The organism is Janthinobacterium sp. SUN206, from assembly GCF_030587305.1.
Classification (GTDB): domain Bacteria; phylum Pseudomonadota; class Gammaproteobacteria; order Burkholderiales; family Burkholderiaceae_D; genus Janthinobacterium; species Janthinobacterium kumbetense.
Genome location: NZ_JAPWIB010000004.1, coordinates 1 through 228,729, shown reverse-complemented (window position 1 = coordinate 228,729; position 228,729 = coordinate 1). Strand labels below are relative to the sequence as shown.

206 protein-coding genes and 2 pseudogenes (1 of these 208 only partly in view) are annotated in these 228,729 nt (G+C 63.8%); 125 read left to right on the top strand and 83 right to left on the bottom strand.

Annotated features, from left to right (window positions below):
- Together mog and yjgA are read right to left on the bottom strand one after the other, a co-directional pair.
- Positions 1-441, bottom strand: the 5' portion of a protein-coding gene (gene mog / locus O3300_RS21655; protein ID WP_099666433.1) for a molybdopterin adenylyltransferase. The gene continues 192 nt to the left of window position 1, outside the view; the window shows 441 of its 633 coding nt (coding positions 1-441); the start codon lies at positions 439-441; its stop codon lies off the left edge, out of view.
- 90 nt (positions 442-531) lie between these two features.
- A complete protein-coding gene (gene yjgA, locus O3300_RS21650) occupies positions 532-1,131 on the bottom strand; it encodes a ribosome biogenesis factor YjgA (RefSeq protein WP_099666434.1) in 600 nt (199 codons plus the stop codon).
- 92 nt (positions 1,132-1,223) lie between these two features.
- Here yjgA and pmbA point away from each other — a divergent pair, with 92 nt between their 5' ends.
- Positions 1,224-2,576, top strand: a complete 1,353-nt coding sequence (gene pmbA, locus O3300_RS21645) for a metalloprotease PmbA (RefSeq protein WP_099666435.1) — start codon at positions 1,224-1,226, stop codon at positions 2,574-2,576.
- A 46-nt stretch (positions 2,577-2,622) separates the two neighbouring features.
- Here pmbA and O3300_RS21640 read toward each other — a convergent pair whose 3' ends face one another.
- Both O3300_RS21640 and O3300_RS21635 read right to left on the bottom strand, forming a co-directional pair.
- On the bottom strand, positions 2,623-3,732 hold the full coding sequence (locus O3300_RS21640) for a cytochrome-c peroxidase (RefSeq protein WP_305054075.1): 1,110 nt from the start codon (positions 3,730-3,732) through the stop codon (positions 2,623-2,625).
- A 279-nt stretch (positions 3,733-4,011) separates the two neighbouring features.
- A complete protein-coding gene (locus O3300_RS21635; protein WP_034746346.1) occupies positions 4,012-5,136 on the bottom strand; it encodes a M14-type cytosolic carboxypeptidase in 1,125 nt (374 codons plus the stop codon).
- Between the two features lie 141 nt (positions 5,137-5,277).
- Between O3300_RS21635 and O3300_RS21630 the strand changes: the two genes are divergently transcribed.
- Positions 5,278-5,532, top strand: coding sequence for a hypothetical protein (locus O3300_RS21630; RefSeq protein ID WP_077408596.1), 255 nt, complete (start codon positions 5,278-5,280; stop codon positions 5,530-5,532).
- Between the two features lie 106 nt (positions 5,533-5,638).
- On the opposite strand, the gene paaX is transcribed toward O3300_RS21630, so the two are convergent.
- The gene (paaX, locus tag O3300_RS21625) at positions 5,639-6,568 is read right to left on the bottom strand and encodes a phenylacetic acid degradation operon negative regulatory protein PaaX (protein WP_305054074.1); all 930 of its coding nucleotides are present in this window, start codon (positions 6,566-6,568) and stop codon (positions 5,639-5,641) included.
- A gap of 267 nt (positions 6,569-6,835) precedes the next feature.
- Here paaX and paaA point away from each other — a divergent pair, with 267 nt between their 5' ends.
- The 20 genes from paaA to O3300_RS21525 all read left to right on the top strand — a co-directional run bounded on the left by paaA (position 6,836) and on the right by O3300_RS21525 (position 27,143).
- Positions 6,836-7,825 (top strand): 1,2-phenylacetyl-CoA epoxidase subunit PaaA, encoded by a 990-nt coding sequence (paaA, locus tag O3300_RS21620; protein ID WP_034780404.1) that lies wholly within the window; start codon positions 6,836-6,838, stop codon positions 7,823-7,825.
- A gap of 28 nt (positions 7,826-7,853) precedes the next feature.
- On the top strand, positions 7,854-8,138 hold the full coding sequence (gene paaB / locus O3300_RS21615; RefSeq protein ID WP_034746356.1) for a 1,2-phenylacetyl-CoA epoxidase subunit PaaB: 285 nt from the start codon (positions 7,854-7,856) through the stop codon (positions 8,136-8,138).
- Positions 8,139-8,152: 14 nt separating this feature from the next.
- Positions 8,153-8,905 (top strand): 1,2-phenylacetyl-CoA epoxidase subunit PaaC, encoded by a 753-nt coding sequence (gene paaC, locus O3300_RS21610; RefSeq protein WP_305054257.1) that lies wholly within the window; start codon positions 8,153-8,155, stop codon positions 8,903-8,905.
- Positions 8,905-9,432, top strand: a complete 528-nt coding sequence (paaD, locus tag O3300_RS21605) for a 1,2-phenylacetyl-CoA epoxidase subunit PaaD (protein WP_305054073.1) — start codon at positions 8,905-8,907, stop codon at positions 9,430-9,432. The genes paaC and paaD overlap by 1 nt, the downstream gene beginning before the upstream one ends.
- 40 nt (positions 9,433-9,472) lie before the next feature.
- A complete protein-coding gene (paaE, locus tag O3300_RS21600) occupies positions 9,473-10,552 on the top strand; it encodes a 1,2-phenylacetyl-CoA epoxidase subunit PaaE (protein ID WP_305054072.1) in 1,080 nt (359 codons plus the stop codon).
- An 84-nt stretch (positions 10,553-10,636) separates the two neighbouring features.
- Positions 10,637-11,428 carry a 2-(1,2-epoxy-1,2-dihydrophenyl)acetyl-CoA isomerase PaaG gene (gene paaG / locus O3300_RS21595; protein ID WP_251350199.1) on the top strand — a complete coding sequence of 264 codons (792 nt, stop codon included), beginning with the start codon at positions 10,637-10,639 and terminating at the stop codon, positions 11,426-11,428.
- 1 nt (position 11,429) lies between these two features.
- Positions 11,430-12,995 (top strand): 3-hydroxyacyl-CoA dehydrogenase PaaH, encoded by a 1,566-nt coding sequence (gene paaH, locus O3300_RS21590; protein WP_251350200.1) that lies wholly within the window; start codon positions 11,430-11,432, stop codon positions 12,993-12,995.
- Positions 12,988-13,434, top strand: a complete 447-nt coding sequence (gene paaI, locus O3300_RS21585) for a hydroxyphenylacetyl-CoA thioesterase PaaI (RefSeq protein WP_251350201.1) — start codon at positions 12,988-12,990, stop codon at positions 13,432-13,434. Before paaH ends, paaI begins: the two co-directional genes overlap by 8 nt.
- 68 nt (positions 13,435-13,502) lie before the next feature.
- Positions 13,503-14,831 (top strand): phenylacetate--CoA ligase PaaK, encoded by a 1,329-nt coding sequence (paaK, locus tag O3300_RS21580; protein WP_251350202.1) that lies wholly within the window; start codon positions 13,503-13,505, stop codon positions 14,829-14,831.
- A gap of 22 nt (positions 14,832-14,853) precedes the next feature.
- A complete protein-coding gene (gene pcaF / locus O3300_RS21575) occupies positions 14,854-16,059 on the top strand; it encodes a 3-oxoadipyl-CoA thiolase (RefSeq protein ID WP_305054071.1) in 1,206 nt (401 codons plus the stop codon).
- Between the two features lie 82 nt (positions 16,060-16,141).
- Positions 16,142-17,293, top strand: coding sequence for an ABC transporter substrate-binding protein (locus tag O3300_RS21570; protein WP_305054070.1), 1,152 nt, complete (start codon positions 16,142-16,144; stop codon positions 17,291-17,293).
- Positions 17,294-17,374: 81 nt separating this feature from the next.
- On the top strand, positions 17,375-18,253 hold the full coding sequence (locus tag O3300_RS21565) for a branched-chain amino acid ABC transporter permease (protein ID WP_230538975.1): 879 nt from the start codon (positions 17,375-17,377) through the stop codon (positions 18,251-18,253).
- A complete protein-coding gene (locus tag O3300_RS21560) occupies positions 18,250-19,233 on the top strand; it encodes a branched-chain amino acid ABC transporter permease (protein ID WP_251350205.1) in 984 nt (327 codons plus the stop codon). The genes O3300_RS21565 and O3300_RS21560 overlap by 4 nt, the downstream gene beginning before the upstream one ends.
- Before the next feature lies 1 nt (position 19,234).
- Positions 19,235-19,990, top strand: coding sequence for an ABC transporter ATP-binding protein (locus tag O3300_RS21555; RefSeq protein ID WP_305054069.1), 756 nt, complete (start codon positions 19,235-19,237; stop codon positions 19,988-19,990).
- Entirely contained in the window at positions 19,990-20,718 is a 729-nt protein-coding gene (locus O3300_RS21550; protein ID WP_305054256.1) for an ABC transporter ATP-binding protein, read from the top strand. Before O3300_RS21555 ends, O3300_RS21550 begins: the two co-directional genes overlap by 1 nt.
- Positions 20,719-20,727: 9 nt before the next feature.
- Positions 20,728-21,342: a phenylacetic acid degradation protein PaaY gene (paaY, locus tag O3300_RS21545; RefSeq protein WP_077408581.1), complete on the top strand. Its 615-nt coding sequence runs from the start codon at positions 20,728-20,730 to the stop codon at positions 21,340-21,342.
- A gap of 32 nt (positions 21,343-21,374) precedes the next feature.
- The gene (paaZ, locus tag O3300_RS21540; protein WP_305054068.1) at positions 21,375-23,426 is read left to right on the top strand and encodes a phenylacetic acid degradation bifunctional protein PaaZ; all 2,052 of its coding nucleotides are present in this window, start codon (positions 21,375-21,377) and stop codon (positions 23,424-23,426) included.
- A 394-nt stretch (positions 23,427-23,820) separates the two neighbouring features.
- Entirely contained in the window at positions 23,821-25,083 is a 1,263-nt protein-coding gene (locus tag O3300_RS21535) for a hypothetical protein (RefSeq protein WP_099666452.1), read from the top strand.
- Positions 25,084-25,093: 10 nt separating this feature from the next.
- Positions 25,094-25,501 (top strand): hypothetical protein, encoded by a 408-nt coding sequence (locus O3300_RS21530; RefSeq protein WP_305054067.1) that lies wholly within the window; start codon positions 25,094-25,096, stop codon positions 25,499-25,501.
- A gap of 61 nt (positions 25,502-25,562) precedes the next feature.
- Positions 25,563-27,143 (top strand): methyl-accepting chemotaxis protein, encoded by a 1,581-nt coding sequence (locus O3300_RS21525; RefSeq protein WP_305054066.1) that lies wholly within the window; start codon positions 25,563-25,565, stop codon positions 27,141-27,143.
- Here O3300_RS21525 and O3300_RS21520 read toward each other — a convergent pair.
- From O3300_RS21520 to O3300_RS21465, 12 genes are all read right to left on the bottom strand, one after another.
- Positions 27,140-28,363 carry a Xaa-Pro peptidase family protein gene (locus O3300_RS21520; protein WP_305054065.1) on the bottom strand — a complete coding sequence of 408 codons (1,224 nt, stop codon included), beginning with the start codon at positions 28,361-28,363 and terminating at the stop codon, positions 27,140-27,142. The genes O3300_RS21525 and O3300_RS21520 overlap by 4 nt on opposite strands.
- Positions 28,364-28,408: 45 nt before the next feature.
- Positions 28,409-28,945, bottom strand: coding sequence for a type II secretion system protein (locus O3300_RS21515; RefSeq protein ID WP_305054064.1), 537 nt, complete (start codon positions 28,943-28,945; stop codon positions 28,409-28,411).
- Positions 28,932-29,315: a type II secretion system protein gene (locus O3300_RS21510; protein WP_305054063.1), complete on the bottom strand. Its 384-nt coding sequence runs from the start codon at positions 29,313-29,315 to the stop codon at positions 28,932-28,934. The genes O3300_RS21515 and O3300_RS21510 overlap by 14 nt, the downstream gene beginning before the upstream one ends.
- A 5-nt stretch (positions 29,316-29,320) precedes the next feature.
- Positions 29,321-29,791: a type II secretion system protein gene (locus O3300_RS21505; RefSeq protein ID WP_305054062.1), complete on the bottom strand. Its 471-nt coding sequence runs from the start codon at positions 29,789-29,791 to the stop codon at positions 29,321-29,323.
- An 8-nt stretch (positions 29,792-29,799) separates the two neighbouring features.
- On the bottom strand, positions 29,800-31,683 hold the full coding sequence (locus O3300_RS21500) for a secretin and TonB N-terminal domain-containing protein (protein ID WP_305054061.1): 1,884 nt from the start codon (positions 31,681-31,683) through the stop codon (positions 29,800-29,802).
- A 17-nt stretch (positions 31,684-31,700) separates the two neighbouring features.
- On the bottom strand, positions 31,701-32,237 hold the full coding sequence (locus tag O3300_RS21495) for a hypothetical protein (RefSeq protein WP_305054060.1): 537 nt from the start codon (positions 32,235-32,237) through the stop codon (positions 31,701-31,703).
- Positions 32,234-32,854: a type 4a pilus biogenesis protein PilO gene (gene pilO, locus O3300_RS21490; protein ID WP_305054059.1), complete on the bottom strand. Its 621-nt coding sequence runs from the start codon at positions 32,852-32,854 to the stop codon at positions 32,234-32,236. Before pilO ends, O3300_RS21495 begins: the two co-directional genes overlap by 4 nt.
- Positions 32,842-33,384, bottom strand: coding sequence for a hypothetical protein (locus O3300_RS21485; protein ID WP_305054058.1), 543 nt, complete (start codon positions 33,382-33,384; stop codon positions 32,842-32,844). Before O3300_RS21485 ends, pilO begins: the two co-directional genes overlap by 13 nt.
- Complete coding sequence (locus O3300_RS21480; protein ID WP_305054057.1) at positions 33,375-34,163, bottom strand: hypothetical protein; 789 nt, start codon at positions 34,161-34,163, stop codon at positions 33,375-33,377. The genes O3300_RS21485 and O3300_RS21480 overlap by 10 nt, the downstream gene beginning before the upstream one ends.
- Positions 34,150-35,847, bottom strand: a complete 1,698-nt coding sequence (locus O3300_RS21475; protein ID WP_305054056.1) for a GspE/PulE family protein — start codon at positions 35,845-35,847, stop codon at positions 34,150-34,152. The genes O3300_RS21480 and O3300_RS21475 overlap by 14 nt, the downstream gene beginning before the upstream one ends.
- Before the next feature lie 22 nt (positions 35,848-35,869).
- A complete protein-coding gene (locus O3300_RS21470) occupies positions 35,870-37,063 on the bottom strand; it encodes a type II secretion system F family protein (protein WP_305054055.1) in 1,194 nt (397 codons plus the stop codon).
- 243 nt (positions 37,064-37,306) lie between these two features.
- Positions 37,307-39,838: a M4 family metallopeptidase gene (locus tag O3300_RS21465; protein ID WP_305054054.1), complete on the bottom strand. Its 2,532-nt coding sequence runs from the start codon at positions 39,836-39,838 to the stop codon at positions 37,307-37,309.
- Positions 39,839-40,510: 672 nt separating this feature from the next.
- On the opposite strand from O3300_RS21465, the gene O3300_RS21460 reads away from it, so the two are divergent.
- Positions 40,511-41,167: a hypothetical protein gene (locus O3300_RS21460; protein ID WP_099666466.1), complete on the top strand. Its 657-nt coding sequence runs from the start codon at positions 40,511-40,513 to the stop codon at positions 41,165-41,167.
- Positions 41,168-41,218: 51 nt separating this feature from the next.
- Here the strand turns inward: O3300_RS21460 and argH are convergent, their stop codons facing one another.
- Positions 41,219-42,616 (bottom strand): argininosuccinate lyase, encoded by a 1,398-nt coding sequence (argH, locus tag O3300_RS21455; protein WP_251350221.1) that lies wholly within the window; start codon positions 42,614-42,616, stop codon positions 41,219-41,221.
- 265 nt (positions 42,617-42,881) lie between these two features.
- Here argH and O3300_RS21450 point away from each other — a divergent pair, with 265 nt between their 5' ends.
- On the top strand, positions 42,882-43,079 hold the full coding sequence (locus O3300_RS21450) for a hypothetical protein (RefSeq protein ID WP_099666468.1): 198 nt from the start codon (positions 42,882-42,884) through the stop codon (positions 43,077-43,079).
- A 222-nt stretch (positions 43,080-43,301) separates the two neighbouring features.
- On the opposite strand, the gene O3300_RS21445 is transcribed toward O3300_RS21450, so the two are convergent.
- The 3 genes and pseudogenes from O3300_RS21445 to O3300_RS21435 form a co-directional block, all read right to left on the bottom strand.
- Positions 43,302-44,849, bottom strand: coding sequence for a HEAT repeat domain-containing protein (locus tag O3300_RS21445; protein WP_305054053.1), 1,548 nt, complete (start codon positions 44,847-44,849; stop codon positions 43,302-43,304).
- Entirely contained in the window at positions 44,849-45,265 is a 417-nt protein-coding gene (locus O3300_RS21440) for a BlaI/MecI/CopY family transcriptional regulator (RefSeq protein WP_251350223.1), read from the bottom strand. Before O3300_RS21440 ends, O3300_RS21445 begins: the two co-directional genes overlap by 1 nt.
- Positions 45,262-46,344 (bottom strand): annotated as a pseudogene (locus tag O3300_RS21435) (alpha/beta fold hydrolase); the annotation flags it as partial. The gene O3300_RS21440 and the pseudogene O3300_RS21435, both read right to left, overlap by 4 nt.
- 426 nt (positions 46,345-46,770) lie before the next feature.
- Between O3300_RS21435 and O3300_RS21430 the strand changes: the two are divergent.
- Complete coding sequence (locus O3300_RS21430; protein ID WP_099666473.1) at positions 46,771-46,968, top strand: hypothetical protein; 198 nt, start codon at positions 46,771-46,773, stop codon at positions 46,966-46,968.
- A gap of 103 nt (positions 46,969-47,071) precedes the next feature.
- Positions 47,072-48,277 carry a S9 family peptidase gene (locus tag O3300_RS21425; RefSeq protein ID WP_305054052.1) on the top strand — a complete coding sequence of 402 codons (1,206 nt, stop codon included), beginning with the start codon at positions 47,072-47,074 and terminating at the stop codon, positions 48,275-48,277.
- Between the two features lie 27 nt (positions 48,278-48,304).
- Here the strand turns inward: O3300_RS21425 and O3300_RS21420 are convergent, their stop codons facing one another.
- Together O3300_RS21420 and O3300_RS21415 are read right to left on the bottom strand one after the other, a co-directional pair.
- A complete protein-coding gene (locus O3300_RS21420) occupies positions 48,305-49,693 on the bottom strand; it encodes a YfcC family protein (RefSeq protein ID WP_211548238.1) in 1,389 nt (462 codons plus the stop codon).
- Positions 49,694-49,711: 18 nt separating this feature from the next.
- On the bottom strand, positions 49,712-50,848 hold the full coding sequence (locus O3300_RS21415; protein ID WP_211548236.1) for a succinylglutamate desuccinylase/aspartoacylase family protein: 1,137 nt from the start codon (positions 50,846-50,848) through the stop codon (positions 49,712-49,714).
- Positions 50,849-51,049: 201 nt separating this feature from the next.
- On the opposite strand from O3300_RS21415, the gene O3300_RS21410 reads away from it, so the two are divergent.
- The 3 genes from O3300_RS21410 to O3300_RS21400 all read left to right on the top strand — a co-directional run bounded on the left by O3300_RS21410 (position 51,050) and on the right by O3300_RS21400 (position 56,275).
- A complete protein-coding gene (locus O3300_RS21410; protein ID WP_305054051.1) occupies positions 51,050-52,051 on the top strand; it encodes a MurR/RpiR family transcriptional regulator in 1,002 nt (333 codons plus the stop codon).
- 32 nt (positions 52,052-52,083) lie between these two features.
- The gene (locus tag O3300_RS21405) at positions 52,084-54,873 is read left to right on the top strand and encodes a TonB-dependent receptor (protein WP_305054050.1); all 2,790 of its coding nucleotides are present in this window, start codon (positions 52,084-52,086) and stop codon (positions 54,871-54,873) included.
- A gap of 148 nt (positions 54,874-55,021) precedes the next feature.
- Positions 55,022-56,275 (top strand): cyanophycinase, encoded by a 1,254-nt coding sequence (locus O3300_RS21400; RefSeq protein ID WP_251350229.1) that lies wholly within the window; start codon positions 55,022-55,024, stop codon positions 56,273-56,275.
- On the opposite strand, the gene O3300_RS21395 is transcribed toward O3300_RS21400, so the two are convergent.
- The gene (locus O3300_RS21395) at positions 56,266-57,462 is read right to left on the bottom strand and encodes a DUF418 domain-containing protein (RefSeq protein ID WP_305054049.1); all 1,197 of its coding nucleotides are present in this window, start codon (positions 57,460-57,462) and stop codon (positions 56,266-56,268) included. The two genes, O3300_RS21400 and O3300_RS21395, sit on opposite strands and share 10 nt — an antisense overlap.
- Before the next feature lie 8 nt (positions 57,463-57,470).
- Positions 57,471-58,073: a TetR/AcrR family transcriptional regulator gene (locus O3300_RS21390; protein WP_305054048.1), complete on the bottom strand. Its 603-nt coding sequence runs from the start codon at positions 58,071-58,073 to the stop codon at positions 57,471-57,473.
- A gap of 209 nt (positions 58,074-58,282) precedes the next feature.
- Between O3300_RS21390 and O3300_RS21385 the strand changes: the two genes are divergently transcribed.
- The 12 genes from O3300_RS21385 to O3300_RS21330 all read left to right on the top strand — a co-directional run bounded on the left by O3300_RS21385 (position 58,283) and on the right by O3300_RS21330 (position 76,042).
- Positions 58,283-59,725 carry an IgA Peptidase M64 gene (locus O3300_RS21385; RefSeq protein ID WP_305054047.1) on the top strand — a complete coding sequence of 481 codons (1,443 nt, stop codon included), beginning with the start codon at positions 58,283-58,285 and terminating at the stop codon, positions 59,723-59,725.
- A 610-nt stretch (positions 59,726-60,335) separates the two neighbouring features.
- Positions 60,336-61,118, top strand: a complete 783-nt coding sequence (gene fabI / locus O3300_RS21380) for an enoyl-ACP reductase FabI (RefSeq protein ID WP_305054255.1) — start codon at positions 60,336-60,338, stop codon at positions 61,116-61,118.
- A 16-nt stretch (positions 61,119-61,134) separates the two neighbouring features.
- The gene (locus O3300_RS21375; RefSeq protein ID WP_369812311.1) at positions 61,135-62,583 is read left to right on the top strand and encodes an efflux transporter outer membrane subunit; all 1,449 of its coding nucleotides are present in this window, start codon (positions 61,135-61,137) and stop codon (positions 62,581-62,583) included.
- 17 nt (positions 62,584-62,600) lie between these two features.
- Complete coding sequence (locus tag O3300_RS21370) at positions 62,601-63,674, top strand: HlyD family secretion protein (protein ID WP_305054045.1); 1,074 nt, start codon at positions 62,601-62,603, stop codon at positions 63,672-63,674.
- 2 nt (positions 63,675-63,676) lie between these two features.
- Positions 63,677-66,424 carry a ribosome-associated ATPase/putative transporter RbbA gene (rbbA, locus tag O3300_RS21365; RefSeq protein WP_305054044.1) on the top strand — a complete coding sequence of 916 codons (2,748 nt, stop codon included), beginning with the start codon at positions 63,677-63,679 and terminating at the stop codon, positions 66,422-66,424.
- A gap of 1 nt (position 66,425) precedes the next feature.
- Complete coding sequence (locus O3300_RS21360; protein WP_289884783.1) at positions 66,426-67,550, top strand: ABC transporter permease; 1,125 nt, start codon at positions 66,426-66,428, stop codon at positions 67,548-67,550.
- Positions 67,551-67,597: 47 nt separating this feature from the next.
- On the top strand, positions 67,598-69,862 hold the full coding sequence (locus O3300_RS21355) for a DUF3141 domain-containing protein (RefSeq protein WP_305054043.1): 2,265 nt from the start codon (positions 67,598-67,600) through the stop codon (positions 69,860-69,862).
- Between the two features lie 9 nt (positions 69,863-69,871).
- A complete protein-coding gene (locus tag O3300_RS21350; RefSeq protein WP_251350238.1) occupies positions 69,872-71,287 on the top strand; it encodes a bifunctional enoyl-CoA hydratase/phosphate acetyltransferase in 1,416 nt (471 codons plus the stop codon).
- Entirely contained in the window at positions 71,284-72,501 is a 1,218-nt protein-coding gene (locus O3300_RS21345) for an acetate/propionate family kinase (RefSeq protein ID WP_099666486.1), read from the top strand. Before O3300_RS21350 ends, O3300_RS21345 begins: the two co-directional genes overlap by 4 nt.
- Positions 72,502-72,716: 215 nt before the next feature.
- Positions 72,717-73,193, top strand: a complete 477-nt coding sequence (locus tag O3300_RS21340) for a hypothetical protein (protein WP_099666487.1) — start codon at positions 72,717-72,719, stop codon at positions 73,191-73,193.
- Positions 73,194-73,358: 165 nt separating this feature from the next.
- Positions 73,359-75,668, top strand: a complete 2,310-nt coding sequence (locus tag O3300_RS21335; protein WP_305054042.1) for a M43 family zinc metalloprotease — start codon at positions 73,359-73,361, stop codon at positions 75,666-75,668.
- 35 nt (positions 75,669-75,703) lie between these two features.
- Positions 75,704-76,042, top strand: coding sequence for a hypothetical protein (locus O3300_RS21330; protein ID WP_305054041.1), 339 nt, complete (start codon positions 75,704-75,706; stop codon positions 76,040-76,042).
- On the opposite strand, the gene O3300_RS21325 is transcribed toward O3300_RS21330, so the two are convergent.
- The 5 genes from O3300_RS21325 to O3300_RS21305 form a co-directional block, all read right to left on the bottom strand.
- Positions 76,039-76,227, bottom strand: a complete 189-nt coding sequence (locus tag O3300_RS21325) for a helix-turn-helix transcriptional regulator (RefSeq protein ID WP_305054040.1) — start codon at positions 76,225-76,227, stop codon at positions 76,039-76,041. The genes O3300_RS21330 and O3300_RS21325 overlap by 4 nt on opposite strands.
- A gap of 199 nt (positions 76,228-76,426) precedes the next feature.
- Complete coding sequence (gene parC / locus O3300_RS21320) at positions 76,427-78,781, bottom strand: DNA topoisomerase IV subunit A (protein ID WP_099666490.1); 2,355 nt, start codon at positions 78,779-78,781, stop codon at positions 76,427-76,429.
- A gap of 48 nt (positions 78,782-78,829) precedes the next feature.
- Positions 78,830-80,644 carry a J domain-containing protein gene (locus O3300_RS21315; protein WP_305054039.1) on the bottom strand — a complete coding sequence of 605 codons (1,815 nt, stop codon included), beginning with the start codon at positions 80,642-80,644 and terminating at the stop codon, positions 78,830-78,832.
- Positions 80,645-80,656: 12 nt separating this feature from the next.
- On the bottom strand, positions 80,657-82,366 hold the full coding sequence (locus tag O3300_RS21310; protein WP_305054038.1) for a molecular chaperone HscC: 1,710 nt from the start codon (positions 82,364-82,366) through the stop codon (positions 80,657-80,659).
- Positions 82,366-84,363, bottom strand: a complete 1,998-nt coding sequence (locus O3300_RS21305) for a DNA topoisomerase IV subunit B (RefSeq protein WP_305054037.1) — start codon at positions 84,361-84,363, stop codon at positions 82,366-82,368. The genes O3300_RS21310 and O3300_RS21305 overlap by 1 nt, the downstream gene beginning before the upstream one ends.
- Positions 84,364-84,826: 463 nt before the next feature.
- Here O3300_RS21305 and kdpF point away from each other — a divergent pair, with 463 nt between their 5' ends.
- From kdpF to O3300_RS21270, 7 genes are all read left to right on the top strand, one after another.
- Positions 84,827-84,916: a K(+)-transporting ATPase subunit F gene (kdpF, locus tag O3300_RS21300; protein WP_034746483.1), complete on the top strand. Its 90-nt coding sequence runs from the start codon at positions 84,827-84,829 to the stop codon at positions 84,914-84,916.
- Complete coding sequence (gene kdpA, locus O3300_RS21295) at positions 84,916-86,721, top strand: potassium-transporting ATPase subunit KdpA (protein WP_305054036.1); 1,806 nt, start codon at positions 84,916-84,918, stop codon at positions 86,719-86,721. Before kdpF ends, kdpA begins: the two co-directional genes overlap by 1 nt.
- 9 nt (positions 86,722-86,730) lie before the next feature.
- Positions 86,731-88,809 (top strand): potassium-transporting ATPase subunit KdpB, encoded by a 2,079-nt coding sequence (gene kdpB, locus O3300_RS21290; protein ID WP_099666494.1) that lies wholly within the window; start codon positions 86,731-86,733, stop codon positions 88,807-88,809.
- A gap of 10 nt (positions 88,810-88,819) precedes the next feature.
- Entirely contained in the window at positions 88,820-89,395 is a 576-nt protein-coding gene (gene kdpC / locus O3300_RS21285; RefSeq protein ID WP_289900267.1) for a potassium-transporting ATPase subunit KdpC, read from the top strand.
- Between the two features lie 58 nt (positions 89,396-89,453).
- On the top strand, positions 89,454-92,195 hold the full coding sequence (locus O3300_RS21280) for a DUF4118 domain-containing protein (RefSeq protein WP_305054035.1): 2,742 nt from the start codon (positions 89,454-89,456) through the stop codon (positions 92,193-92,195).
- Positions 92,192-92,890, top strand: coding sequence for a two-component system response regulator KdpE (kdpE, locus tag O3300_RS21275; RefSeq protein ID WP_034746496.1), 699 nt, complete (start codon positions 92,192-92,194; stop codon positions 92,888-92,890). The genes O3300_RS21280 and kdpE overlap by 4 nt, the downstream gene beginning before the upstream one ends.
- 131 nt (positions 92,891-93,021) lie before the next feature.
- On the top strand, positions 93,022-93,777 hold the full coding sequence (locus tag O3300_RS21270; RefSeq protein WP_099668363.1) for a TorF family putative porin: 756 nt from the start codon (positions 93,022-93,024) through the stop codon (positions 93,775-93,777).
- A gap of 54 nt (positions 93,778-93,831) precedes the next feature.
- Here O3300_RS21270 and O3300_RS21265 read toward each other — a convergent pair whose 3' ends face one another.
- From O3300_RS21265 to O3300_RS21255, 3 genes are read right to left on the bottom strand one after another with little or no spacing between them, the layout of a single operon-like run.
- A complete protein-coding gene (locus tag O3300_RS21265; protein WP_305054034.1) occupies positions 93,832-94,341 on the bottom strand; it encodes a cobyrinic acid ac-diamide synthase in 510 nt (169 codons plus the stop codon).
- A 10-nt stretch (positions 94,342-94,351) separates the two neighbouring features.
- Complete coding sequence (gene dapA, locus O3300_RS21260; RefSeq protein ID WP_305054033.1) at positions 94,352-95,389, bottom strand: 4-hydroxy-tetrahydrodipicolinate synthase; 1,038 nt, start codon at positions 95,387-95,389, stop codon at positions 94,352-94,354.
- Entirely contained in the window at positions 95,386-95,685 is a 300-nt protein-coding gene (locus tag O3300_RS21255) for a hypothetical protein (protein WP_289900272.1), read from the bottom strand. The genes dapA and O3300_RS21255 overlap by 4 nt, the downstream gene beginning before the upstream one ends.
- Before the next feature lie 218 nt (positions 95,686-95,903).
- On the opposite strand from O3300_RS21255, the gene O3300_RS21250 reads away from it, so the two are divergent.
- Entirely contained in the window at positions 95,904-96,902 is a 999-nt protein-coding gene (locus tag O3300_RS21250) for a gamma-glutamyl-gamma-aminobutyrate hydrolase family protein (RefSeq protein ID WP_099666498.1), read from the top strand.
- Entirely contained in the window at positions 96,899-97,978 is a 1,080-nt protein-coding gene (locus O3300_RS21245; protein ID WP_305054032.1) for an alginate lyase family protein, read from the top strand. The genes O3300_RS21250 and O3300_RS21245 overlap by 4 nt, the downstream gene beginning before the upstream one ends.
- Here O3300_RS21245 and O3300_RS21240 read toward each other — a convergent pair whose 3' ends face one another.
- The 8 genes and pseudogenes from O3300_RS21240 to O3300_RS21205 form a co-directional block, all read right to left on the bottom strand.
- Positions 97,979-100,450, bottom strand: a complete 2,472-nt coding sequence (locus tag O3300_RS21240; RefSeq protein WP_305054031.1) for a TonB-dependent receptor — start codon at positions 100,448-100,450, stop codon at positions 97,979-97,981.
- Between the two features lie 95 nt (positions 100,451-100,545).
- A complete protein-coding gene (locus tag O3300_RS21235) occupies positions 100,546-101,190 on the bottom strand; it encodes a FecR domain-containing protein (RefSeq protein WP_305054254.1) in 645 nt (214 codons plus the stop codon).
- Between the two features lie 189 nt (positions 101,191-101,379).
- Positions 101,380-101,862: pseudogene (locus O3300_RS21230) on the bottom strand (sigma-70 family RNA polymerase sigma factor); the annotation flags it as partial.
- Between the two features lie 207 nt (positions 101,863-102,069).
- Positions 102,070-103,200, bottom strand: coding sequence for a YbdK family carboxylate-amine ligase (locus tag O3300_RS21225; protein ID WP_034780287.1), 1,131 nt, complete (start codon positions 103,198-103,200; stop codon positions 102,070-102,072).
- A complete protein-coding gene (locus O3300_RS21220) occupies positions 103,201-104,388 on the bottom strand; it encodes a cation:proton antiporter (RefSeq protein WP_034780723.1) in 1,188 nt (395 codons plus the stop codon).
- A 312-nt stretch (positions 104,389-104,700) separates the two neighbouring features.
- Positions 104,701-105,870, bottom strand: coding sequence for a VWA domain-containing protein (locus O3300_RS21215; protein WP_070256030.1), 1,170 nt, complete (start codon positions 105,868-105,870; stop codon positions 104,701-104,703).
- On the bottom strand, positions 105,864-106,514 hold the full coding sequence (locus O3300_RS21210) for a GNAT family N-acetyltransferase (protein WP_305054030.1): 651 nt from the start codon (positions 106,512-106,514) through the stop codon (positions 105,864-105,866). Before O3300_RS21210 ends, O3300_RS21215 begins: the two co-directional genes overlap by 7 nt.
- A 9-nt stretch (positions 106,515-106,523) precedes the next feature.
- A complete protein-coding gene (locus O3300_RS21205) occupies positions 106,524-107,393 on the bottom strand; it encodes a MoxR family ATPase (protein ID WP_034780284.1) in 870 nt (289 codons plus the stop codon).
- A gap of 233 nt (positions 107,394-107,626) precedes the next feature.
- On the opposite strand from O3300_RS21205, the gene O3300_RS21200 reads away from it, so the two are divergent.
- Both O3300_RS21200 and O3300_RS21195 read left to right on the top strand, forming a co-directional pair.
- Positions 107,627-107,956, top strand: coding sequence for a cytochrome c (locus O3300_RS21200; RefSeq protein ID WP_092796428.1), 330 nt, complete (start codon positions 107,627-107,629; stop codon positions 107,954-107,956).
- A 14-nt stretch (positions 107,957-107,970) separates the two neighbouring features.
- Positions 107,971-108,312, top strand: a complete 342-nt coding sequence (locus tag O3300_RS21195; RefSeq protein WP_215409088.1) for a cytochrome c — start codon at positions 107,971-107,973, stop codon at positions 108,310-108,312.
- A gap of 13 nt (positions 108,313-108,325) precedes the next feature.
- On the opposite strand, the gene norR is transcribed toward O3300_RS21195, so the two are convergent.
- Positions 108,326-109,882, bottom strand: a complete 1,557-nt coding sequence (norR, locus tag O3300_RS21190) for a nitric oxide reductase transcriptional regulator NorR (protein WP_305054029.1) — start codon at positions 109,880-109,882, stop codon at positions 108,326-108,328.
- A gap of 150 nt (positions 109,883-110,032) precedes the next feature.
- Between norR and nirK the strand changes: the two genes are divergently transcribed.
- From nirK to O3300_RS21175, 3 genes are read left to right on the top strand one after another with little or no spacing between them, the layout of a single operon-like run.
- Positions 110,033-111,517, top strand: a complete 1,485-nt coding sequence (gene nirK / locus O3300_RS21185; protein ID WP_305054028.1) for a copper-containing nitrite reductase — start codon at positions 110,033-110,035, stop codon at positions 111,515-111,517.
- 29 nt (positions 111,518-111,546) lie between these two features.
- Positions 111,547-112,224, top strand: coding sequence for an iron-sulfur cluster repair protein YtfE (gene ytfE / locus O3300_RS21180; RefSeq protein ID WP_305054027.1), 678 nt, complete (start codon positions 111,547-111,549; stop codon positions 112,222-112,224).
- 14 nt (positions 112,225-112,238) lie between these two features.
- Positions 112,239-114,524 carry a nitric-oxide reductase large subunit gene (locus O3300_RS21175; RefSeq protein ID WP_305054026.1) on the top strand — a complete coding sequence of 762 codons (2,286 nt, stop codon included), beginning with the start codon at positions 112,239-112,241 and terminating at the stop codon, positions 114,522-114,524.
- Between the two features lie 135 nt (positions 114,525-114,659).
- Here O3300_RS21175 and O3300_RS21170 read toward each other — a convergent pair whose 3' ends face one another.
- Positions 114,660-115,082: a DUF1841 family protein gene (locus O3300_RS21170; protein ID WP_034780276.1), complete on the bottom strand. Its 423-nt coding sequence runs from the start codon at positions 115,080-115,082 to the stop codon at positions 114,660-114,662.
- A 214-nt stretch (positions 115,083-115,296) separates the two neighbouring features.
- Between O3300_RS21170 and O3300_RS21165 the strand changes: the two genes are divergently transcribed.
- Both O3300_RS21165 and mqo read left to right on the top strand, forming a co-directional pair.
- Positions 115,297-115,554, top strand: a complete 258-nt coding sequence (locus O3300_RS21165; protein WP_305054025.1) for a hypothetical protein — start codon at positions 115,297-115,299, stop codon at positions 115,552-115,554.
- Positions 115,547-117,145 (top strand): malate dehydrogenase (quinone), encoded by a 1,599-nt coding sequence (mqo, locus tag O3300_RS21160; protein ID WP_218965305.1) that lies wholly within the window; start codon positions 115,547-115,549, stop codon positions 117,143-117,145. The genes O3300_RS21165 and mqo overlap by 8 nt, the downstream gene beginning before the upstream one ends.
- 100 nt (positions 117,146-117,245) lie before the next feature.
- Here the strand turns inward: mqo and O3300_RS21155 are convergent, their stop codons facing one another.
- The gene (locus O3300_RS21155) at positions 117,246-117,878 is read right to left on the bottom strand and encodes an RNA pyrophosphohydrolase (protein WP_076566319.1); all 633 of its coding nucleotides are present in this window, start codon (positions 117,876-117,878) and stop codon (positions 117,246-117,248) included.
- A gap of 204 nt (positions 117,879-118,082) precedes the next feature.
- Here O3300_RS21155 and O3300_RS21150 point away from each other — a divergent pair, with 204 nt between their 5' ends.
- A complete protein-coding gene (locus O3300_RS21150; protein WP_251350261.1) occupies positions 118,083-119,822 on the top strand; it encodes a proline--tRNA ligase in 1,740 nt (579 codons plus the stop codon).
- Positions 119,819-120,445, top strand: coding sequence for a lytic transglycosylase domain-containing protein (locus O3300_RS21145; protein WP_099666507.1), 627 nt, complete (start codon positions 119,819-119,821; stop codon positions 120,443-120,445). The genes O3300_RS21150 and O3300_RS21145 overlap by 4 nt, the downstream gene beginning before the upstream one ends.
- Positions 120,446-120,524: 79 nt before the next feature.
- On the opposite strand, the gene O3300_RS21140 is transcribed toward O3300_RS21145, so the two are convergent.
- A complete protein-coding gene (locus tag O3300_RS21140; RefSeq protein ID WP_071650146.1) occupies positions 120,525-120,920 on the bottom strand; it encodes an SWIB/MDM2 domain-containing protein in 396 nt (131 codons plus the stop codon).
- A gap of 436 nt (positions 120,921-121,356) precedes the next feature.
- On the bottom strand, positions 121,357-122,724 hold the full coding sequence (gene ffh, locus O3300_RS21135) for a signal recognition particle protein (protein ID WP_034746567.1): 1,368 nt from the start codon (positions 122,722-122,724) through the stop codon (positions 121,357-121,359).
- A 238-nt stretch (positions 122,725-122,962) separates the two neighbouring features.
- On the opposite strand from ffh, the gene O3300_RS21130 reads away from it, so the two are divergent.
- From O3300_RS21130 to O3300_RS21095, 8 genes are all read left to right on the top strand, one after another.
- Positions 122,963-123,472 (top strand): sigma-70 family RNA polymerase sigma factor, encoded by a 510-nt coding sequence (locus O3300_RS21130; RefSeq protein ID WP_099666508.1) that lies wholly within the window; start codon positions 122,963-122,965, stop codon positions 123,470-123,472.
- Positions 123,469-124,461: a FecR domain-containing protein gene (locus tag O3300_RS21125; RefSeq protein ID WP_369812310.1), complete on the top strand. Its 993-nt coding sequence runs from the start codon at positions 123,469-123,471 to the stop codon at positions 124,459-124,461. The genes O3300_RS21130 and O3300_RS21125 overlap by 4 nt, the downstream gene beginning before the upstream one ends.
- 226 nt (positions 124,462-124,687) lie before the next feature.
- A complete protein-coding gene (locus O3300_RS21120; protein ID WP_305054023.1) occupies positions 124,688-124,969 on the top strand; it encodes a hypothetical protein in 282 nt (93 codons plus the stop codon).
- Positions 124,966-126,669: a PepSY domain-containing protein gene (locus O3300_RS21115; RefSeq protein ID WP_305054022.1), complete on the top strand. Its 1,704-nt coding sequence runs from the start codon at positions 124,966-124,968 to the stop codon at positions 126,667-126,669. Before O3300_RS21120 ends, O3300_RS21115 begins: the two co-directional genes overlap by 4 nt.
- Complete coding sequence (locus tag O3300_RS21110; RefSeq protein ID WP_289900285.1) at positions 126,666-127,007, top strand: DUF3325 domain-containing protein; 342 nt, start codon at positions 126,666-126,668, stop codon at positions 127,005-127,007. Before O3300_RS21115 ends, O3300_RS21110 begins: the two co-directional genes overlap by 4 nt.
- Positions 127,008-127,110: 103 nt before the next feature.
- Positions 127,111-128,298: an efflux RND transporter periplasmic adaptor subunit gene (locus O3300_RS21105; RefSeq protein WP_305054021.1), complete on the top strand. Its 1,188-nt coding sequence runs from the start codon at positions 127,111-127,113 to the stop codon at positions 128,296-128,298.
- A 5-nt stretch (positions 128,299-128,303) separates the two neighbouring features.
- Positions 128,304-130,298, top strand: a complete 1,995-nt coding sequence (locus O3300_RS21100) for a MacB family efflux pump subunit (RefSeq protein WP_305054020.1) — start codon at positions 128,304-128,306, stop codon at positions 130,296-130,298.
- 134 nt (positions 130,299-130,432) lie between these two features.
- Positions 130,433-131,422 (top strand): ABC transporter substrate-binding protein, encoded by a 990-nt coding sequence (locus tag O3300_RS21095; RefSeq protein WP_369812309.1) that lies wholly within the window; start codon positions 130,433-130,435, stop codon positions 131,420-131,422.
- Between the two features lie 63 nt (positions 131,423-131,485).
- Here O3300_RS21095 and O3300_RS21090 read toward each other — a convergent pair whose 3' ends face one another.
- Positions 131,486-132,025: a hypothetical protein gene (locus O3300_RS21090; protein ID WP_099666515.1), complete on the bottom strand. Its 540-nt coding sequence runs from the start codon at positions 132,023-132,025 to the stop codon at positions 131,486-131,488.
- 327 nt (positions 132,026-132,352) lie between these two features.
- Here O3300_RS21090 and O3300_RS21085 point away from each other — a divergent pair, with 327 nt between their 5' ends.
- The 6 genes from O3300_RS21085 (at position 132,353) to O3300_RS21060 (ending at position 139,815) form a co-directional block, all read left to right on the top strand.
- Complete coding sequence (locus O3300_RS21085) at positions 132,353-133,156, top strand: inner membrane protein YpjD (protein ID WP_099376527.1); 804 nt, start codon at positions 132,353-132,355, stop codon at positions 133,154-133,156.
- Positions 133,153-133,413 carry a PP0621 family protein gene (locus O3300_RS21080; RefSeq protein ID WP_077408507.1) on the top strand — a complete coding sequence of 87 codons (261 nt, stop codon included), beginning with the start codon at positions 133,153-133,155 and terminating at the stop codon, positions 133,411-133,413. Before O3300_RS21085 ends, O3300_RS21080 begins: the two co-directional genes overlap by 4 nt.
- A 120-nt stretch (positions 133,414-133,533) precedes the next feature.
- Entirely contained in the window at positions 133,534-134,613 is a 1,080-nt protein-coding gene (locus tag O3300_RS21075) for a sigma 54-interacting transcriptional regulator (protein ID WP_369812308.1), read from the top strand.
- Positions 134,591-135,202, top strand: a complete 612-nt coding sequence (gene ampD, locus O3300_RS21070) for a 1,6-anhydro-N-acetylmuramyl-L-alanine amidase AmpD (RefSeq protein ID WP_305054019.1) — start codon at positions 134,591-134,593, stop codon at positions 135,200-135,202. Before O3300_RS21075 ends, ampD begins: the two co-directional genes overlap by 23 nt.
- 391 nt (positions 135,203-135,593) lie before the next feature.
- Positions 135,594-138,545 carry a ribonucleoside-diphosphate reductase subunit alpha gene (locus tag O3300_RS21065; RefSeq protein WP_305054018.1) on the top strand — a complete coding sequence of 984 codons (2,952 nt, stop codon included), beginning with the start codon at positions 135,594-135,596 and terminating at the stop codon, positions 138,543-138,545.
- A gap of 118 nt (positions 138,546-138,663) precedes the next feature.
- Positions 138,664-139,815: a ribonucleotide-diphosphate reductase subunit beta gene (locus O3300_RS21060; protein ID WP_071322017.1), complete on the top strand. Its 1,152-nt coding sequence runs from the start codon at positions 138,664-138,666 to the stop codon at positions 139,813-139,815.
- A gap of 719 nt (positions 139,816-140,534) precedes the next feature.
- On the opposite strand, the gene O3300_RS21055 is transcribed toward O3300_RS21060, so the two are convergent.
- On the bottom strand, positions 140,535-140,972 hold the full coding sequence (locus tag O3300_RS21055; protein WP_305054017.1) for a hypothetical protein: 438 nt from the start codon (positions 140,970-140,972) through the stop codon (positions 140,535-140,537).
- Positions 140,930-141,682 (bottom strand): hypothetical protein, encoded by a 753-nt coding sequence (locus tag O3300_RS21050; RefSeq protein ID WP_305054016.1) that lies wholly within the window; start codon positions 141,680-141,682, stop codon positions 140,930-140,932. Before O3300_RS21050 ends, O3300_RS21055 begins: the two co-directional genes overlap by 43 nt.
- A 253-nt stretch (positions 141,683-141,935) precedes the next feature.
- On the opposite strand from O3300_RS21050, the gene O3300_RS21045 reads away from it, so the two are divergent.
- Positions 141,936-142,469: a YggT family protein gene (locus O3300_RS21045; RefSeq protein WP_305054015.1), complete on the top strand. Its 534-nt coding sequence runs from the start codon at positions 141,936-141,938 to the stop codon at positions 142,467-142,469.
- Between the two features lie 49 nt (positions 142,470-142,518).
- On the opposite strand, the gene O3300_RS21040 is transcribed toward O3300_RS21045, so the two are convergent.
- The 8 genes from O3300_RS21040 to O3300_RS21005 form a co-directional block, all read right to left on the bottom strand.
- Complete coding sequence (locus tag O3300_RS21040) at positions 142,519-143,457, bottom strand: carbohydrate kinase family protein (protein ID WP_034746615.1); 939 nt, start codon at positions 143,455-143,457, stop codon at positions 142,519-142,521.
- Between the two features lie 11 nt (positions 143,458-143,468).
- The gene (locus tag O3300_RS21035) at positions 143,469-144,740 is read right to left on the bottom strand and encodes a DUF3426 domain-containing protein (RefSeq protein ID WP_305054014.1); all 1,272 of its coding nucleotides are present in this window, start codon (positions 144,738-144,740) and stop codon (positions 143,469-143,471) included.
- An 8-nt stretch (positions 144,741-144,748) separates the two neighbouring features.
- The gene (prmA, locus tag O3300_RS21030; RefSeq protein WP_251350274.1) at positions 144,749-145,693 is read right to left on the bottom strand and encodes a 50S ribosomal protein L11 methyltransferase; all 945 of its coding nucleotides are present in this window, start codon (positions 145,691-145,693) and stop codon (positions 144,749-144,751) included.
- Positions 145,690-147,105: an acetyl-CoA carboxylase biotin carboxylase subunit gene (gene accC, locus O3300_RS21025; protein ID WP_099666524.1), complete on the bottom strand. Its 1,416-nt coding sequence runs from the start codon at positions 147,103-147,105 to the stop codon at positions 145,690-145,692. Before accC ends, prmA begins: the two co-directional genes overlap by 4 nt.
- Before the next feature lie 101 nt (positions 147,106-147,206).
- The gene (accB, locus tag O3300_RS21020; protein WP_077408497.1) at positions 147,207-147,671 is read right to left on the bottom strand and encodes an acetyl-CoA carboxylase biotin carboxyl carrier protein; all 465 of its coding nucleotides are present in this window, start codon (positions 147,669-147,671) and stop codon (positions 147,207-147,209) included.
- 91 nt (positions 147,672-147,762) lie between these two features.
- Positions 147,763-148,200, bottom strand: a complete 438-nt coding sequence (aroQ, locus tag O3300_RS21015) for a type II 3-dehydroquinate dehydratase (RefSeq protein ID WP_034746628.1) — start codon at positions 148,198-148,200, stop codon at positions 147,763-147,765.
- Between the two features lie 82 nt (positions 148,201-148,282).
- Complete coding sequence (locus tag O3300_RS21010) at positions 148,283-148,849, bottom strand: TlpA disulfide reductase family protein (protein WP_251350275.1); 567 nt, start codon at positions 148,847-148,849, stop codon at positions 148,283-148,285.
- Between the two features lie 19 nt (positions 148,850-148,868).
- Positions 148,869-149,507 (bottom strand): hypothetical protein, encoded by a 639-nt coding sequence (locus tag O3300_RS21005; RefSeq protein ID WP_035822115.1) that lies wholly within the window; start codon positions 149,505-149,507, stop codon positions 148,869-148,871.
- A 115-nt stretch (positions 149,508-149,622) separates the two neighbouring features.
- On the opposite strand from O3300_RS21005, the gene mpl reads away from it, so the two are divergent.
- The 7 genes from mpl to mtgA all read left to right on the top strand — a co-directional run bounded on the left by mpl (position 149,623) and on the right by mtgA (position 156,856).
- Positions 149,623-151,011 (top strand): UDP-N-acetylmuramate:L-alanyl-gamma-D-glutamyl-meso-diaminopimelate ligase, encoded by a 1,389-nt coding sequence (gene mpl / locus O3300_RS21000; protein WP_305054013.1) that lies wholly within the window; start codon positions 149,623-149,625, stop codon positions 151,009-151,011.
- On the top strand, positions 151,008-151,592 hold the full coding sequence (locus O3300_RS20995) for a YqiA/YcfP family alpha/beta fold hydrolase (RefSeq protein WP_305054012.1): 585 nt from the start codon (positions 151,008-151,010) through the stop codon (positions 151,590-151,592). The genes mpl and O3300_RS20995 overlap by 4 nt, the downstream gene beginning before the upstream one ends.
- Entirely contained in the window at positions 151,589-152,203 is a 615-nt protein-coding gene (locus tag O3300_RS20990) for a chorismate lyase (protein WP_305054011.1), read from the top strand. The genes O3300_RS20995 and O3300_RS20990 overlap by 4 nt, the downstream gene beginning before the upstream one ends.
- Before the next feature lie 2 nt (positions 152,204-152,205).
- Positions 152,206-154,293 carry a ribonuclease catalytic domain-containing protein gene (locus tag O3300_RS20985; protein ID WP_305054010.1) on the top strand — a complete coding sequence of 696 codons (2,088 nt, stop codon included), beginning with the start codon at positions 152,206-152,208 and terminating at the stop codon, positions 154,291-154,293.
- Positions 154,294-154,431: 138 nt separating this feature from the next.
- Positions 154,432-155,289, top strand: a complete 858-nt coding sequence (locus O3300_RS20980) for an energy transducer TonB (protein ID WP_077408490.1) — start codon at positions 154,432-154,434, stop codon at positions 155,287-155,289.
- An 11-nt stretch (positions 155,290-155,300) separates the two neighbouring features.
- Positions 155,301-156,128: a shikimate dehydrogenase gene (aroE, locus tag O3300_RS20975; protein WP_305054009.1), complete on the top strand. Its 828-nt coding sequence runs from the start codon at positions 155,301-155,303 to the stop codon at positions 156,126-156,128.
- Positions 156,110-156,856 carry a monofunctional biosynthetic peptidoglycan transglycosylase gene (gene mtgA, locus O3300_RS20970; RefSeq protein WP_369812317.1) on the top strand — a complete coding sequence of 249 codons (747 nt, stop codon included), beginning with the start codon at positions 156,110-156,112 and terminating at the stop codon, positions 156,854-156,856. The genes aroE and mtgA overlap by 19 nt, the downstream gene beginning before the upstream one ends.
- A 64-nt stretch (positions 156,857-156,920) precedes the next feature.
- On the opposite strand, the gene O3300_RS20965 is transcribed toward mtgA, so the two are convergent.
- Positions 156,921-157,079, bottom strand: a complete 159-nt coding sequence (locus tag O3300_RS20965; RefSeq protein ID WP_161789554.1) for a hypothetical protein — start codon at positions 157,077-157,079, stop codon at positions 156,921-156,923.
- On the opposite strand from O3300_RS20965, the gene corA reads away from it, so the two are divergent.
- Together corA and O3300_RS20955 are read left to right on the top strand one after the other, a co-directional pair.
- Positions 157,078-158,043, top strand: a complete 966-nt coding sequence (gene corA, locus O3300_RS20960) for a magnesium/cobalt transporter CorA (RefSeq protein WP_077408488.1) — start codon at positions 157,078-157,080, stop codon at positions 158,041-158,043. The two genes, O3300_RS20965 and corA, sit on opposite strands and share 2 nt — an antisense overlap.
- Before the next feature lie 309 nt (positions 158,044-158,352).
- Positions 158,353-159,069 carry an HAD family phosphatase gene (locus O3300_RS20955; RefSeq protein WP_305054007.1) on the top strand — a complete coding sequence of 239 codons (717 nt, stop codon included), beginning with the start codon at positions 158,353-158,355 and terminating at the stop codon, positions 159,067-159,069.
- A 2-nt stretch (positions 159,070-159,071) separates the two neighbouring features.
- On the opposite strand, the gene hemL is transcribed toward O3300_RS20955, so the two are convergent.
- A complete protein-coding gene (gene hemL, locus O3300_RS20950) occupies positions 159,072-160,361 on the bottom strand; it encodes a glutamate-1-semialdehyde 2,1-aminomutase (RefSeq protein ID WP_099666534.1) in 1,290 nt (429 codons plus the stop codon).
- A gap of 50 nt (positions 160,362-160,411) precedes the next feature.
- A complete protein-coding gene (locus O3300_RS20945) occupies positions 160,412-161,269 on the bottom strand; it encodes a hydroxymethylpyrimidine/phosphomethylpyrimidine kinase (RefSeq protein WP_305054006.1) in 858 nt (285 codons plus the stop codon).
- A 96-nt stretch (positions 161,270-161,365) separates the two neighbouring features.
- Here O3300_RS20945 and O3300_RS20940 point away from each other — a divergent pair, with 96 nt between their 5' ends.
- The 6 genes from O3300_RS20940 to O3300_RS20915 all read left to right on the top strand — a co-directional run bounded on the left by O3300_RS20940 (position 161,366) and on the right by O3300_RS20915 (position 170,629).
- Entirely contained in the window at positions 161,366-161,518 is a 153-nt protein-coding gene (locus tag O3300_RS20940; RefSeq protein WP_010401308.1) for a rubredoxin, read from the top strand.
- 85 nt (positions 161,519-161,603) lie between these two features.
- Positions 161,604-162,026, top strand: coding sequence for a response regulator (locus tag O3300_RS20935; protein ID WP_099666536.1), 423 nt, complete (start codon positions 161,604-161,606; stop codon positions 162,024-162,026).
- Between the two features lie 36 nt (positions 162,027-162,062).
- Positions 162,063-162,428, top strand: a complete 366-nt coding sequence (locus O3300_RS20930) for a PleD family two-component system response regulator (protein WP_077408483.1) — start codon at positions 162,063-162,065, stop codon at positions 162,426-162,428.
- A gap of 2 nt (positions 162,429-162,430) precedes the next feature.
- Positions 162,431-163,060, top strand: a complete 630-nt coding sequence (locus tag O3300_RS20925) for a chemotaxis protein CheW (protein WP_289903526.1) — start codon at positions 162,431-162,433, stop codon at positions 163,058-163,060.
- Positions 163,060-165,297 (top strand): methyl-accepting chemotaxis protein, encoded by a 2,238-nt coding sequence (locus O3300_RS20920; RefSeq protein ID WP_289913197.1) that lies wholly within the window; start codon positions 163,060-163,062, stop codon positions 165,295-165,297. Before O3300_RS20925 ends, O3300_RS20920 begins: the two co-directional genes overlap by 1 nt.
- 40 nt (positions 165,298-165,337) lie before the next feature.
- The gene (locus O3300_RS20915; RefSeq protein ID WP_305054005.1) at positions 165,338-170,629 is read left to right on the top strand and encodes an Hpt domain-containing protein; all 5,292 of its coding nucleotides are present in this window, start codon (positions 165,338-165,340) and stop codon (positions 170,627-170,629) included.
- Between the two features lies 1 nt (position 170,630).
- Here the strand turns inward: O3300_RS20915 and O3300_RS20910 are convergent, their stop codons facing one another.
- Positions 170,631-172,094 carry a deoxyribodipyrimidine photo-lyase gene (locus O3300_RS20910; RefSeq protein ID WP_305054004.1) on the bottom strand — a complete coding sequence of 488 codons (1,464 nt, stop codon included), beginning with the start codon at positions 172,092-172,094 and terminating at the stop codon, positions 170,631-170,633.
- Between the two features lie 386 nt (positions 172,095-172,480).
- On the opposite strand from O3300_RS20910, the gene O3300_RS20905 reads away from it, so the two are divergent.
- The 6 genes from O3300_RS20905 to O3300_RS20880 all read left to right on the top strand — a co-directional run bounded on the left by O3300_RS20905 (position 172,481) and on the right by O3300_RS20880 (position 177,313).
- Positions 172,481-173,083 carry a YqgE/AlgH family protein gene (locus O3300_RS20905; RefSeq protein ID WP_034746689.1) on the top strand — a complete coding sequence of 201 codons (603 nt, stop codon included), beginning with the start codon at positions 172,481-172,483 and terminating at the stop codon, positions 173,081-173,083.
- 165 nt (positions 173,084-173,248) lie between these two features.
- Entirely contained in the window at positions 173,249-173,632 is a 384-nt protein-coding gene (gene ruvX, locus O3300_RS20900) for a Holliday junction resolvase RuvX (protein ID WP_070256114.1), read from the top strand.
- Positions 173,633-173,670: 38 nt separating this feature from the next.
- A complete protein-coding gene (gene pyrR, locus O3300_RS20895; RefSeq protein WP_289900306.1) occupies positions 173,671-174,195 on the top strand; it encodes a bifunctional pyr operon transcriptional regulator/uracil phosphoribosyltransferase PyrR in 525 nt (174 codons plus the stop codon).
- The gene (locus O3300_RS20890) at positions 174,188-175,153 is read left to right on the top strand and encodes an aspartate carbamoyltransferase catalytic subunit (protein WP_034746695.1); all 966 of its coding nucleotides are present in this window, start codon (positions 174,188-174,190) and stop codon (positions 175,151-175,153) included. Before pyrR ends, O3300_RS20890 begins: the two co-directional genes overlap by 8 nt.
- A 24-nt stretch (positions 175,154-175,177) precedes the next feature.
- Positions 175,178-176,479 (top strand): dihydroorotase, encoded by a 1,302-nt coding sequence (locus O3300_RS20885; protein WP_305054003.1) that lies wholly within the window; start codon positions 175,178-175,180, stop codon positions 176,477-176,479.
- 87 nt (positions 176,480-176,566) lie between these two features.
- Positions 176,567-177,313, top strand: a complete 747-nt coding sequence (locus O3300_RS20880) for a 1-acyl-sn-glycerol-3-phosphate acyltransferase (protein ID WP_305054002.1) — start codon at positions 176,567-176,569, stop codon at positions 177,311-177,313.
- Here O3300_RS20880 and O3300_RS20875 read toward each other — a convergent pair.
- From O3300_RS20875 to O3300_RS20845, 7 genes are all read right to left on the bottom strand, one after another.
- Positions 177,310-178,074 carry an ABC transporter permease gene (locus O3300_RS20875; RefSeq protein ID WP_099666544.1) on the bottom strand — a complete coding sequence of 255 codons (765 nt, stop codon included), beginning with the start codon at positions 178,072-178,074 and terminating at the stop codon, positions 177,310-177,312. The two genes, O3300_RS20880 and O3300_RS20875, sit on opposite strands and share 4 nt — an antisense overlap.
- A 2-nt stretch (positions 178,075-178,076) precedes the next feature.
- The gene (locus O3300_RS20870) at positions 178,077-179,321 is read right to left on the bottom strand and encodes an ABC transporter substrate-binding protein (protein ID WP_305054001.1); all 1,245 of its coding nucleotides are present in this window, start codon (positions 179,319-179,321) and stop codon (positions 178,077-178,079) included.
- Between the two features lie 17 nt (positions 179,322-179,338).
- Entirely contained in the window at positions 179,339-180,133 is a 795-nt protein-coding gene (locus O3300_RS20865) for an ABC transporter ATP-binding protein (protein WP_305054000.1), read from the bottom strand.
- Positions 180,130-181,215 carry an acyl-CoA dehydrogenase family protein gene (locus O3300_RS20860; RefSeq protein WP_305053999.1) on the bottom strand — a complete coding sequence of 362 codons (1,086 nt, stop codon included), beginning with the start codon at positions 181,213-181,215 and terminating at the stop codon, positions 180,130-180,132. Before O3300_RS20860 ends, O3300_RS20865 begins: the two co-directional genes overlap by 4 nt.
- Before the next feature lies 1 nt (position 181,216).
- Entirely contained in the window at positions 181,217-181,771 is a 555-nt protein-coding gene (locus O3300_RS20855; RefSeq protein ID WP_305053998.1) for a carboxymuconolactone decarboxylase family protein, read from the bottom strand.
- A gap of 118 nt (positions 181,772-181,889) precedes the next feature.
- Entirely contained in the window at positions 181,890-182,810 is a 921-nt protein-coding gene (locus O3300_RS20850; RefSeq protein WP_289917271.1) for an AraC family transcriptional regulator, read from the bottom strand.
- A gap of 93 nt (positions 182,811-182,903) precedes the next feature.
- Positions 182,904-183,743: a symmetrical bis(5'-nucleosyl)-tetraphosphatase gene (locus tag O3300_RS20845; protein ID WP_305053997.1), complete on the bottom strand. Its 840-nt coding sequence runs from the start codon at positions 183,741-183,743 to the stop codon at positions 182,904-182,906.
- A 451-nt stretch (positions 183,744-184,194) separates the two neighbouring features.
- Here O3300_RS20845 and O3300_RS20840 point away from each other — a divergent pair, with 451 nt between their 5' ends.
- The 4 genes from O3300_RS20840 (at position 184,195) to waaA (ending at position 188,300) form a co-directional block, all read left to right on the top strand.
- Positions 184,195-184,503 (top strand): H-NS histone family protein, encoded by a 309-nt coding sequence (locus O3300_RS20840; protein ID WP_289917266.1) that lies wholly within the window; start codon positions 184,195-184,197, stop codon positions 184,501-184,503.
- A gap of 91 nt (positions 184,504-184,594) precedes the next feature.
- Positions 184,595-185,977, top strand: coding sequence for a phosphomannomutase/phosphoglucomutase (locus tag O3300_RS20835; protein ID WP_305053996.1), 1,383 nt, complete (start codon positions 184,595-184,597; stop codon positions 185,975-185,977).
- Positions 185,978-185,981: 4 nt separating this feature from the next.
- Positions 185,982-187,004 (top strand): lipopolysaccharide heptosyltransferase I, encoded by a 1,023-nt coding sequence (waaC, locus tag O3300_RS20830; RefSeq protein WP_305053995.1) that lies wholly within the window; start codon positions 185,982-185,984, stop codon positions 187,002-187,004.
- An 18-nt stretch (positions 187,005-187,022) separates the two neighbouring features.
- On the top strand, positions 187,023-188,300 hold the full coding sequence (gene waaA, locus O3300_RS20825) for a lipid IV(A) 3-deoxy-D-manno-octulosonic acid transferase (RefSeq protein ID WP_289900314.1): 1,278 nt from the start codon (positions 187,023-187,025) through the stop codon (positions 188,298-188,300).
- On the opposite strand, the gene O3300_RS20820 is transcribed toward waaA, so the two are convergent.
- From O3300_RS20820 to miaB, 11 genes are all read right to left on the bottom strand, one after another.
- The gene (locus tag O3300_RS20820; protein ID WP_099666555.1) at positions 188,297-189,220 is read right to left on the bottom strand and encodes a M48 family metallopeptidase; all 924 of its coding nucleotides are present in this window, start codon (positions 189,218-189,220) and stop codon (positions 188,297-188,299) included. The two genes, waaA and O3300_RS20820, sit on opposite strands and share 4 nt — an antisense overlap.
- 44 nt (positions 189,221-189,264) lie before the next feature.
- The gene (locus tag O3300_RS20815) at positions 189,265-190,005 is read right to left on the bottom strand and encodes a 1-acyl-sn-glycerol-3-phosphate acyltransferase (protein WP_099666556.1); all 741 of its coding nucleotides are present in this window, start codon (positions 190,003-190,005) and stop codon (positions 189,265-189,267) included.
- Positions 190,006-190,021: 16 nt separating this feature from the next.
- Positions 190,022-190,609: a D-glycero-beta-D-manno-heptose 1,7-bisphosphate 7-phosphatase gene (gene gmhB, locus O3300_RS20810; protein WP_072455078.1), complete on the bottom strand. Its 588-nt coding sequence runs from the start codon at positions 190,607-190,609 to the stop codon at positions 190,022-190,024.
- Positions 190,609-192,711, bottom strand: a complete 2,103-nt coding sequence (gene glyS / locus O3300_RS20805) for a glycine--tRNA ligase subunit beta (RefSeq protein WP_305053994.1) — start codon at positions 192,709-192,711, stop codon at positions 190,609-190,611. The genes gmhB and glyS overlap by 1 nt, the downstream gene beginning before the upstream one ends.
- A 39-nt stretch (positions 192,712-192,750) precedes the next feature.
- Positions 192,751-193,668 (bottom strand): glycine--tRNA ligase subunit alpha, encoded by a 918-nt coding sequence (gene glyQ / locus O3300_RS20800; protein ID WP_034780177.1) that lies wholly within the window; start codon positions 193,666-193,668, stop codon positions 192,751-192,753.
- 147 nt (positions 193,669-193,815) lie between these two features.
- Complete coding sequence (gene lnt / locus O3300_RS20795; protein WP_305053993.1) at positions 193,816-195,396, bottom strand: apolipoprotein N-acyltransferase; 1,581 nt, start codon at positions 195,394-195,396, stop codon at positions 193,816-193,818.
- 16 nt (positions 195,397-195,412) lie between these two features.
- Positions 195,413-196,291 carry an HlyC/CorC family transporter gene (locus O3300_RS20790; protein ID WP_071075558.1) on the bottom strand — a complete coding sequence of 293 codons (879 nt, stop codon included), beginning with the start codon at positions 196,289-196,291 and terminating at the stop codon, positions 195,413-195,415.
- Between the two features lie 117 nt (positions 196,292-196,408).
- Entirely contained in the window at positions 196,409-196,831 is a 423-nt protein-coding gene (locus O3300_RS20785) for a DUF4259 domain-containing protein (RefSeq protein WP_099666558.1), read from the bottom strand.
- 4 nt (positions 196,832-196,835) lie between these two features.
- Positions 196,836-197,300: an rRNA maturation RNase YbeY gene (gene ybeY, locus O3300_RS20780; RefSeq protein WP_305053992.1), complete on the bottom strand. Its 465-nt coding sequence runs from the start codon at positions 197,298-197,300 to the stop codon at positions 196,836-196,838.
- Positions 197,284-198,348 carry a PhoH family protein gene (locus tag O3300_RS20775; RefSeq protein ID WP_099666560.1) on the bottom strand — a complete coding sequence of 355 codons (1,065 nt, stop codon included), beginning with the start codon at positions 198,346-198,348 and terminating at the stop codon, positions 197,284-197,286. The genes ybeY and O3300_RS20775 overlap by 17 nt, the downstream gene beginning before the upstream one ends.
- Positions 198,345-199,712, bottom strand: a complete 1,368-nt coding sequence (gene miaB, locus O3300_RS20770; protein WP_305053991.1) for a tRNA (N6-isopentenyl adenosine(37)-C2)-methylthiotransferase MiaB — start codon at positions 199,710-199,712, stop codon at positions 198,345-198,347. Before miaB ends, O3300_RS20775 begins: the two co-directional genes overlap by 4 nt.
- Before the next feature lie 686 nt (positions 199,713-200,398).
- On the opposite strand from miaB, the gene O3300_RS20765 reads away from it, so the two are divergent.
- Positions 200,399-200,725 (top strand): hypothetical protein, encoded by a 327-nt coding sequence (locus tag O3300_RS20765; RefSeq protein ID WP_034746769.1) that lies wholly within the window; start codon positions 200,399-200,401, stop codon positions 200,723-200,725.
- 141 nt (positions 200,726-200,866) lie between these two features.
- On the opposite strand, the gene O3300_RS20760 is transcribed toward O3300_RS20765, so the two are convergent.
- Positions 200,867-201,712 carry an HDOD domain-containing protein gene (locus tag O3300_RS20760; protein WP_305053990.1) on the bottom strand — a complete coding sequence of 282 codons (846 nt, stop codon included), beginning with the start codon at positions 201,710-201,712 and terminating at the stop codon, positions 200,867-200,869.
- Positions 201,709-202,047: a hypothetical protein gene (locus O3300_RS20755; protein ID WP_070257435.1), complete on the bottom strand. Its 339-nt coding sequence runs from the start codon at positions 202,045-202,047 to the stop codon at positions 201,709-201,711. The genes O3300_RS20760 and O3300_RS20755 overlap by 4 nt, the downstream gene beginning before the upstream one ends.
- A gap of 201 nt (positions 202,048-202,248) precedes the next feature.
- Here O3300_RS20755 and O3300_RS20750 point away from each other — a divergent pair, with 201 nt between their 5' ends.
- The 4 genes from O3300_RS20750 to O3300_RS20735 are packed head-to-tail and all read left to right on the top strand — an operon-like array spanning position 202,249 to position 205,006.
- Positions 202,249-203,826 (top strand): sensor histidine kinase, encoded by a 1,578-nt coding sequence (locus O3300_RS20750; protein WP_305053989.1) that lies wholly within the window; start codon positions 202,249-202,251, stop codon positions 203,824-203,826.
- Between the two features lie 15 nt (positions 203,827-203,841).
- Positions 203,842-204,429 (top strand): DUF1697 domain-containing protein, encoded by a 588-nt coding sequence (locus O3300_RS20745; protein ID WP_305053988.1) that lies wholly within the window; start codon positions 203,842-203,844, stop codon positions 204,427-204,429.
- Positions 204,429-204,830: a DUF3224 domain-containing protein gene (locus tag O3300_RS20740; RefSeq protein WP_305053987.1), complete on the top strand. Its 402-nt coding sequence runs from the start codon at positions 204,429-204,431 to the stop codon at positions 204,828-204,830. The genes O3300_RS20745 and O3300_RS20740 overlap by 1 nt, the downstream gene beginning before the upstream one ends.
- Positions 204,827-205,006, top strand: a complete 180-nt coding sequence (locus O3300_RS20735; RefSeq protein WP_099666566.1) for a hypothetical protein — start codon at positions 204,827-204,829, stop codon at positions 205,004-205,006. Before O3300_RS20740 ends, O3300_RS20735 begins: the two co-directional genes overlap by 4 nt.
- A gap of 95 nt (positions 205,007-205,101) precedes the next feature.
- On the opposite strand, the gene O3300_RS20730 is transcribed toward O3300_RS20735, so the two are convergent.
- Entirely contained in the window at positions 205,102-205,503 is a 402-nt protein-coding gene (locus tag O3300_RS20730; RefSeq protein ID WP_143451460.1) for a hypothetical protein, read from the bottom strand.
- A 333-nt stretch (positions 205,504-205,836) separates the two neighbouring features.
- Here O3300_RS20730 and O3300_RS20725 point away from each other — a divergent pair, with 333 nt between their 5' ends.
- From O3300_RS20725 to O3300_RS20710, 4 genes are read left to right on the top strand one after another with little or no spacing between them, the layout of a single operon-like run.
- Complete coding sequence (locus O3300_RS20725; protein WP_035822023.1) at positions 205,837-206,190, top strand: helix-turn-helix transcriptional regulator; 354 nt, start codon at positions 205,837-205,839, stop codon at positions 206,188-206,190.
- Between the two features lie 8 nt (positions 206,191-206,198).
- Positions 206,199-206,624, top strand: a complete 426-nt coding sequence (locus O3300_RS20720; RefSeq protein WP_305053986.1) for a YeeE/YedE family protein — start codon at positions 206,199-206,201, stop codon at positions 206,622-206,624.
- A gap of 8 nt (positions 206,625-206,632) precedes the next feature.
- Positions 206,633-207,064 carry a DUF6691 family protein gene (locus O3300_RS20715; protein ID WP_305053985.1) on the top strand — a complete coding sequence of 144 codons (432 nt, stop codon included), beginning with the start codon at positions 206,633-206,635 and terminating at the stop codon, positions 207,062-207,064.
- A 45-nt stretch (positions 207,065-207,109) separates the two neighbouring features.
- Complete coding sequence (locus O3300_RS20710) at positions 207,110-207,967, top strand: ChaN family lipoprotein (RefSeq protein ID WP_305053984.1); 858 nt, start codon at positions 207,110-207,112, stop codon at positions 207,965-207,967.
- A 17-nt stretch (positions 207,968-207,984) separates the two neighbouring features.
- On the opposite strand, the gene O3300_RS20705 is transcribed toward O3300_RS20710, so the two are convergent.
- Entirely contained in the window at positions 207,985-208,812 is an 828-nt protein-coding gene (locus O3300_RS20705; protein ID WP_305053983.1) for an IclR family transcriptional regulator C-terminal domain-containing protein, read from the bottom strand.
- 166 nt (positions 208,813-208,978) lie between these two features.
- On the opposite strand from O3300_RS20705, the gene O3300_RS20700 reads away from it, so the two are divergent.
- The 17 genes from O3300_RS20700 to O3300_RS20620 all read left to right on the top strand — a co-directional run.
- Positions 208,979-209,677, top strand: a complete 699-nt coding sequence (locus O3300_RS20700) for a 3-oxoacid CoA-transferase subunit A (protein ID WP_077408447.1) — start codon at positions 208,979-208,981, stop codon at positions 209,675-209,677.
- 10 nt (positions 209,678-209,687) lie between these two features.
- Entirely contained in the window at positions 209,688-210,329 is a 642-nt protein-coding gene (locus O3300_RS20695; RefSeq protein WP_305053982.1) for a 3-oxoacid CoA-transferase subunit B, read from the top strand.
- Positions 210,330-210,368: 39 nt separating this feature from the next.
- On the top strand, positions 210,369-211,571 hold the full coding sequence (gene pcaF / locus O3300_RS20690; RefSeq protein ID WP_289903581.1) for a 3-oxoadipyl-CoA thiolase: 1,203 nt from the start codon (positions 210,369-210,371) through the stop codon (positions 211,569-211,571).
- 258 nt (positions 211,572-211,829) lie between these two features.
- Positions 211,830-213,125 (top strand): MFS family transporter, encoded by a 1,296-nt coding sequence (locus O3300_RS20685; RefSeq protein ID WP_099666574.1) that lies wholly within the window; start codon positions 211,830-211,832, stop codon positions 213,123-213,125.
- 78 nt (positions 213,126-213,203) lie between these two features.
- Positions 213,204-213,899: a fumarylacetoacetate hydrolase family protein gene (locus O3300_RS20680; RefSeq protein WP_099666575.1), complete on the top strand. Its 696-nt coding sequence runs from the start codon at positions 213,204-213,206 to the stop codon at positions 213,897-213,899.
- An 18-nt stretch (positions 213,900-213,917) separates the two neighbouring features.
- Positions 213,918-214,241 carry a thioredoxin family protein gene (locus O3300_RS20675; protein ID WP_099666576.1) on the top strand — a complete coding sequence of 108 codons (324 nt, stop codon included), beginning with the start codon at positions 213,918-213,920 and terminating at the stop codon, positions 214,239-214,241.
- A gap of 507 nt (positions 214,242-214,748) precedes the next feature.
- Entirely contained in the window at positions 214,749-216,035 is a 1,287-nt protein-coding gene (locus O3300_RS20670; protein WP_070290424.1) for an MFS transporter, read from the top strand.
- 245 nt (positions 216,036-216,280) lie between these two features.
- Positions 216,281-217,300, top strand: a complete 1,020-nt coding sequence (locus O3300_RS20665) for an ABC transporter substrate-binding protein (RefSeq protein ID WP_369812307.1) — start codon at positions 216,281-216,283, stop codon at positions 217,298-217,300.
- Positions 217,301-217,383: 83 nt separating this feature from the next.
- Entirely contained in the window at positions 217,384-219,558 is a 2,175-nt protein-coding gene (locus O3300_RS20660; RefSeq protein ID WP_305053981.1) for an iron ABC transporter permease, read from the top strand.
- Positions 219,555-220,640: an ABC transporter ATP-binding protein gene (locus O3300_RS20655; protein WP_305053980.1), complete on the top strand. Its 1,086-nt coding sequence runs from the start codon at positions 219,555-219,557 to the stop codon at positions 220,638-220,640. The genes O3300_RS20660 and O3300_RS20655 overlap by 4 nt, the downstream gene beginning before the upstream one ends.
- Entirely contained in the window at positions 220,637-221,470 is an 834-nt protein-coding gene (locus O3300_RS20650) for an inositol monophosphatase (protein ID WP_251350320.1), read from the top strand. Before O3300_RS20655 ends, O3300_RS20650 begins: the two co-directional genes overlap by 4 nt.
- Before the next feature lie 111 nt (positions 221,471-221,581).
- On the top strand, positions 221,582-222,688 hold the full coding sequence (locus tag O3300_RS20645; RefSeq protein WP_305053979.1) for a porin: 1,107 nt from the start codon (positions 221,582-221,584) through the stop codon (positions 222,686-222,688).
- Positions 222,689-222,758: 70 nt separating this feature from the next.
- A complete protein-coding gene (gene iolG / locus O3300_RS20640) occupies positions 222,759-223,748 on the top strand; it encodes an inositol 2-dehydrogenase (RefSeq protein ID WP_305053978.1) in 990 nt (329 codons plus the stop codon).
- Positions 223,749-223,760: 12 nt separating this feature from the next.
- Positions 223,761-225,707, top strand: a complete 1,947-nt coding sequence (gene iolC / locus O3300_RS20635) for a 5-dehydro-2-deoxygluconokinase (RefSeq protein WP_305053977.1) — start codon at positions 223,761-223,763, stop codon at positions 225,705-225,707.
- Complete coding sequence (gene iolD / locus O3300_RS20630) at positions 225,704-227,557, top strand: 3D-(3,5/4)-trihydroxycyclohexane-1,2-dione acylhydrolase (decyclizing) (protein ID WP_305053976.1); 1,854 nt, start codon at positions 225,704-225,706, stop codon at positions 227,555-227,557. The genes iolC and iolD overlap by 4 nt, the downstream gene beginning before the upstream one ends.
- A complete protein-coding gene (gene iolE, locus O3300_RS20625; RefSeq protein WP_305053975.1) occupies positions 227,554-228,471 on the top strand; it encodes a myo-inosose-2 dehydratase in 918 nt (305 codons plus the stop codon). Before iolD ends, iolE begins: the two co-directional genes overlap by 4 nt.
- On the top strand, positions 228,468-228,729 hold a 262-nt coding region (locus tag O3300_RS20620; RefSeq protein WP_305053974.1), incomplete at its 3' end, for a 5-deoxy-glucuronate isomerase. The genes iolE and O3300_RS20620, both read left to right, overlap by 4 nt.

The following is a 228,729-nucleotide window of genomic DNA, read 5'->3' as shown; positions in this document are numbered from 1 at the left end:
GGCTTTCGGCTGGCCCGGCAAGTTCATGATCAGGGCGGCGCGCTCGGGCGTCTCGCGGATCACGGCTACCTGGCGCGACAAAATGGCCGTCGGCACGAATTGCAGGCTGATCTGGCGCATCTGTTCGCCGAAACCGGGCATTTCCTTGGTCCCGACGGACAAGGTGGCGTCCGGCGTCACATCGCGCCGCGCCGGACCCGTGCCGCCCGTCGTCAGGATCAGATGGCAGTGGCTCAGGTCGACCATGTCGATCAGGGTGTTTTCAATTTGCGAGCGCTCGTCCGGGATCAGGCGTTTTTCCAGGCGGAAAGGCGTGCGGATGGCGGCGGACAGCCAGCTTTCCAGGGCGGGGATGCCCAGGTCTTCATACACGCCGCCGCTGGCGCGGTCCGAGATCGACACGAGGCCGATAATCAATTCGTCTTCGAGAGTGGTGGACATCGGTCACCTATAAAAGTTTGGAGTGTCTTAAAAACAATAAAACCGGGATTATCCCGGTTTTTTGTCCATCCTTGCGTTTGGGACGGTCAATTACTCGTCGTCTTCCGCTTCTGCGTCATCTTCGTCGGCATCTTTCTTGCCGCCATTTTGCTTCTTGGCGATCTCTTTCAAGATCTGGAAGATTTCACGGTAGGCCTTCGGCGGCTTGTTCTCGGCTTGCTCCTTGCGGGCATTGCGGATCAGGGTGCGCAGGTGCTGCACGTCCAGTTCCGGATTTTCCGACAGCAAGACGGTCAGAGCCTTGTCGTCCGTCAAGAGTTTGTCGCGGCGGCGTTCCATCGCGTGCATATTGGCCGTGTCGGCTTTCGACAAGCCTTTCCAGCTATCGATGGTGCGTTGGATGGCGGCAACTTCGTCTTCATCCAGGGTGCGCATCTTCTTGCCCACATATTGCAGCTGGCGGCGGCGGCCTTCGTGATCCTTGATTTGCTGGCATTCGAGAATGGCGTCGCGCACGTCTTCTGGCATAGGGACGCGCTTGACGCGGTCGCGGGCCTCATTGACGAGTTCTTCGCCCAGCTTTTGCAGGACGGTCATCTGGCGCTTGAGTTCCGACTTCGAAGGACGTTCATATTCCTGTTCGAATTCGGTGGATTGGAAGCCGCAAGCTCCCCGGTTTGGATTTGGCATGATAAGGCGGGATTGGCCGCGTAGGCCGCACCTGTAAACTGTAAACGACTGCTATGATAACCTTTTTAGCGGCTTTCCGAAGAAAACAGCGCATGAACGACTCCGTATTTACCCATAGTCAAGAGCAATTGCAGCAACTAGCCCGTGATGTGTTGTCTTTTGCGCGGGAAGCGGGCGGCACCGACGCAGCCGTCGAAGTCAGCGAAGGCGGCGGCTTGTCCGTTTCTGTACGAAAAGGCAAGATCGAGACGATCGAGCAAAACAAGGACAAGGGCATGGGCGTGACCGTGTTTGTCGGCAAGAAGCGCGGCAATGCCAGCACCTCCGATTTCTCGCCGTCCGCCCTGCGCGCCACGGTGGACGCCGCCTACAACATCGCCCGCTTCACGGCCGAGGACGATTGCGCGGGCCTGGCCGACACGGACATGCTGGAAATGTCGCCCCGCGACTTGCAATTGTTCTATCCCTGGCTCATTTCCACCGAGGAAGCCGTCGCCCTGGCCCAGCGGGCTGAAGCGGCCGCGTTTGCCGTCGACCCGCGCATCACGAACAGCGAGGGGGCCAGCGTGCACGTGCAGCAATCGCACTTTGTTTCCGCCAATTCGCGCGGCTTCATCGGCGGCTACCCGTTCTCGCGCCACACCCTGTCCGTGGCGCCCATCGCCGGCAAAGGGGCGAAGATGCAGCGCGACGATTGGTATTCGTCCGTGCGCGACGCCTCTAAAATGTCGAGCCCGGAAGCCATCGGGCGCTACGCCGCCGAGCGCGCCCTGTCGCGCCTGAACGCGCGCAAGCTGGGCACGCGCACTTGTCCCGTGCTGTTCGAGGCGCCGCTGGCGGCCGGTTTGCTGGGTACCTATGTGCAAGCGACCTCGGGCGGCGCCCTGTACCGCAAGTCCACTTTCCTGAACGACTCCCTGGGCACGCAAGTGCTGCCGTCGCACGTGCAGATCTTCGAAGACCCGCACGTGATCGGCGGCGTCGGTTCGGCGCCGTTCGACGAAGAGGGCGTGAAAACCGTCAGCCGCGACGTCGTCAAGGATGGCGTGGTGCAAGGCTATTTCCTGTCGACCTACACGGCCCGCAAGCTGGGCATGCAGACGACGGGCAACGCGGGCGGTTCGCACAATCTGTACCTGACCTCGAACCTGACGGCCGCCAGCGACGATTTTAGTGCCATGCTGAAAAAGCTGGGCACGGGCTTGCTGGTGACGGAGCTGATGGGACAAGGAACCAATTACGTGACGGGAGACTATTCGCGCGGCGCATCCGGTTTCTGGGTGGAAAATGGCGTGATCCAGTACCCGGTGGAAGAAATCACCATCGCCGGCAACATGAAGGACATGCTGCGCAACATCGTTGCCGTGGGCGCCGACGAACTGCGCCGCGGCACTAAACAGACGGGGTCCATCCTCATCGAGAGCATGGTGGTGGCGGGCGGCTGAGCGCCTGCATGGCAAGCGCGACAACGCCGGGCGGGCGCGCCACGCTTTACTGCTGGACTTGATAGCCATCCGTCAGGGTGGCCAGAAACTTCACCATATCCTCGATCTCGCCCGCCGTCAGCGCCGGCGCCATGCCGCGCTTGCGGTCGAACGGCGCTTCCTTGACGTTCACGTTGGCGCGGTATCTGGCGGGTATGTCATTGAATTTCTGCACTTTTCCCCGCTTGTCGCGCGGATACCATTCTTGCGGATGCGTATCGCGCCGCACATAAAAACGCAGGGCATCCGTCAGGTTGTCGAACACGCCGTTATGAAAAAACACCTGGCGTGTGGCCACATTGCGCAGGCTGGGTACCTTGAAGGCGCCGCATAGTTCGCCTTTCGCCGCCAGGTCCATACGGTCGGGACCGCACAAGCCCAGGTCGAAATAGGCCGGGTCGGCCGTGGCGGGAATGCGCATATTGCGCGGCACGCCCAGATTGTCGAAACTGAAGTCCGTAAACAGGGGCGGCGCGCCATGCTCGCCCCGCACGCTGGGGTGGCACGCGGCGCAATTGCCCTTGCGTTCATCGTTGAACAGGGCCAGGCCCCGCAATTCGGCCAGCTCCAGGGGAACCTTGTTGGCCAGGTACAGGTCATATTTGGAATCGTAGCGGTGAAAATCCGGCTCTTCCTGCTGGAATTGCTGCAAAGCATACGTGATGCGGCTGAATGCCTGTTGTGGTTGCGCAAAGATGGCGTCGCCAAAGACGCGCCGGAATGCGTCCGCATAGTTGCCGTTGCGCAACCGTTCCACCACCGCATCCGTGCTGGCATTGGCCATTTCGTGTGCTGCCAGGAACGGCCGTTCCGCCTGTTCTGCCAGGCTGGCGGCGCGGCCGTCGCGGTTGATGCCGCCGTTGGGTGCGCCTTCCTCATCAAAGCGGAAGGGCGGATTGTGGTCCAGGTAGCGCAGCGATGGCGTGGCGCGGTAGCCGTGCGCCTGGCCATCGGCGCCGCCCAGTTGCACGGCCAGCTTGTTGCCGGGCGCATAGGCGTGGGCCGGGTCATGGCAGCTGGCGCACGACTGCCTGCCCGAGGCGGACAGGCTGGCATCGTGGAAGATGCGCCGCCCCAGCTGCGCGGCAGGGCTGAGTTCGGCTGCCGTGCCTGGCATGCCGTACAAGCCAAGAAACAAGAATATGCACACGTGTGCAAGTCGGGTCGGTGAATATCGCGCCTCGGCGCGTGGCTGGTCTTTGATGGTCATATGCGGGATGGTTGTCGACAAGGGAGAGACAGGCAATGCTGCGCCCAGTATAGGCAGCAATGGCTGGCGTGGCAACGATTAGCGATGCTGCGCTGCGCAAGACGGGGAGCGGAAAACAGCCGGCGGCAGAGTAACCGCCGGCCAAGCCCGTCACGTCATGCGTGGCGGGCCAGTTTCATGCGCGGCTCAGGCGCGCAAGGTGGACAGGATAGGCTGCAGCACGGCCGCGCCCAGGGCGGCGCTGCGGGCGCCGCTCCAGCCCGTTTGCGGGTCGGGATCGTTGGCGTTGTCCTTGAACGGCAATTCCAGGGTCAGCGACAGGCAGCCGAAGGCGTGGGTGATGTGGGGCGAACCCATGGTCAGCACTTCCGGCGTGAACGGGCCGTCTTCGTAGCCGTGCTCATCCTGGAAGTCGGGGCTAGCCACCTTGAAGTCGGCGATGAAGCGGTCTTGCTCGGCCTTCTGTGCTGGCGTGAAATTTTCCAGCGCATCGCTGCCGGCCACGAAGACGTAAGGCAAGCCTTCGTCGCCATGCACGTCGAGGAACAGGTCGCAGCCGATTTCATGCATTTTCTGTTTCACCAGGAACACTTCCGGGCTGCGCTCCATCGTCGGCGTCATCCATTCGCGGTTCAGGTTGGCGCCGGCTGCGTTGGTGCGCAGGTTGCCATGCACGGAACCGTCCGGGTTCATGTTCGGCACCACGTAGAAGACGGCGTCTTGCAGGCACTGGCGGGCGAATGGATTGGCCTGGTCCAGCAAGGCTTCGAGCATGCCTTCGACAAACCATTCGGCCATCGTTTCACCGGGATGCTGGCGCGCGATGACCCAGACTTTCTTCTCTGCATCGGCGTCGCCGACCACCAGCAGATTCATGTCGCGGCCTTCCACGGTGCTGCCCAGGTCGATCAAGCGCACCAGCGGCGACGCTTGCGCGCTGTCGATCAGGGCCAGGTGGCGGTCCCATGGGTACGGCTCGAAGTAGGCGTAGTACACGCTTTCCTCTTCCGGCGTGTGTTCGATGGTCATCACCGTGCCGTCAAAGCTGGTCGGTACGCGGAACCAGGTTTCGCGGTCGTAGCTGGCCACGGCCTGGTAATCTTTCCAGCCGTCCGGGTAGGCCGACTTGCCTGCGTTCATGAAGCGGATCGTGCACGCCTCGCCTTGCGCGCCTTGCAGGCGGAAGTAAAACCACTGCGTGATGTCGGCGTGGGAATCCTTGCGGATGTTCAGCTCGATGGATTGGGCATCGTCGGCGCGCAGCACCTCGATCGCGCCGGCGTCGAATTGCTGGCTGATTTTAATGGTCATGAGTGTTCCTGATAAAAACGTATGGGTTTTGCATCGTGTGCAATGGCGCGATGATACCTGTTTTGCGGTGGACTTTGTGCTGGCGCAAACGATGACGGACACGCTTTGCTAACGTGATAGCTCCGACACGGGGAGGCCATCATGGATGACAACGGCAAACACATACGCGAACTGGAAAAGAAAATCAGCGCCCTCAGCGACGCCCTGGCGCACCTGGGCAAGGGCACGACCTTGCAGGAATTGCTGCGCATCATACGTTTCCCCGGCTATACGACGCCGGCCGAATTCACCTTCAACGTCGCCATCCTCGACACCATGCTGGTGCAGGCCAATGCGCTGGAAAAGCTGGGGCAGGATTTATTGGCAGGGGCGAAACAGGTGGTCGCAAAACAGTGAGCGCAGGCACTGACGTATTCCTGAATGCCTGAAAAATGGCCAGGGCCAGGGCCGCAGACAGTGCGAATGGACGCCCAGGCCCTGCAACATCGTCATGGACGTGTTGTCAGGTGTTCAGGCCGCCGAAACGTTCGTAGAACCACGGCTCCACATCGGGCGCCTGCGCATCTTCGCGCCGCAAGGTGGCCAAGATATGTTCCTCGGCCGCCGCGTACGTGATGCGGTACAGGTCGCGGGCCAGCGCATACGCCTGCGTGCCGGGCCACGGTTCGGGCAGCAGCTCGACGGGCAGTTGCGGGTCGTGCAATTGCACGCGGCGGTAGGCGTGCGTCAGCAGCGAGCGGATCACGAACGCTTGCTCCGCATCGAACACGGGTGCTTCTTGCAGCAAGGTCAGCAGCGGTTGGAAGCTGGCGATGAATTTTTCGTAGCCAGCCATCACTTCCGACAAGTCCCAGCAGTCGCCCACCATGTCGCGCAGGGGGCGCGTGCTGACACCTGGCAACTCCGTGGTGTGGCAGACATACAGCTTGCCCTGCACCTCGTTGCGCACGAGGATATCTTCCAGCGCCTCCGTATTGCTGGCAGGATGGCCAAAGATGCCAGGCGAGATCAAGCCATAGCCAGCCCACAATAATTCCTTGCGCAGCGCCCCCCGCTCGGCGGCGCCGATGCTGCCGGCCGGCCCGATCACCAGGGTCCAGCTGCCATCCCAGTGCACGACCAGCGGCGCATAGATGCGGCGATAGGCGCGCTCGAAGCGGGCCAGCGCCTCCGGGCGTATCGTATAGGCGCTGCGGCGGCCGTCGCGCTGCGAGCTGAGCCAGCCTTCCTGCGCCAGGCGGAACACGCTGGTGCGCAATAAACGGTCATTCACGCCAAACGGCGCCAGCAGTTCGATCAGGCTGCCCAGCCAGATGGCGCCGCCGCGCGGCACGATGGCGTCGCCAAAGATGGTCATCACCAGGGACTTCGAGCGCGGTGGGTCGCTTTCCAGGAAATCGGCTATCCATGCCGTGCAGCGGGTGTTCTTCATGTGGTTCCGGTCTGGCCGTGTTGCGGTCGGTTCAATAAAAGCAGCAGTTTACTTGGCTGCGCGGGTAGCGCGGCAATAATTTGCCGGAAGCGCTGGTGGCGCTCCGCAGTGTTTTCTCATAAGCAATATCATACGCACAAAAAAGCTGCACAAGATACGAATTTTTAAAATGATTCATATCAAGTGTATGCAAATCGTTTTTTGTATCGTATTATCTGTTCATCGCACCGCGTTGCTGCGCAAAATCAAAGACATGGGAGACAGATCATGTACGCACAAATGGTTGAAACCGGCCTCAAGAACGTTCGTTCCCTCGACGACATGGGTCAAGAAGAGCGCGCTTTCCAGGCGCGCATCGACGAAGGCATCAAGATCGAGGCCAAGGACTGGATGCCGGATGCTTACCGCAAGACCCTGATCCGCCAGATTTCGCAGCACGCGCACTCGGAAATCGTCGGCCAATTGCCTGAAGGCAACTGGGTCACGCGCGCGCCCACCCTGAAACGCAAGTCCATCCTGCTGGCCAAGATCCAGGACGAAGCCGGTCACGGCCTGTACCTGTATAGCGCCGCGGAAACCTTGGGCGTGTCGCGTGACGACTTGCTGGCCGCCTTGCATTCGGGCAAAGCCAAGTATTCCAGCATCTTTAACTATCCGACCCTGTCGTGGGCCGACATGGGCGCCATCGGCTGGCTGGTCGACGGCTCTGCCATCATCAACCAGATTCCCCTGTGCCGCTGCTCGTACGGCCCGTATGCGCGCGCCATGATCCGCGTCTGCAAGGAAGAATCGTTCCATGCGCGCCAGGGCTACGACATCATGATGTCGCTGTGCAAGGGCACGCCCGCGCAGAAAGCCATGGCGCAGGATGCCTTGAACCGCTGGTGGTGGCCGTCGCTGATGATGTTCGGCCCGTCCGACGCCGCCTCCGTCAACAGCGCTCAGTCGGCGCAATGGCGCATCAAGCTGTTCTCGAACGACGAATTGCGCCAGCGCATGGTCGATCAGACCGTGCCGCAAATCGAATACCTGGGCCTGACCGTGCCCGATCCCGACCTGAAATTCAATGCGGAAACGGGCCACTATGAATTCGGCGAGATCGACTGGTCCGAGTTCAACAATGTCCTGAAGGGCAATGGCCCATGCAACCGCGAACGCCTGCAAACGCGCGTGAAAGCGTATGAAGACGGCGAATGGTTCCGCGATGCCTTGGTCGCGTATGCAGACAAGCAAGCTGCTAACAAAGCGGCAGCGTAAATACATAAGACAGATAGGGGATAGCAACATGAGCAAAGAATGGCCTTTGTGGGAAGTTTTCATCCGCAGCCAGCACGGCCTGGCGCACAAGCATGTGGGCAGCCTGCACGCTTCCGACGCCACTATGGCGGTCAACCATGCGCGCGACGTCTACACGCGCCGCAATGAAGGCGTGAGCATCTGGGTGGTGCGCGCGGCCGATATCGTCGCCAGCAGCCCCGGCGACAAGGGCGCCCTGTTCGAACCGTCGAACAGCAAGGTGTACCGCCATCCCACCTTCTTCCCGATGCCGGAAGAAGTCAAGAATCTGTGATGGGAGCGCCTGCAATGGATGACAAGGTCAATTACCTCCTGCGCCTGGGCGACAACGCCCTGATCCTCAGCCAGCAGCTGTCGCAGCTGTGCGGCAAGGGCCCGGCGTTGGAAGAGGACATGGCGCTGACCAACGTGGCGCTGGACTTGCTGGGCCAGACGCGTTTGTGGTTCAGCTATGCGGCCGAACTGGAAAACGCGGGCCGCGACGAGGACGACATCGCCTTTTTGCGCGACGCCCACGATTTCAAAAATTGCCTGCTGGTCGAGCAGCCGAACGGCAATTACGCCGACACGATGATGCGCCAGTTCTTCTTCGACAGCTGGCACTATTTCCAGCTGCTGGAACTGACGAAATCGACGGATGCGCGCATCGTCGAAGTGGCGCAAAAGTCGATCAAGGAAGTGACGTATCACCTGCGCCGCAGCGGTGACCTGATCGTGCGCCTGGGCGACGGCACGGCGGACAGCCACGCGAAAACGCAGGCCGCCGCCGACAAGCTGTGGATGTACACGGGCGAGATGTTCAAGTACGACGCCGTCGACCAGGCCATGGTCGCCGCCGGCATCGCGCCGCCATCCGACATCCTGCGTCAGGCGTTTCTGGAACACGTGGCCGAGATCTTCGCCGAAGCGACGCTGGCCATGCCGGCGCCCGACGCCTGGATGCAAAAAGGCGGCAAGCAGGGCACGCACACGGAACACCTGGGCTTTATTCTGGCCGAGATGCAGTTCCTGCAGCGCGCCTATCCCGGGGCGGAGTGGTAATGAACACGGCCGCGGCAGCGCTGGACGCCGCCCAGGTCTGGGCCTGGCTGGGCGACGTGCCAGACCCGGAAATCCCCGTCATTTCGGTGGTGGACCTGGGCATCGTGCGCGCCGTCGAAGTCACCGGCGGCGACGCCTGTACCGTGACGATCACGCCCACGTATTCGGGCTGCCCTGCCATGCAGGTGATCGCCGACGCCGTCACGGATGCCTTGCGCAGCCATGGCGTGGACAAGGTGACGCTGGTGAACCAGCTGGCGCCCGCCTGGACGACGGACTGGATGAGCGAGACGGGCAAGGCCAAGCTGAAAGGCTATGGCATCGCTCCGCCGCAGCAGCAGGTGATCGACATCAGCGGTTTGCGTGGTGGCGTCAAGCGCCAGCCCATGCCGAAACTGGACGTGATCTGCCCGAATTGCGGTTCCACGCATACGCAGCTGACCAGCCAGTTCGGCTCCACGCCGTGCAAGGCCCTGTACAAATGCCTGGATTGCCGCGAACCGTTTGACTACTTCAAGTGCCACTAAAAAAATCAGGCACACGTTCCGAAGAAACTGGAGATGAAGCATGAGTAAATTTTATCCGCTGTGCGTGGCCAACGTGCGCAATGAAACGCGCGACACCATCGCCGTCACGTTCGACGTGCCAGCCGAGTTGCAGCAGCAGTTCCGCTTCCAGCAGGGCCAGCACCTGACCCTGCGCGCCCATATCAATGCGGAAGACGTGCGCCGCTCGTATTCCATCTGTTCGGCGGTGCAGGATGGCACCCTGCGCGTGGCCATCAAGCGCACGCCGGGCGGCGCTTTCTCTACCTGGGCGAACGACACCCTGAAAGCCGGCGCCACCATCGAGGTGATGCCACCGATGGGCCACTTTAACGTGCCGCTCGACTGCGTCAATCGCAAGCACTACCTGGCGTTCGCGGCCGGCAGCGGCATCACGCCCATCCTCTCCATCATCAAGACGACCCTGCTGACGGAGCCCCTGAGCCGCTTCACTCTGTTCTACGGTAACCGCGCTTCGTCGTCCGTCATCTTCAAGGAAGAATTGACGGACTTGAAGGATGTGTACCTGGAGCGTTTGAACCTGGTCTACGTGATGAGCCGCGAACAGCAGGACATCGAACTGTTCAACGGCCGCATCACGCAGGAAAAATGCGAGCAATTCCTGCAGCACTGGATCAAGATCGAAGACTACGACAACGCCTTCATCTGCGGCCCGGAAGACATGATGCTGGGCGTCTCCGCAGCCTTGCAGGCAGCCGGCATGCCCAAGCAGAATATCAAGATCGAGCTGTTCGCCGCCAGCATCCCGAAAAACGCCCACAAGCCGCGCGCCCAGCTGGCTGCGGACGCCGTGCAGGAAACGGAAGTGACCGTCATCCTGGATGGCAACCACACCACCTTCACGATGGACAAGGACAAGGAATCCATCCTCGACGCGGGCCTGCGGCAGGGCATCGATATGCGCTACTCGTGCAAGGGGGGCGTGTGCTCGACCTGCCGCTGCAAGATCCTCGACGGCAAGGTTGAAATGGACGTCAACTACGCGCTGGAAGACTATGAAGTGGCGCGCGGCTTCATCCTCAGTTGCCAGAGTTTTCCGGTTACTGACAAAGTCGTGGTGGACTTTGACCAAGCCGAATAACCCAACTGCCACTGCCGGGGTCAGACCCGACGGGTCTGACCCCAGATTGCCGCTGTGGGTTGATAACTAAAATAGCGAGACGCCATGACCTACCAAAACATCCTCTTCACCATCGAGCAGGGCATCGCCACGCTCACCCTGAACCGTCCCGACAAGCTCAATAGTTTTACGCAAGCCATGCACGAGGAAGTGCGCGACGCCATCGCCAAAGTGAACGCCGACAGTACCGTGCGCGTCTTCGTGCTGACGGGAGCGGGCCGCGGCTTTTGCGCAGGCCAGGACTTGTCCGACCGCGCCGTGGAACCGGGTTCGAAGGGCGTGGACCTGGGCGAATCCGTGGAAAAGAACTATGCGCCGCTGGTGCTGGCCTTGAAAGCGCTGCCGATGCCCGTGATCTGCGCCGTCAACGGCGTGGCCGCCGGCGCAGGCGCCAACCTGGCGCTGGCTTGCGACATCGTCATTGCCGGCAAGTCGGCCAGTTTCGTGGAAGTATTCTGCAAGCTGGGCCTGATCCCGGACACGGGCGGCACCTTCTTCCTGCCGCGCCTGATCGGTTCCGCGCGCGCCATGGGCTTGGCCATGCTCGGCGAAAAACTGACGGCGGAAAAAGCGGAGGACTGGGGTTTGATCTGGAAATGCGTCGAGGATGCCCAGCTGGCCGACGAAACGCGCAAGCTGGCCGTGCATTTTTCTACCGCACCGACCAAGGGCCTGGCCTATACCAAGCAGGCGCTGGCCGCCAGCGGCGCGAATACCCTGCCGCAGCAGCTTGCGCTGGAAGCGCGCATGATGAGCGATCTCGGTAACAGCGACGATTACCGCGAAGGCGTGGCCGCCTTCGTGGAAAAGCGCGCACCGCAATTCAAGGGACATTGATATGGCAGCTTTGGACAATAACAGTATCGTCGCCGTCATCGGCAGCGGCGCCATGGGCGCCGGCATCGCGCAGGTGGCCGCAGCCGCCGGTTACCGCGTCAAACTGTACGATACGCGCACGGAAGCCGTCAGCAAGGCGTTGGCCGACATTGGCAAGATGTATGCGAAGCTGGCTGAAAAGGGCCGCATGACGCCCGACGAAGCCGCGGCCGCCACGGCGCGCCTGCAGGCGGCCGGCAGCCTGGCCGATGTGGCAGATGCTGCCCTGGTGGTGGAAGCCATCGTGGAAAACCTCGACGTCAAGCGCGGCCTGTTCTCCGAACTCGAAGCGCTGGTCAGCGACGACTGCATCCTGGCGACGAACACCTCGTCGATTTCCGTCACGGCGATTGCCGCCAAGCTGCGCCGCCCGGAACGCCTAGTCGGCATGCACTTCTTTAATCCCGTGCCACTGATGGCGCTGGTCGAAGTGATCAGCGGGCTGGCCACCAGCGAGCAAGTCGCCGCCACCGTCTACAATACGTCCATCGCCTGGGGCAAGAACCCCGTGCATGCGAAATCGACGCCCGGCTTCATCGTCAACCGTGTCGCCCGTCCGTTTTATGCGGAAGGCTGGCGCTTGCTGAATGAACAGGCGGGCGACGCCGCCACCATCGACGCCGTGCTGCGCGAAGCGGGCGGTTTCCGCATGGGGCCATTCGAATTGATGGACCTGATCGGCCATGACGTCAATTTCTCCGTCACGCAATCCGTGTTCGGCGCCTATTTCAACGATCCGCGCTTCACGCCGTCCGTGCTGCAGCAGGAAATGGTCAACGCCGGTTTCCTCGGCCGCAAATCGGGCCGGGGTTTTTACCTGTATGGCGAAGGCGCCGTTGCCCCCGTGGCGCAGGCGGAAGGCGCGCAAGCGAAGCCGGAATTCGTTGCCCTGTCGGCCGCCATCGGCGGCGATGGCCGTGGCCACAGCGGCATCATCCGCAGTCTGGTGCAGCGCCTGGAGCAGGCCTGCATCACCGTCAGCCGCCGCGTGACGCAGGAAGGCCAGTCGCATGACGAGGCGCCCGCCCTGCATTGCCATGGCGCCGCGATTTATCTGACCGATGGCCGCAGCGCCACCCAGCGCGCGCACGACAACCAGCATCCGGACACGGTGCTGTTTGACCTGGCGCTCGATTACGCCAATGCCAGGCGCATCGCCGTGGCCCGCGCCGACCAGTGCAGCGATGCGGCCTACGCGGCCGTCGTTGGCCTCTTCCAGGCGGCCGGTTTCATCGTCACGCGCCTGGACGACGTGCCTGGCCTGGCCGTCATGCGCACGGTGGCCATGCTGGCCAACGAAGCGGCCGACGCCGTCAACCAGGGCGTGTGCACGGTGGCTGCCGTCGATATCGCCATGCAGAAGGGCGTCAACTATCCGTGCGGACCGCTGGCCTGGGCCGATGCCGTCGGCGTCCAGCACATCGTGACCGTGCTGCACCACCTGGCGCAAGGCTATGGCGAAGACCGCTACAGGGTCTCGCCGCTGCTGCGCCGCAAACTCGCCAATGGAGCACAGTTTCATGCATAAGGAAGAGCAAATCCACGCTGCCCAGGCTTTGGCCGAAGCGGCCGCCGCCTCCATGCTGTCGCGCGATAACGCCACCGTTGCCATGGGCATCGCCCTGGCCGACGTGGGCCCCGGCCATGCCCGCATGACGATGACGGTGCGCGCAGACATGCTCAATGGCCACCAGACCTGCCATGGCGGTTTTATCTTTGCCCTGGCCGACAGCGCTTTCGCGTTTGCCTGCAACAGCTACAACCTGAACACCGTGGGCGCCGGCTGCACCATCGATTATCTGGCGCCGGGCCGTGAAGGCGATGTGCTGACGGCGCACGCCGTCGAACAGGCGCTGGCCGGCAAGAGCGGCGTCTACGACGTCAAGGTCAGCAACCAGGACGGGCGCGCCATCGCGCTCTTCCGCGGCAAGTCGATTCGCGTGGCGGGTGAAGTCATCAGCAATTGAAGTTACAAGAGCAGGCTTGAACTGCCGGAACGAATTACATAGTTATAGAACCGAATCAGGAGACAGAGATGGTCCAGAGAACCCCAGCACCGAATGACCTCGAGCCGATCGAGCGCGCCAGCAAGGATGAACTGCAGGCGCTGCAGCTCGAACGTATGAAATGGACGCTCAAGCACGCGTATGACAACGTGCCCCATTACCGCGCCGCTTTTGACGAAGCGGGCGTGCATCCGGACGACCTCAAATCCTTGTCCGACCTGGCCAAATTCCCGTTCACCGACAAAAAAGTCTTGCGCGACAATTACCCGTTCGGCCTGTTCGCCGTGCCGCGCGAGCAGGTGGTGCGCATCCACGCATCCAGCGGTACCACGGGCAAGGCCACGGTGGTCGGCTATACGCAGAACGACATCGACACCTGGGCCAATGTGGTGGCGCGCTCGATCCGCGCCGGCGGCGGCCGCGCTGGCGACATGGTGCATATCTCCTACGGCTATGGCCTGTTCACGGGCGGCCTGGGCGCGCACTACGGCGCCGAGCGCCTCGGTTGCACGGTCATTCCCATGTCCGGCGGGCAGACGGAAAAGCAGGTGCAACTGATCCAGGATTTCAAGCCATCGATCATCATGGTCACGCCATCGTACATGCTCAACATCATCGAGGAATTCACGCGCCAGGGCCTTGACCCGGCCGAGTCGTCGCTGAAGGTGGGCATCTTCGGCGCCGAGCCGTGGACGGACGCCATGCGCTCGGAAATCGAGGCGCGTGCCGGCATCGACGCCGTCGACATCTACGGCCTGTCCGAAGTGATGGGCCCTGGCGTGGCATCCGAATGCATCGAAAGCAAGGACGGTCCCGTCATCTGGGAAGATCATTTTTACCCGGAAATCATCGATCCGGAAACGGGCGAAGTGCTGCCGGACGGCGAAGAGGGCGAGCTGGTGTTTACTTCGCTGTCGAAGGAAGCGCTCCCCATCATCCGCTACCGCACGCGCGACCTGACCCGCTTGCTGCCGCCGACCTCGCGCTCGATGCGCCGCATCGGCAAGATCACGGGCCGCTCGGACGACATGCTGATCATCCGCGGCGTGAACGTCTTCCCCACGCAGATCGAAGAACTGATCCTCAAAATGCCGAAGCTGGCGCCACAGTATCAATTGGTGGTCACGCGCGACGGCCACCTCGACAAGCTGGAAGTGGTCGCCGAGCTGCGTATCGACCTCACTGCCACCATCTCGGCCAGTGAAACGGACGCGCTGGCGCGCGAGCTGGAACACCGCATCAAGACACACGTGGGCGTGAGCACGCGCGTGCGCCTCGTGGCCGCCGCCAGCATCGAACGCACCCTGACGGGCAAGGCCCGCCGCGTGGTTGACCAGCGCCCGAAGATTTTCTCCTGATAGCCCGAACAAGGAACCAGACATGAACGACGCTTTTATCTGTGACGCCGTACGCACTCCTTTTGGCCGCTATGGTGGCGCGCTGTCCAGCGTGCGCGCGGACGACCTGGGTGCGCTGCCGATTGCCGCGCTGATCGCCCGCAACCCATCCGTCGACTGGGCCGCCATCGACGACGTGTTCTACGGCTGCGCCAATCAGGCGGGCGAAGACAACCGCAACGTGGGCCGCATGGCTGCGCTGCTGGCCGGTTTGCCGGCGGCAGTACCCGCCAATACCATCAACCGCCTGTGCGGTTCCAGCCTGGACGCCGTCGGCATGGCTGCCCGCTCCATCAAGGCGGGTGAGGCGGAACTGATCATCGCCGGTGGCGTGGAAAGCATGACGCGCGCGCCTTTCGTGATGGGCAAGGCCGACAGCGCTTTTTCGCGCGCGGCGAAAATCGAAGACACGACCCTGGGCTGGCGTTTTGTGAACGGCAAGATGAAGGCGCAGTACGGCATCGACACCATGCCGGAAACGGCGGAAAACGTGGCCGTGGAATTTGGCATCAGCCGCGCCGACCAGGATGCACTGGCCCTGCGCAGCCAGCAGCGCTGGGCCGCCGCCCACGCGGCAGGCGTGTTCGAGCGTGAAATCGTGCCCGTCGCCGTGCCGCAAAAGAAGGGTGATCCAAAGATGGTCACCAGCGACGAACATCCGCGTCCCGACACCTCGCTGGAAATGCTGGCAAAGCTCAAGGGCGTGGTGAAAGCGGATGGCACTGTCACGGCCGGCAATGCCTCGGGCTTGAACGACGGCGCTTGCGCCATCCTGCTGGCGTCCGCCGCCGCCGTCGAAAAATACAAACTGACGCCGCGCGCAAAGGTGCTGGGCATGGCCACGGCCGGCCTGGCGCCGCGCATCATGGGCTTCGGTCCCTCGCCCGCGTCGCGCAAGGTTCTGGCGCAAACGGGATTGAGCATCGAGCAGATGGACGTGATCGAACTCAATGAAGCGTTTGCCGCGCAGGCGCTGGCGGTGACGCGCGACCTGGGCCTGGCGGACGACGCAGCCCACGTGAACCCGAATGGCGGCGCGATCGCCATCGGCCACCCGCTGGGCGCATCGGGCGCGCGCCTGGTGATGGCCGCGCTGAACCAGCTGGAACGCACGGGCGGGCGCTATGCGCTGTGCACCATGTGCATCGGCGTGGGGCAGGGTATTGCTGTAGTAATTGAGCGCGTATAAAAAGTAAAAACAAAAAAGGCGCAGGCTTGCAAAAAAGCGCCAACCATACATTGACCGTAGTGCCAACCTGGTGGAGACCACAATGATTGCCAATATCTTCAAGAAAACCCTGATCGCCGGCGTGCTGGCCATGTCCGCCGCGGGCGCGTATGCGGCCGATAACATCAAGATCGGCTCCGTGCTGTCCGTCACGGGTCCAGCCGCCTTCCTGGGCGACCCGGAACTGAAAACCCTGCAGCTGTACATCGAGAAGATCAACGCGGCCGGCGGCGTGCTGGGACGCAAGCTGGAACTGGTGCACTACGATGACGGCAGCGACGCGGCCAAGGCCAACGGTTTTACCAAGCGCCTGATCGAGTCGGACAAGGTCGACGTGTTGATCGGCGGCACCACCACGGGCGCGACGATGGCGATGGCGCCGCTGGTGGATCGCGCCAGCATGCCGTTCATTTCGCTGGCCGGTGCCGTTGTCATCATCGATCCGGTCAAGAAATGGGTGTTCAAGACGCCGCACACGGACCGCATGGCGGCCGAGAAGGTGTTCGAGGACATGAAGAAGCGCGGCATCAGCAAAGTGGGCCTGCTGTCGGAAACGAGCGGCTTTGGCGCCTCGGGCCGCAAGGAATCGCAGATCGTCGCCTCCAAATACGGCATCACCCTGGTGGCCGATGAAACCTACGGCCCGAAAGACACGGATATCACGGCGCAGCTGACCCGCATCAAGAACACCGCCGGCGTGCAAGCCGTATTCGTGTTCGGCCTGGGCCAGGGTCCTGCCGTGGTTACCAAAAATTATGGCCAACTGGGCATGGCTGCACTGCCGCTGTACCAGTCGCACGGCGTGGCGTCGGACGAATACCTGAAACTGTCGGGCAAGGCCGCCGAAGGCGTGCGCCTGCCAACGCCGGCCCTGCTGATCGGCGCCATGCTGCCGGACAGCGACGCGCAAAAAGCCGTCGTCGTCGGCTACGACAAGACGTATAAAGACCGCTACAAGATCGACCCGTCGACCTTTGGCGGCTATGCGCTCGACGCCCTGAACCTGTCGGTCGACGCCATCAAGCGCGCCGGCGGCACGGACCGCGAAAAAGTGCGCACGGCGCTGGAATCGACCAAGGGTTTTGTCGGCACCACCGGTGTCTTCAACATGTCGGCCAAAGACCACATGGGCCTGGACCTGTCGGCCTTCCGCATGGTCGAAGTGAAGAACGGCGAATGGCAATTGTCTAAATAAGTTCGAGAAGGTAAGCCGGAAGTACCCGCGCGGGCCGCCCTTGAAGGCGGTTCGCGCGCAGCCGAACATAATGGAGACACCATGGAAGTCGCTCAATTTCTACAATTTCTGTATTCCGGGATGACGGTCGGTTCCGCCTATGCGCTGGCGGCGCTGGGCTTCACCATCATCTACAACACCAGCGGCGTGATCAATTTCGCCCAGGGCGAATTCATCATGCTGGGCGGGATGCTGGCTGCCGTGATGTCGGCCGCCGGCGTGCCGCTGCCGCTGGCCATCATCCTGGCCGTCGTCGCCACCGGTATCGTTGGCCTGTTGATGGAAAAAACCGTGATCGAACCGGCGCAAAATGCACAGGTCATCACGCTCCTGATCATCACCATCGGCGCCTCCCTCGTGCTGCGCGGCCTGGTGCAAATCTGGCTGGGCAAGGATACGCACTCGCTGCCGGCGTTTTCCGGCGATGCGCCGATCGAATTCCTGGGCGCCAGCCTGCTGCCGCAAAGCCTGTGGGTGCTGGGCGTCACGGTGGTCATCGTGCTGGTGCTGGGCTGGTTTTTTGGCCGCACCCTGATGGGCAAGGCCATGCTGGCCACCTCGCACAACAAGCTGGCGGCACAACTGGTGGGCATCAACACGCGCAAGGTGCTGCTGTTCTCGTTCGGCCTGTCGGCCCTGCTGGGAGCTGCCGGCGGCATCCTCGTTGCACCGATCACCTACACCTCATATGACGCTGGCATCATGCTGGGCCTGAAAGGCTTTGTCGCCGCTGTCCTCGGTGGCCTGGGCGGCGGCGCGGGCGCGATCGCCGGTGGCCTGATCCTCGGCATCGCCGAAGCCATGACGGCCGGCTACATCTCGTCGGCCTACAAGGATGCGGTGCCCTTCGTGCTGATTTTATTGATCCTGTTCTTCCTGCCGCAAGGCTTGTTTGGCGCTAAAAATTCGGAGCGTGTATGACCAACTTTTTCACACGCTCGCGCCACGGCGGCTTGTTGTTGCTGGCCCTGGTGCTGGCCATCCTGCCTCTGTTCCTGACTAACGCGTTCTACTATGACGTGGCGATCCGCATCGCCCTGAACGCCATCGTCGTCATCGGCCTGAATCTGCTGATGGGCTACACTGGCCAGATCAGCCTCGGTCATGCCGGTTTCTATGGCCTGGGCGCGTATGCGTCGGCCGTGCTGACCACCCACTACGGCTGGCCGCCGCTGGCCGCGCTGGCGGCGGGCGCCGTCGCCACCGGCCTGCTGGCGCTGTTGCTGGCGCGCCCCGTGTTGAAACTCAAGGGTCATACCCTGGCCATGGCGACGCTGGGCCTGGGCATCATCATTTCCATCGTCATCAACAACGAGACGCAGTGGACGGGGGGGCCGGACGGCATCGGCGTGTCCGCCTTCACGGTGGCCGGCTTGGAAATCGCCGGCGAGAAATCGTGGTACCTGGTGTGTGCCGTACTCCTGTTGCTGGTCACATGGCTGGCCCTGAACCTGATCGATTCGCCCGTCGGCCGCGCGCTGCAGGCCATTCACGGCTCGGAAGTGGCGGCCCGTGTGGTCGGCGTCGACACGACGCGCTTCAAGGTGCGCGTGTTCGTGCTGTCGGCGGTGATTGCCAGCATCGCGGGCAGCATCAGCGCCCACTACATCGGTTTCATCACGCCCAACCTGGCCGGTTTTTTCCACTCGATCGAACTGGTGACGATGGTAGTGGTGGGCGGCATGGCGTCGATCTTCGGTTCCATCATCGGCGCAGCGTTGCTGACCATCTTGCCGCAATTGCTGTCCAGTTTTGAAGGCTGGGAAACGGTGGTGTTTGGCGTGATCCTGATGGCGACCATGATCTTCATGCCAAAAGGCCTGGTACCCAGCCTGGCCAGCCGTTCGCGCAAGCGGGCAGCCGTGCCGAAGGCGCCCGTCAAATCCGCGCAGGAGGTGTGAGATGCTGACGATTAACAATCTGAGCAAGAGCTTTGGCGGCGTGCACGCGGTGCAGGACGTGAGCTTCACTGTCAAGGAAGGTAATATCCACTCCGTGATCGGGCCGAATGGCGCCGGCAAGACGACCCTGTTCAACCTGATCACGGGGGTCTACACGCCCACCAAAGGCGAGATCCTGCTCAATGGCGAAAACGTGGCCGCCATGCCGCCCGATGCGCTGGCGCGGCGCGGCATGAGCCGCACCTTCCAGAATCTGCAAGTGTGCATGAACATGACGGCCATCGACAATGTGATGGTGGGTGCGCATTTGCGCCTGAACCAGAACCTGTTCGCCTCCATGCTGCGCCTGCCGTCCGTGCGCCGCGCGGATGCGGCTTGCCGCGACGAGGCGGCCGGCCTGATGGAGTTTGTCGGCGTGGGCCGGCATATCGACGACGAGGCGGGGCAGATGTCGTATGGCGCCTTGAAACGCCTGGAAATCGCCCGCGCGCTGGCCGCCAAGCCGAAGGTGCTGCTGCTCGATGAACCGGCCGCGGGCCTGAACCACACGGAAACGGGCGAAATCGAAGCCTTGATACGCAAGGTGGCGCAGTCCGGCGTAACGGTGGTGCTGGTCGAGCATGACATGAAACTGGTGATGAACCTGTCGGACCATATCCTGGTGCTCGACTATGGCAAGAAGCTGGCCGAAGGGACTGCCGCCGAAGTGCGCGCCAATCCCGACGTGGTGGCGGCATATCTGGGAGTGGCGGCATGATGCAAAATGAAATTCAGGCTCCGCTGGTACTCGATATCAAAGGGCTGACTAGCCATTACGGCCGCATCCAGGCCCTGCACGGCATCGACCTGCAGGTACGCCAGGGCCAGCTGGTGGCGCTGGTGGGCGCCAATGGCGCCGGCAAGACGACCCTGCTGCGTGCCATCTCCGGCGTGCAGCCGATCAGCGCCGGCAGCATCGTCTTCGCCGGCCAGGACGTCAGCCGCATGAGCGCCGACAAGCGCGTGCGCAGCGGTATCTGCCAGGTGCCGGAAGGACGGCAAGTGTTCGGCCCAATGACGGTGGAAGACAATCTGCGCCTGGGCGCCTTCACGCGCCCCCCGCAGGACGTGGCGGGCGACATGGAGCGCATGTACGGCCTGTTCCCGATTCTGAAGGAAAAGCGCTTGCTGCTGGCCGGGACGCTCTCCGGCGGACAGCAGCAGATGCTGGCCATGGCGCGCGCGCTGATGGGCCGCCCGCAACTGCTGTTGCTCGACGAACCGAGCATGGGCCTGGCGCCTTTGCTGATCGCGGAAATCTTCCGCATCGTGGCCGAACTGCGCGACCAGGGCATTACCATCTTCCTCGTCGAGCAGAATGCGCATGCCGCCCTGTCGATCGCTGACGTGGGCTATGTGATCGAGACGGGCGCCATCACCTTGTCCGGCCCCGGTCCCGAATTGCTGCATAACGAGCAGGTACAAAGCGCCTATCTGGGCATGTAAGGAGTCTGTATGGTCAAAGTGTATGAAATCAACGGCGTCACCCCCGTCGTCCATCCCAGCGCCTATGTGCACCCGAGCGCGGTGCTGATCGGCGACGTGATCGTCGGTCCGCGCTGCTACATCGGTCCGCTGGCCTCGATCCGCGGCGACTTCGGCCGCTTGATCCTGGAAGAGGGCGCGAATCTGCAGGATACCTGCGTCATGCACGGCTTTCCCGGCTGCGACACGGTGGTCGAAGTCGATGGCCATATCGGCCATGGCGCCGTGCTGCACGGCTGCCGCATCGGCCGCAATGCGCTCGTCGGCATGAACGCCGTGGTGATGGATAACGCCATCATCGGTGAGGAATCCATCGTCGCGGCCATGAGTTTTGTGAAGGCTGGCATGATCGTCGCGCCGCGCAGCATGGTGGTGGGCACGCCCGCCAAGATCATCCGCGCGCTGACCGACGATGAAATCAAATGGAAAAGCTCGGGCACGGGCCAGTACCACGAGCTGGCCGTGCGCTCGATGCAGACAATGCGTGAAGTGGAAGCCCTGACGGAAGTCGAGGCGAACCGCCAACGCCTGAATTTCGAATCGGCCTTGCCGCTGCATTTGCACAAGAACGCCGCAGCGCAGTAAGCACGCAGTAAACCAACATAGGAGTAAACCACATGGCTCACATATCCACCCTGCAAAGCCTGATCGCCGGCCGCTGGCTGGGCGAAAGCGCCGCCGTGCCCCTGCACAGCGCCTTGAACAACCGCGTCATCTATCACACGCATGCGGAAAAGATCGATTTCGACGAAGCCGTCACGTATGCGCGCAAGTCGGGTGTGCCCGGTCTGATGGCGCTGGACTTCCAGCAGCGCGCCGCCCGCCTGAAGGCACTGGCGCTGTACCTGGTCGAGCGCAAGGAAGAACTGTACGCGATCTCGCACCTGTCGGGCGCCACGCGCGCCGACAGCTGGGTCGATATCGAAGGCGGAACGGGCACCCTGTTCGCCTACGCCAGCATGGGCAGCAACGAGCTGCCGTCGTCGAACGTGCTGCACGAAGGCCCGGCTATCGCGCTGGGCAAGAAGGGTGGTTTCGCCGGTACGCACATCCTGGTGCCGCGCGGCGGCCTGGCCGTGCACATCAACGCCTTCAACTTCCCTATCTGGGGCTTGCTGGAAAAATTCGCCCCGAGCTTCCTGGCGGCCATGCCCTGCATCGCCAAGCCGGCCACGGCGACGAGCTACCTGACGCAGGCCGTCGTGCGCATGATGCACGAATCGGGCTTGCTGCCGGCTGGCAGCCTGCAATTGGTGATCGGTTCCACGGGCGACTTGCTGGACCGCTTGAATGGCCAGGATTTCGTCACCTTCACGGGATCGGCCGCCACGGCCGCCAAGCTGCGCACGAATCCGAACCTGATCGCCCAGTCCGTGCCGTTCAACGGCGAGGCCGATTCGCTCAACTGCGCCATCCTGGCGCCGGACGTCACGCCGGACGACGTGGAATTCGACCTGTTCGTCAAGGAAGTCGTGCGCGAGATGACGGGCAAGTCGGGCCAGAAGTGCACGGCCATCCGCCGTATCATCGTGCCCGAGCACCTGATGGACGCCGTCGGCACGCGCTTGCGCGAGCGCCTGGCCAAGGTGGTGGTGGGCGACCCGTCCATCGACGGTGTGCGCATGGGCGCGCTGGCATCGAAAGAGCAGCAGAATGATGTGGCCGAGCGTGTCGCCACCCTGTCGCAGGGCAACGAGGTGGTGTTCGGCGCGGCCGACGGTTTCAATCCCGTGGGCGATGGTGCCCAAGATGGCAGCTTCTTCTCGCCGACCCTGCTGCTGTGCCGCGACGCCTTCGGTAACGACGCTGTGCATGACGTGGAAGCGTTCGGCCCCGTCAGCACCATGATGGGCTACAAGGACATCGACGAGGCGCTGGCCCTGGCCGCACGCGGCAAGGGTAGCCTGGTGAGCACTCTGGTGACGCGCGATCCGAAGATCGCCGCGCGCGTGGTGCCGCAAGTGGCGGCCACGCATGGCCGCGTGCACGTGCTCGAGCGTGTGGCGTCCGTCGATTCGACGGGCCATGGCTCGCCCCTGCCGCAGCTGAAGCACGGCGGCCCTGGCCGCGCGGGCGGCGGCGAGGAGCTGGGCGGCGTGCGCGCCGTGCGCCACTACCTGCAACGGGCGGCCGTGCAAGGCTCGCCGACCATGCTGGCGGCCATCACCGGTGAATACGTGCGTGGCGCGGACGTCAACGAAAGCCCGATCCACCCGTTCCGCAAGCACTTCGAGGACTTGAAGACGGGCGACTCGCTGCTCACGCATCGCCGCACCGTCAGTGAAGCGGACATCGTCGCCTTCGGCGGCATCTCGGGCGACTTCTTCTACATGCACTTCGACGAAATCGCCGCCAAGGAGTCGCAGTTCGGCAAGCGCATCGCCCATGGCTACTTCGTGCTGTCGGCCGCTGCGGGCCTGTTCGTCTCGCCCGGCGTCGGCCCCGTGCTGGCCAATTATGGCCTGGACAACCTGCGTTTCGTCGCGCCGGTGGCGATTGGCGACACCATCCGCGCCCGCCTGACGTGTAAGCGCAAGGTCGACCGCAACCGCAAGGACGTGTTTGGCGTGGGACAGGGTGTGGTGGCGTGGGACGTGCAGGTGACGAACCAGAACGAAGAACTGGTGGCCAGCTACGATATTCTGACCCTGGTATCGAAGCGCGAGTAAGCGTTTCTGCAGTACGGCATTGACCGGCGCCACCCGCGATTTTCGTGTGGGTGGCGTTTTTTTTAGTCGGATTATTTTCCTCTTGAATTATCCATAAGTGTATGAAAAATATAGCCTAAGTGTGGTTTTGCACAGCGTGCTATTTAGATAAAAACCTCTAGAACGCATGCTTTTTCCTTGAAAACGGGCGAATTCGCTCATTGCTTCAAGAAAACTTTCCAACGTAAAACCTTTTCTCTGTAGCATGGTTTTACTCACTGGTCACGCCGCCAAACACGCTCAACGATGCGATGGCGGCGCGAAAAAAACGGACCCGGCCTTTTACGGCCGGTGAGCCATCGACCGCGAGTCCCATTCCACGATTAACGTTCACCGCTACGGGTATTTAATTACTATGAATAAACACGTCCTGATTTTCCTGCTGGCCATGCCCTTGGCCATCAGCCATGCCTATGCCGAAGAGGTCACCGGTCCCGCAGTCAAGATCAGCGGTTACGGCACTGCTGCCCTGACCATGGCCGATACCGACAACGCGCAGTTTGCGCGCCCGAATCAGGCTGCCGGCGCTGGCCGCACGGCCCGCACGGGTGTCGATTCCAACCTGGGACTGCAAGCCAATGTCACCGTCAATCCCTGGTTGTCGGCCACCGTGCAGGGCCTGGCGCGCAAGGATGGCGAGGACGATTTCGGCGCCGAACTGGCCTGGGCCTTTGCCAAGGCGAAGGTGTCGGACAGCTTCAGCGTGCGCGTCGGTCGCATGGGTCTGCCGGTCTTCATGATTTCCGATTATCGCAACGTGGGCTATGCCAACACCATGCTGCGCCCGCCCGGCGAAATGTATTCGCAGGTTCCCCTGAACAGCATCGATGGCGTCGACGGTACCTATCAGTTCAGCGCGGGCGATACCAGCATCACCACGCAGCTGGCGCTGGGCCGCACCAAGGCCACCCTGGCCACGGGTCCCGATTCGACCGTGCAGGTGGAAGGCAAGTCCATCGTCGCCCTCAACGTGGTGGCCGAGCATGGCCCCGTCACCGTGCGCTTCGGCCGTGCCGAAACCAAGTTGACGATCAACGATTCGCCCAGCCTGAACACCTTGATGGGCAGCTTGCGCGCGGCCGGCAGCGGCTACCGGATCGCCCAGCTGGGTGCCCTGGCCGATGCGCTGGAAGTCAAGGACAAGAAGGCGTCATTCACGTCCGTGGGCCTGGGCCTGGACTGGAACAATGTCCTGGTGCAGTCCGAATATGCGAAGCGCAAGACGGACAGCTATGTCAGCGACAGCACTTCGTGGTACGTGATGGGCGGCTATCGCATCGGCGCCTTCCTGCCGTACTACAGCCACGCCAGCCTGAAGGCCGATGGCCGCGTGAACAACACCGTGCCCGCATCCTGCCCTGCCGGGTATCCGGCAGCCTGCACGCTGACGTTGCGCGCCCTGTCGGCCGGCGTCGACACCCTCGCGTATATGCGTAATCAGCTGGAGCAGTCGACGGACAGCATCGGCGTGCGCTGGGACTTCCACCGTTCGGCCGCGCTGAAGGTACAGATCGACCGCATCAAGCCGAAGAATGGCCCCGGCCTGTTCGTGCAAGCCAAGCCCGGTTTCCACGGTCCCGTCACGGTGGCTGCCGCCGCCATCGATTTCGTTTTCTAAGGAGCGCCGCATGAAACCATTGATCTTGTATGTGGCTGCCTTGCTGGCGCTGTCGAACGCTGTTCCCGCCAGGGCCGAAGTGGTCGTGGTGGTCAATCCGAAGAGCGCCGCCGGTACCATGACGAATGAACAGGTGGCGCAGTTTTTCCTCGGTAAATCGACGGCCATGACGCCGATCGACCAGCCGGAAAGCGCCCCCGTACGCGCCGAGTTCTACAAAAAGGTGACGGACAAGGAGCCGTCGCAGGCGAAGGCCCTGTGGTCCAAGCTGGTCTTCACGGGCAAGGCGACCTTGCCGAAGGAAGCGGCCAATAGCGCGGACGTGAAGAAGGCTGTTGCAGCCGATCCGAAAGCCATCGGCTATATCGAAAAGAGTGCCGTCGACGGCACCGTCAAAGTGGTGCTGACGGCGCCATAAAGCCGGCTCGGGCCGCACGTCATGCGGCGGCCCGATCATTCATCAAAATCAGGAGACAGCAATGAGCATCAAACGCAAGATATGGGCGCTGCCTGTCGTCTCGGCCGTGATTTTCGGACTGGGACTGGCCGTCAGCGCCTATCTGTCCACGGCCACGCTCAATTCCATCCACGCCACCGAAAGTGCCGACTATCCCGTGCTCGACATGGCCAAGTCGCTGACCCTGGACGTGGCCGCCGTCGGCGACGTCCTGCGCGACGCCGTCAGCGAAGGCGACAAGGAGCGTATCGGCCAAGTCGGCGGCCAGGCCGTCAAGCTGCGCGCCAAGCTGGGCGATTTTGCGGCGATCCCCGGCCAGCGCGAGCAGGGTCAGCGTCTGGCCAAGGAATTCGATGCCTACTATGCGCCGGCGCTGAGCGCGGCGCGCATCATGCTGGAAATGGAGGAGGGCGACCCGCAAGCGACTGTGGCGCGCATGCAGGGCGCGCTGGCGGTGCTCAACACGGATATGGCGAAGACCAACGAACAGGCGCAAATACAGTTCAAGCAGGGCATCGAACGCAGCGCGGCCAATGTGCGCAATGCGCTCAACACCAGCATCGCCGTGGCGCTGGCCGTCATCGTCTGCCTGGTGGCCGTGTCGCATTTCGTCGTGCGCGCCATCTGGCAGCAGCTGGGCGGTGAACCCGAATACGCGCGCCAGATCGCGCGCGCCGTGGCCGATGGCGACCTCTCGATGAACATCGTGACCGAGGCGGGCGACCAGGGCAGCTTGCTGGCGGCGCTGAAGGACATGCGCGCCAAGCTCGGTGGCATGGTCTCGGACATCAAGGCGTCGGCTGAAACCATTCAGGTGGCCAGTGCCGAGATTGCCCAGGGCAATGCGGACCTGGCCGCGCGCACGGAATCGCAGGCGGGCAGCCTGGATCAGACAGCGCGCAGCATGGACAGCCTGACCGCCACCGTGCGCGACAACGCCGCCAACGCGGGCCAGGCGCATGAACTGGTGGTGTCGGCATCGTCGGTTGCCGTGAAGGGTGGGCAAGTGGTCAGCCAGGTGGTCACCACCATGGGCGAGATCAACGATTCATCCAGACGCATTGTCGACATCATCGGCGTCATTGACGGCATCGCCTTCCAGACGAATATCCTGGCCCTGAATGCGGCCGTGGAAGCGGCGCGCGCGGGCGAACAGGGGCGTGGCTTTGCCGTGGTGGCGTCCGAAGTGCGTAACCTGGCGCAGCGCAGCGCGGCAGCGGCGCGCGAAATCAAGCAATTGATAGGCGATTCGGTGGCCAAGGTGAATGTCGGCTCGAAGCTGGTCGACGAGGCGGGGCTGACCATGGGCCAGATCGTCGATTCCGTGAAAAAAGTGGCCGACATCATGGCCGAGATCAGCGCCGCCAGCCAGGCGCAAAGCGCTGGCATCGGCGATATCGGCGTGGCCATCGGCAGCATGGATCAAATGACGCAGCAAAATTCCGCGCTGGTGGAAGAGGCATCGGCGGCGGCCGAATCGCTGCAGGAACAGGCCGTGCAACTGGGCACGGCGCTGGCTGTGTTCAAGCTGGCGCAGGGAAGCGCGCCGGCGATGACCACCTTGCCAGCGGCACGGTGGCTGGCGTTGACGAAGGCGGCTTAAACCTTCAGCCCGAACGGATCGTCGATGCTGTGTGCTGGTTCGGTGAACCAGCGCGGGCCGTTTTCCGTCATGTAAAAATGGTCTTCGTGGCGGATGCCGAATTCGCCGGGGATGCAGATCATCGGCTCGTTCGAGAAGCACATGCCCACGTCCAGCGGCGTTGTGTCATTGCCCACCAGGTAAGGCCACTCGTGGATATCGAGGCCGATGCCGTGGCCCGTACGGTGCGGCAGACCGGGCAGCTTGTAGTCGGGGCCGAAGCCGTCCGCTTCCAGCGAGACGCGCGCGGCGCGGTCCACGTCGCCGCAGGGTACGCCCAGCTGTGCGGCGGCGAATGCGGCTGCCTGCGCGGCCTTTTCGCTGTTCCACACGCTGCGCTGGCGTTCGCTGACGGTGCCAAACACATAGGTGCGCGTGATGTCGGAGATGTAGTTCATCACCTGGCAGCCCGTGTCGATCAGCACCGTGTCGCCCGCTTTCAGGGTCTGCACGTAGTTCACGCCATGCGGATAGGCCGTCGCTTCGCCGAACAGCACGATGCAGAAATACGAGCGGGGCGCGCCCACCTTGCGGTGCGCGCGCTGGATGAATTCTTCCACTTCCACCGTCGTGATGCCTTCATACAGCATGCTGGCTGTGGCTACGTGCACGGCCAGGGTCATGTCCATCACGCGCTGCATCAAGGCGATTTCGGCCGGCGACTTGCGGCTGCGGCAGTATGCCGTCACGGCGCGCGCATTTTCCAGCGCGTAGCCGGGGGCCAGCGGTTTGATGCCGTCGTAGATGAAGAAGGCAGCGCTTTCGCAGATGCCCACGCGCGGCGGCGCGGCCGCATCCTGGGCTATGCCCATGCGCGCCAGCGCGTCGACGAACAGCTGGTACGGGCTTTCATGCTCTTCCCAGCAATTGACCTTGCCCTCGATGACCATGAAGCCCGTCAGGGTGCTTTCTTCGAAGGCGGGGGCGATGTATTCGATGTCGCCGCTGGCCGGCAGGATGGCGCCCACCATGCGTTCGCTGGCATACCATTTGGTGCCCGTGAAATAGGTGAGGTTGGCGCCCGCGTTCAGGTAGATCGCGGCGATGCCCTGCTTGCGCATGAACGCCTGCGCCTTGGCGATGCGTTGTGCGTGTTCGTCCTTGCCGATGGCGACCATGCCGGATGTCATGTCCGACAGCGATGCCAATGCCTGTTCGATGGAAGTGCCACCTATGCTCATGCCTGCTCCTTTGCTCGATGCTGAATATGGAATGCGGGCATGATATCAGTTCGCGCCTTTCGGCTTGAGCCCGGGCGCGCCGCCGGCCGCATCGGGCGGTGCCAGCACCAGGTCGTGCGGATACGTGAAGTGCCAGTCCGCGTAGCGCTGCTTGCGGCGCAGGCTGGCGTCTTCGTCGAGAAAATTGTCCTGCTTGATGGGGAACTGCGGCGACAGCGAATGGATGCCGACGATGCGTCCCTCCTGCCGCAGCAGACCCCATTCCGCCTTGCCCGTGACGGGGTCTGCATACAGGCGCCGCAAGTGCCGCCGGGCGTTGGCAAAGCGCGGGTCGCGCAGCAGTTCCTGCAAGGTCAGTGGGTAGCGGGGCCGCCCGTCGGCCGGCGTACTGTCGTAGTAGCGGCCCAGGGCATTGCGGAATTCATGGCCGATGAACAGCAGCTCGCGCTCCTTGTCGCGCCGCGCGGCCGTGGCATGCAATTCGCTGGCCAGCACCAGGCCCACGCCCATGAAGGCTACCAGCATCAGGGTCCAGATATACGCGAAACCCCGTGCGCGGCGCTGGAAACTAGAGCTGCTCAAAGGGGATGCCCTCGCGCGTCTTGCCCTTGGCGCCGCTGCGCACGTCCGCCACGCCGCCGATTTCGCCATTGGGCGAAGGGATCAGTTGCCAGGTGGCGGCGGACTCCGTGACGGGGTCCAACGGTACGCTGCGGAAGTAATGGTGGGTCACCAGGTCGGTCAGTGCGGCCGGATACTCGCCCTTGTCGGCATAGTATTTATCCAGGCCGCTCCTGAGCACCTGCAGGTTTTCCTTCAAGGCGACCTCTTTCGATTTTTCCACTGAGCCGAAATAGCGGGGAATGGCGATCGTCAGCAGCAGCGAGATGATCGCCAGTACCACCAGCAGTTCGACCAGCGTAAAACCGCGGCGCGGATGGGAGCAGGGCATCGAAATCACCATTCCTTGAGCGGCACGCCGTTCAGGCCCACCTTGGTCGAGCGCGAAGCGACGTCGAACACGTCTTCGCCTTCGCTGGGATTGTCGGGCGGCGAGGCGTAGGCGCGCTTGCTCCAGCTGTCGGCCGCGCTGCCGGCTTCCCTGGACAGGAACGGGTCGCGCGGCAGGCGGCGTAAAAAATAGATGTTCTGCTTCGAGGGACTGCGTTGGTCGGGCACGCCCTCGACCAGCTCCTCGAGTTTTTTCGGATAGCCGGATGCGTCCAGCGACAGCTTGATGCGGCCATTGTCCGAGGCGCGCTTGTAGGTGTCGATCGCTTCGCGTATCTCGATCAGGGCGCTGCGCAACTCCTGTTCCTTCGCCCTTTGCTGCGCCACCTGCGCCATCGGCACTGCGACCGTGGCCAGGGTCGCCATGATCGCCAGGGTGATCATCAGTTCGATGAAGGTAAAGCCCCGCTGTTTCACTGGCCACCTCACTGGCCACCCTTGACAGTGGCCTTGTCGCCTGCCGCTGGCGCCTCGTCGCCGCCCGTCATGGGCGAGCCGCTGCGTGGGACGGCCTGCTCGGGCGCAGCGACGGCTTCGGGGCTGCCGCCCACGCTGGCGCGGCCGCCCACGGATGCTTCGGTGCCGGAATTGAATTCGGCCGTCATCAGATCCGGGCGGCGGATGCTGCGCAGCAGGCGCGGCGTGATCGACAGCACGATTTCGCTGCGCATGGCGTCGTCCTTTTGGCTGCCGAACAGGCGGTTCAGCACGGGCAGTTCGCCCACGCCCGGCACCTTGTTGGCCGTGCCCCGGTCTTCGTCGCTGATCAGGCCTGCCAGCACCTGCGTCTCGCCATCCTTCAGGCGCAGCACCGTCGAGGCGCTGCGCGTGCCGATCTGGTAAGCCTGCGTGCCCGTCTTGCTGATGACTTCCTTGACGACATTCGACACTTCCAGGTTGATCTTGATGGCCACTTCGTCGTCCAGGTAGACGTTCGGTTCGACGTCGAGCTTCAGGCCCACATCGATGTAGTTGACGCTGTCGGAACTGACGCCGTTATTCGTCGTGACGGTAATGACGGGCACGCGGTCGCCGATGAGGATCTTGGCCTTTTCCTTGTTGCGCACGCGGATGCGCGGATTGGCCAGGATATTGCTGTCGCTGTCCGTCTTGTTGGCGTTCAGGGTGACGCCGCCGATGCCCAGGTTGATGTTGTCGCCATTGATGCGGTGCAGGTCCGCCACCTTCAAGCCACCCAGGCCCCCCGTGCTACCTGCGACGCCGGCCAGTGTCAGGCTGGCCTGGTCGGGCCAGCGCACGCCCAGTTCCATCAGGCGCGTGCGCTTGACTTCCAGCACTTCCACCTCCAGCATCACTTCCGGGTCGGCCAGGTCCTGCACGTTGATGATGCGCTCGGCCATGCGCACCATTTCCGGTGTATCGCGCAGCATGATGATGCCCAGGCGTTCATCCGTGACGACGTCCTTGGCCTTGAGCAGGGTCTTGATGGAAAACGCCACTGTCTTGACGTCCGCATTGGCGAGAAAGAAGGTGCGCACCACGAGCTGCTGGTAATCCTTCACCTTTTGCGGCGTGTTCGGGTAGATCGTGATCGACTTGTCGCTGGTGACGCTTTGTTCCAGCTGATTCGCGCCCAGCAGCATGGCGATCGCCTCTTCGATGCTGGTGTCGCGCACGGAAATGGTGGCGCGCAGGGCCGGGTCGACTTCCTTGTCGAAGACGAAGTTCAGGCCCGACACCTTGCTGAGAAGATCGAACACGGAGCGCAGCGGCGCGTCGCGAAATTCCAGGGTCACGGGTTTGCGGTAGGCGGCCGCCAGCTTGCCGCCGGCCGGCCGCGCCTTCGCCTGCTCGTCGCCGATGCGGCTTTTCAGGGCCAGTGCCTCGCGCTGTGCGGGGCGTTCCTGCAGCACCTGGCGCAAGGCTTCCTGCGCCTGCGCGACATTCGCTTCGCCGCCGCGCTGGTAGCTGGCCTGCGCTTCCTGCACCAGCTTGCGATGCCGCTCATCCTGCGCCACGCCGGCCAGGCCCCGCTGCGCCACGTCGTTGCTGGTGTCCAGCGCCAGCGCCTGCTGGTACAGCGCTTGCGCCTCGGGTAGCTTGCCTTGCTGGCGCAGCGCTTCGGCGCGGCCGTTCAGGCTGTTCAGCGCGCGCATCCTGCCGTTCGTGACGGCGATGCGGTACTTGGCGTTGGTCGGCTCGGCTTGCGCCGCCTGTTCCAGCAGGGCCAGGCCCTGTTCCGTGCGGCCCGCGCCCAGCATGGCCTGGCCATCGTTGTAGGCCTGGTTGCCGGCGCAGGCAGCCAGCAGGGACAGCATCGGGAGCAGGGTGATGATAGTACGAGACATACGTGCGGCGCGTCGTTTCAATTGAGGTCCCCTACGGCGAGTGTCTGTTTCAGGTTGAGCGGCAGATAGGTAAATTGCAGTGCGCCCTGCACCACGCCGTCGAAGCGGTAGCGTTCTTCGAGCGTGTCGCCGGGGCGCGCCACCACGTTGCGTTCACCCGCTTGCAGGAAGTAGGCAGCCTTGCCTTCGTCGACGAAACGGCCAAGGAATTGAAAGGGCAGTGGCGGCGGTGCGTTCGCGTCGACGGCGGCGACAGCGCGCGTGGCCTGCGCCGCCTGCTGGTCGAGCATGATTTTTTTCGGCGTATCGGGCTGCCAGCTTTGCTTGGCGAACAGGGTGGCCGCTTCGTCGTCCTCAAGCGCACGGCGCGGATGGATGGCCAGCGCGCGCCCGGTTTGCGGCGCGGCGACTGCAGCGAGAGGCGCGACCGCCACCCGTTCCACCTGGCGCGTGGTGGCCGTGGCCGGTCCCACGATGCTGCCTTCATCCTCGGGCGCGAAGAGGGCTGCCAGCAAGGTGGCCATGGCGGCGCCTCCCAGTACGACTTTCTTCATCGGCGTACCTCCGCCTTTTTCACCAGCAGGATGAACTGGATACGCGCGTCGATCTCGCCCGCCTCGATCTGCTCTCGCTTGAACAGCACGGAGTCGAGCGTCAGGGTGGGCAGCGCCTGCAAGGCGTCGACGATGAACGTTTGCAGCTGCGCGTATTCGGCTTTCACGGGCAGGGTGATCTGGTAGCGCAAAAAGGCCGTGTTGCCGTCTTCCTGCGGCTTGTAGTCGGCCTTGGCCAGGGTGACGCCGCTCTTTTGCGCCACATCCAGCAAGGTTTTCAGCTGCTCGGGAATGCTGTCGTGCGCGGGCAGGTAGGCGTGGAAAGCGGCCAGGCTGTCCGCATCGGCATCGAGCGCGATTGGTGCCGGCGGCAGCGCCGACTGTCTGGCCGCAGCGGCCAGTTGCGTCGCCAGTTGCTGCTGGCGCGCGGCCAGCGCATCGCCTTGCTGCATGGCGAAAGCGGCCAGCGCCAGGCAGGCCGCGCCGATGGCGCTGGGCCAGCCCAAAGTACGCCACAGCCGTTGCGCTTCCCACCGCAGGCGCGGCGGCAGGCGCAGTTGCAGGCGCGGACGCGCCACGGGCGTGCTGGCTTTCAGCACGGATTTTATTGCCGCCATTGCGCCTCCAGCTGAAAACGGTACGGGTGTTCGGGAGCGTTCGCATTCATCTCGTGTTTGAGCAGGTACACGGAACTGAACATGGGCTGCTGGTTCAGGAAGGCCAGGTAGTTGAGCATGTCCTGTGGCGTTTCCGCTTCGGCGGCGATTTTCAGGACGCTGGCGCCATCCTGTCCCTGCTGCGCGTTCAGGTCCAGCCCCAACAGAGCCACGCGCACGTCACGCGGAGCCTGCACCGTTTTGACCAGGCGCGTGACGGGCAGGTTGAGCTGGCGCACGGCGACGGCCACCTGTTTCAGTTCGCTGTCGCGTTCGCGCTGCTGGGTCGCCGAGAGGGGGGCGCGCACGGGATGCGCGGGCTGCAGCTGGGCCAGTTGCGCTTCCAGGCGCCGCGTTTCCTGCGCCTGCACCAGCCAGTACACGGCGGCCGGCAGCAGCATTAAGCCGCCCGCCAGGCACAGGGCCAGACGCCAGCCGCTGAATGTCTGCACTGCACCGGGCGCCAGCAATTCCAGGCGGCTCAGGCCCATGCAGCCTCCCGCATCAGGTGGGCGGCGCCGGCCACGGGGAGGGGCTGAAAGCGCGCCGGCAGCGCATCCTGCGGCACGCCGCTCAAGTCGAGCAGCGCTACGTGTTCGATGGCCTCGAGCTGCGGCGCACGCAAGTTCCAGCGCCGCCACGCCCGATCCAGTTCGTCGCCCCAGGCGGCGCCGCAAGACTGGCTATGCAGACCCGTGATGCGCCCGCTGCTTGCCGTTGCCAGCAGCAGCCGTCCCCCTTCCACCAGGGCGAAGGCGGCAGGCTTGTTGCCGGCGATACTGCGCCAGGCTGGCCCGACGATGGGTTCGATGGACAGGCAGCGCCGGCCATGCGCGGCGGCTGCATCCTGCACCCCTTGCAGCAGGGCCGCATCGACGCCGCAGGCCAGGCGCGGCTTGCCGTACGGCGCATCGTCGGCAGCGAGGCGCCAGGTGCGCGCGCTATCGCCGTAGACGGCGGCGAACTGGCTGTGCAGGAAGCGCTGCGCGCTGGCCCGGTCGAGCAGGGCGCCGCTCCACGGCACCATCAGCATGGCGCACCAGCGGCTGGCCAGGCTGACGGCCAGCGGCAGTTTTTTTTCATTGTGCTGTTCGAGCCAGCCGCGCAGGGCGGCCAGCGCCACTTCCCAGCTGGCGTCGGGATTCAGGATGGGCACGTGAAAAGCGCTGTCCGTTACGGGACGGCCGGCGCGGCGCAGCACGCCGTCCAATCCGTGCGGCGCCAGGTGCAGGCACAGGGTGGCGCGGGTAAGGCGTTCAATAAGTGACACGATTGAGCTCCGCTAAAGTGGTTTCGCCGCGCCGCACCAGGTCCAGGCCCGCTTCGCGCGCCAGGCGAAAACCGTTGCGCGCCGCCTCTTCCTTCATCTGGCTCAGGGGCGCGCGCGTGCAGATCATTTCGCGCATCGCATCGCTGAGCATCAGGACCTCGGCGACGGCCTTGCGCCCCTTGTAGCCGGTGCCGCGGCAGTGGCCGCAGCCCTTGCCGGCCATGAATTGCCAGTCCTGCACCTGGTGCAGGGCCAGGCCGCTGTCGCGCAGCTGCTGCGCATCGGCCAGCACCTCGGCGCTGGCGTCGACGGCGCAATGGGCGCAATTGAGGCGCAGCAGGCGCTGCGCCACGATGCCGTTCAGGGCCGCCGCAAAGCTGTAGGCGTCGACGCCCATGTGCAGGAAGCGGCCGACCACATCAAAGACGTTATTCGCATGCACGGTGGTAAACACCAGGTGGCCCGTCAGCGCCGCCTGCACGGCGATCTGCGCCGTCTCGTCGTCGCGGATTTCGCCGATCATGATCTTGTCGGGATCATGGCGCAGGATGGAGCGCAGGCCGCGCGCGAACGTCAGCCCCTTTTTTTCGTTGACGGGGATCTGCAGCACGCGCGGCAAGCGGTATTCGACGGGGTCCTCGATGGTGACGATCTTGTCGCGCCCCGTATTGATTTCCGTGATGGCCGCGTACAGCGTGGTGGTCTTGCCGGAACCCGTGGGGCCCGTCACCAGCAGCATGCCGTGCGGCTTGGCGGCCAGGCGCCGTATCTGTTCGATGGCGTCCTCGTTCAGGCCCAGGCTTTCCAGGCGCAGCGCCTGCGCCGCCTCCGTCAGTGCGCGCCGGTCCAGCAGGCGCAGCACGGCGTCCTCGCCAAAGATATTGGGCATGATGGAGACGCGGAAATCGATCTCCGCCCCTTTCACGCGCACCTTGAAGCGGCCATCCTGGGGGATGCGGCGCTCGGCGATGTCGAGGTCGGCCATGACCTTGATGCGCGAGATGATCTGTTCCGCCATCGCCAGTCCCTGCACCTGGCCCGCCTGCACCAGCACGCCGTCGACGCGGTATTTGATGACCAGGCTGGCCACGTCGCATTCGAGGTGGATGTCGCTGGCCTGAAATTTCAGGGCGTCGTAGATGGTGGAGTTCACCAGCTTGACTACCGGACTGCTGTCCTCGCTGATGCGGATCAGCGAGATGTCTTCGATGCTTTGGTCGAGTCCTGGAACGTCACCCCCGTGCTGTATTTCCTGCATCGCCTGCTGCACGCTTTCCTGCTGCAGCAAATAGGCGGCCAGGTCGTCCGGATGGGCCAGCGCCACGGTGAAGGGCGTGGACAGGGCGAAGTCGGCCCACTGCAGCAGGTCTTCGCTGAAGGGATTGCCGATGACAAGCACGGGCGGTGCGCCGGGGGCGCCCGGCTGCAGCAGCACGCAGTCGCGCTGGGCGCAATCCGTGTAGGGCAGCAGGGCAAAGGCGGGCATGGCGGCCTGCAGTTCGGCCATCGTCCACGCAGGATAGCGGAACAGGGCGGCCAGCTGGCGCAGGAAGACTTCGGGCGGCAGGGCCGCCGTTTCCTGCAGCACGGCCATCTGCGGGCGGCCCTGTTCCAGTGCGCTGGCGTGGGCGCGGCGCAGCATGGCCGCATCAAGCACGGCCCGTTCTTCGTCGCGTGCGTTCATGGCATGACCTTCACGATAACGTTCACGATAAGCTCCCGGCCAGTTCAAAGATCGGCATGTACATCAGCACCACCACGCCGCCGATGACGACGCCGATGACGGTCATCAAGAGCGGCTCGAGCAGGCGCGAGGCCCAGTCCACCCAGCGGGCGAATTCCTCGTCGTGGAACTTGGCCGAGCGTTCCAGCATGTCGCCCAGGCGGCCCGTGTTTTCTCCCACTTTCAGCAGCGATTGCGCCACGGGCGTGGCCATGGCGGCGTGTTCCAGCGCGGTGGAAAACGGCATGCCTTCCTGCACCGCGCGGCGCGCCTGCGCCAGCTGCTCCTGCTGCGCCGGCAGCAGCATGGGGGCGACCATGGCCAACGCCTTGTGCAGCGGGATGCCGGCGTGCAGCAGCAGGCTCAGGGCCCGGTAGAAGCGCGCCAGGCGGAATTCCGCCGCCTTCCCGGCCAGCACGGGCAGGCGCAAGAGGCGCAAGACGAGGGCCCGGCGCGCACCGGCATTGGCGATGCCGAAGACCACGGCGCCAACGGCGGCGGCGAGCGCCGTGGCACACAGCAGCGGATGCGCGGCCAGGGTCTGGCCAAAACCCAGTAGCATTTGCGACATCCACGGGATTTCGCGGCCCGAGCTTTCGTAGACGACGCTGAACTTCGGCACCACGTAGCCGAGCAGGAACAGGGTCACCAGACCGCCGACGACGAGCAGCATGCACGGGTAGATGGCGGCGGAAATGAGTTTTTTACGGATGGCGTCGAACTGCAACTGGTAGCCGACGAAGCGCGCCAGCGCCTCGGGCAGGTTGCCCGAGCGTTCGGCCGCATGCACGGTGGCGATGTAAATGTCGGGGAAGATGTCGGGGAAACCGGCCAGGGTGTCGGAAAAGCTTTGCCCTTGCTGCAGGGTGAGCACGATGGCGGCCAGGGTGGCCTTGGCGCCCGCGCGCGTTTCCTTGTTGTGCAGGGTGGCCATGGCCTCGCCCAGGTTCAGGCCCGCTTCGAGCAGGGCCAGCAGCTCCTGGCTGAATTGCAGCAGGGGCAGGCCCTGCTTGCCAGGGCGCGGCGCGACGCCAGCCTCCTGCGCCGCGCCATCGTCGACGGCCAGCACGCGCCAGCCGCCGCGCACGGCCGCGCGGATCGCCTCGGCCTCGCTGGCGGCGTCGATGGCCAGCGCCTGGCTGCCCGCCGGGCCCTGCACCTGGAGGTGAAACTGCATGGCCGCGTCAGGCGAGCATGGTGGCAGGCGTAAAAATGGACAGGCTGGAATGGGGGAAAGCGCGTGCGGACAAGGTCGAAGTAGGCATCGGTCAGGAACAATCCAAAAAAAGTTCAATTCGTCGCGGGTACCGGCAGCAGGCAAGATGCAATCACTGCCTCAGGGTAGACTGTAATTGCCAGAAAATCAATCGTGCTGTGCGGGCAAGCCTTGTATCGATGGCTTGCCCGCATGTTCAGCCGCTTACTGGGTAACCAGGCTGACCTTGTCGATCACGAACGAGGTTTGCAGCGATGCGTCCTCGGTCGCGGCGAACGAGATCTGCACGGTCTGGCCCTTGTAGGCGATCAGGTCAAACGTACGGATCTGGTAGCCGGCTGCCTTGTTCACGTTCGAATACGTGGCCAGGGTACCCAGCACCGTGCCGGCGCTGTTCTTCACGGTGACGACCAGCTTGTCGTACACGGTATTGCCCGTTTCAGCCGTGTCGATGTGCAGCGCGAAGCTCAAGCTGGCGGACGTGGCGGCGGCCGGAATGGCCACGCTTTGCGTCAGCGACTCGCTGGCTGTGGCGCCATTGCCGCCCAGCCAGGCATACTGCGTGCCTTCGTATGCGGTTTGGCCCGTGAAGGTGCCGATAGCGCCCGTGGTGCCGCTCCAGCCCGTGGCGCCGGACTCGAAGCCGCCGTTCGTCACGCGTTCGGTGGCGCTGCTCGTGCCCACCGTCAGCGTGGCGTTGTTCGACGTGGCCGTCACGGCGGGCGAGGACGAATCCGTCACCGTGGCCTTGAACACGGCGCCGCTATCGGCCGCCACGGTCGTGAAGCTGTAGGCAGGCGACGTGGCGCCGCTGATCACGGCGCCGTTGCGGTACCACTTGTAGGTGTACGGTGCCGTGCCGCCGCCCGCGCCCACGGCGAACGAGGCGGTGGCGCCCGGTGCGACGGTGATGCTGGCCGGCTGGCTGGTGATGGTCACCGCGCCGCCCGTGGTCGATTCATCGACGTCGGCGCCCACGTTGATGGCCGCATAGGCGCGCTTGACGGCGATAGCCTCGGCGCTACCCACGCCATACAGTTCCTCGGCTGCCTGCAGCACCTTGTTGCGCGCGTCGGCATAGTTGGTCGACGAGGTGAACTTGGTGGTGGCGGCCTTGAACCAGATGCGGTAAGCCTTGTCGCTGCCGATACCGGTCATGGCCAGCGGGCTTTTGTTCAGGTACGAGCTGTAGTAGTCGCTGCTGGACGTGGAGTTCGAACCCTGCGACAGGAAGTAGAACATGCGGTTGTTCGGGCCGCTGCTATAGTGGACGTCGAGGTTCTTGATGGTGCTGCTCCACGCATTCGGGCTGCTGCCATCCTTGCTTGGCTTGTACAGCCAACGCAGCGGCTGGCCATTCTTGGCGATTTCCTTGCCCGTCATCCAATCGTTGCCCGTGTTGGGGATGCTGGTGCCCGTGCCGCCGGCGCGCGCATAGGCTTCCACCATTTCGCCGGCGATGTCCGAGCTCGATTCGTTCAAGCCGCCCGACTCTTGCGAGTAGATCAGGCCCGAGGTGGCGTCCGTGATGCCGTGGCCCATTTCGTGGCCGATCACGTCGATGGAACCGAGGTTGTTGAACGAGCTGCCGCCGTCGCCGATGTACATGCACTTGCAGCTGCTGTCGTAGTAGGCGTTGTCGTAGGCCGTGTTGACGTGGGCGGCGATGTGGGTGGCCGTGTTGTTGCCGTCCAGGCTGGACCAGCCCAGCACATTCTTGTGCGTGTCGTAGGTGTTCATCAGGCCCCACATCGCGTTCACGGCCGCCGTCTGGCCGTTGGCGTTGGTGGTGCTGCCGCCGTTGATGTATTGCTGGCCGTCGCCCCAGGTATTGCTGGTGCTGCTGTACACGCTGCCCGAGGTGGTGCCGTGGTTGGCATTCGTGATGGCCATGCCGCCGAAGCTGCCGCCGGTACCGCGGCTGGGGTCTTTCATGGTGTAGTTGCTGCCCGTGAGCGTGGTGTTGAGCGGTACCTGGCCGTTGTACTGGCTGTTGCCGATGCCGGCCACGGTTTTCAGGGCTTTCCACTGGCGCAGGATGCGGCCATCCTTGGCGCTGACGACGGTGTCGTAGTAGACGGGCTTGTTACCGCTGATCATGCGCGTCTGCACCAGGTAGGCCAGCTCGTAGTGGTCGACCACGTCCTGCACGTCAAGGGCGTTCAGCGCGGCTTCCGACTTGTTCTCGGCGCCGGCCACGCGCACCGTTTTCATCACGGGGTAGATCAGCAGTTGCGCATGCGGCGGCACGTGGTCGACGGCCGGCACGCCGATGCTTTTTACGGCGGCGGCGATGGCGGCGGCGGCGCTGACGGCCGGCGTGGTGTCGATATCGGTGGTGGCGCTGCGGGTGACGGAATTGACGCCGCCGCTACCGAGGCCGGAAGCGCGGTCCGACACGGATTCGCTGACGATGTCGCCGGCGTTGTTGCTGACCACGACCGTCTCGGAACCGAAGACGGGCAAGCCCTTGTAGGTGTGCTGTACGCGGCTCACACGCGTGCCGCTGACGCCCGGATGCTGGGCGCCGACGGCAAAGCCATGCTCGGTATTCAGGCCGCGGCTGCGTGCCTGCGCGGCCAGCTTGTTGACCAGGCTGGCGTTCTCTTGTGGAGAGGCCAGGCTGACCGGGGCGGCCATCAGGGTCTGTGGCAGCGGCGAGGCGGCATCTGCCGTGGTGGCCATCAGCGGCAGGGCGGCGATGGATGCGGCAACTATCGTCAAACGTAAATTCATTTCTGCTCCATGGTATCGGTTAAGGAAATGGTGAATGAGCTGGCCGCGATGCCTGATGGCCACCCCGGCGTGCCTGGCGGCGGGCGGATAGCCTGCCGTTTTGTGGTGGCATGACGCCGGGTAGGGGGACACTAAACTTGTCGAGATCGCCATGTCAAAAAATTCAAGAAATGGGTCACTACGCGAATTTTTGTTAAGAATTGAACATTTATCAGCCCTGTATCGTTGGAAAGTTTGATCTACCACAAGCTGCAACTTTTGTTTTGGACTACTTCCCCTAATGGAGCGCTCTGTTGGAAAAACACTGTTGCATTTTTTAAATGTTGCGATCTACACTAGCTCTTCATGTGGTCCCCAGCGGATCACGCGAAGACAAAAAAAGCGCACGCGGCAATGACCGCGTCCAGATACAGCGCATCGGGAAAAAAATCGGGAGTTTCACATGACGTCAGTTCTGTTTTCTGCTGTTGGTTTCAGCCATTTCCCCTCTGGAGCGGCATTCATGCTGCATCCGCCTTCCTAGCCGCCGTTAACCGGCCCTTCCCCCGCGAGGGGGGCTTTTCAGAGAGTCCGACCGCGCCGCCCGGTGCGGCCGCTGGCGCAGTGCATCCTTTTTTCAGGAAGGGTTGCCGGCTCCTGGTGCGTGCACCGGAATCACCGGCCCGACGAACTATGCTTTCGATAGCGACCAAAGTGGAACAGATCGTGATGGAATCGGCCTTTCTCAGCGAGGGACTGGGCCGGGGCTTGCTCAACCTGTCGGAACTGGCGCGCCAGCTGCAGCCGCAATTGCAGAGCGACTTATGGAAACCGGTGGGCCAGGCCGCCGTGGTGATGGCGCTGCGCCGCCTGGCCGAACGGATGCCGCAGCAGAAAAGCGGCGAGATCGTGCTGGCGCACCGTGCGGGAGAACTGTCCACGCGCAGCGAACTGATGATTTTTACCTACCGTTACTCCGACCAGACGTATGCCTGCCAGCGCCAGTTGCTGGCGCTGGCCGCGCCCCAGCGGGGCACGTTCATTACCGTCACGCGCGGCGTCAACGAGGTGATGGTGATCTGCAGCCGCAGCCTGCATGCGCTGGTGGAAGAGGTTTTCGGCGAAGAGCAGGAGCTGGCGCGCCTCGAGCGCGTGACGGCCGTGACCTTGCACCTGGCGCCTGAAACCTGCTATACGCCGGGCGTGTATCACGCCATCCTCAAGCGCCTAGCGTGGGAGCGCATCAACCTGATCAACATCATCTGCACCTACACGGAGCTGACCTTGCTGCTGGAAGCATCGCAGACGGGGGCCGCCTTTGCCGTGCTGTCGAAAATCGTCGCCCAATGAAAAACGCCCCGCTGCGGCGATGCAGCGGGGCGTTGGCGGGACGCAGCCCGTTTATTTTTCCAGTTGCGTACGCACGCGGGCGATCGCGGCGCGTACCTGGCGTGGCGCGGTGCCGCCCACGTGGTCGCGCGCGGCGACAGAGCCTTCCAGGGTCAGCACGGCAAACACGTCTTCGTCCGTCAGCGGGGAAAACGCGCGCAGCTGCTCCAAAGACAGGTCGGCCAGGTCGCAGCCGGCGTCGACGCAGGCGCGCACGGCCAGGGCCACCGCTTCATGCGCGTCGCGGAATGGCAAGCCCTTCTTGACCAGGTAGTCGGCCAGGTCGGTCGCCGTGGCATAACCCTGCAGGGCTGCCGCGCGCATCGCTTCCGGTTTCACCGTGATGCCGCCGGCCATGTCGGCGAAGATGCGCAGGGTGTCGATGACGGTGTCGACGGTGTCGAACAGCGGTTCCTTGTCTTCCTGGTTGTCCTTGTTGTAGGCCAGCGGCTGGCCTTTCATCAGGGTCAGCAGGCCAGTCAGGTGACCATACACGCGACCCGTCTTGCCACGCGCCAGTTCCGGCACGTCCGGGTTTTTCTTTTGCGGCATGATCGACGAGCCGGTGCAGAAGCGGTCGGCGATGTCGATGAAGCCGATGCGTGGGCTCATCCAGATCACCAGTTCTTCGGCCATGCGCGACACGTGCATCATCAGCACGGCGGAGGCGGCGCAAAATTCGATGGCGAAATCGCGGTCCGACACGGCGTCGAGCGAGTTGTGGCACACGTCGTCAAAGCCCAGCGTCTTGGCCACGCGCAGGCGGTCGATGGGGAAGGTGGTGCCGGCCAGGGCGGCGGCGCCCAGCGGCAGGCGGTTGACGCGCTTGCGGCAGTCGGCCATGCGCTCGGCGTCGCGGCCGAACATCTCGACATATGCCAGCATGTGGTGGCCGAAGGTGATCGGTTGGGCTACTTGCATGTGGGTAAAGCCGGGCATGATGGTGTCGGCATGCTGTTCGGCCAGATCCGTCAGCGCGCCGCGGAACGTCGCCAGCAGGGCGGTGATGTCGTCGATGGCGGAGCGTACGTACAGGCGAATGTCGGTCGCCACCTGGTCGTTGCGCGAACGGCCCGTGTGCAAGCGCTTGCCCGCATCGCCTACCAGTTCGGTCAGGCGCTTTTCAATATTCAGGTGGACATCTTCCAGGTCCAGCAGCCATTCGAACTGGCCGGCGGCGATTTCCTGCGAGATTTGCGCCATGCCGCGCTGGATTTCCGCGTAGTCGGCCGGGCTGATGATGGCTTGCGCATGCAGCATTTCCGCATGGGCCAGCGAACCTTCGATGTCGAACAGCGCCAGGCGCTTGTCAAAAAATACAGAAGCTGTGTAGCGCTTGACGAGGTCCGAGACCGGTTCGGAAAACCGGGCCGACCAGGCTTCGCCCTTTTTGGAGAATTGATCAGTCATGAAAGAAGTCCTTTAGTGTAGGGCGATTATAAACAAGGTTGGCCGGCGGTAGGGCTTTTAGGGGCTTGCAGGGCGCTGAAATGGCCAGGAATGGGGCTGGCAAGCCTCAAATGCCACGGCGTGTGCACGTTGTGCGTTCCATCCGGGCTTTTTGTATTCTGTCCCGCGAATCGTGCGTTTGGTCGCAATTCGATGGCGGTTCAGGGGGGATCGGCCTACAGTTCAATCATCGCAGCACACAACCAGCCACCCAAAGGACATCATCATGAACATCGCTAAAAACATGGAAGCCATCTTCGTCGCCATCATCGCCATCGCCGCCGCCACCAGCCTGGCTACCGCCGCCGTGCCGAAGTTCCGCGCCGCGCCGGCACCCGTTGCGGCCAGTGCCGAGCAAGTCACCATGCACACCGTGTACGTCAGCGCCAAGCGCCTGAGCGCGGAAGAAAAAGCCGCCCTGTAAGCGCGTGCCATACCATGCAGGCAGTAGCAGTACCTCGCAGTTTCCCATCACGGGCCATTCGAACGGGCGGTACCCCCGGTTCGCTCCAGCCCAGGTGACAGCAGCAATACGCAACACAGCATAACGACGGGCGGAACGTACGCCTCCAGCCAAGCAGCCTACTTTCACGCGTCAGCCCTCACGGGCCGTCGGCATCGCGCCGGCGGCAGCGGACAGCCACGCCTAGCGCATTTCGTCCAGCGCCCAGCGCGCCTCGCTGGCCACATCGGGGACGGGGTCATGCAAGCGGCTTTGCAGCATGGGAATGGCGGCGCCAGCTTGCAAGTCGCCCAGCGCATGCGCCACGCGACGGCGCACCACGGCGTCCTGATCGCCCAGCATGGCGATCATCGGCGCCAGCCAGCGCCGCTCTCCCATGTCGCCCAGCGCAGCGGCAGCTTCGGCGCGCACCGCGGCGTCGCGATCGGCCAGCAGCGCCGCCACGGCGGGTGCCGTTTCCGTAAAACGCATTTCACCGAAGGCCCAGACGGCAAGCTGGCGTACGACAGGCTGCGGGTCGCGCAAGGCCAGCAGCAGCGCCGGTATGGCGGCGCGCTGGCGGAACGATTCCGTCTCGGCCGCATGGCGCAGCGTGTAGTCCCTGGCGCGCATCGCGCCGGCAAGCCGGGTGAAATTCGGATTGTCGAGCGCTTGCAGCAAGGCGACCGGGTCTTGCTGCCTGCTGTCGGGGCCCGGCAGCAGGCTGTCCGGCCACAGCACCCGCTCCCCTTGCAGCGTGATACTGCCGATCACGCACATCAGCGCTACGCTTGCCAGCATGCCGCTCCACCATTGACGCAGCGTGACGCGCCCGCGCGGGCGATGGGCTTCCAGCAGCGCCGCGATGCGTGCGCCCAGCATGGCGCCGCGGCTGGCAATGCGATTGGCCATGCCAGTTGCCGGCTTGCCTGCCGTTCCTGCGCCGAAGGCCTGGCGCGACACGGTGAGCAGGGTGTGGGCATAACGCGATGGCGTGGCGCCGGCAGCCAGCACCGCATCATCGGCAGCGCATTCCGTATCGTGTTCGAACATGCGCAACAGCGGATACATTAGCGGGTGCCACCAATACAGGGCAAGCAGTACGCGCGCCAGCAGCAGCATGGGCCAGTCATGGGCGCGGATATGCGCCAGTTCGTGGGCCAGTACGGCATCGGCCTGTGCGTTGCCGGCGCTGTGACGGTCCAGCACGATGACGGGATGATGCCAGCCCCAGCTGTATGGCGATGCGGCCGTATCGGAGACCAGCAGGCGCACGGCGCGGCGCAGCCCCAGCGACCGATGCAGCCTTTGCAGGGCCGTTGTCCATGCCGGCGCTTCGAGCACCTGTGCGGCGACGCTCGCCTGGCGCAAGCGCGCCAGGTTCAGCGCCAGGCGCAGCAGGTGGCATGCCACGCCGACGGCATACGCGGCCAGCAGCCAGCGGCCCAGCCATGCGGCACGTGCCGGGGCAGCCACGGCTGCCTCGATGTCGGGCAGCGCGGCCGTCGTCACGCTGACGGGGATGCGCAGCGGAGGATCGAGCAGGGCCGACAGGGCCAGCGGCATGCGCATGGGCAGCTGCGGCAGCCATAGCCAGAACAAGGGCAGCAACAGCAGCGCCACCAGGCCGCAGCGCGTGGCAAACACGCGGCGCGAGGCCGATGCGCGGTGCAGCAGGCGCAGCATGCAGAGCAGCAGCACGACCGTCACGCTATGCTTCAACAGCAGCTGCGCGAGGTCGGTTCCCGCCATCAGCAGCCTTCCTGGCGTGCCTTCGCGATCATCGCTTCGAGGTCATCGAGTTCCTTCGCACTCAGTTCGCCGGACATGCCGAGCAAGGCCGTCGCGGCGCTGGCCTTGGAATTATTGAAAAAGGTACCGACCAGTTTTTTCAGCGCCGACTCGCGCACCTGCGCCTGCGGCGCCACGGCGCTGTACAAATAGCGCTGGCCATCGACGCGATGCTGCAGCACGCCCTTCGTTTCCAGGCGCGCCAGCATGGCGCGCACCGCCGAATTGCTCAAGTCCGGGCCCAGTGCTTCCTGGATTTGCGACGCGGTGGCTTCCTGCAGCCGGTACACGCATTCGACGACCTGGCGTTCGCGCGGCGCCAGGTCTTCCAGTCCGCGCATGTCGGCGCCTGTTGTGGATACGGGATTTTTTTTCATGGTTGTTTCAATGCTTGCTCTGCTTGTGAAAGATGCTGGCGGTAGCCGGCCATTGCCTGTTCGCGTGCACCGTTGGCCTGTCCCAGCGCAAGCGCCCGCGTGAACTGGCGCTGCGCTTCCGCAGGGCGAGCGTCCGCCAGCAAGGCTTCGCCGTAGCTGTCCGCGGCATTGTCGGACTGCGCGTGGGCCTGGTTATTGTACGCCAGCACCAGCGTGGCCAGCGCCGTCTGCTTCGCCTTGGTCAGCAGGTCGAAACCCAGCGTATTGATCTCCGCTTCGCTCAGGGCGCTGTCCCGCAGCGCCAGCGCGATGCGGCTTGCGGCCGCGTCGTTCTGCTGCTTGCCCAGCAAGGCGGCGCTGTGCTCCAGTTCCCCCATCAGTTTTTGTCTGGCCTGCGCCCTGGCCACGCGCGCGGCGCTCTGCGTGGCCAGGGTCATGACCTGGCCGATGGCGGCAACGACCAGTTCCGGTTCCTGCATCTGGATGCCATGGCCGCTATTCGGCGTGAAGACGTGCGCGCCGCTGGAAAACTGGCTGAGGAAGGCGGCGTGCCGCTCGCGCTTGATCTTGACGATGGCTGGCGTCTCCTGGAAAAAGTTCGAATCGGCACGCGCCTGCACGGACGTGAGCAGCACCGCCGGTACGTCGGGCAGCGCCGGCATCGTCGGCAGCTTGCCCGCATCGAGGATGGCCTGGATGGTCTGCAGCTCGCCCTGCCACTTGGCCGGGATGCTGGCAGCGAGCATGCGCTGGTCCTGTTGCAAGCGCACCGGATCGAGGCGTTTGAGGACGGTTTCCAGGCCTTCATCCGCGGGGTCGACAAAGACCAGACCCGCGACCTGCTGCGGATGCGTCGCCGCGAAATAGCGGATCAGGAAGCCGCCATAGGAATGGCCCACCAGGATCAACGATCCTTCCACCTTGCGCTGGCGCAGCACATCGGCCAGCTCGGCGACGCTTTGTTCCATGCTGAGTGGCTGGGGACGCGCCGGCGACTTGCCGTAGCCGGCACGCGAGTAAACCAGCACCGCCGCTTTCTTCGCCACCTCCGGCGCCACCTTGCGCCATACCGACAGGTCGCTGGCGAAGCCGCCTCGAAGACGACGGTATACGGCCCGGCGCCAGTCTGCGCCACGTGCAGCGGATGCCCGCCGACGCTGACCATGCCGTCAAAATCGGCGGCGACGGCCGGTGTTGTCAGGGCGGCGGCAGACAGCAGGCCGGCCCATGTCCACTTCCATGCGAATGAGAGCATCGTCTTCCTTGATGGTTGAGTTGGCTACAAATGTAGCATGCGACATTTGTAGCACCCCTGCAAGCAATGCATGCGGCGACTTGTCCGCCGCAGGGAACGGCGGCCAGCCAGCCTTCCTGCCTTTCATCGGGCCGGTTGGTATTCTGTCCCTTCTTTTGGGCGGTTTGTCGCAAGCCGCTGGAGATGGCCGGCCCATGCGCCTACAGTTCCATCATCGCAGCAGACAACCAGCCACCCAAAGGACACCATCATGAACATCGCTAAAAACATGGAAGCCATCTTCGTTGCCGTCATCGCCATCGCCGCTGCCACCAGCCTGGCCACCGCCGCCGTGCCGAAATTCCGCGCCGCGCCGGCATCCATGGTCGCCAGCGCCGATCAAGCCACCATGCACACCGTGTATGTCAGCGCCAAGCGCCTGAGCGCCGAAGAAAAAGCCGCTCTGTAAGGATGACGGCAACACGACAGACTGCCTATCGGACCCTGATCCCATGACCTCACATTTTTTCTGGCTTCTGCTTGCTGTATCGTTCTCGGCGACTGCTGCGCCCATGCCGGAGGCATTCAGCCCGGCGCCTTGCGAGACGGGTATTTTTCGCCAGGACCAGACGGGCTTCGTCGCCCTCACCAAGGGGGCGAAAGGCTATGGCTATACCTTCAGCGACGGGACCGTCGGCAACACGCAGGACGCCGGCGTGCTGCTCGCGTGCGGAAAGGACGCCGTGCTTGTCAACGGCAAGGAGCGCTGGCCGAAAGTGGCTTTGGCCGAAGCAGATACGCGCTTTGAATCGCATGGCGTCATGCTGGCGGGCCGCCTGATGGAAGCGCCGGGCGCCGGCAAGGACACGCCATTGGTCGTGTATGCCCATGGTTCCGAAAGCAGCGGCTGGATCGACCGCGCGCGCGACCCTTATCAGATGGTGGGACGGGGCGTGTCCGTTTTCGTGTATGACAAGCGCGGTACCGGGTTGTCCGAAGGCGAATATACGCAGAATTTTCCGCGCCTGTCCGATGACCTGGTGGCCGCGTCGCGCGAAGCAAAACGGCTGGCGCAAGGGCGTTACGGCCGCTTCGGCCTGATGGGTGTAAGCCAGGGCGGCTGGATTGCCCCGCTGGCGCAGGCGCGCGCCAAGGCGCAATTTCTCGGCATCGGCTATGGCCTGGTGGCCGATATCACGGAGCAGGATGCGGCGCAGGTTGCCAGAGAACTTCAGGACAAGGGTTATGGCGGCGACGTCATCGCGAAGGCCAGGACGGTGACGGATATCACGGCAAGAATCGTCAAATCCGGCTACCAGGATGGACTGGACGACCTGTCTGCATTCCAGCGGCAGTTTGGCAAGGAGCCGTGGTTTGCCCTCATCAAGGGCGGCTACACGGGCGTGTTGCTGGGCATGCCGGCCGATGAGCTGCGCAAGAATGGCATACCGCGGTTCGACAAGCTCGATATCGACTGGTCGCTCGATCCCGTGCAGGTCGCGCGGCAAGTCACGGTGCCGCAGCTGTGGGCCCTGGCAGAGGATGACCGCCAAGCGCCGCCGGCTGTCACTATCGAGCGCTTGACGGCGTTGCGCGGCCAGGGCCAGGCCATCTCGGTCTACCTCTTCCCGCAGGCCGATCACGGCATGCGCAGCTACGCTCAGGCGCCCGATGGAACGCGCAAGCCGACCATCATCACGCCCGGGTTTTACGACCTGATGGCCGACTGGGCAAAGGGCGGCATCCATGGCGCCTACGGACAGGCGTACCGCAAATAACGCCACGGCGACGGCGCGTGGCCGTGGTTATTGCCAGTGCATCAGGCAGGGCGGAATCAAGAGCAGCAGCGCCAGCACCAGGTAAATCAGCTGCAGCGGGATCATCCACTTGGCCCACGTAATCCAGGGCACACGCGCCAGCGCCAGCACGCCGACGGTGATGCCGGACGTTGGGATCATCGGCGTGGTGAACTCGCCGAACTGGAAGGCCAGAATGGCCGTCTGGCGCGTCACGCCCACCAGGTCGGCCAGCGGCGCCATAATGGGCATCGTCAGCGCGGCCTGGCCGCTGCCGGAATGGATGAAGAAGTTGATCACCGACTGCATGAAGAACATTTTTTGTGCGGCGAAGACGGGACTCGACGAGGCCACCAGGGGCGTCAATGCGTGCAGCATGGTGTCGATGATTTGCGCGTCGCGCGCCAGGATCATGGTGCCGCGCGCCAGCGCGATGACCAGCGCCACGCTGACCATGTCGCGCGCGCCCTGCACGAACGACGCCACCAGGCTGTCCATGTCGAGCCGGCCGACCAGGCCGACGACGATGGCCATCACCAGGAACAGGGCGGCGATTTCATCGATGAACCAGTCGTATTTGACGACGCCGACGACCATCGTCAGCAAGGTCGCCATGAAAATCCACAGCACGGCGCGGTGCGTGCGCGTCATGCCGGCAAAGCTGTTCAGGTCCAATGTGTGCTCACTGCGCTTTTCGATGTCGAGCAGGTAGGTCGGGCTTTTTTCCGGATGGCGCTTGATGCGCGCCGCATACCACATCAAAAACACGATGCTGACCGCCGTGGCGATGGCCCACACGATCAGGCGGTAGCCGATGCCGGAAAAGATCGGCACCCCGGCGATGCCCTGCGCGATGCCGACGTTGAACGGGTTCAGGAAGGCGGCGGAAAATCCCACTTGCGAGCCGATGAAGGGAATCGACACGCCCGTGATGGTGTCATAGCCCAGGGCCAGGGCCAGCGGCACGAAGATCAGGATAAAGGGAATCGCTTCCTCGTTCATGCCGAAGGTGGCGCCGCCCAGCGAGAACATCGTGAAGAAGACGGGGATGATGGCGGCGCGCACGAAGCGCGAACTGGTGTGCGCCTTGGCGATGGCCTTGATCAGGGAATCGAAGGCTTCCGTTTTTTGCAGCACGGCGAAGGCGCCGCCGACGATCAGCACGAAGCCGATGATCAGGCTGGCGTCGACGAAGCCCTTGATGGGCGCCATCATCAGGGCGGCGAGCCCCTGCGGCTTGTTGTCGACATAGTGAAACGTACCGGGGATGATCAGCTGCTTGCCGTTCACCAGTTGCGTGTCGAATTTCCCGCCTGGCACCAGCCATGTCGCCACGGCGATCATGGCCAGGATGCCGCACAGCAGGACGAAGGTATTGGGGAGCTTGAATTTTCTCATGGCGCTTTTTTGTGACATTTATTGGCTCAGCAGGCTGCCGCCGCGGAAGGCGACGGCGCCGGCGACCTTGCCGACGTTCATGCCCCGCAGGACGTGGCGGTGGGCGCTGCGCGCAAAAAAGACGCCGGCCACGGTGCAGCGCAAGGTTGTCGTCTCGCCGCTGACGGGGTCGATCAGGTCGGCCACGGCGTCGCCGGCGGCCAGCACGTCGCCCATTTCGCGCAGATACACCAGCACGCCATGATGCGGTGCGAGGATCGGCTCTACCCCGGCCAGCGGCGTCGGTTCGCATTGCGGCGCGGGCAGGTCGTCGCCGGCGCCGGCTATCTCCAGCACGCCCTCGATGGCGAGAAAGCGCAGCAGGGCGGTGGCGTCGCGTTCGGCCAGGGCGTAGCTCACTTCCACTTCGCCGCGCAACTCGACCGTGGTCGACAGGCAGGCGGCGGGAATCGGATAGCGTCCACCGAAGTGCGCGCCGAGATCCCACCACAACCGGCTGCACGCTTCGTCGAACGGCTCTTCGCCAGCCGCCAGTTCCAGCAGCACGGCGCGCGCGCCCAAGAGCGCGGACAGGGGCGCGATCTGCGCCGCCAGCGGCGTGCCCGTATAAATGTGCAGGGCCGCCTCGTTATCGCAATGCAGATCGAGCACGATGTCGGCGTCGATGGCCATGCCCAGCAGGGTTTTCTTCAAGGTCTCCGCATCCGTGCCCGGCCGCCAGGCGGCGACGGCCGCGCGCGCATGCTCGCGTATCAGCGCCACGTTGGCTTGCGCATCCTGTCCCAGCTGGCCATCGAGCGTGGTTTTCAATTCATCGGCCACGTGGCGGTAGGCGCGGTTGAAGTTGATGCCGGTGGTCAGGTCGAAGCGGCCGAACGGCGCGCCATGGATGGCTTGTGCCAGGCCGATCGGATTGGCGGCCGGCACCAGGATGATTTCTCCATGCACCTTGCCCGCCGCCTCCAGCGCCAGCAGTTCGCGGCGCAGGAATTGCGACACCAGCATGCCCGGCACTTCATCCGCATGCAGCGCCGCCTGGATGTAGACCTTCTTGCCGCTGCGGCTGTTGGCTGCCGCGGTGCCGAAGTGAAAGCTGCTCAATTGGCACGCTACGCTGGCGTGCGCGGTGGAAATGGGGTGCTGTTGTACTTGCATGGTGAATTCGCCCCAAAACGGGGCGCGGTTGATGGATTTCGGTCGATTATGTAGCAATATTTTCACGAAGTAAATCAATGAAAATCCTTTTACAAATATTTGTTGAGTTTTCTTTTTGATATGAGTACAGTAAGTTCCAGCGACCCGATTTCGCCTTCCGCCAGTGATCCGCAGTGTCCAAGAATACAGGCCGCCAGTGATATGAAAGCATCCGCCAGTCCTGCACGCAGCAGTCCCCATACGCCACGGGTTGGCACGTTGTCGGCGCCCGATGCCGCCTTCGCGCAGTCTCCGCTGGGGCAGGCGCTGATGCACGTGCTGGGCAGCGGTTCGGCTTCGCAGCGGCAGATCGCCGATTACCTGCTGCGCAACCAGATGCGGGTGACGGCGCTGGGCATCGAGGAACTGGCCGACAGCTGCCAGGTATCGACGGCCACCATCAGCCGCTTCGCGCGCGATATCGGCCAGAAGAATTATTCGGCCATGCGTGGCGCCATGGCCGAAACCTTGCAATCGCTGTTGCAGCCAGTCGACAAACTGCGCCGCACGATAGAGCGGCGCGCGCGCGCCACGTCGCCCGTCACGGAAAGCCTGGAATATGCGGCCGCGAACATCGCCGCCACATCCGATGCCCTGTCGCCGCCCGCCGTGCAGGCCGTGGTGCGGCGCCTGACGCGCGCCAAGGTGGTGTATGTGATGGGTTTTGGCCTGTCGGCCAACCTGGCCGGCATGCTGGTGCAGCATCTGCAGCCGTTTTGTCCGCATGTGGTGGAAGTGGTGGGTATCGGCGGCTCGGAAGTGGCGGCCGGCCATCTGGTCAACCTGACGGCGCACGACGTGCTGGTGGTGATCTCGTTCCCCCGTTACACGCTCGACTGCATCGGCCTGGCCAGCTTCGCGCGCGACCGCGGCGCCTGCATCGTGGCGCTCACCGACTCGCCCGCCTCTCCCCTGGCCGAACTGGCCGATCACGTGTTGTATGCGCAAAGTACCCATCCCGTCCTGCCCAGCAGTGCCAGCACGGCGCTGGCCATGATCGAGGCGCTGGCCGTGGCGCTGATGGTATCGAACAGGAAAAACGTTGAAAAAGCGGCCCGCTTGAGCGAAGTCATCGCCGCCTACCTGTACGGCGGCGAACATGGCGCGCAGGGTACCCGGAAAACAGCAGCAAAGCAGCGCAAGGCAGTGCCGCAGTCATTATAAAAACAGGGTTAATACCATCTGGGAGAGTTTGCATGCAAGCAGAAAAACAAGACGGCAGTTGCGTACCGCCACGCGAGTCGGCACTGGCGCAAGGCGTGCGCCTGGCGCTGGGGGCCTTGAGCGTGTCGGCAGCGCTGGGCATGCTGGGCAACGGCGCGCTGGCGCAGGAACCGGACGGCGAAGCGGCGCCGAAAAAAATGCAGCGCGTGGAAATCACGGGGTCGGCCATCAAGCGGCTGGAATCGGAGACGGCGTTGCCGGTGCAGATCATCACGCGCGCCGAGATCGACAAGGCGGGCGTGACGACGGCGGCCGAGCTGATGGCGCGCGTGTCGGCCAACGTGGGCGGCCTGACCGATGGCGCCAGCATCAATATCGGCGGCGACCAGCGCGGCTTCAACAGCGCCAATCTGCGGGGCGTGGGCACGTCATCGACCCTGGTGCTGCTAAATGGCCGGCGTATGGCCAACTTCGCCTCGCCCGGCGACGATGCGGGCGTGGACCTGAATAATATTCCCGCCGCCGCGCTGCAGCGCGTGGAAGTGCTGCTCGACGGCGCCTCGGCCCTGTATGGCACGGACGCCATCGGCGGCGTCATCAATTTCATTACGCGCAAGGATTACCAGGGTGTGGAGCTGAATGCCTACGGCAGCGGCACGCAGGAAGGCGGCGCCGGCAAGCGCACGGTCAGCATCACGGCCGGTACGGGCGACCTGGCCACGGATGGCTACAATATCTTCGCCGTGCTCGACGCGCAGCAGACGGACCGCCTCAGCACCTCGCAGCGCAAGTTCATTCCGAACCTGAACGTGCCCGAGCGCCTTGGCCATTTGCTGTCGAGTTTTACCAGCCCGGCGAATATCCGCCTGTCGGGTGCCCAGCGCGATCACCTGCAGGAGGTCGGCTTCCTGTTGAACGGCAAGCCGATCACCAACCGGCAAATCAACCTGTCCATCCCGGACTGCAATCCACCCGCCAATTTGTACCTGCCCAACGGCACTGGCGGCGTCGATGGCTGTACCTACGATTACATGCGCGATACGGAGTTGTATCCGAAGTCGGAGAAGCAGAATTTTCTTTCGCGGGGCGTGTTGAAGCTGAACCCGGACCATCAGCTATATGCGGAGGTGGCGTTGAGCCGTTCGCGTACCAATTATGTCGCGTCGTCGACACGGGTGATCGGTTACCTGGATTACAGCAAGGTGCCGCAATTGGCCAATACCGGTTTTGATACCATATTGGATGACGATGGCAAGCAGGTGGAGCGCGAACTGGAAGTGCGCATGCGATTGAAGGAGGCGGGCAACCGCACCAGTGAGTTGACCAGCGAAAGCCAGCGCTTCGTGGTGGGGGCGACCGGTACAGTGGCGGGATGGGATTATGACGTGGGTTTGAATCATAGCGTCAATACCGTCAGGGACCGTGATACCAAAGGCTATCTGCTGAAGGACAAGCTGCGTGCAGGTATCGCCGATGGCAGCATCAATCCCTTCGGGCCTTCCAGTGCCGAGGGCCTGGCACTGATTGAGAGCATCCAGGTCAACGATGAAGTGCGCCACGCGCGCGGCGTCATGGATGCGCTTGATTTCAAGGCGTCACGTGCTCTGATGGCCATGGGGGGCGGCGACATGGCCCTTGCCGTTGGCGGAGAGGTGCGCCGCGAACGTACGCAGTTCCGTCTTTCCAAATTACTGATGAGTAATAATATCAATGACGATTCGGCGCCGGAAGGCGGCAAGGACACCAGCGACAGCCGCACTGTGCAAGCCATTTACAGCGAACTGCTGCTGCCGTTTACCAAGCAGTGGCAGGCGCAGTTATCTGGCCGTTACGACCATTACCAGCAGGTGGGTGGCGCCCTGAGCCCCAAGGTGGGCCTGACTTACATGCCCAGCAAGCAGGTGCTGATGCGGGCGTCCACCGGCAAGGGCTTCCGCGCTCCATCGATGTCGGACTTGCACCGGCCCACCGTCTACAGTAGTACGGCGACCCTGCCCGATCCCGTGTTATGCGCCACTGTGGATAATAACTACGCCGATTGCGCGCAAAACTGGGATACGCGCCGCTACAGCAACGACAAGCTGAAACCGGAGCGCAGCCGCCAGTTCACGGCCGGTGTGGTGCTCGAGCCGAGCCAGCACTGGACCTTCAGCTTCGATTACTGGAACATCAAGCGCACGGATCTGATCAGCGAAATCGGCGACGACATCATCCTCGGCAACCTGGCCAAGTACGGCGACCTCGTACATCGCAACAAGGACAATGAAATCGACTACATCGAACTTCGCAAGGAAAACCGCGGCGCGCAAAAGGCTACGGGCATCGATATCACGGCCGACCTGCATGGCGTGAAGACGGCCTGGGGACGTTTCGGCGCCCACCTGAGTGGCACCTACGTGCTCGATTCGAAAATCCAGACGAGCCCCGGCGATGCCTTTATCAGCAACCTGAATAAATTCGTCACGGACGGCGTGGTGCAGCGCTGGCGCCATACGATTACCCTGGACTGGGACCATGGCCCGTATTCGGCCAGCCTGTCGAACACCTATTCGAGCAGCTACGATGACCAGAACTCGGCCATCAACACGGATGACGGCAGCGTCGTCAAGCCGAATCGGGTCAAGGCCTACACGCTGTGGGACATGTCGGGCGCGTATGCCGTCAGCAAGCAGTTCAAGCTGCGCGCGGGCATACAGAATCTGTTCAATACCAGCCCGCCATACTCGAACCAGGCCTACTTTTTCCTTTCCGGCTATGACCCGACCTATACGGATCCGCGCGGCCGGCGCTTCTATGCCAGCGCCAATTACAGTTTTAAGTAAAAAATTGGAGATACCGCAACAACGCTGTCATATGCAGCAAGTAGTATCGTAGTGCGATGGCGTTGGATTGCAAGCAGCAGTTTTGGCAACAAGGGCGCGTGCCTGTATCAACAAATATGCGCCACTTTCCTTGTATTCGAAAGGCATCATGAAATCATCTTCAAGCCTGTATCAACAATTGTGCGCCGCGCTGCTGTTCGCGCTGGCATTGTGCAGCGTCCAAGCCGTGGCGGCGCCCGGTGGCAGCGCCATCGGCAGTGCGCCGCAGGGGACGCTCGTCATCATCGGCGGCGGCCTGCGCGCCGATAATGCCGAAGTCTGGCAGCGCATCGTCAAGCTGTCGGGCGGGCCAGGCGCGCGCATCGCCGTGCTGGCCTCGGCCGCGATGAACCCGGAAAAATCGGGCGAAAGCATCATCAAAAAGCTGAACCAATATGGCGCCGATGCCTTTTTCGTGCCGCTGGCCGTCAAGCTGCCGAACAGGGATTACCGCAAGGCCGCCGAAGACCCGGCCATCGTCACGCAGATCAAGTCGGCCAGCGGCATCTATTTTGCCGGCGGCGACCAGGGGCGCATCACGCAAGCCTTGCTGCGGCCGGACGGCAGCCGTACGGCCGCGCTGGAAGCCATCTGGTCGGTCTATCGCAATGGCGGCGTGATCGCCGGTTCCAGCGCCGGTGCCGCCATCATGAGCACCACCATGTTCTACGACGCCAAGCCCGTACTCGACATGCTCAAGATGGGCGTGACGGATGGCCGCGAGATCGCGCCCGGCCTGGGCTTCATCGGCAGCGATGTCTTCGTGGACCAGCATCTGCTGGTGCGCGGACGCTTTGCGCGCATGATTCCCGTGATGCTGAAAAAAGGCTATCACCTGGGGCTGGGCATCGATGAAAACAGCGCCATGGTGGTCGACGCCATGCGCGACGTGGAAGTCATCGGTTATAGCGGCGCCCTGCTGATCGACCTGTCGGGCGCCATCAGCGACCGTGGCGTGAAAAATTTTAACATCAGCAATGCGGCCATCAGCTACCTGGACCGGGGCGACAAATTCAACCTCGTCACGCGCGTGTTTACGCCCTCGCCGGACAAGGCCGACAACAAGCTCGATCCTAACCAGCCCGACATGCGCGAACCCGTGTTCACCAACGATATCCTCGGCAACAACGCCGTGCTCGACTTGATGGGCAATTTGATCGACAACGCGCAGCAGGAAGCCATCGGCATCGCCTTCGGCAACCCGCGCGACCCATATCCGGACCTGGGCTTCGAGTTTCGCTTCAGTAAAACGGTCAACAGCGTCGGCTACAGCTCGACCGAGGCGGAAGCGTATTCGGTGCTGAAACTGCGCCTCGACATCCGCCCCATCCAGCTGCGCCAGCCCCTGTACCGCTACAAGTAAGCGGCGCGCTGCCAGCGCGGCCACGCGGCGATGGTCAAGGCCCTGAGCAGCCACTCGACGGGGCCATACGCGTGGCCGCGCAGCCACCAGCGGCTCAACGGCAGCTGCAGGCCGAAGATGATGGCTGCCAGCGCCAGTGCGCCCAGCGGCGACACGCTGCCCATCAGCCGCGCGCCATACGCGAGGAACAGCACGGCGCAGATGGCCGACTGCAGCAGGTAGTTCGACAGGGCCATGCGGCCCGTGTCGGCCAGCAGCGCAAACAGCGTGCCGTCGCGCAGGCGCTCGAACAGGACCAGCGCCAGCGCCAGGTAGGCGCCCGCCAGCAGTGGCGCGCTCGCCAGGCCCACGGCCAGTCCCGCCACCTGCCATGCCTGGCTATCCCCATACACGGAGGTCCACGCGTAGAAGGCGGCGCCGGGCAAGCCCACCAGCGCGCCGGCCCGCAGCAGCAGGCGGCGCAGCGGCAGATAATCGCTTGCGTGCAGCAGCATCTCGCGCTTGCCGGCGGCCAGGCCGCACAGGAACATGGCCAGCGCGCATGGTGCCTGCACCAGCAGCAGGACGATCCAGATTTCACCCAGTTCGCGCAGGTGCTGATGGACGACGGCGGCCGGCGTGGCGTGGTAGGCGGCCAGCGCGCTTGCCGCCTTTTGCGCCATCGCCACGGCGTTGTCCGCAGCGTCGCCCGCTGGCTGCAGGCTTTGCAGCCAGGCCATGCCTGCCCAGAATGCCACGCAGACGGTGACGAGTATCAACGCCAGGGACAGTGCCTGGCGCTCGCCGCAGCGGTACAGCGCCAGCAGCACGATGCCCAGCAGAGCATAGGTCGTGAGTATGTCGCCATGAAACAGGAGCACGGCATGCAGGGCGCCGATCAGCCACAGGCCCACTTGCCGGCGCAGCATGCGCGGCACGAACGGCGCATCGGCGCGCGCGGCCGCCTGCATCTGCAAGGTGAAGCTGTAGCCGAACAGGAAGGAAAACAGCAGGTAGAACTTGGTTTCGAACAGCAGGGCGACGATAAAGTGCGTGGCGCGGTCCACGCCGCCGTGAAAGGCGGGATCGGTCAATCCCAGGCCGAACCAGGGCGTGGCGAAGGCGCCGATATTGACGACCAAAATGCCGAACAGGGCGCAGCCGCGCAGGGCGTCGACGTCGGCGATGCGTGTGGGCTGGGCTTGCATGGCGGCGCTCATGCCAGGGCAGGGCGCAGGAAGCGCGCCAGCAGCAGGTGCAGGCTGGCGCGTTGCGCCAGCGGTGCATAATCGGGATCGACTGCGACCCGGTTGAAGATGCCGTCGATCAGCGCGGCGATCCAGCTGGCCGTTTGCGCGGCGTCCAGCGCGGCGTCGACCTGGCCCCCTGATGCCGCCTCTTCCAGCAAGGCTTGCAAGCCGGCGCGCAGGCTGGCGTCGTTGCGCGCCACCCTGGCCGCGATATCCGTGTCGCGCATCGCTTCGGCCGATATTTCCAGCGCCAGCCCCGCAAAGTCGTCATCGGCCGCCAGCGCCAGCACCAGGTCCATGAAATCGAGCAGGGCGCCGTAGGCATCGGCGCTGCCTTGCACGCCGGCGAAATAGGCGGTCGTCTCGCTGCCTTCCTCGTCGACGATGGCGGCGATGATGGCTTGCTTGGAGGGGAAGTAGTGAAACAGGTTGCCGGGACTCATGCCCGCCTGCGCGCAGATGGCGGCGGTGCTGGTCTGGTGAAAGCCCTTGCGCGCAAAGCAGTGGCGCGCGGCGGCGAGAATGGCGTCACGGCGGGCCGCGTGTTTGCCGGGATCGATGGTGCGCATGGCTCTTTCCTTTAGTTAATCGACTAGTCAGTCTAATATAGATTGATTGTATCGTATGGTCAAGCGAATCGCGTGAAATGGGCGCTTTGCACGCCCGCATCCTGTCGCTACAATGTGCCGCAGCGGTTTTTCCCGCACCTGCCGGCAGGCCCGCCGATTGTTTGGAAAACCGTTCCCTTCACCTGTTTTTCTACCGTTTTAGGAATGACATGCAGCAGACTCCGATTCGATCCTTCCTCTGCGCGCTGGCGCTGGCCGCCGGCATCGTCCCTGCCGCGCAGGCGGATAATGCGCCGCCGCCGGCCACCATGCGCCTCGATTACCAGCACAGTGGCAATGCGCTGGGCGAGCACTATGCGGTCGAGCGTGTGCTGGTCGAGCCGCTGCCATGGCCGGGCAACCCGGTGCGTCCCATTGACGACAGCAACCGCGGCAACAACCTGCTGGAAGTGGTCGACATCAAGTCGGGCAAGGTGCTGTATTCGCGCGGTTTTTCCACCATCTTCGGCGAATGGGCCAGCACCGATGAAGCGAAGACCACCACGCGCGCCTTCCAGGAATCCGTGCGCTTCCCGCAGCCCGAGCACCCCGTGCGCGTGCGCATCCTCAAGCGCGACGAGCGCGGCCTGTTTTCCGTTGTGTGGAGCACCGATGTCGACCCTGCAGCGCAGGACGTGATCCGCAAGCAGCCGCCGGCGCCCGTCCAGCCGATCCCGATCCGCATCAGCGGGCCATCGCCCGACAAGGTCGACCTGCTGATCATGGGCGACGGCTATACGGCCGCCGAAATGGGCAAGTTCGAAGCGACGGCGCGCAAGCTGGCTGACCATCTTTTCACCGTCTCGCCATTCCGCGAGCGGGCCAGGGACTTCAACGTGTGGGCCATGGCCGCGCCGACCCAGGAGTCGGGCGTGTCGCGTCCCTCGACGGGCGTGCATCACGCGTCGCAGCTGGGCACGCGCTACGATATCTTCGGCAGCGAGCGCTATGTGCTGACGACGGATAACCGCGCGCTGCGCGACCTGGCGCAGTACGCGCCGTATGAATTCATCGAAATCCTCGTCAACAACGATACCTACGGCGGCGGCGGCATCTTCGGCCAGTTCAGCACGGCGGCGTCCAATAGCGACTGGGCCAATTACCTGTTCGTGCATGAATTCGGCCACCATTTCGCCGGCCTGGCCGACGAGTACTACACCTCGCCCGTGGCCTATCAGTCGAATGGCGAGCGCCAGGAACCGTGGGAGCCGAATGCCACGGCGCTGCGCGATCCGGCCAGGCTGAAATGGAAGCACCACGTCAAGGCCGGCACGCCGCTGCCGACGCCATGGCCGAAGGAAGCATACGATAGCCATGCGCGCGAATACCAGAAGCAGCGCGCGGCCCTGCGTGCGGCCAACCGCCCGGAAAGCGAGATGAGCGACTTGTTCAAGGCCGACCTGGCCTACACGCAGCAGCTGTTCTCGAAGGCGCCGCAGCGCCATGCGGTGGGCGCCTTCGAAGGCGCGAACTACGAGTCGTCCGGCTACTACCGTCCCGAGATGCAGTGCATCATGTTCGACCGCAGCGAGACGTTCTGCTCCGTGTGCCAGGATGGCATCAGCACCATCATCGACCTGTATTCGCGTCCCGCCGCGGCGCCGGGCAAATAATGCCGCTCTTGCCGCTTCCGTAATGCATGGGGGGTCATGTTGCATCGCAATAGCATGGCCCCCTCTCTGCTTCTCTCCACCGCCTGCCTTCCGCCGCTGCCCAGCGCTGCTTGTTTTCCAGGCAATGCCAATTGTCGCTCACCTGCGCGCTTTTCTTCTCGCTAGCCCAGTGATATTATCAAATCAATACGTCCGCACGCTTGCCTGAAAAATATTTCATTTAGATAATATTGAGGTAAAATTTGATTTACATCAATGTTGCATTGCCGCAATCGCACTTATAGTTGACCTAGCTCAAAGCGTCATGGAATGCGGATCGGACTCATCACGAATCACGCGTCTAAATGCTGTAGAGTAATTTCGCCCCGTACCAGTTCCCCGAAAATGCACTGGTGCGTGCCTCGAATTTCAGTGACGGAAGCCGATTCATGAAGATGCAGACCCCCGCGCCTGACGCGTGCAGTACCTTACACCCCCACACTCCCATTGCCTTGCCGTATGCGCGTGCCGGCGGCGTGACGCTGGCCACTTGCGCCGCCGCCATGCACGCCGGCGCGGTGCGATGCGTGCATGCGGCCACGCCGTGGCCCGCCCTGCGTCCGGTCCAGGCATGACGGCCGACTTGCGGCCCTTGCCTTTGCAGGGCAAGCGGGGCCTGGTGGTGGGTATCGCCAACACGCAAAGCATCGCCTGGGGCTGCGCCAGCGCACTGCGCGCGGCCGGCGCCGAATTGGCCGTGACCTGGCTCAATGACAAGGCCCGTCCATACGTGGAACCGCTGGCGCAGCAAGTGCAGGCGGCCATCATGGCGCCGCTCGACGTGGCCGTGCCGGGCCAGCTCGAAGCGCTGTTCGCGCAGATCGAACGGCAATGGGGACGGCTCGATTTCGTCGTCCATTCCATTGCCTATGCGCCGAAGCAGGACTTGCATGGCCGCGTGACGGACAGTTCTGCCGACGGCTTTGCGCAGGCGATGGATATCTCCTGCCACTCCTTCATGCGCATGGCGAAACTGGCCGAACCGCTGATGCCGGACGGCGGCAGCCTGATGACCATGAGTTATCTGGGCGCGGAGGAAGTCATCGCCGACTATGGACTGATGGGCCCCGTGAAGGCGGCGCTGGAAGCGTCGGTGCGCTACCTGGCGTCCGAACTGGGCCCGCAAGGCATCCGCGTTAACGCCATTTCGCCGGGACCGCTGGAGACGCGGGCCGCTTCCGGCATCGCCCATTTCGACCGCCTGATGGCCGACGCCATCGAACGCTCGCCCATGCGGCGCCTGGCCACCATCGAGGACGTGGGCGCGCTGTGCGCCTTCCTCGCCGGCGACGGCGCGCGCGCCATCACGGGCGGCACCCTGTATGTCGATGGCGGCTACAACATTCTGAATTGACTGGAAGAAGATGACCATGGCTGTTCCTACTTTGCCCAACTGCGCCAGGATGGCCGCGCTGGCCACCGCGCTGGCTCTGGCCGGCTGCGCCTCGATGGCGCCACCGTATGCGCCACCGCCGCTGCCCGTGGCGGCGCAGTATCCGGAAACCGATTCCGCCGGCGCGCACGCGCCCGACGTCGCCTGGCAAGCCTATTTTGCCGATCCGCGCCTGCAGGCGCTCATTGCGCAGGCGCTGGCGAGCAACCGCGACATCCGCATCGCCGCGCTGCGCGTGGAAGAGGCGCGCGCCGCGTATGGCATTCAGCGCGCCGAGCAATTTCCCACGATCGCGCTGGGCGCTTCGGGCAGCCGCGCGCGCGTGCCCGGTGACCTGAGCGTGACGGGCCGTCCCATGACGAGCGCGCAGTACCAGACAGGCTTGAACGTGAGCGCCTGGGAACTCGACTTCTGGGGCCGCGTGCGCAGCCTGAAGGACAGCGCGCTGCAAACCCTGCTGGCCAGCGACGAGGCGCGCCGCGCCGTCGGCGTGGCCCTGGTGGCGCAGGTGGCCAATGGTTACCTGGGCTTGCGCGAACTCGACGAGCGCGTGGAACTGGCGCGCGCCACCGTCGACAGCCGCGCCGAATCGCTGCGCATCTTCACGCGCCGCTTCGAGGTGGGGTCGATTTCCAAGCTGGACCTGACGCAGGTGGAAACCTTGCTCAGCCAGGCCTTGTCGCTGTCGGCGCAGCTGGAACAGGCGCGCGCCGTGCAGGCGCATGCGCTGGCCCAACTGGTGGGCGGCCCCATCGACCTGACGCCGGTGGCTGGTGAGGTGCGCCGCTTCGACGACGCCAGCGTGCTGCAGCCGCTGCATGCGGGCCTGCCCTCGGCTTTGCTCACGCAGCGTCCCGACCTGGTGGCGGCCGAACATCAGCTGCGCGCCGCGCAAGCCAATGTCGGTGCCGCGCGCGCCGCCTTCTTCCCGACGATTTCCTTGACGGCGGCCTACGGCACGGCCAGCGCGGAATTGAGCGGCTTGTTCGATTCGGGCAGCGGCGCGTGGAATTTCGCGCCGCGCCTGGTGCTGCCGATCTTTGACGCGGGCCGCCTGCGCGCGAATATGGAACTGGCCGAGGTGCGCCGCGACGTGGCCGTGGCCAACTACGAAAAGAGCGTGCAGGGTGCTTTCCGCGAAGTGGCCGATGCGCTGTCGAACCGGCGCTGGCTGGCGCTGCAGGTCGATATCGGCAAGACCACGCTGGCCGCGCAGAGCGAACGGGCGCGCCTGGCCAAGCTGCGCTACGACAATGGTGCCGCGCCCTACCTGGAAGTGCTCGACGCGCAGCGCGATTTGCTGACGGTCGAGCAGCAGCTGGTGCAGACGCGCCGCGCGCTGCTCTCGAGCCAGGTCAGCCTGTACGCCGCCCTGGGCGGCGGCGTACCTGCCAACACCTCCGCCGCCGCCACGTTCACCAATTAAAAGCGATTGCCGATACCATGACTCCACAACTGAAGAAAAAACTTATCCCCGCGGCGCTGGTCGTGGCCGTCCTCGTGCTGGGCTATGTGGCCTGGCAAAAAATGCGTCCCACGGGCCCTGGCGAAGGTTTCGTCAGCGGCAATGGCCGCATCGAAGCGACGGAAATCGACGTCGCCAGCAAGCTGGCGGGCCGGGTCAAGGAGATCCTCGTGCGCGAGGGCGACTTCGTCAAGTCGGGCCAGCCGCTGGCCACCATGCAGGTCGATTCCCTGACGGCCCAGCGCGACGAGGCGCGCGCGCGCCAGCAGCAGGCGTCCGACGCCGTGGTGGGCGCGCAGGCGCAGGTGGCCGTGCGCGAGAGCGACAAGGCGGCCGCGCTGGCCATGGTGGCGCAGCGCGAAAGCGAACTCGATGCGGCGAAGCGCCGCCTGGCCCGTTCCGAAACCCTGTCGAAGGAGGGTGCTTCCTCGGTGCAGGAACTCGACGACGACCGCGCCCGCGTGCGCAGCGTGGCCGCGGCCCTGAACGCGGCCAAGGCGCAAGTGACGGCGGCGCAGGCAGCCATCGACGCAGCCAGGGCGCAGGTGGTGGGTTCGCGCTCCGCCGTGGTTGCCGCCGAGGCGACGACGGCGCGCATCGATTCCGACCTGGCCGATGGCCAGCTGACGGCGCCGCGCGACGGCCGCGTGCAATACCTGGTGGCGCAGCAGGGCGAAGTGCTGGCGGGCGGCGGCAAGGTGCTTAACCTGGTCGACCTGTCGGACGTCTACATGACCTTCTTCCTGCCCGAGACGGCGGCCGGCAAGGTGGCGCTGGGCGGCGAAGTGCGCATCATCCTCGACGCGGCGCCCAATTACGTGATTCCGGCAACGATCTCGTTCGTCGCGGCCAGTGCGCAATTCACGCCGAAGACGGTGGAAACGGCCAGCGAGCGTCAGAAGCTGATGTTCCGCGTGAAGGCGCAGATCAGCCGCGAGCTGCTGCAAAAGCATCTGGCGCTGGTAAAAGTGGGCTTGCCTGGCGTGGCCTGGGTGCGTCTCGATGCGAAGCAGGCATGGCCCGCTGAACTGACTGCCAAGGTTCCGCAGTGAGCATGGACGTGAACTCCTTTGTCGTCCGCATCAAGGGCGTCAGCCAGCATTACGGCAAGACGGTGGCGCTCGACGCCATCGACCTGGACGTGCCGGCCGGCCGCATGGTGGGCTTGATCGGACCCGATGGCGTGGGCAAATCGAGCTTGCTGTCGTTGGTGGCCGGCGCGCGCGCCGTGCAGCAGGGCAGCGTGATGGCGCTGGGCGGCGACATGCGCGATGCGCGCCACCGCGACGACGTCTGCCCCCGCATCGCCTACATGCCGCAAGGCTTGGGCAAGAATCTGTATCCGACCTTGTCTGTCGAGGAAAACCTGCAGTTTTTCGCGCGCCTGTTCGGCCACGACGCGGCCGAACGCCGCCGCCGCATCGACCAGCTGACCCGCAGCACGGGCTTGCAGCCCTTCCTGGCGCGCCCGGCGGGCAAGCTGTCGGGCGGCATGAAGCAGAAGCTGGGCCTGTGCTGCGCCTTGATCCACGATCCCGACCTGCTCATTCTCGATGAGCCCACCACCGGCGTCGATCCGCTGGCGCGGGCCCAGTTCTGGGACCTGATCGCCGGCATCCGCGTGCAGCGCCCGCAAATGAGCGTGATGGTGGCCACCGCCTACATGGACGAGGCGCAGCGCTTCGATTGGCTGGTGGCCATGGACGACGGCAAGGTGCTCGATACGGGCACGCCGGCCGAACTGCTGGCGCGCACGGACAGCGGCAACCTGGAAGCGGCCTTCATCAAGCTGCTGCCCGACGCCAAGCGCGCCGGTCACCAGCCCGTCGTCATCACGCCGCTCGATGCGGCCAGTGCGCAGGACGTGGCCATCGAGGCCAAAGACCTGACCATGCGCTTCGGCGATTTCACGGCCGTCGACCATGTGAATTTCCGCATCGGTCGCGGCGAGATTTTCGGCTTTTTGGGATCGAACGGCTGCGGCAAGTCGACCACCATGAAGATGCTCACGGGCCTCTTGCCGGCGACGGAAGGCAAGGCCTGGCTGTTCGGCAAGGAGGTCGATTCCAACGATATCGACACGCGCCGCAGGGTCGGCTACATGTCTCAGGCCTTCTCTCTGTATAGCGAATTGACGGTGCGCCAGAACCTGGTGCTGCACGCGCGCCTGTTCCACGTCCCGGAAGCTGAAATCGCTGCACGCATCGACGAGATGGCGCTGCGCTTCGACTTGCGCGCAGTGATGGACGACTTGCCCGACAGCCTGCCGCTGGGCATACGCCAGCGGCTGTCGCTGGCCGTGGCCATGGTGCACAAGCCGGAAATGCTGATCCTCGACGAGCCGACGTCCGGCGTCGACCCCATCGCGCGCGACAATTTCTGGCGCCTGATGATCGAGCTGGCGCGGCGCGACCGCGTCACCATTTTCATTTCCACCCACTTCATGAACGAGGCCGAGCGCTGCGACCGCATTTCGCTGATGCACGCGGGTAAAGTGCTGGTCAGCGATGCGCCGGCAGAACTGGTGCGCAAGAAGGGTGCACCGTCGCTGGAAGCGGCTTTCATCGCCTACCTGGAAGAGGCGGGCGGCGGCACGGCGCCCGCGGCAGTGCAGGAAACGCCGGCGCCCGCGCAGGAAGCGGCAGTGCAGGCACCAGCGCCGCAGCACCGGCGCAGCCGTTTCAGCCTGGGACGCATGCTCAGCTACATGTGGCGCGAAACCCTGGAACTGCGCCGCGATCCCGTGCGCCTGACGCTGGCGCTGGGCGGCTCCGTGCTGCTGCTGTTCGTCATCGGCTTCGGCATCAGCCTGGACGTCGAAGACCTCAGTTATGCGGTACTTGACCACGACCAGACGACTTTGAGCCAGAATTACACGAACAACCTGGCCGGCTCGCGCTACTTCATCGAGCGACCGCCCTTGCGCGACTATGCCGATATCGACAAGCGCATGCGCAGCGGCGAACTGTCGCTGGCCATCGAGATCCCGCCCGGCTTCGCGCGCGACGTGCAGCGCGGCGCACTGGCCCAGGTGGGCGCGTGGATCGATGGCGCCATGCCGATGCGCGCCGAAACCGTGCAGGGCTATGTACAGGGCATGCATCAGCTGTGGCTGGCCGACCAGGCCTTGCACCGCTATGGCATCACGATGAACAACCCCGTCGCCATCCAGACGCGCTACCGCTACAACCCGGACGTGAAAAGCCTGCCGGCCATGGTGCCGGCCGTGATTCCCCTGCTGCTGCTGATGCTGCCGGCCATGCTGGCGGCGCTGTCCGTGGTGCGCGAAAAGGAGCTGGGTTCCATCATCAATCTGTACGTGACGCCCGTCACGCGCCTGGAATTTTTGCTCGGCAAGCAGGTGCCGTACGTGCTGCTGGCCATGCTCAATTTCATCCTCATGGCGCTGCTGGCGGTGACGGCCTTCGGCGTGCCGATCAAGGGTAGCCTGCCGACCCTGATCGGCGCCACCTTCATCTTCAATATCTGCGCCACCGGCATCGGCTTGTTCGCGTCGACGTTTACGCGCAGCCAGATCGCGGCCCTGTTCGTGACCATGATCGGCACCATGATCCCGGCCATCCAGTTTTCAGGCCTGCTCAATCCCGTCTCGTCGATGGAAGGCGTGGGCAAGGCCATCGGCCTGATGTACCCGGCCACGCACATGCTCAATATCAGCCGGGGGGTGTTCAACAAGGCGCTGGGCTTTGGTGACCTGCATGCCTCGTTCTGGCCCCTGATCGTGGCCATTCCCGTGATCCTCGGTGTGACGGTGGCGCTGCTGAAGAAACAGGAGAGCTGATATGCGGCATCTTGAAAATATCTACCGCCTGGGCGTGAAGGAAATCTGGAGCCTGATCCGCGATCCCATGATGCTGATCCTGATCCTCTACACGTTTACGTTGGCCATCTACGTGGCCGCCACGGCCAAGCCGGAAACCCTGCACATGGCCTCGATCGCCATCGTCGACGAGGATGGCTCGCCCCTGTCCGGGCGCATCGCCTCGGCCTTCTTTCCGCCCCAGTTCACGCCGCCGGCCATGATCAACCAGAGCCAGGTCGATGCGGGCCTGGACGCGGGCCAGTACACCTTCGTGCTGACGATACCGCCCAAGCTGCAGGCCGACGTGCTGGGCGGGCGCCAGGCGGAGCTGCAGCTGAACGTGGATGCGACGCGCATGAGCCAGGCCTTCAGCGGCAGCGGCTATATCCAGCAGATTGTCGCCGGCGAAGTGGCCGAATTCGCCAAACGCTATCGGGGCGCGACGGTCTCGCCGGTGGAACTGGTGATGCGCGCGCGCTTCAATCCTTCGTTGAGCCAGGCGTGGTTTGGCTCGCTGATGGAAATCATCAACCAGGTGACGATGCTGTCGATCATCCTCACGGGCGCGGCCCTGATCCGCGAACGCGAACACGGCACCATCGAGCATCTGCTGGTGATGCCCGTGACGCCGGCCGAAATCATGCTGGGCAAGGTCTGGTCGATGGGCCTGGTGGTGCTGCTGGCCGCCGCCCTGTCGCTGAACCTGGTGGTGCGCGGCATGCTGCATGTGCCCATCGAAGGCTCGATCGCGCTGTTCCTGTGCGGCGCGGCGCTGCACCTGTTTGCCACCACGTCGATGGGTATTTTCCTCGCCACCGTGGCGCGCAGCATGCCGCAGTTTGGCATGCTGCTGATCCTCGTGCTGCTGCCGCTGCAGATGCTGTCGGGCGGCAGCACGCCGCGCGAAAGCATGCCCGAACTGGTGCAAAACATCATGCTGATCGCCCCAACCACGCATTTCGTCGAATTGAGCCAGGCAATTTTGTACCGGGGCGCCGGCATCGACGTGGTGTGGAAGCCGTTCCTGGCCCTGCTGGCCATCGGCACGGCCCTGTTTACCTTCGCGCTGGCGCGCTTTCGCAAGACCATCAGCCAGATGGCGTAGCCCCCGCGCCGGAATGGTCCGGCGTTTTTTGCATGAAAAGGATAGCCATGAAGATCGAAGCTGCACCATTTTTCTCCACCGGCGGCTTGCCGTCGCTGGGCGTGCTGGGCGACTATGCACGCGACTCGTGGCAGCGCATCGTGTTGTACGCGGACGTGATGCGCCGGCGCGGCAACCAGTACCAGGAGCACATGGCCGAGGAAGTGCCGAACGTGCTGGACTTCCCCGCCGAACTGGTGATGTCTGGCCTGGAACTGGCGCGTCCCGTCAACTACGGCCTGGCGCGCATATTGACGCCCGATGCGCCCGAACCTGATCCGTCGAAGCGGCCCTTCGTCGTCGTCGACCCGCGCGCGGGACACGGTCCCGGCATCGGCGGCTTCAAGGCGGAAAGCGAAATCGGCGTGGCCCTGCGCGCCGGCCACCCGTGCTACTTCATCGGCTTCCTGCCCGATCCCGTGCCGGGACAGACGGTGGAAGACGTGATGCACGCCGAGGCGGCCTTCCTGGAAAAAGTCATCGCCCTGCATCCGCTCAGCGAGGGCAAGCCCGTCGTCATCGGCAATTGCCAGGCGGGCTGGCAAATCCTCATGACGGCGGCCATGCGCCCGGAATTGTTCGGTCCCATCATCGTGGCCGGCGCGCCCGTGTCGTACTGGGCCGGCTGGCATGGCCGCAATCCGATGCGCTACGCCGGTGGGCTGATGGGCGGCAGCTGGGCCACGGCCCTGGCGGGCGACCTGGGCAACGGCCGTTTCGACGGCGCCAGCCTGGTGCAGAATTTCGAGAAGCTGAACCCGGCCAACACCCTGTGGAGCAAGCAGTACAACCTGTATGCAAACATCGACACGGAAGCGCCCCGTTACCTGGAATTTGAAAAATACTGGGGCGGCCACGTCTTCCTGAACGACGTCGAGATGCAGTACATCGTCGACAATCTGTTCATCGGCAACCGCCTGGCTACGGCGGAGTTGATCACGTCCGATGGCGTGCGCCTGGACTTGCGCAATATCCGTTCGCCCATCGTCGTCTTTTGCTCGAACGGCGACAACATCACGCCACCGCCGCAGGCGCTGGGCTGGATCACGGACCTGTACCGCGATGACAAGGATGTGCTGCTGCACGACCAGACCATCGTGTATGCCGTGCATGACAGCATCGGCCACCTGGGCATCTTCGTCTCGGCCAAGGTGGGGCACAAGGAACACCAGAAATTCGCCAGCAATATCGACCTGATCAACCTGCTGCCGGCCGGTATCTACGAAGCGAGGATCGTCGACAAGACGCCCGACACGCCGAACGCGGACCTGGCCAGCGGCGACTATGTGCTGCAGGTCGAGCACCGCGGCATCGAGGATGTGCGCGCCATCGTGCAGCCAAGCGTGGAAAACGACCGCAAGTTCGCCGCCGCCGCGCGCGTGTCCGAAGTGAACCTGGCCTTGTACCGCACGTTTGCGCAGCCGTGGATCCGCGCCATGGTCACGCCGCAGTCGGCGCGCTTCCTGCAGCTCGCGCATCCGCTGCGCGTGTCTTACGAACGCTGGACGGACCATAATCCGCTGGCCAGGCTGGTGGCCAAGGAGGCGGAAAAAGTACGCGCCCATCGCCAGCCGGTGGCGCCCGACAACCCGCTGTTGGCCATGCAGGAGGCCATCTCCGGCGCCATCACGGCCGGCTTGAACGGCTGGCGCGACTGGCGCGATACGCTGCAGGAAACCACCTTCGACCTGGTGTACGGCTCGCCCCTGGTGCAGGCGCTGACGGGACAAGCCATCGGCGACACGACGCCGCCGCGCCCCCATCCCGGTATCTCGCCCGAGCATTGCGAATACGTGCGTTGCGAAACGCGCAAGATGGACGAGGACATGCAGCGGGGCGGCCTGGTGGAAGCGGCCGTGCGCGCGCTGTTCTACATCTACCGCTTCCGCATGATCGCCGACGAGCGCAGGGTCAACCTGGCCCTGAAATTGATCAAGCCGCAGTACCGGCAGGATGTCAACATGGAGGAATTCCGCGGCATCGTGCGCCAGCAGGCGCGCTTGATGCTGCATGATTTCGATGCCGCCATCGCCGCCTTGCCGATTCTGCTGTCGCGCGCCAGCCCGGACGACATCGGCGCGCTGTCCGAATGGTTGCAGCAAGTGCTGCAAGTGCCCGAAGCGCCGACGCCGGACGAGGAAGCGAGCCTGCAGCAGATGCTGGACGTCTTCGAGCGCGCGATCAAGGCGCAAGCGAAGGCGTTGCCGTCGGACGCGGGCTCATCCCCTGCCGGGTCAAAAGCCAAGCCGGCCAAACACATTACCCCTGTATAGAAGACCACGATGACTACTACCCAAGACGATGACTTGAATATCGTACGTAACCGCACCTTCGACCAGATCGCCATCGGCGACAGCGCCAGCATCACGCGCACCCTGAGCATGGACGATATCGCCCTGTTCGCGGTGATGTCGGGCGATGACAACCCGCAGCACCTCGATGCCGAATTTGCCGCCGCCAGCCGCTACCAGGGCGTGATCGCCCACGGCATGTGGGGCGCGGCCCTCATTTCCGCCGTGCTGGGCACGCGCCTGCCCGGCGCCGGCACCGTCTACACGGGCCAGACCCTGCGCTTTTTGCAGCCCGTACGCGTGGGTGATACGCTGGCCATCAGCGTCACCGTCACGGCCCTCGAGCCGCGCAGCCGCCACGTGACCCTGGCGTGCCGCTGCGTCAACCAGCACGGCGCCGTGGTGCTCGACGGCGAGGCGCAGGTGATCGCGCCCGCCGAGCAGATCGAACGCCAGCGCGCCACCCTGCCCGAGGTACGCCTGCATAACGGCGACGGCACGCGGCGCCTGCTGGAACACGCGCGCACCCTGGGTCCGATCAAGGTGGCCGTGATCCACCCTTGCGATGAACTGAGCCTGTCCGGCGCGCTCGACGCGCATGCGGCCGGCCTGATCACGCCCGTGCTGGTGGCGCCGCGCGCGCGCCTGGAGGCGGTGGCGCTGGAAGCTGGCCTGAGCCTGGCCGGCATCGCCATCGAGGACGTCGAGCATAGCCATGCGGCAGCTGCGCGCGGCGCCGAACTGGCGGGCAAGGGCGAAGTGGAAGCCTTGATGAAGGGCAGCCTGCACACGGATGAACTGATGTCGGCCGTGCTGTCGGCCAGCGCCGGCCTGCGCACCAAGCGCCGCATTAGCCACTGCTTCCTGATGCAGACGCCTGCGTATCCGCGTCCCTTCATCATCACGGACGCGGCCATCAATATCGCGCCGAACCTGGCCATGAAGGCCGACATCGTGCGCAACGCCATCGACCTGGCGCACGTGATCGGCGTGGCCAGGCCGCGCGTGGCCATCCTGGCCGCCGTGGAAACGGTGAACGCGGACATGCCCGCCACCCTGGACGCGGCCGCCCTGTGCAAGATGGCCGACCGCGGGCAAATCACGGGCGCGATCCTCGATGGCCCGCTGGCTTTTGACAACGCCGTCTCGATCGCCGCCGCCACCGTCAAGGGCATCGTCTCCGAGGTGGCGGGCCGCGCCGATATCTTGCTGGTGCCCGACCTGGAAAGCGGCAACATGCTGGCCAAGCAGCTCGAATACATGGGCGACGCGGACAGCGCCGGCATCGTGCTGGGCGCGAAAATTCCCGTCATCCTGACCAGTCGCGCCGACTCGCGCGCCAGCCGCATCGCCTCATGCGCCATCGCCGTGATGCTGGCCAACCATTACCGGAGCACGCCGCCATGAACGCGCCAATCACCCATGCCGACGGCACCCTGATCCTGGTGCTCAATTGCGGCTCGTCGAGCATCAAGTTCGCCTTGTTCGAGCAAGCGGGCGGCGTGCTGCCGCAGCAGGCGCAATGGAGCGGCAAGGTCGAAGGCATCGGCCGCGAAAATGCCACTTACCGTGCCGGCGGACTGCCGGCAGTCGCCTTGCAGCTGGACCCGGAGCAGCCGCATCACGCGGCCCTCGAATACATCCGCGCGCAAGTGGTGGCGCAGCTGGCCGGGCGTCCGCTGCGCGCCGTGGCGCATCGGGTGGTGCATGGCGGCAGCAAGTATTTCGCCCCCGTGCGCATCGATTTCACCGTATTGGCCGACCTGAAAAGTTTCGTCCCGCTCGCGCCCCTGCACCAGCCGTTCGCGCTGGAGGCAATCGAGGTGCTGCTGGAATCGCGGCCCGACATCGCCCAGGTGGCGTGCTTCGACACGGCCTTCCACCACACGGTGCCGCAGGTCGAGCAGATGCTGGCACTGCCGTACGATGCGTGGGAGCGGGGCTTGCGCCGCTACGGCTTCCACGGACTGTCGTACGAATACCAGTCGCTGGTGCTGGAGCAGCGCTTCGGTGCTGTCGCGCGTGGCAAGGTCATCGTGGCCCACCTGGGCAGCGGCGCCAGCCTGTGCGCCATGGAGAATTTGCACAGCGTGGCCACCACCATGGGCTTTTCCGCCTTGGACGGCCTGATGATGGGCACGCGCTGCGGCTCGCTCGATCCGGGCGCCGTCATCTACCTGATGGAAATCGAAAAACTGTCGCTGGAAAAGGTAGCGCACGTGCTGTACCACGAATCGGGCTTGCTGGGCGTGTCGGGCGTGTCGGCCGATCCGCCGGTCTTGCTGGCGCAGCAGGACCGCCAGGATGCCACTGGCGAGCGCATCCGCGCCGCGCTGGCTTTATACATCCGCCGCATCGTGCGCGAGATCGGCGCCCTGACGGCCGTGCTGGGCGGGCTGGACATGCTGGTGTTTACGGCCGGTATCGGCGAGCACAGCGCCGAGCTGCGCCAGCGCATCTGCGCCGAGCTGGGCTTTATTGGCCCCGTGCTCGATGCGCAGGCGAATGCGCGCAATGCCAGCCGCATTTCCAGCGATGCCAGCCGCATCGTGGTGGGCGTGGAACCGGCCAACGAGGAGTGGGTGGCGGCGCGCCACGCGGCCCTGGCCGTCAGCGTGTGAGATCCTGCAGCGTACGGCCGCGCTCGATGGGAAGTTTGCCGAAATGCACATATTTCCCGTTGAGTGCGCTAACGCACTGTGTGGTTTGCCAGTTATCTTTACTATGAAGTCATGCCATTGCGCTACATCAAGAAACAGCGCGATGCCTGGCAAATTTTGAACATTTTGCCCGCCTTTAGTAAGAATAAAATTAAACCATATTGAAAGGTCTCATCATGAACAAATTACTCGCCGCACTGATCGCTACCCTGTTTGCCACCGCCGCCTTCGCGCAAACCGCACCGGCCACGGAAGCCGTTGTGAAAGCCCAGGCTTCCGCGCAAAAAGACGTCAACAAGGCTGTTGCTTCGGAAGCCAAAGTCGATGCCAAGGCTGACGCGAATGTCGCCAAGGCGGAAATGAAGGCCGACGACAAGAAAGCCGACGCCCACCACAAGGCCAACAAAACCAAGGCCAAGGCACACGACAAAGTCGTCAATGCTGATGCGGAAGACAAGCTGAAAGCGGAAGCCAAGGCGGATAAAACCGATGCCAAGGCCGATGCGAAAGCCACCAAGACGGCCGTGAAAGCGAACGCCAAGGTCGCCAAGGAAAAAGTGGAAGCGAACGCCGACAAGGCCCTGGCCGCCACCAAGACGGAAGAAGCCAAGGCCAAGGCCGACGCTGAAGTCAAGGCAGCAGCCGCCAAGTAATTCCCCGTTTGCGGGCCACGGCCCGTAAACCCCAAAGACAGCTTCGGCTGTCTTTTTTTTCGTCCGCCACTTTTCCCTGGCGTCGCTTGCCAGTCTTGATCTGCCGCAAATGCTCCTCTTTTCGCCGTGCCATAGTGATCTGGCAAACAGACGAAGGGAGACATCATGAGCACCGCTAAAACGAAAAAAACACCGGCCACCGGTTCGGCTGAAGGCATGTCCGCCATGTCTTCCATGCAGGCGATGCCGGTCGAGGGCGACATGCAGGCCGATGCTGATGCGACGGGCGGCGACGCTATGCCGGGGCCGCGCCTGGGCGTGTCGTATGCCGACCAGACGGCGCTCGCCCAGGGGGCGACCGCCGTGGATGCCGGCGCCATGCCGGGCGGCGGCATGCAGCAGGCGCCGCAAGGCATGGCGGGCACCAGCTGCATGCAGATCGGTGGCGGCGGCATGGGCGGCGATGGTGGCGGTGGCAACGGCGGCGATGGGGGGCAGGGTGGCGGTACGCCGCAGACGCGCACCTGCGCCACGATGGACGTGCATCGTCGCCTGCTGACCGAAGATCCATCCTATGCGAACGTGCGCGCCGATATAGAAAACCTGGCCGGACTTTACGAGGGCGACAGCAGCATTGCCGGACGTTCCGGTGTGACGCAGATACCGGTGGTGGTGCACGTGGTGTGGAATACGGCCGCGCAGAATATTTCGGATGCGCAGATCGCCAGCCAGATCGATGTCCTCAATCGCGACTTCCGACGCGTCAACCCGGATGTGAACAGCACGCCGGCGCCATTTTTGCCCCTGACGGCCGATGCGCGCGTCGAGTTTGCGCTGGCCACGACCGATCCGCATGGTGCGGCCACCAGCGGCATCGAGCGGCGCCAGACGACGGTCGCCTCGTTTGGCGCGGACGATGCCGTCAAGTCGCAGGCGACGGGCGGCATGGATGCCTGGCCGGCCGACAGCTACCTGAATATCTGGGTGTGCCAGCTCGGTGGCGGCTTGCTGGGCTACGCCCAGTTCCCCGGCGGCCCGGCCGCCACCGACGGCGTGGTGATCCTGCAATCGGCGTTTGGCACGAGCGGCACGGCGGCGCCGCCGTTCCACCTGGGACGCACGGCCACGCATGAAATCGGCCACTGGCTGAACCTGAACCATATCTGGGGCGACGACGGCACCGGCTGCTCGGGCACGGACAACGTGGCCGACACGCCCAACCAGGGCGGGCCGAATACGGGCCAGCCTTCGTTTCCCCACGTTTCCTGCAGCAACGGGCCGAATGGCGACATGTTCATGAACTACATGGATTACGTCGACGATCCCGCCATGTTCATGTTCACGGCGGGCCAGGTGGCGCGCATGCAGGCCTGTCTCGATGGTCCGCGCGCCAGTATCGGCACAGGAGGCACGGGGGCAGGCGCCACGCCGCGCCAGAGTTCCTCTCCCGTCGTGGCCTGGGGCGCGAACCGCCTCGACGTCTTCGTGCTGGGCACGGATCGCGCGCTGTACCACAAGGCCTGGAATGGCTCGACCTGGGCGCCGTCCGTCACCGGCTATGAAGGGCAGGGCGGCATCTGTACCAGTGCGCCGCAGGTGGTGTCGTGGGCGCCGAACCGGCTCGACGTGTTCGTCACGGGCACCGACAGCGGTTTGTTCCACAAATGGTGGAACGGTACGGCCTGGGGACCGTCCCTGACCGGCTATGAAGCCATGGGCGGCTTGTGCGTGGGCGACCCGCGCGCCGTGGCCTGGGGGCCGAACCGCCTCGACGTGTTTGTCGTCGGCACGGACCGGGGCCTGTATCACAAGTGGTGGAATGGCGCCGCCTGGGGGCCGTCGCTGACGGGTTACGAAGCCATGGGCGGCATCTGTCTGGGGCAGCCGGAAGCTGTGGCGTGGGGGCCGAACCGCCTCGATGTCTTCGTCATCGGCACGGACCGGGCCCTGTACCACAAGTGGTGGAACGGCACGGCCTGGGGACCGTCGCTGACGGGCTATGAACGCCTGGGCGGCATCTGCACCTCGTCGCCGAAGGCGGTGGTGTGGGGGCCAAACCGCCTCGACGTGTTCGTCACGGGCACCGATGGCGCGCTGTACCACAAGTGGTGGGATGGCGCGAAATGGGGGCCTTCCAACGATGGCTTCGAGCGCCTGGGCGGCATTTGCGTGGGCGAAGTGGAAGCCGTGTCGTGGGCGCCGAACCGGCTCGATGTCTTCGTCATCGGCACGGACAGCGCCCTGTACCACAAGGCATGGAACGGCAGCGCCTGGAGTCCGTCGCTGACGGGATTTGAAAACCTGGGCGGCATCTGCACCTCGCGTCCGCGCGCCACGGCCTGGGCGGCGAACCGCCTCGACGTATTCGTCACGGGCACGAATGGCGCCCTGTTCCACAAGGCGTGGAACGGCACGGCCTGGTCGCCCTCCGTGAGCGGCTATGAAAGTCTGGGCGGCGTGGTATCGTGTTTCTGACGTTCATGTGTTAAACGGGAGGCGGCATGCACGGCATGACGATGGCTTTGCCCAGCGGTAGCTGGACGCATTCCTTCGAGGAGGATGCAGACGGTATCGAGGTGTACCGGCCTACGGCCACGTTCGCCTTTCCGCCCAGCCGCCAGGGGCGCAAGGTGCTCGAGTTCGGCGCGCCCGCCGGTGCCATGGCGCCAGGGGAGGCGACCTTGACGTCGATGGCGCCCGGCCCCGATGACCGGCCCCGTGCCGGCCCCGTGACCCGGTTGCGGCCCCTGGGCATGGGCCGCTATGCGCTCGGCGATGCTGGCGGGGCGCAGGAGGTGATCGACATCGTTGAAGCGACGCCCGACGTGCTGCGCCTGTCGCGGCGTTAAGGCGTGCCGCGCAGTTTGCAGGCGAGCGCCGTGCGGTTGCCCACGCCCAATTTCTGGTAAATCGCATGCAACTGGTTGCGCACGGTGGCCGGCGACTTGCCCAGTTCCCTGGCGATGCTTTTATAGGGCAAGCCTTCGGCCGCCAGCGCCGCCACCAGCCGTTCGGCCGGGGTCAGGCGCTGCATGGCCGCCTGCCTGAAACGTTGTTTGTCATCCTTGTTCTCCTCTCCGTGTGCGGCATGCCGGGGGCATGCCTGCAGGGATAACGGGAACGCGGGGCGGATCTGTCAAATTATCTGTGCAACGCTTTTCCCTGCTGCAGCGACGCGGTGACGGGCAAAAAAAAGACAGGCGAACCTGTCTTTTCATATAACTTGATGGCGGTCAGCCGATGGCCGCCATGGATACCGGTTTCAGCTTGGCCGCCAGCGCCTTGCCCTTCTTCGCGCGCTTGCCGAAGTGTTCGGCCAGGGCCGTGGCGCCCAGCGACGCATCCTGCGGTTTCGAGGCCCGGCCGATGCCCGAGACCACCACGCCGCGCTGGGTGATCGGCTGCACGGCCAGCAGCTTGTCCTTGGCATCGAGGTCGATCAGCTTGACGCCCGTGCCGCCCTTGGACAGGGTTTTCATTTCATCGAGGCCGAACACCAGCAGGCGCGCGCCTTCCGTCAGGCAGGCCAGGGCACTGGCTGCCTCGGGAATGACTTTGGGCGCCAGAGGCACGTCACCGTCGTCCAGGGTGATGAAGGCCTTGCCGCCTTTCAGACGGCTCGTCATGTCGCCCGCCTTGGCGATGAAGCCGTAGCCGGCGCTCGACGCCAGCAGCAAGCTGGTGGCGCCATTGCCCGCAAAGTAATGGAGGATGCGCACGGCGTTGCCGGGCGTGCCGCCGCTCAGGTCGCACAAGGTCGTGATCGGTACGCCGTCGCCGCGCGCGTTGGGCAGCGCCGAGACGGGGACCGAGTAAATCTTGCCGTTGTTGCCAAAGCCCAGCAGGGTATCGACCGTGCGGCACTCGAAGGCGCCATGCAGGCTGTCGCCGGCCTTGAACGTGAATTGCGCCGCATCGTGGCCGATACCGGTGCGCGCGCGCACCCAGCCTTTCTCCGAAATGATGACGGTGACGGGTTCATCGACCACCTTCTGTTCGGCCACGGCTTTCTGCGCTTCCTCGATCAGGGTGCGGCGCGCGTCGCCGAACTGCTTGGCGTCCGCTTCGATTTCGCGGATGATGGCGCGCTTCATCGATCCCGGGTTGTCGAGCAGGTCTTGCAGCGATTTTTCTTCCTTGCGCAGCTCGGCCAGTTCCTGCTGGATCTTGATCGTTTCCAGGCGCGCCAGCTGGCGCAGGCGGATTTCCAGGATATCGTCAGCTTGGCGTTCGGACAGTTTGAACGCGTCGATCAGGGCCGCCTTCGGCTCATCCGAATTGCGGATGATCTGGATCACCTTGTCGATATTGAGCAGGATCGCTTCGCGCCCTTCCAGGATATGGATGCGGTCCTTGACCTTGCCCAGTTTGTAGCCGGTGCGGCGCGTGACGGTCTCGAAGCGGAAATCGATCCACTCGCGCAGGATGTCGCCCAGGCCTTTCTGGCGCGGACGGCCATCGCCGCCGATCATCACCAGGTTGATCGAGGTCGACGATTCCAGCGACGTATGCGCCAGCAGCATCAGCATGAACTCCGTCTGGTCCTGGTTCTTCGATTTCGGTTCGAACACGAGGCGCACGGGCGCGGCGCGGCCCGATTCGTCGCGGATGGTGTCGAGCGAATTGAGGATCAGCGCCTTCAGGGCCACCTGGTCCGGCGACAGCGCCTTCTTGCCCAGCTTGATCTTTGGATTCGTCAGTTCCTCGATTTCTTCCAGCACCTTTTGCGACGAGGTACCGGGCGGCAGTTCCGTCACGACGGCTTGCCACTGGCCGCGCGCCAGCTCTTCGATCTTCCAGCGCGCGCGCACCTTCATGCTGCCACGGCCGCTCGCGTACATGTCCTGGATTTGCGATGGCGGCGTGATGATCTGGCCGCCGCCGGGGAAGTCCGGACCGGGAATGATGGCCATCAGTTCGGCGTGCGTGATCTTCGGATCGCGGATCATGGCGACAGCCGCCTTGGCCACTTCCGCCAGGTTGTGCGACGGGATTTCCGTCGCCAGGCCCACGGCGATGCCGGAGGCGCCGTTCAGCAGCACCATCGGCAGGCGCGCCGGCAGCAGCTTCGGTTCTTCTGTCGAACCGTCGTAGTTGGGCTGGAAATCCACCGTGCCCATGCCGATTTCATCCATCAGCAGCTTGGCGATCGGCGTCAGGCGCGCTTCCGTGTAACGCATGGCCGCGGCGCCGTCGCCGTCGCGCGAGCCGAAGTTGCCCTGGCCATCGATCAGTGGGTAGCGCAGCGAGAAATCCTGCGCCATGCGCACCAGCGCGTCGTACACGGACTGGTCGCCATGCGGATGCAGTTTACCCAGCACGTCGCCGACCACGGCCGCCGATTTGCGCGGCTTCGCCGTGGAATTCAAGCCCAGCTCATTCATCGCATACAGGATGCGGCGCTGTACGGGCTTCTGGCCGTCGCACACGTCGGGCAGGGCGCGGCCCTTGACGACGGAGATGGCGTAGTCGAGATAGGCGCGCTCGGCGAAGGTGGACAGGGTCAGCGCTTCGCCGTCGAATACCGGTTCATCCGGCTCGATCGGCTCAGGCTGGGCATCGTCAAATAAATTGGTTTGTGTGGACATGGCGCTTGTTTCGGTGTTAAGTGGTTGCGGTTGAATTCGTGGAGCTGATTATGACAGCCCGGATTTGGAAAAGGACTTGCCGTACGTCAGATACATGTAGCGCAAGGTCAAATAGAGCACGGCCAGGGCCAGTTCGACGCTGTTATGCATCATCGGCATGGCGCGGATGGCCGGGGCTTGGCTGGCCAGCACGAAAGTGGCGATGGACGGCACCAGTACCACCGGCCAGATCGTCTTCCATTTGAAATCGCTGGGGGAAAACAGCAAGCCGGCACACGACCAGACATACAGCGCGGAGCCGACGAAGGCGGCCGGCAGCAGTTGCAAGTACAGTTGCAGCAGCAAGCCCGTGCAGCCGATCAGCCATGCCGCGCGCAGGCGGGGCAAGAGCGCCTCTGGCCAGCCGCAATCGCCATACAGACCGGTGGCGCTGCGCAGGGCCAGCGCCGCCAGGCAAAACATCAATGGCATGGCATCGCCGATGGCCAGCGTCGCCGGACCTTTGCCGCTCATGAACATGGCCGCGAACAACGACAGGCCCAGGCACAGGAACAGCAGCATGCCATGTAGCAACTGGCGGTTCATCGCATACGCGAGCAGGGCCGATGCGCACAAACCGGCCGCAGTGACGAGGCGCATGGTATCGCCGCGTTCGGGCAGGAACAGCAGCAAGGCCAGCACGAGGTAGGGCACGATCCAGCCCAGTTGCCGCAAGCCTGGCCGCTGCCACAGCACGGGCAGGCGTTCCTGCAGCGTTTCCTGCAGCGCTTCCAGGTGCGCGAACAGGGGCACCGGCCAGCGCAAGGCATGCATGGCCAGCAGGGAAAAGGCGAGCGCCTGGAAGCCCAGCAGGCTGGCATAGGCAGCCGTGTCGCCGAGCTTGAAGCCTGCCGCATCGAGCACACCCGCGAGCATGAAGTGCAGCATGAAACCCAGGCCACCCGAGGCCAGCGCCGTCTGCTTGAAGTAGCGTTTGGCATGGACGGCGTGTTCCCACTGCTCGAACAGGTCTGTATCGAGCTTGCAGGCCAGCATCTCGCTGTGCTGCCAGCGTATCGCGTGCAGCAGTTCGCGCAGCTGCAGCGTGAATTTTTGGTCGAACAGCTGGCGCGCGTAGGCGCTGGGCGGCTGCTGCGACATGATGCAGTCCAGGCCGGGGTAGCTGTCGCGGTTGTCGCTGAAATGGGCGAACGAGCGGTCTGCCCGGTAGCGCTGCACGGCGCCGCGCACCAGGTCCGCATGGCTGCGCGCCAGGTAGGAAAAGTCGCGGTCCCAGCCCAGCTGCTCGAACAGGGCCTGGCGCAGCGCCAGGTCATAGCCGGTGCTGGCGCAATAGCGCAGCGCACACAGGTCGAATTCCTCGCGTACGTCGAGGTTCAGCATGGCGTCGTCCTGCAGCATGCCGGCCAGCACGTCGCCGACATCCGCATGCCGCGTCAGCACCAGGCAGCCTTGCCACAGGTTGGCCGCTTCCTGCGCCGGGTCGATGGCGACCACGCCCCATTGCTCCGGCGGCGGTGCGGGCTCCTGGGCAATGATGCCCCACAGTTCCGCAGGTGCTTCCTGCGCTTCCTGCACCGCCTCGTCGATGACGCCCCACAGGTCTACCGGTTCCATGGGCGGCGCTTCTGGCGCTTCCGCCGCTGCCGCTTCGGCCGCTGGCGGTTCCGGAAATTCCTCGGCAAACAGGTGCGCATGGCGCAGCGCGTATTCATATGCTTCGCGCAGTTCCTGGAAGGCAGCCGGATCGTCTTCGGGACGCGTCACCTTCAGGCGCTTCGCATACGCGCGCTTGAGGGCGCGCTCGTCGCCCGTCGGCTCCGTGTCCAGGATATCCCACAGGCTGCGCTGCCCGTTGTGCATGCCGCCGTCCATTTACAGGAAGCTCTCGCTCTCGACCTGGCGCAACACCTCGTCGAGCGCCTGGCGCGCCTTGCGGATGGTGCTCGGGTCCTGCGTTTCCAGCGCCGCCTGGAAATTGGCCGTGTGCGCCGCCAGGTACTGGCGCACGTCGCCCAGCGACTGTTCGTACAATCGGTCGGCGCGCGTGACCAGGGTGCGGTTTTCCATCTGTTCGCGCGGGTGGATCTTCAGGTCGGCCAGTTCCGCAAAGCGCTGCTCGATCTGTTCCGGCGTCATCACGCCCGCATTGTCGCTGATGACCATCTTGTGCTTTTCCTGCGTGGCCAGCACCGTCACTTCCGCTTCCAGCACGCCGCTGACGTCATAGGTGAAGCGCACGTCGATGCCGATCTCGCCCGCCTTTTTTGCGGGAATCGGGAAGTTGATCTTGCCGAGGAAGACGTTGTCGGCCACCAGGCGCGACTCGCCCTGGAAGATCGCCACGTTGATTTCCTTCTGGTTGTCGTAGATGGTGGTGATGTTTTCCGTGCGCGAGACAGGCACCACGGAATTGCGCTCGATGATGGGCAGGTAATGCCCGCCTTCATACTGGTTCGCGCCGACCTGGCGCGAAATCGAAATGCCCAGCGAGTACGGAGCCACGTCCGTCATCACCACTTCATCGAGGGCAGAGTCGCGCATCTTGAGGCCTGCCTGCACGGCGGCGCCCAGTGCCACGGCTTCGTCCGGGTCCAGGTGGATGGCGGGGAAGCGGCCGAACATGCGCGAGACGAGTTTACGCACCAGCGGCATGCGCGTGGCGCCGCCGGCCAGCACCACTTCATTCAATTCCGCGGCGCGGATGGTGGCGTCGCGCAGCGCCCGTTCCACGGGCAGACGCAGGCGGGCCAGCAGCGGTTCGCACAGCTGCGCCAGCTTGTCTTCGTTGATCTCCCAGCTGTATTCCTTGTCCTGGTAGCGCGTGGCCATGCGCACGGACGGCTGTTCCGACAGCAGGCGCTTGACGCGCTCGGCTTCATCGCGCAGCAGCTGCTGCTGGCGCGGGTCGAACAGGCGGCTGCCGGCGGCGTCGCGCAAGCCGCTACCTTCCAGAAAGGCGTCGACCAGCACGGTGACGAAGTCTTCGCCGCCCAGAAAATTGTCGCCGGCCGAGGCGCGCACTTCCATCACGCCTTCGAATAGCTCTAGGATCGACACGTCAAACGTGCCGCCGCCCAGGTCGAAGATGAGGAATTTGCTTTCCTGTTCCTTGTCGCGGATGCCGTAGGCCAGCGCGGCGGCCGTCGGCTCGTTGAGCAGGCGTTCTACACGCAAGCCCGCCAGTTGTCCCGCGATGCGCGTGGCCTTGCGCTGTGCATCGCTGAAATACGCGGGAACCGTAATGATGGCTTCCTCGACCTTGTGCCCCAAAAAGGCTTCGGCATCTTCCTTCAGCGCGCGCAGCACCATCGACGATAGTTCCTCCGGACGGAATTGCTGCGTGCCGAGGGTGATCTTCTTTTCGCTGCCCATGTAGCGCTTGAAGACGGCTGCCGTCAGCTGCGGGTGCGTCTGCAGGCGCTCGCGCGCGGCGCGGCCCACCAGCACGGTGCCGTCGTCATCGATGCTCACGCACGACGGCGTCAGGTGTTCACCAAGCGCATTCGGGATGATGGAAGCCTTGCCGTCGCGCCAGATGGCGACCAGGCTGTTGGTGGTGCCCAGGTCGATGCCGATGATCATCAGATATCCGCCTCCGCTTCATTGCCGTGTTCTTCGATCCAGGCGCGGCGTCCAGCTGCTTCGCCTTTGCCCATCAACATATTGAAGCGGGAGGCCGAGGCCATGTGGTCTACTTCACCGAGCGTGACGGGCAGCAGGCGGCGCGTGTCCGGGTTCATCGTCGTTTCCCACAGCTGCTCGGCGTTCATCTCGCCCAGGCCCTTGAAGCGCGAGATCGACCAGGCGCCCTGTTTCACGCCTTCCTTGCGCAGCTTGTCCTCGATGGCGAGCAGTTCGCCGTCGTCGAGCGCATAGATCTTTTGCATCGGCTTCTTGCCGCGCGCGGGCGCATCCACGCGGTACAACGGCGGGCGGGCGATGCAGATGTGGCCCTTGTTGATCAGCGCCGGGAAGTGCTTGAAGAAGAGCGTCAGCAGTAGTACCTGGATGTGCGAGCCATCCACGTCCGCATCGGACAGGATGCAAATCTTGCCATAGCGCAGGCCGGACAAATCGGGCGTGTCGCCCACGCTGTGCGGATCGACGCCGATGGCCACGGCGATATCGTGGATTTCGTTATTCGCGAACAGGCGGTCGCGGTCCGTTTCCCACGAGTTCAACACCTTGCCGCGCAGGGGCAGAATCGCCTGGAATTCCTTGTCGCGGCCCATCTTGGCCGAGCCGCCCGCCGAGTCGCCCTCGACGAGGAACAGTTCATTGCGCGTGATGTCCGACGATTCGCAGTCGGTCAGCTTGCCCGGCAAGACGGCCACGCCCGAGGATTTTTTCTTTTCCACTTTTTGCAGCGAGCGCTGGCGCGATTGCGCCTGCTTGATCACCAGCTCGGCCAGCTTCTTGCCGTAGTCGACGTGCTGGTTCAGCCACAGTTCCAGCGGCGGCTTGGTGAAGGTCGAGACGAGGCGCACGGCGTCGCGCGAGTTCAGGCGCTCCTTGATTTGGCCCTGGAATTGCGGGTCCAGCACCTTCGCCGACAGCACGAAGGAAGCGCGCGCAAACACGTCTTCCGGCAGCAATTTGACGCCTTTCGGCAGCAGCGAGTGCATTTCGACGAAGTTTTTGACGGCGCCGAACAGGCCGTCGCGCAAGCCCGATTCGTGCGTGCCGCCATTCGAGGTGGGGATCAGGTTGACGTACGATTCGCGCACGATGGCGCCTTCTTCCGTCCACGCCACGACCCAGGCCGCGCCTTCGCCTTCGGCAAAGCCTTCCGAGTCCGGGCCCGCATACTGCGCGCCTTCGAACAGGGGAATCAGGGTTTCGCCATTCGATACCTGCGCCAGCGTTTCGGTCAGGTAGCCGCGCAAGCCTTCCGCGTACTGCCAGGTTTGCGTATCGCCCGTTTTCGCGTTGGTGAGGGTGACGGTGACGCCCGGCAGCAGCACGGCTTTCGAGCGCAGCAGGCGTTGCAGCTCGGTTTGCGAGATGTTCGGCGAATCAAAGTATTTGGCATCGGGCCAGGCGGTGACGCGCGTGCCTGACTTCTTGCCGTCGCGCGGGGCGGGGCGGGAGCTCAGGGGCTCGATCACGTCGCCGTTGGCAAACACCATATGGTGCAAGCCGTTGCCGTCGCTTTCCTTGCGCCAGACGGTGATTTCCAGGCGCGTCGACAGCGCATTGGTGACGGACACGCCGACGCCATGCAAGCCGCCCGAGAACGCATAGGCGCCGCCAGAACCCTTGTCGAACTTGCCGCCCGCGTGCAGCCGCGTAAACACGATTTCCACCGTCGGGACGCCTTCTTCCGGGTGCAGGCCGACGGGAATGCCGCGGCCATTGTCTTCGACGGTGATGCTGCCATCCGTGTTTTGCGTCACGGCGATATGCGTGCAGTGACCGCCCAGCGCCTCGTCGGAGGCATTGTCGATCACTTCCTGAATGATGTGCAGCGGATTTTCAGTGCGGGTGTACATCCCCGGGCGCTGCTTGACGGGTTCCAGTCCTTTCAGGACACGGATGGATGATTCGCTGTAGTCGGATGCTGGTTTTTTAGTGGCCATACGTGTTCAAGCTAAGTAAAGACAGTGGTTGGAACGCCAGGCCAGGGCACTGCGGGGCACAGTGACAGCGGCGGCGATAACTGTATGAATATACAGTATATCCCGTCCAGCGTCACTGGGGGAGGGCAGTGCGGCAGGCTTGGCGTCCTTGTGCGGACGCTCGCGCATTCTATCTTGTCCCGCGAGCAATAGCGCTACTCCAAGGCAACAACAGTGCGCCGCGTGCGTGGTTTGGCGCCCATTGTGAAGGATTTTATGCGGTAAAGCGCCCGTTTTTACATCTTGTTTACAGCTGCCTCCCCAGTCTTTACGAATTTTTTAGACCCTTTTGGCTAATCTGCTCACTATCAAAACAAACCTGAATGAGGGTGGGAATGGATCTCGTGTATCTCGGCTTGATTGCCGTGTTTTTCGTCGTGGCGGCCGGCTTTGCCGTCGCCTGCGACAAATTAGGGAGCGTCAAATGAACGCGTTTTATGTGCTGGGCGCCGTCGTGTCGGCTGGCCTGCTCGTGTACCTGCTGGTCGCGCTGCTGAAGGCGGAGGAACTGTGATGACGACGCAATCGATATTGTTATTGGTGGCCTTCCTGGCCGTGCTGCTGGCCGCCGGCTATCCGCTGGGCCTGTACATGGCCAGGGTGGCTGGCGATGGCCCCGTGCGCGGCCTGGGCTGGCTGCAAAAGCTGGAAAACCTGCTGTACCGCTGGTCCGGCCTGCCCGCCGACAAGGCCATGGGCTGGAAAAGCTATGCCATCGCCCTGATTGTCTTCAATACCGTGGGCGCCGTCTTCGTCTACGGCCTGCAGCGCCTGCAGGGCTTCTTGCCCTTGAATCCCCAGGGTCTCGGCGCCGTCAGCCCCGATTCCTCGTTCAATACCACCGTCAGTTTCGTCGCCAATACCAACTGGCAGGGCTACGGCGGCGAACAGACCATGAGCTACCTGACCCAGATGCTGGGCATGGCATGCCAGAACTTCTTTTCGGCGGCCACCGGCATCGCCGTGATCTTCGCGCTGGTGCGCGGCTTCGCCTCGCGCTCGGGCAAATCGATCGGCAATTTCTGGGTCGACCTGGTGCGCTCGACTCTGTATATCCTGCTGCCGCTGTCCCTGGCCCTGTCCGTCGTCTTCATGGGCGAAGGCATGATCCAGAATTTTTCCGCCTACAAGGAAGTGACCCTGCTCGACCACGTGGCGTATGAAACGCCGAAAGTGACGGCCGACGGCCAGCCCGTGCTGGATGCCGCCGGCAAGCCCGTGATGGAAGCGCAAGTGGCGGCCACGCAGACGATCGCCATGGGCCCTGTCGCGTCGCAGGAGTCGATCAAGCTGCTGGGCACGAATGGCGGCGGCTTCTTCAATGCCAATTCCTCGCACCCGTATGAAAACCCCACCGTGCTGTCGAACTTCCTGCAGATGCTGGCCATCTTCATCATCCCCGCCGGCCTGTGCTTCACCTTTGGCCGCATGGTGGGCGACATGCGCCAGGGCTGGGCCGTGCTGGCCGCCATGACCTTGATCTTTGTCGTCATGACGGCCGGCGTGATGAGCGCCGAGCAGCAAGCCAATCCCGCCTTGCAAGGCCTGGGCCTGGACCAGCAGGCCAGCAGCCTGCAATCGGGTGGCAATATGGAAGGCAAGGAAACGCGCTTCGGCATCAGCTCCTCGACCCTGTTCGCGGCGGTGACGACGGCCGCATCGTGCGGCGCCGTCAATTCCATGCACGACTCCTACATGCCCCTGGGCGGCATGGTGCCGCTGCTGCTGATGCAGTTCGGTGAAGTGATCTTCGGCGGCGTGGGCACGGGCCTGTACGGCATGCTGATGTTCGCCATCCTGGCCGTCTTCATCGCCGGCCTGATGATAGGCCGCACGCCTGAATACCTGGGCAAAAAAATCCAGGCCTATGAAATGAAGATGGTGTCGCTGGCCATCCTGATTACGCCAGCCCTCGTATTGACGGGCACGGCGATCGCCGTGATGGTCGAACCGGGCAAGATCGGCGTGGCCAATCCGGGCGCGCACGGCTTCTCGGAAATCCTCTACGCCTTCACGTCGGCGGCCAACAACAACGGCAGCGCGTTTGCCGGCCTGTCCGCGAACACGCCGTTCTACAACGTGATGCTGGCGATCGCCATGTGGTTCGGCCGCTTCGGCGTGATCGTGCCCGTGCTGGCGGTGGCCGGTTCGCTGGCGGCCAAGCAGCGCCTGTCGGCCAATGCCGGCACCATGCCCACGCACGGCCCCATGTTCATCGGCTTGCTGATCGGCGTTGTCGTGCTTGTCGGCGTTTTGAATTACGTTCCCGCGCTGGCCCTGGGCCCGATCGTCGAACACCTGCAACTTTTCATCAAATAAGAGGCTACCATGTCACGCACAAGCCTGACCTTGTTCGATTCCGCACTGATCGGCCCCGCCGTCGTCGACGCGTTCAAAAAACTCGACCCCCGCACGCAGTGGCGCAGCCCCGTGATGTTCGTCGTCTACGTGGGCAGCATCATCACGACCCTGCTGGCCATCCAGGCCCTGAATGGCCAGGGTGAAGCGCCATTCGGCTTCATCGTCGCCGTCGCCGTGTGGCTGTGGTTTACCGTGCTGTTCGCGAACTTCGCCGAGGCGCTGGCCGAAGGCCGCAGCAAGGCGCAGGCGGCGTCCCTGCGCGCCCTCAAGCAAACGGTGATGGCAAAGAAAATGCAAACGCCGAAGTACGGCACTTCCTGGCTGCCCACTCCGGCCACCGACCTGCGCAAAGGCATGACGGTGCTGGTCGAGGCGGGCGACGTGATTCCCGCCGACGGCGAAGTGACGGCTGGCGTGGCCTCCGTCGACGAAAGCGCCATCACGGGCGAATCGGCGCCCGTCATCCGCGAGTCGGGCGGCGACTTTTCCGCCGTGACGGGGGGCACCCGCGTGCTGTCGGACTGGCTGCTGGTACGCGTTTCCGTCAATCCGGGCGAAGCCTTCATCGACCGCATGATCGCCATGGTCGAAGGCGCCAAGCGCCAGAAAACGCCGAATGAGATCGCCCTGACGATTTTGCTCGTCGCCTTGTCGATCGTCTTCCTGATCGTCACCGTGACTTTGCTGCCGTACTCGCTGTTTTCCGTGGCGGCGGCCGGCAGTGGCACGCCGGTGACCATCACCGTGCTGATCGCGCTGCTCGTGTGCCTGATCCCGACCACCATCGGCGGCCTGTTGTCCGCCATCGGCGTGGCCGGCATGAGCCGCATGATGCAGGCCAATGTGATCGCCACGTCGGGCCGTGCCGTGGAAGCGGCCGGCGACGTGGACGTGCTGCTGCTGGATAAAACGGGCACCATCACCTTGGGCAATCGCCAGGCATCGAGTTTTGTACCGGCACCCGGCGTAACGGAGCAGCAGCTGGCCGATGCGGCGCAACTGGCCTCCCTGGCCGATGAAACGCCGGAAGGGCGCAGCATCGTCGTGCTGGCCAAGCAGAAGTTCAATATCCGCGAACGCGAGATGGCCAGCCTGCACGCCACCTTCGTGCCCTTCACGGCGCAGACGCGCATGAGCGGCGTGGATATTCCGGGCGGACAGCAGGTACGCCAGCTGCGCAAGGGCGCGGCCGACTCCATGAAAAAGTATGTGGAAGCGCTGGGCCAGCCGTATCCGGCGGAGGTGGGGCGCGCCGTCGACGACATCGCGCGCCGCGGCAGCACGCCGCTGGTGGTGGTCGATGATGGCCGCGTCATGGGCGCCGTGGAGTTGAAGGATATCGTCAAGGGCGGCATCAAGGAGCGCTTCGCGGAACTGCGCCGCATGGGCATCAAGACCGTCATGATCACGGGTGACAACAAGCTGACGGCAGCTGCCATCGCCGCCGAGGCGGGCGTGGACGATTTCCTCGCCGAAGCGACGCCGGAAGACAAGCTGAAACTCATCCGCAGCTACCAGTCCGAAGGCCGCCTGGTGGCGATGACGGGCGACGGCACCAACGATGCTCCGGCGCTGGCGCAGGCCGACGTGGCCGTGGCCATGAACTCGGGCACGCAGGCGGCAAAGGAGGCGGGCAATATGGTCGACCTGGACTCGAACCCGACCAAGCTGCTGGAAATCGTTGAAATCGGCAAGCAGATGCTGATGACGCGCGGTTCATTGACGACGTTCTCGATCTCGAACGACATCGCCAAGTACTTCGCCATCATCCCGGCCGCCTTCGTGGGCACCTATCCGCAATTGAAGGCGCTGGACATCATGCACCTGGCCAGCCCTGCGTCGGCCATCATGTCGGCCGTGATCTTCAATGCCTTGATCATCGTCGTGCTGATTCCATTGGCGCTGAAAGGCGTGCAGTACCGGGCCATCGGTGCGGCCAGCCTGTTGCGCCGCAACCTGCTGATCTACGGCTTGGGCGGCATCGTCCTGCCCTTCATCGGCATCAAGCTTATCGACATGCTGCTGTCCGCACTCAATTTAGTCTAAAGGAACCATCATGAGCACTATCGTACGTCCCGCCCTGGTCCTGTTTGCCGCGCTGACCGTGATCTGCGGCGTCGTCTATCCGTTTGCCACGGCCGGTATCGGGCAGCTGGCCTTCAACGATGAAGTCAACGGCAGCATCGTCGAGCGTGGTGGAAAACCTGTCGGATCGAGCCTGATCGGCCAGTCCTTCACCTCGCCCAAGTACTTCTGGGGCCGGCCATCGGCCACCGCGCCGATGGCGAATAACGGCGCCGGTTCGGGCGGTTCGAATCAGGGTCCGAGCAACCCGGCCCTGGTGGACGCCGTCAAGGCGCGCATCGCTGCCCTGCAGGCAGCCGATCCGGGCAATCGCACCCCGATCCCTGTCGACCTGGTGACGGCGTCGAGCAGCGGCCTGGATCCGGAAATCAGCCTGGCGGGCGCCTTGTACCAGGCGCCGCGCGTGGCCCGCGTGCGCGCCGTGCCGCTGGCGCAGGTGGAAAACGCCATCGCCAAGGTGCAGAAAACCGCGTATATCGGCTTTTTCGGCGAACCGCGGGTCAATGTGCTGGAACTGAATCTGGCGCTGGATGCGGCCGCGAAGTAAGATGATGCAGGAGCAGAGCCGCCGGTTTTGCCCCTGGTTTTGACATTAAAAGATGCCCATGCTCCCCAACGACAGCCAACGCCCCGACCCTGATGCCCTGCTGGCGCAAGTGCAGGCGCAGGAAAAGAAAGCCGCGCGCGGCCGGCTGCGCATTTACTTTGGCGCCTCGGCCGGCGTCGGCAAGACCTATGCGATGCTGGCCGCCGCCCGCAAATTGCTGGCCGATGGCCAGGACTTGCTGGTGGGCGTGGTGGAGACGCATGGGCGCCAGGATACGGCGGCCCAGCTTGACGGCTTGCCCGTGCTGCCCCTGAAGGCCATCGAATACCGGGGCAAGACCCTGTTCGAGTTTGACCTGGACGAAGCGCTGCGGCGCTCGCCGGCGCTGATACTGATGGATGAACTGGCCCATTCGAACGTGGCCGGTTCGCGCCATCCGAAGCGCTGGCAGGATGTCGAGGAGTTGCTGGCGGCCGGCATCGACGTGCTGTCGACCGTCAACGTGCAGCACCTGGAAAGCCTGAACGACGTGGTGGGCGGCATCACGGGCGTGCGCGTGGCCGAAACCTTGCCCGACACGGTGTTCGACCGCGCCGACGAAGTGGTGCTGGTCGATATCCCCGCCGATGAACTGCTGCACCGCCTGAAACAGGGCAAGGTGTATCAGCCGCAGCAGGCGGAGCGGGCGTCCCAGCATTTTTTCCGCAAGGGTAATCTGATCGCCCTGCGCGAACTGGCCTTGCGCCGCACGGCAGACCGGGTGCAGGACGACGTGCAAGCCTACCGCGTCGAAAAATCGATCAATCCCGTGTGGAAGACGGGTGCCGCGCTGCTGGCCTGCGTGGGACCGCACGCGGGGGGCGAACACGTGATCCGCAGCACGGCGCGCCTGGCCAGCCAGCTGAACGCGGAATGGCATGCGTTATACGTGGAAACGCCCCGTTTGCAGCGCCTGCCGGCGGGCCAGCGCGAGCGCATCCTGAAAACCCTGAAACTGGCGCAGGACCTGGGTGCGCGCACGGCCGTCAATCCGTCCGCCGACATCGCCGGCGCCGTGGTCGAGTATGCGCGCAGTGCGAATATCTCGAAAGTCATCGTGGGCCGTAGCCGCGCCGGTGCGCTGGCGCGCCTGTGGCATGCGTCGCCGGCCGCGCGCATGGCCAGCCTGGCGCCCGATATCGATCTGATCGAGGTGGGCTTGCCGCCAGCCGATGCGGCGCCCCGGCGCGCGGCGGGCGACGATGCCGAGGCGCCGCGCCGGTCCTCGCGCCATTGGCGTTACATCCTGGCGGCCGGCGCCAGCCTGGCCACGGCTCTCGCCTCGGTCCCCCTGCAACCCTATCTGGACCTGGCCAATATCGCCATGCTGTCCTTGCTGACGGTGGTGCTGGTGGCCGTGCGCCTGGGGCGCGGGCCGGCGGCGCTGGCCAGCCTGGTGGGCGTGGCTTGCTTCGATTTCGTCTTCGTGCCGCCGCGCTTTTCGTTTGCCGTGGGCGATTTCCAGTATGTGATCACTTTTGGCGTGATGCTGGCCGTGGGCCTGATCACAGGCCACCTGACGGCCGGCCTGCGTTTCCAGGCGCGCGTGGCCTCGCACCGCGAAGCGCGCGCCCGGGCCCTGTACGAATTCTCGCGTGAGTTGTCCGGCGTGCTGCAGACGGAGCAGATTTTCGACATCACGAAAAGCGCCATCGAACGGGCTTTCCGCGCGCGCGCCACCTTGCTGCTGCCCGATGACGAGGGCAGCTTGCAGACCCCGAACGGCGGCGAGCCGCTAGATATCGGCATCGCGCAGTGGGCCTTCGACCATGCGCAGGCGGCGGGGACGGGCACGGATACCTTGCCGGCGTCGCCCATTTTCTACCTGCCGCTGATCGCACCGATGCGCACACGGGGCGTGCTGGCACTGCTGCCGCTCGAGGGCGCACACCGCGGGCGCTGGCTGCTGGTGCCGGAACAGCGCCAGCACCTTGATACCTTTGCCGCGCTGGCGGCCATCGCGCTCGAACGCGTGCACTACATCGACGTGGCCCAGGGCGCGCTGCTGCAGATGGAGTCCGAGCGCTTGCGCAATTCGCTGCTGGCGGCCCTGTCGCACGACTTGCGCACGCCCTTGACGTCGCTGGTGGGCCTGGCCGAATCACTGGCCCTATCGCGGCCAGCCTTGTCGCCCGCGCAGCTGGACATGGCACGCTCGCTGCAGTCCGAAACCGTACGCATGAGCGCCCTGGTGGCGAATTTGCTGGACATGGCGCGCATCGAAAGCGGGCAGGTGCGCCTGAACCTGCAATGGCAGGCGCTGGAAGAAGTGGTGGGCAGCGCGCTGCGTGCCAGTGGCCCGCAATTGCAGCAGCATGCCGTGCAGACGCAGCTGGCGCCGGACTTGCCGCTGGTGCGCTACGACGCGGTACTGATCGAGCGCGTACTGTGCAACCTGCTGGAAAACGCGGCCAAGTACACGCCGCCCGGCAGCACCATCACGGTCGCGGCCGGGGTGCACGGCCAGTTCCTGCAGGTGACAGTGGCCGATGATGGCCCGGGCTTGCCGCCCGGCCGCGAAGAAGCGATCTTTGAAAAATTTACGCGCGGCGAACGCGAATCGAACAAGCCGGGCGTCGGGCTGGGGCTGGCCATTTGCCGCGCCATCGTCGAAGCCCACGGCGGCACCATCCACGCGCAGCCGCACGCTCCGGGACGGGGCGCCGCCATTGTGTTCAGCCTGCCGCTGGGCACGCCTCCGGCGCCGCCGGAGATCGAGCTCGATGACGCCAACGACCATGAAACAGGAAAACCAACATGAACGAACCTTCCGCCACCGCCCTGCTGGTCGAGGATGAACCGCAAATCCGCCGCTTCGTGCGCGCCGCGCTGGAGGACGAGGGCTGGCAGATTTTCGAATCCGCCACCATGCAGCGGGGCTTGATCGATGCGGGCACGCGCCGGCCCGACCTGATCGTGCTGGACCTCGGTTTGCCCGATGGCGACGGCATCGATTTCATCGCCGACATCCGCAAATGGTCGGCCGTGCCCATCATCGTGCTGTCGGCGCGGGTCGACGAGCAGGACAAGATTCGCGCGCTCGATGCGGGCGCCGACGACTATCTCACCAAGCCCTTCGGCGTGGGCGAACTGCTGGCCCGCGTGCGCGCCACCCTGCGCCGCCAGCGCCAGCCTGCCGCCAGCGACGATGGCGTGGTGCAGTTTGGCGACGTGCGCGTCGATTTGAAGGACCGTCTGGTGACACGCAACAAGCAGCTGGTGCACATGACGCCGACGGAATTCCGCCTGCTGTCGGTACTCGTTAAGAATGCCGGCAGGGTGGTCACCAATCCGCAGCTGTTGCGCGAAGTATGGGGGCCGTCGAACAGCGAAAACGGCCACTATCTGCGCATCTACATGGGCCATCTGCGCCAGAAGCTGGAAGCCGATCCGGCCCAGCCGCAGTACCTGCTGACGGAAACGGCCGTCGGCTACCGGTTGCTGCTGCCGCTCTAACACCTGTTATTTCCCTGTTTGAAAACAGGCGCCGCGCGCGTCAGGGGGACGCTTTACCCATTTTTTTGCAGCGGCGGGCCAGCTGCGCCATGTTGGCAAAGGCCCATACCACCCATGAAGAAGAAAAAACCATGAATAAAATGCTACTGGCACTTGCCCTAGCCACCCCCTTCACCGCCTTGACGGGCAGCCTGGCCCACGCGGATGAGGTCAAGCCCGACAATGAAGTCAGTTTCAATGTGGCCGGCGTGTCCGATTACCGCTATCGCGGCATTTCGCAGACGCGTTTGAAACCGGCGCTGCAGGGCGGCGTCGATTACGTCAACAACCCGACGGGCCTGTATGCGGGCGCCTGGGCCTCGACCATCAAGTGGACCAAGGACGCGGGCGGCAGCGGCGACGTGGAAGTGGACCTGTATGCGGGCAAGCGCGGCCAGTTGACCGGTGATATCGGCTATGACGTGGGCGTGCTCGCCTACGTGTATGCGGACAACGGCTTGAAGAATATCGGCCTGGCCAACGCGGACACGCAGGAAGTCTACGGCCAGCTGTCGTATGGTCCCGCCTACGTCAAATATTCGCACGCCGTCTCCAACCTGTTCGGCATCGTCAACAGCAAGAACAGCGGCTACCTGGACATCGGCGCGACCATCGACCTGACGAACGGCTGGACCGGCAACCTGCATGCGGGCCACCAGAAGGTCAGGAACAACGACGCGTCGAGCTATACGGACTGGAAAGTGGGCGTCACGCGCGACTTCGGCTTTGTTTCGGGCGCGCTGGCCGTGATCGGCACGAACGCGGGCAAGTCGGCCTATGCCTCGCCCGTGAATGGCAAATTCATGGGCAAGACGGCGCTGCAGCTGACGGTCAGCAAGACGTTTTAATGGACTGAGTTGACTGAAAGGAGAGGCGGCGCATGCGCCGCCTTTTTTGCGTACTTACGCTGGCAGGTTGAAAACGGCGCAGTACAGCTGCCCCAGTCCCACCACGCGGGCGGAGGGGATCTGCGCGGCCAGCGCATGGGCGGGTGCCGCTTGCGCGTCCGTTGCCAGCAAGACGCGCAGGTCAGGATTGACGCTGCGCGCGTGTGCGATGCGGCGCGCCAGGCCCGCCTGCGCGGCGCCATCGACGACACCGTCGAGCGGCACCACCAGCACGCGCGCCGCGATCAGGGCCGAACGGCTGCCCATGGAGTCGCGGCCTTCGCTGTCGATGACGATGTCGTGGTAGCAGTGCACCAGGTGCTCGAGCTCCGGCTGCAAGCCCTTGGCGCTGATGGCGCGCGCCATCAGGCGCGGCCGCGTCAGGCTGCCGTGCATGGCGCCGTCGTGCAGGTTCCTGGCCTGCGCCATGGCGCCCTGGCGCGGATCGGCATCGAGCAGCAATACCTTGCGTCCGGCCAGCGCGCGCGAGGCGGCCAGCCGTCCGGCCAGGATGGATTTCTCCATGCCCCCGCGTTCATCCGTGATGGCGATGATCATCTTGGCGCACGGCTGGCATGATGTTGGCGGGGGAAACCAGCTGCAGCAGACAGCCTTCGCGCGGCGCATCCCTGTCGCTGGCGGTCCATGCGGGCAGTTCCATCAGGGGTTCGAGCGCCGCGGCCAGGGCGGCCTGGCCGGCGGCGGACATGGGCGTCATCGGCAGGCGCAATGCGTCGCGCACCTTGCCTTGCATGGCCAGCGCCGCTTTGACGGGAGCGGGATTCGGTTCGGCAAACAGCAGGCGGATGACGGGTAGCATGATCTTGAACAGGGCGCCGGCGGCGCCGTGGCGGCCCTGCTTGACCAGATGATATAGCTGCGCATACAGATCGGGACGGACCTGGGCGGCGGCCGACATGGCGCCGTGGCCGCCCATGGACAGGCTGGCCAGCAGCAGCGCATCGTCGCCGCACAGGACGTCCAGGCGTGTGTCGAGCAGCAGTTCGCCCAGTTGCTGCAGCTTGCCGCCCGCTTCCTTGATGGCGACGAAGTGCGAGTCGCGCGCCAGCAGCGCGGCCGTCTGCGGTTCGACATTGACGCCCGTGCGCGCCGGCACGTTGTACAGCACGATGGACTGGTCGGTGGCGGCGGCGATGGCCTGGAAGTGGCGCACGATGCCGTCCTGCGACGGGCGCACGTACGCGGGCGCGGAGACCAGCAGGCCGGCCAGCGGATGGTCGTTGTAGCGCTGCACCGTGGCGACGACGCTGCGCGTATCGCTGCCGCCGATCCCCATCACGACGGGGAAACGGGGGCCGACGGCTTCGAGCACGTTGTCGAGCAGCATGGTCTGTTCCGCGGCGCTCAGCATGGCCGCTTCGCCCGTGGTGCCGCACACCACCAGGCCATCGATGCCGCTGGCGGCCAGTTCGCACGCCAGTTGCTGGGCGGCGTCGAAGTCGATTTCGCCATCGACATCAAGGAATGGCGTGACCATCGGCACCCAGATGCCCTGGAAGTGCGCAGTGATGCGCGAGGAAGACATCGCGTGTTCGCAGGCATACTGGTTCATAGCGATTTCCCCTGGCTGATGCGGCCAAATTCTGCCGCCGGCAGTAGGCGCATGACGGCATCCATGGTCAGGCGCAGGGCCGGTTCCGTCACGCACAGCCAGACTTTCATGCGTTCGGCGTGGTCGACTGCCTCGACGCGCATGAATGACAGCATGCCGCCGCAGGTCCGCACGACCAGCTGGCGCAGCTCGGCCAGGCAGGCTTTGTCGACCGTGATATGCATGAGGAAGGTGGGCAGGCGGGGATGGCGGTGGGGCAGGGCTTGATGCGTTTGCAGGCGTGAATGGGGTTCCATGGTGGCTTTGCAGCGGTGGTTGAGGTACGCTCAAGATTAGCAGCGGGGGCGTAAAGATTCTCTAAAAAGCGGTGCCGCCAGCGTAAACGGGCTGTATGCATCGGGCGTGGACGTGTTGCGTGGATGCCCCGCGCGTGGGCTTTTGTTACAAAATTGAATCGTGCTTTCCGGGGCAGGGGTTTATATTGAAAACGTCTCCGCTTTCAGTCAGCTCCGCCATGTCAGACGAAAAAGATCCCCAGCTTCCCCCTTCCACCGATCCCGCGGCGCCAGCTTCGGCGCGGCCCGACCGGGTAGGCAGGGCGCCCGATGATGAGCACCGCGCGCGCGATGCCGCACCCCGCTATCTGAAGGACAACGACACGCCGCTGGCGCTGGCCTGGCGGGTGATCTCGTCGCGCTACCGCTCCATGCGCGACAAGGCCAGCCGCGATTTCATGCGGCGCACCCTGCGCATCGGCATCTCGGCGCGCATTTTCCACCCCGAACCGGGTGCCACTGGCCTGCGCAGCAAGAACCTGCAATACCTGGAAGAGTCGATCGCCCAGTGGGTGATGTCGCGCGACGTGCTGGTGTTCATGATCCCGACCGTCAATACCAGCGGCCAGCTACACCCGAGTAACATCACCTTGCGCCACTATGCGCGCCACCTGGACGGCCTGGTGCTGCAGGGCGGCGCCGACGTCTCGCCGCAGACGTATTCGGAGGCGGCCACGCGGCCCGAATGGAGCGGCGACCGCGCGCGCGACCTGTACGAACTGGAACTGCTGCACGAATTCGTCGATGCGGGCAAGCCCGTGCTGGGCATCTGCCGCGGCTGTCAACTCATCAACGTGGGCTTTGGCGGCACCCTGTACCAGGACATCGCCTCGGATGTGGAAGGCGCCACCTCGCACGTCAATGACCTGTATGACCGCCACCGCCACAGCATCGTCTTCCCGAAAGGCTCGTCGCTGGCGGGGCTGTTCCCGAAGACGGGCGAGGCGCTCGTCAATTCCATCCACCATCAGTCGGTCAAGGACCTGGGGCGCGACATCACGGTGGAAGCGTATTCGCAAGGGGACAATATCGTCGAAGCCATCCGCTACCAGCGGGCGCGCTTCGTCATGGGCCTGCAGTGGCACCCGGAATTCCATTCGGCGGGCGGCGTCGAACTGCTCGATTGCACACCCATCCTCGATAACTTTTTGCGCGCGGCGCGGGAGACGCGGTTTTGAGTACGCACCTGATGCGCCGGCGCATTGTGCTGGCCGGCCTGCTGGCGCTGCCCCTGGCTGGCTTGCGCGCGGCGCCGCGCCCGCATGAAGGCGCGCTGCCGTTTGCGCTGACGTCCGCCGCGCGCGTCCGCACGCTCAAGGCGCGGGTGGTGCCGGCCATTGCGGAACAGGTGGTCAAGGCGGCGCGCAAGGGTGCGGCGCGCCCCGTGCACCTGATGGCCGAAGTGCGCACGGGCGGCTTGCTGAAGGGCGAGGGCGGACGCGAGACCAGCCAGCAGGCGCAGGAAGACTGGCGCCAGGCGCGCCTGCAGGCGCTGGCCTGGAGACTATCGGGCGAGATGGCGCATTTCGAGGCGGCGCGCCAGCTGCTGCTGGCCTGGAGCGGCGCCTACCAGCCGTCGTTCAGTCCCGTCGACGAGACGGAGCTGGCCAGCCTCCTGATGGGCTTTGACCTGGTGCAGGAACGCTTGAACGGCGTCGAGCGCGAACAGGTGCAGGCATTTTGCCGCACCCTGGCGCACGGATATCTGAGTGACCCCATCAAGGTGGGCGGCCCGTCCACGGCGCGCAACAACTGGCATAGCCACCGCATCAAGATCGGCACGGCCGCCGCGTATGTCACGGGCGACGCCTTGCTGATCGCGCGGGCGAAGGAACGCTTCCTGGCGCACGTGCCGCGCAATATCGGCGTCGGCGGCGTACCCTTCGACTTCGAGCAGCGCGATGCCCTGCATTACACCACCTACAGCCTGGAGCCGTTGCTGACGACCGCCCTGATGGCGCAGGCGCATGGCGACGACTGGTATGGCGCGCCGGAAGCGCGGCGCCTGGCCGAGGCGCTGGCCTGGCTGGCGCCGTACGCGCAGGGGAGAAAGACGCACGAGGAGTTCGCCAAGAGCGCCGTGCCCTTCGACCGCAAGCGCGTGGCGGCCGGCGAAAAAGGCTTTACGGGGAATTGGGAGCCGAAGGGCGCCGCCAATGTGTATCTGCTGGCGGCGCGCTTCGATCCCGCTTACCTGCCGCTGGCGCTGGAATTGCACCCGCCAGCCTGGGCGCTGGCGCTGTATGGGAGCTGATTAAAACTTCGTGCGCACGGTGAACATCACATTGCGCGGTTCGCCGTAGAAGCCCGTCTGGAACAGGCCGAGGCCCGTGAAGTATTTCTTGTCCAGCAGGTTGTTCACGTTGACGCTGGCCGTGACGTTCCTGCTGATCTCGTAGCGCGCCATCAGGTTGAGCAGCGCGTAGCCGCCCTGCTTGATGCGTGAATTGTCCTCGATGGCGGGGTTCCAGATATTGCCGTCGTAGCTGCTTTGCCAGTTGATGCCGCCACCGACGGTCAGCTTGTCCAGGCTGGCCGGCAGGCGCCACGTGCCTTGCACGCGCACCAGGTGGGCAGGCTGCGTCGTTTTCAACATGGTAGAAAAGACATCCTTGCCATCCGCATCGCGCACGTGGGTGTAGGTGTAGCCGGCGCTCAGCCTCACATCCTTGGCCACTTCGCCCGTCACTTCCATTTCCACGCCACGACTGGTGACGCCGTCGATGGCTTTATACATTATCTCACCGTTGACTTCGCCCACAGGGCTGGCCACGTTGCTTTGACGGATCTGGAACAGGGACGCGCTGCCATTGACCTTGCCGTCGAGGTATTCGGCCTTCACACCCGCTTCCACACCCTTGCCGCGCACGGGCGACAGGAAGTTGCGGTTGATGTCGCGGCTGCTTTGCGGCGCGAAGATGCTCGTGTAGCTGCCGAACACGGAATACGTCTTGTCGAGGTCATACACGACGCCCGCATACGGCGTGATGACCTTGTTTTCCTCGATGCGCGAGGTGATGCGCGCGGTGCCGGCGTCGAAGAAAGTGCGGTCCTGCTCCTGCTTGTAATCGCTCACGCGTGCGCCGAGAATTACCGACAGCGCATCGACGGGATGCAGGCGCACGGCGCCATACAGGCCGCTCTGGCGCGTGCTGTCGTTGTCGTTGCCCGTGCGTTTGAATGCCGGTTCCGCGTACTGGCCGCGCCAGTCGAAATAACTGCCTTCGACGGGCGGGTAGAGCGAATCATAGACGGGACCATCCTGCTTCGCCGTCGAACTGGAATAACCGATCATCGCTTCATGCTGGCGGCCAAACGCGGTAAACGGGCCGCTGGCGTCGACGTTGACGGTGGTCTGGCGGCGGTCGCCCTTGTATTTACCCATGAAGAAAAACGCGCCTGCGCCCGTGGCGGGGTCGGGATTGCCGCCGCTGGCCGAACCGAGCACGCTGTCATGCTTGCTGCGCAACTGATTGGCGCTCAATTTCACTTTCCACGCGTTGGCGAAGCTGTGTTCCAGCGACGTAAATAGGGTGGTGTTCTGCATGTCGCGGCGGCTCCAGTCCGTGGCCGGGTTCCACGAGGTGGGGAAATCCGTGCGCGTGCCGTCGGACAGCAGGACGGGGAAACCGGTCCAGGTCGACCCGCGCGGCTTGTAATCCTGGTGCGTAAAGCCGGCCGTCAGCAGAGTGACGGGCGTCAGGTCCGCTTCGATGATGCCGTAGGCGACGGATTTCTGCTGCGTGTAGCGATCCAGGTAGGAGTGCTTGTCCTGGTAGGCGCCCACCAGGCGGCCGCGCACCGTGCGGCTGGCATTGAGCGGGCCGGAGACATCGGCTTCGCCGCGGTAGTTGTCCCACGATCCCGCGCCCAGGGTCGCCGAACCCTCAAAGTGGGCGGTGGGGCGCTTGCGCACCATGTTGACGGTGGCCGACGGGTCGCCCGAACCGCTCATCAGGCCCGTCGCGCCTTTCAGCACTTCGATGCGGTCATAGATAGCCATGTCGCTATTGGTCGTGCCCCAGTCGTAGACGCCGTCATAGATGGCCGACACGCCGTCGTACTGGAAATTGGTGACGGCAAAGCCGCGCGCCTGGAAGCTCCAGCGGTCGCTGTCGTAGTTTTGCACGCTCACGCCATTGACGTTCTTCATGACGTCGGAGACGGCGTTGCTGTTCTGGTCATCCATCTGCTGGCGCGTGACGATGGTCAGCGACTGCGGCGTTTCGCGTTGCGTCAACGCCAGTCCCGTGGCGCCGCTGGCGGGGCCGCCCATATAGCTGCCGGTGCCGCCCGTCACGGCGCTGCGCTCGGCCGCCGCCACCACGGTGACGCCGCTCATGACGGCCACGCCGCGGCTATCCACCGAGGCAGTATCCGCGCCGGCGGGGATCTTTTGCAGCAGGTAGCCGCCGTTCGCCTGCGGCACGGCTTGCAGGCCGCTGCCCGCCAGCAGCACGCGGAAACCATCGTGCACGCCATAGCTGCCTTGCAGGCCGGCGCTGCGCAAGCCTTGCGTGGCGTCGCTGGAGAACGACAATAAAATGGCGCTGTCGCTGCCGAAGCGCGTCAGCGCATCGCCCAGCGCGCCGGCGGGGATACTGTAGACGCGCACTTGCTGGCTTTGTGCCTGGGCCAGCGCCGGCAGGGTGAGAGCCATGCCGATCTGCGACAGGGCGCAGGCCAGGACGGTGCGGGTAAGGAGGGAACGCGAAGCGTGGTACATGGAATAAAACCTTTCGTGGATGCGCAAGATGGAGACTACCTATCTTCCAAGTCACGCGAGCACGCTAGAACAGCTCACTTTGCAGAAAATATTTTTCAATGGGCCACCAGTTCGATCCTGACGACTTGCTGACCCCAGAAGCGCGTGACGGTATTGCGCCGCAATTGCAGGCTGGCGCTGACGGCGTCGAGGATGGCGCCGACATTGGCCAGCGGGTAGGAACCGGAGACGCGCAGGTCGGCGATGCCGGGCGCGCAGGCCAGCGGATGCTCGCTGTAGCGCGCCAGCTCGGCGAGGAAATCGGCCAGGCGCATGTCGCGCGCCACCAGCATGCCGTCGAGCCAGGCGCCGCCATATGGCGCCAGCGCCTGGCGATGATGGCTGTTGCTGTCGAAATGGGCACCTTCGCCGGGATGCAGCACCAGACGCTGGGCGCCGTCGCTGGCCAGCACGGCGACGGCCCCTTCGAGCACGCCGGCGCTGGCATAGTCATCGCGCAGGCGCACGGTGAAGCGCGTGCCCAGTGCCTGCAGGCTGCCATGCGGCGTGGCGACGAAGAAGGGGCGCCGCGCTGCATCTATGCCGGTGGCGATGAAGATTTCGCCGGCCAGCAGTTCGATGCGGCGCCGCTCGCCGTCGTAAGCGATGTTCACGGCGCTGCCGGTGTTGAGCGTGAGCTGGGTGCCGTCATCGAGGGTCACCATGCGGCGCTGGTTGACTGCCGTGCGGTAATCGGCCATCCAGCCGCGCCATGGGCTGCGGCGCTCAAACGCATACAGCGAGGCGCCGCAGGCCAGCAGCAGGGCCAGGGTCTTGACGGCATGGCGGCGCGGCGCATTCGCTTGCACGCAGGCGCGCAGTAGGGAAGCGTGCATGGCGGGCGGCAGGTGTTCATGCTGCGTTTGCAACTGCTGCCACGCCTGCGTGGCGCTGCCGGCGCGCTGCAGGTGGCGTTTCACCGTGGCCAGCGAGATGCCGAGCTGGCGCGCGATGTCTTCCTGCGGCAGCTCGTCGAGCTGGCGTAGTAAAAAAGCCCGTTTCACGGGAGGCGGCAAGCCGTCGAGCATGCGGTCCAGTTCAAATACGGTCGCCAGCAGCAGCGACCGTTCCTCGGGCGATGGCGCATGCCGGGGCGGCAGTTGCGCCAGCACGTCGAGGTAAGTCTGTTCGAGTTTCTGACGGCGGTAATGGTTGAACAGCACGCGCTGCGCGACGGTGGCGAGAAAGGCGCGCGGCTCGCGCGCGGCGATGGCGTCTTCGCGGTCGAGCAGGCGCATGAAGGTGTCGTGCGCCACATCGGCTGCGCAGGCGGTGCTGCCCAGCTTCTTGCGCAGCCAGCCTTGCAGCCAGCCGTGGTGCTCGGCATACAGTGTCGCGATGTCCTGGCGTTGTAGCGGCTCTGCCAGCGGCATCGCATTCCCCTTGCATGGCCGGCCCGGGTGGGCTGGTGTTTTTAAACAATAATAAGAATCATTCTCACTTATTGTAACAAGCGGTGGCGGCGGCTGTAAACGATGGGGAGATGGGGTGTGGTTTTTTGGGTTTGACGTTGTTGAATGCTGGGGTCTGACCCGGCGGGTCAGACCCCATGGACGCGACGTTGGCTGGACCGGACAGCGTCAATAGTTCATCGGTTCACCGCGAAAACATCGGATCGCCGAATCGACCATGCCCTCGGCACTGCCCTGCAAGCTGTGTTGCTTGCGCAGGTATTGCGCGTCGCTCCATTGCTTGGCCACGTCCGACAGGTGTTTCAGGGCTGGCGTGCTGCCCAGCGCCTCGGCGTGCGGTTCCATCTTGCGCAGGGTGGTCATGATGTCTTCGCGCAGCGACATCGTTTCGTAGGTTTTCGGATGCGTGATGGCGCCGTCGAGGCCGAAGCGGCAAGCCTGGAAGCGGTTGTAGTTATATACGAGGTAATCGTCTTCCACCGGCGGGGTTTCGCGGCGTTCGAGCAGGTAGCGGCACAGCGCTTGCAGGTAGGCGGCCAGCGCGGCGGCCCGTTCCACCGTCAGCGGCGTGTCGCACACGCGCAGTTCGATGGTGCCGAATTCCGGCTTGGGACGGATATCCCAGTAAAAATCCTTCATGCTCTTGATGATGCCCGTGTTCTCCATCTTGGCAAAATACTCGTTGGAGAACTGGTCCCAGCTCAGCGTAAACGGCGCGCGCCCGCTCATGGGAAACGCGAACACGGAATTGAGGCGGGCCGAATCGAACAGGGTGTCGCGTCCCTGCACGTAGGGCGAGGACGCCGACAGGGCGATGAAGTGGGGGATGTAGCGGTTCAGCGAATGCAGCAGGAACATGGCGTCGTCGCCCGAGGCGCAGCCGATGTGCACGTGCTGGCCGAAGATGGTGAATTGCTTGGCCAGGTAGCCGTACAGTTCCGAAATCTCCTGGAAGCGGGGCTTGGAAAAGATCTTTTGCGACGACCATTGCTGGAACGGGTGCGTGCCGCCGCCCGCGATGCCGATATTGAGCTTGTCGCCGGCCGTGATCAAGGTGTCGCGGATTTCCTGCAGCTGCTCCAGCAGGGGGCCGTGATGCGTGTGCACGCTCGAGTTGATCTCGATCATGCTCTCGGTGATTTCCGGCGTGACGTTGCCGGGAAATGGTTTTTTATTCAGCAGATGCAGCAGGTCGGGGCTGGCGGCCGTCAAGTCATAGTCCGACAGGTTCACCAGTTGCAGTTCGAGTTCGACGCCGAAGGTCAGCGCGGCCGATTGGCCAAAGGGTTCCAGCGGCATTTAGCGCTCCTTGATTTCGTGGGTTTCTTTGGCCAGCATCAGCACGCGCTGCACCAGCACGGGGCCGACCAGTTCCAGTCCCAGGGTGATGGCGGCCAGGGCGTTCAATTCGTCGCCGAAGTTCACGCCGTGCTGGCGCGCGTGCTCCAGCAGCAGGATGATGAAGACGGAGACGGGCGTCAGCGCCACGCCCGTCAGCACGCCCTTGCGCCAGGAAATGCCGCTCACATGCGAGAACGCGGCCACGCCGACGACCTTCGTCAGCAATCGCCCGCCGACGACGGCCAGGGCCAGGCCCGCGCCGGCAGCCACGCTGGCCCATTCCAGGGTCGAGGCGGCATACACGAACAGCAGCACCGTCAGCAGCTCGCCCAGCGCGCCGAAATTGCGCTGCGCCTGGCTGAAGGCGACACGGCGGTGGCGCGCCACCAGGCCGAAGGTGAGGGTGGCCAGCAGCGGCGACAGGCTGGTGGTGTAGGTGAGGGCGACGAGCAGCATCACCGACAGCGCGAAGGCCACGGTGGCATCCTGCGCCATATTGCCCAGGCGGCGCAGCATGGCCGGCACGACGATGCCGAAGACGGTACCGGCGGCCACCGAGGCGGCCAGCACGGCGGCGCTGCTGCTGCTCGCTTCGATCAGGTCGGTGGAACTCTGGAACATCCAGAAGCCGACGATGATGTTGAACGTGAAGACGGCCAGCACACAATTGAGAGCGGTGAGGTGGACGATGCGTTCCGTGACCTGGCCCGAGCTGCGCTCCTCGTTGATGACGCGCATGATGGTGGCCGGCGAGGTGGACATGGCGAGTGATGCCAGCAGCAGCGCCGTCATCGAGGTGGAACCGAATTCGATGCCGATGAAGTAGACGACGGCAAAGGTCAGCAAGGATTCGACCAAGCCCGTGACGGCGATCCACGGATTGTTCTTCAGCCAGCGCAGGTTGATGCGGTAGCCCACCTCGAACAGGATCAGGCCGAAGGCCACGTCGGCCAGCACCAGCATGGGGCCGGCGTCTGTCTGCGGCAGGATGCCTACCTGCGTCTGCGCGAGGACGAAACCGATCACGCCGTAAAAACTGATGCGCGGCAGGCCAGTCCAGCGGTGGCCGAATTCGCCCACCACCCAGGCCAGGGTGATGGCGAACGGCCAGGACAGGTCGGCGGCGATCGAGATCAGACTTTGCATGCTCATTCCTTTGAAAATGGCGCTTGCACCGGCCGGCAGCACGGGGGCTGGCGCGGCAATGTCGTGGTGCAGCGATGGTGCATGGTTTGCGCAGAGCGATGCGCCGATTCTACCGGAGCAGAAGGCGCGCACGATGTGCGCAATCGAACAGTGTCGCGGCCATGGCGGCCGCGCACAGGATGCAGCAGGTTGGGCAGGGCTGGTATCAGCGTATGGTACCCGCCCGCAGCGGAGAGGCTCCGCACGGTAGTGCCGTGTCGCAGTGTACGGCATGGCGGCCCCCTGCCGCCATGGACTTTTTGTTGCGTGCTTTTATTTACTGAGCAGACGCATGCCCCGTTCCAGGCCGTCGATCGACAGGGGGAACATGCGGTTGTTCATCAATTGCCGCATCACGCCGATCGACTGGCGGTACTGCCACAATCCCTCCGATTCGGGATTGAGCCAGATGAATTTCGGGAATGCCTGGGTAAAGCGGGCCAGCCACGTCGATCCCGCTTCCTCGTTGTTGTATTCGACGCTGCCGCCCGGTTGCAGGATTTCATAGGGGCTCATGGTGGCGTCGCCGACGAAAATCAGCTTGGTGTCCGGCGGGTATTTGCGCAGCACGTCCCAGGTGGGGAACCGTTCGGCGTTGCGGCGCCGGTTGTTCTTCCACAGGTAGTCGTAGACGCAGTTATGGAAGTAAAAGAACTCCATGTTCTTGAATTCCGTCTTCGCCGCCGAAAACAGTTCCTCGGTGCGCTCGATATGGTCGTCCATGCTGCCGCCAACATCGAGCAGCATCAGCACCTTGATGCGGTTCTTGCGTTCGGGCCGCATCCTGATGTCGAGATAGCCCGCGTTATTGGCCGTGGCGGCGATGGTGGCGTCCAGCGCCAGTTCATCTTCCGCGCCTTCGCGCGCGAATTTGCGCAGGCGGCGCAAGGCCACCTTGATGTTGCGCGTGCCCAGTTCGCGCTCGCCGTCGTAATCCTTGTAGCTGCGCGCTTCCCACACTTTCACGGCCGTGCGGTTGCCGCCCTTGCCGCCGATGCGGATGCCTTCCGGGTTCGTGCCGCCATTGCCGAATGGCGACGTGCCGCCCGTGCCGATCCATTTGCTGCCGCCTTCGTGGCGCTCCTTCTGTTCCTTCAGCAGCTCGTTCAGGCGGTCCATCAGCTTGTCGTAGCCGAATTTCTCCAGCTGCGCCTTCTGTTCCTCGGACAGCTCGCGCTGCATGCGCTTGAGCAGCCAGTCGAGGGGAATCGCCGCATTCGTGTCGAAGGCCGCGTTGACGCCCTTGAAGTACTGTGCAAACGCGCGGTCGAACTTGTCGAAATGGGCTTCGTCCTTGACCAGGGTCAGGCGCGCCAGATAGTAAAAATCGTCCATCGAGGCGTCGATGACGTTCTTTTGCAGCGCCTCAAGAAGGGTCAGGAATTCCTTGATCGAGACGGGAATCTTCGCATCCTTGAGCGTGAAGAAGAAGTCGATCAGCATGGCGCTTCCTCTGCCCCGGCGGCTCCCGCGCGGGGCAGTGCGGCGATGGGGCGCTGCGCCAGCTTGTAGCGCAGATGGGCGGCGATTTCCGGCCACTCGCCACGCGTGATGCTGTACATGACCGTGTCGCGCACGGTGCCGTCGCGGCGCAGCGCATGGTGGCGCAGCACGCCATCCTTTTTCGCGCCCAGGCGTTCGATGGCCGCCTGCGAGGCATGGTTGAAATTGTCGGTGCGCAGGCCCACCAGCGCGCAGCCGAGCGTGTCGAAGGCGTGCGCCAGCAGCAGCAATTTGCAGGTGGTGTTGACGTGGCTGCGCTGGCAGCGCTTCGCATACCAGGTGTAGCCGATTTCCAGGCGTCCGATGGCTGACACCACGTCGTGGTAGCTGGTGGTGCCGAGCACCTCGCCGCTGGCCACGTCGATGACGGCAAAGGCGAAGCGCGAAGGGCGCATCTCGATGCCCTTGAAAATGTACTGGTCCACCTGATCCGGCTCGGGCACCGAGGTGACGCGCAGGTTCCACAGTTCGCCATCCATGGCCGCCGCGCGCAAGCCGGGCGCGTGGTGCGGCGCCAGCGCTTCGAGGCGGATGCCGTGCAGTTCCAGGGGGACGAAGACCTTGTCCGGGCTGATGTCGTTCACCGGCGCTCCTTAGCGGTTGGTGCGCGACATGAACATCAGGCGCTCGAACAGGTGCACGTCCTGCTCGTTTTTCAGCAGCGCGCCGTGCAGCGGCGGCACGACGGCCTTGTTGTCCTTGCTGCGCAGCGCGTCAAAGGGGATGTCCTCGGCCAGCAGGAGCTTGAGCCAGTCGAGGAATTCCGACGTCGACGGCTTTTTCTTCAGGCCCGGCACGTCGCGCACTTCATAGAAGGTTTGCAGCGCCTGCGCCAGCAATTCCTGTTTCAGATGCGGGTAGTGGACGGCGACGATCTGCTCCATCGTGTCCTTGTCTGGGAATTTGATGTAATGGAAGAAGCAGCGGCGCAAGAAGGCGTCCGGCAATTCCTTTTCGTTGTTCGAGGTGATGATGACGAGCGGGCGATGGCGCGCCGTGACCATTTCGCGCGTTTCATAGACATAGAATTCCATGCGGTCCAGTTCGCGCAGCAGGTCGTTCGGGAATTCGATGTCGGCCTTGTCGATTTCATCGATCAAGAGCACCACCGGTTCGGGCGCCGTGAACGCCTGCCACAGCACGCCCTTGACGATGTAGTTCTGGATGTCGCGCACGCGCTCGTCGCCCAGCTGCGAGTCGCGCAGGCGCGAGACGGCGTCGTATTCGTACAGGCCCTGCTGCGCCTTGGTGGTCGATTTGATATGCCATTGCATCAGCGGCATGTTCAGCGCGGCGGCCACTTCCTCGGCCAGCATGGTCTTGCCCGTGCCCGGTTCGCCCTTGATCAGCAGCGGGCGTTGCAGGGTCAGCGCCGCATTCACGGCCAGTTTCAGGTCGGCGGTGGCGACATAGCTGTCGGAACCTTCGAAGCGTTGGCCTTGCTGGGTGTGCTGTGCTTGCATGAGCGGTCTGCCAAAGTAGGGAAATGGTGAGTATAAACAGAACTGTGGCGCACTGCCACGCGGACGGCCTGTGCCTGCCTGCCTACAATGCGGGTTTTATAGGTGGACTTGCAAGAATATCTTGGCTAGAATCGGCAAGCAGCAGATTAATTGTCAACCTTAATTGTCAACACATAAAATCAATAAAAACCAGCTCTGGCGTTTCTCCGATTACCTTTGTTCACATTGCCACTATGAAAAAAATATTTGCACTTCTCGTGCTTGCCGGCATAGCAAATGCCGTCACAGCGGCTGACATTGTAGGAAACGCCAAGGCAGCCACTGCCAAGGTGGAAATGTGTATCGGCTGCCATGGCATCCCCGGTTACAAGGCAACCTTTCCCGAAGTGTTCCAGGTGCCGATGATCGGCGGCCAGCCGGCAAAATATATCGAGAATGCGCTGCAAGCCTACAAGAAGGGCGATCGCAAGCACCCGAGCATGAAGGGCATCGCCAGCAGCCTGTCGGACCAGGATATCGCCGATGTCGCCGCGTATTATGCGCAACAAGCCAAGCCGAACTGAGGACCAGCCAGATGATGAAAACACTACTCGCCGCCCTCGTTTGCGCCACCGTCTCGTTGTCCGCCAGCGCCGCGGGCAATATCAACACGGGCAAGGCCCTGGCCGAAAAATACAGCTGCGCCACCTGCCATGGTAAGGATTACGGTTCGCCCATCGACCCGTCCTATCCGAAATTGGCGGGTCAGCACAAGGATTACCTGGAACACGCCTTGACGGCGTATAAGCGGGGCGACAAGGCCAATGGCCGAAACAACGCCATCATGACGGGCCAGGTGAAACCGCTGAGCAACCAGGACATCAAGGACCTGGCCGCCTACCTGCACAGCCTGCCGACCACCCTGGTCATTCACCGCTGAGTTTTAGCCGGGCTCAGGCTTTCAAGCCGACCCGGCGCGCCAGCTTGTGCAGATTGCTGGCGTCCAGCCCCAGCTGGCGCGCGGCAGCGGCCCAGTTATCCTGATGTAGCACCAGCGCTTGCCGGATGGCCTGGCGCTGGCTCGCTTCCACGATCTGATGCATGGACAGCAGCGGCGCCGCCGGCGCTCCGCACGCGGCCGGCGCAGGCAGCGACGCGTCCGCGCCGGCTGGCGCCTCCAGCGCATCGAGGTCGAGCATATCCGTTTCCAGGGTCACGATGTCCTTGCGGTCCGCGCCGCGGATCACGGCTTTCAGCGCGGCCCGGCTGATCACATGTTCCAGTTCGCGCACATTGCCCGGCCAGCGGTAGTGGCACAGGGCATTTTCCGCCGCGGCGGACAGGCGCAGGCTGCGCAAGCCCAGGCGCGCGCGGTTGAGCTCAAGAAAACCACCGGCCAGCAGCAGCACGTCATTGCCCCGTTCGCGCAGCGGCGGAATCGGCACGGGATACACGGACAGGCGGTGATACAGGTCGGCGCGGAACGAGCCATCGCGCACATGCTCGCGCAGGCTGCGGTTGGTGGCGGCGATCACGCGCACGTTGACGCGGCGCGGCCGGTCCGCACCCAGGCGCTGGATTTCGCCATTTTGCAAGGTGCGCAGCAGCTTGGCCTGTATCGACAGCGGCAATTCCCCCACTTCATCGAGAAACAGGGTACCCCCTTCGGCCGCCTCGAAACGCCCGGGCCGGTCGCTGACGGCGCCGGAAAACGCGCCGCGTACATGGCCGAACAATTCGCTTTCGGCCAGGGACTCGGGCAAGGCCGCGCAATTGACGTGGATCAAGGGCTTGCCTGCGCGGCGCGACAGCCGGTGCAGGCGGTGCGCGCACAGTTCCTTGCCGACGCCCGTCTCTCCCAGCAGCAGCACGGGCAGTTCGGAATCGGCGACCACTTGCAATTCGTGCAGCAAGTGCGTGATGGCGCTGCTCTGGCCGACGAAATCGTGTTCCTCGCGCGGCGCTTGCGCATCGGCCAGCATGGCGCCGCCCGACAGGCGCAGGGCGCGGATTTCCGTTTCCAGGCGGGTCACGCGCACGGCCGCCTCGATGGCGCAGGCCAGTTCCCCCAGGTCGCGCTGCGCTTGCGTATCGAAGGTGCCTACCTGCAGGGCGTCGAGCGTGATCACGCCCCAGCGTTCGCCCTCCAGGTCCAGCGCCATGCCCATGCAGTCGTGCACGGGCAGCGGTTCGCCGGCCCGCTCGGCGATCAGGCCATCGTAGGGATCGGGCAGGGAGCTGTCGTGATGGAAGCACAGCACGCCGCGCCGTTGCAGGATGGCGGCCAGGCGCGGATGGTCGGCGACGGCGAAGCGGCGTCCCAGCGCGTCGCTGGCCAGGCCGGCCATCGCCACGGGGCGCAAGTGCTCGCCATCGAGCTTGAGCAAGGCCACGGCTTCGCAGCCGAAGTGCGCGCGCAGGCTGCCGACCAGGCGCTGCAGGCGCACGGCGACGGGCAGGTCGGCGACCAGGTCGGTGAGCAGCAGCAGGTGGATGGCAGTGGTGGTCATAAGTACCATGCAGGGTACAACGAACCACGGTAAACAAGGGTCATTACGACCCTGTGTTTTTCAAATCATTGATTTAAAACAAGTTTTTCCTGGCACACGGTTTGCCTAGGTATGAGTGCCAAACCGGCATACAAGACCAAGGAAAGCTTGATGAAAACGACTCCCTCCCTCCGCGCCATTGCCGCCGCCGTCTGTGTCCTGGCCATGCCCCTGTCCGTGCAGGCCCAGGCGAGCCTGCCTGCCAGCGCTGCCGCCACTGCCGCCAAACCTGCCGCCGCCGCGGTCAAGCGCTATGAACTGCAAACCAATATCGTCGACGGCAAGATGGTATTCATCGACGCCAAGGGCCAGGTCAACCCCGTGCTGGCGGCCAAGGTGGGGGAAACGGTCGAACTCGTGCTGAAAAGCGGCGAAGGCGCCGAACACGACCTGCTGATCCCCGAACTGAACGTGGCTTCAAGCAAATTCAGCGCCAATAGCGGCAGCACCACCGTGCGCTTCAAGGTCACGCGCGCCGGTACGTTCACCTATTACTGCTCGATTCCCGGCCACCGCCAGATCGGCATGGAAGGCAAGCTGGTCGTGAGCGGCACTTCGCTGGCCGAAGCGGGAGCACCGAAGGCTGCCGGCGCCGGCAGCGCTGCCAGCGAATCGAGCCAGGCCGCCGCGCTGGCCCTGTACACGCCCGCGCCATCGCCGATGCGCGGTCCCGATCCATCGGCCGTCAGCGTGGCGGCCAATCCGGCCTCCGTACCCGCTGCCATCGGCGCGCGCGCGCCGCAGTTGCTCAAGTACCGCATGGAGACGGTGGAATTGCCGGGCAAGCTAGATGACGGCACCAGTTTTACGTATTGGACTTTCAACCGGCAAGTGCCTGGCCCGATGCTGCGCGCGAAGGTGGGCGACACGGTCGAACTGACCCTGTTCAACGCGAAGGACAGCAAGATGATCCATTCGATCGACCTGCACGCCGTGACGGGCGGCCATGGCGGCGGACAGCACACGCAGGTGGCGCCGGGACAGGAAAAAACGGTCACCTTCAAGGCGCTCAATCCGGGCCTGTTCGTCTACCACTGCGCCACGCCGCTGGTGCCGCAGCATATCGCCGCCGGCATGTACGGCATGATCCTCGTCGAACCGGAAGGCGGCCTGTCGAAGGTGGACCGCGAGTATTACGTGATGCAGGGCGAGATGTACACGGGCCGTCCGCACGGCGCGCCCGTGCACCAGGAACCGAACCTGGAAAAAATGGCCAATGAGCTGCCCGACTACTACGTCTTCAATGGCGAAGTGGGCGCCTTGAGCAAGACGCACAAATTGCAGGCGAAAGTGGGCGAGACGGTGCGCATCTATTTCGGCGTCGGCGGCCCGAACAAGATTTCATCGTTCCACATCATCGGCGAGATCTTCGACAAGGTGTACAGCGAAGGCTCGATCAGCAGCCCGAAACACGACGTGCAAACCACGCTCGTGGCGCCGGGCGGCGCGACCATCGTCGAACTCAAGGTACAGCATCCGGGCAGCTATCTGCTGGTCGACCATGCGCTGTCGCGCGCAGGCAAGGGCGCCGTGGGCGTGCTGGAAGTGACTGGCGAACCCGTACCCGGCGTCTACCACGCGGGCGCGGTGCAATAAATCTACCTATTCATCCTCAAGGAACTGTTATGGAAATGATCGACCTATCCCTGGGCCAACTGGCCCGCCGCATCCCTGGCGCCACGCGCCTGTTCGATGCGCACCGCCTGGACTTCTGCTGCGGCGGCAACAAGACCCTGCGCGCGGCAGCCGAAGCGGCCGGCGTGGATACGGCGCCCATTGTCGAGGAATTGCGGCTGCTGGCAGGACGGATTGACGCCAGCGGCGAGCGTGACTGGCAGGACGCCTCGGCCACCGAGCTGGTGGAACATATCCTGGCGCGCTACCACGCCGTGCACCGCGAGCAGCTGCCCGAGCTGATACGCCTGGCGCGCAAGGTCGAGCAGGTGCATGGCGACCGCGCCGACTGTCCGCACGGGCTGGCGGAACACCTGTCGGCCATGGCGCAGGAGCTGGAAAGCCATATGCGCAAGGAAGAAGACGTGTTGTTCCCGATGATCGTGCGCGGCCAGGGCCCGCGGGCCGGCGCGCCCATCAACGTCATGCGCATGGAGCACGACGACCATGGCGTGGCCTTGCGCGCGATGGAGGCAATGACGAACGATATCACCGCCCCTGGCGGCGCCTGTACCACCTGGCGCGCGTTGTACACGGGCTTGCGCACCTTCCGCGAAGACCTGATGGCGCACATCCATACTGAAAACAATATCCTGTTCGAGCGCTTTGCGCCGGCCGTGGTGCACTGACAAAGGAATGACCCATGGGTCCGTACAAAAAACTCTGGTTCACCCTGATCGGTGTACTGATCGTGACGTTTTCGCTACTTGGCTACTACGGCACGGAAGTCTACCGGCAGGCGCCGCCCATCCCCGCGCAAGTGCTGGCGCAGGATGGCCGGCAGCTGTTCGACCGCGAGGGCATCCTCGACGGCCAGACGGCCTGGCAATCCGTCGGCGGCATGCAGCTGGGTTCCATCTGGGGCCACGGCGCCTACCAGGCGCCCGACTGGACGGCCGACTGGCTGCACCGCGAATTGACGGCCTGGCTGGAACTGGCCGCGCAAGAGCTGCATGGCAAGGCCTACGCGGCGCTCGACGGCCCCGCGCAGGCGGCGCTGCGCGAAGCGCTCAGGCTGGAATACCGCGGCAACCGGACCGACGAGGCGCAAGTGCTGCGCCTGTCGCCGCGCCGCGTGCAAGCCATCGCCAGCACGGCGCACTATTACGATCAGCTGTTCTCCGACGCGCCGGCGCTGCAAAAAAGCCGCGAGCATTTCGCCATGAAGGAAAACACCCTGCCCAGTGCCGAGCGGCGCGCGCAGATGACGCAGTTCTTCTTCTGGACGGCGTGGGCCGCCGCCACCGAACGTCCTGACCAGAAAGTGACCTATACGAACAACTGGCCGCATGAACCGCTGATCGGCAACCAGCCCAGCGGCGAAAACCTCGTCTGGTCGGTCGCCAGCGTGGTGGTGCTGCTGGCCGGCGTGGGCTTCCTCGTCTGGGGCTGGGCCTTCCTGCGCGACCATGACGAAGCGCTGCCGGCGGCCGGTCCGCGCGATCCGCTCACCACTTTCGCCCTGACGCCTTCGCAGCGGGGACTGGGAAAATACCTGTTCCTGGTGGTGGCCCTGTTCATCTTCCAGGTCTTCATCGGCGGCTTCACGGCGCACTACACGGTGGAGGGACAGCAGTTCTACGGCATCGACGTGTCGCGCTGGTTCCCGTATGCGCTCACGCGCACCTGGCATATCCAGGCCGCGCTGTTCTGGATCGCCACGGGCTTCCTGGCCGCCGGCCTGTTCCTGGCGCCCCTGATCAATGGCGGCAAGGATCCCAGGTGGCAGCGCCTGGGCGTCGACGTGCTGTTCTGGGCCCTGGTCGCGGTCGTCGTCGGCTCTTTCATCGGCAATTACCTGGCCATCGCGCAAGTGATGCCGCCCGAGTGGAATTTCTGGCTCGGCCATCAGGGGTATGAATATGTGGACCTGGGGCGCTTGTGGCAGATCGGCAAATTCGTCGGAATCCTGCTGTGGCTGGTGCTGATGTTGCGCGGCGTCATACCGGCCCTGTGCCAGAAGGGCGGCGACAAGAACCTGCTGGCGCTGCTGACCGCGTCCGTGGGCGCCATCGGCCTGTTCTATGGCGCCGGCCTGTTCTACGGCGAACGCACGCACCTGTCCGTGATGGAGTACTGGCGCTGGTGGGTGGTGCACCTGTGGGTGGAAGGCTTCTTCGAAGTGTTCGCCACGACGGCGCTGGCCTTCATCTTCTCGACCCTGGGCCTGGTGTCGGTGCGCATGGCCACGACGGCCAGCCTGGCGTCGGCCTCGCTGTTCATGCTGGGCGGCATACCCGGCACCTTCCACCATCTGTACTTTGCCGGCACCACCACGCCCGTGATGGCCATCGGCGCGAGCTTCAGCGCGCTGGAAGTGGTGCCGCTGATCGTCTTGGGCCACGAAGCGTGGGAAAACTGGCGCCTGAAGGAACGCGCGCCATGGATGGAAAACCTGCGTTGGCCCATGATGTGCTTTGTCGCCGTCGCCTTCTGGAACATGCTGGGTGCGGGCGTGTTGGGCTTCATGATCAATCCGCCCGTCGCCTTGTACTATATCCAGGGCTTGAACACGACCCCCGTGCATGCGCATGCGGCGCTGTTCGGCGTGTACGGCTTCCTGGCATTGGGCTTTACCTTGCTGGTGCTGCGCTATCTGCGTCCCGACTACCGTTTCAGCCCTGCATTGATGAAGACGGGGTTCTGGGGCTTGAACGCGGGCCTGGTGCTGATGATCTTTACCAGCCTGCTGCCGATTGGCATCATCCAGTTCCACGCCAGCGTGACGGAAGGCCTGTGGTATGCGCGCAGCGAAGCGTTCATGCAGCAGCCGCTGTTGCAGAATCTGCGCTGGATACGCACCTTTGGCGACGTGGTCTTCATCGTCGGCGCCATCGCCATGGCGCTGCAGGTGGTGCTGGGATTGATGGGGAGAGGGCCGACACAGGCCTTGCCTCAGCGCATGAAGGAGGCAGTAAAACCGATGTGAGGTAGTACTGGCACAACACCTGGCAACACCGTAGCGAGCGGCAGCGATTTGTGGCTAAGAAGCGCAACCGTACTCTAGTACGGTGAGCATCGCAGGCCGCAAAGCGCAACGCGCAGCAGGTTTTGACAGGTGTTCCTACCGGCGGCGGACGCAGTCGATATAGGCGTCCGTGTCCGGCGGCAAGCCCGAGCGCTGCGACGCCCAGATCATCTGCCCCAGGCATTCCATCACTTCGTGCTGGGCGGCATGGGCCGAATCGAGGCGCTGGGTGAGCTGCTGGACGGCCGGGCGGATGCCGCGCGGCTGGTCCACCTGCACCTGTTCCGTGATCGACAGATGCATGGACAGGTGCAGGAAAGGATTGGCTTGTCCCCCTTCGACGGAATAGTCGCGCGCCAGCGCCGCTTCGACGTCGGAGAGCTCGTTTTCATACTCGGGGTGTTCGAGGATCCAGTCGAGCGCAATGGCTTCCATCGGCGTGAGGATTTCATGGGCGCGGTGCTTGCGCAATGTTTCGCAAAAGAAACGGCGCACATCGTCGGACGAGGGGTTGAACATGGCTGAAGGACTATGGCTAAAGGGCAGCCGGCATTGTACCGCGTACATAAATAAAGGGCATCGAGGATGCCCTTTTTGCCGTCTGGCGGCCGCTTGCATGACCCGATAGTCACCGTCATTTAATACCCTGCAGTAAGTATTATCCACTACCGCCACGGCCCGGCGGCGCCAAATAACGGTGATAAAATCGCCGCTCTTGATATTTGCACTGGACATGACGGCGATTTCATTGCCGGTTTTTCAGCCGACAACGAGGTCCGCGCTGTCCATTGCCCGCACCTTTGCCACCAGATCATGCTCTTGGGATATCCCTGAGCGCGGCAGCATGCCTATCACCATCGACATTGACCTGTCCGGCCGCCCTGGCGTTCCGGCTGGCCGGTTGTTTTTCATTCAATACGGCGATGGTGCCGCCACGGTGGCGCGCAAGAATCATCCTTCAGTATTCATAAACGGAGTTACGTATGCGTAAATCGCTATTACTTTTGATGTCGTGCCTGATCCTGGCGGCATGTGACAAGACCCCTCCGGCCTCGTCCGAAAAACCGGTCGACGTGCTGCTGATCGGCGCCGGCACCATGAGCGCCACCCTGGGCAGCATGCTCAAGGAACTCGATCCGTCGCTGACGATGGAAATGGTTGAGCGCCTCGATTCCGTGGCCGCCGAAAGCTCGGATGCGATGAACAACGCAGGCACGGGCCACTCGGCGTTTGCCGAACTGAACTACACGCCGGAAGCGGCCGATGGCAGCATCGAGACCAAGAAAGCCGTTGCCATCAACGAGCAATTCGAAATTTCCAAGCAATTCTGGGCTTATCAGGTCGCCAACAAGCACCTGGGCGCGCCGCAAACCTTCATCAATAACGTGCCGCACATGGCCTTTGTGTGGGGCGATGACAATATTGCCTTTTTGAAGAAGCGCTACGCCGCGCTGCAAAAGGAAAACCTGTTCAAGGGCATGCTGTTCTCGGAAGACCAGGCGCAGATCGAGCAATGGGCGCCGCTGGTCATGCAAGGCCGGGACAAGGGCCAGAAAGTGGCCGCGACACGCATGGAAATCGGTACCGACGTCAATTTCGGCAACCTCACGCGCGGCCTGGTCAAGTACCTGACGGACAGCCACGGCATGGTCCTGCACCTGCGCCACCAGGTGGAAAACATCCAGCGCGGCGCCGATGGCGTATGGAACGTGACGGTGAAAGACTTGAACGCCGGCAAGGAAAAGACCATGCGCGCCAAGTTCGTCTTCATCGGCGCCGGCGGCGGTTCGCTGCCGCTGCTGGAAAAATCGGGCATTCCGGAAGCCAAGGGCTACGGCGGCGTGCCGGTGGGCGGCCAATGGCTGGTCACCACCAATCCGGAACTGGTGGCGGCGCATGCGGCCAAGGTCTACGGCAAGGCGTCCGTCGGTTCGCCGCCGATGTCCGTGCCGCACCTGGACACGCGCATCATCGACGGCAAGAAAGCCTTGTTGTTTGGCCCGTTTGCCACCTTCTCGACCAAGTTCCTGAAAAACGGTTCGTGGATCGACTTGCCTGCCTCGATCGGCACTGGCAATGTGAAACCCATGCTGCAAGCCGGTTACGACAATATTCCGCTGACGAAATACCTGGTCGAACAGGTCATGAACACGCCGGAAGACCGCCTGAAGACTTTGCGCGAGTACCTGCCGAATGCCAAGATGGAAGACTGGACCTTGCAAAACGCGGGCCAGCGCGTGCAAATCGTCAAGGATGACCCCGTAAAAGGTGGTTTGCTGCAGTTCGGCACGGAAGTCGTCGGCGCCGCCGATGGCAGCATCGTCGCCCTGCTGGGTGCCTCGCCAGGCGCCTCGACCGCGCCGCCGATCATGATCAAGGTGCTGCAAACGGCGTTCAAGAGCCGCCTGGCAACGCCGGAATGGCAAGCGAAGATGGTGGAAATGGTGCCGTCGTACGGTCAAAAGCTGAACAATGACCCAGCCCTGGCCAACAAGATCCGCCACTACAGCAGCAACATCCTGGGCTTGAAGGCGATCACGCTCGACGTGCCAGCCGCTGCGCCAGCGCCGGCAGCAAACTAAGTCAGCCTTGCCGGCAGGGGAGTTTCCTGCCGGAATGAAAAAAGGGGCAGCCTGTTCAGGCTGCCCCTTTTGCGTGGGAGAGTGCGTTCATTGCGGTGGACTATCCCTTGCCCGGCAAGATCAGCTCCGGCGTACACCCTTCGGCGGCAATGCCGTCGCAAGGCTTGGCCAGTGCCGCCCCATCCTGTGCCCGTGGCGCATGGGGCTGGCGCAGGTAGCGCGACGTGTGGCGGTGCGCTTGCTGTGCGTTGCCATGCACGGGCCAGGTCAGGAAGCGGGACAGCTCCTGCAAGGCGCGCTGGTAGACATCGCGTTTAAATTCAATGACGACATCGAGCGGGACCCAGTATTCATGCCAGCGCCAGGCGTCGAACTCCGGATGGTCGGTCAGTCGCAGATTGACGTCGTTATCGCGCGCGCACATTCTCAGCAGAAACCAAATCTGCTTCTGGCCACGGTAATGGCCGCGAATCTCGCGCTTGATGAAGTGGTCTGGCACTTCATAGCGCAGCCAGTCGCGGGTGCGGCCGACAATTTTGACGTGTTCCTGTCTGAGTCCGATTTCCTCTTCAAGTTCGCGAAACATGGCTTGTTCCGGTGTTTCGCCATATTTGATACCGCCTTGCGGAAACTGCCATGAGTGCTCGCGCACCCGCTTGCCCCACCACACCTCGTTCTGGGCGTTTAGCAGGATGATGCCGACGTTGGGCCGAAACCCTTCACGGTCGAGCATAATGCACCTCAAACTTTCTGCGACAGTGCATCCTTTTTTACATAATTACCCACAACTTCGCAAGCCGGTGACCTTTTCGGGGTGCGAAAAGCGCCGGAATCGCACCAATTGAGCGCATTTGTGTAAAGTATGGACGCATCAGCCAGCTAATCCTTTAAAATTAGGTTGATTATAACCCTCTCTTTTTAAAAAGAATTCACCGTTATGCGCGCCTCCCGTTTTTTTATTTCCACACTTAAAGATGCACCTTCTGACGCGGAAATCGTCAGCCACCAATTGATGATGCGTGCAGGCATGATCAAACGCCTCGGTTCCGGCATCTATACCTACATGCCGATGGGCTTGCGCGTGATCCGCAAGGTGGAAGCCATCATCCGTGACGAGATGAACAAAGCCGCCGGTATCGAACTGCTGATGCCGCTCGTGCAGCCGGCCGAACTGTGGCAAGAGACGGGCCGCTGGACCAAGATGGGCGACGAACTGATGCGCGTGAAAGACCGCCACGGCCGCGAATACGCGATCCAGCCCACGTCGGAAGAAGTCATCACGGACGTCGTGCGCACGGAAATCAAGTCCTACCGCCAGCTGCCGTTGAACTTTTATCACATCCAGACGAAGTTCCGCGACGAGCGCCGCCCACGCTTCGGCCTGATGCGCGGCCGCGAATTCACCATGAAGGACGCCTACTCGTTCGACCGCGACCTGGCCGGCATGCAAGCGTCGTACAAGGTCATGTTTGACGCCTACACGCGCATCTTCACGCGTTTCGGCCTGCAATTCCGCGCCGTGGCAGCCGACAACGGCGCCATCGGCGGTTCCGGTTCGCATGAATTCCACGTCATCGCCCACACGGGGGAAGACGCGCTCGTGTACTGCCCGACCTCCGATTATGCGGCCAACATGGAAGCGGCCGAAGCGCTGCCGCCAGCGGGCGAGCGCCCGGCAGCAAGCCAGGCGCTGACGAAAACGGCCACGCCGGACACCGTCAAGTGCGAAACCGTGGCTGCCCTGCTGGGCATAGCCCTGTCGCAGACCGTGAAAACCATCGCCCTGACGGTGGAAACCGTTGGCAAGGATGAAAAAGTCACGAAACAGCATTTCATGCTGCTGCTGCGCGGCGACCATGAATTGAACGACATCAAGGTGGGCAAGGTTGCCGGCCTGGCCGGTCACCGTTTCTCGACGGAAGCGGAAATCCTGGAAGTCTACGGCACGATTCCTGGCTACCTGGGCCCGATCGGCACGCAAGCGCCCGTCACCGTGGTGGCGGACCGCACGGTTGCCCACATGAGCGACTTCGTTTGCGGCGCGAATGACGCCGGCTTCCACTACACGGGCGCGAACTGGGGCCGCGACGTGGCCGAGCCTGCCATCGTGGCCGATTTGCGCAATGTCGTCGCCGGCGACGCTTCGCCGGACGGCCAGGGCACGCTCGCCATCGAGCGCGGCATCGAAGTGGGCCACGTGTTCCAGCTGGGTACGGCGTACTCGGAAAGCATGAAAGCCACCTTCCTCGACGAAAACGGCAAGCCTGCGCCGCTGCAGATGGGTTGCTACGGCATTGGCGTGACGCGCATCCTGGGCGCCGCCATCGAGCAGAACTTCGACGACAAGGGCATCATCTGGCCTGCCTCCATCGCGCCATTCGAGGTCGTGCTGTGCCCGATGGGCATGGACCGCAGCGAACTGGTCAAAGAAGAGACGGAGAAGCTGTACGCGGCCCTGCAAGGCGCTGGCGTCGATGTCATCGTCGACGACCGCGGCTTGCGCCCCGGCGCCATGTTTGCTGACTGGGAACTGATTGGCGTGCCGCACCGCATCGTCATCGGCGAGCGCGGCCTGAAAGAAGGCAAGCTGGAGTACCAGGGCCGCCGCGATGCGGAAGCGACTGGCGTGGCGCCGGACGAGATCGTCGCCTTCATCCAGGGCAAAATGGCGCAGTGAAGCGCATATCCGTAAGTAAAACGGCTGGCGCGCTCGCGCTGGCCGCCTGCCTGGCCTGCGTCTCTCCGGCGCAGGCCGGCAACCAGAAGGAGGAGGCGCTGGCCGACTCCGTCCGCCTGGCGCTGTCGCACGCGATCCGCGACGAACGCCCGCCGCAACCCAAATTTGCCACTCCCGCCGACTTGCAGCGCTACCAGCAATGGCTGGCGCAGATGTCGTCGCGCCTGCAGCGCAAGCTGCCGGATGCGCAGCTGCGCACGGAATTCCTGGAAACGGTCTGGTATGAAGCGCGCCGCGCGGGCCTGGAACCGGCCCTGGTGCTGGGCCTGATCCAGGTGGAGTCGGCCTACCGCAAATATGCCGTCTCGCTGGCCGGCGCGCGCGGCTACATGCAGGTGATGCCGTTCTGGACGGGCGTCATCGGCGACAGCGACCGCAGCAAGCTGTTCCACATGCAGACGAATCTGCGCTATGGCTGCGCGATCCTGCGCATGTACCTGGATATGGAAAAGGGCGATTTGTACCTGGCGCTGGGACGCTACAACGGCAGCCGGGGGCGGGCCGAGTACCCGAATGCCGTGCGGGCGGCATGGCGGCAGTGGGAATTCAAGCCGGCCAGTTGAACCGCAGGCAAAAAAATGCCCCGCTCGCAGTGATGCGGCGGGGCACTCGCTCGGCTGTTGAAGCCGGCGCGTATCTGATTTATTTCAAATGATCGGAGATCAGTTTCGTCATTTCAAACATGGAGACTTGGGCTTTGCCGCCGAAAACTGCTTTCAGCTTGTCGTCCGCATTGATCATGCGGCGGTTGGCCGGATCTTGCAGATCGAGTTTTTTGATGTAATCCCATACCTTTTTGGTCACTTCCGTGCGCGGCAGCGGTGCTGCGCCAACAACGGCAGCCAGATCTTTCGATGGCGTCATTGCTTTCATGAATGCTGCGTTTGGCTTGCGTGGTGTTGCCGGTGCTGCCGCTTTCTTCGCCGCTGCTGGTTTAGCTGCTGCCTTGGCTGCGGGTGCTGCTTTCTTGGCGGCTGCAGGCTTGGCTGCTGCTGCTTTGGCTGGCGCTGCTACTGGGGTTTTTTTGGCTGTTGCCATCTTCGAGCCTCCTTAACAAACACATGGGAAATTGCGCAATTAATCGCACGGCTAATATTGGTGTGGATTTACCTTGTATGCAAGTGTTTTTCACGTTTTCACGAGGAAAAAGCAGGGAAATGGCAATGCTGTCGCCCAGGCGCACCGCTTGGGAGCGCAGAACGGCGTTTTTGCCCGTAAATGGCATGGTTGCTGGCTATGCGGGGAGGGGGACTGCGGGGGAGGGAAGTAATGATGCCGGACACATGAAAATGCAATCCGGCATGATTTTATAACGGTGTTTCTTGACTTGAACTACGTCTCACGCGGCGTAAAAAAGGCCTTCAAAATCACAGCGAGCGGGGATGATTTGTGGCCGAGAAGCGCAACCGTACTGAAGTACGGTGAGCATCGCCGGCCGCAAAGCGCCCCGCGCAGCGGATTTTGAAGCCTTCCACTACCTCATGCCGGGCATCATGCCCTTCATGGAGCGCATCATCTTCATCATGCCGCCACCCGACAATTTCTTCATCATCGTCTGCATTTGCTCGAATTGCGTCAGCATGCGGTTCACTTCCTGCACTTGCACGCCGGCGCCGGCGGCGATGCGGCGCTTGCGCGTGGCCTTGATCAGTTCAGGCTTGGCGCGTTCCTGCGGCGTCATGGAGTCGATGATGCCGCACATGCGGCGTACCTGTTTGTCGGCTTGATCCATGTTCTTGCCGCCTGCCGCCTGCTGGAACTGGGCCGGCAGCTTGTCCATCAGGTTGGCCATGCCGCCCATTTTCTTCATTTGACCCAGTTGCGCCTTGAAGTCGTTCATGTCGAACTTGCCGCCGACCTTGATTTTTTGCGCCAGGTCGGCCGCCGCCTTGCTGTCGACGCCCTTGCGCGCCTCTTCCACCAGGGCGAGGATGTCGCCCATGCCGAGGATGCGGTTGGCCATGCGGGTCGGGTCGAACGCTTCCAGACCGTCGAGTTTTTCCGAGACGCCGGCAAACTTGATCGGTTTGCCCGTGATATGGCGCACCGACAGGGCCGCACCGCCGCGCGCGTCACCGTCGAGCTTGGTCAGCACGATACCGGTCAGCGGCAGCGCATCGTTGAAGGCTTTTGCCGTGTTGATGGCGTCCTGGCCCAGCATGGCGTCGACGACAAACAGGGTTTCGATCGGTTTCACGGCGCCGTGGACGGCGGCGATTTCGCGCATCATCTCTTCGTCGATACCGAGGCGACCCGCCGTATCGATGATCAGCACGTCGTGGTAATGCTTTTTCGCCCAGTCCAGAGCGGCCAGGGCGATATCGACGGGCTTGTCCGTGCTGGTGGACGGGAAGAAGTCGGCGCCCACCTGGGCGGTGACCGATTGCAGCTGGGCGATCGCGGCGGGACGGTAGACGTCAGCCGAGACGGTCAGCACTTTCTTCTTCTTTTCTTCCTTCAGATACTTCGCCAGCTTGCCGACGGTGGTGGTTTTACCCACACCCTGCAAACCGGCCATCAGGATGATGGCGGGCGGCTGCTGGGCAAAGCTGATCTGCGACGCTTCCGGTCCCAGGTCGGCGCCCATCAGGGCGGCCAGCTCGCGCTGCACCACGCCAACCAGGGCCTGGCCTGGCGTGAGCGAGGAAATGACATCCTCGCCCATGGCTTTTTCTTTGACTTTGGCGATGAATTCGCGCACGGCGGGCAGGGCGACGTCGGCTTCGAGCAGCGCCAGACGCACTTCGCGCAGCATGTCGGCGGTGTTCGCTTCGGTCAGGCGCGCCTCGCCGCGCATGGTCTTGACGACTTTGGCAAGCCGTTGGGTGAGATTATCTAGCATGATGAACCTGCAATGAAAAGCTTGGGAGTGGGCGGCGCAAGCCGGACGATGGGCGTCATTTTACCTTATCGCGGGTGGCTGGCGGTCCTGCGCTGCATCGTCTGGCGGTTGGCCTGCTTTTGAATTAGTTGGTATTTCTGGCAATGCCGCGATTGCATGAAAGGCATTGCACGGTTAAAATGAGAATAATTCTTATTTACATTCTCGGGCACCGCACGCCTGAGCGGAAAGGGATGCCATGTCGGCTGCCGATTTTGCACAGCAACAAGACCTGCACGCGCTCTACAGCAGCCATCACGGCTGGCTGCAGGGCTGGCTGCGGCATAAGCTGGGCAATGCGGGCGACGCGGCGGACCTGGCGCAAGACACCTTCATCAGCGTGCTGACGGCCGATTCCGCGCCGCAGATCCGCGAAGCGCGGCCTTTTTTGGCCACCATCGCGCGCCGCCTGGTGGCGCACCGCTACCGCCGGCAAGTGCTGGAAGACGCCTATCTGGAGGCGCTGGCCTGCCTGCCGCCCGATGTGGCGCCCGCGCCCGAGGAGCGGCTGCTGGCGCTGGAAGCCTTGCAGGAAATCGACCAGGCCCTCGACGGCTTGCCTGCGCCCGTGCGCACGGCGTTCTTGCTGGCGCAACTGGAAGGCCTCAGCTATGCCGAGATCGCCGCGCGCCTGAACGTGTCGGCCAGCTCGGTCAAGCAATATCTGACGCGGGCCAACCGCCAGGTGTTTTTCTCCCTGCCAGCATGAGCACGGTGGCAGAACCCGCAGCCGCGGCAGCCATCCGCGCAGAGGTGCAGCAGCAGGCGGCCGAGTGGCTGACGGTGCTGATGTCGGAGCAGGCCAGCAAGGCGGAACACGCCGCCTGGCAGCGCTGGCGCGGGGCCGACCCGGAACACGAACGGGCCTGGCAGCATATCGAAGCGGTGTCGCAGCGTTTCAACGGCTTGCACCGCGGCGCGGCCGCGCAGGCGCTGGCCGGTACGCAGCGACAAGCCGTCAACGGCAAGCGGCGCCAGGTGCTGGCGTGGCTGGGCGTGGCGGCCGGCGGCGGCATGCTGGCCGCGCAGACGGGCGTCTGGGATGGCGTGCGCGCCCTGCGTGCCGACTACCGCACGGCCACGGGCGAGCGGCGCGTGGTGGCGCTGGCCGACGGCAGCGTGCTCAGCCTGAATACGGGATCGGCCGTGAACGTGCGTTTCGACGCCAGCCGCCGCCTGATCGAGTTGCTGGCCGGCGAGGTCCTCGTCACCAGCGGTCATGGCGCCGGCAGCGACGCCCCGCTGGAAGTGGCCACGCGCGAAGGCCGGGTGCGCGCGCTGGGCACGCGCTTTGCCGTGCGCCAGCAGGATGGCTACAGCACCGTGGACGTGTTTGAACGCGCCGTTGAAATCCGTCCCCGCGACGATGTCGGCGCGCCCTTGTTGCTGGCGGCCGGGCGCGGCGTGGCCTTTTCCCGCCATGCGCCGGATGCGCCGCACGCCATCGATGTACATGCGCACGCCTGGTCGCACGGGCAGCTGATCGTCGACGATGTAACCCTGGGCGATTTCCTGGCCGACCTGGCCCGCTACCGCCCCGGTGTGATTCATTGCGCGCCGGAAGTCGCCCAGCTGCGCCTGTCGGGCGTGTTCCCGCTGACCGACACCCAGCGCATCCTGAACATGCTGCCCAACTCGCTGCCCGTGCAGGTGCGCAGCCGCACGCGGTATTGGGTCAGCGTCGAACCGGCGCCATAGCCCTTGCAATAAAAAATAATGTTCAATCGGGCTGCCCGTTTTCGATTCTCGCGGCACCTGTAGTTAAGAGACTCAATATCCAGTACCCATACAAGGCGCCACGCTGCCCGGTTTCATGCCGCTGCGTGCCGCCGCCACGATCAACCCAAATGGAAGGACGCAGTGTGATGCATCTGATGTACAAGGTCTGCCGCCCGGCACAACAGCCATACCCAGGAGCGCCGCGATGGTGAAATCGGCCCACATGATGTTGTTCTCGCGCGTGCTCGCCGCCATCTTTGGCGGCTATGCGCTCACGTCCGGCGTGGCCGTGCTGCTGTCGGCCGTGCTGCCGCTGTCGCGCGCCGAAGCCGTGCTGACGGCGACCCTGAGTGCCTTCGTCGTCTACACTTGCGCCGTGATCTGGGTCTTTGCCGTGCAAGACCTGCGCCGCGCCTGGCTCGGCATGCTGCTGCCGGCCATCGTCTGCGGCGGCATCGGCATGCTGCTGTCGCGAGGTGCCGCATGAACGCCGTCAAGGCAAGCAAAGTGGTGAAAACGCCGCAGCAGGGCGGTTTGCGTCAGGCCATGGCATGGCTGCATACGTGGAGCGGCCTGTGGATTTCCTGGCTGCTGTTCGCCATATTCCTGACCGGTTCCCTGGCCGTCTTTGATGACCCGATCGGCCACTGGATGACGCCCGAGCACGCTTTGGCCGAGGCGGCGCACGCGAACGATCCGCCGCTGCCGAAGGTCACGGACCGCGCGCACCGCCTGGAGCTGGCGCTCGACTTCATGGGGAAGGAACACCCGAAGGCGGACATGTGGGAAATCTGGCCCGTGCAGCGTCCCGGCCAGGGCCTGTCCGCCTACTGGTTCCAGCCCAGCGGCGGCTATGGCTCGGCGGACCTCGATCCGTTGACGGGCGCCGTCATCGAGCCTGCGCGCGAGGCAACGGAACGGGAAACCATCGGCGGCCACCATTTCGTCGATTTCCACTACGAACTGCACGCGGGCCGCATCGGCGTGTGGATCGTCGCCATCACCACCATGATCATGCTGGTGGCGCTGGTGAGCGGCGTGATCACGCACAAGCGCATCTTCAAGGATTTCTTCACCTTCCGCCCGGCCAAGGGCCAGCGCTCGTGGCTCGACGCGCACAACGCGGTGGCCGTGCTGACGTTGCCGTTCCAGTTCATGATCGCCTACACGGGCCTGGCATTCTTCAGCGACGACTATGTGCCGGCCCCCGTGGCGGCGCAATACGGCATGGACAATCCCAAGAAAGCCTTCCTGGCCGACTGGAACGATGCGGGCAAGCCTGCGCGGTCGGGCCAGCCGCTGGCCATTCCCGCGCTGGAATCGTTCGCGCTGCGCGCCGAACAGGCCATCGGCCAGGAAATCCGCGCCGTGGTGCTGGACAATCCGAACGATGCCTCCATGCGCGTGTGCATGTACGGCTGGAATGAGGACACGGAACTGCTCACGCGCCTCAGCGCCAATTCGGGCAGGGCCTGTTATGTGCTGGCCACGGGAGAACAGGTCGCCGTGCGCCTGCCGGGCAAGTCGGACACGGGCGGCGCGGGCCTGACGCGCTCCGTCATGTCGAACCTGCACATGGTCGGCTTCGGCGGCACTCCCATGCGCTGGCTGTATTTCTTCTGCGGCCTGGCCGGCACGGCCATGATGGGCACGGGCGCCATCCTGTTCATGGTCAAGCGCCGCCAGAAGTCCGGCGGCGAGTTCGGCGCCTACACGCAGCGCGTGTACCGCGTCATCGCATGCCTGAACGTGGCGGCGATCGCCGGCCTGGCGATCGCCTGCGTGGGCTTCCTGTGGGCCAACCGCTTGATCCCCGTCGGCATCGAGCAGCGTGCCGGCTGGGAAGTGCGCGCCTTCTTTGGCGTCTGGTTCCTGATGCTGGTGCACGCCTGCCTGCGCGCGGAAAAACGCGCGTGGATCGAGCAATTGGGCTTGCTGGCGGCCCTGTGCCTGCTGCTGCCCATCCTGAATGTCCTGAGCACGGGCGACAACCTGGCGGCGCAGATTGCGCGCGGCGACTGGGAAAGCGCGGGCGTGGAACTGGGCAGCATGGCCTTCAGCCTGCTGGCCGCCTGGGGCGCGTGGAAAGTCCACAAGCGCAAGGAAAAGCCGGTGAAAAAGGCTGCCGCCAGGGAAAGCGCTGCGCCCTCTGCCAGCCTGCAAGTCAATACGGAGGGACAGTCATGATCAATACCATCCTGTGCGCGCTGGGCCTGTCGTATGCGGGCATGGCCAGCCTGTCCCTGGCGATGGACCGCCACCATGGCCAGGTCTGGGGCAGGGACGCGGCGCCGAACGTGCGGCGCGCGCTGCAGCTGGCTGGCGCGCTGTTGCTGGCGCTGGCCATCTGGCCTTGCGTGGCCGGCTGGAGCGCCACCGTCGGCGTAGTCGCCTGGCTCGGATTCATCGGGGTGGGCGCGCTGCTGGTGGCCCTGCTGCTGCCGTATGCCCCCCGCTTGCTGTTTCGTAGTTCCCTGCTGGCAGCCGTCGCCGCGCTGGCAGGTCTTGTGACGTTCCTGCGGTGATCTTCACCGCCATTTTCAAGGATAGACCGATGTACTTTTCACGCCTGGCGACACCGTTTGACGTTTGTAATTTCGTTTTGACTTCATCCAAGGCGGCTGCCTGATGGCGGCCCGCCTGCCTTCCCGCCGTACCCGTATCCTGGGCGGCGTGGTCTTGCTGGCGCTGTTCGGCGCCGGCGCACTGTGGGCCACGCGCGGCCCGGCAACCGTGTTCGACACGGCCCCCGTCAAGCGCGGCAATATCGAGGCCAGCGTCACGGCCATCGGCACCCTGCAGCCGCAAACCTATGTCGACGTGGGCGCGCAGGTGTCGGGCCAGATCACGCGCCTGCACGTGCAGCCCGGCAGCGCCGTGGAAAAAGGCCAGTTGCTGGCCGAGATCGACCCCAGCGTACAGCAAGCCACGGTCGATGCGGGCCGCGCCGCCCTGGCGGGCTTGCGCGCGCAGCTGGCCGACCAGCAGGCGCAGCACCGCCTGGCGGGCCAGCAGCACGTGCGCCAGAAGCAGATGGCCAAGTTCGATTCCACGCCGCTGGCCGACCTGGAAACGGCCGAAGCCACGCTGGCCTCGGCCGGCGCCAAGATCGACCACCTGAAGGCGCAGATCGACCAGACCCAGGCCAGCCTGAAGGCGGACGAGGCGCGCCTCGGCTATACGCGCATCTACGCGCCCATGGCCGGCAAGGTGGTGGGCCTGGACGCGAAGGAAGGACAAACCCTGAACGCCACGTACCAGACGCCGAATATTCTGCGCATCGCCGACCTGTCGGCCATGACCGTGTGGACGGAAGTGTCGGAAGCGGATGTGCGCCGCGTGCGTCCGGACATGCCCGTGTATTTCACCACCCTGGGCGGCGACCAGCGGCGCTGGAGCGGCAAGGTGCGGCAAGTGCTGCCGGCGCCGCCGGTGCCAGGCGGTTCTTCCGCCGGCACGGCCCTGGCGCCGTCGACCAGCAAGGTGATTTTATATACGGTGCTGTTCGACGTGGATAACGCCGATGGCGAATTGATGCCGCAGATGACGGCGCAAGTGGTGTTTGTCACGGCCGCGGCGAACAATGTGCTGGCCGTGCCCTTGCCGGCCCTGAAACCATCGAAGGAAGAGGGTGCCAAGCCGGGGCAGTTTACGGCCCGCGTGATGGATGCGGACGGCAAGGTCGATACGCGCACCGTCACCGTGGGCGTGCGCAACCGCCTCAGCGCGGAAGTGCTGCAAGGCTTGCGCGAAGGCGAATTGCTGGTCACGGGCGAGCAGCCGGCCGGCAGCGGCAGCAGCAGGTTCCAGCTGTGAGCGCCATGAGCGAGGCCAGGTCGCTGGGGCAGCCAGGGGAACCTGGCCAGCCGGTTCCCCTGATTGAACTGCAGGGCATCCGCAAGCGCTACGGCGGCCATGACGGCGCGCCGGCCGTGGAAGTGCTGCGCGGCCTGACCTTGTCGATCGGCGCCGGCGAATTCGTCGCCATCGTCGGCGCGTCCGGTTCCGGCAAGTCGACCCTGATGCATTTGCTGGGATGCCTGGACCGGCCCAGTGACGGGACCTACCGCTTCGCCGGCCAGGACGTGGCAAGCCTGAATCCCGATGAACTGGCGTGGCTGCGGCGCGAAGCGTTCGGCTTCGTCTTCCAGGGTTATCACCTGATCGCCACCGAATCGGCGCGCGAAAACGTGGAAGTGCCGGCCCTGTACGCGGGCATGCCTGCCGCGGCCCGCCACGCTCGCTCGGAAGCGCTGCTCAAGCGCCTGGGCCTGGGCGAGCGGCTCGACCACCGGCCAAACCAGTTGTCCGGCGGGCAGCAGCAGCGCGTGTCGATCGCCCGCGCCCTGATGAACGGCGGGCGCATCATCCTCGCCGATGAACCGACGGGGGCGCTCGATAGCAGCAGCGGCGCCGAAGTCATGGCCCTGCTGGGCGAACTGGCCGACGCGGGCCACACCATCGTCCTGATTACGCATGACCGCAAGGTGGCGGCCCAGGCGCGCCGGGTGATCGAGATCAGCGATGGCGAAATCGTCGCAGACTCGGGCGCCATCGCCATTCCATCCACGTCGACGGCCCTGCCGCCGCTGGACATGTCGCGCGCCGCCCACGATACGGGCGCTTCGCTGGGCACGGAATTGCTCGACGCGGCGCGCGCCGCCTGGCGCGTGCTGTGGATCAACCGCTTCCGCACGGGCCTGACCCTGCTTGGCATCGTCATCGGCGTCGCTTCCGTGATCGTCATGCTGGCCATCGGCCTGGGCACGCGCCAGCAGGTGATGGCGCAGCTGGGCGCGTTCGGCTCGAATCTGCTGTACATGGCGTCGCGCGGCGAAAGCTCGCGCATCCCCGGGCGCAGCATCACCCTGGCCGACCTCGATGCGCTCAAGGACGTGCCGGGCATCACCCACGTGCTGCCGAATGTCACGGGCAACAAGGTGATCCGCCATGGCAACCTCGACGTGCAGACCTATGTGCGCGGCACGGGGCCGGCCCTGCCGCAGATCCAGACCTGGCCGGTGGCCAAGGGCGGCTTCTTTACCGAGGAGGACGAGCGCGAGATGGCCACCGTGGCCGTGCTGGGCGCGCACCTGGCGGAAAAGCTGATGCCCGACGTGGCCAATCCCGTGGGGCAGAGCATCCTGATCGGCAATGTGCCGTTCCAGGTGATCGGCGTGATGAGCGCGAAGGGCGCGCTGACGGGCGAGAAGGATGAAGACGACGTGCTGTTGCTGCCGTTTTCCACGGCCGGCATCCGCGTCTTCGGCCAGCGCGAGCCGACGTACACGGTGATGGCGGTGGCTGACGTCAAGCGCGTGACGGAGGTGGAGGCGGCGGTTGACGCCACCATGTTCGAGCGCCACCGCATCCGCGACTACGGCATCAGCAACGCGGCCGCGTCGATTGCCGCCGAAGCGAAGACGCAGGACAACATGACCGTGATGCTCAGCCTGATCGCCGCAGTCTCCCTGGTGGTGGGCGGCATCGGCGTCATGAACGTGATGCTGATGACGGTGCGCGAGCGCACGCGCGAAATCGGCATCCGCATGGCGACGGGCGCGCGCCGGCGCGACATTCTGCGCCAGTTCCTCACCGAAGCCGTGCTGGTGTCGGTGGTGGGCGGCGTGGCCGGCATCGTGGTCGGCGTGACGGTGGCCGGCTTGCTGCTGGTATGGGACGTGCCGGTGATCTTTTCGCTCAGCGCCGTCGGCGGCGCCTTTGCCTGCGCCGTGGTGACGGGGCTGGTGTTTGGCTTCATGCCGGCGCGAAAGGCGTCGGGACTCGATCCGGTGGTGGCGCTGGCGGGGCAGTAGTGACAATGCCGGCAGCGTGGCTGCCGGCAAAAAAAATGTTGCCCTGGCTCCAACACACGGTACTATCTCCTCATAATAAAAGCGCCGTGTTTTATGCCCTTGCGGGCACACACCAACCACCACAGGAGAACCCGATGCAGAAAAAATCAACCTTGAAGACCGGTATTGCCGCCGCCCTCATGCTGGCCTTCGGCATGGGCGCTGGCCAGGCACAGGCGCAGGAAGTCGTGCGCCTGGGCAATTTGAAGTTCGCCCATTACGGCGCCGTGTCGTACATCAAGGAAATCGCGCCCAAATGCGGCATCAAGGTCGAAGAGCATGTCTTCGCCAAGGGCCTCGACGTGATGCAGGCGATTATCGCGGGCGAGCTGGACGTGGGGGCGACGGCCTCCGAGGCGGCCATTTCCGGCCGCGCAGGCGGCGCACCCATCTATGTGGTGGCAGGCTTTGCCAAGGGCGGCGCGCGCCTGGTGGCGGGCGCCGGGCAAAAGATCGCCAGCGTCAAGGAACTCAAGGGCAAGCGCGTGGGCGTGACGCGCGGCGGCATCCAGGAAGTGCTGCTGCTGGCCGAGCTGTCGCAGGCGGGCCTGACGTATTCCGAAACCAAGGGCAAGGATGTGCAACTGGTGTTCCTGGCTTACGCCGACTTGAACCAGGCGCTGATGGGCAAGAATATCGACGCCATGATGCAGTCGGAGCCGCAATCGTCGCAGGCCATCAACAAGGGTTTCGGCACCGAAGTCATCAAGCCGTACGACACGCCGATCGGCGAACCCGTGCGCACCATGGTGATGACGGAAAAGTTTTACAAGGAACGCCGTCCCGTGGCGGAAAAATTCATGCGCTGCTTCGTCGAAGCCACCAAGGCCTTTATCGACAACAAGGCGACGGCGGAAAAGTATGTGCGCGAAGTGGTGTTCCGCGGCCAGATCACGAAGGATGACTTCGACGACGCGATCAGCAATTCGCCGTATTCGTATGACATCTCGCCCGAACACATCCAGATCACGACGGACGTGATGGTGAAAACGGGCGTGGGCCGCATGACGAAGCCGCCCGTGGCCAGGGACTGGGTCAAGACGGACTTGCTGGAGCAGGCGAAAAAGAGCCTGAATGTGAAGTAAATCAGGAAACCATGAAAAAAACCTCCGCGCCAGTGCTGGTGCGGAGCTTGTGGCGGGTTGCCTTTAGCGGGCGTTGAAACCCATCCAGCCTTTCTCCGTCTGGCGGAAGCTCAGCGTGTAGATGCGGGTCAGCTCGTCGCCTTTCTTGAGCTGGCGGCTGATGATGGCGCCGTAATTGTCTTGCACGATCTGGTCCGACCACTGCATCAGGTTCTCGAAACGTTCGGCCGTCATCGCCGCCTGGCGCGCCAGCAGCGGCGCGGGAATCGCCTTTTTTTCCTGCTGCTGCGCCCAGAATTCGCGGAAAACCTTGTTTTCACCGCCCATGCCGCGCGCCATCAGGCCCAGGCCCATGGTCATGCCCACGGAGCCATCCGTCTTCGCCTCTGTTTCGAGCCTGTCGGCCACGTCGGCCAGCAATTCCAGGTAGCCCACCTTGGCGCGCAGCACGGCCGAGCCCTTGATTTCGTACTGTTCGTTCTCTTTCCAGCCATTGAGCTTTTCCAGCTTCGCGATGTCGAAGTACTGTTTGTACAGATCATAGCTTTGGATGGACGTACGGAAGTATTCCTCGTACGTGGATTGGGAAGGTGCATCTTTCATGCAGCCGCCTAATATAGTACAGGCGGCCAGCAAGAGACAGGTCCAGGACAATTTTAGAAAAGACATGGCGGGGGGGCGGTGGCGTCAGGGTGGATAAATATTGCTTTGTGGACATAATTATAGGACTGGCTAATCAGGATGGCAACGTACCCGCAGCGCGGTGACAGTGTGCCGCAGGAAAGATTGCCGAAATCTTGAGGGTGCGCCACCCCGTCATGCCTCAGGCGCGATATCATGGCAGGCTTGCGGCATTGGATGACGGCGTCGTGCCTGTCACCCGGGCTGTCGCCTGAATCGCGCTTGTCGGCTATGGTGTAAACTTAAACTATGCAGATCTATTTCTTTTTCATCGCCGCCCTGTTGTATGCGGTGTGCGCGGTGCTTCCCTCGTCCCGTGCCCGGCTTATTGCCGGCCTGACCGGCGTCGCCTGGCTGGCGCACGCCGCCACCCTGTGGTTCGACCTGATGGCGCCGGGTACCTTGCGCTTCGGTTTTTCCGCCATGCTGTCGGCCGCGCTGTGGGTCTCGGTGGGCGCTTACTGGATAGAGAACCGCAATTTCAGTCTGGACGGCTTGCGCCGCATGGTCATGCCCAGCGCCGTCCTCGCCATCGGCCTGGCCTGGGCCTTTCCCGGCAGCCAGGTCAGCATGGAAGGCAAGTCGGCCGTCTTCGGCTGGCATATTGCCGTGGCCGTGCTCGCCTACAGCACCCTGACGATTGCCGCCTTTCACGCCGTGCTGATGGCGCTGCAGGAATCGCGTTTGCACACGCGCAGCGAAAGCCGCGGCTTCATCGGCACGGCGCTGGACCAGCTGCCAGCCCTGCTGACGATGGAAAAGTTGCTGTTCCGCATGATCGGCCTGGGGTTTATTTTGCTCAGCCTGACCGTGCTGTCGGGCATCGTGTTTTCCGAGCAATTATTTGGCAAGGCGCTCAACTGGGATCATAAATCCGTGTTTACCATGCTGTCGTGGCTGCTGTTTGCCTCGCTGCTGGCTGGCCGCCGCTTCCGCGGCTGGCGCGGCAAGACGGCCCTGAGTTTTACCCTGGCCGGTTTCGCCACCTTGCTGCTGGCTTATGTCGGCAGCCGTTTTGTACTGGAAGTGGTTTTACACCGAGGATTCGCATGACACGTGTTTTATTCTGGCTGGCGCTGGTGTTCCTGGTGCTGTTCGCTATCCGCAGCAAGATCCGTGGCATGCAGCAGCGGGCCCGCGCGCAACAGCAGCAGCGGCCGAATCCGTTTACGCCGCCGGTGCGGCCGCAGGAATTGCCGGATGCCGAGCTGATGCTCTGCTGCGCCCATTGCGGCGTGTACTACCCGGCCTCGGAAAACGTGCAGGCCAAGGGCCACGACTACTGCAGCCACGCGCACGCCACGCTGTAAGGGGCGGTCCGCAGGCGCGCGTGCGTTGCTCATCCGTATCGTAACGTCCTCCGGCATCCGTCCGGCGTAGCATCTGCAGCAGGCGGTTCGTCGCCGCCATTGCAGAAAGGCGCGCTCACCATGTCCCATCCCAGCCCTCGCTCCATCCCGCCGACCGCCGACGGCATGCCGCCGGCGCCGCAACTGAGCGGCAACTCGCTGCCCATGCAGGCGCTGCGCGCGCAGATCGGCCGCATCGCCCGCTGTGGCGCGCCGGTGGCCATCCGCGGCGAATCGGGCACGGGCAAGGAGCTGGCGGCGCGCGCCATCCATGCGCAGGGCGCGCGCGCCAGTTTTCCGTTTATCGCCGTCAACTGCGGCGCCATTCCCGAAGCGCTGATGGAAGCGGAATTCTTCGGCTGCCGTCCGGGCGCCTATACGGGTGCGCTGCACGAGCGCCAGGGCTTGTTCCAGGCGGCCCACGGCGGCAGCTTGCTGCTCGACGAAGTCGACGATCTGCCGCTGGCCATGCAGGTGAAACTGTTGCGCGTGCTGCAAGAGCACCGCGTGCGCAAGCTGGGCGGCAGTACTGACGAGGCCGTCGACGTGCGCATCCTGTGCGCCAGCCAGCATGGCCTGACGCGCGGCGTGGCGGCCGGGACGTTTCGCCAGGACCTGTTTTACCGCCTGAATGTGATCGAGCTGGCGCTGCCGCCGCTGCGCGAACGGCGTGGCGATCTGCAGGTATTATGTGAGGTGATCCTCGCGCGCCTGTCGCCGCGCCGGGTCGTGAGCCTGGCGCCGCCGGTGCTGGCGGCCCTGGCCGCATATGCGTTTCCCGGCAATGTGCGCGAACTGGAAAACGTGCTGGAACGGGCGCTGGCCTTTGCCGATGGCGGCGTGATCGCGCTCGATGGGCTGGCCTTGCCCTCCGCGGCGGGCAACGTGCCCTTGCGGGCGGCGCCGGCCATGCCGGCTGTGTCGGAGCGGCAACAGTGTCTGCCCGGCATGGCGGCGTATGGCGTGGCCAAGGTCTTGCCGCTGGACGTGTATTTGCGCCAGGCCGAGCGCGACATGATCATGCTGGCGCTGGTGCAGGCGCGCTACCACCGCGCACGGGCGGCGCGCCAGCTGGGCCTGAGCGTGCGCCAGTTGCGTTACCGTATGCAGAAATTGACGATACAGGAAGCCCTATTTGATGAGCGTATGGACGATAGATGAAGACGGCTGGTGCGACGGCGCGCTGCGCTATGACTCGCCGTACTGCGATGCGCGCCCGGACGGTGTGCAAGTCGATTTGCTGGTGATCCATAGCATCAGCTTGCCGGGCGGCCACTTTGGCGGGCCGCATGTGTCGGACTTGTTTACCGGCCGGGTAGATTATAATGCCGATCCTTCTTTCGCCGACCTGCGTGGCTTGCAGGTGTCGGCGCACTTTTTTGTGCGGCGCGATGGTGCGCTGTTGCAATATGTTTCTACTGATCAACGTGCCTGGCATGCGGGCGCGTCCACCTTCGAAGGACGCCCGCAGTGCAATGGCTATTCCATCGGTATCGAAATGGAAGGCGCGGACGATGTGCCTTTCCAGCGGCGGCAATACCATGTCCTGGCGGCACTGACGGCGGCACTGGTGGCGCGCCACGGGCTGTCGCAGGTGCGCGGCCACGAGCATATCGCGCCGGGAAGGAAGACGGATCCGGGGCCGTTTTTTGACTGGCATTTTTACCAAGAATGCTGGCTGGAAACCCTGCGCGGACAAGCTGCGTTAGCGCTTACTTCGCGGGGATTGGGCTTTCCATCCATGCCCTGAAAAGTCAACCGAAATCGTATAAGAAAAGACAAAAAATTACGCGGACGGATGCCGGAAAACTATTGCATCGCCCTCCGATGGGCACTACAATTAGTACAGAAGTTGGATGTAAAGACTATATGTAGTGCCATCACAGACGTTTTCAGAATTATTGTCAAAGCTACCCGGATTGCTGATAAAGCACTGGAACTGGCGGTTCATCACCCTCGATCGTGTTTCGCGCCAGCCGGGCAGTGCGGTGTGGCGATCTGGATACTGAGCTGTTTTATGCATTACAAATTTACTATTTAGCAACAAACACCTGAAGAAACCCTGACCATCGGGCGTTCTATTCAACAACACACGCGGCAGCAAAACTGCAGGCTGACTTTAGCTGACAACGGGAGCTTCAATGCAATCACCTCAAGATATTTCCATCCATCCAACGCCAGTATCGCCAGCGCCAGGCGCGGCCAACAGCGTGGCGAGCACGGGCGCGGCATTGGGCGACTATCGCATCATCCGCCGCAACGGCGCGGTGGTGGCATTTGAGCCTTCGAAGATCGCCATCGCCATGACCAAGGCGTTTTTGGCCGTTAACGGCGGCCAGGGCGCAGCCTCGGCCCGCATCCGCGAACTGGTGGAACAATTGACCGACGGCGTGGTCGCTGCGCTGGTGCGCCGCCATCCGGGCGGCGGCACCTTCCATATCGAAGACGTGCAAGACCAGGTGGAACTGTCGCTGATGCGTTCGGGCGAGCACGACGTGGCGCGTGCCTACGTGCTGTACCGCGCCAAGCACATGGAAGAGCGCCGCCTGCAGAAGGAAGCGCAGGGCGCTTCCGCACAAGTTTCCGCACCACAATTGAATGTCACCGACAACGGCGTGCGCCGCCTGCTGGACATGCAGGAAGTACGCGACCTGATCAACGCCGCCTGCGCCGGCCTGGAAAAGCACGTCGATGCCGACGCCATCCTGGCTGAAACGGTGAAAAACCTGTACGACGGCGTGCCCGTCGAAGAGCTGCACAAGTCGGCCATCCTGGCGGCGCGCGCGCTGATGGAAAAAGACCCGGCCTACAGCCAGGTCACGGCCCGCATCCTGCTGCACACGGTGCGCAAGGAAGTGTTCGGCAAGGAAGTGCCGCAAGCGGCCGCTGCCGCCGAATACCTGACGTATTTCCCGCAATACATCGCCAAGGGCATCGCCGCCGAGCTGCTGAACCCGGTACTCGCCAGCTTCGACCTGGAACGCCTGGCCAAGGCCCTTGTTGCCGACCGCGACTTGCAATTCGGCTACATCGGTCTGCAAACCCTGTATGACCGATACTTCCTGCATATTCAGGACGTGCGCATCGAAATGCCGCAGGCGTTCTACATGCGCGTGGCCATGGGCCTGGCGCTGAACGAGGCGGACCGCGAAGCGCGCGCCATCGAGTTCTACAGCCTGCTGTCCTCGTTCGACTTCATGAGCTCGACCCCGACCCTGTTCAACTCGGGCACCCTGCGCTCGCAGCTGTCGTCGTGCTACCTGAGCACCGTCTCGGATGACCTAGAAGGCATCTACGACGCCATCAAGGACAACGCGCTGCTGGCCAAGTTCGCCGGCGGCCTGGGTAACGACTGGACGCCAGTGCGCGCCCTGGGCGCCCACATCAAGGGCACCAACGGCAAGTCGCAAGGCGTCGTGCCGTTCCTGAAAGTGGTCAACGACACTGCCGTGGCAGTCAACCAGGGCGGCAAGCGCAAGGGCGCCGTCTGCGCCTACCTGGAAACCTGGCACATGGACATCGAGGAATTCCTCGACCTGCGCAAGAACACGGGCGACGACCGCCGCCGCACGCACGACATGAACACGGCGAACTGGATTCCCGACATGTTCATGAAGCGCGTCATGGAAAAAGGCGAATGGACCCTGTTCTCGCCGTCGGACACGCCAGACTTGCACGACAAGGTCGGCAAGGCTTTTGAACAGGCTTACGTGGGCTATGAAGCCAAGGCCGCCGCCGGCGAAATCCGCGTCTTCAAGAAGATCGCTGCGCTGGACCTGTGGCGCAAGATGCTGTCGATGCTGTTTGAAACGGGCCACCCATGGATCACGTTCAAGGACCCTTGCAACATCCGCAGCCCGCAGTCGCACGTTGGCGTCGTCCACAGCTCGAACCTGTGCACGGAAATCACCCTGAACACCAGCAGCGATGAAATCGCCGTCTGCAACCTCGGTTCCGTAAACATGCCGGCGCACATGAAGGAAGGCAAGCTCGATCACGTCAAGCTGGCCAAGACCGTCCGCACCGCCATGCGCATGCTGGACAACGTCATCGACATCAATTACTACGCCGTCGACAAGGCGCGCAATTCGAACATGCGTCACCGTCCGGTCGGCATGGGCGTGATGGGCTTCCAGGACTGCCTGCACATGATGCGCATTCCGTTCGCCTCGGACGCCGCCGTGTCGTTTGCCGACACCTCGATGGAAGCCGTCTGCTACTACGCCTACCTGGCGTCGACGGAACTGGCCGAAGAGCGCGGCCGCTATGAATCGTATGCCGGTTCGCTGTGGGACCGCGGCATTCTGCCACAGGACTCGGTCAAGCTGCTGGCTGAAGAGCGCGGCGGCTACCTGGAAGTCGATTCCTCGTCGGCCATGGATTGGACACCGGTGCGCGAACGCATCGCCAAGTTCGGCATGCGCAACTCGAACTGCGTGGCGATCGCCCCGACGGCGACGATTTCGAACATCATCGGCGTCTCGGCCTGTATCGAGCCGACATTCCAGAATCTGTACGTGAAATCGAACCTGTCGGGCGAATTCACCGAGATCAACGGCTACCTGGTGCGCGACCTGAAGGCGCGCGACCTGTGGGATGAAGTCATGATCTCCGACCTGAAGTACTTCGACGGCTCGCTGGTGAAGATCGACCGCATCCCGCAAGACCTGCGCGATATCTACGCCACGGCCTTTGAAGTGTCGCCAAGCTGGCTGGTGGAAGCGGCTTCGCGTCGCCAGAAGTGGATCGACCAGGCCCAGTCGCTGAACATCTACATGGCTGGCGCATCGGGCAAGAAACTGGACGAGACCTACAAGCTGGCATGGCTGCGTGGCCTGAAAACCACCTACTACCTGCGTACCATCGCCGCCACCCACATGGAGAAATCGACCTCCAAGACGGGCGCCCTGAACGCCGTGGCAGTCGATGGCGGCATGTCGGCCAGCGCGCAGAGCGCCCAGGCGGCGGTCGTGGCGGCAGCAGCAGTGGCCGTGGCGCCGGTAGTGGCAGCGGCAGCGGACGACGCCGATGGCGAAGCTTGCTACCTGCGTCCGGGTGACGATGGCTTTGAGGAATGCGAAGCCTGCCAGTAAGATTTTAGTTGTCAGCCCGGCACGGTCGGGCTGATTCAATGTTGTCAATGTCCGCATTGTCCGATACAACGGGCCTGTTGCGGATCGCCGGTTCGCCGGCATGGAAAGGAAGAAGAATATGTCGTTGTCATGGGATGATGAAACCACGTCGGCAGCTGCGCCGCGTCCGGCGCAGCAAGCGCCACTGGGTAATACCGAATTGAACCTGCCGGCCGGTGCCGAGCCGTCCGAAGCGAACGCCGAGCAAGTCGCGCGCCGCGTGAATGCCGACGACAAGCGCATCATCAACGGCAAAACGGACGTCAACCAGCTGGTGCCGTTCAAGTACAAGTGGGCGTGGGACAAATACCTGGCCGGCTGCGCCAACCACTGGATGCCGCAGGAAGTGAACATGCAGCGCGATATCGAGCTGTGGAAAAACCCGAACGGCCTGACGGACGACGAGCGCCGCCTGGTCAAGCGCAACCTGGGCTTCTTCGTGACGGCCGACTCGCTGGCCGCCAACAACATCGTGCTGGGTACCTACCGCCACATCACGGCGCCGGAATGCCGCCAGTACCTGCTGCGCCAGGCGTTCGAGGAAGCGATCCACACGCACGCCTACCAGTACATCGTCGAATCCCTGGGCCTGGACGAAGGCGAGATCTTCAACGCCTACAACGAAGTCAAGTCGATCCGCGACAAGGATGAATTCCTGATTCCGTTCATCAACACCCTGACCGACCCGGCGTTTGTCACCGGCACGGTGGAAAACGACCAGAAGCTGCTCAAATCCCTGATCGTGTTTGCCTGCCTGATGGAAGGCCTGTTCTTCTACGTCGGCTTCACGCAGATCCTGGCACTGGGCCGCCAGAACAAGATGATGGGCGCGGCCGAGCAGTACCAGTACATCCTGCGCGACGAATCGATGCACTGCAATTTCGGCATCGACTTGATCAACACGATCAAGATGGAAAACCCGCAGCTGTGGACGGCAGCCTTCCGCGAAGAGATCAAGGACCTGTTCATGAAAGCCGTGGAACTGGAATACGCATACGCGGAAGACACCATGCCGCGCGGCGTGCTGGGTCTGAACGCGCCGATGTTCAAGGGCTACCTGCGCTTCATCGCCAACCGCCGCGCGCAGCAGATCGGCATCGAGCCGCTGTTCGCCCAGGAAGAAAATCCGTTCCCGTGGATGAGCGAAATGATCGACATGAAGAAGGAACGTAACTTCTTCGAAACGCGCGTGACCGAGTATCAAACCGGTGGTGCGCTGAACTGGGAGTAACCCTTTTTCAGTCAACGCCCAAAAGCGCCGTCATCGAGACGGCGCTTTTTTTTCGTCAGCATGGCGGCGGAAAAATGCGTGCCTCATCGCGTCATGCGACGAGGTTTGCAGCAGGATTTTCGGCTGCCGCGAATGGCCGCATCGCGGGCCCCAAAAATCATTTCCGGAGACGCTGGCGGCGGCATTTGCCGCGCGATTGTGCGATAGCACGCGTAACGTGCAAAAAAGCGGGCGAAAACGTGTCGTGCCGGTTGCGCATTGACAAGGTTTTCGTGTACTTTATGAGATTGCAAATGCGAGCGTTAGAATGCGGGGTTTTTTAACCAGCGCGGTAGCGAAAAAACCTCGCAAAACAGGGATACAGATTTACACGGATATGCACAAAACCACACCGTTTTCGTCTGCCGCCGTGCCCGAATTTTTTCAGGCATGGCGGTTTTTTATTTGACGGATGGGTGTTGTGGCGAGCGCGATGCGAGGAGCGAAAAAACGCACGGCATCGAAAACGAATGACCGAATTCAGACTTTGCCACCAGCTGCGAGATAAAGCAGGGTGGCACCGACGATGGCTGAAGTGCTGCAAACGTGAGGAGTTGCAGCAGTTCAGCTGGTGCCGAATTCATTAGCGCAAACGACCGTTTGTGCCGATGAATAATTCGCCTGGCCTATCCCTGTGGTGGGTCGGACGGGTTTAAATCTTGTAGCTTAAATTTCTCATCTCAGATGAAGGAGAGACAAATGGCAACAGCCGCTAAGAAATCAGAAGTAAAGAAACCAGCCGCCAAGGCTGCTCCTGCCGCGAAGAAGCCGGCAGCCGCAGCGAAGACGGTTGCCGCTAAACCAGCTGCCAAAGCCGCAGCAAAACCAGCCGCCAAACCAGTCGCCAAAGCCGCAGCCAAGCCTGCAGCAAAAGTGGCTGCCAAGCCAGTAGCGAAAGCCGCAGCGAAACCAGCGGCCAAGGCAGCAGCAAAACCGGCCGCCAAGCCAGCAGCGAAAGCCGCAGCGAAACCTGCAGCCAAGGCAGCAGCCAAGCCAGTCGCGAAAAAAGCCGCAGCCAAACCGGCCGCCAAGCCAGCAGCAAAAGCCGCAGCAAAACCAGCGGCCAAGGCAGCAGTCAAGCCAGCGGTGAAAAAAGCTGCAGCGAAACCTGTAGCCAAGGCAGCAGCCAAGCCAGCAGCGAAAAAAGTCGTCGCCAAGGCAGCAGCGAAGCCGGCCGCCAAAGCAGCAGCGAAACCTGCAGCAAAAGCAGCAGCGAAGCCAGCGGCAAAAGCAGCAGCGAAGCCAGCAGCAAAAGCAGCAGCCAAGCCAGCAGTGAAAAAAGCCGCAGCGAAACCTGCAGCCAAGGCAGCAGCGAAACCGGCCGCCAAGGCGGCAGCCAAGCCAGCAGCGAAAAAAGTCGTCGCCAAGGCAGCAGCCAAGCCGGCCGCCAAAGCCGCAGCCAAGCCAGCGGCCAAAGCAGCAGCCAAGCCAGCAGCCAAGCCAGCAGCCAAGGCAGTAGCGAAGCCAGCAGCAAAAGCTGCAGCCAAGCCAGCGGCCAAGGTAGCGGCGAAGCCAGCAGCGAAAGCGGCAGCCAAACCTGCGGCCAAGGTGGCAGCGAAGCCAGCAGCCAAGGTAGCAGCCAAGCCAGCAGCGAAAGTCGCAGCCAAGCCGGCAGCCAAAGCAGCAGCGAAACCTGCCGCCAAGGTCGCAGCAAAACCTGCAGCCAAGCCAGCGGCCAAGGTAGCAGCGAAGCCAGCAGCAAAAGCTGCAGCCAAGCCAGCCGCCAAGCCGGCAGCGAAAGCCGCAGCGAAACCTGCCGCCAAGCCAGCCGCAGCGCCAGTCGTGGCAGCCGCACCAGCCGCAGCGCCGGCCGCAGCTCCAGCGGCACCAGCCGTCGTGGCAGCCAAGCCAGCAGCCAAGAAGGCCGCGCCTAAAAAGGCCGCACCGAAGAAGGCAGCTCCTGTCGCCAAGCCATCGGCGCCTATCGCACCTGTAGCAAAAACCGTGTTGGCACCGGCTGCAGCCTGGCCATTCCCAACCAGCACCCGCCCATCGTAATTTCTGCGATACGGGTGCCTGGATGAGGCAACACGCCGCTGTGTGACTCAATCACACAGCGGTTTTTTTTTGGAGAATTAGTCGTGCTGATCGTTATCCTTACATTGATCGTTGATACCATCGCCACCTTGCTGGGCGGCGTGTTGCTGCTGCGCTTCTGGGTGCAGGCGGTGCGCGTGCGGCCGCCCTCGTCGGTGGCGCAATTCACGTTTCAATTGTCCGACTGGCTGGTGCGCCCCCTGCGCCGCGTGGTGCCGGGCGTGGGCGGGTATGACTGGGCCAGCCTGATCGGCGCCTTCCTGATCGTGCTGCTGGCCAGCTCGGTGCTGTTTATTGCCGGCTATCCCGTCGAGGTGGTACTGCTCAAGTCGCTGCAACGCTTCCTGCAATGGATACTCTACGGTTTCATGGCCTTGCTGATCATCGAAGCCATCTTCAGCTGGGTCAACCCGCATGCGCCGCTGGCGCCGTTCGTACGGGCCCTGAACGAGCCGCTGCTGCGTCCGATCCGCAAGGTCGTGCCGCTGGTCGGCAGCCTGGACCTGTCTTTGCTGGTGGCGTTGATCTTGCTGCAGATTGCGCAAGTGCTGGTGGGGATGATTATTGTATTGAGGTAAAACGAGGAGGTCGGCCTGGCGCTAGCGCACAAGCCGACCGGACTACATATTAATAGCGGTAACCGAACGCCGCTTCGAACTGGTCGGCGATGCTTTCCGGCGTAAATACGTGGTTTTGCGCACCCTGGGTGGCGATCTTGATGGCGCCCAGCAGGCTGGCCAGGCGGCCGCTGGTTTCCCAGCCCAGGTCGTTGGTGATGCCGAACAGCAAGCCAGCACGGTAGGCGTCGCCGCAACCGGTCGGATCCAGCACTTCCTTGGCGGTCACGACAGGAATGTCGATGCGCTTGCCGTCCGTATAGATTTCCGATCCTTTTTCGCCACGCGTGACGATCAGCGCTTCCAGGCGGCTGGCGATGTCCGGCAGGGTCAGGCCCGTGCGTTCCATCAACATCTCCATTTCATAGTCGTTGGCCGACACATACGTGGCTTTGTTGATGAAGTCGATTAACTGTTCGCCGTTGAAGCGTGGCAACTGCTGGCCCGGGTCGAACATGAAGGGGATGCCCAGCTCGGCCAGGTCGGCGGCGTGCTTGAGCATGCCCTGGTCGCCATCCGGCGAAATGATGGCCACCTTGGCCGGCCCCGCATTGGCGATCGGGTTTTCATGCGCAAACGACATGGCGCCCGGGTGGAAGGCGTTGATCTGGTTATTGTCCGCGTCGGCCGTGACGAAGCACTGCGCGTTGTAGCTGTCGGCCTTGATCAGGATGTTGGCGGTGGAAATGCCCAGCTTTTGCAGACGCTCCAGGTAGGCGGCGCTATCTTGCCCCATGACGCCGACGATGCGCGGGTCGCCGCCCAGCATTTTCAGGCTGTAGGCGATGTTGCCCGAGCAGCCGCCGAACTCCGTGCGCATGGTGGGCACGAGGAAGGAGACGTTTACCTTGTGCAACTGGTCGGCCAGCAGGGATTCGCCGAAGCGGCCGGGGAATTGCATGATGGTGTCGGTGGCAAGCGAGCCGCAGATCAGCGATGTTTTGGTCATGATAGTGTCTGTTAAGGGTAAAAGATGGCGATATGGTAGCCAGACGCCGTGAGCTGGTCTAATGCAAAGTACAGTTTGATGGCTTGTTCCGAACGCGGCGCAAACCCCGTGCTCACGTCGATCGTGGCCGGCAGGTAGTCGCGCGGCGCGATTACGCGGCGCAAGACCGGTTTGTCGTTGGCGTCGTTGAGGATCAGTTCGATGCTGGGCCAGGCTTGCACGCTGCGGCCCTGGTTGCGCAGCAGCGAGACGTAGGAAAAGGTTTGGTCCTTCAAAGTTTGCAACTCGCCTTGCTCGATGGACAGCGCCTCGATCTGCGCCGGCAAGTCGACTTGGCAGCCACTGAGCTTGCACAGGGCTACCAGGGGCGGTTTCCACTGCGGAAATTGCGCCGCCAGCGGATTGCGGAAAGTGGTCATCACTTGCAGGAATAATAATAGCAGCAGTACCACCGAGCCGAGGGCCATGGCCACGCGCAAGGCCTTGCCGCTCTGTTCGCGGCGCCGGCCCAAGGTCACAAAGGCCGGCTCGTCGTCGGACGGCGGCTGGACGGGTTCTTCCTGCTCTTCGGCGGCATCCGGCGTAATGGGGGGGGCGGGCAGCGGGTTGGCCAGCGTGGGTTCCCGGCGCGCGGGGCTGGTTGCGGCAGGCGCCGCCGGCAGGGGCTTGTCCAGGTTGACTTTTTCGGCGGCAGGCAATGTCGGGGCCACTGGGGCTGCCGCTGCTTCCAGGTTCGGTTCGCGGCGGCTATCGCGCAAATACGTGGCGAAGGCGGGCGCGTCATCGACCTGGCGGCGCTTGAAGGGCGCCATTGGCTGGGGCAACGGTGGTTCGGGCAGTTCTGCCGGTATTTCTACTGGTGTTGCTTCAGGTATATCGAGCGGTGCGGCGGCCGGCACGTGGTCCAGCGCCTCGTCGGGCAGGGCCACGTCGAGGTCCAGTTCGATGTGCTCGCCATCGTCTGCATCGTCCTTGAGCTGCGCCGTTTCCGGCAAGATGCCGAACGGGTCGAACGAGGTATCGAAGTCGAGGGAATAAATGGGTTCGTCGTCCGTGGAGGACGGCAGGCTGTTGTCGATCGGGTAACTGGTCGACAGGGGGGCGGCAGTGCCGGGGCCGGATGTTAAAAACGGCGATGCCGCAGCTGGATCGACTAGCGCGGCATTGCCGTCAAAGACTTCCCTGCACGTGCCGCAGCGCACGATGCCCCCACGTAACTTCAACTGGTCAGCAGCGACCCGAAATATCGTGTTGCAATGGGGGCATTTGGTGGCGAGGGCCATTGCTGTGCTTATGCACCTTCCGCGCGGGGCGCAGGTGCTTGCGTGCTGCCCAGGCGGCCATGCAGGGCCACCCAACCGTCTTGCTCGGCCCATACACCCAGCTGGATGAACGGTGCGTAGGCAGCGGCCACTTCTTCCGCCTGGCGTGCCAGCACGCCGGACAGGATCAGGGCGCCGCCGTCGGCAACGCGGCCCGACAGCATCGGTGCCATCAGTTTCAATGGGCTCGACAGGATGTTGGCGACGACGATGTCAAACTTGGCCGTGGCGTGTGCCGAAGTGGCAAACGTGTCCGGCAAGAAATATTCGATCTCGCACTGGTTACGTTCGGCATTGTCGCGCGCCGATTCGATCGCTTGCGGGTCGATATCGACGCCGGCGACAGTTTCCGCACCGAGTTTCTTGGCCACCATGGCCAGGATGCCGGAACCGCAACCGTAGTCGAGCACGGTCTTGCCGGGAGCAGGGTTCGCTTCCAGCCATTCCATGCACAGGCGCGTGGTCGGGTGACTGCCCGTGCCGAAAGCCAGGCCAGGGTCCAGTTCCAGGATCAGGCCGTCAGGATCCGGTGCCTCGTGCCAGCTGGGCACGACCCAGATATTCTTGCCGATGTGAATCGGTGCGAATTGCGACTGGGTCAGGCGCACCCAGTCCTGCTCTTCCACGGGACGCATGGTAAAGACAGGTACGTCCGTCATGCCGACCGCCTGGGCGGCGGCGGCCACGATGGCGGCCTGGTCGGCGTCGACGTCCGTCAGCGCCACCACGCGGCTGCGTTCCCACGCCGCTTCCTTCGGTTCCATGCCTGGCTCGCCAAACAAGGGCTGCTCGGCATCCGTGCCTTCATCGGCGTCTTCCACCGAGACCGACAGGGCGCCCGCTTCCATCAACGCGTCGGACATGGCCTCGGCGTTGTCACGGGCGATTTCGATGACGATTTCCGTCCAGCTCATGCGCCCGCCTTGATTTCGGATTTCTTGGCGATGCTGGGGCTGCCGCTATTCAGGTTCTTGCCCAGGTCCGGCATGTCGGCCAGTTTCTGTTCCAGATAGTGAATGTTGGTGCCGCCTTCGATGAAGCGCGCGTCGATCATCAGTTCGCGGTGCAGGGCGATATTCGTGTTGATGCCTTCGACCACCATTTCGGACAGGGCGATCTGCATGCGGCGGATCGCTTGCTCGCGCGTGGCGCCGTAAGCGATCACTTTGCCGATCATCGAGTCGTAGTGCGGCGGCACGTAGTAGCCGGCGTAGGCGTGCGAGTCGACGCGGATGCCGGGGCCGCCCGGTGCATGCCACGAGACGATCTTGCCTGGCGATGGCGTGAACTTGAAGGGATCTTCCGCGTTGATGCGGCACTCGATGGCGTGGCCCGACAGCAAGACGTCGCGCTGGCGGAAACGCAGTTTTTCGCCGGCGGCGATGCGGATCTGCTCTTGCACGATGTCGATGCCGGTGATCATCTCGGTGACCGGATGTTCCACTTGCACGCGGGTATTCATTTCAATGAAATAGAACTCGCCGTTTTCGTACAGGAATTCGAACGTGCCGGCGCCGCGGTAGCCGATCTTGCGGCACGCTTCGGCGCAACGGTCGCCAATTTTCTCGATCAGCTTGCGCGGGATGCCCGGCGCCGGTGCTTCTTCGATCACTTTCTGGTGGCGGCGCTGCATGGAGCAGTCGCGCTCGCCCAGCCAGACGGCGTTCTTGTGTTCGTCGGCGAGGATCTGGATTTCCACGTGGCGCGGATTTTCCAGGTACTTCTCCATATATACTTCAGGATTGCCGAAGGCCGTGCCGGCTTCCGTCTTGGTCATCGCCACGGCGTTGATCAGGGCCGCTTCCGTGTGCACCACGCGCATGCCGCGTCCGCCACCGCCGCCGGCGGCCTTGATGATGACCGGGTAGCCGATCTTGCGGGCAATTTGCACGATCGCTTTCGGATCGTCCGGCAACGCGCCTTCCGAGCCGGGGACGCACGGTACGCCAGCCTTGATCATGGTTTGCTTGGCCGACACTTTGTCGCCCATCAAGCGGATCGATTCGGAGCGGGGGCCGATGAAGACGAAGCCCGATTTCTCGACGCGTTCGGCAAAGTCGGCGTTTTCCGACAGGAAGCCATAGCCTGGGTGAATCGCTTGCGCATCCGTCACTTCAGCGGCGCTGATGATGGCGGGCATGTTCAGATAGCTCAGGGACGACTGGGCCGGGCCGATACAAACGGATTCGTCGGCCAGCTTGACGTATTTCGCGTCCTTGTCGGCTTCGGAGTGGACTACAACCGTTTTAATGCCCATTTCGCGGCAGGCGCGCTGAATACGGAGGGCAATTTCACCACGGTTGGCAATCAGGATTTTTTCAAACATGGTAGGTTCGCGTATGTCTGTGAGAGCCGGCGAGCCGGCGAAACAACAAGTGTGAGGGGCTAAAACTGCAAACGGCCGTTGCCGGCCGTGTGGACTGGGTTTTAGCCGATCACAAACAAGGGTTGACCGAATTCGACCGGTTGGCCGTTTTCGACCAGGATCTGGGTCACGACACCGGCTTTATCGGAGTCGATTTCATTCAGGAGCTTCATCGCTTCGATGATGCACAGGGTATCACCTTCCTTGACGGTCGAGCCCACTTCAACATAGGCGGCGCTGCCAGGAGCGGAAGAGCGGTAGAAGGTACCGACCATCGGCGACTTGACCACATAGCCCGTTGGCTCGGCGGCGACCACGACGGCGGCTGCCGCAGCGGGAGCGGCGGCTGGCGCGGCTGGCTGGTATTGGGCTGGCATGCCTTGCGGCTGCATCATGACCATCTGGTTTTGCGGCATGGCCGACGATTTGACGATGCGAACCTTGCTTTCGCCTTCGGTAACTTCCAGCTCTGCGATATCCGATTCGGCGACCAGGTCGATCAAGGTCTTGAGTTTTCGTAGATCCATGTAAAACCCCTAGGAATGTAGTTTGTTTTATGAGTGATGCGGTGATGTCCAAGAACCTATCGCCGCGCTAAATGCGTGCAGATCGCGTAGATTAACGTTTTTTAAGCGCAAAGTCGATGGCAAACCGATATCCATCGATACCCAGGCCGCAGATCGTCCCCTGCGCGATCGCGCTGAGAAATGAGTGATGTCGAAACGTTTCGCGTTGATAAATATTCGAGATATGGACTTCCACGAACGGGATGGCGACCCCGGCCAGCGCATCGCGCAAGGCAACGCTGGTATGGGTCAGGCCGCCCGGATTGATGACGATGGCATCGATCCCTTCCGCTCGCGCGGCATGGATGCGGTCGATCAGCGCGCCTTCATGGTTGCTTTGAAAGCAAACCAGGTCGGCACCGGCCGCCATGGCTTGCGCCATTGCTGCCTGCTCGATATCGGCCAAGGTGCTGGCGCCGTAGACCTCAGGCTCGCGCGTTCCCAGCAAATTCAGGTTGGGACCGTTGAGCAGAAGGAGGTTTTTTGCCATGTATGGAAGACCGTTTTAGCGAAAGTTCCGCATTTTGCCGCCAAAGATACGCATTGGCAAGAGAAAAAAGCACGCTCCGAATTTACAATTTATCCAGATCGGCGCGCAACTGATCAAATTTCAAGCGACCCAGATAGGTCTTTTTGACTTCGCCATCGGCGCCGATCAGTACCGTAAAGGGCAAACCGCCCGTGGCATTGCCAAAATGACGCGACAGGTCGGTGCCGCTCATGCCGGACACATACACGGGATAGGCGATCTTGACCTTGCTGGCAAAAGTGGCAATATTACTGGCCGAATCGATACCGATGCCGATCACCTGCAGGTTTTTCGCCCCGTAGTGGCCTTGCACTTCGGATAACTCTGGCATTTCTTCCACGCAAGGTGGGCACCACGGCGCCCAGAAATTCACCAGCAGGTTTTTTCCTTTCCATTGCGATAACGCCTGCGTGACGCCCGCCGCGTCCGGCAGGGACAGCGCATACAGTTCGTTGACGGGACCCTTCGCGCCTGGCGCGATGGCGGTCGTCTGCGGTCCCGCTTCTTTCCCCGCTTCTTTCGCTTTTTCCTTGCTCAAACCGACGTAAGCACCCATGCCGCCGAACATCAGCGCCACGATGGCGCAGGCGATCCAATTCTTTTTTGTCATAACTTTATCTATATCAATGTTAGTCGGCAGCCGGCACGCCGTCGGCGAGGCTGGCGGCCAGTAGGCTGCGCAGCCCGGCGATGTCGGTGCGCAGCACTTTTCCATCCGCCTTGGCTTTCAGCGCGCCGCGCATGTCGTCGAGCTCATACATGGCCGCGTGCACGCCTTCGTTTTTCCACAAGAAACTGGCTGTCTCGACCGCATCATAACGCGCTCCCTTGAAATGCGGGCTTTCCGACATGTCGAGCACGACATTTTTATTCAGCAAGAAGATGTGGATGTCCTTGGCGCTCTCGGCAAACAGTTGCAAATAGATCTCGTCGTGGGGGCCGGCCGTGCCATTGAGCACGGGGCCGCTGAGCAGGGGATGAAATTGTTGCAACGCTTCCATCACCTGCAGCGCAATCGTGCGCAGCTGGAACAATCGTGCCGGCTGGCTGTCGGCCAGGAACAGGGCATTGTATTGCCGCACCTGTTCTTCGATCATGTCGTTGTCCGGCAGGATATTGGGACGGTTCGGCGCGTCGCCCAGGACTTGCCGCGCCGCCTTGCGCTTGGCGCTGCCATAGTCGGCGCCATCCTGCGCCACGAGGCGCGCGGCAGCGGCGGCGATTTCCAGGCGCAACTGCGCGCTATCGTCAAATGCATCGTTCGTCATGAGCGAGATGATACTCCGAAGCGGAAAAAGTCATGGCGTCAGGTAAAATCCTGCACTTGCTGTTTTTTATCTCACCGTCTTACTTACTTAAGCGTGCACCTTTCGCACTGATCACATGCATATTCATATTCTCGGCATTTGCGGTACCTTCATGGGCGGCCTGGCTGTCCTGGCCAAGGAAGCCGGCCATAAAGTCACTGGTTGCGATGCCAACGTGTATCCGCCGATGAGCACCCAGCTGGAATCGCAGGGAATCGAACTGATCCAGGGCTTTGATCCGGAACAAACCAAGCTGAACCCGGATTTGTATGTGATTGGCAATGTGGTCTCGCGCGGCAACCCGCTGGTGGAAGAAATCCTCAACCGCAGCCTGCCGTATGTGTCCGGCCCCCAGTGGATCGGCGAACACATCTTGCGCAACAAGTGGGTGCTGGCCGTGGCCGGCACGCATGGCAAGACGACAACGTCGGCCATGCTGGCCTGGATACTCGAAGACGCGGGCTACGCGCCGGGCTTCCTGATCGGCGGCGTGCCGATGAACTTTGGCATTTCCGCCCGCCTCAGCGGCAAGATCGACGGCAAAAGCGCCGATTCGGACTTCTTCGTCATCGAAGCCGATGAATACGACACGGCCTTCTTCGACAAGCGCAGCAAGTTCGTGCATTACCACGCGAAGACGGCCATCATGAATAACCTGGAATATGATCACGCCGACATCTTCCCCGATCTGCACGCGATCGAGACGCAATTCCACCATCTGGTACGCACCGTGCCCGGCATCGGCCGCCTCGTGTTCAACGGCGATGAAGCGTCGCTGCAGCGCGTGCTGGCGCGCGGTTGCTGGAGCGAAAAAGAAAGTTTTGGTCAAGATGCCAACTGGCAACTGCAAGAGCAGGCCGATGGCAGCTTCGACGTGTACTTCAATGGCCAGCAGGAAGGCCATGTGGCGTGGGCGCTCACGGGCAAGCACAACCGCAGCAATGCGCTGGCGGCCATCGCCGCCGCGCGCCACGTGGGCGTGCCGATTGCCCAGGCGTGCGTCTCGCTGGCCACGTTCGAGAGCGTCAAGCGCCGCATGGAAGTGCGCGGCGAGGTCAACGGCATTACCGTGTACGACGATTTCGCGCATCACCCGACGGCCATTGCCACCACCGTGGGCGGGCTGCGCCAAAAAATGAGCCAAACCATTGGCAACATCGGCCGCATCCTGGCCGTGCTGGAGCCGCGTTCGAACACCATGAAGCTGGGCGCCATGAAAGATGCGCTGCCCGGCAGCCTGAAGGATGCCGACCTGGTCTTCGGTTTCGGCAGCCATGCCGCGCTGGGCTGGAGCCTGGGCGACGCGCTGGCGCCGCTGGGCCAGATTGCCAGCGCCTATGAAGACATCGATGCGCTGGTAGCGGCCGTGGCAGCTGCCGCCCGTCCCGGCGACCAGATCGTCGTCATGAGCAACGGCGGCTTTGGCGGCGTGCACCAGAAGTTGCTGGAGGCGCTGGGCCGATGATTCTGTACCTGCATGGATTTCGCTCGTCGCCCCTGTCGATGAAGTCGCGCCTGCTGGCCGCGCAGATGCAGGCGCTGGGCCGCGAAGCAGAATGGCTGTGCCCGCAGTTGCCGGCCTCGCCCAAGCTGGCCATCGAACTGGCCTTGTCGCTGGTCAAGGAGGTGGCGCCGGCCGACCTGACGATTATCGGCTCCTCGCTGGGCGGCTATTACGCCACCTGGCTGGCCGAACAGCTCGGTTGCCGCGCCGTGCTGCTCAATCCGGCGATTGTTCCCCTGATTGACCTGGAACAACATGTGGGCGTGACGACCGAATTCCATTCGGACAAGCCATTCGAGTTCAAGCGCGAATACATCGATGAGCTGCGTACGTTTGCTGTAGAGAAAATTACGCAGCCGCAACGTTGTTTCCTGATTGCCGCCACGGGCGATGAAGTACTCGACTACCGCGACATGGTGGCGCATTATCAGGGGGCGCAGCAGTGCGTCATCGATGGCAGCGACCATGGCATCAGCGAATTTGCCGCATACCTGGCGCCCGTGCTGGCCTTTTGCGGCATCGACGCGGACTCTGCCCGGTGAGGCCGGGTTCGCTGCGCCAGGCGCAATGGCATGCGCACGTGAATGCCGTTAATGCGCCGCCGGCCTTGCGCCACTGGCTGACGGGCGGCGGTTCGCTGACGGCCAAGCTGAAAGCGCATAGCAGCGCGTTCCGCGTGCAATGTTTGCATCAGGAAACATCGCGCTGTTTGACCGACGAGGCCGCCATCATCGGTTTGCACCGTGCGGGCCGGGTGTGGGAACGCGAAGTGCTGTTGCGTTGTGATAACAAACCGGCCGTGTTTGGCCATACCGTCGTGCCCATGCAGGCGACGGCCACGGACTGGCCCTTGTTTTCCGCGCTGGGCGAGCGTTCGCTGGGCACGACCCTGTTTGGCGACCGCATGGTACGGCGCGGTGAACTGGAATTTGCCCGCTTGCGCGCCGGGCACCCGCTGGTGCAGCGGGCGCAGGCGGCGCTGGCAGGGGACGGGCAGCGCGTCGGTGACAAGTCGCTGTTTTTTGCCCGCCGCTGCCTGTACCAGCGTCACCAGGGGTTGCTGCTGGTAACCGAAGTATTTTTGCCGGCGGTGCTGGAGTTGATGTCCGTCACTCGCACCGTTGCAACCGACACATTAATAAACAAAGCATAACAATGAATCTATTTTTTGAAGAATCCGGCGATTTCAAGGTCGGCACGGTCCTGTCGCAAGCGGGTGAAGCGTACCAGGTCGAAATGGCCAGCGGCAAGCGCACCAAGGTCAAGGTCAAGGATGTGCTGCTGCAGTATGAAAAGCCGTCCCCGGCCGAACTGCTCGAGCAAGCCAAGACTGTTGCTGCCGAGATCGACCTCGATTTCCTGTGGGAAGTGGCAGGCGAAGACGAGTTCGGCTTTGCCGAGCTGGGCGCCGAGTATTTCGGTCACGCACCATTGCCGCCGGAAGCTGCCGGCCTGATCTTGGCCCTGCATTCGGCGCCCGTGTATTTCTACAAGAAGGGCCGTGGCCGCTACAAGGCGGCGCCGGAAGCGTCCCTGAAGGCGGCCCTGGCCGGCATCGAAAAGAAAAAACAGCAGGCGCTGGTGCAAGCCGCGTATGTGGAAGAGTTGAAACAGAACCGCTTGCCTGCCTCCATGCAGCCGATGGTGCTGCAACTGCTGTTCAAGCCGGACAAGAACACCATCGAATACAAGGCGCTGGAAGCGGCGTGCACGGAATTGCACACGACGCCGCCGCGTTTGATGCTGGCCGTCGGTGGTATTGCTTCGCCGAAAGACTTGCACCTGTCGAAATTCCTCTTCGAGAATTTTCCGAAAGGCGCCGGCTTCCCGAGCGTGCCCGTGCCATCCGTGACGGCCAAGCTGCCGCTGGCCGACGTGGCCGCCTTCTCGATCGACGACGTGACCACCACCGAGATCGACGATGCCTTCTCCGTGCAACCATTGCCGGATGGCACCGTGAAAGTAGGTATTCACATCGCCGCGCCGGGCCTGGGCATCCGACCGGAAGACGTGATCGACAAGATGGCGCGCCAGCGCATGTCGACCGTCTACATGCCGGGCGACAAGATCACCATGCTGCCGGATGAAATCGTGAATGCGTTCACCCTTGCCGAAGGCACGACGTGCCCGGCCCTGTCGCTGTACGCCACGCTGGACCCGAAAGCGGACTGGGCAGTTGTCAGCACGCACACGCGCGCGGAACTGGTGCCGATCGCCAGCAATTTGCGCCATAACCAACTGGACGACCTGGTCAACGAGGAAACCCTGGCCAGCGGCGAAGGCGAGTATCCGCACAAGGCCGATTTTGCCGTGCTGTGGCAATGGGCGCAGCAGCTGGAACAGGGCCGCATGAAAAAGCGCGAAGCGTTTGGCTTGAAGCCGGAGCAGAATAACCGCGTTGATTTCAATTTCTATGTGGAAAATGATATCGTCACCGTGGCGCGCCGCAAGCGTGGCGCGCCGCTGGATAAGATCGTTGCCGAATTGATGATTTTTGCCAACAGTACCTGGGGCAAGATGCTGCACGACCATGGCGTGCCGGGCATCTACCGCAGCCAGGGCGGCGGCAGCGGCAATAGCTGGGCGGCAAAGATGCAGGTGCGCATGGTCACCCATGCGGCGCCGCACCAGGGCCTGGGCGTGGATCAGTACGCGTGGAGCACCTCGCCCTTGCGCCGCTACACGGACCTGGTGAACCAGTGGCAAATCATCGCCTGCGCCGAGCATGGCGTGACGGCGCCGCTGGTGGCCCCGTTCAAGCCGCGCGACGCGAATCTGTTCGCCATCGTCTCGGCCTTCGACGCCGCCTATGCCGCGTATGGCGATTTCCAGTCGAACATGGAACGCTACTGGTGCTTGCGCTGGCTGCACCAGGAAAACGCGCGCCAGGTCGATGCCGTCGTGCTGAAAGATGAAATTCTGCGCCTGGTCGACATTCCGCTGGTCATCAAGCTGCCGGGCATGCCATCGGTGGCGCGCGGCGCCCAGGTGAAGCTGGACTTGCTGCGCTGGGATGAAGTCGACCTGAGCATCGAAGCGCGCCTGCTGGAAATCGCCACCGTGCCGGATGCGGCGGCCGATACCGAGCTGGACTATGAGGAAGAATCGGGCGACGACGTGGCCGACGAAGGCGACGTGGCGACCGAGCCAGCGCCGGAAGCGGCGAACCAGGTCAGCGACGCCGATGCGGAAGTGGCGGAACTGGCCAGCGAAGACGTGGTCAGCGAACCCGAGGTCAAGTAAGGCGCCCGTCAAGCCACAAAGGCGGTGCTGAAAACTGTTGCCGGCACCGCCCTTTGACGTAGAATTCAGCCATCTTGAATGGTGTGCTTGTTGCGAACTGGGTTGCGCGTGAAGTCTTTCCGAGAGAATCGTTTCCTGATGATAGCCGTGGCGGTATCGCTGCTGGCGCACGGCGCCTTGCTGGCGATGCATTTTGTCGCCCCGGCGCCGCAACGGGCCGTGGCCACCGATCCCGGCCTGGAAGTGATCCTGGTCAATGCCAAGCATGCGAACAAGCCGCTGAAGGCCGAGGCGCTGGCGCAAGCCAACCTCGACGGTGGTGGACAGGCCGACAAGGGGCGCGCCAAGTCGCCCTTGCCCGACATGCGCAAGGTGGAAGAGGGCGACAGCGTCAAGGCCAGCGCCCGGCGCATTGCCGAACTGGAACAAAAACAGCAGGAATTGCTGACGCAGGCGGCCAAGCCGACGCCTTACAGCGCCGCGCCCGTCACGGAAAAGGACAAGCCCAATCCCCTGGCCAGCGGTTCGGACTTGATGGAAAGCAGTAAGGCCATCGCCCGCATGGCGGCCGAAATCAGCCAGACCGTGGAAGACCAGAATAAACGTCCGCGCAAGACTTTTATTACGCCCAGCACGCAGGAAGTCGGCTATGCCATGTATTACAAGACCCTGCAAAAGCGCATCGAGGAAATCGGCACCCTGAATTTCCCGCAAAAGAATGGCCGCAAGATGTATGGCGAACTGGTCGTCTATATCCCCATCTTCCAGGACGGCACGATTTACCAGAAGGAAGGCGGCGCCCGCGTGGAAAAAAGCTCGGGCAACCCGGCGCTCGATGCGGCGGCCCTGGCCATCGTGCGCCGCGCGGCGCCGTATGGCCGTTTTCCACCGAATATGTTGTCGAGTGACAAGGATGACCTGTGGGTCGTCATCACCCGCTTCAAATTTACGCGCGAAGAAAAAATGGAAGCTAACCTGACTGGCGGCAGCAATTGAACAAGCAAGAAATGAATCCCGATCAATATTGTGTCTTCGGCAATCCCATCGCCCACAGCAAGTCCCCCTTGATCCACGCCGCGTTTGCCTTGCAGACAGGCCAGGCCATGGTCTACGATCGCCGGCTGGCACCGCTCGACGGTTTTGCCCTGGCGGCCCGTACGTTTGCCGCCGAGGGCGGCAAGGGTGCGAACGTGACGGTGCCCTTTAAACTGGACGCGTGCGCGCTGGCCACCGAGCTGACGCCGCGTGCGCAAGCGGCCGGCGCCGTCAATACCCTGCGTTTCGATAATGAAACCATTCTTGGCGACAATACCGATGGCGCGGGCCTGGTGGCGGACATCGTGCGCAACGCGGGCGTGAGCGTCGCGGGCAAGCGCATCCTGCTGCTGGGCGCCGGCGGCGCGGCGCGCGGCGTCGTGCTGCCCTTGTTGGAGCATGGGCCGCAGGAAATGTTCATTGCCAACCGCACCGTGGCTACGGCCGAGGCGCTGGTGGCGCAGTTTGCCGATGCGCTGGCGCACCCCGGGCAGCTGCGCGCCGGCAGCTTCGCGCAGCCCGATGGCCAGTTCGATATCGTCATCAATGCCACCTCGGCCAGCCTGGCGGGCGACTTGCCGCCCGTGCCGCCGGGTATTTTCGGCAGCCACACCCTGGCGCTGGACATGATGTACGGCGCCCAGCCCACCGTCTTCATGGACTTTGCCGCCCAGCATGGCGCGCAGGTGCGCGACGGCCTGGGCATGCTGGTGGAACAGGCGGCCGAAGCGTTTTACGTGTGGCGCGGCGTGCGGCCGCAGACGCAGGATTTGCTGGCGCAATTGCGCAGTGCCCTGTGAGCGCCGGCAAGAAGGGCGCGCGCAAGGGCGGCAGCGGCAGCCGCTACGGCTGGATCAAGTGGCTGCTCATCCTGCCCGTGCTGGCGTTTATCGTCGTGCAACTGTATTTCTTCCTGCAAATCTGGTGGTGGGTCGACCATAACCCGTCCAGCACGGCTTTCATGCGCGAACAGTTGTCTGTCTTGCAGGACAAGAATCCCAACGCCACCATCCAGCAGACGTGGGTGCCGTACAACCGCATTTCGAACAACCTGAAACGGGCCGTCATCGCCTCGGAAGACGCGAATTTTTCCGAGCATGAAGGCGTGGACTGGGAAGCCTTGCAAAAGGCATATGAAAAAAACAGCAAGAAGCAGAAGGTCGTGGCGGGCGGCTCCACCATCACGCAGCAACTGGCGAAGAATCTGTTCCTTTCCGGCTCGCGCAGCTATGTGCGCAAGGGCCAGGAATTGATCATCACGTATATGCTGGAAAGCCTGATGGAGAAGCAGCGCATTTTCGAGATCTATTTGAATGTGGTGGAGTTTGGCACGGGCATCTTTGGCGCCGAAGCGGCCGGGCGCCACTATTACCGGGTCAGCGCGGCGGGTCTGAGCGCCGGACAGGCGGCAAAACTGGCCGTGATGCTGCCGAATCCCCGCTATTATGACCGTCACCGCGATACGGGCTACCTGAACCGGCGTACCAGTGTCATCCTGCGCCGCATGGGGGCGGCGGAATTGCCTTGAGGATAGTGGAATTTCTTTGCATAAAATCAAGGCTGCCTGATTGGCATTATTGCGGCGCAGCATCTTAATCGGCCCGGTTGGTGCAACGCCGCACTTTTTCCGTGAAAAAGCGGTGCCGGGGGTGGTCGTGAAAAGGCCTTTGCGGGTACACTTGCGCTGTTTTCATTTTTGGCGCCAGCGCCAGCACATCACGATAACCCAACATCCGGCTGAGAGCGCGCATGATCAATGTCTTTGTATTACAGAATGGCCGGCTCAACCAGGTGCCGATCGACAGCCGCGCAGACCTCGAAAATGCCGAACCGGTGTGGGTCGACCTGACCGACCCCACCGATGATGAACGGGCCTGGGTCAAGGCCATCTACAACGTCACCCTGCCGGGCGAAGACGAAGTCAAGGATATTGAAGCGTCGGCCCGCTATTACGAAGCGGAAAACGGCGACTTGCATCTGCGCACGGACTTCCTGCGCGAAGAAGACGACGGTCCCTCGCGCGTCATCACGGTAGCCTTCATTCTTGCCCGCAAGATCCTGTTTTCCATGCATACGGACGACTTGCCCGTGTTCCGCCTGGTGCGCATGCGCGCCCGTTCGCGGCCAGGCTCGATTGCCGACTACATGGACGTGCTGCTCGACCTGTACGCCACCGATGCCGAATACTCGGCCGACGTGCTCGAAGGCATCTACCAGAACCTGGAAGAAGTCAGCACGCGCGTGCTGCAAAAGGAATTTACGGATGCGCACGCGGCCGAAGCGCTGAATGCCATTGCCCACGAGGAAGATTTGAATGGCCGCATCCGCCGCAACATGATGGATACGCGCCGCGCCGTGAGTTTCCTGATGCGTGGCCGCTTGCTCAATTCCGAGCAGTTCGAGGAAGCGCGGCAGATTTTGCGCGACATCGAATCGCTGGACGGTCACACGTCTTTCTTGTTTGATAAGATCAACTTCCTGATGGATGCCACCGTCGGTTTCATCAACATCAACCAGAACAAGATCATCAAGATCTTCTCGGTGGCCAGCGTTGCCTTCCTGCCGCCTACCCTGATCGCCAGCGTGTACGGCATGAACTTCAAGCTGATGCCGGAACTGGAATGGTCGTTCGGCTATCCGTGGGCCTGGGGCCTGATGGTTACCAGCGCCATCGCCCCCTTCCTGTACTTCCGCCACCGCGGCTGGCTGAAATAAGCCCTTGTCGCCGGGACGCGTCCGCGCCCCGGCGCCACCACCGGATCTTGTCCGGATTTCAATGCGAGCGCAGCAATTTCAAAAATCAGCGATAATCACTGGTGTTGCGTGGTATTGAATTGGTATTTTCGCGTAGCCGCTTGCCTGACGCCCGATTCTTTCCCCGTTGGCTGCCTTTGGCAGAAAAGTATCGTCATTCAGACGTTTTCTGCGTGGTAGCGTCCGCCCGTTCCACCTATGATCGTTGCGATGCCAGCCTTGGCCGGCTGGCCGCCGCATTTCCCGTCACTGTTGCCTTCTGGAGAGTCCATGCCTGATACCGCCACCATCCCAACGCGCTTTACCCACCTGATCAGCGACTGCGACGGCGTGCTGGTCGACAGCGAGGCCGTGGCCCTGCAAGCGCTGCTGGAATTGCTGGGGCCGCGCCTGCCCAACCTGCCCGAGGGCGTCACCCTGCAGGGCTTGATCGAGCCGCGCCTGGGCCAGCGCCTGGTGCCGCTGATGCAGGACATCTACAAGGAGCTGGGCTTGCCGCAATTGCCGGCCGACGAGATCATGGCCATCGGCAACGCCGTCGATGTGGCCTGCGATGCGCAGTTGCGCGCCGTGCCCGGCGTGGCGCAGGCGCTGGCCGCCATTCCCCTGCCCAAGGCCGTGGCCTCGAACAGCGTCAGCGCGCGCGTGCTGTCGTCGCTCGAGCGGACTAGCATGGCGCCGCTGTTCGACAAGCGCGTTTTCACGCCGGACCTGGTGGGGCACGCCAAGCCGCATCCGGGCCTGTACCTGGCAGCGGCGGCTGCTTTCGGCGTGCCGCCTGGCCAGTGCCTGGTGCTGGAAGACAGCGTCACGGGCGTGACGGCCGCCGTGGCGGCGGGCATGACGGTATTGGGATTCATTGGCGGCGGGCATATCGCCGCCGGCCAGGAAGCGCGCCTGAAGGCGGCTGGCGCGCATGTCGTGTTCAGCGACATGGCCAGCCTGCCGGCGCTGGTGGCCGCGGTGATGGACACCGCGGTGGTGTAACTTTACGCGAGCTTGGCAAACACCTTGCGTGCGGCAGCGATGGTGGCGTCGATGACGGCATCGTCGTGCTGCGCCGAGACGAAGCCCGCCTCGAAGGCGGCGGGCGCAAAGTACACGCCTTCGTCCAGCATGGCGTGGAAGAAGGCATTGAACTTGCTGCGGTCGCCCGCCATCATTTCCGCGTAGCTGGTCGGCGGGGTGGCGCTGAAATAAATGCCGAACATGCCGCCGATATAGTCGGCGCAGAAGACCACGCCCGCTTCTTTGGCGGCGGCCGTCAGGCCTTCGGCCAGGCGCTTGGCCGTGGCGCCCAGCTGCTCGTAGAAGCCTGGCTGCTGGATCAGTTTCAAGGTGGCCATGCCGGCCGCCACGGCGACGGGGTTGCCGGACAAGGTACCGGCCTGGTAGACGGCGCCCAGCGGCGCCATATGGTGCATCAGCGCCGCGCTGCCGCCGAAAGCCGCCACCGGCATGCCGCCGCCGATCACCTTGCCCAGCGCCGTGAGGTCGGGCTGGATGCCGTACAGCGCCTGCGCGCCGCCCAGGGCCACGCGTAAGCCGCACATGACTTCATCGAAAATGAGCAGGGCGCCGTGCTGCGTGCACAGTTCGCGCATCGCCTGCAGGAATGCCGGGGTGGCTTTCACCAGGTTCATGTTGCCGGCCACCGGTTCGACGATGACGCAGGCGATTTCCGCGCCGAAGCTGTCGAAGGCGTCTTTCAGCTGTTCCACGTTGTTATAGTCGAGCACCAGCGTGTGTTTCACGAAGTCTTCCGGCACGCCGGCCGACGTCGGGTTGCCGAAGGTGAGCAGGCCGCTGCCCGCCTTTACCAGCAGCGAATCGGCGTGGCCGTGGTAGCAGCCTTCGAACTTGACGATCTTGTCGCGGCCCGTGGCGCCGCGCGCCAGGCGCAGGGCACTCATGGTCGCTTCCGTGCCCGACGACACCAGGCGTACCTGCTCGATCGACGGCACCAGGCGCGTGATTTCCTCGGCCATCAGCACTTCGCCTTCCGTCGGCGCGCCGAACGACAGGCCCAGCGCGGCCGCATCCTGCACCGCTTTCACTACTTCCGGGTGGGCGTGGCCGACGATGGCAGGGCCCCAGGAGCCGATGTAGTCGATATAGCGCTTGCCATCCGCGTCCCAGAAGTACGGGCCTTCGGCGCGCGTGATGAAGCGCGGCGTGCCGCCCACGGAGCGGAAGGCGCGCACGGGCGAATTGACGCCGCCTGGCGTGGTTTTTTGTGCGCGGGTAAACAGGATGTCGTTCTGTGAAGTCGTCGTCATGATAATCGTGCCTTGAAAGTGGATCGTTGTCTGTGTCGTCTGGTCAGTGTTTATTGGCCGCCGCGCGGGCGCTGCTGCAGGAACAGCCGGTTCGGCACCAGCTTGCCCATGCCGTGGCGCTGTGCGTGGGCCAGTGCGCCGGTGGTGAATTCCTGCGCCGCCACGACCACCTGCGGCACATCGTCTTCGTTTTCCGCCAGGGCCAGCAGGGCGGTGGCCGCGGCCGACAGGGTGCTGCCGGCGCCGTTGAAGATGCCGGGCAGGTGCTGCCATTCGTCGTGGCGCACGACGCCGTCCTCGCCGAACAGGGTATTGGCGCGCAATTTGCCTTCGGCCGTGCCGGATTTGCTGGCGTCGGCCGGCATGCCGGTGACGAGCACGTATTCGCAGCCCAGGGCCACCAGATAGTCGACGTCATTTTGCAGGGTGTCGTCCGGATCGGCGTCGCGCCAGGTCTCGGCCAGGCGCTCCAGTTCCACCGGCGAGAGCACCAGCAGGGTCGTTTGCGGGATCAAGAGCTGGCGCACGGCCGTGAGGATGTCTTCGTCGTCCATGCCCTGTTCCGGCAGCGCCGAAATGAAGGGATCGAGGATCAGCGGCACGTTCGGATAGTCGGAGACGATTTCAGCGATGGCCGTGACGTTTTCCACGCTGCCCAGCGCGCCGATCTTGATGGCGGCCACGGACATGTCTTCCAGCAGTACGCGCGCCTGGTCGGAAACCCAGTCCGGATCGACCGCCTGCACGTCTTCCACGCGCGCCGTATCGCTGATCAACAGGCCCGTGGTGACGGACAGGCCATGGCAGCCAAAGGCTGAAAACGTGGCCAGGTCGGCCTGGATGCCGATCGCGCCGACCGGATCGGACACGCCGAAGCTTAATATGAGGGGAGAAGTTTGGTTTTGCACGGCGGGTAGATTAAGATACCTAATTCAGCATTTTACTTGATTGAAGGGTGGCAGAACGTGAGTAGCAACGAAACAACGCAGCAATTCCAAACGTGGATGTGTCTTATTTGCGGCTGGGTTTATGATGAAGCGGCTGGTCTGCCTGACGAAGACATCGCTCCGGGCACGCGTTGGGCCGATGTTCCGATGAACTGGACCTGCCCTGAATGCGGTGCGCGCAAGGATGATTTCGAGATGGTGGCGCTGTAATTGATCGCGGTCCATGGGATGCCGCTGCCGCAAGCAGGTATCGCGGCAGCCTGTGCTATGGTATGAAAGATTGTCGAATAATCACATGACGCGTCCCTTTCTGCCCGAGGCGCCGGCCGATGCCGCGTGCACCGGCACCACGATACTCGTCATCGACGACAGCGCGACGATACGCAGCGCGGCCGCGAAGATCCTGGGCGAGGCCGGTTATCGCGTGGTGGTGGCGGAAAACGGCTTCGAGGCCCTGGCAAAAATTGCCGACTGCCGGCCGGCGCTGATCGTGTGCGACATTGTGATGCCGCGCCTGGACGGCTACCGCACCTGCGCGCTGATCAAGGCCAGCGCGGCGCATCACGCCACGCCGGTGCTGATGCTGTCGTCGAAGGAGGGCCTGTTCGACCGCGCGCGCGGCGCCATGGCAGGCGCCAGCGCCTGCCTGGCCAAGCCGCTGGCGCGCGAGGCGCTGCTGGAGGCCGTGCGGCTGCACCTGGCCGGGCATTTTGAGTAAGTGGTTTTATTGATTGACAACGCAGCAAGGAAGCAGATGGCCATACACACAATTCTGATCGTCGACGACTCGCCGACAGAACGCTATTACCTGAGCGAGATCCTGGTGCGTGCCGGCTACGCCGTCCTCACGGCGCAGGACGGCGCCGACGCGCTGGCGCAACTCAAGCAGGCCAGGCCCGACCTGATCCTGATGGACGTGGTGATGCCCGGTGCGAATGGCTTCCAGATCACGCGCGCCATCGCGCGCGATCCCGAACTGCAGGACGTGCCGGTGATTATCTGCTCCAGCAAGAGCCAGGAAACGGATCGCATCTGGGGCTTGCGCCAGGGCGCGCGCGATTACCTGGTCAAGCCGGTGGTCGAAGCCGAGTTGCTGGCCAAGATCGCCGCGATTTCCTGAGCATGCAGACGATGCCAGGTCACGGCGTATCCACCGCGGCTTACCCGTCCGCCGCCATGCCATCTTTCGAGACGGGTGCGCGGCAGGGGCGCTTGCGCCAGTATCAGCTGCAATTGATCGAGCGGATACAGGCCGCGCGCAGCGGCGCGCTGGCGGCGCGCAAGGAACTGGGCGTGATGCTCGGTGGCCGGCCGTGCCTGCTTGACCTGACGCAGCTTGGCGAAATCGTCATTGCCGCCGGTGTGCAGATCCAGGGTGTGCCGCTGGCGCAGGACTGGTATCTGGGCCTGGCGGCCATGCGCGGGCGTTTGACGGGGGTCGTCGACCTGGCCCGCTACATGGGCGAAGCGGCTTGCGCGCCCGGCAATCACTGCCGCATCATCACCTTTTCTCCCCGCCTGGGCCTCAATTGCGCATTGCTGGTCGAACGCGTGCTGGGTTTGCGCCAGTTGCGCGCGATGCAGCACGTGCAGGATACGGCGCAGGGCGTGCTCCCATCGTGGGCGGCGCAGGCGCTGCGCGACAGCGAAGGGCAGCAGTGGCTGCGCCTGGACCTGGCGCAGCTGGCGCAGTCGGCACGCTTCCTCGATGCCGGCTTTGACGGCCTCCCTGACCACAAGGATATTTGCTGATGGGTGCCCATTCCCCGATCCTGGCGGCCGGCTTGCCCGAAGCGCAGCACGCTCCGGAAGCGCCGGCATCGACGGCCGACCTGCCGCTGCGCCTGCGCGACGCGCTGGGACGGCGCAAGTCGCTGGCCAGCGCGCCTGCCGGGGACTGGAAGCTGCCGCTGATCGGCCATTTTCCGCTGCAAAAACAATTGAGCATCCTGTCGACGGTGATGGCCCTGAGCCTGGCCGCCAGCCTGCTGTTCGTCGGGCTGAACACGCGCAGCGGCAATATTGCCTCGGCGCAGACGCAGCTGGCCAGCGATGCGCTGATGCATTCGCAGCGCATCGGCAAGGCTGCGCCGAACGCCGTGCAAGGCAATCCGGAAGCCTTCCGCCAGCTCGAGGAAAGCCGCAATGAACTGAATCAGGATTTCCGACTGATGCTGCGCGGCGGGACGTATCACGGGCGCGATATCGGCGAGTCGCGTTCCGCCCTGTTGGCGGCGGTGGCCGACGCGCGCAAGAAGTGGGCCAGCAGCGACCGCGCGGCCAGCACCATCTTGCGTCTGAAACTGGAACTGGGCGAGTTCGACAAGACCTTGCAGCAATTGAATGCGCTGTCGCCGGCGCTGCTGGCGCAGACCGAGGAAATCGCCGCGCTCAAGGTGCAGCGTGGCGGCAATGCGCGCGACCTGGCCGTCATCGGCCGCCTGATGATGCTGAGCCAGCGCATGAGCCGCAGCGCCAGCGAGTTCCTGTCGTCGGGCAGCATCAGCTCGGAAACGGCGTTCTCGCTGGGACGCGACACGACGTATTTCCGCACCGCCGTCGAAGGCCTGCTCAATGGCAGCGTGTCGCTGCAATTGGCGCCCACGCGCGACGCCGAACTGCGCGACCGGCTGGTGGCGCTGAAAGCCAGCTTCGACACTTACCAGAAGCTGGTTTCGTCGATACTTGACCGGCTCGATAAATTCAGCTCGGCGAAAAGCGCCGAACAGCTGATTTTCAACGAGAACGAAGACCTGCGCCAGCGTTTGACCCTGCTGCAGCAGATGTACCACGTGAACCAGGAAACCCTGGGCGTCGCCTTCTGGATGATGGTCGGCGGCGTGTTGCTGACCCTGATCGCGGCGGCCGGTATCGGCCGCGTGCTGCTGCAGGACTCCGTCAACCGCACGCGCGACGCCGAGCGGCGGCGCCAGGAAGCGGAAATCCTGCGTCTGCTGTCGCAGGAAAAGGAAGAGCAGGCCAAGGCCAAGAATGAGCAGAACCAGGCGGCCATTCTGCGCCTGATGAACGAATTGCAGAAGGTCGCCGACGGCGACCTGACGGTGCAGGCGACCGTCTCGGAAGACATCACGGGCGCCATCGCCGATTCCGTCAATTACACGGTCGAGGAATTGCGCGGCCTGGTGGGGCGGGTGACGGCAACGGCCGAACAGGTCAATCGCGCCTCGACGCAGGCGCAAAGCATCTCCAGCAAGCTGTTGATCGCGTCGCAGCAGCAGTCGCGCGAAATCCAGGGCGTCAGCGCCACCGTGGTCAAGATGGCCAATGCGATTACCGATGTGTCGAAATCGGCCAGTGTCTCGGCTGACGTGGCGCGCCAGTCGGTGGCTGCGGCGCAGCAGGGTTCGACGGCGGTGGAAAACGCCATCAAGGGCATGCATGAAATCCGCGAGCAGATCCAGGATACGTCCAAGCGCATCAAGCGCCTGGGCGAATCCTCGCAGGAAATCGGCGAAATCACCGAGCTCATTTCCGACATCACCGAACAGACCAACGTGCTGGCGCTGAATGCCGCCATCCAGGCGGCCTCGGCCGGCGAGGCGGGGCGCGGCTTTTCCGTCGTCGCCGAGGAAGTGCAGCGCCTGGCCGAACGCTCGGCCGCCGCCGCCAAGCAGATCGGCGCGCTGGTGCGCACCATCCAGGCCGATACCCAGGATGCGACGCGGGCGATGGAAACGTCCACGCAGGGCGTGGTCGAGGGCGCGCGCCTGTCCGACGCGGCCGGCGCAGCCTTGAACGATATCAGCCAGGTGTCGAAACACCTGGCTGAACTAATCCAGGGCATCTCGTTCGCCACCGGCACGCAGGCCGGTTCGGCCAGCGGCGTGGCCTTGAATATCCAGCATATCCTGAGCGTGACGGAGCAGACCCAGGATGGCACGCAGCAAACGGCGCAGTCGATCCATAAACTGTCGATGCTGGCGCAGGAACTGAAAAATTCGGTGTCGCGCTTCCGCGTCGCCGCCTGAACGCCGCGCCAGTCCAGGCGATTTCCTTACCGAGGCATGCATGAGCACACCTGATAGTCCACTGCAGTCCAAGCCGTTCGACAGCGAACCTTTGTCGTGGGTGATGGTGGAAATCCGCGAAGCGCTGGGCCGCTCGAAAACAGCTTTGTTCGAGGCGGGTGGCCGCGAGCGCGAGGAACGCGCCACGGCCCTGCAGCATGCGCGCTCGCATCTGCACCAGGCGCACGGCGCACTGGTGATGGTCGACGTGGCCGGCGCCAGCCTGCTGACGGACGGCGCGGAGCAGGCGCTTTCGCGCTTTCGCGACGGCAGCCTCGAATACACCCTGGACCATGCGCAAGTCGTCGCCGAACTGTATCAGGCCCTGACCGAATATCTGGAAGACCTGGTGGCCGGCACGCCGCCGCAGCCGACGCGCTTGTTCCCCTACTACCGAGACCTGCAAACCATGCTGGGCGCCGAGCGCAGTCACCCGGCCGACCTGTTCTTTCCGCCGGCGTCGGTGCTGGAAGGGTATGCGATTGCGCTGGCGGACGCGCCCCCGGTAGCCGACTATCCGGCCTGGCGCGGGCGCTTTGAAAAGTCCCTGCTGCCCTTCCTGAAGGCGCAGGATGACGCGGCGCGGCGCCAGCATGCGAGCGACTTGCACGCCACCTTGACGCTGGTGGCCGATGCGCAGCAGGAAGCGCCGGCGCGCACCTTCTGGTTCGCCATGCAGGCGTTTGCCGGATTGGCGGCCAGCGGCGAGGGCATGGGTACGCTCAACGTCAAACAGTTGTTCGGCCTGATCAATCTGCAGTTGCGCCGCCTGGCGCAGGGCACGGCCAGCCTGCCCGAAGCGATGCTGCGCGACGCTCTGTTCTTCATTGCCGCCGCCACCGAGCCCACGCCGGAGGCGCGCCAGCTGCGTGCCGCCTTCGCTCTGGACGGGCAGGTGCCCGCCGATCTGGAAACGCGGCGCTACGGTCAGGTCGACCAGGAGGCCTTGCAAGGCGCCCGCACGGCACTGGCGCAGGCGCGTGCCAGCTGGAGCCGCCTGGCGCAAGCCGACCTCGATCCCGCCCTGGGCACGGATTTTGACGCATCCCTGCAACAGGTGGCCGCGCATGCGGAGTCCCTGAAGCAGCCGGCCCTGGCCAGCCTGTTGCGCGAATGCGCGGCCGTGGCGCGGCAAGCCGTGGCCAGCGGACGCAGTGCGGCCCTGGAAAATGAAATCGGCATGGCGCTGCTGTTTGCCGACACGGGCCTGGAGCAGGTGCGCCGCCTGCCCGACGATTTCGCCGGCAATGCGGAAACCATCGCCGCGCGCCTGCAGGCGCTGCTGGCTGGCGAAGCGCCGCCGCCCGTCACGGCGGGCGAGCTGTCGCGCCAGATCGAACAGGGGCAGACGGTGGCCGCGCTGGCCGAGGAAATGAAGACGGGCCTGCGCCAGGTGGAAAAGGTGCTCAATGCGTATTACGCGGATGCAGCGGGGGCGAAGGCGGGGGCACTCGATGGCGTCGCGCCCGTGCTGGAGCAGTTGCAGCAGCAGTTGGCCGGGCTGGAACAGGAAGAGGCGCGCGCCGCCGTGCTGCAGGTCGATGCGGCCGTGCGGCAGCTGGCCGGTGGCGACGCCAATACGGAGGCGCGCGCCGGGGCGCTCGACGAGATCGCGCAAAATGTCAGCGCGCTGGGATTTTTTGTCGACATGCTGGGCCGTAACGCGCAGGCGGCCAGCGGGCGTTTCCATTTCGACGCCGCCGCCGGCGCCTTCCGCGCCCTGCCATTTGAAAAAGTCGCCGCCGCCGGCGCCGTGCCCGTACCCTTGCTCGACCAGGCCCTGGCGCCCGCCGCGCCTGCCGGCATGGATGCCGCGCCGGCAGTGACCGATGTCGATGCGGAGATGCTCGACATTTTTATGGCCGAAGCGCGCGAAGTGCTGGCCTTTGTCGACACCACGCTGGCCCTGCCGCGCGAGCAAGCCGCCAGCGGCGACCACCTGGCCATGCTGCGTCGCTCGTTCCACACCCTGAAGGGCAGCAGCCGCATGATCGGCCTGGCGCAGTTTGCCGAAGCGGCCGGCGCCATCGAGCGCGTCATGAATACCTGGCTGGCCGAAGCGCGACCCGTCAGCGACGATCTGTTTACCCTGCTGAACTACGGCTGGTACCAGCTCAGCGAATGGGTGGCGGAACTGGAAGGCGGGGCAGGGCGAGAGCGCGAGGCCGGCATGCTGCTGGCGGCGGCCGAGCGCGTGCGCGAAGGCGGTCCGTTCGAATTGCGCAAGCCGCGCCCGGCCGCGCCCGTGGCCGGCAATGGCAATGTGATCGGCCTTCCCCTGGCCACGGGGCCCGCGCTCCACGAAGCGCCGGACGATCACCTCAAGCACGTGGGCGAACTGCGCGTCAGCCTTCCCTTGTACAACATCTACCTGGCCGAGACGGATGAATTGCTGCGCGTGCTCACGCGCGACTTCGGCGAATGGCGTCATGAGCAGCGCGCCGTTAGCGCGGAAGCGCTGCAAGCCGTGCATACCCTGGCGGGGACGTCGGGCACGGTCGGCTTCCAGTCCCTGCGCGACCTGGCGCATGCGCTCGAGACGGTGATCGAAACGGTGGTGCCGCCGCTGGCCGGCCTGCGCGCCGAACAGCACGACGTGCTGGAGCAGGCCACGCAGCGCATCGGGCAAATGCTGCAGGCGTTTGCGCTGGGCGATCTGGCGCCAACGCAGCCGGACATGATCGAAGCGCTCAACACCCTGTGGCGCGCCCTGACGGCGGCGCCCGGCGAGAGCAAGGAAGAGCGGCTCGACGCCCTGTTTGCGGCCGCTTACGCCAGTATCGTCGGCGCACCGGCCCAGCCTGCCGAGTCGCTACCCGACGCGCTGGCCGACGCATTGGCCGAGATTCCTGTGCCGCAGCTCGAGACCCTGTTCGAGGCGACGTATGCGAGCATCGTCGCCGACGCGCTGCAGCCGGCTGCTGCCGAAGTACCTCTGCCAGCGCCGGTGCAGGACAGCGGCGCCAGCGATGACCTGTTCGACGCCGGTTTCGAGCACGCGCCGCCATTGGAGCACGCGGCGCCGGAAGCGCCGGCGCCTGCCATCATGCCAGCCGATGCGGCCGCGCTGCTGGCGGCCAGCGCCGGCATCAGCGATGAACTTGACCTCGATTTATTGTCCGTCTTCCTGGAAGAGGGCGCCGACCTGCTGCCGCAGATCGGCGAGGCGCTGCGCAGCTGGCAGCAGCAGGCGCACGACAGCGGCCAGGCACAAATGCTGTTGCGCACCCTGCATACGGTCAAGGGCAGCGCACGCATGGCCGGCGCCATGCGCCTGGGCCAACATGCGCATGAAATCGAGACGCATATCGAAAACATGCTGCATGCGGGCACCGCCACGCCGCAGGCTTTCGAGGAATTGCTGGCCCATTACGACCATGCGTTGCACCTGTTCGAGCAGTTGCAGCAGCCCTTGTTGCCCTTGCCGGGCATGGAAGACACGCCGGTCGCCGAACCGAAGGCGGCCCTGGTGCGCGTGCGCGCCGATATTCTCGACCGCCTAGTGAACCAGGCGGGCGAAGTGTCGATCACGCGCTCGAAGATGGAAAATGAAGTCGGCGTGTTGGGCGCCTCGCTGTCCGAGTTTTCCGACAACCTGGCGCGCTTGCGGCGCCAGCTGCGCGAAGTGGAAATGCAGGCCGAATCGCAGATTGCCTCGCGCATGGCCGTCGGCAGCGAGCGCGATTTCGACCCGCTCGAATTCGACCGCTTTACGCGCTTGCAGGAACTCACGCGCATGATGGCCGAAAGCGTCAACGACGTGGCCTCCTTCCATGAAAACCTCAGCCACAGCGTCGACGCGGTGACGGACGACCTGGTGCTGCAGGCGCGGCTGACGCGCGAGCTGCAGCGCGACCTGATGCAGATCCGCATGGTACCGTTTGCCAGCATCGCCGAACGCCTGTTCCGCGTGGCGCGGCAAAGCGCCAAGGAAGTCGACAAGCGCGTCAATCTCGACATCCGCGGCGGTGGCGTGGAAATCGACCGCAGCGTGCTCGAACGCATGGCTGCTCCGTTCGAACACCTGCTGCGTAACGCCATCGTGCACGGCGTCGAGCCGCGCGACGCGCGCCTGGTTGCGGGCAAGAGCGAAACGGGTGAGCTGCTGGTGCAGGTCAGTCAGCAGGGCAACGAAGTGGTGATCGCCTTTTCCGACGATGGCGCGGGGCTGGACCTGGAGCGCATCCGTGCCAAGGCGCACGGCGCCGGCCTGCTGGCGACGGACGCGCCATTGACCGACGCGCAGGCGGCCGAGCTGATTTTCACACCGGGTTTTTCCACCGCCGACAGCCTGACGGAATTGGCCGGACGCGGTTTTGGCATGGACATCGTGCGCTCCGAAGCGCTGGCGCTGGGCGGGCGCGTGGAAACGCTGACGCAGGCGGGCCTCGGCATGCGCTTCACTATCCACCTGCCGCTGACCCTGGCCGTCACCCAGGTGGTGCTGCTGGCGGCGAACGGCAAGACGTATGCCTTGCCATCGGTGCTGGTGGAGCAGGTGCAGCACTTGAAAGGCGAGCAGCTGGAGCAGGTGCGGGCGGCCGGACGCGTCGAGTCGCACGGGCAGTCGCTGGCGCTGCACCACCTGTCGGCCATGCTGGGCGAGACGCCGACGGCGCAGGCCACGCAGCGCTATGCGCCCGTGCTGTTGCTGAGGAATGGCAATGACAGGCTGGCCTTGCAGGTCGATGACGTGCTGGGTAACCGCGAAGTCGTGGTCAAGCACGTGGGCCCGCAACTGGCGCGCATGCCGGGCATTGCCGGCGCCACGGTGCTGGGCACGGGCGACATCGTGCTGATCCTGAACCCCGTGGCGCTGGCGCAGCACCTTGAGCACCATCCGGAACTGCTGTCGCAATATGCGCTGGCCAGCCGCGAGCAGCATGCCGTTTCCAGCGCGCTGGCCGCGCCGGTTGTGCGCGTGATGGTGGTCGACGATTCGCTGACGGTGCGCCGCGTGATGCAGCGCCTGTTCGAGCGCGAAGGCTACCAGGTGCTGCTGGCCAAGGATGGCGTCGATGCGCTGGAGCAGTTGTATGCGCTGGAGCCGGCTGCCATGCCGGCCCTGCTGCTGGTCGACGTGGAGATGCCGCGCATGGATGGTTTTGACTTGACGCGCAATGTGCGCAGCGACGACAAGACGCGCGCCATCCCCATCATCATGATCACTTCGCGCAGCGCCGACAAGCACCGCGCACATGCGTTCGAGCTGGGCGTGAATGCGTATTTCGGCAAGCCGTTCCAGGAAGAGGAATTGCTGGCGGAGGTGGGGCGCTTGTTGACCGAATCTTGACCTACGCCACCACCTTTACCACGGCATAGCGTTCCAGGGTCTCCTTGCGCGCCTCGTCGTGCTGCACCAGCGGTTCCGGATAGTCGCGCCCCAGCACGATGTTTTTTTGCTCGAGCAGCATGCGCGGCACCAGCCAGGGTGCGTGGATTTCCTTGTCGCCCAGCGCCTTCAGCTGCGGCAGGTAGCGGCGGATGAAGCGCCCGCTGGCATCGAATTTTTCCGATTGCGTGATCGGATTGAAGATGCGGAAGTAGGGATGGGCGTCGCAGCCGGACGACGAAGCCCATTGCCAGCCGCCGTTGTTCGACGCCAGGTCGAAGTCATTCAGGTGCAGCGCGAAATACGCTTCGCCGCGGCGCCAGTCGATACCCAGGTCCTTGATCAGGAAGCAGGCCGTGACCATGCGCAGGCGGTTGTGCATGTAGCCCGTCTGGTTCAGCTGCGCCATCGCCGCGTCCACCAGCGGATAGCCGGTGCGTCCCTCGCACCAGGCGGCAAAGGCGGCATCGGCTTCAGGACCCGTTTCCCACGCGATGGCGTCGTAGGCCGGCTTGAAGGCGCCGCCTTCCACGTGCGGGTTCTGGTACAAAATCATGGCGTAGAAATCGCGCCAGATCAGTTCGGCCAGCCAGACGGGCGCGCCATCGCCTCCGCCGCCCCTATCCATCAGGTCGACGATGGTGCGCACCAGGTAGCGCAGCGACACGGTGCCGAAGCGCAGATGCATGGACAGGTAGGACGGTCCCTTCAGGGCGGGGAAATCGCGCGCCACGTCGTAGCGGGCCACGCGCGGCAGGAAATCCTCGAACAGCATGCTGGCGCCCGACATGCCGGTGGGAATGGCCAGCTCGGCCAGGTTGCTCGGTTCGAAACCCAGCTCGCCCAAGGTGGGCAGGGGCATCGGTGTGCCGGTGCGCGGCGGCGCCAGGCTGGCCGCATGCGGCTCGATAGCGAATGGCGCCAGGCAGCCGGGTTCCGCGCGCATTTTCTTCAGCCAGGCATTCTTGTACGGCGTGTAGACGGTATACGGCTTGGCCGAGAGCGTCAGCACTTCGTCCTTTTCAAAGATCACCTGGTCCTTGAAACTGAACCACAGGCGCGCATCGCGCGTGAGCGCGGCGGCCACCGTGGCGTCGCGCGCGATGGCCTGCGGTTCGTAGTCGTGGTTGGCAAAGACGGCGTCGGCGTTCAATTCGGCGGCCAGGCGCGGGATGGCCTCGGCCGCGTCCGCGTGCAGCACGATCAGGTCGCCGCCCAGCTGGCGCAGCTCGCCAGCGAGCTCGGCCAGGCTGGCATGGATGAAGTCGACCCGCCGGTCGCGGCGCGGCAGGGCCGCCAGGATGGCGGTGTCGTACACGAAGACGCAATGCACGGCCTGGCTCTGGCGCAGGGCGTGATGCAGTGCAGCATGATCAAACGCGCGCAGATCGCGCCGGAACCACACCAGGGAAGTCTTGATTGTCATTATTTCGCGTGTTCAGGGTCAAAGATAGGCCATTTTTTGCCGCCAACGGGGCTTTATCGCCGCTCGCGTCGCGCCTTTGGCGTCGCTGCGGCGGCAATTCAGTGTAAACTACCGGGTATGTTCGTGGTGCTTTATGTGCGACAGCGATTTTGCAATCAATTTTACAATTGGCATTGAAATGCGCCTGCAGGCAAAGCGAATTGACCATTAATTTATAACATAACAAGAATAGCGCCTGGCAACACGGCTCTCGCCGCCCAACATTCGCGGCAGGAGGTGCCAGGCGTACGATAGCGGGGTAAGCGAGACTTGCCAGCAAGCCCACAGAGAGAGCATCGCGTATGAAAAAGAGTAAAATCGACCAGACTCTACCAGGACATCGTTTGATGCAGGGTGTGGGAGAGCCGGCTGCGACCGGTTCCTCCACCCTGAATCTGGCCAACCATTTCCTCATTGCGATGCCGGCCATGCAAGATCCGATCTTCGGCGGCACGGTCGTGTACGTGTGTGAACATAATGAAAACGGCGTGCTGGGCGTCGTCATCAACAAGCCCACCGACATGACCATGGAAGTGCTGTTCGACCGCATCGACCTGAAACTGGCGGCCGGCAGCGACACGCCCATCATCAACGAACCGATCATGTTCGGCGGTCCGGTGCAGGACGACCGCGGCTTCGTGCTGCATACGCCGGGCGCGCGCTATTCCTCGTCGCTGACGGTGACCGATGAAGTGGCGTTTACCACCTCGATCGACGTGCTCGAAGCCGTCGCCAAGGGCGATGGCCCCGAGCGCATGCTGGTCTCGATCGGCTACTCGGGCTGGAGTCCGGGCCAGCTGGAAGACGAGATCGGCCGCAACGGCTGGCTGACGGTGGGCGCCTCGGCCGACATCCTGTTTGATTTCCCCATCGAGCAGCGCTACGTGGCGGCCATCAAGTTGCTCGGTATCGATCCGCTCATGCTGGCGAGCGAGGCCGGACACGCATGAGGTGGATGCCATAAACCTACTGCGCAGCCCACTTTCGGGCATCCGTTGCTCGCTGTACCTTCGTACAGCTCCGCTACTCAACCCGACATTGAGCTTGCTCGCTACGGTTTCTGGCACCACCTATGTTGATCTTTATTATGGAAAAATGCTGTGACGAGTGACGCCATCGACACCATCCTCGCCTTCGATTTCGGCTTGAAACGCATCGGCGTGGCCATCGGCAATACCATGATTTGCCAGGCCAAGCCGCTCAGCGTGATCACGGCCACGGCGAATGAGCCGAAGTTTGCTGCCATCGATAGCCTGATCAGGGAGTGGGGCGCGAGCCGCATCGTGGTGGGCTTGCCCAGCCATCCCGACGGCACGGAACACGAAATGAGCGCGCGCTGCCGCCGTTTCGCCAACCAGGTGCATGGCCGCTTCAACCTGCCGGTGGAACTGGTCGACGAGCGTTATTCATCGGCCGTCATCGCCGCCAAGCGCGGTGAGGTCATCGATGACCGCGCCGCCGCCATCATCCTGCAACAGTATTTCGACGCGAATTATTAATCTGACCTTTGACCCATTCCTGAATGATCAAGAACCCTATGCCGCATCCTACGAATCCTTCCCAACTCGACGCCGAGGCCCTGTACGCGGTCTTGCTGCAACAGGTGCAGAGCGGCCTGGCGGGCATCCCCAACGTGGCCATCGTCGGCATCCATTCGGGCGGCGCCTGGCTGGCTGAACGCCTGGCACGCGACCTGAACCTGCTCGACCGCCTGGGCGTGCTCGATGTCTCGTTCTACCGCGACGACTTCGCCCAGAAGGGCCTGCATGCGGACGTCAAGCCGACGCAAATCAGCTTTGACGTGGCCGGCGCCACCATCCTGCTGGTCGACGATGTGCTGTACACGGGCCGCACCACGCGCGCGGCCATCAACGAATTGTTCGACTATGGCCGCCCGGCCAAGATCATGCTGGCCGCCCTGGTCGACCGCGGCGAACGCCAGTTGCCGGTGGCCGCCGATTTCGTGGCCGCCTTCACAGCCGTGCCGCCGGGCCAGGCCCTGGTCCTGAAGCAAGCCGACGATGGAAAATTCACGCTCACCATAGATAACCACCATGCTTAATCCGCAACTGAATAAACACGGCGAACTGCAACATCTGCTGACGATTGAAGGCTTGCCGAAGTCTATCGTCAACCACATCCTCGATACCGCTTCCTCGTTCGTCGGCATCTCCGACCGCGATGTGAAAAAGGTCCCGCTGATGCGCGGCAAGAGCGTTTTCAACCTGTTCTTTGAAAACTCCACGCGCACCCGCACCACCTTCGAGATCGCGTCAAAAAGGCTGTCGGCCGACGTCATCAACCTGAACATCCAGGCGTCATCGGCCAGCAAGGGCGAGTCCCTGCTCGACACCATCGACAACCTGTCGGCCATGCATGCCGACATGTTTGTCGTACGCCACGCGCAGTCGGGCGCGCCTTACCTGATCGCCAAGCACCTGATCGACACGAAGCAGCCGCACGTCCACGTGGTCAACGCGGGCGACGGACGCCATGCGCACCCGACCCAGGGCTTGCTCGACATGTATACGATCCGCCACTACAAGAAGGATTTCACCAACCTGACGGTGGCCATCGTGGGCGATATCCTGCACAGCCGCGTGGCCCGTTCCGACATCCACGCGCTGACCACCCTGGGCGTGCCGGAAGTGCGCGCCATTGGCCCGCACACCCTGCTGCCGGGCGGCCTGGAACAGATGGGCGTACGCACCTTCACCAACATGGATGAAGGCCTCAAAGGCGTGGACGTGATCATCATGCTGCGCCTGCAGAATGAACGCATGAGCGGCGCGCTGCTGCCGTCGGCGCAGGAATATTTCAAGAGCTATGGCTTGACGCCCGAGCGCCTGGCGCTGGCGAAACCGGACGCCATCGTCATGCATCCGGGCCCGATGAACCGCGGCGTGGAGATCGATTCGGCTGTGGCCGACGGTCCGCAGGCGGTGATCCTGCCGCAGGTGACGTTCGGTATCGCCGTGCGCATGGCGGTGATGAGTATTTTGGCTGGTAATCAGGGCTGATAGCCCAAGGACGAGTAAGCGAGCATGACGACACTACATATCAAGAACGGCCACCTGATCGACCCTGCCAACGGCATCGATGGCTTGCAAGACCTGTTTATCGCCGACGGCAAGGTGCTGGCCGTGGGCAGCGCCCCGGCCGGTTTCACCGCCGACACCACCTTTGACGCGGCCGGCCTGGTGGTTTCCCCCGGTCTGGTCGACCTGTCCGCGCGCCTGCGCGAGCCGGGCTACGAATACAAGGCAACGCTGGAATCGGAGTTGCAGGCAGCCCTTCAGGGCGGCGTCACGAGCCTGGTGTGCCCGCCCGACACCGATCCCGTGCTCGACGAGCCGGGCCTGGTAGAAATGCTGAAATACCGCGCCAAGACGCAGAACAAGGCGCACGTGCATCCGTTGGGCGCACTGACCATGGGATTGAAGGGCAAGTCGCTGACGGAAATGGCCGAATTGACGGAAGCGGGCTGTATCGGCTTTGCGCAGGCGGAAGAGCCGATCGAAGACACCACCGTGCTGCTGCGCGCCATGCAGTACGCGAACACCTTCGGCTACACGGTCTGGCTGCGCCCGCAAGACCCGCACATCGGCCGTGGCGGCATCGCCCACAGCGGTCCGCTGGCATCGCGCCTGGGCCTATCCGGCGTGCCCGTGATGTCCGAAACCATCGCGCTGCACACGATCTTTGAGCTGATGCGCGCCAGCCGCGCGCGCGTGCACCTGTGCCGCATCTCGTCGGCGGCGGGCCTGGAACTGATCCGCGCCGCCAAGGCCGAAGGCTTGCCCGTCACCTGCGACGTGGGCGTGCACCATGTGCACCTGACGGACGCCGATATCGGTTTCTTCGACCCGAACGCGAGGGTCACGCCGCCGTTCCGCAGTCAGCGCGACCGCGATGCGATCCGCGCCGGCTTGCTCGACGGTACGGTCGACGCCATGTGCTCGGACCATACGCCCGTCGACGACGATGAGAAACTGCTGCCGTTCGGCGAAGCGTCGCCCGGCGCCACTGGCCTCGAACTGCTGCTGTCGCTGGCCCTGAAATGGGCCGACGACTATGCGCTGGCGCAACCGCAGGCGGGCGCCCGTCCGCTGGCGCGCGCCGTGGCCAAGGTCACGTCCGATGCGGCCCGTGTCGCCGGCATCCCTGCCGGCAGCCTGGCCGTGGGCGAAGCGGCCGACATCTGCGTCTTCGACCCCGCCGCGCGCTGGACCGTGTCGTCGGCGTCGCTGGCCAGCCAGGGCAAGCACACGCCTTTCCTCGGCTATGAGCTGAGCGGCATCGTCAAGGCGACCATCGTCGCCGGACAGGTGGCGTATCAGCGTTAAAAAATCAGATCCGTGGACCGGGGCACGCTGCCCCGGCATCCCTTGTCTGCTCCCGGATTTCGGTTCTGGTTTATTTGTTGGTGTGATTTGAAACTTCTGCTTACCTACCGCCTCGCGCGCATCGCCATTCACCTGAGCTGCGGCATGGCCAAGAGCGCCATGCTCTTTCCCTGGCTGGACCTGGAGGGGCGCAACCGGCGCATCCGCCGCTGGTCGACGCAGCTGCTCGATATCTGCGGCGTGCACGTGGCGCAGCCGGCGGACAGCGTGCCGGCGCTCGACCATGCGATGGTGGTGGCGAACCACGTGTCGTGGCTCGATATCTTCGTCATCAATGCCGTTCACCCCTGCCGTTTCGTCGCCAAGGCGGAAATCCGCGCCTGGCCCATCCTGGGCTGGCTGGCGGGACGCGCCGGCACCATCTTCATTTCGCGCGGCAGCAAGCGCGATTTGCGCCTGATCTTCCAGGGGCTGGTGGACAAGTTGACGGCGGGCGAGCGCATCGCGTTCTTCCCCGAAGGCACCACCGCCGCGCAAGGACAGATTTTGCCGTTCCACGCCAACCTGTTCGAGGCGGCCATCGACGCGCAAGTGCCAGTGCAGCCGTTCGCGCTCGTGTATGTGGATGACAAGGGCGCGCTGCACCACGCCGTCGATTTCATCGGCGAGATGAGTTTTGCGCAAAGTATGGTGGCGATATTGAGCGGCCCGCCCATCACGGCGCGCTTGACTTGCCTGGCGCCGGTGGCGACCCTGGACGCGCACCGGCGCGACCTGGCGGCGGCAACGCAGGCGGCGGTGGCCGCCGCGCTGCCGCTGGAGCAGGCGGCTTAACCCTTCACGTGCAGCCAGCGTGCATGCGCGGCGCGGGCCAGGTAGTCGAGGATGAAGCCGAGTATGCCGATCAGCACGATGGCGGCCATCAGCTCTGAATACGCGAGGCGGTCGCGTGTATCGAGGATGAAGTAACCGAGACCCGCCGACACGCCCAGCATTTCCGCCGGCACCAGCACGATCCAGATGATGCCGATGGCCAGGCGCACGCCCGTCAGGATATCGGCCGTGATACCCGGTAAAATCACCTTGAAGACGATTTCGCTGCGCGTGGCCGACAGGCTGCGTGCCAGCAGCAGCCAGTTCGGATCGAGCCGCGCCACGCCGGCCGCCGTATTGAGCAAAATCGGCCAGACGGCCGCAAACGCCAGCAGGAAGTACACGGGTGCATCACCGACACCGAGCACCATCACGGCGATCGGCATCCACGACAACGGCGAAATCATGCGCAGCAACTGGAACAGCGGCATGGCCGCACCGGAAAAGCTCTTCGACATGGCCACCAGCACGCCCAGCGGCACGCCGATGACGATCGCCAGTCCCAGGCCCACGGCCACCCGTTGCAGGCTCAATACCACGTGTAGCCAGATATCCGAACCGCCCACCATCTCCTGGAACGCCAGCGCCGTGGGCAAGGGCGCGAAGGCGGTGGCGATGGGCGTGGATTTCTCCAGTGCCGTCACGCCCATGGACCACAGCAGCAAGGCACAGGCCAGCCCCACCAGGGGCAGGCCGAACTTCGTGAACAACTTGCTTGCCATCGTCAGACCGCCACGGTTTCGCTGCGCAGCAGGTTGGCCGGCAAGCCGAAGGCGGCTGGGCCGCCGACTGCCGTGATGGCCTTGCGCACGAAGCGGTCATCGACCAGGTCGCGCGCGGCGAACTTCGGATCGAGGTTCGCCAGGAAGCGCGTATCGCCTTCGACCTTGGTACGGCCGATGGCGCGCACCAGTTCTTCCGTGTACGAGGCAAACGGATACGGCTGGAAGTCGATGCGGCGCTGCTGCCAGTTCTTGTGCACGATCAGGCCCTGTTTTTCATAGCCGGCGTAATCGCTGGTGGCCAGCACCTTGGTCAGCACTTGCAGCGGATGCGGCGTGTAGCGGTGCTCGCCCACGTTCGACAGCAGCTTGGCCGTGTCGACCTGGTTCGAGCGCGTCCACAACTGCGCCTTGACGATGGCGTTGGTGACCTTCTGCGCCCATTCGGGGCGCGTGTCGATGTCGCGCTCGGACAGGAAGGTGACGCAGCATGCATGGTTTTTCCACACGTCGCCCGAGAAGCGCAGGATCTTGCCGATGCCGGCGTTTTCTGCCGCCGCATTGAACGGCTCGGCCACGATGTAGCCGGCAATCGACTTGCTGGCCAGCGCGGAGACCATTTCGGCCGGCGCCAGCACGATCAGATTGACCTCATTCGATTTGATGGCTGCGTTGCGCGCCCGCGTGACCGGGGTCAGGCCGTTGGAGGACAGGATCTGCTGCAGCAGGATGTTGTGGATCGAATACCAGAACGGGATGGCGACCGTGCGCCCGCCCAGGTCGGAGACCTTGTTGATCTCGTTGGCCACCGTCAGCGCGGAACCGTTGACGTGGTTCCAGGCGACGACTTTCGCAGGGAACTTGGCGCCGTAGCGCACCCACAGGGTGGCCGGCGACAGCAGGTGGATGACGTTGACCTGGCCGGCGACGAAGGCTTCGATGATCTGCGCCCAGCTGCGGAACAAGCGAGGCGTTTCCGCCTGCAGGCCTTCCGCTTCAAACAGCTTGCGGGCGTGGGCGACGAGCAGCGGGGTGGCGTCGGTAATCGGCAGGTAGCCGATTTTCACGGGCTGGTCGTCGCCTTTCGGGCCTTGCTGGGCCATGGCGTCACCGGCGAACAGCAGGGGAGAAGCCACGCTGGCCGTGGCCAGGGCCGACATGCGCAGGAAGTCGCGCCGCGTCAGGCCGCAGTCGCAATCGGACGAAGCGCAGATATGCAGGGGTTTGTTTTGATCTTCGAATGTCATGGGAAAGTTCCGGTCGATTAATTGGGGGCGAAGGCGGGCGTTTGATCCTGCTTTTGCAGCGCTTGCAGGGCGTCGAGGATGTCCATCTTGAGGGCGATGACGTCTGCGCTGTGGCCGATGCGGGGCTGAGCGATGGCGACGGGCCATTCGCGCACGATGTTGCCCGGTTTGCCGCCCATCAGCAGAATGCGGTCCGCCACGAGGATCGCTTCATCGATATCGTGCGTGACGAGCAGCACGGCAGTGTGCCAGCGGTGCACCACGTCAACCAGCAGCGACTGCATCTCGGCGCGCGTGATGGCGTCGAGTGCGGAAAACGGTTCATCGGCGAACAGCAGTTCCGGTTCGCGCGCCAGCGCACGGGCCAGCGCCACGCGTTGCGCCATGCCGCCCGAGAGGGCGGATGGATACAGCTTTTCGCGTCCCTTCAATCCCACCGCCTCGATGGCTTGCGCCACGCGCGCCTGGTGCGCTTCGCGCGTCAGCTGCGGCTGGTGCTTGAAGTCCAGGCCGAAACCGGCATTGCCCGTGACGTTCAGCCAGGGCAGCAGGCTGGCTTGCTGGAAGACGAGGGCGCTGCGCGGGTCCGGTTCGCGCATGGGGGCATCGAGGAATTGAATCTCGCCCGTGGACGGCGGCTGTAAGCCGGCCAGCACGCGCAACAGGCTCGATTTGCCGCAGCCGCTGCCGCCCAGCAGGCAGACGATTTCGCGCTGGCGCACACCCAGAGACACGTGCTGGAACACGGGCGCGCTGCCCGCATAGGCATAGCTCAGGTCCTGCGCCTGCAAGGCCCAATCAGCAACGCTCATGCCGGGGCTCCCGCCGCCTTGGCCGCCTGCTGGCTGTCGAACAACTGCAAGGCTGCCTGCAGCTGCGTCAGGCTGGGAGTGACGATGGGGATGAACGACGATTCGCGCCAGCGGCGGGCAAAGCCCTGCTGCTCGGCGTTCAGGTAGGCGCGCCCGCCCATGGCTTGCAGTTCCAGCATCAGCGCCTGCTGCAGCACGTCGGCCAGCTGTATGCGCAGGCGGAACATGGCCGGTGCCTGCGCCTTGAAGCGGCCATCGTGCACGCCGGCCAGCAAGGTGGCGACGGCGGCCTCCAGGGTCGCTTGCAGCGCTTCGATGCGCGGCGTGAGCGCGTTGCGCGAACCGGCCGAAATCTGCGCCGCCTTGGCCAGGCTGGCGCGCGCCAGGCCGATCGACAGGCCGCACTGCATGCCCAGGAACGATGGGCGCACCTGCGGCAGCCAGGCCGGCGCGTTGTCGCTGATGATGTCCGCGGCGGGAATGTGCACCTGCGCCAGCTTGACGGACGCCGTATTGCTGCCGCGCAAGGCGATCAGGTCCAGGTCGTCGCTGCGCTTGACGCCTGTCGTGCTGCTGTCGAAGGCAACGATGACGGGTGGCGTGCCATCGTTCGGCGCCACGGCGGCTGCCGCGACAAAGCCCGCCTTGCGCAAGTTCGTCACCCACGCAAGGCCGCCGTCGACCAGCAAGCCGTCTTCCTGGCGCGCGCCCGTAATTTGCAGTTGCTCGATGCCGGACAAGAATTTCATGGCGTTCGACAGGCCGCTGGCGCCGGCCTGCGTGCCTGCCAGCAGGCCAGGCAAGCGGCGTTCGGCCAGGGCGCGGTTCCCGCTTTGCAGCAGGAATTCGATGAAGCAGCGCTGGCCCCAGAAGACAAAGGCCGCCGTCACCGATTGCTCGGCAACTTTGGCGATGGCGTCGATGGCGTCGCGTACGTCGCCGCCCGCGCCGCCGTGTTCCTGCGGCACGCCGATGGCCAGCAACTGGTCGCCAGCGAGGGTTGGCAAAATGGTTTCAGCCAGGTCCGACGATTGGTCCAATTGGTCGGCATGCGTGTGCAGCCAGTGATTGAGGTGGCCCATGTCAGACGGCGCCAGGCAGGTAGGGCGTCAATTGCGGATTGACGGGCGTGCCGGCCAGGCTGTTGGAGAAATTGCACAGCGTCGCGAGGCTGATGCCCAGCACCACTTCCAGCGCTTGCTGTTCGTTGTAGCCGGCCGCCAGGAAGGTTTGATATTCGGCGTCGCTGACGGCGCCGCGCGTGGCGATGACGGCCGTGGCGAAGGCGGCGATGGCGTCCAGTTTGGTGTCGTTCGTCGGCTGGCCATGCTGCAGCGCGCGCACGGTATCGGGCGTCTGGCCCGCTTTTTTCAGCGAGATGGCGCTATGGCCGGCGATGCAGAAATCGCAGCCGTGGATGCGCGCGGCCGTGATTTGCACCACTTCGCGTTCCATTAACGTCAGGCTGGCGCGCGCATTGATGCCGGAGACGGTCAGATAGGTTTCCAGGGCCAGCGGGGCATTGGCCAGCACGCCGATCAGGTTGGGCAGGAAGCCATTGTTGGCGATGGCCTTTTCCACGAAGGGGCGGCTATCGGCCGGGGCGGTATCGAGAGTGTGCAGCGTCAGACGGGACATGGGGTACCTTGCTAAGTTGGTAAGTCACTCATGCATTATATCGGCCATGCCGTGCAGGTAACAGACGTCAGCGTCGTCCTTTTGTGCTCGTTCGTCTGCGATTGTGCGATCCTTGATTTCAGCTGGCCAGTTGGCGCTGGCGCTGGTCGCGCCGGTAGGCGCCCGGCTGTTCGCCCGTGACCCGCTTGAACGCGCGCGTAAAGGCGGCGTGCGAGCGGTAGCCCACCAGTTCGGCCGCGCGTTCGACGGAGACGCCATCGTGCAGGCGCCGCGCGGCGATCTTCATGCGCAGCAGGAGCAGGAACTGGGCCGGCGAGTGGCCGCTGGCGCTGGCGAAATGCTTGCAGAAGCTGGCGCGCGACATGCACGCGGCCTTGGCCATGTTCTCGATCGACCAGTCGTCGGCGGGGGCGTCGAGCATGCGTTCGAGCAGCGGCGAAAATGCTGGCTGGTGCAGCAGCGACAGCAGGCCGGCCGCCACCTGCTCGCCCTGCGCCACATGGCGTATCAGGTAAAAGAACAGCAGTTCGACCAGGCGCGCGATGAGCGGCGACGGTTGTTCCGGGTCGCCGCCGGCTTCCGCCAATATCAGGTCGAACAGCGCGGCAGCGGCGCTGAAGGCGGGCGCGTCGCCGCGTATCAGCAGGTACGGCGGGAAGGAGTCGACGATCAGCGCGGAGAGTGCGCCGCGAAATTGAAAGAAGCCGCAGGCCAGCGCCGTCGCCGGCTGGTCCGTGGACGACTGCAGCGGCAGCATGGCTTGCGCGCTGACCGCCTGCAGCGGGTCGCTGTGCGGGCTGAGGAAGTGCGGCAAGTCGCGCAGCAGGAAGACGCCGTCGCGCGGGCCGAGCGCAATCGGAGCCGCCCCGTCGAGGTGCAGATAGCAGTGGCCATCGAGCACCAGGTGAAAGCTGCCCAGTTCCCGGCCCGCCGTGGAGGCGCGCCAGCGGCCGCAGTACTGGCCCACATGCAGGACGGCGGTGTCGAGTTCCAGGCTGCCGAGCAGCCAGCGCGCCAGTCTGTCGGTATCAGGATGCATGGGATCGCAAAGGCAAAAGCTGCATCATACGGGCTGCGCGCGGCAAGGCCAACGACCGATTTCGACTAAGCATATGCGCGCCATGCATGCCATCTAGCGCTTGCCGCTGTGCTGCTGGAAGGCGGGGCAGGCGACTTGCAGCAGCGAGCGGTCTTCCAGGCACACGGCCGACAGTTTTCCACCCCAGACGCAGCCGCTATCGAGGCCGATCAGGTGCTCCCGCAGCAGCAGTCCCAGCGCCGACCAGTGGCCGAAGACGATGGTGTCGCCGGCGCTGCGCCGTCCCGGCACGTCGAACCACGGCAGCAGGCCGGAACCCGGCGGCGGGCTGCCGCTCTCCTTCATCTTGAAGTCCATCACGCCTTCCGGCGTGCAAAAGCGCAGCCGCGTCATGGCGTTGACGATGCAGCGCAGCCGGTCGGCGCCCTGCAGGTCGTCGCGCCAGGCGGCCGGCTCGTTGCCGTACATGGTGCGCAGGAAGGCCACCCAGCCGTCGCTGCGCAGCATCGCGGACACTTCCCCGCTCAGGGACAGGGCCTGGGCCGCGCTCCATTGTGGCAGCAAGCCCGCATGCACGAGCACGTGGCCATCGTGTGCCAGTGCCAACGGCCGCTGGCGCAGCCAGTTGATCAACTCGTCGCGGTCGGGCGCGTCGAGAATTTCGGCCAGCGTATCGGACGCATGCTCGGGGCGGATGCCGTTGGTCACGGCCAGCAGGTGCAAGTCATGGTTGCCCAGGACGCTGTCGGCCAGGCCCTGCTGCGCAAGCGCGTGCACGTGGCGCAACGTGGCCAGCGAGGCCGGGCCGCGGTTGATCAGGTCGCCAGCGAACAGCAGGCGGTACGGGCCATTCGCTGCCGCCTGGATCCGTTCGATCAGTTCGATGGTTTGTGCATGGCAGCCTTGCAGATCGCCGATAAAGTAAGTTTTCATATGTGCCGGGGTGAAGTGAACTACGCGCCTGCATTATAAGCATGCCTGCCCTTTGGCGTTGGGTGCATTCCTGGTCGGTACCCGATTGCGCGCACGGCCGGCGGGAAGAAAAGCGGATGCCGATTATGCTGCCGGAGATTTAATGGGGCGGCATTTCCCGCTGGCGTATATCGATAATTATCCGCCAGCGCGTTTATCGGAATGGATAGCCGCGCCACGCTGATCTTGCAAGCGGCCTGCGCAGGCTGCCGGAATACCACTCATCCATGTTTATTTATTTTCTACGCGTACTTTCGGCATATTTTTCATTGAATCTTAATGTGGAGCAGATAAATAAGCCGATAGCCGTGATTCAATAGGCGATGGATTATGCAACTCTGCGCAGATGTTTATGCAATGTAGTATATTTCACGCTATTTTATTATTTAAATTAATATAAAGGATGTACGGGATGGATCTGTCTACGATGACGATGCTGGAATTGCGCAAGCTGGAAGATAATATCAAGCAGGAATTGAACAGCCGCGAACGTGAAGACTTGAACAAGGCGCGCGAACAGATCATGGCCATCGCGCAGCAGGCGGGTATTCCGCTGAAACAGTTGATACTCGACGGCTTGCACCCGCGCACGGGCAAAGTCGCGGTGCGTTACCGCCATCCTGACAATGCGACCGAACAATGGACAGGCCGTGGCCGCCAGCCGCTGTGGGTCAGGCAATGGGTGGAATCGGGCAAGTCGATCGATCTGCTGCGCGTATAATTCGGTATACTCTTGGCGCAGTAGCAAGCCGTCAGCCCCGCGCTGCGCCTTGCCAGGCACCCTATTTGACCCTCTTTATACCGCCCACACCATGCTTCCATTGTCCAGAACGATCTTCAAGGCCTACGATATTCGCGGCATCATCGCTAAAACCCTCGATGCCAGCGTGGCCCACAAGATCGGTCAGGCATTTGGCCAGGCCGCCCTGGCCAAGGGCGAGCAGCGGGTCGTGATCGGCCGCGATGGCCGCCTGTCGGGGCCGGAATTGACGGCGGCGCTGGCGCAGGGCTTGCAAGCTGCAGGCGTCGACGTGATCGACCTGGGCGTGGTGGCCACGCCGATGGTCTACTTCGGCACGAATGTGCTCGACACGCGTTCCGGCATCATGGTCACGGGCAGCCACAATCCGCCCGACTACAACGGCTTCAAGATGGTGCTGGCCGGTGAAGCCATTCACGGCGAAGCGATCCAGGCCCTGTACCACAGCATCGTCGCGCACGACGGCAGCGCCAGCAGCACGCCAGGCAGCTATGCCACGCACGATATCCGCGCCGCCTACCTGGAGCGCATCCTGGGTGACGTCAAGCTGGCGCGCCCGATCAAGATCGCCGTCGATTGCGGCAATGGCGTGGCCGGCGCATTTGCGGGCGACCTGTTCCGCGGCATGGGCTGCGAGGTCATCGAACTGTTCTGTGAAGTCGATGGCAATTTCCCGAACCATCATCCGGATCCGGCGCATCCGGAAAACCTGCAAGACCTGATCCGCTGCCTGGCCGAGACCGATGCGGAAATCGGCATCGCCTTCGACGGCGACGGCGACCGCCTGGGCGTGGTCACCAAGGATGGCCAGATCATCTACCCCGACCGCCAGATGATGCTGTTCGCGGCCGACGTGCTGACCCGCCATCCGGGCGCGCAAATCCTGTACGACGTCAAATGCACGCGCCACCTGGCGCCTTACATCACCAAGCATGGCGGCGTGCCGCTGATGTACAAGACGGGCCACTCGCTGGTAAAAGCCAAGCTGCGCGAGACGGGTGCGCCGCTGGGTGGCGAAATGAGCGGCCATATCTTCTTCAAGGACCGCTGGTACGGTTTCGACGACGGCTTGTATTCGGCTGCGCGCCTGCTGGAAATCCTCACGCGCGAAGCGGATCCGTCAAGCCTGCTGAACTCCTTGCCGCAGTCCGACAGCACGCCCGAACTGCACCTGGAACTGAAGGAAGGCGAGAATGTCGCGCTGATGGACATGCTGCGCCGCGACGCCGTCTTCCCCGGCAATGAGCAGATCATCACCATCGACGGCTTGCGCGTGGAGTATGCGGATGGTTTCGGCCTGGCCCGTTCGTCGAACACCACGCCGGTGATCGTCATGCGCTTCGAAGCGGAAACGCCGGCAGCGCTGGCGCGCATCCAAGGACAGTTCAAGAGCGTGATCCTGGCCGCCAAGCCAGACGCTGTGCTGCCGTTCTGACAGCATGGCCGGCCAAGCTGGCGCACAGGCGCCCTTGAAAATCCTGCTGGTGCGGGTGTCCTCGCTGGGCGACGTGCTGCATAACCTGCCGATGGTAGCGGACATCGCCCGCCATTATCCGGATGCGACCATCGACTGGGTGGTCGAAGAGGGTTACGTCAGCCTGGTGCGCCTGAACCAGCGCGTGGGTACCATCTTCCCGTTCGCGCTGCGGCGCTGGCGCAAGAGCCTGGGCAAGAAAGAAACGCGTGCGGAAATCGCTGCCTTTTTCCGCAGCCTGCGGCAGACGCGCTACGATTATGTGTTCGATACCCAGGGCTTGCTCAAGACGGGCATCATCATGGGTGCCGCGCGCCTGGCGCCGGGCGGACAGAAAGTCGGCCTGGCCAATGGCAGCGAAGGCTCCGGCTACGAAGGCATCTCGCGCATTTTTCATACGAAAAGCATTCCGCTCGACCCGCGTACGCATGCGGTAGCGCGCGGCCGCCTGGTGGCCGGCGCGGCACTCGGCTATACGGTCGACACGCCGGCCGATTTCGGCTTGCCGGACGTATCGGCCAGCGAAGCGCGTCCGGACTGGATGGGCGAGGCGCCCTACTGCGTGTATTTCCACGGCACGGCGCGCGACGCCAAGAAATGGGCGCGGGAGAACTGGATCGCCCTGGGCCACGCGCTCGCGCCCATGCCGATTTTGCTGCCCTGGGGTTCGCCCAAGGAAAAGGCGGAAGCCGAACAACTGGCGGCCAGCCTGCCCAACGCGCGCCTGCTGCCAAAGCTGTCGATGGGCGACGCCACCCTGCTGGCGCGCCATGCGGCGCTGGTGATCGGCGTCGACACGGGCCTGACGCATATCGCCGCCGCCTTTGTGCGTCCGACGGTGGAAATCTATGCCGATTCGCCGCTGTGGAAAACGGAAGGCAACTGGTCGCCGAGAATCATCAACCTGGGCGACAAAGGCGCGCCGCCCGGCGTGCCGGAAGTGCTGGCCGCGGCGCGGCGCCTGCTGGCCGACCACCCTCCCGCCTGACTTCAACGTTAAACAAACATGCGACTTCTTTATACCCTTGCCTGGTGGCTGGCCTTGCCCCTGGTGCTGGCGCGGCTGTGGCTGCGCGGACGCCAGGAACCCGGTTATCGCCGGCACTGGGGCGAGCGCCTGGGCTTTTACGGGCGCCAGGCCACACCTGCCCCCGACACCATCTGGCTGCACGCCGTCTCCGTCGGCGAGACGCGCGCGGCCGAGCCGTTGATCGATGCGCTGCTGGCCGCATGGCCCGCGTGCCGCATCGTCCTCACGCACATGACGCCGACGGGGCGCGCCACGGGCAAGGCACTGTTTGCGAAACACGGCGCGCGCCTTGTGCAAAGCTACCTGCCGTATGACACGGGCGCCATGCCGGCCCGTTTCATCCGCCATTTCGCGCCGCGCATCTGCATCCTGATGGAGACGGAAGTGTGGCCAAACCTGATCCAGCAATGCAATCGCTACAAAGTGCCCGTGGTGCTGGCCAATGCGCGCCTGTCGCAGCGATCGCTGGGCAAGGCGCAGCGCCTGGGTAAACTCATCGCCGATGCGGCGCGCGGCATCACCCTGGTCGCGGCGCAGACGCAGGACGACGCCGATCGCGTACGTCAGCTGGGTGTGCAGGACGTGGTGGTCACGGGCAGCATCAAGTTCGACGTCGTCGTGCCCGAGGCGGCCCTGGCGACAGGCGCCTGGCTGCGCGGCGCCATCGGCCAGCGCCCGGTGCTGCTGTGCGCCAGCACGCGCGAAGGGGAAGAGCAGCTGATCCTCGACGCCTTGACCCGCGTCAGCCTGCCCGCGAATGCGTTGCTGCTGATCGTACCGCGTCATCCGCAGCGCTTCGACGAGGTGGAAAAACTCATCGCGGCGCAGGGCCTGGCCGTGCAGCGCAGGTCCGGCCTGGCGCAGGGCGATGCCGTGGCGGCGGGCACGCAGGTGCTGCTGGGCGACTCGATGGGCGAGATGTTTGCGTATTACGCGGCCTGCGATTGCGCTTTCGTGGGCGGCAGTCTGCTGCCGCTGGGCGGGCAAAACCTGATCGAGCCGGCGGCCCTGGGCAAGCCCGTGCTGATCGGCCCCCACACCTTCAATTTTGCGCTGGTGACCGAACAGGCAATTGCTGCAGGCGGTGCCGCGCTGGTGGCGGACGCCGACGCGCTGATGGCGCAGGCGGCGGCCCTGCTGCAGGATCCCGCGCGTCTGGCGGCTATGGGAGAAAAAGCGCTGGCGTTTGCCAGCCAGCACCGGGGCGCCACGCCGCGCACGATCGCTGCGATCCAGCCTTTGCTGCCAGCTTAATTGAACAGGACTGGTAATTCCTGCGAGCGTTTTCTGAGCGCCTGCTTGGCGCCATCGTAATCGGGATAAATCGATTCCACGGTGGCCCAGAAGCGGGGGCTGTGGTTCATTTCCAGCAGGTGCGACAGTTCGTGCGCCACCACGTAGTCGATCAGCGGCAGGGCGAAATGGATCAGGCGCCAGTTCAGGCGGATCTTGCGCTCGATGGTGCAGCTGCCCCAGCGCGTGCCGGCCGACGACAGCGACAAGGAATCGTACTGGACGCCCAGCTTGTCCGCATACACGTCCAGGCGCGCCTCGAACAGCTGGCGCGCTTCGTGTTGGAACCATCCCTTCACTTTTTCCTTCAACTGCTGTTCGCTGCCCGTGGGCGTGACCCAAACGTGCAGCTCATTCGTCTCGCGCTGGAAGTTGGCGCGGTGGCGCGGTGCCTGGTGCAACCGCAAGGTGATGTCGCCACCGAGGTAGGGCAGCACGGCGCCGTCGATCCATGCCACGGGCGGGCGCTGCTGGCGCTGCACCTTGCGCTCGCCCCGTTCCAGCAGTTTCGAGACGATCCAGCCTTGCTTGGCGCGGATGGCGTTGTCGATTTCGGCCAGGGTGACGCGCTTGGGCGCCGTGACGCGCAAGCCGTTATCGTCGATCATGAAGCCGATGGAACGGCGCGTGGAACGGCGCAGGGCAAATTCGACGAGGTGGCTGCCCAGTTGCAGCTGGCGCAGTGGCGGGCCATCGGCGGTGCGTGGCGGGGAAGGCAGGGGAGGCGGGGCAGGACGAGCGATGGGGGGCGCGGGTGCCACTAGCGGTGGCGCCACGGGCGGCGCTGGCGGTGCCGTGGGGCGCACCGCCGGGGGCGTGCTGGTCGAGACGTCATGCGCGAACAAATCCAGTTGCTGGTCGCCGACCCTGATGGTCTTCATCTGCTGGCGCAGTGTCGGCTCCTGGATGACCGCGCTGATGCCGTCTAGCCAGCGTTGTAGGCGTGAGGCGAAATGACGCGCATTTCTGATTCTATCCAATTTTCCACCTGTTGCATCATGCTGTCCGGGGTTTGCCCTTCCGGCGAAATCGGTTTGCCTATCGAGACGGTAATCAGTCCCGGGCGTTTGAGGAATGACTGCTTGGGCCAGCATTCGCCTGAATTATGCGCAATCGGCACCACCACGGCGCCCGTGGCGATAGCCAAACGCGTGCCGCCGCTCTTGTACTTGCCCGCCTGGCCCACGGGAATGCGGGTGCCTTCAGGGAACATGATAATCCATTGGCCATCTGCCAGGCGGCGCTTGCCATGGGCTACCACGCTCTTGAACGCATGCTTGCCCTGCTTGCGGTCGATGGGGATCATGCGCAGCAGCGCCATGGCCCAGCCGAAGAAGGGGATGTACAAAATTTCCTTCTTGAACACATATACGAGCGGACGTGGCAGGCTGGGAAGCAAAAAGATGGTTTCCCAGGCCGACTGGTGCTTCGAGAGCACGATGGCCGGCGCATCGGGGAAGTTCTCGGCGCCCTTGACTTCATAGCGGATGCCGCAAATGACCTTGGCACACCACAGGATAAACACGTTCCAGCGCGAGGTGACCCAATAGCGCTTGTTGTAGCTCAATGGCGCGGCAAAAAAGCACACGCAGGCCCAGACGATGGTGGCCACGATCATGATGATCATGAACAGCAGGGATCGCAGGAACAGGGAAGTATTACGCAATGCGGTTCTCCGAAGATTAGATACTGAATGCCACTGTGGGCGCCGGTGTCGCCGGCGCCTTGAGCAGGTGGCTGACGACGGCGGCCAGGTCGGGGAAGACCTGGGTGCCAGGCGGCAGGCCGCCCGTTTCATTGGTCTTTTCGCCCTTGCCCGTCAGGACCAGGTAGGGCACGCAGCCGCTGATGAAGCCTGCCTGCAGGTCGCGCAGCGAATCGCCGACCGTGGGCACGCCTTTCAGGCTGGTGTTGTAGCGCTGCGAAATTTCATGGAACATGCCGGGCTTCGGCTTGCGGCAGTCGCAATTGTCCGCGCCCGCATGCGGGCAAAAGAAGATGGCGTCGATATCGGCGCCCACCTGCTGCGCCAATGTGTGCATCTTCTGGTGGATCGCGTTCAAGACCGTCATGTCGAAATATTCGCGCGCGATGCCCGACTGGTTCGAGGCGATGACGACGCGATAGCCTGCCTGGTTCAGGCGGGCGATCGCTTCGAGCGAACCGGGTATCGGCAGCCATTCGGCAGGCGACTTGATGAAGTCCGGCGAGTCATGATTAATGACGCCGTCGCGGTCGAGAATAATCAGTTTCAGCGCCGGCGTGCCCATTATGCCGCCAGCTTCGAAATGTCGGCGACGCGGTTCATCATGCCGTGCAGCGACGACAGCAAGGCCAGGCGGTTGTTGCGCAGGGCGACATCCTCGGCCATCACCATCACGTCGTTGAAGAAGCCATCGACATCGTCGCGCAGCTGCGCCAGCGTTTGCAGGGTGCTGGTGAAGTCGCCCTTGGCGAAGGCCGCGTCGACTTCCGGCTGCACGCGCGAGACGGCGGCGGCCAGTTTTTTCTCCGCCTCGTCCTGCAGCAGCGCCACGTTGACGCCGCCGGCGGCGACCTGGCTCACGGCTTCTTCGTTCTTTTTCAGGATGTTCGTGATGCGCTTGTTGGCGGCGGCCAGCGAGGCGCTTTCCGGCAGGGCGGCAAACGCCTGCACGGCTTCCAGGCGCTGCACGATGTCGTCCAGGCGGTCCGGATTCTGCGCCACGACGGCTTCGATTTCATTCGGCGAGAAACCGCGCTCGCGCAGGATGCCGCGCAGGCGATCCAGCATGAAGGTGGTGACGTCCGCGACCGGGTCCTTGAAGCCGGGAACGGCTGCGAACTGCGCAGCCGCATCTGCCAGCAAGCCCTGGATCGACAGGGGCAAGCGTTTTTCCAACAGCATGCGCAGCACGCCCAGGGCATGGCGGCGCAGCGCGAACGGATCCTTGTCGCCCGTCGGCGCCAGGCCGATGGCCCAGATGCCGACCAGGGTTTCGAGCTTGTCGGCCAGCGCCACGGCGGTGCCGGTGGCGGTCGATGGCAGGCTGTCGCCGGCAAAGCGCGGCTGGTAGTGTTCGGAGGCGGCCAGCGCCACTTCTTCCGGTTCGCCATCATGGCGCGCGTAGTACGTGCCCATGATGCCTTGCAGCTCGGGGAATTCGCCCACCATGTCGGTCAGCAAATCGGCCTTGGCCAGCAGGGCGCCGCGTTCGGCCAGGGCGACGTCATATTGCAGCTTGGCGGCGATGGCGCCGGCCAGCGACTTGACGCGCTCTGTGCGCGCAGCTTGCGTGCCCAGCTTGTTGTGGTAGACGACATTGGCCAGCAGCGGCAGACGCGATGCCAGGGTCTTCTTCTTGTCTTGCTCGAAGAAGAACTTGGCGTCGGACAGGCGCGGGCGCACGACGCGCTCGTTGCCGCCGATGATGTGCTCTGGCGTGTCCGTCTCGATGTTCGAGACGATCAGGAAGCGCGAGCGCAGCTTGCCTTCGCTGTCCGTCAATGCGAAGTATTTCTGGTTCGTCTGCATGGTGAGGATCAGGCATTCCTGCGGCACGGCCAGGAATTCTTCCTCGAAGTGGCACTCATACACGACCGGCCATTCGACCAGCGCCGTGACTTCATCGAGCAGCGCTTCGGGCATCAGCACCTGGTCGGCACCGGCCTTGTCCAGCAACTGGGCGCGGATGCGCTCCTTGCGTTCCTCGTTGCTGGCGATGACGCTGGCGTTGAGGATCAGCGACGGCGCATAGTTTTCCGCGTGCGCGATGGTGATCGGTTCGCCGTCGGTGAGGAAGCGGTGGCCCAGGGTGGTGCGGCCGGCCGTCAAACCCAGCAAGGTCAATGGCAGGATATTGATGCCGTGCAGGGCGATCAGGCTGTGGGCCGGACGCACGAATTGCACGGTGGTGCCGTCCGGGCGCTGATAGCTCATCAGCTTTGGAATCGGCAGCTTGGCGGCCGACTCGGCCAGGGCAGCTTGCGCGCCCGTGGCGAGCTGGCTGCCGGGCGCCGTGTAGGTGTAGAAGAAGCTTTCAGCCTTGCCGTCGGCGGCGCGTTCCAGCTCGGTCACCGTCAGCTCGGGGAAGCCCAGCGCGGCCAGTTTCTTGGCCAGCGGCGGGGTGCCGTTGCCGTTCGCGTCCAGCGCCACGGAGACGGGCAAGACTTTTTCGCGGATCGATTTATCGGGCGAGACTTCACGCACGTTGGTGATGGAGACGGCCAGGCGGCGCGGCGAGGCGTAGCTGGTGGCGACGCTGTCGGCTTCCAGGAAGTCGCGCGCCTTCAGGCCGTTGACGATGCCGGCCGTGAAGGCGGCGCCCAGTTTGGCCAGCGCTTTCGGCGGCAGTTCTTCGGTCAGCAGTTCGATGAGCAGTGTTTGGTTCATGGTGTTCTTGTCTGGTACGGCGGTGTATGAGCTAGGCGATCAAGCGGCGGCGGGTTGGTCTGCGGCGGGCAGCATCGGGAAACCGAGGCGCTCGCGCGAGTCGTAATACGCTTGCGCCACCAGGCGCGACAGGGTGCGCACGCGGCCGATGTAGGCGGCGCGTTCCGTCACCGAGATGGCGCCGCGCGCATCTAACATATTGAAGCTGTGCGAGGCCTTCATGATCTTCTCGTAGGCGGGCAGGGTCAGTTGCAGCTCGATCAGGCGCTTCGCTTCCGCTTCGTAGTTGCCGAACTGTTCGAACAGCAGGTCCGTATTCGCGTGCTCGAAGTTGTAGGTCGACTGCTCCACCTCGTTCTGGTGGAAGACGTCGCCGTAGGTCAGCTTTTTCGTGACCCCGTTCTCTTCCCACTCGGTCCACACCAGGTCATACACGTTTTCCACGCCTTGCAGGTACATGGCCAGGCGTTCGATGCCGTAGGTGATTTCGCCCAGCACGGGCTTGCAATCGAGGCCGCCCACTTGCTGGAAGTAGGTAAATTGGGTCACTTCCATGCCGTTCAGCCAGACTTCCCAGCCCAGGCCCCAGGCGCCCAGGGTCGGGCTTTCCCAGTCGTCTTCGACGAAGCGCACGTCATTCTGCTTCAAATCCAGGCCCAGCGCGGCCAAGGAACCCAGATACAGGTCGAGGATGTTTTCCGGCGCGGGCTTGAGCACCACCTGATACTGGTAATAGTGCTGCATGCGGTTCGGATTTTCGCCATAGCGGCCATCTTTCGGGCGGCGCGACGGCTGCACATACGCGGCGCGCCAAGGCTCCGGGCCGATCGCGCGCAGGAAGGTACCGGTGTGGAAGGTGCCGGCGCCGACTTCCATGTCGTAAGGCTGGAGCAGGGCGCAACCTTGCTTGTCCCAATAGGTTTGCAAGGTCAGGATAATTTGTTGAAATGTGAGCATCGTATGAGTTCGCCGCGCGGGAGGCTGCGCTTTGTTAAGGTTTGCTTGAAGCCCGGACGCATGCTTGGAAGCTCGTCCGGGCCGGAGTTTTGCTAATTTTAGCGGTTTTTACGGGCCCACTGTGACTCTTCGGGCAATATCGGCCGCTTATTGCTGCGCGGTGCGGCCACGGCGGGCGGCGCGCGACAGCAGGAAGGCCGTCAGCAGGGCCAGCGCGGCCAGGGCCAGCACCAGTTTGTTGCCGTAAAGAATGTATGGCGTCATGCCGCCCATGCCTTGCACCTTGGCCGCCAGGGTGGCTTGCTGTTCCGGCGGCAGCAGGCTTTGCACCACGCCCTTGCCGTCGATGACGGCGGTGGCGCCCGTATTCGTCGAGCGCAGCATCGGGCGGCCCGTTTCCAGGCTGCGCATCTGCGAGATCTGCAGATGCTGCGGGATGGCGATCGAATCGCCAAACCAGGCCAGGTTCGAGATATTGAGCAGCACGGACGCCGACTGCTTGCCGCTGCGGTGGGCGCTGGCCAGCTGGCCGGCGATTTCCTCGCCAAACAGGTCTTCGTAGCAGATATTCGGCAGCACCAGCTGGTCGCGCACGGCCAAAGGCGCTTGCACCTCGGCGCCGCGGCCCATGTCGCCCAGCGGGATGGCCATCATGGCGACAAACCAGTGCAGGCCGGGCGGCACGAATTCGCCGAACGGCACCAGGTGGTGCTTGCGGTACTGGTAGTACGGTCCCGGCGTGCCGTTGGGCGTGATCCCCACGGCTGCATTGTAGAAGCGCTGCTGCTCGTCGAGCACGGGCATGCCGACCAAAATCGAGCTGCCCGTTTGCTGCGCATACGTCGCCAGGCTATCCAGATAGCCGGGCGGCAGCTGGTGCGGCAGCACGGTGACGGCCGTTTCCGGCGTGGCGATCAGGTCGGCCGGCGCGCTGGTGATGGCGCTTTGGTACATCTGCAGGGCGCCCAGCACGAAGCCGGGGTCGAATTTCTGCTGCTGCGGCACATTGCCCTGCAGCAGGCGCACCGTGATCGGGCGTCCGACCGGGTGCGTCCACGCCACGTACTGCAAGCCGATGCCGGCCGCGTACAGCGTGATCACGCCGCCCAGCGCGAACCAGCGCGTGCGATGCGTGAGCAAGAGCAGGGCGCCGGCCGACAGCGCCGCCAGCCAGCCCAGGCCATACGACCCAACGATGGGGGCAAAGCCGGCCAGCGGGCTGGCATTGTGGGCGTAACCGGTAGCCAGCCACGGGAAACCCGTAAACAGCCAGCCGCGCGTCCATTCGAACAGGGTCCAGGTCGCGGGCAGCACCAGCAGGGTCATGGCGGGCAGGGACAGCACCCAGCGCTGGCGCAGCCAGGCGGCCGCGCCCATGGCCAGGGCCACGTAAATGGCCATCAGGAGGGCTAGCAGGGCCACGGCGACGGCGGCGATCGGCGCGGCCATGTCGCCATAGCGGTGCATGGAGATGTACAGCCAGTGCGTGCCGGCCGCGCACCAGCCGAAGCCGTAGGCCCAGCCGATCAGCGCGCCGCCCTTGACGCTGGACGAACGCAGCACCTGGTAGAACAGCACGCCCAGGCTGAGGATTTGCAGCGGCCAGTAGCCGAAAGGGGCGAACGCCAGCACGGCGACGGCGCCGGCGATGGCGGCAGTCAGCATGCGCGCCCAGGTGCTGCGGGGCGGTTTGGCGGGGGCGTTGGGGTCAGCGCGTCTGAAACGCATTTATAGCACGCGCATGTCAGAGTTCCAGTTCCGGCACATTGGGCAGGCGCTCGACGAGCAGCACGTGCACCTGGCGCGCATCGGCGCGCAGCACCTCGAAGCGCAAATTGCCCAGGTCGAAAATATCGCCCTTGTGCGCCATGCGGCCCAGGTACTTCGACACGAGGCCGCCGATGGTGTCGACGTCGTCGTCCACCAGGTGGCTGCCCACTTCTTCGTTGAACTGCTCGATCTCGGTCAGCGCCTTGACGCGCCAGCGGGGGCCGAACTGGCCTTCCTTGAGCGACAGGATGTTGTCCTCGGCTTCGTCGAAGTCGTATTCATCCTCGATATCGCCGACGATCTGTTCCAGCACGTCTTCGATGGTGATCAGGCCGGCGACGCCGCTGTATTCATCGACGACGATGGCCATATGATTGTGGTTGGCGCGGAAATCGCGCAGCAGCACATTCAGGCGTTTCGATTCGGGGATGAAGATGGCGGGGCGCAGCATGTCGCGGACGTCGAAAGTTTCTTCTGCGTAATAACGCAGCAAGTCTTTCGCCAGCAGGATGCCGATGACCTTGTCGCGCTCGCCTTCGATCGCGGGGAAGCGCGAGTGGGCGGTGGACAGGACTTCCGGCATCCATTCCTCGATCGGCTTGCTGATGTCGATGACATCCATTTGCGAGCGGGGAATCATGATGTCGCGCGCACAGAGATCCGATACCTGAAACACGCCTTCGATCATCGACAGGGCGTCGGCGTCGATCAGCTTGCGTTCATGCGCATCGTGTAGAACATCGAGCAATTCTGCACGGTTCTCTGGCTCGGGGGAAATGAGTGCGGTCAGGCGTTCAAACAGTGACCGGTGGGGCTTGACGTCAGTTCTGACGCCACTAGGGTGCTCGGGCATAGGAGGCGTGAGCCGTTGTTGCGAAGGGATATAGGATACACCAAAAGTGGGGGAATACCGGATTTCCCCGCTTTTGATGCAAATTTAATACGTCGAAGTGCGCCGTTGCCCGATGTTTTACGCGGCGTCCGGGCCCAGCACGCGCGCGCGCAGGGCCGCCACGTCGGCCTGCCAGTCGGCGAAATGCTCGCTGTCCTGCCACAGCTGACGCAGTTCCGACGACTCGGCCGTGATGCGCTCGAAGGCCAGGCGCGCCTTGTCCAGCAGCGGCGGCGTCACCTTCTTCTTGCAGGCGGCCACCCACTCGTCCACTTCCGCCGTGGCCGGGTCGTCCTCGCCCGGCTTGCCCAGCAGGCGCGCGATCACTTCCAGCGCGGCCAGCGCTTCGGCGGCGAACGGCGCTTCCAGCTCCGCTTCCTGGCTGTCGATGACGTTGTCGAGCGTCGTCTCGACCAGTTCCAGGGTTTTATATTCGTGCAAGTCCTGCGCCCAATCCATGGCGTAGTCGTTGCCGAAGGCGTCAGTGGCCCAGGTTCCCATGGTCTTACTCCTTGTACGGGTCGGTGATGCCGAGCTTGGCCAGGATGTCCGTTTCCAGGCCCTCCATTTCGGTGGCTTCTTCGTCATCCATGTGGTCGTAGCCCTGCGCATGCAGCACGCCGTGCACGATCAGATGGGCAGTGTGTTCTTCCACGCTTTTCTTCTGTTCCGCCGCTTCCTTTTCCAGCACGTCGGTGCACAGGATGATGTCGGCGCGCGTCGGCTCGTCGTCACCGAGTTCTTCGCCTTCGTTGTAGGCGAACGTCAGCACGTTGGTGGCGTAGTCCTTTTCGCGGTAATCGCGGTTCAAGGTACGGCCTTCTTCCGCGTCGACGAAGCGGATGGTGAATTCTGCGGGGGCGAACAGGGCCGCCTTGACCCAGCGGCGCACTTTCGGGCGCGTGATCAGGGTTTCCAGGCGGGCGTCCGGATATTGCACGGACAGGGACAGTTTATTTTTTTCGGACATTTTTGGCGGCAGCTGGTTTCAACAAGGGGAGTAACTGGGCGGCGTCGGCGTTGGCCGCCTGCGCCGTTTCATAGGCGTCGACGATGCGCGCGACGAGCGGATGGCGCACCACGTCGGTGCTGTTAAATTGCGTGAAGCCGATGCCGCGCACGTCTTTCAATACGTGCACGGCGTCGATCAGGCCGCTCGTCTGGCTCTTGTGCAGGTCGACTTGCGTGACGTCGCCCGTCACCACGGCCTTGCTGCCGAAGCCGATGCGCGTCAAAAACATCTTCATCTGTTCGACGGTGGTGTTTTGCGCCTCGTCAAGGATGACGAAGGCGTGGTTCAGGGTGCGTCCGCGCATGTAGGCCAGAGGGGCGATCTCGATCACCTGTTTTTCAAACAGTTTTTGCGTGCGGTCAAAGCCCAGCAAATCATACAGCGCATCGTAGAGGGGACGCAGATACGGGTCGACCTTTTGCGCCAGGTCACCCGGCAGGAAGCCCAGGCGTTCGCCCGCTTCGACGGCGGGGCGCGTCAAAATGATGCGCTTGACGGCGTCGCGTTCGAGCGCGTCGACGGCGCAGGCGACGGCCAGGTAGGTTTTGCCCGTGCCTGCCGGGCCGACGCCGAAGCTGATGTCGTGCTCGAGGATGTCGCGCAGGTAGGCGATCTGGTGCGGCGTGCGCCCGCGCAGGTCGGCGCGCCGCGTTTTCAGCACGGGGCTGGCGATGTCCGGCTCGACGAAGGTGCTGACGGGTGCGTTGGCGTGGTGTTCCGAGGCGGCGGACAGGCCCGCGCGCTGTTCCACCAGGGCCAGCTGCACTTCTTCCAGCGGCACGACCTTGTTGGCGATGGCGTAGAACTGTTCGAGGATTTCCACGGCGCGTTCGGCATTGCTGCCGCCGACGATGAATTTCTCGCCACGGCGGAAGATCGTCACGTCGAGGGCGGCGGAAATCTGGCGCAGGTTTTCATCGAGGGGGCCGCACAGGTGCGCCAGGCGCGTGTTGTCGAGCGGCTCGGGGATGAAGTAATGCGGCTGTATCGGGGCTTTGGTTTTCAACTGGCTCTTTTCAATGCGGGTGCGCTGGCGACGAGTTCGCCGCGCAGGGTGTAGGAATGGCTTTCGGTGATGCGCACGTCGACCAGCTGGCCGATCAATTGCAAGCCGTCGGGGCCGGCGTCGAAATTGACCACGCGGTTGTTTTCCGTGCGGCCTTGCAGTTCGCGATCTATCGTATCCTTTTTCGAACGGCCTTCGACGAGGATGGTTTGCACGGTGCCGACCATGGCCAGGCTGTATTTGCGCGTGTTGGCGTCGATGGCCGCTTGCAACTGTTGCAAGCGAGCCAGTTTGACGTCATGCGGCGTGTCGTCTTCCAGGCTGGCGGCCGGCGTGCCGGGGCGCTTGCTGAAGATGAAGCTGTAGCTGTTGTCGAAGCCGATGTCGGCGATCAGCTTCATCATCGCGTCGAAGTCGGCCTGGGTCTCGCCGGGGAAACCGACGATGAAGTCGGACGAAATGGCCATGTTCGGGCGCACGGCGCGGATGCGGCGGATGATGGACTTGTATTCGAGGCCCGTGTAGCCGCGCTTCATGGCGCCCAGCACCTTGTCGGAACCGTGCTGCGCGGGCAAATACAGGTGGTCGACCAGCTGCGGGATCTTCGCATAGGCGTCGATCAGGCGCTGCGTGAATTCCTTCGGGTGGCTGGTGACGAAGCGCATGCGTTCGATGCCGGGGATGTCGGCCACGTATTCGAGCAGCAGGGCGAAGTCGGCGATCTCGCCGCCTTCCATCGCGCCACGGTAGGCGTTGACGTTTTGCCCCAGCAGGGTGATTTCCTTGACGCCCTGGGCGGCCAGGCCCGCCACTTCCGTCAGCACGTCCTCGAAGCGGCGCGACACTTCCTCGCCGCGCGTGTAGGGCACGACGCAGTAGCTGCAATATTTGCTGCAGCCTTCCATGATGGACACGAACGCCGAGGCGCCTTCCACCTTGGCCGGCGGCATGTGGTCGAACTTTTCGATTTCCGGGAAGCTGATATCCACTTGCGCGTCGCCGCTGGCGCGGCGCAGTTCGATCATCTGCGGCAGGCGGTGCAGGGTTTGCGGGCCGAAGACCATGTCGACATACGGCGCGCGCTTGACGATGGCGTCGCCTTCCTGCGACGCCACGCAGCCGCCCACGCCGATCAGCAGGTGCGGCTTGGCCAGTTTCAGCTCGCGCAGACGGCCCAGGTCGGAAAACACTTTTTCCTGCGCCTTTTCGCGCACGGAGCAGGTATTGAGCAGGATCACATCGGCATCTTCCGGCGTGTCCGTGCGCACCAGGCCATCGGAGGCGCCCAGCACGTCGGCCATCTTGTCCGAGTCGTACTCGTTCATCTGGCAGCCGAAGGTTTTAATGAATACTTTTTTCTGCATGGCGTCGGGTGCTTATCGGTAAATGTGGCGGCAAATAAGTGGGACAAATAATGGAGCAAATCAGTGTGGCTGCAAATAAGCTGGGCAGGGGGCTTGCGCTGTGCGCCGCTCGGGGCGGGAGGCGGTGGATGACCGGCCGGGCACCTCTGGCTGCCCGGCGGCAGGCTCGCTGCAAGTTCAGGCCATAGTTTAGCGTAAATCGCCGGGGCGGGCCATGTTGTGCTTACCTTGCCGACAAGGTTGTCGCCTGTATATGTGGCCCTGCATCGTGATGCTCAAAAGCATTTATTGCCGTGCGACACCATTGATTTGTAACAAGTTGCTGCAAAGCCTTGTGTGCGCCCGCTGGCATCCTAATGTGTTGAAATAGCATCGTTGCCAAGTCAACCAGCAGCTTGATTGATATTTAACAATCAGGAAGTTTGCGCGAGGCGCAGATGCCGCGTGTTTGGGCTAGTATATTGCTTTATATGCAATTCATTTCAGTGGATTGCACGTGCTTTTACTCACGCGGCAAATTGCGTACGTTGGCTGGGCGTGGCTGTGCGAGTCCTGTGCAGGCAGTGCGATACGGAGGAAGGGCGGGGGAGGGCTGAATCCGATGACAGACGTTTATTTGAACACTCTAAGCCAGCCTTAAGTTCGTATCGGCATTATTTTCTACATTCACCAGACGAGGAAAAATCATGGCACATCATGCATTAGCATCGCAAGAGAGTTACAACCCGAACCACCTGCTGGATATTCTGCTGAGCAAGATGCAGCTGAAAAACGATGCAGCCCTGTCGCGTCTGCTCGAAGTGGCGCCACCCGTCATCAGCAAGATCCGCCATCACCGCTTGCCGGTCGGCGCCTCGCTGCTGATTCGCATGCACGAAGTGACGGGCATGAGCATCCGTGACCTGCGCGACTTGATGGGCGACCGCCGCACCAAGTATCGTCTGTCCGACGCCCAGGGCCGTCCAAAGGCGGAAGACCGCGGCGATGCGCAAGAATCGAATTACGCGCACTGATGCGGTGGTGGCGCGCTGACTGTGCCGCTTGCGTAACTGCTGGCGGCAACAGGCCGGCGTGGACCGTGCAGCATGGACACACCGCAGTACCCTTGACGGCTTTCGCTTCGCAGCGAGAGCCGTTTGCGTTTGCGGCCATGTTTAGCTCAGCAGTGCCGAGGTGATTTCGTCGTAGCGCAGTTCCGTCTCGCGGAACTGCTGCAGATACGTGTCTTCGCCCAGGCCCAGCGCATCCCAGGCTACCGGCGAGACGCGCGGCACCATGTCGTCGCCCGCCTGCGCCAGGTCGAGCGCGCAGACGACGGCATTGGCCACGTGGATCAGCGACGCGAGGAAGCCTGCTCCCGGCGTGTCCGGCTGCAGATAGTTGCCCAGCGCCAGGCGCATCGTGTCGGAAAAATTCCAGTGTTCGGCCAGCGCCACGCCGGCTTGCACGTGATCCACGCCCAGTACGGTTTGCTCCGCTTCGAGCAGGCTGCAATCGTGCGCCGCCTGGTGCGCGATGACTTGCGCATAGTGCGCGGGAAAACTGCTGACCAGCACCAGGCGGCCGATGTTGTGCAGCAAGCCGGCCGTGAACGCGTAATCCTGGTTGAAGCGGATTTGCCGCGCCAGCACCTTGGCGCAGGCGGCCGTCGCCACCGAATGGCGCCAGAAGGCCTTGTCGTCGAAACCGGGGCAGCGTCCTTCCGGGAAGCAACCCGTGATGGCCGCCGACGTGATCAGGCTGCGCGTGGTCTGGAAGCCCAGGTAAGTGATCGCCTGCTGGATGGTGGTGGCTTTCACCTGCAAGCCATATTGCGATGAGTTGGCCAGGCGCAGGGTTTTCGCCGTCAGCGCCTGGTCGTACGACACTTTTTTGGCCAGCACGGAAATATCGACGTCTTCCTGGTCGATGCTGTTCAATAGTTCCATGACGACGGCGGGCAGCGAAGGCAAGTCGTCGAGGTGGGCGACGATGTCGTCGAGCGTCAGCTGGGTGCTCATGCTGCCTCTCCCGTGCCCAGGCGGTAAGCCGTGACATAGCTGCGCAGCAAGGTGGTGGCCGCGTCCAGGGGATCCTCCGGGTCATGCTTGCGGAACAGGTAGGCCAGCCGTTCGCTGTCGGCCGCCTGTTGCGCGGCGATTTCTTCGGGCGAGGGGGGCGGCGCCTGGATCGGCAGCATGTCGATGTTGTGGCGCGGCATCAGGGCCAGCATGTTTTCCGTCAATACCGCGCCTTGCGGCAACAGCACTTGTCCATGCGCATCGAGCAAGACATCCGACAAGACCATGCCAGGACGAACTTGTTCCAGGGGTAGATGTTGATGCATGACCGCCATGACGACTCCTTAGATGATTGCGGGATATTACCATTGCCATGACGCAATGTCTCAACCTGTATCAAGGCCTGGTGGAAAACGGCATTGCTGTAAATCTTGCCAATAAGCATGTCATACCGTACATTTGATTCAGGCTGTTGTCCGCTGACGTCACTGCGCCCGCGCCGCGGGCTGGCGGCCTGGCCCGGGGAGTATCGATTGATGGTGAGTATCCAAGTCCGGCTGACCCTGCTTTTTGTCGTGATCGTCACCCTGGTGCTGGGCATTTCGGGTAGCTATACCCAATATACCTTGAGCAAGGAACTCGAATCGGGCAGCGCGCGCCTGCGCAGCGGCGTGCTGACGCGCTTGCAGACCAGCTTGCCGTCCGCCCTGTGGGACCTCGATAAATCCAAGGTCGACAGCATCGTCGCGGCCGAAATGCTGCCGCCGGAACTGGTCGGCATCCGCGTCTACGACGCCTCCGTCGGCCTGTTCGCGGGCGAAGTGCGCGATGCGGCCGGCACCCTGGTGCCTTTGACCTCCGACGTGGCCATGGGCGGCACGCCCGTCGAGGCGCCGCTGGTGTTCCGTGACGCCGTGGCGGCGGCCACGGGCGGCAAGCCGGTGATCGTCGGCAAGGTCATCGTCAATTTCAGCCGTGCCCAGATCGATGCGGCCCTGCGCGGCGAAGTGCGGCGCAAGGTGCTGGAAGTGTTGCTACTTGACATCATTTTGGTGGGCGCCCTGGCGCTGAGCCTGCGCATCGTCTTCGGCCCCCTGAAACAGTTGCGCGACGGCTTGTTCGACCTGGCCACGCGCGGCAGCGATGACGTCGAAGAGCTGCCGGAAAGCCGGCGCGACGAGCTGGGCGACGTGATCCGCGGCTTCAATGCCGTGCAGCGCAAGCTCAAGTCCATCATCGAGGGCAGCCGCGAGGCGGAAGACATGGCGCGCCGCTCGCAGCAGGAAACGGCGCAGGCCATGGACGAGTTGCGCCGCGCGCAGGAATCGTTGCTGCAGTCGGAACGCCTGGCCTCGCTGGGCAGCCTGGTGGCGGGCGTGGCGCATGAAATCAACACCCCGGTCGGCATCGCGCTGACCAGCGCCTCGGTGCTGAAGGAAGCCACCGATGGTATCAGCGCGGCGGTGGCGGGCGGCAGCGTGAAGAAGACCGATATCGTGCGCTACCTGGAAACGGCCGGCGAAAGCGCGCGCCTGATCATGAACAATGCCTACCGCGCCGCGCACCTGATCCACAGCTTCAAGCAGATCGCCGTCGACCAGGTCAGCGAAGCGCGCCGTTTGTTCGAATTGCGCGACTATATCGGCGAAGTCATCTCGAGCCTGCAGCCGACCCTGAAAAAGACGCGCATCCGCATCGATATCGATTGCCCGCCCGGCATCATGCTCGACAGCTATCCGGGCGCGCTGGCGCAGGTGCTGACCAACCTGGTCCTGAACTGCGTCGAGCACGCCTTCGATGCGGATACGGACGGCCATATCCATATCGGCGTGCACGGCGACAACGACTGGATCGCCATGCAGGTGCGCGACAATGGCCGCGGCATCGCGCCCGACATGCTCGACCGCGTGTTCGACCCGTTTGTCACCACGCGGCGCGGACAGGGCGGCACGGGCCTGGGCTTGAATATCGTATTCAACTTGATTGCCAAGCAGTTTGGCGGCACCATCACGGTCAGCAGCACCTTGGGGCAGGGCGCGACGTTCCTGCTGCGCCTGCCCAAGGTGACGCCATTGCCGGAAGGCGCCGCCAGCGTTCCGGCCGGCCAGGCATAGGCAAGGAGACAACACATGGCACAGATGGAAAATAGTCAGCAAGTGGCGCTTTTGCGCGGGATCAATGTCGGCCGCGCCAAGCGCGTGGCCATGGCCGACCTGCGCAAGCTGCTGGGCGACCTGGGCTTTGCGCAGGTGCGTACCGTGCTCAACAGTGGCAACGTCGTGTATGACGGGGGCAAGGTCGCGCCGGCCGACGCCGCTGCCCGCATCGAGGAAGCGCTGGTGCTGAAACTGGGCGTGGCGGCCCGGGTGACGGTGCTGTCGGCCAGCCAGTTTGCCGAACTGATCGAACAAAACACCCTGGCGCCGGCGGCCGATGCGGCCCGTCTGCTGACCTTGGTGCTGAACAATCCGGCCGACATGCAGCGCCTGGCGCCCCTGGCGCAGCGGCCGTGGCAGCCGGAAGCGCTGGTCCTGGGGCGCTGGGCCGCGTATGCCTGGTGTCCCGATGGCGTGTTGGCCAGCAAGGTGGTGGCGGCGCTGGGCGTGCAGCTCGGCGATGGCGTCACCTCGCGCAACTGGGCCACCATGCAAAAATTGCATGTGCTGCTGAACGGGCCGGAGGCGGCCGCCACCTCTTCATTTTCCAAGGAGTACTGATGCCTACCATTCGCGGTACCTTCGACGTCACCATCACCCCGGAAACCTTGTCGGACACGGCCGCGCAATCGGGGCTGGGACGCCTGTCGCTCGACAAGCGCTACCACGGCGCCCTCGACGCCAGTGCGCGGGGTGAGATGCTCAGCGCGCGCGCCAGCGTGGCCGGCTCGGCAGGCTATGTGGCGCTGGAGCGGGTGGAAGGCACGCTGGACGGGCGTCACGGCAGTTTTTATTTGCAGCACAGCGGCACGATGACGCGCGGCGCGCCCGCCTTGTCGGTGATGGTGGTGCCCGATACGGGGACGGAGCAATTGCAAGGCCTGTCGGGCAGCCTGGCCATCCGCATCGAAGAGGGCAAGCATTATTATGCTTTCACGTATGAGATTGCTGACACGCCATGAACTGGGAGATCGTCAAGGGCGTGCTGATATTGCTGGTCGCCGTCAGCGTCCTGGGCACGGCCTTCGTGCTCATTTCCGCCTCGGGCACGGACAAGGCGGCCTGCATTGCGCGCGCCCTGAAGTCGGGCATTCCTGTGGGCAATATCGAACGGGTTTGCCGCTTGCTGGACAAGTGAGCATCAAGTGAGGATTGACCGGCACGGCAGGCAAAAAAAATTCCGCGCAAGGCGGAATTTTTTTTAAGGCAGCGGCATCGGCTGCCGGAATAGGGTCAGCTATCGAATTTTTCCTGTTTTTCACCGTGCATGCTAAAGGCCAGCAAGCCCAGCCCCACCAGCAGCATCGAGACCATGCTCGCTTCGGGCACGGGCGGCGGCACGTTCGTTTGCTGCGCGGCCGGGGCCGTGGCGGCTGCGGACGGAGGCAGTGCGCCCTGGCGCGCACCGGTGCTGCTCCAGCGCGGGGCCGCGTTGAGCATGGTGCCCTGCGCCAGCAGGCGCGCATACGGCAAGTCCGGTGTGTCCCAGCCGGGATTGTCGGCAGTGCTGGTGAAACCGAGACTGTCGTCGCTCACGACCTGGGCGTGTGTCGTGGGCGGGGGGCTGGCCGCCGCACTGCCGGCGCACGCCGACAGCGCCAGCATGGCCATGCCTAGCGGCTGAAGTAACTTCATCTTTGACTCCCTGGTTCACCGTGCGGTGCGGTCGAAAACCGGCCTGCGCCTGGACGGACAATGCGCCTGTACGGGGGGCGTATCACGATTTTTCTGAAGAGCTCTTATTACAGCACAAATCGTGGCAATTTTGCTACGCTTATTTACTTTAAATTACGAATATTTATCATTTTGATAGCGTGATGGCTATCGCTGCCGCACACTTCGCATGAGCACGCTATCGCCGAAAAACACTGTTGTTTTTTTGTGCGAATCGCCAGCAGGAAAACAGTATATTGATTAGTATATTGTTTATCGCATGATGATCAATATGACCGCCTGTGGGAGGGCACGATGGAGACAGTCGCAACACAACACGCCGAATACAACCTCGACGCCATGCGTGGCTCGGCCTACAAGGCCAGCTCGCTGCTCAAGGCCATGGGCAATGCCGACCGATTGATGCTGCTGTGCCAGCTATCGCAGGGCGAGCATTGCGTCAGCGACCTCGAACAAAAAGTGGGCATCGGCCAGCCGACCCTGTCGCAGCAACTGGGCGTGCTGCGCGAAGAGATGCTGGTGGCCACGCGGCGCGACGGCAAGCAGATCTATTACCGCGTCGCCAGCGCGCCCGTGCTGGCCGTGCTGCAAGTGCTGTACGCGCAATTTTGCGCGCCACGCCCCACGTTCAACGACGAAGCGGACTGAGTATTTCCATGCACATCGACTGGCAGCATTTCACGCCTTGGGCCTCGCTGGCCGGCGGCATGCTGATCGGCCTGGCCGCGGCCCTGCTGATCCTGTTCAATGGCCGCATCGCCGGCATCAGCGGCATCCTCGGCGGCTTGCTGCGGCCGCGTCGTGGCGACCTGGGCTGGCGCATCGCCTTTCTTGCCGGCCTGGTCGGCACGCCCTTGCTGTATTCGCTGTGGCAAGCCTTGCCGCCCGTGCGGATCGATGCGGGCACGCCCGCCCTGATCGTGGCGGGTTTGCTGGTGGGCGTGGGCGTGCGCTATGGCGCCGGCTGCACCAGTGGCCACGGCGTGTGCGGCCTGTCGCGCCTGTCGCCGCGTTCGCTGGCGGCCACCATGGCCTTCATGGCGGCCGGTTTCCTCACTGTCTATCTGTTGCGCCATCTGTGAGCAAGCTTATGAGCAAGCTGATCCTTTCCCTGTTGAGCGGCCTCGTCTTTGGCCTGGGCCTGATCGTTTCCGGCATGGGCAACCCGGCCAAGGTGCTCGGCTTCCTCGACCTGGCCGGCGCCTGGGACCCGTCGCTGGCGCTGGTGATGGGCGGCGCCATCGGCGTGGCCATGCCTGCCTTCTGGCTGGCGCGGCGGCGCAGCACGGCGCTGCTGGGCGAACCCATGCAATTGCCAGTATTGCGGCGCATCGACCGGCGCCTGCTGCTGGGCAGCCTGGCCTTTGGCGCGGGCTGGGGCATCGCCGGTTTCTGTCCCGGCCCCGCCCTCGTCTCCCTGCTGGCGGGCCAGCCGAAGGCGTGGCTGTTTACCGGCGCCATGCTGACCGGCATGCTTGTCTTTGAAGTGCTGGAGCGCCGCAAGCTGCCGGCGCCGGCCTGAGACGGTACAATCTGGCGCATCGCCACTTGAAGATACCCGCCTGACATGAAAACCGAGATTTTCCGCGCCGGCGCACGCGCCGCCCTGTTGTGCAGCGTGCTGGCGCTGGCCGCCTGCGGCAGCTTGCTGAAGAAAGACGCTCCGCCTGCTCCCGTGCCCGTGGCCGACACCTTGCCCAATCCGCAAGTGTTGCTGCTGGGCGAAGTCCATGACAATGCGCAAGGCCAGCGCCTGCGCGTCGAGGAATTGCGTCGCCGCCTGGCGACCGGCTGGCGTCCCGTGATTGTCATGGAGCAGTTCGACCGCGAAAACCAGGCCTTGCTGACGCGCGCCGCGCGCGATTGCGCCGATCCCGATTGCATCATCCGCGTGATGGAACAGCCGCGCTGGGACTGGAGCTTGTACCGGCCCGTGCTGGACCTCGTCGTCAGCTATCAGCTGAGTCTGGTTGCCGGCAACCTGTCGCCCGCCGATGCCTCGCGCATCGTGCGCGACGGCATCCAGTGGGCCATGCCGCCCGCCATGGTGGCCACGTACCTGGCCGCGCCCGTGCCGGCCGATATCCTGGACGGGCAAGAGAAGGAAGTCCAGGCGGCCCGCTGCAATATGCTGCCCGACATGATGATCAAAGGTGTCGTCAACGCCCAGGTAGCGCGCGATATCTGGATGGCCAAGCTGATCCGCGACCAGGCGCCGCGCGACGTGGTGTTGATCGCCGGCAACGACCACGTGCGCAAGGATATCGGCGTGCCCCGCTGGCTGAAGCTGGCCGACCCGCAGCTGACCGTGCGCAGCATCGGCTACCTGGAGCAGGGCGGCAGCGGCTACAAGGGCACGTTTGACCTGACGCAAACGATGCCCGCGCAACCGCGCCCGGACCCGTGCGCCAAATTCAAGAAATAAGGTTCAAGCAATAAGCGCTACTGCTGCACGCGCACCAGGGCGCTGACCCGGCTTGCCGTGTCGAGCAGTTTCGGCAAGCTGTGTTCCAGCAGGTGCGCGACGGACGGCCCCGCCGTCTGGCCGCTGACGTTGATCGCCGCCACCACCTTGCCGGCCCGGTCGAACACGGGCGCGGCCAGGGCGATCAAGCCCTGTTCCAGCTCTTCCTGCACCAGGCACCAGCCCTGGCGCCGCACTTGCGCAATCTCTTCCATCAAGAGATCGATATCGACCTTGGTCGCCGGCGTGATTTTCAGCAGCGCCATCTTCGACAGCCGTTCGCGCAGCACCTCGGGCGCCAGGCCCGACAATAAAACCCGTCCCATCGAGGTGCAGTAGGCGGGCAGGCGGCTGCCGATGCCCAGGTTGATCGACATGGTGCGGTGCGCGGACAGGCGCACCACATACACGATGTCGTCGCCGTCGAGCACGGTGGCCGAGCACGACTGGCGCAAGGTCTGCATCAATTCTTCCAGCAGCGGCTGCGCCTGCGTCCACACGGGCAGCGACGACAAATAGGCATAGCCGAGGTCGAGCACCTTCGGCGTCAGGCGGAATAGCCGTCCATCCGCTTCCACGTAGCCAAGATGCAACAAGGTGTGCAGGATGCGCCGCGCGCCCGCACGCGTCAGCTGCGCCCGCTCCGCCACTTCGCTCAGGGTCTGTTGCGGCGCGTCCGCGCCAAAGCTGCGCAGCACGGCCAGGCCCCGCGCGAACGATTGCACATAGCTGTCGCCAGGGCGGGGCACGCCGTCGGCATCGAGGGTTTCTTCGGCGGAAAGGGGCGTGCTGCTGCGTGCGGTCATGGCGATTCCAATTGGTCAAGGTGGCAATTATAGCCATGGCGCTAGCGAAAACGGCAAATTGACAAGCGCCCCGATCAGGCATATTCTCACGAATAAGTTCTAAATACGAATATTTGTTCGTTATTCGAACAAATGTCTGATGGGTTTGATTGGGAAGGGAGAGGCAATGATCGACAAACTGCGTTCCAGCGTGCTTGATGCGCTGGCCGATATCCACGATGGCGCCACCGTCATGATTGGCGGCTTCGGCGGCGCGGGCCAGCCGGCCGAGCTGATCGACGGCTTGATCGCCCAGGGCGCGCGCGACCTCGTCATCGTCAACAACAATGCGGGCAATGGCGACACGGGCTTGGCCGCTCTGCTGAAAAACGGGCAAGTGCGCAAGATCATTTGCTCGTTCCCCCGTCAGGCCGATTCCCACGTGTTCGACGCGCTGTACCGCGCGGGCAAGCTGGAGCTGGAATTGGTGCCGCAGGGTAATCTGGCCGAGCGCATCCGCGCCGCCGGCGCCGGCATCGGCGGCTTTTTCACGCCCACGGGTTACGGTACGGACTTGGCCAAGGGCAAGGAGACGCGCGAGATCGACGGCCGCATGTATGTGTTCGAGTCGCCGATCCACGCCGACTTCGCGCTGATCAAGGCGGAGCAGGGCGACCGCTGGGGCAACCTGACTTACCGCAAGACGGCGCGCAACTTCGGTCCCATCATGGCCATGGCCGCGAAAGTCAGCATTGCTTCCGTGCATGAAGTTGCCGAGCTGGGCAGCATCGATCCCGAGCACGTCATCACGCCGGGCCTGTTCGTGCAGCGCCTGGTGCAAGTGCCGCGCACGGCCACCGGCCCCGCCGGCTTCAAAGCTGCCTGAGGAATATCAAGTGAATAAATGGAATCGAGATCAAATGGCGGCCCGCGTGGCGGCGGACATCCATGAAGGCAATGTCGTCAACCTGGGCATCGGCTTGCCGACCCTGGTGGCGAACCACTTGCCGGCCGGCGCGGACATCATCCTGCACAGCGAAAACGGCGTGATCGGCATGGGCCCCGCGCCCGCGCCGGGCGAGGAAGACTACGACCTGATCAATGCGGGCAAGCAACCCGTTACCCTGCTGGCGGGCGGCAGTTACTTCCACCACGCCGACAGCTTCGCCATGATGCGCGGCGGCCACCTGGACATCTGCGTGCTGGGCGCATTTCAAGTCTCCGCCACGGGCGACCTGGCCAACTGGCACACGGGTGCCCCCGACGCCATTCCCGCCGTGGGCGGGGCCATGGACCTGGCCATCGGCGCGAAAAAAACCTGGGTCATGATGGAATTGCTGACCAAGACGGGTGAAAGCAAGCTGGTGCAGGCATGCACGTATCCGCTGACGGGCATCGCCTGCGTCAGCCGCATCTACAGCGACCTGGCCGTGCTCGACCTGTCGCCCGCCGGCGCCACGGTCGTCGAACTGGTGGATGGCTTGAGTTTCGAGCAGTTGCAAGCGTTGACGGCCGTGCCGCTGGCGGACGGACGTTAATTCACCGCCCATTCAATACACTTTCTTGGAGGAAAGAACATGACCCATGCTTACATTTGCGACGCGCAGCGCACGCCGTTTGGCCGCTATGGCGGCGGACTCGCCGGCGTGCGCGCCGACGACCTGGGCGCTGTGCCCATCCGCGCCTTGATGGCGCGCAACCCGAATGTGGACTGGAACGCCGTCACCGACGTGCTGTACGGCTGCGCCAACCAGGCGGGCGAGGACAACCGCAACGTGGCGCGCATGGCGGCCCTGCTGGCGGGCTTGCCCGACAGCGTGCCGGGCGCCACCCTGAACCGCCTGTGCGGCTCGGGCCTGGACGCCATCGGCAGCGCCGCCCGCTTCATCAAGAGCGGCGAAGCGGGCTTGCTGATCGCCGGCGGCGTGGAAAGCATGAGCCGCGCGCCGTTTGTCATGGGCAAGGCGGACAGCGCCTTTTCGCGCGGCATGAAAATGGAAGACACGACCATCGGCTGGCGCTTCATCAATCCCTTGATGAAGGCGCAGTACGGCGTCGATTCGATGCCGGAAACGGCGGAAAACGTGGCGTCGGACTTCGGCATCAGCCGTCTTGATCAGGATGCGTTCGCCCTGGCCAGCCAGGTGAAAGCGCTGGCGGCGCAGCAGGCGGGCGTGTTCGACAGTGAAATCTGCCCCGTCAGCATCGCCCAGAAGAAGGGCGAGCCCGTCGTCGTCGTCCGCGACGAGCATCCGCGCGCCACCACGCTGGAAACCTTGACGAAACTCAAGCCCGTCGTGCGCGCGGACGGCACGATCACGGCCGGCAACGCGTCCGGCGTCAACGATGGCGCGGCGGCCCTGCTGCTGGCCGACGAAGCGAACGCGGCCCGCTTTGGCCTGACGCCCCGCGCGCGGGTCGTGGCCATGGCGACGGCCGGCGTGGCGCCGCGCATCATGGGCATCGGCCCCGCGCCCGCCACCCTGAAAGTGCTGGCTATGACGGGCTTGACCCTGGCCGACTTCGACGTCATCGAATTGAACGAAGCGTTTGCCGCGCAAGGCCTGGCCGTGCTGCGCCAGCTGGGTTTACCCGACGACGACCCGCGCGTGAACCCGAACGGCGGCGCCATCGCCCTGGGCCACCCGCTGGGCGCGTCGGGCGCGCGCCTGGCCATGACGGCCGTCAACCAGCTGCACCGCACGGGCGGGCGCTATGCACTCTGCACCATGTGCATCGGCGTGGGCCAGGGCATCGCGCTGGTGCTGGAACGGGTCTGACCTCCAGCGCGTCCGGGCAGGCACCATGCACTGTGCACTGTGCACTGACACAAGATGCGGCATCGGCATCGGCCAGGGCATCGCGCTGGTGCTGGAACGGGTCTGATTCCGCCCGCCTGCAGGTGAAAAAAGTTGCCGGCGATACGTATTAACGCGTATGCCGGGCGGCTTTTTGACCCTGATCAAGGGCGTATGATGCAAAACCAGCCCGGGCAACCCGGCTGGCGTTGGCTTTTTCACACGAACAAGAAGACTGATATGACATCCCACGATACTCCGCATGACGTTGCGCAGCTGACATCCCAGCAGCGCATCAAGGCCATCATTGGCGCTTCCTCCGGTAACCTGGTCGAATGGTTCGACTTCTACATTTACTCGTTCTGCGCGCTGTACTTCTCGCACGCCTTCTTCCCTTCTGGTAACCCGACGACGCAGCTGCTGCAGACGGCCGGCATCTTTGCCGCCGGCTTCCTCATGCGTCCCGTGGGCGGCTGGCTGTTCGGCCGCATCGCGGACAAATACGGCCGCCGCCAGTCGATGATGATTTCCGTGCTGATGATGTGCGGCGGCTCGCTGATGATCGCCGTGCTGCCCACGTATGAAACCATCGGCGCCTTCGCCCCGTTCCTGCTGCTGGTGGCGCGCCTGTTCCAGGGCTTGTCCGTGGGCGGCGAATACGGTACCAGCGCCACCTATATGAGCGAAGTGTCGGAATCGGGCAAGCGCGGTTTCTTCGCCTCGTTCCAGTACGTGACCCTGATCGGCGGCCAGTTGCTGGCCTTGCTGGTGCTGGTGGTCTTGCAGCAATTGCTGACCCTGGAAGAATTGCGTGCCTGGGGCTGGCGCATCCCGTTCGTCTTCGGTGCCCTGGCGGCCCTCGTGTCGCTGAACCTGCGTAAATCCCTGACGGAAACGACCACCGCCAGCGAGCGCAAGGACAAGGACGCTGGCAGCCTGCGCGGCTTGCTCAAGCACAAGCGCGCCTTCATCACCGTGCTCGGCTTTACGGCCGGCGGCTCGCTCGTGTTCTACACGTTTACCACCTACATGCAGAAATACCTGGTCAACACGGCCGGCATGGATACCAAGACGGCCAGCGCCGTCATGACGTGCGCCTTGCTGGTCTACATGATTTTGCAACCCGTGTTCGGTGCCTTGTCGGACCGCATCGGCCGCCGCACCTCGATGCTGTTCTTCGGCGGCCTGGCCACCCTGTGCGTGTTGCCGATCATGCATGCCTTGAAAGACATCACCAGCCCGTACGCGGCGTTTGGCCTGATCATCATCGCGCTGGCCATCATCAGCTTCTATACGTCGATCAGCGGCTTGATCAAGGCGGAAATGTTCCCCGTCGAAGTGCGCGCGCTGGGCGTGGGCCTGTCGTATGCGGTCGCCAACGCCATGTTCGGCGGTTCGGCCGAATACGTGGCGTTGCAGTTCAAGGCTTGGCACGTGGAAGAGTATTTCTATTGGTACGTGACCATCATGTGCCTGATTTCCTTCATCGTCGCCATCCGCATGCCGGATCCGAGCCGCTCGGGACTGCTGAAGTAAGCTTGCCGTAAAATAAGGGGACACTGCGGTGTCCCCTTTTTCATCACCGCCTTTTTATCGTGCCGATCAGGAGTTTCCATGTCGTATGTCATTGCCGCAGCCATCCAGCCCAGCGTTCCCGTCAGCGGCAGCGTTGATACTTTCCCCGTCCACCGCATCTATTGCGTGGGCCGCAACTATGTCGACCATGCCAAGGAAATGGGCCATACGGGCCGCGAGGCGCCGTTTTTCTTCATGAAGCCTGCCGACGCCGTGCTGCCCGTGCCTGCCGGCACGACGGGCGAGTTGCCGTACCCGGCGCAGACGCAGGATTTCCAGCACGAGATGGAACTGGTGGTGGCTATCGGCAAGGGCGGCAGCGATATCGGCGTGGCCGATGCGCTGAGCCACGTGTGGGGTTATGCGATCGGCCTGGACATGACGCGCCGCGACGTGCAGGGTGCGGCGAAAAAGCAGGGCCGTCCGTGGGAAACGGGCAAGGCGTTCGAGCACTCGGCGCCCATCGGTTCCATCACGCCGGCCGCGCAGGCGGGCGACGTCAGCCATGCCGCCATCACCCTGCACGTGAATGGCGAGCTGCGGCAAAGCAGCAGCATCGACATGCTGATCTGGAATGTGGCGGAAACCATCGCCGACCTGTCGACCTACTTTACCTTGCAGCCAGGCGACCTGATCTACACGGGAACGCCGGCCGGCGTGGCGGCCGTGCAGCGCGGCGACGAGCTGGTGGGGGCCATCGATGGCCTGGAGACCTTGCGCGTGAAAGTGGTCTAAGTTGTCAAGGAGACTGGCATGATGAATGACACGTATGCTGTGGCGCAACCCACGCGCGCCGGGATCGACGCCCTGGCAGGGCCGGCCCTGCTGGAATTCGGCACGGGCTGGTGCGGCCACTGCCGCGCCACTCAGGCGCCGCTGGCCGCCGCCTTTGCGCAGCACCCCGAGGTGCCGCACCTGCGCGTGGAAGACGGCCCCGGCCGCGCCCTGGGACGCTCGTTCCGGGTGAAACTGTGGCCGACCTTGATTTTCCTCAAGGATGGCCAGGAAGTGGCGCGCCTCGTGCGCCCGCTCGACAGCGCGGAGATCGCCAAGGCGTTCGCCCTGATCGACGCGTAGGCGGTTTCCATCATTTCTTGCCGCACCGCACCACTGCGCGTATCATAAGCCGCTTACAGCAAGATCAACCGCATCCTTCGTGATGCAGGCGCGATCATCGCCGGCCCGCTCCACCCGGAGGGGCCGCAGGCAAGGATTCACCACAAATGACCGATGCCGCGATGCCGACGCGCGGGTCTGGTACGGAATGCCTGGCGATACGCCGGGCCTGATGCACGTCGCCCATCCCCTGACGCCTTTCCTGCCGTGCCCCGGGTAACCGGATGGCGCACGACCGTTGTTTCTCTAAATCAGCACTGATCACGGCGCGTTAGCGCGCGTTGCCGGCAGTTCGCTACGGCAACTAAAACCGTTGTTTTTTGTTTGCAAATTTAATAGCAAATGCGCAGCAAATGCATGCACGCAAGGCTATGATATGCGAACGACACGGAGACAACGTGCTGTGCTGCTGCCTGAAAAAACATCCAGAGAATGGCCTTTAGACACCCTCCCCAAGGAGCGCAGTAAATGAGCACCCCCCCCAAGAAAAATTCCCCCGGCACGGTGCTGTTCGCCAGCCTGATCGGCACCACCATCGAGTTCTTTGACTTTTATATCTACGCCACCGCCGCCGTGCTGGTGTTCCCGAAACTGTTCTTCCCCGCCGGCGACCCGTCGGCCGCCGTGCTGCAGTCGCTGGCCACGTTCGCCATCGCCTTCTTCGCCCGTCCCATCGGTTCGGCCGTGTTCGGCCACTTCGGCGACCGCATCGGCCGCAAGGCCACCCTCGTGGCCGCCTTGCTGACCATGGGTATTTCCACCGTCATCATCGGCTTGCTGCCGACGTATGCCGCCATCGGCACCCTGGCGCCGCTGCTGCTGGCGCTGTGCCGTTTCGGCCAGGGCCTGGGCCTGGGCGGCGAGTGGGGCGGCGCGGTGCTGCTGGCCACGGAAAACGCGCCACCGGGCAAGCGCGCCTGGTACGGCATGTTCCCGCAGCTGGGCGCGCCGATCGGCTTCTTCCTGTCGGGCGGCATCTTCCTGCTGCTGAGCGAAACCATGACCGATGAGCAATTCTTCAGCTACGGCTGGCGCATCCCGTTCCTCGCCAGCGCGCTGCTGGTCATCGTCGGCCTGTACGTGCGTCTGAAGATCACGGAAACGCCGGACTTCCAGAAAGTCATCGACAAGAACGAGGTCGTCAAACTGCCGGTAGCCACCGTGTTCCGCCAGCATGGCCGCATGTTGTTCCTGGGCACCATCATCGCCCTGGCCACCTTCGTGCTGTTCTACCTGATGACTGTGTTCGCGCTGAGCTGGGGTACGACCAAGCTGGGCTTCACGCGCAAGGAATTCCTCGTCGTGCAGCTGTTTGCCGTGCTGTTCTTCGCCCTCACGATTCCATTCTCGGCCGTGCTGGCCGACCGCCGCGGCCGCCGCGCCACCCTGATCTGGGTCTCCGTCGCCATCGCCATCTTCGGCCTGGTGCTCGCGCCCATGTTCGGTTCGGGCGTGACGTGGGAAGTGACGGTCTTCATGGCCGTCGGCCTGGGCCTGATGGGCATGACCTACGGACCGCTGGGCACGATGTTGTCCGAACTGTTCCCGCCCGAAGTGCGCTACACGGGCGCGTCGCTGACGTTCAACCTGGCCGGCATCCTGGGCGCCTCGCTGGCGCCGTACATCGCCACCTGGCTGGCCACGAACTATGGCTTGCAATACGTGGGCTATTACCTGTCGCTGGCAGCCGTGCTGACCCTGGGCGCGCTGCTGATGGTGGGCAAGCCACGCGCGGGCAAGGAAGCCTGGCAGTAACACCCCTCTGACCCCACCGGTCCCGAAAGCCGCCAGCTGCAACGCTGGCGGCTTTTTTTGTCGGTAAAACACCACGCCGCCCGCCTGCCGAGATTCTTGTTGACAGTCAAAATCGGCTGGTGGTAAGGTGTGCACACGTGTGCAATGCAGTGCAAGTCTTGAAAAAGCACATCCCGGGACAGTGACACCGCAAGATAGCGGTGCGGTCTGAAGTACCACAACGACAACAAACTTGGAGTGAGACGATGAAGATGCGCAATGTTGCGATTGCTATAAGCCTGGCCCTGCCGATGACGGCCATGGCCGCCGAGGAACGCCTGTCCGTGCTGTGTTCAGCCGACATGGAGTGGTGCCAGCTGATGAAGAACCGCTTCGAGGCGGAAAGCAAGATCAAGGTATCGATGATCAGGAAAAGCGCCGGCGAGGCCTATGCGAAGATCCGCGCCGAAGCGTCGAACCCGAAATCGGACATCTGGTGGGGCGGCACGGGCGACCCGCACCTGCAAGCGGCCGCCGAAGGCTATACGGAAGAATACAAGTCGCCCACCCTGTCCAAGCTGCAGCCGTGGGCGCTCAAGCAGGCCGAGACGGCCAAGTACCGCACCGTCGGCATCTACATCGGCATCCTGGGCCTGGCCTACAACGAAAACGTGCTGAAGAAGAAAAACCTGCCGCCGCCCCAATGCTGGAAAGACCTCGTCAAGCCCGCCTACAAGGGCGAGATCGAGATGGCCAACCCGAACTCCTCGGGCGCCGCCTACAACGCGCTGGCCACCGTGGTGCAGCTGTTCGGCGAAGAGGAAGCCTTCGATTTCCTGGCGAAAATGGGGCAGAACGTCAGCAAGTATCCGAACGCGGGCGTGGCGCCCGGCGAGGACGTGGGCCGTGGCGAAGCGGGCGTGGCCATCGGTTTCATGCATGACCTGATGAAGCTCACCGTGGCCGGCTTTCCCGTGAAAGTCTTGCCGCCCTGCGAAGGCACGGGTTACGAGATCGGCTCGATGAGCATCGTCAAGGGCGCGAAAAACATGGAGCAGGCAAAGAAATTCTATGAATTCGCCCTGCGCCCGGACGTGCAGAGCGAAGCGGTGAAAGCGCTGGCGTTCCAGATCCCGTCCAACGTGGCCGCCACCATTCCCGCCGCCTCGCCGCGCCTGGAAAACATCAAGACCATCAACTACGACTTCGCCAAGTATGGCGCCTCGGACACGCGCAAGCGTTTGCTGCAACGCTGGACGACACAGATTTATTCGGCTGGCAATTAAGGCGTAAAGACTGTCATCGTACCGAACCTGCCGCATGCCGCAATGGCCATGCCGGCGGGTCTACTTAGCTGGATAGAGACCTCATGAAAAAGATATTTTACGGCTGGCTGCTGGCCGCCCTGGCAGCGTTGTGCCTGTTGCCCTGGCAGCAACAGGAAGCGGGATTGTTTGCCGGCGAATGGTTGCGCGACGGCCAGTTCTTCAGTGACCGTGGCGCACCGGCCGTGCTGCACCTGCTGTCGTTCGGCGCCTGGCCGCTGGGCGTGTTCTTCGCCCTGATCGCCGCCAGCGCCGCCCTGGTAGCCGGCAATCCTCACCGCAAGACCCTGGGCCTGGGCCAGATCGCCATCGGCGGCGCCGGCATGCTGTGGCTGGCATGGCTGGGCTGGGGGCCGCTGGCCGCCAGCACGGGCCTGGGTTTCGGCGCGCTGCTGCTGGCGCTGTGCCTGCTGTTCCTGCTCACGTCCGGCGCGGCCGCCTGCGGCGTGTGCCGCGGCGACGCCTTCGTCGCCGGCGCCATCGGCCTCATCATTTGCCTGATTTCCCTGTTCGTGCTGTTCCCCGTCGCGCTGATCCTCGTCAGCGCCGGCCAGCCCATGGATGATGGCGGCACGGGCGCCGCGGCCCTGGCGCGCCGCCTGGCGGACCCCGGCATCTGGAGCCTCAATTGCGTGTCCGGTCCCGGCCGCTGCGGCGTGGCCTGGAATACGCTGGCGCTGGCCTTGCTGACGGGCGTGTCGGCCACCTTCCTCGGTCTCGTGTTCGCCCTGCTGGTGACGCGCACCAATGGCCGCTGGGTACGCCCGATGCGCGCCATTACGATACTCCCCATCGTCACGCCGCCTTTCGTGCTGGGCCTGGCCCTGATCCTGCTGTTCGGCCGCAACGGCGCCATCACGGGCCTCGTCGGCGACCTGTTCGGTATCGAGCAGAGCCGCTGGCTGTACGGCATGACGGGCGTGTGGCTGTCGCAGATGCTGGCCTTTGCGCCGATTGCCTTCATGACATTAATTGGTGTGGTGGAGGGCGTCAGCCCTTCGCTGGAAGAAGCGTCGGGCACCCTGGGCGCCAGCAGCTGGCAAACCTTCGTCAAGGTGTCGCTGCCCTTGATGCGTCCCGGCATCGCCAATGCCTTTTTGCTGTGCTTTATCGAAAGCATGGCCGACTTCGGCAACCCGATGGTGCTGGGTGGCAACTTCCACGTGCTGTCGACGGAAATCTTCTTTTCCGTGGTGGGCGCCTCGAACGACCAGGGTCGCGCCGCCACCCTGGCCATCGTGCTGCTGACCTTTGCCGTGGGCGCCTTCTTCATCCAGAACTTGTGGCTGGGCAAGAAATCGTATGTGACGGTGACGGGCAAGGCCGACCATGGCGGCCACGCCTCGCTCAACCCGCGCCTGAAAACCATGCTGTGGACCATCGCCTTGCCATGGTTCGCCTTCACGGCCCTGATCTATGGCACGGTGGTGGCGGGCGGCTTCGTGAATAACTGGGGCCAGGACAATGCCTTCACCTTGCGCCACTACATCGACGCTTTCGGCATCACGGCGGGCGCTTCCGGCTGGCACTGGACGGGCCAGGCCTGGCCGTCGCTGTTCACCACCTTGACGATTTCGGCCATCGCCGCGCCCTTGACGGCCTTTGTCGGCATCCTCTCGGCCTGGCTGCTGGTGCGCCAGCAATTCGCCCTGAAAAGCGCGTTCGAGTTCGGCACCATGCTCAGCTTTGCCATTCCCGGCACCGTCATCGGCATCAGCTACATCCTGGCGTTCAACTCGGCGCCCATCGAGTTGACGGGCACGGCGACGATTTTGATCCTGTGCTTTGTCTTCCGCAACATGCCGATGGGCTTGCGTACGGGCATCGCCGCCATGCGCCAGCTCGACGGCAGCCTGGACGAGGCCTCGATCACCCTGGGCGCCAGCAGCTGGACCACCATGCGCAAGGTCATCCTGCCGCTGTTGCGCCCGGCCATCGCCTCGGCCCTCGTGTATGGCTTCGTGCGTTCGATCACGTCGATCTCGGCCGTCGTCTTCCTCGTCAGCGCCGATTACGACATGGCCACGTCCTACATCATCGGCCTGGTGTCGAACGGCAACTACGGCACGGCGATTGCCTACGCCACGGTCTTGATCGTCGTCATCCTGCTGTGCATCCAATTGATCCATTTGCTGGTCGGCAAGCGCCGCCTTCGCCGCGTCAGCGCCGAAAAAACGCTGCCGGCCGCCGTTCCCAACCTGGAAAAGAGCTACGCATGAACCACTTTACTACCCAAGCAGCAGAGCTTGCCGCGCTGGAATTCGATGGCGTCACCAAGCGCTACGGCAAGGCGCTGGCCGTGAACGATGTGTCGTTCACGATCGCGCCGCGCACCATGGTCACCCTGCTGGGCCCCAGCGGTTGCGGCAAGACCTCGACCCTGCGCTTGATCGCCGGCCTGGAACGCGTCAGCGCCGGACGCATCCTGCTGGCCGGCGAGGACGTCACCTTGACCTCGGCCGCCGAGCGCGACGTCAGCATGGTGTTCCAGTCCTATGCCTTGTTTCCGCACATGACGGTGCTCGACAACGTGTGCTACGGCCTCATCGTGTCCGGTGAAACCAAGCCGCGCGCCGTGGAACGGGCGCAGGAAAGCTTGCGCCTGGTGGGCCTGGCCGACTTTGCCGCGCGCTTCCCGAACGAGTTGTCGGGCGGCCAGCAGCAGCGCGTGGCCGTGGCCCGTTCGCTGGTGCTGCAGCCCAAGGTGCTGCTGCTGGACGAGCCGCTGTCGAACCTCGATACGAAACTGCGCCGCCGCGTGCGCGACGAGATCCGCGACATCCAGGTCAAGCTGGGCTTGACTGCCGTGTATGTCACGCATGACCAGGAAGAGGCGCTGGCCATTTCCGACCAGATCATCGTGATGAACCGGCAAGTGATCGCGCAAAAGGGCACGCCGCACGAGCTGTTCGAATCGCCGGCCGACAAATTCGTCGCCGACTTCATCTGTAACGCGAACATCGTCGATGGCGTGATCGAAGCGGTGGCCGACGGCAAGGCCACCTGCGTCATGGGCAAGTTGCGGCTGCGTCTGCCATGCCGCAGCCAGCGCAGCGGCGAAGCGAGTTTCGCCGTGCGTCCGGAAGCGATCCTGCTGTCGCCCGCGCAGCCCGACAGCGCCATGGTGGTGCGCGTGGCACGCGCCACCTACCTGGGGCGCGAAATGCAATACACGCTCGACACGCCGGTCGGCGAACTGTTTGCCGTCTCGCACGACTTGAGCCAGGTTTTCACGCAAGGCACATCGGTCGCCATGACCGTACACGAACATGGCGCAGCCATCATTGGAGGACAAGCATGACAGATATGACACAGGCAGCGGTACTGGCCGACGCGGCCACCCTGGAGCGCTATGCCTACGCCCGGCACATCATCCGCCAGGCCGGCGAGATTGCGCTGGGCATGTTTCACCGCCGCACGGAACTCGTGATCGAGGAAAAGGGCTTGCAGGACATGGTCAGTATCGCCGATCGCATGGTGGAAGACTATGTGCGTGCGCAAATCGCCGCGCGTTTTCCTGACGACGCCGTGGTGGGCGAGGAGCGGGGCGGCGGGGCGTCGGACGCGCGCTGCGTGTGGGTCATCGATCCCATCGACGGCACGGCCTGCTTCGTCAACGGCATGCTGGCCTGGTGCGTGTCGATCGGCGTGCTGGTCGACGGCAAGCCGGCCATCGGCGCCGTGTACGACCCGAATGCGGACGAGCTGTTCCACGCCTGCCAGGGGCAGGGCGCCTACGTGGCAGCGAAGGCCGGCGAAACGCGGCTGCGCGTCAACGACGTGGTCAGCCTGCAGGGCGGCGTGCTGGGCGTGGGCTTTTCGCACCGCGTGGGCACCGACACCTTTTTACCGTTCCTGCTCGACGTGCTGGAAGAGGGCGGCATGTTCATCCGCAACGGTTCCGGCGCGCTGATGATCGCCTATGTGGCGGCCGGGCGCCTGATCGGCTATTTCGAGCCGCACATCAATTCCTGGGATTGCCTGGCCGGCATCGTGCTCGTCAATGAGGCGGGCGGGCGCTGCAATGATTTCCTGGCCGATAACGGCCTGGAAAAGGGCAATCCCATCCTGGTGGGCGGCCCCCGCCTGTATCCGCAACTGGCGGCGCTGGCCTTGCCGCGCTGTGCCTGAGCACATTTTATTGAAAGGGAGGACAGGCGTCCGGCGAGGGACGCGCGGAGTGGCAACACACTGTTGAGCATCATGAGTAATCCACCACCATAAAAACAAGCAGGAGACAAAATGAAAAACGGGATGAAAAACGAGATGAACACCATGCAGTTGAACAAGATCGCCGCCGTATTCTTGCTGGCCGTGCCAGGCTGCGTGCTGGCCGAATCGAGCGTCGTCGTGTACGGCCGCATCCATGCGGGCTTCGACCGTATCGAAACGTCAAGCTCGGCCACGGCGCCGAATGGCGAATCCATTTCTCGCGTATCGGACAATTCCTCGAAGATCGGCTTCCGGGGAAGGGAAGACTTGGGCAATGGCAACACGGCCTTCTTCCAGATCGAGGGCAATGCCAAGCTGGACGATGGAACGGGCGCCATCAATAGCAAGGATACCTTTGTCGGGCTGGAAAACCCCGCCTATGGCCGTATCGCGCTGGGCCGCTTCGCTACGCCGATTCGCCAGATCAACGGCTACACCAACCGTTTCGTGGGCGAAGGCATCCAGGATGACGCCAACATCTCCCAGCTGGGCGGCGAAGGCTTCAACCGCCGCAGTTCGAACGCCATCAGCTACCGCACGCCCGTACTGCAAGGCTTCAGCGCCACGATTTACCGCGCCAGCGAAAACGAGGCATCGAACGGCGACCGCATCTATTCGGGCATCGTGCAATACGTGAACGGCCCCATCAAGGGCGCCGTCGGCTATGAAAAGCACAAGGACTTGCGTCCCGGCTTCAGCGAAAAGATGTTCCGCGCCGTGGGCAATTACAACTTCGGCGGCGGCGACGTGGGCGTGGCCTGGAACCGCATGGTGTATGACGTGGCCGGCGGCGACTTGCAGCGCGACTATTTCACCATCACGGGCGCCTACAAGGCGGGTGGTGGTTCCTTCATCGGCCGGTTCGGCGTGGCTGGCGATGTGTCCGGCAGCGCGCCCAACGGCAGCAGCGTGACCATCAAGGCGACCACCCTGGTGCGCGGCGACGACAGCGGCGCCAAGCAGGCCACCCTGGGCTACGAGTATTACTTGTCCAAGCGCAGCACCGTGTACGCCTACTACACGCAAACGAATAACGACAAGAACGCCAACTACACGTTTGGCGGCAATGCCTTCGCCGCCACCAAGAAGGGTGCCAAGCTCAGCGGTGTGATGCTGGGCGTCATCCACCTGTTTTAACCTTTTTTGCCCGGAAATGCACACGTGTGCATTTCCGGGCGGCATTATCCCGACTATCAAGGAGATGGAAATGATTCAAGTGGCATTGTTCGGCGCCGGCCGCATCGGCCGTATTCACGCTGGCAATCTGGTGCGCCAGCCTGGCGTGCGCCTGAAATACGTGGTCGACGTGCATGCGGGCGCGGCGGCGGAAGTGGCGGCCCTGCATGGCGCCAGCGTCGCCAGCGTGGAAGCGGTGCTGGCCGACCCCGAAGTCAAGGCCGTGCTGATCGCGTCGAGCACGGATACGCATGCGGACCTGATCGTGCGCGCAGCGGCCGCCGGCAAGGCCATCTTTTGCGAGAAACCCGTCGACCTGACCCTGGAGCGTGCGCGCGCCGCCGCCGTTGCCGTCAAGGATGCTGGCGTGCTGTGCATGATCGGCTTCCAGCGCCGCTACGACCCCACGTTTGCTGCCGTCAGGCAGCGCATCGCAGCGGGCGAGATCGGCACGCCGGAGTTGCTCATCGTCACCAGCCGCGATCCCGGCCCGCCACCCGTCAGCTATATCCAGGTATCGGGCGGCATCTTCAAGGATATGCTGATCCACGATTTCGACATTTTCCGCTGGATACTCGACGATGAAGCCGTCAGCGTGCACGCCACGGGCAGCTGCCTCGTCGACCCGGCCATCGGCGCGGCGGGAGACCTGGACACGGCCGTCGTCACCATCCGCACGGCGAAAGGACGCTTGTGCCAGATCAATGCTTCGCGCCGCGCCGCTTACGGCTACGACCAGCGTTTCGAGGTGCTGGGCAGCCTGGGTATGCTGCAGGCGGGCAACCACAAGCCGACGGAAGTGACGGCCTATGGCTCAGTGAACGTCAGCGTCGACAAGCCGGAAGACTTTTTCCTGGAACGCTACCGCGCCGCCTACGCCAGCGAAATGGCGCACTTTTTCGAGGCATTTGCCCATGGCGCGCCCTTGCGCACCACCGTCCATGATGGCTTGAAGGCACTGGAACTGGCCGAGGCGGCCACCGTGTCATGGCGCGAACAGCGCATCGTGCAATTGTCATAAGGAATGCATGTCATGAAGAATACGACTGAATTTGCCCAGGGACGCGCGCTGGACGTGATCTGCCTGGGCCGCCTAGCGGTGGACCTGTATGCGCAGCAGATCGGCAGCACCCTGGAAGACGCGACCAGTTTCGCCAAATACCTGGGCGGCTCATCGGCGAATATCGCCTTCGGCACGGCCCGCCTGGGCTTGAAGTCCGCCATGCTGTCGAAAGTGGGCGACGACCACATGGGCCGTTTCTTGACGGACACCTTGGCGAAAGAGGGTTGCGACGTCAGCCATGTCGGCATCGACCGCGACCGCCTGACGGCGCTGGTGATGCTGGGCATCAAGGATAAAAACACCTTTCCCCTGATTTTCTACCGTGAAAACTGCGCCGACATGGCCATCGAGCCATCCGCCGTCGACGCCGCCTTTATTGCATCGAGCAAGGCGCTGTTGATCACCGGCACGCATTTTTCGACGGCTGCCATGCACGCCGTCAGCACGCAGGCCCTGAAATTGGCGCGCGCCAACAACGTGCGCACCGTGCTCGACATCGATTACCGGCCCGTGCTGTGGGGACTTTCCGGCAAGGCGGACGGCGAAACGCGCTTCGTTTCCAACGATGGTGTCACGCGGCACTTGCAGGCGATCCTGCCGCAGTTCGACCTGATCGTCGGCACGGAAGAGGAATTCATGATCGCCGGCGGCGGTGCCGACATCATGGCCTCCTTGCGCGCCGTGCGGGCCGCCACCCCGGCCACCCTCGTCGTCAAGCGGGGCCCGCTGGGCAGCGCCGTCATCGACAGCGTGGTACCGCACAGCCTGGACGATGCGTATAACTACCGCGGCGTGCGCGTGGAAGTGCTGAACGTGCTGGGCGCGGGCGACGCGTTTCTCTCGGGCTTTTTGAAAGGCTGGCTGCGCGGCGAGGATTACGGGGCGTGCTGCCGTTACGCGAACGGTTGCGGCGCCCTCGTCGTGTCGCGCCACGGCTGCGCACCGGCCATGCCGTCGCCCATCGAGCTCGACTATTTCCTGGCCAATGCGGAAAAACTGACGCAACCGGACCAGGACGCCACCTTGTCCCGCCTGCACCGCACGACGGTGGCGCGCCCGCAGTGGGATGAACTGTGCGTGTTTGCCTTCGACCACCGTACGCAATTCTTTGAGCTGGCGCAACAGACGGGCGCGCCCGAATCGGCTATTTGCGCCCTGAAGCAACTGATGGTGCAAGCCGTGGCGCAGACGGAAGCGGCCTTGCAACTGGCTGGCAAGACGGGCGTGCTGATCGATGGACGCTATGGCGTCGACGCGCTCAACGACGCGACGGGGCGCGGCTGGTGGATAGGCCGTCCCGTGGAATTGCCCGGTTCCAATCCGCTGCAATTCGACTGGGGCCGCTCCATCGGTTCGCACCTGCTCAGCTGGCCGAAGGAACACGTGATCAAGTGCCTGGTGCAGTTGCACCCGGACGATACCGTGGAAAACCGATTGGAACAGGAAGCGCAAATCAAGGCCCTGTATGACGCGGCGCAAGTGAGCGGTCACGAACTGTTGTTGGAAGTCATACCGTCGGATGCCTTGCCGCACGGCGACGACACGGTCTTGCGCGCCGTCAAGCGCCTGTACAACCTGGGCATTTACCCGGAATGGTGGAAGCTGGAAAGCATGTCAGCCCAGCAATGGCAAGCCATCGATGCCCTCGTGCACGAGCGCGATCCGTATTGCCGTGGCGTCGTCCTGCTGGGCTTGAACGCGCCGATTGCCGCCCTGGCCGCCAGTTTTGAACAAGCCAGTGCCAGCACGACGTGCCGCGGCTTCATGGTGGGACGCACCATCTTCCAGGAACCGAGCCGTCGCTGGCTGGCCGGAGAGCTGGACGATGCGGGCTTGATCGCCGCAGTGCGCGCCAACTTCGAGCAGCTCATTGCCCTGTGGCAGCGTACGCGCAACCGCCTGGAGCGTGCAGCATGAGCGCCACCCTACACAACACCATCCGCTTGACCATGGCGCAGGCGCTGGTGCGCTACCTGGCCGCCCTGCGCACGGAAGAGGGCGATGGTTCCTTGACCCCCCTGTTCGGCGGCGCCTTTGCCATCTTTGGCCACGGCAATGTGGCGGGCCTGGGCGAGGCGCTGTACCAATACAAGGAGGTGTTTCCCACCTACCGCGCCCACAACGAGCAGGCGATGGCGCACTCGGCCATTGCCTATGCGAAAGCCCACATGCGCCGGCGCATGCTGGCCGTCACCAGTTCCATCGGCCCGGGCGCCACCAATTTGCTGACGGCCGCCGCGCTGGCCCACGTGAATCGCTTGCCGGTATTGCTGTTGCCCGGCGACGTGTTCGTTTCGCGCGCGCCGGACCCCGTGTTGCAGCAGCTGGAAGATGCCGGCGACGGCAGCGTTTCCGTCAACGATGCCTTCAAGCCGCTGTCGCGTTACTTCGACCGCATCGTGTATCCGGAGCAATTGCTGACGGCCTTGCCGCGCGCCATCGCCGCCTTGACGGACCCGGCTGCCTGCGGTCCCGTCACGTTATCCTTGCCGCAAGATGTGCAAACGATGGCGTATGACTATCCGGCCGATTTCTTTACGCCGCGCACCGTGCGTTTCCGCGCCGTGCCGCCCGTCGAGCAGGAACTGGAAGAAGCGGCCGCCTTGCTGAAACACGCGAAACAGCCGCTGATCGTGGCCGGCGGCGGCGTGCTGTACGGCCAGGCCAGCGTCGCCTTGCAGGCGTTTGCCGAGCGCCACGGCATCCCCGTGGCGGAAACCCAGGCCGGCAAGAGCGCCTTGCCGTGGGACCATCCGCTGCAGCTGGGCGCCATCGGCGTCACCGGCTCGCCCGCCGCGAATGCCCTGGCGGCGCAGGCGGACGTGGTGCTGGCTGTCGGTACGCGCTTGCAGGATTTCACGACGGGCTCGAATTCCCTGTTTGCGCAAGCGCAACTGGTCAGCCTGAACGTCAACGCTTTCGATGCGCTGAAACGCCGTGGCCTGGGCGTGCAGGCGGACGCGACACTGGGCTTGCAGGGCTTGTCGCGGTACTTGCCTAACTGGAATGGCGCAGGCCAATGGCTGGACCGCGCGCAGCAGGCTGGGAACGCATGGCGCGATACCGTCCTGGCCATTACCGGCCAGCGCGAGGTGGCCGGCTTGCCGTATGACGGCGAAGTCATCGGCGCCGTGCAGCGCTCTTCATCGGATTCTACTGTGCGCGACATCGTCGTCTGCGCGGCAGGCACCTTGCCGGCCGAACTGCACAAACTGTGGCGCACGAGTACACCGGGCGGCTACCACATGGAATACGGCTACTCGTGCATGGGCTATGAAATCGCCGGCGGCCTGGGCGTCAAGATGGCGAAACCGGATGCCGAGGTTGTCGTCATGGTGGGCGACGGCAGTTATTTGATGATGAATTCGGAAATCGCCACCTCCGTCATGCTGGACAAAAAACTTATCATCGTCGTGCTCGACAACCGGGGCTACGGCTGCATCAACCGCCTGCAGCAGGCGTGCGGCAACGCGTCATTCAACAATATGTTGCCCGACAGCGCACCCGCCATCGACTTCGCCCTGCATGCCCGGTCGCTGGGAGCGCTGTCCGAGCACGTGGCCAATATTCACGAACTGGAACAGGCGATGCTGCGCGCCCGCGCCGCCAGCCGCACCTACTTGATCTGCATCAATACGGACGCCACGCGCACGACCGAGGAGGGTGGTTGCTGGTGGGAAGTGGCCGTACCCGAAGTCTCGACGCAAGCCGGCGTGCAAGCGGCGCGTGCCCGTTATGAACTTGACCGCCAAGGACAACAAAAATGACTACTACATGGAATGTGAAGATCGGCATCAACCCGATCTCGTGGATGAACGACGATTTACCCAGCCTGGGCGGCGAAACCCCGCTGGAAACAGCGCTGAAGGAAGGCGCCGAGATCGGCTACATGGGTTTCGAACTGGGCAACAAGTTTCCCAAGGATGCCCCGGCCCTGAACGCCGTGCTGGGCAAATACAATCTTGCCTGTGTGTCCGGCTGGTATTCGGGACGGCTGGCCCATCGCTCGGTCGAGGAGGAAATCGCCTCCGTAGCCTCGCATTTACGCCTGCTGGCGGACAGCGGCGCCACCGTCATGGTCTACGGCGAAGTGGCGGACGCGATCCAGGGCGAAGCCCGCCCGTTGTATAAGCGTCCGCGCTTCCAGTCGCCGCAGCAATGGCAGGCGTACGCGGACAAATTGACGGCGTTTGCGAAACACTTGCTCGACCACGGCGTGCGCCTGGCCTACCACCACCACATGGGCGCTTACGTGGAAACGCCCGCCGACATGGACCAGTTGATGGCCTTGACGGGGTCGGAAGTCGGCTTGCTGTTCGACACGGGCCACATCACCTTTGCCGGCGGCGATGCGCTGGCGGTCTTGAACAAGCACATCGATCGCATTTGCCACGTGCATTGCAAGGATGTGCGCCCCAACGTGGTGAAACTGGCGAGAAATGGCCACTGGAGTTTCCTGCAGGCCGTGATCAATGGCGCCTTCAGCGTGCCGGGCGACGGCAGCATCGACTTTCCGGCCATCCTGACGCGCCTGTATTTGCACGGCTACGAGGGCTGGCTGGTGGTGGAAGCGGAGCAAGATCCGGCCGTGGCCCCCAGTTATCAGTATGCCAAGATGGGCCACGATTACCTGGCACGCCTGGTCGACGCGATTCCCCGCCTGGGGCGGGAGGCGGCATGAGCCCGCTGCTGGTCAAAGCGGGCAAGGGCGGCGGCAAGATCGTCGAAGTCACGCCAGAGTCGGCTGGCTGGACGCACGTGGGCTTTGCCGCGCACCGGCTGGCGGCAGGCGAACAGCTGATGTTGGAGACGGGCCGCCGCGAACTGTGCCTCGTCGTGCTGACGGGCACGGTGACGGTGCAGGCGGGCGGGCAGACCTGGGAAGCCATCGGCAATCGCCAGAGCGTGTTTGAAGACGTCTCGCCCTACGCCGTGTATG

What these genes read in the sequence shown, in the direction of transcription:
- yjgA (WP_099666434.1), bottom strand. Translation starts at nt 1,131, where the DNA reads ATGCCAAATCCAAACCGGGGAGCTTGCGGCTTCCAATCCACCGAATTC.
- pmbA (WP_099666435.1), top strand. Translation starts at nt 1,224, where the DNA reads ATGAACGACTCCGTATTTACCCATAGTCAAGAGCAATTGCAGCAACTA.
- O3300_RS21640 (WP_305054075.1), bottom strand. Translation starts at nt 3,732, where the DNA reads ATGCCAGGCACGGCAGCCGAACTCAGCCCTGCCGCGCAGCTGGGGCGG.
- O3300_RS21635 (WP_034746346.1), bottom strand. Translation starts at nt 5,136, where the DNA reads ATGACCATTAAAATCAGCCAGCAATTCGACGCCGGCGCGATCGAGGTG.
- O3300_RS21630 (WP_077408596.1), top strand. Translation starts at nt 5,278, where the DNA reads ATGGATGACAACGGCAAACACATACGCGAACTGGAAAAGAAAATCAGC.
- paaX (WP_305054074.1), bottom strand. Translation starts at nt 6,568, where the DNA reads ATGAAGAACACCCGCTGCACGGCATGGATAGCCGATTTCCTGGAAAGC.
- paaA (WP_034780404.1), top strand. Translation starts at nt 6,836, where the DNA reads ATGTACGCACAAATGGTTGAAACCGGCCTCAAGAACGTTCGTTCCCTC.
- paaB (WP_034746356.1), top strand. Translation starts at nt 7,854, where the DNA reads ATGAGCAAAGAATGGCCTTTGTGGGAAGTTTTCATCCGCAGCCAGCAC.
- paaC (WP_305054257.1), top strand. Translation starts at nt 8,153, where the DNA reads ATGGATGACAAGGTCAATTACCTCCTGCGCCTGGGCGACAACGCCCTG.
- paaD (WP_305054073.1), top strand. Translation starts at nt 8,905, where the DNA reads ATGAACACGGCCGCGGCAGCGCTGGACGCCGCCCAGGTCTGGGCCTGG.
- paaE (WP_305054072.1), top strand. Translation starts at nt 9,473, where the DNA reads ATGAGTAAATTTTATCCGCTGTGCGTGGCCAACGTGCGCAATGAAACG.
- paaG (WP_251350199.1), top strand. Translation starts at nt 10,637, where the DNA reads ATGACCTACCAAAACATCCTCTTCACCATCGAGCAGGGCATCGCCACG.
- paaH (WP_251350200.1), top strand. Translation starts at nt 11,430, where the DNA reads ATGGCAGCTTTGGACAATAACAGTATCGTCGCCGTCATCGGCAGCGGC.
- paaI (WP_251350201.1), top strand. Translation starts at nt 12,988, where the DNA reads ATGCATAAGGAAGAGCAAATCCACGCTGCCCAGGCTTTGGCCGAAGCG.
- paaK (WP_251350202.1), top strand. Translation starts at nt 13,503, where the DNA reads ATGGTCCAGAGAACCCCAGCACCGAATGACCTCGAGCCGATCGAGCGC.
- pcaF (WP_305054071.1), top strand. Translation starts at nt 14,854, where the DNA reads ATGAACGACGCTTTTATCTGTGACGCCGTACGCACTCCTTTTGGCCGC.
- O3300_RS21570 (WP_305054070.1), top strand. Translation starts at nt 16,142, where the DNA reads ATGATTGCCAATATCTTCAAGAAAACCCTGATCGCCGGCGTGCTGGCC.
- O3300_RS21565 (WP_230538975.1), top strand. Translation starts at nt 17,375, where the DNA reads ATGGAAGTCGCTCAATTTCTACAATTTCTGTATTCCGGGATGACGGTC.
- O3300_RS21560 (WP_251350205.1), top strand. Translation starts at nt 18,250, where the DNA reads ATGACCAACTTTTTCACACGCTCGCGCCACGGCGGCTTGTTGTTGCTG.
- O3300_RS21555 (WP_305054069.1), top strand. Translation starts at nt 19,235, where the DNA reads ATGCTGACGATTAACAATCTGAGCAAGAGCTTTGGCGGCGTGCACGCG.
- O3300_RS21550 (WP_305054256.1), top strand. Translation starts at nt 19,990, where the DNA reads ATGCAAAATGAAATTCAGGCTCCGCTGGTACTCGATATCAAAGGGCTG.
- paaY (WP_077408581.1), top strand. Translation starts at nt 20,728, where the DNA reads ATGGTCAAAGTGTATGAAATCAACGGCGTCACCCCCGTCGTCCATCCC.
- paaZ (WP_305054068.1), top strand. Translation starts at nt 21,375, where the DNA reads ATGGCTCACATATCCACCCTGCAAAGCCTGATCGCCGGCCGCTGGCTG.
- O3300_RS21535 (WP_099666452.1), top strand. Translation starts at nt 23,821, where the DNA reads ATGAATAAACACGTCCTGATTTTCCTGCTGGCCATGCCCTTGGCCATC.
- O3300_RS21530 (WP_305054067.1), top strand. Translation starts at nt 25,094, where the DNA reads ATGAAACCATTGATCTTGTATGTGGCTGCCTTGCTGGCGCTGTCGAAC.
- O3300_RS21525 (WP_305054066.1), top strand. Translation starts at nt 25,563, where the DNA reads ATGAGCATCAAACGCAAGATATGGGCGCTGCCTGTCGTCTCGGCCGTG.
- O3300_RS21520 (WP_305054065.1), bottom strand. Translation starts at nt 28,363, where the DNA reads ATGAGCATAGGTGGCACTTCCATCGAACAGGCATTGGCATCGCTGTCG.
- O3300_RS21510 (WP_305054063.1), bottom strand. Translation starts at nt 29,315, where the DNA reads ATGCCCTGCTCCCATCCGCGCCGCGGTTTTACGCTGGTCGAACTGCTG.
- O3300_RS21500 (WP_305054061.1), bottom strand. Translation starts at nt 31,683, where the DNA reads ATGTCTCGTACTATCATCACCCTGCTCCCGATGCTGTCCCTGCTGGCT.
- O3300_RS21495 (WP_305054060.1), bottom strand. Translation starts at nt 32,237, where the DNA reads ATGAAGAAAGTCGTACTGGGAGGCGCCGCCATGGCCACCTTGCTGGCA.
- pilO (WP_305054059.1), bottom strand. Translation starts at nt 32,854, where the DNA reads ATGGCGGCAATAAAATCCGTGCTGAAAGCCAGCACGCCCGTGGCGCGT.
- O3300_RS21485 (WP_305054058.1), bottom strand. Translation starts at nt 33,384, where the DNA reads ATGGGCCTGAGCCGCCTGGAATTGCTGGCGCCCGGTGCAGTGCAGACA.
- O3300_RS21475 (WP_305054056.1), bottom strand. Translation starts at nt 35,847, where the DNA reads ATGAACGCACGCGACGAAGAACGGGCCGTGCTTGATGCGGCCATGCTG.
- O3300_RS21470 (WP_305054055.1), bottom strand. Translation starts at nt 37,063, where the DNA reads ATGCAGTTTCACCTCCAGGTGCAGGGCCCGGCGGGCAGCCAGGCGCTG.
- O3300_RS21465 (WP_305054054.1), bottom strand. Translation starts at nt 39,838, where the DNA reads ATGAATTTACGTTTGACGATAGTTGCCGCATCCATCGCCGCCCTGCCG.
- O3300_RS21460 (WP_099666466.1), top strand. Translation starts at nt 40,511, where the DNA reads ATGCTTTCGATAGCGACCAAAGTGGAACAGATCGTGATGGAATCGGCC.
- argH (WP_251350221.1), bottom strand. Translation starts at nt 42,616, where the DNA reads ATGACTGATCAATTCTCCAAAAAGGGCGAAGCCTGGTCGGCCCGGTTT.
- O3300_RS21450 (WP_099666468.1), top strand. Translation starts at nt 42,882, where the DNA reads ATGAACATCGCTAAAAACATGGAAGCCATCTTCGTCGCCATCATCGCC.
- O3300_RS21445 (WP_305054053.1), bottom strand. Translation starts at nt 44,849, where the DNA reads ATGGCGGGAACCGACCTCGCGCAGCTGCTGTTGAAGCATAGCGTGACG.
- O3300_RS21440 (WP_251350223.1), bottom strand. Translation starts at nt 45,265, where the DNA reads ATGAAAAAAAATCCCGTATCCACAACAGGCGCCGACATGCGCGGACTG.
- O3300_RS21430 (WP_099666473.1), top strand. Translation starts at nt 46,771, where the DNA reads ATGAACATCGCTAAAAACATGGAAGCCATCTTCGTTGCCGTCATCGCC.
- O3300_RS21425 (WP_305054052.1), top strand. Translation starts at nt 47,072, where the DNA reads ATGCCGGAGGCATTCAGCCCGGCGCCTTGCGAGACGGGTATTTTTCGC.
- O3300_RS21420 (WP_211548238.1), bottom strand. Translation starts at nt 49,693, where the DNA reads ATGAGAAAATTCAAGCTCCCCAATACCTTCGTCCTGCTGTGCGGCATC.
- O3300_RS21415 (WP_211548236.1), bottom strand. Translation starts at nt 50,848, where the DNA reads ATGCAAGTACAACAGCACCCCATTTCCACCGCGCACGCCAGCGTAGCG.
- O3300_RS21410 (WP_305054051.1), top strand. Translation starts at nt 51,050, where the DNA reads ATGAAAGCATCCGCCAGTCCTGCACGCAGCAGTCCCCATACGCCACGG.
- O3300_RS21405 (WP_305054050.1), top strand. Translation starts at nt 52,084, where the DNA reads ATGCAAGCAGAAAAACAAGACGGCAGTTGCGTACCGCCACGCGAGTCG.
- O3300_RS21400 (WP_251350229.1), top strand. Translation starts at nt 55,022, where the DNA reads ATGAAATCATCTTCAAGCCTGTATCAACAATTGTGCGCCGCGCTGCTG.
- O3300_RS21395 (WP_305054049.1), bottom strand. Translation starts at nt 57,462, where the DNA reads ATGCAAGCCCAGCCCACACGCATCGCCGACGTCGACGCCCTGCGCGGC.
- O3300_RS21390 (WP_305054048.1), bottom strand. Translation starts at nt 58,073, where the DNA reads ATGCGCACCATCGATCCCGGCAAACACGCGGCCCGCCGTGACGCCATT.
- O3300_RS21385 (WP_305054047.1), top strand. Translation starts at nt 58,283, where the DNA reads ATGCAGCAGACTCCGATTCGATCCTTCCTCTGCGCGCTGGCGCTGGCC.
- fabI (WP_305054255.1), top strand. Translation starts at nt 60,336, where the DNA reads ATGACGGCCGACTTGCGGCCCTTGCCTTTGCAGGGCAAGCGGGGCCTG.
- O3300_RS21375 (WP_369812311.1), top strand. Translation starts at nt 61,135, where the DNA reads ATGGCTGTTCCTACTTTGCCCAACTGCGCCAGGATGGCCGCGCTGGCC.
- O3300_RS21370 (WP_305054045.1), top strand. Translation starts at nt 62,601, where the DNA reads ATGACTCCACAACTGAAGAAAAAACTTATCCCCGCGGCGCTGGTCGTG.
- rbbA (WP_305054044.1), top strand. Translation starts at nt 63,677, where the DNA reads ATGGACGTGAACTCCTTTGTCGTCCGCATCAAGGGCGTCAGCCAGCAT.
- O3300_RS21360 (WP_289884783.1), top strand. Translation starts at nt 66,426, where the DNA reads ATGCGGCATCTTGAAAATATCTACCGCCTGGGCGTGAAGGAAATCTGG.
- O3300_RS21355 (WP_305054043.1), top strand. Translation starts at nt 67,598, where the DNA reads ATGAAGATCGAAGCTGCACCATTTTTCTCCACCGGCGGCTTGCCGTCG.
- O3300_RS21350 (WP_251350238.1), top strand. Translation starts at nt 69,872, where the DNA reads ATGACTACTACCCAAGACGATGACTTGAATATCGTACGTAACCGCACC.
- O3300_RS21345 (WP_099666486.1), top strand. Translation starts at nt 71,284, where the DNA reads ATGAACGCGCCAATCACCCATGCCGACGGCACCCTGATCCTGGTGCTC.
- O3300_RS21340 (WP_099666487.1), top strand. Translation starts at nt 72,717, where the DNA reads ATGAACAAATTACTCGCCGCACTGATCGCTACCCTGTTTGCCACCGCC.
- O3300_RS21335 (WP_305054042.1), top strand. Translation starts at nt 73,359, where the DNA reads ATGAGCACCGCTAAAACGAAAAAAACACCGGCCACCGGTTCGGCTGAA.
- O3300_RS21330 (WP_305054041.1), top strand. Translation starts at nt 75,704, where the DNA reads ATGACGATGGCTTTGCCCAGCGGTAGCTGGACGCATTCCTTCGAGGAG.
- O3300_RS21325 (WP_305054040.1), bottom strand. Translation starts at nt 76,227, where the DNA reads ATGCAGCGCCTGACCCCGGCCGAACGGCTGGTGGCGGCGCTGGCGGCC.
- parC (WP_099666490.1), bottom strand. Translation starts at nt 78,781, where the DNA reads ATGTCCACACAAACCAATTTATTTGACGATGCCCAGCCTGAGCCGATC.
- O3300_RS21315 (WP_305054039.1), bottom strand. Translation starts at nt 80,644, where the DNA reads ATGCACAACGGGCAGCGCAGCCTGTGGGATATCCTGGACACGGAGCCG.
- O3300_RS21310 (WP_305054038.1), bottom strand. Translation starts at nt 82,366, where the DNA reads ATGATCATCGGCATCGACCTGGGCACCACCAACAGCCTGGTCGCCATC.
- O3300_RS21305 (WP_305054037.1), bottom strand. Translation starts at nt 84,363, where the DNA reads ATGGCCACTAAAAAACCAGCATCCGACTACAGCGAATCATCCATCCGT.
- kdpF (WP_034746483.1), top strand. Translation starts at nt 84,827, where the DNA reads ATGAACGCGTTTTATGTGCTGGGCGCCGTCGTGTCGGCTGGCCTGCTC.
- kdpA (WP_305054036.1), top strand. Translation starts at nt 84,916, where the DNA reads ATGACGACGCAATCGATATTGTTATTGGTGGCCTTCCTGGCCGTGCTG.
- kdpB (WP_099666494.1), top strand. Translation starts at nt 86,731, where the DNA reads ATGTCACGCACAAGCCTGACCTTGTTCGATTCCGCACTGATCGGCCCC.
- kdpC (WP_289900267.1), top strand. Translation starts at nt 88,820, where the DNA reads ATGAGCACTATCGTACGTCCCGCCCTGGTCCTGTTTGCCGCGCTGACC.
- O3300_RS21280 (WP_305054035.1), top strand. Translation starts at nt 89,454, where the DNA reads ATGCTCCCCAACGACAGCCAACGCCCCGACCCTGATGCCCTGCTGGCG.
- kdpE (WP_034746496.1), top strand. Translation starts at nt 92,192, where the DNA reads ATGAACGAACCTTCCGCCACCGCCCTGCTGGTCGAGGATGAACCGCAA.
- O3300_RS21270 (WP_099668363.1), top strand. Translation starts at nt 93,022, where the DNA reads ATGAATAAAATGCTACTGGCACTTGCCCTAGCCACCCCCTTCACCGCC.
- O3300_RS21265 (WP_305054034.1), bottom strand. Translation starts at nt 94,341, where the DNA reads ATGGAGAAATCCATCCTGGCCGGACGGCTGGCCGCCTCGCGCGCGCTG.
- dapA (WP_305054033.1), bottom strand. Translation starts at nt 95,389, where the DNA reads ATGAACCAGTATGCCTGCGAACACGCGATGTCTTCCTCGCGCATCACT.
- O3300_RS21255 (WP_289900272.1), bottom strand. Translation starts at nt 95,685, where the DNA reads ATGGAACCCCATTCACGCCTGCAAACGCATCAAGCCCTGCCCCACCGC.
- O3300_RS21250 (WP_099666498.1), top strand. Translation starts at nt 95,904, where the DNA reads ATGTCAGACGAAAAAGATCCCCAGCTTCCCCCTTCCACCGATCCCGCG.
- O3300_RS21240 (WP_305054031.1), bottom strand. Translation starts at nt 100,450, where the DNA reads ATGTACCACGCTTCGCGTTCCCTCCTTACCCGCACCGTCCTGGCCTGC.
- O3300_RS21235 (WP_305054254.1), bottom strand. Translation starts at nt 101,190, where the DNA reads ATGGCCGATTACCGCACGGCAGTCAACCAGCGCCGCATGGTGACCCTC.
- O3300_RS21225 (WP_034780287.1), bottom strand. Translation starts at nt 103,200, where the DNA reads ATGCCGCTGGAACCCTTTGGCCAATCGGCCGCGCTGACCTTCGGCGTC.
- O3300_RS21220 (WP_034780723.1), bottom strand. Translation starts at nt 104,388, where the DNA reads ATGCAAAGTCTGATCTCGATCGCCGCCGACCTGTCCTGGCCGTTCGCC.
- O3300_RS21215 (WP_070256030.1), bottom strand. Translation starts at nt 105,870, where the DNA reads ATGCTGATCGACTTCTTCTTCACGCTCAAGGATGCGAAGATTCCCGTC.
- O3300_RS21205 (WP_034780284.1), bottom strand. Translation starts at nt 107,393, where the DNA reads ATGCAAGCACAGCACACCCAGCAAGGCCAACGCTTCGAAGGTTCCGAC.
- O3300_RS21200 (WP_092796428.1), top strand. Translation starts at nt 107,627, where the DNA reads ATGAAAAAAATATTTGCACTTCTCGTGCTTGCCGGCATAGCAAATGCC.
- O3300_RS21195 (WP_215409088.1), top strand. Translation starts at nt 107,971, where the DNA reads ATGAAAACACTACTCGCCGCCCTCGTTTGCGCCACCGTCTCGTTGTCC.
- norR (WP_305054029.1), bottom strand. Translation starts at nt 109,882, where the DNA reads ATGACCACCACTGCCATCCACCTGCTGCTGCTCACCGACCTGGTCGCC.
- nirK (WP_305054028.1), top strand. Translation starts at nt 110,033, where the DNA reads ATGAAAACGACTCCCTCCCTCCGCGCCATTGCCGCCGCCGTCTGTGTC.
- ytfE (WP_305054027.1), top strand. Translation starts at nt 111,547, where the DNA reads ATGGAAATGATCGACCTATCCCTGGGCCAACTGGCCCGCCGCATCCCT.
- O3300_RS21175 (WP_305054026.1), top strand. Translation starts at nt 112,239, where the DNA reads ATGGGTCCGTACAAAAAACTCTGGTTCACCCTGATCGGTGTACTGATC.
- O3300_RS21170 (WP_034780276.1), bottom strand. Translation starts at nt 115,082, where the DNA reads ATGTTCAACCCCTCGTCCGACGATGTGCGCCGTTTCTTTTGCGAAACA.
- O3300_RS21165 (WP_305054025.1), top strand. Translation starts at nt 115,297, where the DNA reads ATGACGGCGATTTCATTGCCGGTTTTTCAGCCGACAACGAGGTCCGCG.
- mqo (WP_218965305.1), top strand. Translation starts at nt 115,547, where the DNA reads ATGCGTAAATCGCTATTACTTTTGATGTCGTGCCTGATCCTGGCGGCA.
- O3300_RS21155 (WP_076566319.1), bottom strand. Translation starts at nt 117,878, where the DNA reads ATGCTCGACCGTGAAGGGTTTCGGCCCAACGTCGGCATCATCCTGCTA.
- O3300_RS21150 (WP_251350261.1), top strand. Translation starts at nt 118,083, where the DNA reads ATGCGCGCCTCCCGTTTTTTTATTTCCACACTTAAAGATGCACCTTCT.
- O3300_RS21140 (WP_071650146.1), bottom strand. Translation starts at nt 120,920, where the DNA reads ATGGCAACAGCCAAAAAAACCCCAGTAGCAGCGCCAGCCAAAGCAGCA.
- ffh (WP_034746567.1), bottom strand. Translation starts at nt 122,724, where the DNA reads ATGCTAGATAATCTCACCCAACGGCTTGCCAAAGTCGTCAAGACCATG.
- O3300_RS21130 (WP_099666508.1), top strand. Translation starts at nt 122,963, where the DNA reads ATGTCGGCTGCCGATTTTGCACAGCAACAAGACCTGCACGCGCTCTAC.
- O3300_RS21125 (WP_369812310.1), top strand. Translation starts at nt 123,469, where the DNA reads ATGAGCACGGTGGCAGAACCCGCAGCCGCGGCAGCCATCCGCGCAGAG.
- O3300_RS21120 (WP_305054023.1), top strand. Translation starts at nt 124,688, where the DNA reads ATGGTGAAATCGGCCCACATGATGTTGTTCTCGCGCGTGCTCGCCGCC.
- O3300_RS21115 (WP_305054022.1), top strand. Translation starts at nt 124,966, where the DNA reads ATGAACGCCGTCAAGGCAAGCAAAGTGGTGAAAACGCCGCAGCAGGGC.
- O3300_RS21110 (WP_289900285.1), top strand. Translation starts at nt 126,666, where the DNA reads ATGATCAATACCATCCTGTGCGCGCTGGGCCTGTCGTATGCGGGCATG.
- O3300_RS21105 (WP_305054021.1), top strand. Translation starts at nt 127,111, where the DNA reads ATGGCGGCCCGCCTGCCTTCCCGCCGTACCCGTATCCTGGGCGGCGTG.
- O3300_RS21100 (WP_305054020.1), top strand. Translation starts at nt 128,304, where the DNA reads ATGAGCGAGGCCAGGTCGCTGGGGCAGCCAGGGGAACCTGGCCAGCCG.
- O3300_RS21095 (WP_369812309.1), top strand. Translation starts at nt 130,433, where the DNA reads ATGCAGAAAAAATCAACCTTGAAGACCGGTATTGCCGCCGCCCTCATG.
- O3300_RS21090 (WP_099666515.1), bottom strand. Translation starts at nt 132,025, where the DNA reads ATGAAAGATGCACCTTCCCAATCCACGTACGAGGAATACTTCCGTACG.
- O3300_RS21085 (WP_099376527.1), top strand. Translation starts at nt 132,353, where the DNA reads ATGCAGATCTATTTCTTTTTCATCGCCGCCCTGTTGTATGCGGTGTGC.
- O3300_RS21080 (WP_077408507.1), top strand. Translation starts at nt 133,153, where the DNA reads ATGACACGTGTTTTATTCTGGCTGGCGCTGGTGTTCCTGGTGCTGTTC.
- O3300_RS21075 (WP_369812308.1), top strand. Translation starts at nt 133,534, where the DNA reads ATGTCCCATCCCAGCCCTCGCTCCATCCCGCCGACCGCCGACGGCATG.
- ampD (WP_305054019.1), top strand. Translation starts at nt 134,591, where the DNA reads ATGAGCGTATGGACGATAGATGAAGACGGCTGGTGCGACGGCGCGCTG.
- O3300_RS21065 (WP_305054018.1), top strand. Translation starts at nt 135,594, where the DNA reads ATGCAATCACCTCAAGATATTTCCATCCATCCAACGCCAGTATCGCCA.
- O3300_RS21060 (WP_071322017.1), top strand. Translation starts at nt 138,664, where the DNA reads ATGTCGTTGTCATGGGATGATGAAACCACGTCGGCAGCTGCGCCGCGT.
- O3300_RS21040 (WP_034746615.1), bottom strand. Translation starts at nt 143,457, where the DNA reads ATGACCAAAACATCGCTGATCTGCGGCTCGCTTGCCACCGACACCATC.
- O3300_RS21035 (WP_305054014.1), bottom strand. Translation starts at nt 144,740, where the DNA reads ATGGCCCTCGCCACCAAATGCCCCCATTGCAACACGATATTTCGGGTC.
- prmA (WP_251350274.1), bottom strand. Translation starts at nt 145,693, where the DNA reads ATGAGCTGGACGGAAATCGTCATCGAAATCGCCCGTGACAACGCCGAG.
- accC (WP_099666524.1), bottom strand. Translation starts at nt 147,105, where the DNA reads ATGTTTGAAAAAATCCTGATTGCCAACCGTGGTGAAATTGCCCTCCGT.
- accB (WP_077408497.1), bottom strand. Translation starts at nt 147,671, where the DNA reads ATGGATCTACGAAAACTCAAGACCTTGATCGACCTGGTCGCCGAATCG.
- aroQ (WP_034746628.1), bottom strand. Translation starts at nt 148,200, where the DNA reads ATGGCAAAAAACCTCCTTCTGCTCAACGGTCCCAACCTGAATTTGCTG.
- O3300_RS21010 (WP_251350275.1), bottom strand. Translation starts at nt 148,849, where the DNA reads ATGACAAAAAAGAATTGGATCGCCTGCGCCATCGTGGCGCTGATGTTC.
- O3300_RS21005 (WP_035822115.1), bottom strand. Translation starts at nt 149,507, where the DNA reads ATGACGAACGATGCATTTGACGATAGCGCGCAGTTGCGCCTGGAAATC.
- mpl (WP_305054013.1), top strand. Translation starts at nt 149,623, where the DNA reads ATGCATATTCATATTCTCGGCATTTGCGGTACCTTCATGGGCGGCCTG.
- O3300_RS20995 (WP_305054012.1), top strand. Translation starts at nt 151,008, where the DNA reads ATGATTCTGTACCTGCATGGATTTCGCTCGTCGCCCCTGTCGATGAAG.
- O3300_RS20985 (WP_305054010.1), top strand. Translation starts at nt 152,206, where the DNA reads ATGAATCTATTTTTTGAAGAATCCGGCGATTTCAAGGTCGGCACGGTC.
- O3300_RS20980 (WP_077408490.1), top strand. Translation starts at nt 154,432, where the DNA reads ATGATAGCCGTGGCGGTATCGCTGCTGGCGCACGGCGCCTTGCTGGCG.
- aroE (WP_305054009.1), top strand. Translation starts at nt 155,301, where the DNA reads ATGAATCCCGATCAATATTGTGTCTTCGGCAATCCCATCGCCCACAGC.
- corA (WP_077408488.1), top strand. Translation starts at nt 157,078, where the DNA reads ATGATCAATGTCTTTGTATTACAGAATGGCCGGCTCAACCAGGTGCCG.
- O3300_RS20965 (WP_161789554.1), bottom strand. Translation starts at nt 157,079, where the DNA reads ATGCGCGCTCTCAGCCGGATGTTGGGTTATCGTGATGTGCTGGCGCTG.
- O3300_RS20955 (WP_305054007.1), top strand. Translation starts at nt 158,353, where the DNA reads ATGCCTGATACCGCCACCATCCCAACGCGCTTTACCCACCTGATCAGC.
- hemL (WP_099666534.1), bottom strand. Translation starts at nt 160,361, where the DNA reads ATGACGACGACTTCACAGAACGACATCCTGTTTACCCGCGCACAAAAA.
- O3300_RS20940 (WP_010401308.1), top strand. Translation starts at nt 161,366, where the DNA reads ATGTGTCTTATTTGCGGCTGGGTTTATGATGAAGCGGCTGGTCTGCCT.
- O3300_RS20935 (WP_099666536.1), top strand. Translation starts at nt 161,604, where the DNA reads ATGACGCGTCCCTTTCTGCCCGAGGCGCCGGCCGATGCCGCGTGCACC.
- O3300_RS20930 (WP_077408483.1), top strand. Translation starts at nt 162,063, where the DNA reads ATGGCCATACACACAATTCTGATCGTCGACGACTCGCCGACAGAACGC.
- O3300_RS20925 (WP_289903526.1), top strand. Translation starts at nt 162,431, where the DNA reads ATGCAGACGATGCCAGGTCACGGCGTATCCACCGCGGCTTACCCGTCC.
- O3300_RS20920 (WP_289913197.1), top strand. Translation starts at nt 163,060, where the DNA reads ATGGGTGCCCATTCCCCGATCCTGGCGGCCGGCTTGCCCGAAGCGCAG.
- O3300_RS20915 (WP_305054005.1), top strand. Translation starts at nt 165,338, where the DNA reads ATGAGCACACCTGATAGTCCACTGCAGTCCAAGCCGTTCGACAGCGAA.
- O3300_RS20910 (WP_305054004.1), bottom strand. Translation starts at nt 172,094, where the DNA reads ATGACAATCAAGACTTCCCTGGTGTGGTTCCGGCGCGATCTGCGCGCG.
- O3300_RS20905 (WP_034746689.1), top strand. Translation starts at nt 172,481, where the DNA reads ATGCAGGGTGTGGGAGAGCCGGCTGCGACCGGTTCCTCCACCCTGAAT.
- pyrR (WP_289900306.1), top strand. Translation starts at nt 173,671, where the DNA reads ATGCCGCATCCTACGAATCCTTCCCAACTCGACGCCGAGGCCCTGTAC.
- O3300_RS20890 (WP_034746695.1), top strand. Translation starts at nt 174,188, where the DNA reads ATGCTTAATCCGCAACTGAATAAACACGGCGAACTGCAACATCTGCTG.
- O3300_RS20885 (WP_305054003.1), top strand. Translation starts at nt 175,178, where the DNA reads ATGACGACACTACATATCAAGAACGGCCACCTGATCGACCCTGCCAAC.
- O3300_RS20875 (WP_099666544.1), bottom strand. Translation starts at nt 178,074, where the DNA reads ATGGCAAGCAAGTTGTTCACGAAGTTCGGCCTGCCCCTGGTGGGGCTG.
- O3300_RS20870 (WP_305054001.1), bottom strand. Translation starts at nt 179,321, where the DNA reads ATGACATTCGAAGATCAAAACAAACCCCTGCATATCTGCGCTTCGTCC.
- O3300_RS20865 (WP_305054000.1), bottom strand. Translation starts at nt 180,133, where the DNA reads ATGAGCGTTGCTGATTGGGCCTTGCAGGCGCAGGACCTGAGCTATGCC.
- O3300_RS20860 (WP_305053999.1), bottom strand. Translation starts at nt 181,215, where the DNA reads ATGGGCCACCTCAATCACTGGCTGCACACGCATGCCGACCAATTGGAC.
- O3300_RS20855 (WP_305053998.1), bottom strand. Translation starts at nt 181,771, where the DNA reads ATGTCCCGTCTGACGCTGCACACTCTCGATACCGCCCCGGCCGATAGC.
- O3300_RS20850 (WP_289917271.1), bottom strand. Translation starts at nt 182,810, where the DNA reads ATGCATCCTGATACCGACAGACTGGCGCGCTGGCTGCTCGGCAGCCTG.
- O3300_RS20845 (WP_305053997.1), bottom strand. Translation starts at nt 183,743, where the DNA reads ATGAAAACTTACTTTATCGGCGATCTGCAAGGCTGCCATGCACAAACC.
- O3300_RS20840 (WP_289917266.1), top strand. Translation starts at nt 184,195, where the DNA reads ATGGATCTGTCTACGATGACGATGCTGGAATTGCGCAAGCTGGAAGAT.
- O3300_RS20835 (WP_305053996.1), top strand. Translation starts at nt 184,595, where the DNA reads ATGCTTCCATTGTCCAGAACGATCTTCAAGGCCTACGATATTCGCGGC.
- waaC (WP_305053995.1), top strand. Translation starts at nt 185,982, where the DNA reads ATGGCCGGCCAAGCTGGCGCACAGGCGCCCTTGAAAATCCTGCTGGTG.
- waaA (WP_289900314.1), top strand. Translation starts at nt 187,023, where the DNA reads ATGCGACTTCTTTATACCCTTGCCTGGTGGCTGGCCTTGCCCCTGGTG.
- O3300_RS20820 (WP_099666555.1), bottom strand. Translation starts at nt 189,220, where the DNA reads ATGAAGACCATCAGGGTCGGCGACCAGCAACTGGATTTGTTCGCGCAT.
- gmhB (WP_072455078.1), bottom strand. Translation starts at nt 190,609, where the DNA reads ATGGGCACGCCGGCGCTGAAACTGATTATTCTCGACCGCGACGGCGTC.
- glyS (WP_305053994.1), bottom strand. Translation starts at nt 192,711, where the DNA reads ATGAACCAAACACTGCTCATCGAACTGCTGACCGAAGAACTGCCGCCG.
- glyQ (WP_034780177.1), bottom strand. Translation starts at nt 193,668, where the DNA reads ATGCTCACATTTCAACAAATTATCCTGACCTTGCAAACCTATTGGGAC.
- lnt (WP_305053993.1), bottom strand. Translation starts at nt 195,396, where the DNA reads ATGCGTTTCAGACGCGCTGACCCCAACGCCCCCGCCAAACCGCCCCGC.
- O3300_RS20790 (WP_071075558.1), bottom strand. Translation starts at nt 196,291, where the DNA reads ATGCCCGAGCACCCTAGTGGCGTCAGAACTGACGTCAAGCCCCACCGG.
- O3300_RS20785 (WP_099666558.1), bottom strand. Translation starts at nt 196,831, where the DNA reads ATGGGAACCTGGGCCACTGACGCCTTCGGCAACGACTACGCCATGGAT.
- ybeY (WP_305053992.1), bottom strand. Translation starts at nt 197,300, where the DNA reads ATGTCCGAAAAAAATAAACTGTCCCTGTCCGTGCAATATCCGGACGCC.
- miaB (WP_305053991.1), bottom strand. Translation starts at nt 199,712, where the DNA reads ATGCAGAAAAAAGTATTCATTAAAACCTTCGGCTGCCAGATGAACGAG.
- O3300_RS20765 (WP_034746769.1), top strand. Translation starts at nt 200,399, where the DNA reads ATGGCACATCATGCATTAGCATCGCAAGAGAGTTACAACCCGAACCAC.
- O3300_RS20760 (WP_305053990.1), bottom strand. Translation starts at nt 201,712, where the DNA reads ATGAGCACCCAGCTGACGCTCGACGACATCGTCGCCCACCTCGACGAC.
- O3300_RS20755 (WP_070257435.1), bottom strand. Translation starts at nt 202,047, where the DNA reads ATGGCGGTCATGCATCAACATCTACCCCTGGAACAAGTTCGTCCTGGC.
- O3300_RS20750 (WP_305053989.1), top strand. Translation starts at nt 202,249, where the DNA reads ATGGTGAGTATCCAAGTCCGGCTGACCCTGCTTTTTGTCGTGATCGTC.
- O3300_RS20745 (WP_305053988.1), top strand. Translation starts at nt 203,842, where the DNA reads ATGGCACAGATGGAAAATAGTCAGCAAGTGGCGCTTTTGCGCGGGATC.
- O3300_RS20740 (WP_305053987.1), top strand. Translation starts at nt 204,429, where the DNA reads ATGCCTACCATTCGCGGTACCTTCGACGTCACCATCACCCCGGAAACC.
- O3300_RS20735 (WP_099666566.1), top strand. Translation starts at nt 204,827, where the DNA reads ATGAACTGGGAGATCGTCAAGGGCGTGCTGATATTGCTGGTCGCCGTC.
- O3300_RS20730 (WP_143451460.1), bottom strand. Translation starts at nt 205,503, where the DNA reads ATGAAGTTACTTCAGCCGCTAGGCATGGCCATGCTGGCGCTGTCGGCG.
- O3300_RS20725 (WP_035822023.1), top strand. Translation starts at nt 205,837, where the DNA reads ATGGAGACAGTCGCAACACAACACGCCGAATACAACCTCGACGCCATG.
- O3300_RS20720 (WP_305053986.1), top strand. Translation starts at nt 206,199, where the DNA reads ATGCACATCGACTGGCAGCATTTCACGCCTTGGGCCTCGCTGGCCGGC.
- O3300_RS20715 (WP_305053985.1), top strand. Translation starts at nt 206,633, where the DNA reads ATGAGCAAGCTGATCCTTTCCCTGTTGAGCGGCCTCGTCTTTGGCCTG.
- O3300_RS20710 (WP_305053984.1), top strand. Translation starts at nt 207,110, where the DNA reads ATGAAAACCGAGATTTTCCGCGCCGGCGCACGCGCCGCCCTGTTGTGC.
- O3300_RS20705 (WP_305053983.1), bottom strand. Translation starts at nt 208,812, where the DNA reads ATGACCGCACGCAGCAGCACGCCCCTTTCCGCCGAAGAAACCCTCGAT.
- O3300_RS20700 (WP_077408447.1), top strand. Translation starts at nt 208,979, where the DNA reads ATGATCGACAAACTGCGTTCCAGCGTGCTTGATGCGCTGGCCGATATC.
- pcaF (WP_289903581.1), top strand. Translation starts at nt 210,369, where the DNA reads ATGACCCATGCTTACATTTGCGACGCGCAGCGCACGCCGTTTGGCCGC.
- O3300_RS20685 (WP_099666574.1), top strand. Translation starts at nt 211,830, where the DNA reads ATGACATCCCACGATACTCCGCATGACGTTGCGCAGCTGACATCCCAG.
- O3300_RS20680 (WP_099666575.1), top strand. Translation starts at nt 213,204, where the DNA reads ATGTCGTATGTCATTGCCGCAGCCATCCAGCCCAGCGTTCCCGTCAGC.
- O3300_RS20675 (WP_099666576.1), top strand. Translation starts at nt 213,918, where the DNA reads ATGATGAATGACACGTATGCTGTGGCGCAACCCACGCGCGCCGGGATC.
- O3300_RS20670 (WP_070290424.1), top strand. Translation starts at nt 214,749, where the DNA reads ATGAGCACCCCCCCCAAGAAAAATTCCCCCGGCACGGTGCTGTTCGCC.
- O3300_RS20665 (WP_369812307.1), top strand. Translation starts at nt 216,281, where the DNA reads ATGAAGATGCGCAATGTTGCGATTGCTATAAGCCTGGCCCTGCCGATG.
- O3300_RS20660 (WP_305053981.1), top strand. Translation starts at nt 217,384, where the DNA reads ATGAAAAAGATATTTTACGGCTGGCTGCTGGCCGCCCTGGCAGCGTTG.
- O3300_RS20655 (WP_305053980.1), top strand. Translation starts at nt 219,555, where the DNA reads ATGAACCACTTTACTACCCAAGCAGCAGAGCTTGCCGCGCTGGAATTC.
- O3300_RS20650 (WP_251350320.1), top strand. Translation starts at nt 220,637, where the DNA reads ATGACAGATATGACACAGGCAGCGGTACTGGCCGACGCGGCCACCCTG.
- O3300_RS20645 (WP_305053979.1), top strand. Translation starts at nt 221,582, where the DNA reads ATGAAAAACGGGATGAAAAACGAGATGAACACCATGCAGTTGAACAAG.
- iolG (WP_305053978.1), top strand. Translation starts at nt 222,759, where the DNA reads ATGATTCAAGTGGCATTGTTCGGCGCCGGCCGCATCGGCCGTATTCAC.
- iolC (WP_305053977.1), top strand. Translation starts at nt 223,761, where the DNA reads ATGAAGAATACGACTGAATTTGCCCAGGGACGCGCGCTGGACGTGATC.
- iolD (WP_305053976.1), top strand. Translation starts at nt 225,704, where the DNA reads ATGAGCGCCACCCTACACAACACCATCCGCTTGACCATGGCGCAGGCG.
- iolE (WP_305053975.1), top strand. Translation starts at nt 227,554, where the DNA reads ATGACTACTACATGGAATGTGAAGATCGGCATCAACCCGATCTCGTGG.